This window comes from Pseudomonas sp. BNK-15, from assembly GCF_047456105.1.
GTDB classification, from domain to species: Bacteria; Pseudomonadota; Gammaproteobacteria; order Pseudomonadales; family Pseudomonadaceae; genus Aquipseudomonas; species Aquipseudomonas putida_E.
Genome location: NZ_CP179898.1, coordinates 855822 through 1084299 on the forward strand (window position 1 = coordinate 855822; position 228478 = coordinate 1084299).

208 protein-coding genes, 2 tRNA genes, 2 pseudogenes and 1 riboswitch (2 of these 213 only partly in view) are annotated in these 228478 nt (G+C 62.8%); of the genes and pseudogenes, 89 read left to right on the top strand and 123 right to left on the bottom strand.

The annotated features are described in order from the left end of the window. From murA to ACMGF5_RS03885, 7 genes are all read right to left on the bottom strand, one after another. Positions 1-302, bottom strand: partial view of a UDP-N-acetylglucosamine 1-carboxyvinyltransferase gene (gene murA / locus ACMGF5_RS03855; protein ID WP_012316064.1) — the 5' portion only. The gene continues 964 nt to the left of window position 1, outside the view; the window shows 302 of its 1266 coding nt (coding positions 1-302); the start codon lies at positions 300-302; the stop codon falls past the left edge of the window. 23 nt (positions 303-325) lie between these two features. Next, positions 326-565, bottom strand: a complete 240-nt coding sequence (locus ACMGF5_RS03860) for a BolA family protein (protein WP_003255121.1) — start codon at positions 563-565, stop codon at positions 326-328. A 118-nt stretch (positions 566-683) separates the two neighbouring features. Beyond that, positions 684-986 carry a lipid asymmetry maintenance protein MlaB gene (locus ACMGF5_RS03865; RefSeq protein ID WP_039601751.1) on the bottom strand — a complete coding sequence of 101 codons (303 nt, stop codon included), beginning with the start codon at positions 984-986 and terminating at the stop codon, positions 684-686. Beyond that, positions 983-1636 (bottom strand): phospholipid-binding protein MlaC, encoded by a 654-nt coding sequence (locus ACMGF5_RS03870; RefSeq protein WP_046784443.1) that lies wholly within the window; start codon positions 1634-1636, stop codon positions 983-985. Before ACMGF5_RS03870 ends, ACMGF5_RS03865 begins: the two co-directional genes overlap by 4 nt. A 9-nt stretch (positions 1637-1645) precedes the next feature. After that, on the bottom strand, positions 1646-2131 hold the full coding sequence (gene mlaD / locus ACMGF5_RS03875) for an outer membrane lipid asymmetry maintenance protein MlaD (RefSeq protein ID WP_012316067.1): 486 nt from the start codon (positions 2129-2131) through the stop codon (positions 1646-1648). Next, the gene (gene mlaE / locus ACMGF5_RS03880) at positions 2131-2928 is read right to left on the bottom strand and encodes a lipid asymmetry maintenance ABC transporter permease subunit MlaE (protein WP_012316068.1); all 798 of its coding nucleotides are present in this window, start codon (positions 2926-2928) and stop codon (positions 2131-2133) included. Before mlaE ends, mlaD begins: the two co-directional genes overlap by 1 nt. Continuing rightward, positions 2928-3737 carry an ATP-binding cassette domain-containing protein gene (locus ACMGF5_RS03885; protein ID WP_039601753.1) on the bottom strand — a complete coding sequence of 270 codons (810 nt, stop codon included), beginning with the start codon at positions 3735-3737 and terminating at the stop codon, positions 2928-2930. Before ACMGF5_RS03885 ends, mlaE begins: the two co-directional genes overlap by 1 nt. Positions 3738-3984: 247 nt before the next feature. On the opposite strand from ACMGF5_RS03885, the gene ACMGF5_RS03890 reads away from it, so the two are divergent. The 10 genes from ACMGF5_RS03890 to ACMGF5_RS03935 all read left to right on the top strand — a co-directional run bounded on the left by ACMGF5_RS03890 (position 3985) and on the right by ACMGF5_RS03935 (position 10998). After that, positions 3985-4959 carry a KpsF/GutQ family sugar-phosphate isomerase gene (locus tag ACMGF5_RS03890; RefSeq protein ID WP_046784444.1) on the top strand — a complete coding sequence of 325 codons (975 nt, stop codon included), beginning with the start codon at positions 3985-3987 and terminating at the stop codon, positions 4957-4959. Between the two features lie 15 nt (positions 4960-4974). Beyond that, entirely contained in the window at positions 4975-5499 is a 525-nt protein-coding gene (locus ACMGF5_RS03895; protein ID WP_039604821.1) for a KdsC family phosphatase, read from the top strand. Between the two features lie 7 nt (positions 5500-5506). Then, positions 5507-6079 (top strand): LPS export ABC transporter periplasmic protein LptC, encoded by a 573-nt coding sequence (lptC, locus tag ACMGF5_RS03900; RefSeq protein WP_039604820.1) that lies wholly within the window; start codon positions 5507-5509, stop codon positions 6077-6079. Further along, a complete protein-coding gene (gene lptA / locus ACMGF5_RS03905) occupies positions 6066-6590 on the top strand; it encodes a lipopolysaccharide transport periplasmic protein LptA (RefSeq protein WP_012316073.1) in 525 nt (174 codons plus the stop codon). The genes lptC and lptA overlap by 14 nt, the downstream gene beginning before the upstream one ends. Then, entirely contained in the window at positions 6591-7316 is a 726-nt protein-coding gene (lptB, locus tag ACMGF5_RS03910) for an LPS export ABC transporter ATP-binding protein (RefSeq protein ID WP_046784445.1), read from the top strand. Positions 7317-7490: 174 nt separating this feature from the next. Then, a complete protein-coding gene (locus ACMGF5_RS03915; protein ID WP_039602457.1) occupies positions 7491-8984 on the top strand; it encodes an RNA polymerase factor sigma-54 in 1494 nt (497 codons plus the stop codon). A 79-nt stretch (positions 8985-9063) separates the two neighbouring features. Continuing rightward, on the top strand, positions 9064-9372 hold the full coding sequence (hpf, locus tag ACMGF5_RS03920; RefSeq protein WP_012316076.1) for a ribosome hibernation-promoting factor, HPF/YfiA family: 309 nt from the start codon (positions 9064-9066) through the stop codon (positions 9370-9372). An 11-nt stretch (positions 9373-9383) separates the two neighbouring features. Next, positions 9384-9848 (top strand): PTS IIA-like nitrogen regulatory protein PtsN, encoded by a 465-nt coding sequence (ptsN, locus tag ACMGF5_RS03925; protein ID WP_039602459.1) that lies wholly within the window; start codon positions 9384-9386, stop codon positions 9846-9848. A gap of 2 nt (positions 9849-9850) precedes the next feature. Then, the gene (rapZ, locus tag ACMGF5_RS03930) at positions 9851-10705 is read left to right on the top strand and encodes an RNase adapter RapZ (RefSeq protein ID WP_012316078.1); all 855 of its coding nucleotides are present in this window, start codon (positions 9851-9853) and stop codon (positions 10703-10705) included. Positions 10706-10725: 20 nt separating this feature from the next. Further along, positions 10726-10998: an HPr family phosphocarrier protein gene (locus tag ACMGF5_RS03935; protein WP_046784446.1), complete on the top strand. Its 273-nt coding sequence runs from the start codon at positions 10726-10728 to the stop codon at positions 10996-10998. Positions 10999-11041: 43 nt separating this feature from the next. Here the strand turns inward: ACMGF5_RS03935 and ACMGF5_RS03940 are convergent, their stop codons facing one another. From ACMGF5_RS03940 to pmbA, 6 genes are all read right to left on the bottom strand, one after another. Beyond that, the gene (locus ACMGF5_RS03940; protein ID WP_039602462.1) at positions 11042-11935 is read right to left on the bottom strand and encodes a ZIP family metal transporter; all 894 of its coding nucleotides are present in this window, start codon (positions 11933-11935) and stop codon (positions 11042-11044) included. Between the two features lie 11 nt (positions 11936-11946). Next, the gene (locus tag ACMGF5_RS03945) at positions 11947-12558 is read right to left on the bottom strand and encodes a superoxide dismutase (protein WP_046784447.1); all 612 of its coding nucleotides are present in this window, start codon (positions 12556-12558) and stop codon (positions 11947-11949) included. Between the two features lies 1 nt (position 12559). Further along, positions 12560-13021 (bottom strand): hypothetical protein, encoded by a 462-nt coding sequence (locus ACMGF5_RS03950; RefSeq protein ID WP_115273945.1) that lies wholly within the window; start codon positions 13019-13021, stop codon positions 12560-12562. Positions 13022-13048: 27 nt separating this feature from the next. Further along, positions 13049-14425: a class II fumarate hydratase gene (locus ACMGF5_RS03955; RefSeq protein WP_414157578.1), complete on the bottom strand. Its 1377-nt coding sequence runs from the start codon at positions 14423-14425 to the stop codon at positions 13049-13051. Then, complete coding sequence (locus ACMGF5_RS03960; protein ID WP_080952054.1) at positions 14418-14819, bottom strand: FagA protein; 402 nt, start codon at positions 14817-14819, stop codon at positions 14418-14420. The genes ACMGF5_RS03955 and ACMGF5_RS03960 overlap by 8 nt, the downstream gene beginning before the upstream one ends. 126 nt (positions 14820-14945) lie before the next feature. Beyond that, positions 14946-16292 carry a metalloprotease PmbA gene (gene pmbA, locus ACMGF5_RS03965; RefSeq protein ID WP_046784450.1) on the bottom strand — a complete coding sequence of 449 codons (1347 nt, stop codon included), beginning with the start codon at positions 16290-16292 and terminating at the stop codon, positions 14946-14948. A gap of 155 nt (positions 16293-16447) precedes the next feature. On the opposite strand from pmbA, the gene yjgA reads away from it, so the two are divergent. Then, the gene (gene yjgA, locus ACMGF5_RS03970) at positions 16448-16969 is read left to right on the top strand and encodes a ribosome biogenesis factor YjgA (protein ID WP_012316086.1); all 522 of its coding nucleotides are present in this window, start codon (positions 16448-16450) and stop codon (positions 16967-16969) included. Between the two features lie 41 nt (positions 16970-17010). Here yjgA and tldD read toward each other — a convergent pair whose 3' ends face one another. The 8 genes from tldD to mreB form a co-directional block, all read right to left on the bottom strand. After that, positions 17011-18450 carry a metalloprotease TldD gene (tldD, locus tag ACMGF5_RS03975; protein ID WP_012316087.1) on the bottom strand — a complete coding sequence of 480 codons (1440 nt, stop codon included), beginning with the start codon at positions 18448-18450 and terminating at the stop codon, positions 17011-17013. Between the two features lie 2 nt (positions 18451-18452). Beyond that, entirely contained in the window at positions 18453-19304 is an 852-nt protein-coding gene (locus ACMGF5_RS03980; RefSeq protein WP_115273943.1) for a carbon-nitrogen hydrolase family protein, read from the bottom strand. A gap of 14 nt (positions 19305-19318) precedes the next feature. After that, positions 19319-23128, bottom strand: coding sequence for a YhdP family protein (locus tag ACMGF5_RS03985; RefSeq protein WP_414157579.1), 3810 nt, complete (start codon positions 23126-23128; stop codon positions 19319-19321). Positions 23129-23216: 88 nt separating this feature from the next. Then, a complete protein-coding gene (gene rng / locus ACMGF5_RS03990; protein ID WP_012316090.1) occupies positions 23217-24674 on the bottom strand; it encodes a ribonuclease G in 1458 nt (485 codons plus the stop codon). Positions 24675-24728: 54 nt separating this feature from the next. After that, complete coding sequence (locus ACMGF5_RS03995) at positions 24729-25340, bottom strand: Maf family protein (protein ID WP_115273941.1); 612 nt, start codon at positions 25338-25340, stop codon at positions 24729-24731. Positions 25341-25373: 33 nt separating this feature from the next. Further along, a complete protein-coding gene (gene mreD, locus ACMGF5_RS04000) occupies positions 25374-25862 on the bottom strand; it encodes a rod shape-determining protein MreD (RefSeq protein ID WP_012316092.1) in 489 nt (162 codons plus the stop codon). Next, complete coding sequence (gene mreC, locus ACMGF5_RS04005; RefSeq protein WP_115273940.1) at positions 25862-26938, bottom strand: rod shape-determining protein MreC; 1077 nt, start codon at positions 26936-26938, stop codon at positions 25862-25864. The genes mreD and mreC overlap by 1 nt, the downstream gene beginning before the upstream one ends. Before the next feature lie 150 nt (positions 26939-27088). Beyond that, complete coding sequence (mreB, locus tag ACMGF5_RS04010) at positions 27089-28126, bottom strand: rod shape-determining protein MreB (RefSeq protein WP_003255163.1); 1038 nt, start codon at positions 28124-28126, stop codon at positions 27089-27091. A 204-nt stretch (positions 28127-28330) separates the two neighbouring features. Between mreB and gatC the strand changes: the two genes are divergently transcribed. The 5 genes from gatC to ACMGF5_RS04035 all read left to right on the top strand — a co-directional run bounded on the left by gatC (position 28331) and on the right by ACMGF5_RS04035 (position 33186). Then, entirely contained in the window at positions 28331-28618 is a 288-nt protein-coding gene (gene gatC / locus ACMGF5_RS04015) for an Asp-tRNA(Asn)/Glu-tRNA(Gln) amidotransferase subunit GatC (RefSeq protein WP_012316094.1), read from the top strand. Positions 28619-28633: 15 nt separating this feature from the next. Next, positions 28634-30085, top strand: a complete 1452-nt coding sequence (gene gatA, locus ACMGF5_RS04020; RefSeq protein WP_115273939.1) for an Asp-tRNA(Asn)/Glu-tRNA(Gln) amidotransferase subunit GatA — start codon at positions 28634-28636, stop codon at positions 30083-30085. Between the two features lie 11 nt (positions 30086-30096). Next, entirely contained in the window at positions 30097-31542 is a 1446-nt protein-coding gene (gene gatB / locus ACMGF5_RS04025) for an Asp-tRNA(Asn)/Glu-tRNA(Gln) amidotransferase subunit GatB (protein WP_414157580.1), read from the top strand. A 165-nt stretch (positions 31543-31707) separates the two neighbouring features. Next, positions 31708-32082, top strand: a complete 375-nt coding sequence (locus ACMGF5_RS04030) for a septal ring lytic transglycosylase RlpA family protein (RefSeq protein ID WP_115275495.1) — start codon at positions 31708-31710, stop codon at positions 32080-32082. Between the two features lie 60 nt (positions 32083-32142). Beyond that, the gene (locus ACMGF5_RS04035; RefSeq protein ID WP_046784454.1) at positions 32143-33186 is read left to right on the top strand and encodes a calcium/sodium antiporter; all 1044 of its coding nucleotides are present in this window, start codon (positions 32143-32145) and stop codon (positions 33184-33186) included. A gap of 75 nt (positions 33187-33261) precedes the next feature. Here the strand turns inward: ACMGF5_RS04035 and ACMGF5_RS04040 are convergent, their stop codons facing one another. The 4 genes from ACMGF5_RS04040 to ACMGF5_RS04055 form a co-directional block, all read right to left on the bottom strand. After that, positions 33262-34617, bottom strand: a complete 1356-nt coding sequence (locus ACMGF5_RS04040) for an amino acid permease (RefSeq protein WP_046784455.1) — start codon at positions 34615-34617, stop codon at positions 33262-33264. 54 nt (positions 34618-34671) lie between these two features. Then, positions 34672-35613, bottom strand: a complete 942-nt coding sequence (locus ACMGF5_RS04045; RefSeq protein ID WP_046784456.1) for an AEC family transporter — start codon at positions 35611-35613, stop codon at positions 34672-34674. 206 nt (positions 35614-35819) lie between these two features. Next, a complete protein-coding gene (locus tag ACMGF5_RS04050; protein ID WP_039604181.1) occupies positions 35820-36380 on the bottom strand; it encodes a response regulator transcription factor in 561 nt (186 codons plus the stop codon). Beyond that, complete coding sequence (locus tag ACMGF5_RS04055) at positions 36380-37636, bottom strand: ATP-binding protein (protein ID WP_281870077.1); 1257 nt, start codon at positions 37634-37636, stop codon at positions 36380-36382. The genes ACMGF5_RS04050 and ACMGF5_RS04055 overlap by 1 nt, the downstream gene beginning before the upstream one ends. A 202-nt stretch (positions 37637-37838) precedes the next feature. Here ACMGF5_RS04055 and ACMGF5_RS04060 point away from each other — a divergent pair, with 202 nt between their 5' ends. The 9 genes from ACMGF5_RS04060 (at position 37839) to ACMGF5_RS04100 (ending at position 49470) form a co-directional block, all read left to right on the top strand. Further along, entirely contained in the window at positions 37839-38555 is a 717-nt protein-coding gene (locus ACMGF5_RS04060) for an SIMPL domain-containing protein (RefSeq protein WP_046784458.1), read from the top strand. 309 nt (positions 38556-38864) lie between these two features. Then, positions 38865-40490: an ABC transporter substrate-binding protein gene (locus ACMGF5_RS04065; RefSeq protein WP_046784459.1), complete on the top strand. Its 1626-nt coding sequence runs from the start codon at positions 38865-38867 to the stop codon at positions 40488-40490. Positions 40491-40626: 136 nt separating this feature from the next. Continuing rightward, on the top strand, positions 40627-42219 hold the full coding sequence (locus tag ACMGF5_RS04070; RefSeq protein ID WP_115273936.1) for an ABC transporter substrate-binding protein: 1593 nt from the start codon (positions 40627-40629) through the stop codon (positions 42217-42219). A 231-nt stretch (positions 42220-42450) separates the two neighbouring features. Further along, positions 42451-43830, top strand: a complete 1380-nt coding sequence (locus ACMGF5_RS04075; RefSeq protein ID WP_046784461.1) for an OprD family porin — start codon at positions 42451-42453, stop codon at positions 43828-43830. 73 nt (positions 43831-43903) lie between these two features. Further along, positions 43904-45499: an ABC transporter substrate-binding protein gene (locus ACMGF5_RS04080; protein WP_012316107.1), complete on the top strand. Its 1596-nt coding sequence runs from the start codon at positions 43904-43906 to the stop codon at positions 45497-45499. Between the two features lie 76 nt (positions 45500-45575). Beyond that, positions 45576-46586 carry an ABC transporter permease subunit gene (locus ACMGF5_RS04085; RefSeq protein WP_012316108.1) on the top strand — a complete coding sequence of 337 codons (1011 nt, stop codon included), beginning with the start codon at positions 45576-45578 and terminating at the stop codon, positions 46584-46586. 10 nt (positions 46587-46596) lie between these two features. Further along, positions 46597-47523: an ABC transporter permease subunit gene (locus ACMGF5_RS04090; protein ID WP_115273935.1), complete on the top strand. Its 927-nt coding sequence runs from the start codon at positions 46597-46599 to the stop codon at positions 47521-47523. Positions 47524-47533: 10 nt separating this feature from the next. Next, positions 47534-48502 carry an ABC transporter ATP-binding protein gene (locus ACMGF5_RS04095; RefSeq protein ID WP_046784463.1) on the top strand — a complete coding sequence of 323 codons (969 nt, stop codon included), beginning with the start codon at positions 47534-47536 and terminating at the stop codon, positions 48500-48502. Then, complete coding sequence (locus ACMGF5_RS04100; protein ID WP_046784464.1) at positions 48502-49470, top strand: peptide ABC transporter ATP-binding protein; 969 nt, start codon at positions 48502-48504, stop codon at positions 49468-49470. The genes ACMGF5_RS04095 and ACMGF5_RS04100 overlap by 1 nt, the downstream gene beginning before the upstream one ends. Before the next feature lie 211 nt (positions 49471-49681). Here ACMGF5_RS04100 and ACMGF5_RS04105 read toward each other — a convergent pair whose 3' ends face one another. Next, positions 49682-50569 carry a hypothetical protein gene (locus ACMGF5_RS04105; RefSeq protein WP_125923442.1) on the bottom strand — a complete coding sequence of 296 codons (888 nt, stop codon included), beginning with the start codon at positions 50567-50569 and terminating at the stop codon, positions 49682-49684. Positions 50570-51012: 443 nt separating this feature from the next. Between ACMGF5_RS04105 and metG the strand changes: the two genes are divergently transcribed. From metG to ACMGF5_RS04130, 5 genes are all read left to right on the top strand, one after another. Continuing rightward, complete coding sequence (gene metG, locus ACMGF5_RS04110) at positions 51013-52563, top strand: methionine--tRNA ligase (protein WP_414157581.1); 1551 nt, start codon at positions 51013-51015, stop codon at positions 52561-52563. Between the two features lie 100 nt (positions 52564-52663). Next, positions 52664-53473 carry a helix-turn-helix domain-containing protein gene (locus ACMGF5_RS04115; RefSeq protein ID WP_414157582.1) on the top strand — a complete coding sequence of 270 codons (810 nt, stop codon included), beginning with the start codon at positions 52664-52666 and terminating at the stop codon, positions 53471-53473. A gap of 64 nt (positions 53474-53537) precedes the next feature. Then, entirely contained in the window at positions 53538-54944 is a 1407-nt protein-coding gene (locus tag ACMGF5_RS04120; RefSeq protein ID WP_039604407.1) for an NAD(P)/FAD-dependent oxidoreductase, read from the top strand. A 32-nt stretch (positions 54945-54976) separates the two neighbouring features. Continuing rightward, positions 54977-55318 carry a cupin domain-containing protein gene (locus ACMGF5_RS04125; protein WP_039604408.1) on the top strand — a complete coding sequence of 114 codons (342 nt, stop codon included), beginning with the start codon at positions 54977-54979 and terminating at the stop codon, positions 55316-55318. A 52-nt stretch (positions 55319-55370) separates the two neighbouring features. After that, the gene (locus tag ACMGF5_RS04130; protein ID WP_046784466.1) at positions 55371-56450 is read left to right on the top strand and encodes a polyamine ABC transporter substrate-binding protein; all 1080 of its coding nucleotides are present in this window, start codon (positions 55371-55373) and stop codon (positions 56448-56450) included. Positions 56451-56548: 98 nt separating this feature from the next. Here ACMGF5_RS04130 and ACMGF5_RS04135 read toward each other — a convergent pair whose 3' ends face one another. Together ACMGF5_RS04135 and ACMGF5_RS04140 are read right to left on the bottom strand one after the other, a co-directional pair. Continuing rightward, positions 56549-58132, bottom strand: coding sequence for a peptide chain release factor 3 (locus tag ACMGF5_RS04135; RefSeq protein WP_012316117.1), 1584 nt, complete (start codon positions 58130-58132; stop codon positions 56549-56551). A 100-nt stretch (positions 58133-58232) separates the two neighbouring features. Then, positions 58233-58562 carry an XRE family transcriptional regulator gene (locus tag ACMGF5_RS04140; RefSeq protein WP_115273929.1) on the bottom strand — a complete coding sequence of 110 codons (330 nt, stop codon included), beginning with the start codon at positions 58560-58562 and terminating at the stop codon, positions 58233-58235. A 463-nt stretch (positions 58563-59025) separates the two neighbouring features. Here ACMGF5_RS04140 and ACMGF5_RS04145 point away from each other — a divergent pair, with 463 nt between their 5' ends. The 4 genes from ACMGF5_RS04145 to ACMGF5_RS04160 are packed head-to-tail and all read left to right on the top strand — an operon-like array spanning position 59026 to position 62469. Further along, positions 59026-59739, top strand: a complete 714-nt coding sequence (locus ACMGF5_RS04145; RefSeq protein ID WP_012316118.1) for an ABC transporter permease — start codon at positions 59026-59028, stop codon at positions 59737-59739. 14 nt (positions 59740-59753) lie between these two features. After that, on the top strand, positions 59754-60665 hold the full coding sequence (locus ACMGF5_RS04150; RefSeq protein ID WP_414157583.1) for a glycine betaine ABC transporter substrate-binding protein: 912 nt from the start codon (positions 59754-59756) through the stop codon (positions 60663-60665). Beyond that, a complete protein-coding gene (locus tag ACMGF5_RS04155) occupies positions 60662-61315 on the top strand; it encodes an ABC transporter permease (RefSeq protein ID WP_012316120.1) in 654 nt (217 codons plus the stop codon). The genes ACMGF5_RS04150 and ACMGF5_RS04155 overlap by 4 nt, the downstream gene beginning before the upstream one ends. Then, the gene (locus ACMGF5_RS04160) at positions 61312-62469 is read left to right on the top strand and encodes a betaine/proline/choline family ABC transporter ATP-binding protein (protein WP_115273927.1); all 1158 of its coding nucleotides are present in this window, start codon (positions 61312-61314) and stop codon (positions 62467-62469) included. Before ACMGF5_RS04155 ends, ACMGF5_RS04160 begins: the two co-directional genes overlap by 4 nt. 111 nt (positions 62470-62580) lie before the next feature. On the opposite strand, the gene ACMGF5_RS04165 is transcribed toward ACMGF5_RS04160, so the two are convergent. The 3 genes from ACMGF5_RS04165 to ACMGF5_RS04175 all read right to left on the bottom strand — a co-directional run bounded on the left by ACMGF5_RS04165 (position 62581) and on the right by ACMGF5_RS04175 (position 66587). Beyond that, positions 62581-65010: a TonB-dependent siderophore receptor gene (locus tag ACMGF5_RS04165; protein ID WP_414157584.1), complete on the bottom strand. Its 2430-nt coding sequence runs from the start codon at positions 65008-65010 to the stop codon at positions 62581-62583. A 108-nt stretch (positions 65011-65118) separates the two neighbouring features. Beyond that, entirely contained in the window at positions 65119-66081 is a 963-nt protein-coding gene (locus ACMGF5_RS04170) for a FecR family protein (RefSeq protein ID WP_414157585.1), read from the bottom strand. Between the two features lie 17 nt (positions 66082-66098). Then, positions 66099-66587, bottom strand: a complete 489-nt coding sequence (locus ACMGF5_RS04175) for a sigma-70 family RNA polymerase sigma factor (protein ID WP_115275494.1) — start codon at positions 66585-66587, stop codon at positions 66099-66101. 508 nt (positions 66588-67095) lie between these two features. Between ACMGF5_RS04175 and ACMGF5_RS04180 the strand changes: the two genes are divergently transcribed. After that, positions 67096-68259, top strand: coding sequence for a type III PLP-dependent enzyme (locus tag ACMGF5_RS04180; protein ID WP_046784472.1), 1164 nt, complete (start codon positions 67096-67098; stop codon positions 68257-68259). A 46-nt stretch (positions 68260-68305) separates the two neighbouring features. On the opposite strand, the gene ACMGF5_RS04185 is transcribed toward ACMGF5_RS04180, so the two are convergent. Both ACMGF5_RS04185 and ACMGF5_RS04190 read right to left on the bottom strand, forming a co-directional pair. After that, positions 68306-69055: a tetratricopeptide repeat protein gene (locus tag ACMGF5_RS04185; RefSeq protein WP_115273924.1), complete on the bottom strand. Its 750-nt coding sequence runs from the start codon at positions 69053-69055 to the stop codon at positions 68306-68308. A gap of 3 nt (positions 69056-69058) precedes the next feature. Then, positions 69059-69739, bottom strand: coding sequence for a Fe2+-dependent dioxygenase (locus tag ACMGF5_RS04190; RefSeq protein WP_039602751.1), 681 nt, complete (start codon positions 69737-69739; stop codon positions 69059-69061). 221 nt (positions 69740-69960) lie between these two features. Between ACMGF5_RS04190 and ACMGF5_RS04195 the strand changes: the two genes are divergently transcribed. Continuing rightward, positions 69961-72243 carry a TonB-dependent receptor gene (locus tag ACMGF5_RS04195; protein ID WP_414157586.1) on the top strand — a complete coding sequence of 761 codons (2283 nt, stop codon included), beginning with the start codon at positions 69961-69963 and terminating at the stop codon, positions 72241-72243. A 102-nt stretch (positions 72244-72345) separates the two neighbouring features. Next, on the top strand, positions 72346-74901 hold the full coding sequence (locus ACMGF5_RS04200; protein ID WP_414157587.1) for a PepSY domain-containing protein: 2556 nt from the start codon (positions 72346-72348) through the stop codon (positions 74899-74901). A gap of 163 nt (positions 74902-75064) precedes the next feature. Here the strand turns inward: ACMGF5_RS04200 and ACMGF5_RS04205 are convergent, their stop codons facing one another. The 21 genes from ACMGF5_RS04205 to trmJ all read right to left on the bottom strand — a co-directional run bounded on the left by ACMGF5_RS04205 (position 75065) and on the right by trmJ (position 93708). Then, complete coding sequence (locus ACMGF5_RS04205) at positions 75065-75856, bottom strand: amidohydrolase (protein ID WP_046784476.1); 792 nt, start codon at positions 75854-75856, stop codon at positions 75065-75067. Beyond that, positions 75844-76992 carry a pyridoxal phosphate-dependent aminotransferase gene (locus ACMGF5_RS04210; protein ID WP_119687742.1) on the bottom strand — a complete coding sequence of 383 codons (1149 nt, stop codon included), beginning with the start codon at positions 76990-76992 and terminating at the stop codon, positions 75844-75846. The genes ACMGF5_RS04205 and ACMGF5_RS04210 overlap by 13 nt, the downstream gene beginning before the upstream one ends. Before the next feature lie 119 nt (positions 76993-77111). Next, the gene (gene der / locus ACMGF5_RS04215; protein WP_012316132.1) at positions 77112-78575 is read right to left on the bottom strand and encodes a ribosome biogenesis GTPase Der; all 1464 of its coding nucleotides are present in this window, start codon (positions 78573-78575) and stop codon (positions 77112-77114) included. Between the two features lie 117 nt (positions 78576-78692). Further along, positions 78693-79835 (bottom strand): outer membrane protein assembly factor BamB, encoded by a 1143-nt coding sequence (gene bamB, locus ACMGF5_RS04220; RefSeq protein WP_046784478.1) that lies wholly within the window; start codon positions 79833-79835, stop codon positions 78693-78695. A gap of 1 nt (position 79836) precedes the next feature. Beyond that, positions 79837-80478, bottom strand: coding sequence for a tetratricopeptide repeat protein (locus ACMGF5_RS04225; protein ID WP_039602044.1), 642 nt, complete (start codon positions 80476-80478; stop codon positions 79837-79839). A gap of 39 nt (positions 80479-80517) precedes the next feature. Further along, positions 80518-81807: a histidine--tRNA ligase gene (gene hisS, locus ACMGF5_RS04230; RefSeq protein ID WP_012316135.1), complete on the bottom strand. Its 1290-nt coding sequence runs from the start codon at positions 81805-81807 to the stop codon at positions 80518-80520. Between the two features lie 24 nt (positions 81808-81831). Then, positions 81832-82941, bottom strand: a complete 1110-nt coding sequence (gene ispG / locus ACMGF5_RS04235) for a flavodoxin-dependent (E)-4-hydroxy-3-methylbut-2-enyl-diphosphate synthase (protein ID WP_012316136.1) — start codon at positions 82939-82941, stop codon at positions 81832-81834. A 3-nt stretch (positions 82942-82944) separates the two neighbouring features. Then, positions 82945-83976 carry a RodZ domain-containing protein gene (locus ACMGF5_RS04240; protein ID WP_115273920.1) on the bottom strand — a complete coding sequence of 344 codons (1032 nt, stop codon included), beginning with the start codon at positions 83974-83976 and terminating at the stop codon, positions 82945-82947. Then, positions 83973-84734, bottom strand: coding sequence for a type IV pilus biogenesis/stability protein PilW (gene pilW / locus ACMGF5_RS04245; RefSeq protein WP_414157588.1), 762 nt, complete (start codon positions 84732-84734; stop codon positions 83973-83975). The genes ACMGF5_RS04240 and pilW overlap by 4 nt, the downstream gene beginning before the upstream one ends. A gap of 13 nt (positions 84735-84747) precedes the next feature. After that, on the bottom strand, positions 84748-85893 hold the full coding sequence (gene rlmN / locus ACMGF5_RS04250) for a 23S rRNA (adenine(2503)-C(2))-methyltransferase RlmN (RefSeq protein ID WP_012316139.1): 1146 nt from the start codon (positions 85891-85893) through the stop codon (positions 84748-84750). Between the two features lie 28 nt (positions 85894-85921). After that, the gene (ndk, locus tag ACMGF5_RS04255) at positions 85922-86347 is read right to left on the bottom strand and encodes a nucleoside-diphosphate kinase (protein WP_033701183.1); all 426 of its coding nucleotides are present in this window, start codon (positions 86345-86347) and stop codon (positions 85922-85924) included. Between the two features lie 89 nt (positions 86348-86436). Next, a complete protein-coding gene (gene iscX, locus ACMGF5_RS04260; protein WP_003248529.1) occupies positions 86437-86637 on the bottom strand; it encodes a Fe-S cluster assembly protein IscX in 201 nt (66 codons plus the stop codon). Positions 86638-86647: 10 nt separating this feature from the next. Continuing rightward, the gene (gene fdx, locus ACMGF5_RS04265) at positions 86648-86989 is read right to left on the bottom strand and encodes an ISC system 2Fe-2S type ferredoxin (RefSeq protein WP_039604293.1); all 342 of its coding nucleotides are present in this window, start codon (positions 86987-86989) and stop codon (positions 86648-86650) included. Positions 86990-86992: 3 nt separating this feature from the next. Further along, the gene (hscA, locus tag ACMGF5_RS04270; RefSeq protein WP_414157589.1) at positions 86993-88855 is read right to left on the bottom strand and encodes a Fe-S protein assembly chaperone HscA; all 1863 of its coding nucleotides are present in this window, start codon (positions 88853-88855) and stop codon (positions 86993-86995) included. Between the two features lie 42 nt (positions 88856-88897). After that, positions 88898-89419 carry a co-chaperone HscB gene (gene hscB / locus ACMGF5_RS04275; protein ID WP_046784483.1) on the bottom strand — a complete coding sequence of 174 codons (522 nt, stop codon included), beginning with the start codon at positions 89417-89419 and terminating at the stop codon, positions 88898-88900. Positions 89420-89427: 8 nt separating this feature from the next. Further along, entirely contained in the window at positions 89428-89751 is a 324-nt protein-coding gene (iscA, locus tag ACMGF5_RS04280; RefSeq protein WP_008092567.1) for an iron-sulfur cluster assembly protein IscA, read from the bottom strand. Positions 89752-89793: 42 nt separating this feature from the next. Next, entirely contained in the window at positions 89794-90180 is a 387-nt protein-coding gene (iscU, locus tag ACMGF5_RS04285) for a Fe-S cluster assembly scaffold IscU (protein WP_007929523.1), read from the bottom strand. Between the two features lie 46 nt (positions 90181-90226). Beyond that, on the bottom strand, positions 90227-91441 hold the full coding sequence (locus ACMGF5_RS04290; RefSeq protein ID WP_012316144.1) for an IscS subfamily cysteine desulfurase: 1215 nt from the start codon (positions 91439-91441) through the stop codon (positions 90227-90229). 51 nt (positions 91442-91492) lie between these two features. Then, the gene (gene iscR / locus ACMGF5_RS04295) at positions 91493-91984 is read right to left on the bottom strand and encodes a Fe-S cluster assembly transcriptional regulator IscR (RefSeq protein WP_046784484.1); all 492 of its coding nucleotides are present in this window, start codon (positions 91982-91984) and stop codon (positions 91493-91495) included. A gap of 179 nt (positions 91985-92163) precedes the next feature. Then, positions 92164-92949, bottom strand: a complete 786-nt coding sequence (cysE, locus tag ACMGF5_RS04300; protein WP_046784485.1) for a serine O-acetyltransferase — start codon at positions 92947-92949, stop codon at positions 92164-92166. Between the two features lie 3 nt (positions 92950-92952). After that, positions 92953-93708, bottom strand: a complete 756-nt coding sequence (gene trmJ / locus ACMGF5_RS04305) for a tRNA (cytosine(32)/uridine(32)-2'-O)-methyltransferase TrmJ (protein ID WP_115273918.1) — start codon at positions 93706-93708, stop codon at positions 92953-92955. A 150-nt stretch (positions 93709-93858) separates the two neighbouring features. Here trmJ and suhB point away from each other — a divergent pair, with 150 nt between their 5' ends. After that, positions 93859-94677, top strand: coding sequence for an inositol-phosphate phosphatase (gene suhB / locus ACMGF5_RS04310; RefSeq protein ID WP_012316148.1), 819 nt, complete (start codon positions 93859-93861; stop codon positions 94675-94677). 58 nt (positions 94678-94735) lie between these two features. On the opposite strand, the gene ACMGF5_RS04315 is transcribed toward suhB, so the two are convergent. From ACMGF5_RS04315 to queA, 6 genes are all read right to left on the bottom strand, one after another. Next, positions 94736-95281, bottom strand: coding sequence for a glycine zipper 2TM domain-containing protein (locus ACMGF5_RS04315; protein ID WP_046784487.1), 546 nt, complete (start codon positions 95279-95281; stop codon positions 94736-94738). A gap of 120 nt (positions 95282-95401) precedes the next feature. After that, positions 95402-96310, bottom strand: coding sequence for a protein translocase subunit SecF (gene secF / locus ACMGF5_RS04320; protein WP_115273917.1), 909 nt, complete (start codon positions 96308-96310; stop codon positions 95402-95404). Positions 96311-96320: 10 nt separating this feature from the next. Then, the gene (gene secD / locus ACMGF5_RS04325) at positions 96321-98183 is read right to left on the bottom strand and encodes a protein translocase subunit SecD (protein WP_046784489.1); all 1863 of its coding nucleotides are present in this window, start codon (positions 98181-98183) and stop codon (positions 96321-96323) included. 62 nt (positions 98184-98245) lie between these two features. Then, the gene (gene yajC, locus ACMGF5_RS04330) at positions 98246-98581 is read right to left on the bottom strand and encodes a preprotein translocase subunit YajC (protein WP_008092587.1); all 336 of its coding nucleotides are present in this window, start codon (positions 98579-98581) and stop codon (positions 98246-98248) included. 44 nt (positions 98582-98625) lie between these two features. Continuing rightward, positions 98626-99741 carry a tRNA guanosine(34) transglycosylase Tgt gene (tgt, locus tag ACMGF5_RS04335; RefSeq protein ID WP_162144435.1) on the bottom strand — a complete coding sequence of 372 codons (1116 nt, stop codon included), beginning with the start codon at positions 99739-99741 and terminating at the stop codon, positions 98626-98628. Between the two features lie 14 nt (positions 99742-99755). Beyond that, on the bottom strand, positions 99756-100805 hold the full coding sequence (gene queA / locus ACMGF5_RS04340) for a tRNA preQ1(34) S-adenosylmethionine ribosyltransferase-isomerase QueA (protein ID WP_039602792.1): 1050 nt from the start codon (positions 100803-100805) through the stop codon (positions 99756-99758). Between the two features lie 108 nt (positions 100806-100913). Here queA and ACMGF5_RS04345 point away from each other — a divergent pair. From ACMGF5_RS04345 to ACMGF5_RS04355, 3 genes are all read left to right on the top strand, one after another. Continuing rightward, a tRNA-Leu gene (locus ACMGF5_RS04345) sits at positions 100914-100998 on the top strand. Positions 100999-101407: 409 nt separating this feature from the next. Next, entirely contained in the window at positions 101408-102055 is a 648-nt protein-coding gene (locus ACMGF5_RS04350) for a trypsin-like peptidase domain-containing protein (RefSeq protein ID WP_414157843.1), read from the top strand. Between the two features lie 199 nt (positions 102056-102254). After that, positions 102255-103178 (top strand): bestrophin family protein, encoded by a 924-nt coding sequence (locus ACMGF5_RS04355; RefSeq protein ID WP_404601759.1) that lies wholly within the window; start codon positions 102255-102257, stop codon positions 103176-103178. Here ACMGF5_RS04355 and phnE read toward each other — a convergent pair. From phnE to ACMGF5_RS04375, 4 genes are read right to left on the bottom strand one after another with little or no spacing between them, the layout of a single operon-like run. Next, positions 103150-103917, bottom strand: a complete 768-nt coding sequence (phnE, locus tag ACMGF5_RS04360; RefSeq protein ID WP_204918842.1) for a phosphonate ABC transporter, permease protein PhnE — start codon at positions 103915-103917, stop codon at positions 103150-103152. The two genes, ACMGF5_RS04355 and phnE, sit on opposite strands and share 29 nt — an antisense overlap. Continuing rightward, complete coding sequence (locus ACMGF5_RS04365) at positions 103914-104741, bottom strand: PhnE/PtxC family ABC transporter permease (RefSeq protein ID WP_012316167.1); 828 nt, start codon at positions 104739-104741, stop codon at positions 103914-103916. The genes phnE and ACMGF5_RS04365 overlap by 4 nt, the downstream gene beginning before the upstream one ends. Further along, positions 104735-105529 carry a phosphonate ABC transporter ATP-binding protein gene (locus ACMGF5_RS04370; protein WP_115273912.1) on the bottom strand — a complete coding sequence of 265 codons (795 nt, stop codon included), beginning with the start codon at positions 105527-105529 and terminating at the stop codon, positions 104735-104737. The genes ACMGF5_RS04365 and ACMGF5_RS04370 overlap by 7 nt, the downstream gene beginning before the upstream one ends. Then, positions 105526-106380: a putative selenate ABC transporter substrate-binding protein gene (locus tag ACMGF5_RS04375; protein WP_115273911.1), complete on the bottom strand. Its 855-nt coding sequence runs from the start codon at positions 106378-106380 to the stop codon at positions 105526-105528. The genes ACMGF5_RS04370 and ACMGF5_RS04375 overlap by 4 nt, the downstream gene beginning before the upstream one ends. Before the next feature lie 123 nt (positions 106381-106503). On the opposite strand from ACMGF5_RS04375, the gene selD reads away from it, so the two are divergent. Together selD and mnmH are read left to right on the top strand one after the other, a co-directional pair. Then, the gene (gene selD, locus ACMGF5_RS04380; RefSeq protein ID WP_115273910.1) at positions 106504-107538 is read left to right on the top strand and encodes a selenide, water dikinase SelD; all 1035 of its coding nucleotides are present in this window, start codon (positions 106504-106506) and stop codon (positions 107536-107538) included. Next, the gene (gene mnmH / locus ACMGF5_RS04385) at positions 107538-108635 is read left to right on the top strand and encodes a tRNA 2-selenouridine(34) synthase MnmH (RefSeq protein WP_046784495.1); all 1098 of its coding nucleotides are present in this window, start codon (positions 107538-107540) and stop codon (positions 108633-108635) included. Before selD ends, mnmH begins: the two co-directional genes overlap by 1 nt. Positions 108636-108711: 76 nt before the next feature. Here mnmH and ACMGF5_RS04390 read toward each other — a convergent pair whose 3' ends face one another. From ACMGF5_RS04390 to hmpA, 14 genes and pseudogenes are all read right to left on the bottom strand, one after another. Further along, positions 108712-109098, bottom strand: a complete 387-nt coding sequence (locus ACMGF5_RS04390) for a lysozyme inhibitor LprI family protein (protein ID WP_125923424.1) — start codon at positions 109096-109098, stop codon at positions 108712-108714. 19 nt (positions 109099-109117) lie between these two features. After that, on the bottom strand, positions 109118-109657 hold the full coding sequence (locus ACMGF5_RS04395) for a hypothetical protein (protein ID WP_174141570.1): 540 nt from the start codon (positions 109655-109657) through the stop codon (positions 109118-109120). Further along, the gene (locus ACMGF5_RS04400) at positions 109654-110217 is read right to left on the bottom strand and encodes a GNAT family N-acetyltransferase (RefSeq protein WP_012316174.1); all 564 of its coding nucleotides are present in this window, start codon (positions 110215-110217) and stop codon (positions 109654-109656) included. Before ACMGF5_RS04400 ends, ACMGF5_RS04395 begins: the two co-directional genes overlap by 4 nt. A gap of 143 nt (positions 110218-110360) precedes the next feature. Further along, the gene (locus tag ACMGF5_RS04405) at positions 110361-110612 is read right to left on the bottom strand and encodes a DUF3077 domain-containing protein (RefSeq protein WP_012316175.1); all 252 of its coding nucleotides are present in this window, start codon (positions 110610-110612) and stop codon (positions 110361-110363) included. Beyond that, positions 110605-110859 (bottom strand): hypothetical protein, encoded by a 255-nt coding sequence (locus ACMGF5_RS04410; RefSeq protein WP_177010251.1) that lies wholly within the window; start codon positions 110857-110859, stop codon positions 110605-110607. The genes ACMGF5_RS04405 and ACMGF5_RS04410 overlap by 8 nt, the downstream gene beginning before the upstream one ends. A gap of 475 nt (positions 110860-111334) precedes the next feature. Then, positions 111335-111718, bottom strand: coding sequence for a YkgJ family cysteine cluster protein (locus tag ACMGF5_RS04415; RefSeq protein ID WP_012316177.1), 384 nt, complete (start codon positions 111716-111718; stop codon positions 111335-111337). Between the two features lie 153 nt (positions 111719-111871). Further along, positions 111872-113079 (bottom strand): annotated as a pseudogene (gene alaC, locus ACMGF5_RS04420) (alanine transaminase). A gap of 241 nt (positions 113080-113320) precedes the next feature. Beyond that, on the bottom strand, positions 113321-114208 hold the full coding sequence (gene cyoE, locus ACMGF5_RS04425; protein ID WP_046784501.1) for a heme o synthase: 888 nt from the start codon (positions 114206-114208) through the stop codon (positions 113321-113323). 11 nt (positions 114209-114219) lie between these two features. Beyond that, positions 114220-114552 carry a cytochrome o ubiquinol oxidase subunit IV gene (cyoD, locus tag ACMGF5_RS04430; protein ID WP_012316180.1) on the bottom strand — a complete coding sequence of 111 codons (333 nt, stop codon included), beginning with the start codon at positions 114550-114552 and terminating at the stop codon, positions 114220-114222. Further along, on the bottom strand, positions 114552-115175 hold the full coding sequence (gene cyoC / locus ACMGF5_RS04435) for a cytochrome o ubiquinol oxidase subunit III (protein WP_012316181.1): 624 nt from the start codon (positions 115173-115175) through the stop codon (positions 114552-114554). The genes cyoD and cyoC overlap by 1 nt, the downstream gene beginning before the upstream one ends. A 3-nt stretch (positions 115176-115178) precedes the next feature. Beyond that, a complete protein-coding gene (cyoB, locus tag ACMGF5_RS04440; RefSeq protein ID WP_115273905.1) occupies positions 115179-117197 on the bottom strand; it encodes a cytochrome o ubiquinol oxidase subunit I in 2019 nt (672 codons plus the stop codon). Between the two features lie 3 nt (positions 117198-117200). After that, on the bottom strand, positions 117201-118145 hold the full coding sequence (gene cyoA, locus ACMGF5_RS04445; RefSeq protein WP_012316183.1) for a ubiquinol oxidase subunit II: 945 nt from the start codon (positions 118143-118145) through the stop codon (positions 117201-117203). A gap of 558 nt (positions 118146-118703) precedes the next feature. Beyond that, positions 118704-119210: a disulfide bond formation protein B gene (locus ACMGF5_RS04450; protein WP_039601973.1), complete on the bottom strand. Its 507-nt coding sequence runs from the start codon at positions 119208-119210 to the stop codon at positions 118704-118706. A gap of 374 nt (positions 119211-119584) precedes the next feature. Continuing rightward, the gene (gene hmpA / locus ACMGF5_RS04455) at positions 119585-120763 is read right to left on the bottom strand and encodes an NO-inducible flavohemoprotein (RefSeq protein WP_414157590.1); all 1179 of its coding nucleotides are present in this window, start codon (positions 120761-120763) and stop codon (positions 119585-119587) included. 154 nt (positions 120764-120917) lie between these two features. Here hmpA and norR point away from each other — a divergent pair, with 154 nt between their 5' ends. From norR to ACMGF5_RS04495, 8 genes are all read left to right on the top strand, one after another. Beyond that, entirely contained in the window at positions 120918-122468 is a 1551-nt protein-coding gene (norR, locus tag ACMGF5_RS04460) for a nitric oxide reductase transcriptional regulator NorR (protein WP_046784503.1), read from the top strand. A gap of 184 nt (positions 122469-122652) precedes the next feature. Continuing rightward, complete coding sequence (locus ACMGF5_RS04465) at positions 122653-134424, top strand: BapA/Bap/LapF family large adhesin (RefSeq protein ID WP_414157591.1); 11772 nt, start codon at positions 122653-122655, stop codon at positions 134422-134424. A 63-nt stretch (positions 134425-134487) separates the two neighbouring features. Beyond that, positions 134488-135921, top strand: a complete 1434-nt coding sequence (locus ACMGF5_RS04470; RefSeq protein WP_115273901.1) for a TolC family outer membrane protein — start codon at positions 134488-134490, stop codon at positions 135919-135921. Beyond that, on the top strand, positions 135918-138086 hold the full coding sequence (locus ACMGF5_RS04475) for a type I secretion system permease/ATPase (RefSeq protein ID WP_237859878.1): 2169 nt from the start codon (positions 135918-135920) through the stop codon (positions 138084-138086). The genes ACMGF5_RS04470 and ACMGF5_RS04475 overlap by 4 nt, the downstream gene beginning before the upstream one ends. Continuing rightward, complete coding sequence (locus ACMGF5_RS04480; protein WP_046784507.1) at positions 138083-139267, top strand: HlyD family type I secretion periplasmic adaptor subunit; 1185 nt, start codon at positions 138083-138085, stop codon at positions 139265-139267. The genes ACMGF5_RS04475 and ACMGF5_RS04480 overlap by 4 nt, the downstream gene beginning before the upstream one ends. A 183-nt stretch (positions 139268-139450) precedes the next feature. After that, a complete protein-coding gene (locus tag ACMGF5_RS04485) occupies positions 139451-140350 on the top strand; it encodes a chemotaxis protein (RefSeq protein WP_046784508.1) in 900 nt (299 codons plus the stop codon). A 97-nt stretch (positions 140351-140447) separates the two neighbouring features. After that, positions 140448-140759: a hypothetical protein gene (locus ACMGF5_RS04490; RefSeq protein ID WP_046784509.1), complete on the top strand. Its 312-nt coding sequence runs from the start codon at positions 140448-140450 to the stop codon at positions 140757-140759. Continuing rightward, a complete protein-coding gene (locus ACMGF5_RS04495) occupies positions 140756-141490 on the top strand; it encodes a YkgJ family cysteine cluster protein (protein WP_115273898.1) in 735 nt (244 codons plus the stop codon). The genes ACMGF5_RS04490 and ACMGF5_RS04495 overlap by 4 nt, the downstream gene beginning before the upstream one ends. Before the next feature lie 82 nt (positions 141491-141572). Here the strand turns inward: ACMGF5_RS04495 and ACMGF5_RS04500 are convergent, their stop codons facing one another. Beyond that, a complete protein-coding gene (locus ACMGF5_RS04500) occupies positions 141573-141845 on the bottom strand; it encodes a hypothetical protein (RefSeq protein ID WP_414157592.1) in 273 nt (90 codons plus the stop codon). Between the two features lie 479 nt (positions 141846-142324). Here ACMGF5_RS04500 and ACMGF5_RS04505 point away from each other — a divergent pair, with 479 nt between their 5' ends. The 7 genes from ACMGF5_RS04505 (at position 142325) to ACMGF5_RS04535 (ending at position 152212) form a co-directional block, all read left to right on the top strand. Further along, on the top strand, positions 142325-143488 hold the full coding sequence (locus tag ACMGF5_RS04505) for an efflux RND transporter periplasmic adaptor subunit (RefSeq protein WP_046784511.1): 1164 nt from the start codon (positions 142325-142327) through the stop codon (positions 143486-143488). Further along, complete coding sequence (locus ACMGF5_RS04510; RefSeq protein ID WP_414157593.1) at positions 143485-146577, top strand: multidrug efflux RND transporter permease subunit; 3093 nt, start codon at positions 143485-143487, stop codon at positions 146575-146577. Before ACMGF5_RS04505 ends, ACMGF5_RS04510 begins: the two co-directional genes overlap by 4 nt. Positions 146578-146586: 9 nt before the next feature. After that, complete coding sequence (locus ACMGF5_RS04515; RefSeq protein ID WP_012316198.1) at positions 146587-147261, top strand: heavy metal response regulator transcription factor; 675 nt, start codon at positions 146587-146589, stop codon at positions 147259-147261. After that, a complete protein-coding gene (locus ACMGF5_RS04520; protein WP_115273895.1) occupies positions 147236-148648 on the top strand; it encodes a heavy metal sensor histidine kinase in 1413 nt (470 codons plus the stop codon). The genes ACMGF5_RS04515 and ACMGF5_RS04520 overlap by 26 nt, the downstream gene beginning before the upstream one ends. Positions 148649-148779: 131 nt before the next feature. Then, positions 148780-149001: a hypothetical protein gene (locus ACMGF5_RS04525; protein ID WP_115273894.1), complete on the top strand. Its 222-nt coding sequence runs from the start codon at positions 148780-148782 to the stop codon at positions 148999-149001. 204 nt (positions 149002-149205) lie between these two features. Beyond that, the gene (locus tag ACMGF5_RS04530) at positions 149206-150540 is read left to right on the top strand and encodes an OprD family porin (RefSeq protein WP_115273893.1); all 1335 of its coding nucleotides are present in this window, start codon (positions 149206-149208) and stop codon (positions 150538-150540) included. 175 nt (positions 150541-150715) lie between these two features. Then, positions 150716-152212, top strand: coding sequence for a sensor domain-containing diguanylate cyclase (locus ACMGF5_RS04535; protein WP_115273892.1), 1497 nt, complete (start codon positions 150716-150718; stop codon positions 152210-152212). Here ACMGF5_RS04535 and ACMGF5_RS04540 read toward each other — a convergent pair. Further along, positions 152209-152685, bottom strand: a complete 477-nt coding sequence (locus ACMGF5_RS04540) for a ferritin-like domain-containing protein (protein ID WP_046784517.1) — start codon at positions 152683-152685, stop codon at positions 152209-152211. The two genes, ACMGF5_RS04535 and ACMGF5_RS04540, sit on opposite strands and share 4 nt — an antisense overlap. A gap of 200 nt (positions 152686-152885) precedes the next feature. Here ACMGF5_RS04540 and ACMGF5_RS04545 point away from each other — a divergent pair, with 200 nt between their 5' ends. Further along, a complete protein-coding gene (locus ACMGF5_RS04545; protein ID WP_012316204.1) occupies positions 152886-153107 on the top strand; it encodes a DUF3820 family protein in 222 nt (73 codons plus the stop codon). Positions 153108-153226: 119 nt separating this feature from the next. On the opposite strand, the gene ACMGF5_RS04550 is transcribed toward ACMGF5_RS04545, so the two are convergent. The 3 genes from ACMGF5_RS04550 to ptsP are packed head-to-tail and all read right to left on the bottom strand — an operon-like array spanning position 153227 to position 158763. Next, the gene (locus ACMGF5_RS04550) at positions 153227-154966 is read right to left on the bottom strand and encodes a PTS fructose-like transporter subunit IIB (RefSeq protein ID WP_115273890.1); all 1740 of its coding nucleotides are present in this window, start codon (positions 154964-154966) and stop codon (positions 153227-153229) included. Continuing rightward, entirely contained in the window at positions 154963-155910 is a 948-nt protein-coding gene (gene pfkB, locus ACMGF5_RS04555) for a 1-phosphofructokinase (protein WP_046784519.1), read from the bottom strand. Before pfkB ends, ACMGF5_RS04550 begins: the two co-directional genes overlap by 4 nt. Then, a complete protein-coding gene (ptsP, locus tag ACMGF5_RS04560) occupies positions 155911-158763 on the bottom strand; it encodes a phosphoenolpyruvate--protein phosphotransferase (RefSeq protein ID WP_414157594.1) in 2853 nt (950 codons plus the stop codon). 296 nt (positions 158764-159059) lie between these two features. On the opposite strand from ptsP, the gene cra reads away from it, so the two are divergent. Together cra and ACMGF5_RS04570 are read left to right on the top strand one after the other, a co-directional pair. Next, positions 159060-160055 (top strand): catabolite repressor/activator, encoded by a 996-nt coding sequence (cra, locus tag ACMGF5_RS04565; RefSeq protein WP_012316208.1) that lies wholly within the window; start codon positions 159060-159062, stop codon positions 160053-160055. Positions 160056-160057: 2 nt separating this feature from the next. Next, on the top strand, positions 160058-160834 hold the full coding sequence (locus ACMGF5_RS04570; protein WP_115273886.1) for a TatD family hydrolase: 777 nt from the start codon (positions 160058-160060) through the stop codon (positions 160832-160834). 6 nt (positions 160835-160840) lie between these two features. Here the strand turns inward: ACMGF5_RS04570 and ACMGF5_RS04575 are convergent, their stop codons facing one another. The 5 genes and pseudogenes from ACMGF5_RS04575 to ACMGF5_RS04595 all read right to left on the bottom strand — a co-directional run bounded on the left by ACMGF5_RS04575 (position 160841) and on the right by ACMGF5_RS04595 (position 166606). After that, positions 160841-161554 carry a methyl-accepting chemotaxis protein gene (locus ACMGF5_RS04575; RefSeq protein WP_414157844.1) on the bottom strand — a complete coding sequence of 238 codons (714 nt, stop codon included), beginning with the start codon at positions 161552-161554 and terminating at the stop codon, positions 160841-160843. A 144-nt stretch (positions 161555-161698) separates the two neighbouring features. After that, positions 161699-162820 (bottom strand): annotated as a pseudogene (locus ACMGF5_RS04580) (HAMP domain-containing protein); the annotation flags it as partial. Between the two features lie 135 nt (positions 162821-162955). Further along, positions 162956-163786: a regulatory signaling modulator protein AmpE gene (gene ampE, locus ACMGF5_RS04585; RefSeq protein ID WP_046784523.1), complete on the bottom strand. Its 831-nt coding sequence runs from the start codon at positions 163784-163786 to the stop codon at positions 162956-162958. Beyond that, positions 163783-164355: a 1,6-anhydro-N-acetylmuramyl-L-alanine amidase AmpD gene (gene ampD / locus ACMGF5_RS04590; protein WP_414157595.1), complete on the bottom strand. Its 573-nt coding sequence runs from the start codon at positions 164353-164355 to the stop codon at positions 163783-163785. Before ampD ends, ampE begins: the two co-directional genes overlap by 4 nt. Before the next feature lie 85 nt (positions 164356-164440). Then, positions 164441-166606, bottom strand: coding sequence for a DUF1631 domain-containing protein (locus ACMGF5_RS04595; protein WP_414157596.1), 2166 nt, complete (start codon positions 166604-166606; stop codon positions 164441-164443). A 243-nt stretch (positions 166607-166849) separates the two neighbouring features. Here ACMGF5_RS04595 and nadC point away from each other — a divergent pair, with 243 nt between their 5' ends. Continuing rightward, on the top strand, positions 166850-167698 hold the full coding sequence (nadC, locus tag ACMGF5_RS04600; protein WP_046784526.1) for a carboxylating nicotinate-nucleotide diphosphorylase: 849 nt from the start codon (positions 166850-166852) through the stop codon (positions 167696-167698). Positions 167699-167772: 74 nt separating this feature from the next. Here the strand turns inward: nadC and trxB are convergent, their stop codons facing one another. Next, a complete protein-coding gene (gene trxB / locus ACMGF5_RS04605) occupies positions 167773-168735 on the bottom strand; it encodes a thioredoxin-disulfide reductase (protein WP_003247318.1) in 963 nt (320 codons plus the stop codon). Between the two features lie 329 nt (positions 168736-169064). Here trxB and cysZ point away from each other — a divergent pair, with 329 nt between their 5' ends. Continuing rightward, positions 169065-169793: a sulfate transporter CysZ gene (gene cysZ, locus ACMGF5_RS04610; RefSeq protein ID WP_012316215.1), complete on the top strand. Its 729-nt coding sequence runs from the start codon at positions 169065-169067 to the stop codon at positions 169791-169793. Positions 169794-169895: 102 nt separating this feature from the next. Here cysZ and ACMGF5_RS04615 read toward each other — a convergent pair whose 3' ends face one another. Continuing rightward, a complete protein-coding gene (locus ACMGF5_RS04615; protein WP_204918867.1) occupies positions 169896-171212 on the bottom strand; it encodes a methyl-accepting chemotaxis protein in 1317 nt (438 codons plus the stop codon). Positions 171213-171386: 174 nt separating this feature from the next. Here ACMGF5_RS04615 and ACMGF5_RS04620 point away from each other — a divergent pair, with 174 nt between their 5' ends. After that, positions 171387-172601 carry a glycosyltransferase family 4 protein gene (locus tag ACMGF5_RS04620; RefSeq protein ID WP_414157597.1) on the top strand — a complete coding sequence of 405 codons (1215 nt, stop codon included), beginning with the start codon at positions 171387-171389 and terminating at the stop codon, positions 172599-172601. On the opposite strand, the gene ACMGF5_RS04625 is transcribed toward ACMGF5_RS04620, so the two are convergent. The 3 genes from ACMGF5_RS04625 to ACMGF5_RS04635 form a co-directional block, all read right to left on the bottom strand. Next, positions 172570-173673 carry an NADH:flavin oxidoreductase gene (locus ACMGF5_RS04625; protein ID WP_414157598.1) on the bottom strand — a complete coding sequence of 368 codons (1104 nt, stop codon included), beginning with the start codon at positions 173671-173673 and terminating at the stop codon, positions 172570-172572. The genes ACMGF5_RS04620 and ACMGF5_RS04625 overlap by 32 nt on opposite strands. 124 nt (positions 173674-173797) lie before the next feature. Next, the gene (locus ACMGF5_RS04630; protein ID WP_046784531.1) at positions 173798-174280 is read right to left on the bottom strand and encodes a glutathione peroxidase; all 483 of its coding nucleotides are present in this window, start codon (positions 174278-174280) and stop codon (positions 173798-173800) included. A 141-nt stretch (positions 174281-174421) separates the two neighbouring features. After that, positions 174422-174907 carry an FKBP-type peptidyl-prolyl cis-trans isomerase gene (locus ACMGF5_RS04635; RefSeq protein WP_012316220.1) on the bottom strand — a complete coding sequence of 162 codons (486 nt, stop codon included), beginning with the start codon at positions 174905-174907 and terminating at the stop codon, positions 174422-174424. Here ACMGF5_RS04635 and ACMGF5_RS04640 point away from each other — a divergent pair. Continuing rightward, positions 174906-175208 (top strand): DUF3565 domain-containing protein, encoded by a 303-nt coding sequence (locus ACMGF5_RS04640; protein WP_080952066.1) that lies wholly within the window; start codon positions 174906-174908, stop codon positions 175206-175208. The genes ACMGF5_RS04635 and ACMGF5_RS04640 overlap by 2 nt on opposite strands. Positions 175209-175239: 31 nt before the next feature. Continuing rightward, on the top strand, positions 175240-177327 hold the full coding sequence (gene pta / locus ACMGF5_RS04645; protein WP_119687765.1) for a phosphate acetyltransferase: 2088 nt from the start codon (positions 175240-175242) through the stop codon (positions 177325-177327). Between the two features lie 121 nt (positions 177328-177448). On the opposite strand, the gene ACMGF5_RS04650 is transcribed toward pta, so the two are convergent. From ACMGF5_RS04650 to ACMGF5_RS04695, 10 genes are all read right to left on the bottom strand, one after another. After that, positions 177449-178171 (bottom strand): OmpA family protein, encoded by a 723-nt coding sequence (locus ACMGF5_RS04650; RefSeq protein ID WP_012316222.1) that lies wholly within the window; start codon positions 178169-178171, stop codon positions 177449-177451. 109 nt (positions 178172-178280) lie between these two features. Further along, on the bottom strand, positions 178281-178925 hold the full coding sequence (locus tag ACMGF5_RS04655; protein ID WP_251962466.1) for an MBL fold metallo-hydrolase: 645 nt from the start codon (positions 178923-178925) through the stop codon (positions 178281-178283). 15 nt (positions 178926-178940) lie between these two features. Continuing rightward, on the bottom strand, positions 178941-179288 hold the full coding sequence (locus tag ACMGF5_RS04660) for a type II toxin-antitoxin system ChpB family toxin (RefSeq protein WP_204918874.1): 348 nt from the start codon (positions 179286-179288) through the stop codon (positions 178941-178943). Then, on the bottom strand, positions 179285-179563 hold the full coding sequence (locus ACMGF5_RS04665; RefSeq protein ID WP_012316225.1) for an AbrB/MazE/SpoVT family DNA-binding domain-containing protein: 279 nt from the start codon (positions 179561-179563) through the stop codon (positions 179285-179287). Before ACMGF5_RS04665 ends, ACMGF5_RS04660 begins: the two co-directional genes overlap by 4 nt. A gap of 178 nt (positions 179564-179741) precedes the next feature. Then, positions 179742-180434, bottom strand: a complete 693-nt coding sequence (locus tag ACMGF5_RS04670; RefSeq protein ID WP_046784535.1) for a sensor histidine kinase — start codon at positions 180432-180434, stop codon at positions 179742-179744. Continuing rightward, positions 180431-182038 (bottom strand): tetratricopeptide repeat-containing response regulator, encoded by a 1608-nt coding sequence (locus ACMGF5_RS04675; RefSeq protein WP_046784536.1) that lies wholly within the window; start codon positions 182036-182038, stop codon positions 180431-180433. Before ACMGF5_RS04675 ends, ACMGF5_RS04670 begins: the two co-directional genes overlap by 4 nt. Before the next feature lie 159 nt (positions 182039-182197). Beyond that, complete coding sequence (locus ACMGF5_RS04680; RefSeq protein ID WP_119687766.1) at positions 182198-184915, bottom strand: LuxR C-terminal-related transcriptional regulator; 2718 nt, start codon at positions 184913-184915, stop codon at positions 182198-182200. 273 nt (positions 184916-185188) lie between these two features. Further along, positions 185189-186553: a DUF1329 domain-containing protein gene (locus ACMGF5_RS04685; RefSeq protein ID WP_046784538.1), complete on the bottom strand. Its 1365-nt coding sequence runs from the start codon at positions 186551-186553 to the stop codon at positions 185189-185191. 25 nt (positions 186554-186578) lie between these two features. Further along, positions 186579-188498, bottom strand: coding sequence for a DUF1302 domain-containing protein (locus tag ACMGF5_RS04690; protein WP_115273876.1), 1920 nt, complete (start codon positions 188496-188498; stop codon positions 186579-186581). A gap of 331 nt (positions 188499-188829) precedes the next feature. Beyond that, positions 188830-190512, bottom strand: a complete 1683-nt coding sequence (locus ACMGF5_RS04695) for a fatty acid--CoA ligase (RefSeq protein WP_046784540.1) — start codon at positions 190510-190512, stop codon at positions 188830-188832. Positions 190513-190672: 160 nt separating this feature from the next. On the opposite strand from ACMGF5_RS04695, the gene ACMGF5_RS04700 reads away from it, so the two are divergent. The 3 genes from ACMGF5_RS04700 to ACMGF5_RS04710 all read left to right on the top strand — a co-directional run bounded on the left by ACMGF5_RS04700 (position 190673) and on the right by ACMGF5_RS04710 (position 193521). After that, the gene (locus ACMGF5_RS04700) at positions 190673-191638 is read left to right on the top strand and encodes a 2-hydroxyacid dehydrogenase (RefSeq protein WP_414157599.1); all 966 of its coding nucleotides are present in this window, start codon (positions 190673-190675) and stop codon (positions 191636-191638) included. Between the two features lie 53 nt (positions 191639-191691). Beyond that, positions 191692-192687: a class I SAM-dependent methyltransferase gene (locus tag ACMGF5_RS04705; protein WP_119687767.1), complete on the top strand. Its 996-nt coding sequence runs from the start codon at positions 191692-191694 to the stop codon at positions 192685-192687. 41 nt (positions 192688-192728) lie between these two features. Continuing rightward, positions 192729-192848, top strand: a riboswitch (yybP-ykoY riboswitch). Between the two features lie 91 nt (positions 192849-192939). Beyond that, entirely contained in the window at positions 192940-193521 is a 582-nt protein-coding gene (locus tag ACMGF5_RS04710) for a TMEM165/GDT1 family protein (protein WP_174141606.1), read from the top strand. 100 nt (positions 193522-193621) lie between these two features. Here ACMGF5_RS04710 and ACMGF5_RS04715 read toward each other — a convergent pair whose 3' ends face one another. The 4 genes from ACMGF5_RS04715 to ACMGF5_RS04730 all read right to left on the bottom strand — a co-directional run bounded on the left by ACMGF5_RS04715 (position 193622) and on the right by ACMGF5_RS04730 (position 195616). Further along, complete coding sequence (locus ACMGF5_RS04715) at positions 193622-194437, bottom strand: M48 family metallopeptidase (protein WP_012316235.1); 816 nt, start codon at positions 194435-194437, stop codon at positions 193622-193624. Between the two features lie 97 nt (positions 194438-194534). Continuing rightward, positions 194535-195155 (bottom strand): SOS response-associated peptidase, encoded by a 621-nt coding sequence (locus ACMGF5_RS04720; RefSeq protein WP_115273873.1) that lies wholly within the window; start codon positions 195153-195155, stop codon positions 194535-194537. Positions 195156-195170: 15 nt separating this feature from the next. Next, positions 195171-195431 (bottom strand): putative signal transducing protein, encoded by a 261-nt coding sequence (locus ACMGF5_RS04725; protein ID WP_115273872.1) that lies wholly within the window; start codon positions 195429-195431, stop codon positions 195171-195173. Next, the gene (locus tag ACMGF5_RS04730) at positions 195431-195616 is read right to left on the bottom strand and encodes a CPXCG motif-containing cysteine-rich protein (RefSeq protein WP_012316238.1); all 186 of its coding nucleotides are present in this window, start codon (positions 195614-195616) and stop codon (positions 195431-195433) included. Before ACMGF5_RS04730 ends, ACMGF5_RS04725 begins: the two co-directional genes overlap by 1 nt. A gap of 122 nt (positions 195617-195738) precedes the next feature. On the opposite strand from ACMGF5_RS04730, the gene ACMGF5_RS04735 reads away from it, so the two are divergent. Next, positions 195739-196908 carry a 1-acyl-sn-glycerol-3-phosphate acyltransferase gene (locus ACMGF5_RS04735; RefSeq protein ID WP_161871248.1) on the top strand — a complete coding sequence of 390 codons (1170 nt, stop codon included), beginning with the start codon at positions 195739-195741 and terminating at the stop codon, positions 196906-196908. Between the two features lie 31 nt (positions 196909-196939). Here the strand turns inward: ACMGF5_RS04735 and ACMGF5_RS04740 are convergent, their stop codons facing one another. Continuing rightward, the gene (locus ACMGF5_RS04740) at positions 196940-197200 is read right to left on the bottom strand and encodes a hypothetical protein (protein ID WP_012316240.1); all 261 of its coding nucleotides are present in this window, start codon (positions 197198-197200) and stop codon (positions 196940-196942) included. 160 nt (positions 197201-197360) lie between these two features. Between ACMGF5_RS04740 and ACMGF5_RS04745 the strand changes: the two genes are divergently transcribed. Continuing rightward, positions 197361-197567, top strand: coding sequence for a hypothetical protein (locus ACMGF5_RS04745; RefSeq protein ID WP_046784546.1), 207 nt, complete (start codon positions 197361-197363; stop codon positions 197565-197567). Positions 197568-197641: 74 nt separating this feature from the next. On the opposite strand, the gene ACMGF5_RS04750 is transcribed toward ACMGF5_RS04745, so the two are convergent. After that, complete coding sequence (locus ACMGF5_RS04750; protein WP_039603065.1) at positions 197642-198226, bottom strand: YajG family lipoprotein; 585 nt, start codon at positions 198224-198226, stop codon at positions 197642-197644. Between the two features lie 204 nt (positions 198227-198430). Here ACMGF5_RS04750 and ACMGF5_RS04755 point away from each other — a divergent pair, with 204 nt between their 5' ends. After that, positions 198431-198664 (top strand): hypothetical protein, encoded by a 234-nt coding sequence (locus ACMGF5_RS04755; protein ID WP_046784547.1) that lies wholly within the window; start codon positions 198431-198433, stop codon positions 198662-198664. A gap of 604 nt (positions 198665-199268) precedes the next feature. Beyond that, positions 199269-200774: a malate dehydrogenase (quinone) gene (mqo, locus tag ACMGF5_RS04760; RefSeq protein ID WP_196914294.1), complete on the top strand. Its 1506-nt coding sequence runs from the start codon at positions 199269-199271 to the stop codon at positions 200772-200774. Between the two features lie 110 nt (positions 200775-200884). Here the strand turns inward: mqo and ACMGF5_RS04765 are convergent, their stop codons facing one another. From ACMGF5_RS04765 to ACMGF5_RS04780, 4 genes are all read right to left on the bottom strand, one after another. Next, positions 200885-201175 carry a PA4642 family protein gene (locus ACMGF5_RS04765; RefSeq protein WP_046784549.1) on the bottom strand — a complete coding sequence of 97 codons (291 nt, stop codon included), beginning with the start codon at positions 201173-201175 and terminating at the stop codon, positions 200885-200887. Between the two features lie 67 nt (positions 201176-201242). Next, complete coding sequence (locus ACMGF5_RS04770) at positions 201243-201713, bottom strand: hypothetical protein (protein ID WP_046784550.1); 471 nt, start codon at positions 201711-201713, stop codon at positions 201243-201245. A 54-nt stretch (positions 201714-201767) separates the two neighbouring features. Beyond that, a complete protein-coding gene (locus ACMGF5_RS04775) occupies positions 201768-202241 on the bottom strand; it encodes a WbuC family cupin fold metalloprotein (protein WP_046784551.1) in 474 nt (157 codons plus the stop codon). A gap of 2 nt (positions 202242-202243) precedes the next feature. Then, the gene (locus tag ACMGF5_RS04780) at positions 202244-202801 is read right to left on the bottom strand and encodes a hypoxanthine-guanine phosphoribosyltransferase (protein WP_012316248.1); all 558 of its coding nucleotides are present in this window, start codon (positions 202799-202801) and stop codon (positions 202244-202246) included. A 160-nt stretch (positions 202802-202961) separates the two neighbouring features. Between ACMGF5_RS04780 and upp the strand changes: the two genes are divergently transcribed. Together upp and ACMGF5_RS04790 are read left to right on the top strand one after the other, a co-directional pair. Further along, positions 202962-203600, top strand: a complete 639-nt coding sequence (gene upp / locus ACMGF5_RS04785; protein ID WP_011532223.1) for a uracil phosphoribosyltransferase — start codon at positions 202962-202964, stop codon at positions 203598-203600. A 2-nt stretch (positions 203601-203602) separates the two neighbouring features. Next, entirely contained in the window at positions 203603-204868 is a 1266-nt protein-coding gene (locus ACMGF5_RS04790) for a uracil-xanthine permease family protein (RefSeq protein ID WP_115273869.1), read from the top strand. Between the two features lie 45 nt (positions 204869-204913). On the opposite strand, the gene hemH is transcribed toward ACMGF5_RS04790, so the two are convergent. Then, complete coding sequence (gene hemH / locus ACMGF5_RS04795) at positions 204914-205927, bottom strand: ferrochelatase (protein ID WP_046784553.1); 1014 nt, start codon at positions 205925-205927, stop codon at positions 204914-204916. Between the two features lie 13 nt (positions 205928-205940). Then, a complete protein-coding gene (locus ACMGF5_RS04800) occupies positions 205941-206846 on the bottom strand; it encodes a TIGR01777 family oxidoreductase (RefSeq protein WP_012316252.1) in 906 nt (301 codons plus the stop codon). 186 nt (positions 206847-207032) lie between these two features. On the opposite strand from ACMGF5_RS04800, the gene ACMGF5_RS04805 reads away from it, so the two are divergent. The 5 genes from ACMGF5_RS04805 (at position 207033) to ACMGF5_RS04825 (ending at position 212109) form a co-directional block, all read left to right on the top strand. Beyond that, positions 207033-208019, top strand: coding sequence for an NAD(P)/FAD-dependent oxidoreductase (locus ACMGF5_RS04805; RefSeq protein WP_115273868.1), 987 nt, complete (start codon positions 207033-207035; stop codon positions 208017-208019). 106 nt (positions 208020-208125) lie between these two features. Continuing rightward, positions 208126-209094 (top strand): YbgA family protein, encoded by a 969-nt coding sequence (locus ACMGF5_RS04810; RefSeq protein ID WP_115275490.1) that lies wholly within the window; start codon positions 208126-208128, stop codon positions 209092-209094. Next, positions 209084-209965, top strand: coding sequence for a MerR family transcriptional regulator (locus ACMGF5_RS04815; protein WP_251962460.1), 882 nt, complete (start codon positions 209084-209086; stop codon positions 209963-209965). Before ACMGF5_RS04810 ends, ACMGF5_RS04815 begins: the two co-directional genes overlap by 11 nt. A gap of 6 nt (positions 209966-209971) precedes the next feature. Then, entirely contained in the window at positions 209972-211393 is a 1422-nt protein-coding gene (phrB, locus tag ACMGF5_RS04820) for a deoxyribodipyrimidine photo-lyase (protein ID WP_115273866.1), read from the top strand. 17 nt (positions 211394-211410) lie between these two features. Continuing rightward, positions 211411-212109 (top strand): SDR family oxidoreductase, encoded by a 699-nt coding sequence (locus ACMGF5_RS04825; protein WP_115273865.1) that lies wholly within the window; start codon positions 211411-211413, stop codon positions 212107-212109. Between the two features lie 60 nt (positions 212110-212169). Here the strand turns inward: ACMGF5_RS04825 and ACMGF5_RS04830 are convergent, their stop codons facing one another. From ACMGF5_RS04830 to hemA, 6 genes are all read right to left on the bottom strand, one after another. Then, entirely contained in the window at positions 212170-212688 is a 519-nt protein-coding gene (locus ACMGF5_RS04830; protein WP_012316258.1) for an acyloxyacyl hydrolase, read from the bottom strand. A 105-nt stretch (positions 212689-212793) separates the two neighbouring features. Continuing rightward, the gene (gene murI / locus ACMGF5_RS04835; RefSeq protein ID WP_119687773.1) at positions 212794-213591 is read right to left on the bottom strand and encodes a glutamate racemase; all 798 of its coding nucleotides are present in this window, start codon (positions 213589-213591) and stop codon (positions 212794-212796) included. Further along, positions 213584-214339, bottom strand: a complete 756-nt coding sequence (locus tag ACMGF5_RS04840) for a molybdopterin-synthase adenylyltransferase MoeB (RefSeq protein ID WP_012316260.1) — start codon at positions 214337-214339, stop codon at positions 213584-213586. Before ACMGF5_RS04840 ends, murI begins: the two co-directional genes overlap by 8 nt. After that, a complete protein-coding gene (gene prmC / locus ACMGF5_RS04845; RefSeq protein WP_115273863.1) occupies positions 214333-215163 on the bottom strand; it encodes a peptide chain release factor N(5)-glutamine methyltransferase in 831 nt (276 codons plus the stop codon). The genes ACMGF5_RS04840 and prmC overlap by 7 nt, the downstream gene beginning before the upstream one ends. Next, positions 215163-216245 (bottom strand): peptide chain release factor 1, encoded by a 1083-nt coding sequence (prfA, locus tag ACMGF5_RS04850; protein WP_115273862.1) that lies wholly within the window; start codon positions 216243-216245, stop codon positions 215163-215165. The genes prmC and prfA overlap by 1 nt, the downstream gene beginning before the upstream one ends. Beyond that, positions 216242-217519, bottom strand: a complete 1278-nt coding sequence (gene hemA, locus ACMGF5_RS04855; RefSeq protein WP_414157600.1) for a glutamyl-tRNA reductase — start codon at positions 217517-217519, stop codon at positions 216242-216244. The genes prfA and hemA overlap by 4 nt, the downstream gene beginning before the upstream one ends. 188 nt (positions 217520-217707) lie before the next feature. Between hemA and ACMGF5_RS04860 the strand changes: the two genes are divergently transcribed. From ACMGF5_RS04860 to ACMGF5_RS04900, 9 genes are all read left to right on the top strand, one after another. Then, complete coding sequence (locus ACMGF5_RS04860; RefSeq protein ID WP_414157601.1) at positions 217708-219429, top strand: tetratricopeptide repeat protein; 1722 nt, start codon at positions 217708-217710, stop codon at positions 219427-219429. 4 nt (positions 219430-219433) lie between these two features. Further along, positions 219434-220051: a lipoprotein insertase outer membrane protein LolB gene (lolB, locus tag ACMGF5_RS04865; RefSeq protein ID WP_046784565.1), complete on the top strand. Its 618-nt coding sequence runs from the start codon at positions 219434-219436 to the stop codon at positions 220049-220051. A gap of 3 nt (positions 220052-220054) precedes the next feature. After that, the gene (gene ispE, locus ACMGF5_RS04870; protein WP_119687774.1) at positions 220055-220915 is read left to right on the top strand and encodes a 4-(cytidine 5'-diphospho)-2-C-methyl-D-erythritol kinase; all 861 of its coding nucleotides are present in this window, start codon (positions 220055-220057) and stop codon (positions 220913-220915) included. 19 nt (positions 220916-220934) lie between these two features. Then, a tRNA-Gln gene (locus ACMGF5_RS04875) sits at positions 220935-221009 on the top strand. A gap of 48 nt (positions 221010-221057) precedes the next feature. Then, complete coding sequence (locus tag ACMGF5_RS04880) at positions 221058-221999, top strand: ribose-phosphate pyrophosphokinase (protein WP_003247410.1); 942 nt, start codon at positions 221058-221060, stop codon at positions 221997-221999. Between the two features lie 118 nt (positions 222000-222117). Further along, complete coding sequence (locus ACMGF5_RS04885; RefSeq protein WP_012316267.1) at positions 222118-222714, top strand: 50S ribosomal protein L25/general stress protein Ctc; 597 nt, start codon at positions 222118-222120, stop codon at positions 222712-222714. Positions 222715-222790: 76 nt separating this feature from the next. Beyond that, positions 222791-223375 carry an aminoacyl-tRNA hydrolase gene (gene pth, locus ACMGF5_RS04890; protein WP_008099045.1) on the top strand — a complete coding sequence of 195 codons (585 nt, stop codon included), beginning with the start codon at positions 222791-222793 and terminating at the stop codon, positions 223373-223375. Between the two features lie 22 nt (positions 223376-223397). Further along, complete coding sequence (gene ychF, locus ACMGF5_RS04895) at positions 223398-224498, top strand: redox-regulated ATPase YchF (RefSeq protein WP_046784567.1); 1101 nt, start codon at positions 223398-223400, stop codon at positions 224496-224498. A gap of 273 nt (positions 224499-224771) precedes the next feature. Next, the gene (locus ACMGF5_RS04900) at positions 224772-226493 is read left to right on the top strand and encodes a SulP family inorganic anion transporter (protein WP_115273859.1); all 1722 of its coding nucleotides are present in this window, start codon (positions 224772-224774) and stop codon (positions 226491-226493) included. A gap of 4 nt (positions 226494-226497) precedes the next feature. On the opposite strand, the gene ACMGF5_RS04905 is transcribed toward ACMGF5_RS04900, so the two are convergent. Further along, positions 226498-227508, bottom strand: coding sequence for a DUF2955 domain-containing protein (locus ACMGF5_RS04905; protein ID WP_414157602.1), 1011 nt, complete (start codon positions 227506-227508; stop codon positions 226498-226500). Continuing rightward, positions 227498-228478, bottom strand: the 3' portion of a protein-coding gene (locus ACMGF5_RS04910) for an HlyD family secretion protein (protein WP_046784570.1). It continues 105 nt past the right edge of the window; 981 of the gene's 1086 nt are visible here — the last part of the coding sequence; its start codon lies off the right edge, out of view; it ends in the stop codon at positions 227498-227500. Before ACMGF5_RS04910 ends, ACMGF5_RS04905 begins: the two co-directional genes overlap by 11 nt.

Genomic DNA, 228478 nt, shown 5'->3' on the forward strand with positions numbered 1-228478 from the left:
GGGCCAAGCACCAGGATCGAGGCGCGCATGGTCTTGACCAGCTCGTAAGGTGCGACCAGGGTCTTGATGGTGCGTGGGTCGATTTCCACCGCCAGCTTTTCGTCGATCACAGGCTCGATGCCCATGCGGCCGAACAGCTCGATCATGGTGGTGATGTCGTGCAGGTGTGGCAGGTTGCCCACGGTGACCGGGCCGTCAGCCAGCAGGGTCGCTGCCAGAATCGGCAGGGCCGCGTTCTTCGCGCCCGAAATGCGGATCTCGCCGTCAAGGCGAGCGCCGCCAGTAATAATCAGTTTGTCCATTGGAGTCTCGCCGCCAAGTTGGCTCAGGTGCGCTCAGCCCAGGCTGCGCTGCTGAAAAATTTCATGGTTACCGCATGGATGCTACCGTTGGCGATCCAGGGATTAAGGTGAGCATAGATCGCCTGCTGACGCTTGACCGGGCTCAGGCCAGCCAACTCGTCGCTGATCACGTTCAACTGGAAGTTGCAGCCTTCGCCTTCAACTTCGACCCGGGATCCCGGCAATTTTTCTTCAAGGAAGCTCTTAACTTCTACAGCCTGCATGCTCAACCTCAATCGGCGCCCGATGCGCACGGGTCGGCCATCATACAAAAAAGCCCCTCGCCTGCGAAGCCCACCGAGGGCGTGCGCTGACCGAGGGGCCTCCATCAGTGGCAAGCCATCAGCCCGCCAGCACTTCATCGAGGTCATAGACCTCGGCAATTTCCCGCATGTCGTCGGGCATCCCGCGGACCTCGCATGCCTTGCCGCCGGCCTGGCCATCGCGGATGAACGCCAGCAGCAGCGACAGCCCGACACTGGAAGACTTCTCCACCGCCGTGCAATCGATTATCAGGCGGGGCTCGCGGGAAGCTTCGACCAGCGCCTTGCCTTGCTTGCGCAAGGCCGGGCCGCTGCGGTAGTCCAGCACACCGACCAGGCGCAACACGCCCGGTTCGGCCATGTTCACGCCGCCCTCGCTCATTGCACAGCCTTGTCAGACGAAGTGTCGGCAGTCTGCTTGGCCTTGGCCACTTCGCCGGCCCAGCCGTCGATGGTCTTGTCCAGATTGTTGCCGTTACGCTGCATGGCGTCGGCGAACTGGTCGCGGAACAGCTTGCCGATGTTGATACCGTTGACGATGACGTTGCGTACCTTCCACTCGCCACCCAGGTTTTCCATGGTGTACTGCACCGGGTAGACGGCACCGTTATTGCCAGTCACCTTCATGCCGACGCTGGCGCGCTTGCCGTCATCAGCTTTGGCCGGGTCGACGGTAATGCCCTGGTTGTTGTATTCCAGCAGGGCGTTGCCATAGAACTGCATCAGGCTGCGCTTGAAGTTTTCCTGGAAGCGCTGCATCTGCTCAGGCGTGGCCTTGCGCGAGTACTTCACGGTCATGATGCTTTTCGAAATACCGTCGGCATCGACCACCGGGCCAAGGATGCGGTTGAGCGCCTCGTAGAAGGCCTGCGGGTTGGACTTGTACTGCTCCTTGTTGGACTTGAGGTCACCCAGCAATTCATTGGTCGTGCCCTGCACCACATCGTGCGGAGACTGCCCGGGCGCTGCGAATGTCAGCAGGGGAAAGGCCGCCAGCAGGACCAGCAGGCCACGTCGCAGGATCGAAATCATGGAAACTCCTTAATTAGCCGGTTGTGCTTCTTTCGGTTCCTTGCCCACGGTATTGAGCAGGAACTTGCCAATCAGATCTTCCAGTACCAGCGCCGACTGGGTGTCATGGATGGTTGCGCCTTCCTTGAGCACCTCTTCCTCACCGCCGACACTGATGCCGATGTACTTCTCGCCAAGCAGACCGGCGGTCAGGATCGAAGCAGTGGAGTCCGTCGGCAGGTTGTCGACTTTGCCGTCCAGCTGCAGGGTCACCCGGCCGGTGTAGGAATCACGGTCCAGATCGATGGCGGTGACCTTGCCGATCGTCACACCGGCCATGGTCACTTTAGCTCTGACCGTCAAACCGGCGATATTGTCGAAGTAGGCATAAACTTTATAGGTATCGCTGCTCGGGCTGGCCGATAGCCCGCTGACACGCAGGGCCAGCAGCAGCAACGCCAGGATCCCGGCCAGAAGGAACAGGCCGACACCGATTTCCAGGGTGCGGTTTTGCATCAGAAATCTCCAAACATCAAGGCGGTCAGAATAAAGTCCAGACCCAGTACAGCCAACGAGGCATAAACCACGGTCTTGGTGGTGGCACGGCTGATCCCTTCTGAGGTGGGCTCGCAGTCATACCCTTGGAATACGGCGATCCAGGTCGTGACGAAGGCGAACACCAGGCTCTTGACCAGCCCGTTGAGCACGTCGTCGGTAAAGGAAACACTGTTCTGCATGTTGGCCCAGAACGAGCCTTCGTAGACGCCCAGCCAGTCCACAGCGACCCACGAGCCACCCCAGATGCCGACCACGCTGAAGATCAGCGCCAGCAGCGGCAACGAAATGAAACCGGCCCACAGGCGTGGCGCAACGATGTACTTGAGCGGGTCGACACCGATCATCTCGAGGCTCGACAGTTGCTCGGTGGACTTCATGTTGCCGATTTCGGCGGTCAGCGCCGAACCTGCCCGGCCCGCGAACAGCAGTGCGGTAACCACTGGGCCCAGCTCGCGCAGCAGGGTCAGGGCGACCATCTGCCCCACCGCCTGCTCGGAGCCGTACTTGGTCAGGATGCTGTAACCCTGCAGTGCCAGCACCATGCCGATGAACACACCGGACACCGCGACGATCGCCAGCGACAGCACGCCCACCGAATACAGCTGTTTGGTCAGCAGCTGAAAACCGCCGCCGATGCCGCCACGGCCGACCAGTGCATGGAACAGGAACAGGCAGGAACGCCCGAGCACGGCCAGCACGTCGATCGCCGAGCGACCAAACAGGCGGATACGTTCAAGCAAGGATTTTCTGCGCATCAACGCGCCCCCAACAGATCGGCGCGGTAGTCAGGCGCAGGGAAGTGGAATGGCACCGGGCCGTCCGGATCGCCCTTCATGAACTGGCGAATACGCGGATTGTCCGAGCCCATCAGCTCATCGGGCGTGCCCTGGCCCAGCACCTGGCCGTCACCCACTACGTAGATGTAGTCGGCGATACTGGCGGTTTCGGCCAGATCGTGGGATACCACGATGCTGGTGATACCCAGCGCGTCATTGAGCAGCCGGATCAGGCGTACCAGTACACCCATGGCGATCGGGTCCTGGCCGACGAACGGCTCGTCATACATGAGGATCTGCGGATCCAGCGCAATCGCCCGGGCCAGCGCCACGCGCCGTTTCATGCCTCCGGACAGTTCGTCGGGCATCAGGTCGATGGCACCACGCAAGCCCACGGCCTGCAGCTTCATCAACACGATGTCGCGGATCATCTCGTCCGACAGCTGGGTGTGCACGCGCAGCGGGAAGGCAACGTTCTCGAACACATCGAGGTCGGTGAACAGGGCACCGCTCTGGAACAGTACTCCCATCTGCTTGCGCGCATCGAACAGGTCGCTGCGCGACAGGCTCGGCAGGTTCTGCCCGGCAACCCATACTTCACCAATGGACGGACGCAACTGCGCGCCCATCAGGCGCAACAGCGTGGTCTTGCCGCAACCCGACGGCCCCATGATGCCGGTGACCTTGCCACGCGGAATGCGTATGTCGACATTGCTGAAAATGCTGCGCGAACCGCGCTTGAAGGTGACGCCCTTCAACTCGACCGCGTAGGCGCTATCCACACTCATCTAGACTCCTTGCTAGTACAGCCATGTCCTAATGGACGCCGGCCCTCATCTTGAAGACACACGCGCCCCTGGCGGGCCGAATAGCGGCGAACTATAGCACCGCTGACAGGGTGGCCCCAAGGCCATGGAGCGAGTCGTTCAGGCCAGCGACAGGCTTCGATGTCTTTTCATTGCACAATCGAAAGGGTGAGGCTTTCTTCCATTGCGGCTATAATCGCCGCCTTTTCATCAGGCATTGCTTTTCGACATGAGCCAATCCAGTGAGCTGATCCAGTCCGCCCAGCGCACCCTGCGCCTGGAAATCGAGGCCGTACAAGGTTTGACGGCCAGCATCGATGCCAACTTCGTCAAGGCCTGCGAGCTGATCCTGGCGAGCAAGGGCCGCGTCGTGGTGGTCGGCATGGGCAAGTCTGGGCATATCGGCAACAAGATCGCCGCAACCCTGGCCAGCACCGGCACGCCGGCGTTTTTCGTGCATCCGGCTGAAGCCAGCCATGGCGACATGGGCATGATCACCCGCGGCGATATCATCCTGGCCCTGTCCAATTCCGGCAGCACCGCCGAAATCGTCACCTTGCTGCCGCTGATCAAGCGCCTTGGCATCGAGCTCATCAGCATGACCGGCAACCCCGACTCCCCGCTGGCCCAGGCCGCCGAGGTCAACCTCGATGCCCGTGTCGCCCATGAGGCTTGCCCACTGAACCTGGCGCCCACCTCATCGACCACGGCAGCACTGGTGCTGGGCGACGCCCTGGCCATTGCCCTGCTCGAAGCGCGCGGCTTTACCGCAGAAGACTTCGCCTTCTCGCACCCCGGTGGCGCACTGGGCCGCCGCCTGCTGCTCAAGGTCGAGAACGTCATGCACGCTGGCACCGAACTGCCCCAGGTACAACGTGGCACACTGCTCAAGGACGCCCTCCTTGAAATGTCCCGCAAAGGCCTGGGCATGACCGTGGTCGCCGAAGCGAACGGCACGCTGGCCGGGATCTTCACCGACGGCGACCTGCGCCGCAGCCTGGACCGCAACATCGACGTGCACACTACCCTGATCGACCAGGTCATGACCGTGCACGGCAAGACAGCCCGCGCCGAGATGCTCGCCGCCGAAGCACTGAAGATCATGGAAGACCACAAGATCAGCGCCCTGGTGGTGGTGGACAAGGACGACCGCCCGGTCGGTGCCCTGAACATGCACGACCTGCTGCGCGCAGGCGTGATGTAAATGAGAACGACGCAAATGACCCAGAACCTGATGCAGCGCGGCAAGGCCATCAAGCTTGCCGTGTTCGATGTGGACGGTGTGCTCACCGATGGCCGCCTTTACTTCCTCGAAGATGGCAGCGAATTCAAGACGTTCAACACCCTCGACGGCCAAGGCATCAAGATGCTGATGGCTTCGGGCGTGACCACGGCAATCATCAGCGGGCGCAAAACCCCGGTGGTCGAGCGTCGCGCAAAAAACCTCGGCATCCCGCATCTGTTTCAGGGCCGCGAAGACAAACTGGTGGTGCTCGACGGCCTGCTCGCCGAACTGGGCCTAAGCTATGAGCAGGTCGCCTATCTGGGCGACGACCTGCCCGACCTGCCGGTCATTCGCAAGGTCGGCCTGGGTATCGCCGTGGCCAATGCAGCGCCCTTCGTTCGCCAGCATGCCGACGGCGTGACCCAGGCACGCGGCGGCGAGGGCGCCGCTCGCGAATTCTGTGAGCTTATCATGCAGGCCCAGGGCACCCTGGACGCTGCCAACGCCAACTACCTGTAGGTTGCCCATGTTCAGCAAGAAAGCCCGCAATATTGCGCTGCTCGCGGTGATCGCCGCCCTGCTGGCGGCAATAGGCTACTGGAATGTCAGCCCCGAGAGCTTCCTCGACAAGCCGGTAGCGCAGGTCGACGAAAGCGCGATCGACTATTATGCGATCAACGCCCACAGCGTACAGTTCTTGCCCGATGGCAAGCTGCAGTATGAAATGACCGCCGACAAGGTCGAACACCTCAAGGCCACCGAGGTCACACTGGTGACCACGCCCGACCTGCATATGTACCGCGGCACCGAATACCCCTGGCACATACAGAGCGTGCGCGCCGAGGTCAACCCGGACGGCACCGAAGTCGAACTGATCGACAAGGTGCGCGTGGCCCGCACCGATGAGAAGCAGCGTGAGACCATCATTACCAGCTCACGCATGACCGTGTTCCCGCAGAAGCAATATGCGCAGACCGAGCAAGCCGTTAGAATCGACGGCGCCGGTGGCACAACTACGGGCAAAGGAATGAAAGCGTATTTGAAAGAAGGCAGGATGGACCTGCTCTCTAACGTAAGAGGACAGTATGAGGCTCGTTAAAACCCTCCCCCTTTTGCTCAGCCTGAGCGCAGCACTGGGAAGCGCGAGCGCCTTCGCCCTGCCGACCGACCGTGACCAGCCTATCCGCATCCAGGCCGACAACGCTCACCTGGACGACAAGCAAGGCGTAGCCACCTACACCGGTGACGTGATCATCACTCAGGGCTCGATGATGATCAAAGGCAATACCGTGACCATGACCCGCGCCGCCAACGGTGACATCGACGTGGTCACTTCGGTGGGCAACCTGGCCTATTTCGAGCAGCAGCAGAGCGCCGCCAAGCCTGACAAGATGAAAGGCTGGGCCGTGACCATCCAGTATCAGGCGCAAAAGGACACCGTGATTCTCACCGACCGCGCCAAGGTCGAAAACGAAGGCAACACCACCGAAGGCGAGAAGATCGTCTACAACACCAAGTCCCAGGTTGCGACCGCCGGTCGCGGCGGCAACGTGACCCAGCCACGTCAGCGCATCGACATGGTGATCCAGCCGAAGAAGAAGGCCGAGTAAATGGCAACCCTCAAAGCCCAGCACCTGGCCAAGAGCTACAAAGGGCGTCAAGTCGTGCGTGACGTCAGCCTGTCGATCGACAGCGGCCAGATCGTCGGCCTGCTAGGCCCCAACGGCGCAGGCAAGACGACCTGCTTCTACATGATCGTCGGCCTGGTCCAGGCCGACCAGGGGCGCGTGCTCATCGACAACCTCGATGTCAGCCATCAGCCCATGCACGGGCGCGCACGCGCCGGCATCGGCTACCTGCCGCAGGAAGCTTCGATCTTCCGCAAGCTGTCGGTGGCCGACAACATCATGGCCATCCTCGAGACCCGCAAGGAGCTCGACCGTGAGGGCCGCCGCAAGGAGCTGGAAAGCCTGCTGCAGGAGTTCCACATCAGCCACATCCGCGACAACCTCGGCATGAGCCTTTCCGGCGGCGAGCGTCGCCGTGTCGAGATCGCACGCGCCCTGGCAACCGCCCCCAAGTTCATCCTGCTGGACGAACCCTTCGCTGGCGTCGACCCCATTTCGGTCGGTGACATCAAGCAGATCATCCACCACCTCAAGGCCAAGGGCATCGGCGTACTGATCACCGACCACAACGTCCGCGAGACCCTGGATATCTGCGAAACCGCCTATATCGTCAATGACGGGCAACTGATCGCCGAGGGCGATGCGCAGACCATCCTGGCCAACGAACTGGTCAAGGAAGTTTACCTGGGTCACGAGTTCCGACTCTGATTCAGGGACGCGCCTGGAGCACTGGTTTTACAGCCTTGAATGGGCTTAAGTTGTTACAGTGCTCTAGGCAAACGCTACAATTTAAGGCATAAAACTTGCTTGAAATTGGCGCTCCGGCGCCCTCGTGTAGTGGATGGCGCATGCGCGCCGGCGAACAAGGTATTAGCCCCTGCCATGAAACCATCGCTCGTCCTAAAAATGGGCCAGCAACTGACGATGACCCCGCAGTTGCAACAGGCCATCCGCCTACTCCAGCTCTCTACCCTGGACCTTCAGCAGGAAATCCAGGAAGCGCTGGAGTCCAATCCGATGCTCGAACGTCAGGAAGACGGCGAAGACTTCGACAACAGCGACCCGATGGCGGATAACGCCGAGAGCAAGCCGGCCGCCGAAGTCCAGGACAACAGCTTTCAGGAAAGCACCGCCAGTGCCGAGACCCTGGAAGACGGTGAGTGGAACGAGCGCATCCCCAATGAGCTTCCGGTCGACACGGCCTGGGAAGACATCTACCAGACCAGCGCCAGCAGCCTGCCGAGCAACGATGACGACGAGTGGGACTTCACCACCCGCACATCAGCCGGCGAAAGCCTGCAAAGCCACCTGCTGTGGCAGCTGAACCTGGCACCGATGTCCGATACCGACCGCCTGATCGCAGTCACCCTTATCGACAGCATCAACGGCCAAGGTTATCTGGAAGACACGATCGAAGAGATCTGCGCCGGTTTCGATCCGGAGCTGGATATCGAACTGGACGAAGTCGAAGCGGTGCTGCACCGTATCCAGCAGTTCGAGCCTGCAGGCGTCGGCGCACGCAACCTGGGCGAGTGCCTGTTGCTGCAACTGCGCCAACTTCCGGCCAGCACACCATGGATGGCCGAGGCCAAGCGCCTGGTCACCGAGTTCATCGACCTGCTCGGCGGGCGCGACTACAGCCAGCTGATGCGCCGCATGAAGCTCAAGGAAGACGAGCTGCGCCAGGTCATCGAGCTGGTTCAGAGCCTCAACCCGCGCCCGGGATCGCAAATCGAGTCCAGTGAGCCGGAATACGTGGTGCCCGATGTCATCGTGCGCAAGGACAGCGATCGCTGGCTGGTCGAACTGAACCAGGAAGCGATCCCGCGTCTGCGGGTCAACCCGCAATATGCCGGCTTCGTCCGCCGGGCCGACACCAGCGCAGACAACACCTTCATGCGCAACCAGTTGCAGGAAGCACGCTGGTTCATCAAGAGCCTGCAAAGCCGCAACGAAACGCTGATGAAAGTCGCCACACAGATCGTCGAGCATCAGCGCGGTTTCCTGGACCACGGCGACGAGGCAATGAAACCCCTGGTACTGCATGACATCGCCGAAGCCGTGGGCATGCACGAGTCGACCATCTCGCGGGTGACCACGCAGAAATTCATGCACACGCCACGCGGCATCTACGAACTGAAATACTTTTTCTCAAGCCACGTCAGCACCTCCGAGGGCGGAGAATGCTCGTCCACGGCAATCCGCGCGATCATCAAGAAACTGGTTGCGGCGGAAAATCAGAAAAAGCCATTGAGTGACAGCAAGATCGCTGGTTTACTGGAGGCACAAGGCATCCAGGTAGCCCGTCGCACCGTCGCCAAATACCGCGAGTCTCTCGGCATCGCACCGTCGAGCGAACGCAAGCGACTGATGTAGCCCCTCGGATCTGCCACAGCGTTTGTGGGGCAGGTGCAAGACCTGCCTCTTTATGCACGGGCAACAAAGGAGAAGCTGTATGCAAGTCAATATCAGTGGACAGCATGTAGAAGTCACCGAGCCGCTGCGCGATTACGTGCTTGAAAAGCTCGCCCGGGTGGAGAGTCACTTCGACAAGATCACCAACGTGCAGGTCATCATGAAAGTCGAGAAGCTGCAGCAGAAGGTCGAAGCGATCCTGCAGATTCCAGGCGGTGAAGTGGTTGCCAACGCCGAACACGAAGACATGTATGCAGCGATCGATGCCTTGGCCGACAAGCTCGACCGCCAACTGAAAAAACACAAGGAAAAACAGCAAAGCCTGCTGCAAGGTGCAGCCGCCCGCTGATCCCCTCATCCATGATCCGACTTGAAACCATCCTGACCCCCGGCCGTTCCCTGGTGAACGTGCCGGGTGGCAGTAAGAAGCGCGCCTTGGAAAAGGTCGCCAATCTGATTGCCGATCAAATACCCGAGCTGGAGATGCAAGACGTCTTCGAAAAGCTGATCGCTCGTGAAAAGCTCGGTTCCACAGGCTTCGGCAATGGCATCGCCATACCTCACTGCCGGCTCGAAGGCTGCACCTCTCCCGTCAGTGCCCTGCTGCACCTGGATGCTCCGATCGACTATGACGCCATCGATGGCGCGCCAGTCGACCTGCTGTTCATCCTTCTGGTGCCGGAGGCTGCCACCGACGCCCATCTGGAACTGCTGCGCCAGATCGCCAGCATGCTGGATCGCAAGGAAGTTCGCGAGCGCCTGCGTGCCGCCAACAGCAGCGAGGCCCTGTACCAGGTAGTCCTGGACGCACAGAACGAGCACTGAACATGCGCCTGATCATCGTCAGCGGCCGGTCCGGCTCCGGCAAGAGTACCGCCCTCGACGTGCTGGAAGACAACGGCTTTTACTGTATCGATAACCTGCCTGCCGGTTTACTGCCGCAGCTGGCGGAAAACGCGTTGATCCATACAGAGTTGCTGCAACCGAAAGTGGCAGTGTCCATTGATGCCCGCAACCTGCCCAGCCACCTGTCACGCTTCCCCGAACTGCTCGCCGAAGCGCGTGGCCGCCATATCCAGTGCGATGTGCTGTTTCTCGACGCCGACGAGGACACGCTGCTCAAGCGTTTCTCCGAAACGCGCCGGCGTCATCCGCTGACAAATGCAGATCGCTCACTGGCCGAAGCGATCCGCGTGGAAAGCGAACTGTTGGGGCCAATCTCCGACCTCGCCGACCTGAAGATCGACACTACCAGCCTCAACCTTTACCAACTGCGCGACTCGATCAAGTTGCGCCTGCTCAATCAGCCTGAGCCCGGCACCGCATTCCTGGTCGAATCGTTCGGCTTCAAGCGTGGCATGCCGGTCGATGCAGACTTGGTTTTCGATGTACGCTGCCTGCCCAACCCTTACTGGAAGCCCGAACTGCGTGAGCATTCTGGCCTGGATCAGCCGGTTATCGATTACCTTGCCGCGCAGCCGGATGTCGAAGAGATGTTTACCGATATCTCGACCTACCTGCTCAAATGGCTGCCCCGCTTTGCCGCCAGCAACCGCGCCTACGTCACCATCGCCATTGGCTGCACAGGTGGCCACCACCGCTCGGTGTACATCACCGAGCGCCTCGGCCAGCTGCTGCAACAGTCCTTGAAAAACGTCCAGGTCCGCCACCGCGACCTCTAGCCCACAGGATCCGCACCACGATGCCCGCCCGCGAAATCACCATCATCAACAAGTTGGGCCTGCATGCCCGGGCGGCCGCCAAGTTCGTCGGCGTAGCCGGGCGCTTCCCCTGCCAGGTGCGGGTGGGCCGCGCACCCGACAAGCTGGTGGACGGCAAGAGCATCATGGCCGTGATGATGTTGGCGGCAGGCAAAGGCACCCAGGTGCACCTGCACACCGAGGGTGAGCAGGACAACGATGCGCTGGAAGCGCTGGTAGCGTTGATCAACAACTACTTCGACGAAGGCGAATAAGCCACCCCAAATCCAGGCTGGCCTCATCGCCGGCAATGCCAATTCAAGACATCGCCGTATCCATCACCATCATCAGGCAAAAACCCACGCACAGCCCGAGGCTGGCCAAACGGTGATGCCCATTGCTGCGCGATTCGGGGATGATTTCCTGGGTCACCACCAACAACATCGCCCCTGCCGCGCAGGCCAGGCCCAGCGGTAGCAGCAATTCGGCGACATTCACCAGCCAGGCACAGATCACCGCTGCCAGTGGCTCCACCAACCCCGACGCCGCACCGATCAGAAACGCCTTGAACCGCGGCATCCCCGCCCCTGCCAGCACCAGCGCAATGACCAACCCTTCGGGTACATCCTGCAAGGCGATACCCATGGCCAGGCTGTCAGCGTCGGCCATGCCACCGCCCGCCGACACACCGATAGCCATGCCTTCAGGAATGTTGTGGGCGATGATGGCGATCACGAACAGCCAGATTCGCGCCGCGATCACCGGCTGCCTCTCGTTGCCGACCAAGGCCTCGGGCGAAGCACCCGAGACTTTCAGATCGACCACGAACAGGCACATCGCACCGAACAGTAAACCGGCACTGATCAGGCCTCCCGCGCCCCAAGGGCTGAAACCTATGGACTGAGCGGCATCCAGCCCAGGGATGATCAGCGAGAAAGCGGTGGCCGCCAGCATCACACCGGCCCCGAAACCCAATAAGGTATCGGCCAGGGCCACCGGCATGTTGCGAATCACCAGCACCGGTACCGCGCCCAGCGCTGTTCCCAGCGCGCACAATGCGCCGCCCTCAAGGGCACGCAACATGCGTGGGTCCAGGTCCAGCCAGGCGATGCCCCGGGCCACCAGCAGGGCTGTGCCAACCAAGAGCAGCAAAGTACCCAGCGCCAGCCGGAAAAGGCGCACACTACTGACCGACATCACCTCTGAGCGCATACCGGTCCGACTCACTGGCTGGCTTCGAGATAACGACGTTCCACTTCGGCCCAGTCAATTACGTTGTAGAAAGCCCCAATGTATTCCGGGCGACGGTTCTGGTACTTCAAGTAGTAGGCATGCTCCCACACATCCAGGCCGAGGATCGGTGTGTTGCCATGCATCAGTGGGCTGTCCTGGTTGCCGCTGCTTTCCACCACGAGTTTCTGCTCAGGGGTCACGCTGAGCCAGGCCCAGCCGCTGCCGAAGCGGGTCAGCGCAGCTTTGGTGAAAGCTTCCTTGAACGCCTCGAAACCACCCAGTTCAGCCTCGATGGCCTTGGCCACCAGGCCCTGTGGCTGGCCGCCGCCTGTGGGCGACATGACCTTCCAGAACAGCGAATGGTTGGCGTGACCACCCCCATGGTTGGTCACCGCGCCTCGCAGGTTCTCCGGCAACTGCTTGACCGCAGCAACCAGCTTTTCAACCGGCCATTCAGCCCACTCGGTACCTTCGACCGCGGCGTTGAGGCCGTTGACGTAGGTCTGGTGGTGCTTGGTGTGGTGGATTTCCATGGTCTGGGTATCGATGTTCGGTTCCAGCGCATCGTAGGCATAGGGCAATGCAGGCAAGGTATGAGGCATATCAATGGATTCCGTAAGCTTGGGTTGTGGGCGGCAGGTCCGGCTGGGCAGCCAGTTCACTGGCCAAGGGCGCCTGGCGATCGAGCAGACGCTCGGTGCGCGGATACTGGCCGTACTCGGCAATGAAGCTCAGCAATTGGGTGTAAGTGCGCCCGCTGTGGCGCAGCGCGGCATCACGCAGCGCCTGCGGCAAACGCGCTTGCTGGCTGGCCTGGAGCAGGCGCTGGTGAGCGGCGCACAGGTAGTCGACGCTCTCCTGCGGCTGGTTCAGGCGCAGGTGCAGGTCGGCCAGGTTGTGATGGGCGACGACGAACGCCGCCACCGCTTCGTCGACGTCATGCCAGCGCTCCAATAGCACCTGGGCCAGAGCCAGGGCTTGCAGGTAGAGTTCCCGGGCATCGACCAGCTCGCCCTGTTCGAACAGGCGATTGGCGGCCTCGGTGGTGCGTTTCCAGTGCTGCATGACACGTCTCCTGGGCGATGACGCGGGTCAGATGCCCCCAGCGGTGAGTTTTTCCGGGTCCAGCAGCGCCTCGAGCTGATCGCGCGACAGGTCGGTATGCTCCAGCGCCACGTCGATGATCGGCCGGCCCTGCTTGTAGGCGGTCTTGGCGATCTCGGCGGCCTTGAGATAGCCGATGATCGGGTTCAGCGCGGTGACCAGGATCGGGTTGCGCGCCAGGGCTTCCTTGAGCTTGTTCTCGTTGACCTTGAAGCTGGCGATGGCCTTGTCGGCCAGCAGGCGGCTGGCATTGGCCATCAGCTCGATGCTCTCCAGCAGGTTGCGGGCAATCACCGGCAGCATCACGTTGAGCTCGAAGTTGCCCGACTGGCCGGCAACGGCGATGGTCGCGTCGTTGCCGATCACCTGGGCGGCAACCATGGCGGTGGCTTCCGGGATCACCGGGTTGACCTTGCCCGGCATGATCGAGGAGCCAGGCTGCAGGCCTTGCAGTTCGATTTCACCGAGGCCGGCGAGCGGGCCGGAGTTCATCCAGCGCAGGTCGTTGGCGATTTTCATGAGTGCAACGGCTGTGGTCTTGAGCTGGCCGGACAGCGCCACGGCGGTGTCCTGGGAGCCGATCAGGGCGAACAGGTTCTGTCCTTGGGTGAACTCGACCTGGGTGAGGCCGCTCAGCTGACGGGCAAAGCCTGCGGCGAACTGCGGGTGGGCGTTGATCCCGGTGCCCACGGCAGTGCCACCCTGGGCCAGGGCCTGCAGGCTCGGCAGGGTCGCTTCGATATGCGCCTTGGCGCCGTTGATCTGTGCCGCCCAGCCATCGAGCACCTGGCTCATGCGCACCGGCATGGCATCCATCAGGTGGGTACGGCCAGTCTTCACGTACTGATGCACCTGCACCGATTTGGCTTCGATCACCTGAGCCAGGTGAGCCAGGGCGGGCAGCAACTGCTCATGCAGCGCCAGTGCGGCACTGACGTGGATGGTGGTCGGGATGATGTCGTTGCTGCTCTGGCCACAGTTGACGTGGTCGTTGGCATTGACCGGCTCACCGAGCAGGCGGCTGGCCAAGGTGGCGATCACCTCGTTGGCATTCATGTTCGAGCTGGTGCCGGAGCCAGTCTGGTACACGTCCACCGGGAAGTGCTGGATGAAGTCCTCGGCAAGCAGCTGCTCGACCGCCTTGACGATGGCTTGGCCCTGGGCGGCGGAAATTTGCTCAAGCTCGATGTTGGCCTTGGCTGCCGCAGCCTTGGCCAGCAGCAGGGCACGAATGAACTGGGCCGGCATACGCTGACCGCTGATCGGGAAATTGTCGACCGCGCGCTGGGTCTGGGCGCCGTACAGGGCCTGGGCCGGCACTTGCAGTTCACCCATGCTGTCACGCTCGATACGGGTATCACTCATCATCAAATCCTTGCATCAGTTCATCGGGGGAAATGGACGGCAGCAACCGGCAATTGGCCAGTTGCAGAGCGTAGGGTTGCCAGCGCTGGTTCTGTTCGCGGCGGTCCAGGTTGCGCAGTTCAAGCAGAGGGCGCCAGGCCTGGTCCAGGCACTGGCAACGCCAATGCCATGGCAGCATGCGATCGCAAGCGGTATCCAGCAGCAGGCGGAAGGAAGTCAGAGCCACCGTCCATGGCGAGGTATCCGTGCAGCACACCAGGTAGCGGCCTTCGGCAAGGTAGTGCTCGATCAGGCGCGGCTCGTCGGGTTCGAGCGCGCAGCGGATGCGCCGGCTGAGCCAGCGCCAGTTTTCCAGGTAGGGCAGTTCGCGCAGGACAGGTTTCATGAACATCATCACCAAAGCTTTGGGTAATGATATTCATTATTAAATGATAAACGTAATCACTTCAAGCGCGGATTGAGCAAATAAAAACCCGGCACAGTGGCCGGGCTTTTAGGTTTTGCTTAACGCTCAAGCAACTCAGCTACCTGCAACGGTCATCCGCTCGATCAACACCGAGCCGGTGTGAATATTGCTGCGGGTTTCAAGATCGCTGCCAATCGCGACAATCTGCTGGAACATGTCCTTCATGTTGCCGGCAATCGTCACTTCCTGCACCGCATGCTGGATCTCGCCATTCTCAACCCAGAAACCTGCGGCACCCCGCGAGTAGTCGCCCGTGACCATGTTCAGGCCATGGCCCATCAGCTCAGTCACCAGCAAACCGCGCCCCATGCGCCGGATCAGTGCCGCCTGATCTTCGATGCCATGGGTGACATACAGATTATGCACGCCACCGGAGTTGGCCGTGCTTGGCAAGCCGAGCTTGCGACCGGAATAGGTGCCCAGCAGGTAAGACACCAGCTCCCCTTTATCGACAAACGGCTTGGCATAAGTCGCCAAGCCATCACCGTCGAATGCCGCGCTGCCAAGGGCACGCGGAATATGCGGGCGCTCGTCCAGCGTCAGCCAGCTGGGGAACAGACGCTGGCCAATGGCACCATCGAGGAACGACGACTTGCGGTACAGGTTGCCACCAGAAATGGCCGACAGGAAGCTGCCGAACAGACCACCCGCCAGCTCGGCGGAGAACAGCACCGGCACTTCGCATGTCTTGACCGGACGCGCACCGAGTCGGCTGGCTGCTCGCTGTGCCGCGCGCTGGCCAATGCTGCGCGGGTCGGCCAACAGGTGGCCCTGGCGGTTGACGTCATACCAGTAATCACGCTGCATCTGGCCTTCACCTTCAGCGATCATCACGCAGCTCAGGCTGTGCCGGGTCGATGCGTAGCCACCGATGAAGCCATGGCTGTTGCCATATACACGGCAGCCCTGGTGGGTATTGAGGGTGGTGCCATCGGCGTTGAGAATGCGCGGGTCAGCGTCAAACGCCGCAGCCTCGCAGGCCAGCGCCATCTCGATGGCTTTCTCGGGCTCCAGATCCCAGTCATGGTAAAGGTCCAGGTCAGGGATCTCGCGCGCCATCAGTGCCGCATCAGCCAGCCCCGAGCACTCGTCTTCGGAGGTGTGCCTGGCAATGGCCAGGGCGGCGGCAACGGTTTCGCGAATAGCCTCCGGCCCACTGGCCGAGGTGCTGGCCGAGCCCTTGCGCTGGCCGACATAGAGGGTGATGCCAAAGCCTTGGTCGCGGTTGAACTCTACCGTCTCGACCTCACGCTGGCGCACCGTGGTGGACAAGCCCTGCTCCAGCGATACTGCCACTTCGCAGGCGCTGGCACCCTGCCGGCTCGCCTCGGCGATGATCGCTTCGACCTGCTCCTGCAATGCTGGCAGGTCCTTGGGGCCTACGCTCTGGACTGCACTCATGGTTTTCTCCACTCAAATTCTGCGTTCGGCGAGGGTCATTCTACGACCGGGCCGGACAAGCGGCCCCCGGGTGGTTATCATGGCGGCAATTTCTATGCCTTGTACGAAAAGTGCCTGCGCGGCGACTTTTCATAAAACTTAAACGGACTGCCACCATGGTTGATTCATACGACGACGCCTTCGACGGCGAAAAAAGCAAAACCCAGATCAAGCGCGAGTTGCATGCGCTGGTCGAACTCGGCGAACGCCTGACCACGGTCAAGGCCGATACCCTGGCGCGCCTGCCGTTGACCGACGAGCTGCGCAAAGCCTTGGCCGAAGCCTGCAAGCACACCGCCCATGGCGCACGCAAACGGCATATGTCGTTCGTCGGCAAACTGATGCGCGACCAGGACCTGGACGCCATCCACGCGGTGCTCGAGCAGATCGACAGCTCCAGCCGCCAGTACAACGAACGCTTCCACAACCTGGAGCGCTGGCGGGACCGCCTGATCGACGGTAACGACGAGGACCTTGAACGCTTCGTCAACGAATACCCCGACACCGACCGTCAGCAACTGCGTTCGCTGATCCGTCACGCTCAGCACGAAAAGGCGCGGAACAAGCCGCCTGCCGCTGCGCGCAAGGTCTTCAAGTACATCCGCGACCTCGACGAACTTCAGCGCGGCCTGCGCTGAGCCCCGCCACCTGGGGCTGCCCTGCAGCCCCGGGGCATGCATCACGCGCCGGTACCACCGACGGTGATCGCGTCCAGCTTCAAGGTCGGCTGGCCAACCCCTACCGGCACCGATTGCCCATCCTTGCCGCACGTGCCCACACCGCTGTCCAACGCAAGATCGTTACCCACCATCGACACTCGGCTCATGGCCTCGGGCCCGTTGCCGATCAGCGTCGCGCCCTTGACCGGCGCGGTGATTTTCCCGTCTTCGATCAGATAGGCTTCGCTGGTGGAGAACACGAACTTGCCGCTGGTGATGTCCACCTGGCCACCGCCAAGATTGGCGCAGTAGATGCCTTTCTTCACCGAGGCGATGATTTCCTGCGGGTCGCTTTCGCCGGCACGCATGTAGGTGTTGGTCATGCGTGGCATCGGCAGGTGGGCATAGGATTCCCGGCGGCCGTTACCGGTCACGGCCATCCCCATCAGGCGTGCATTGAGTTTGTCCTGCATGTAGCCCTTGAGCACGCCGTTCTCGATCAGCGTGGTGCATTCGGTCGGCGTACCTTCGTCGTCGACACTCAGCGAGCCTCGGCGGCCCTCGAGGGTGCCGTCGTCCACGATAGTGCACAGGCTCGAAGCCACCTTCTCGCCGATCCGGCCACTGAACGCCGAACTGCCCTTACGGTTGAAGTCGCCTTCCAGGCCGTGACCGACCGCTTCATGCAACAGCACACCCGACCAACCAGAACCCAGCACCACCGGCAAGGTACCAGCTGGCGCAGGAATGGCCTCCAGGTTCACCAAGGCCTGGCGCAGCGCCTCACGGGCATAACCCATGACCCGTTCCTCGGTGAAGAAGCGGTAGTCGGTACGCCCGCCGCCGCCCTGCCCGCCCCGTTCGCGCCGACCATTTTGCTCGACGATGACACTGACGTTGAAGCGCACCAGCGGCCGCACGTCAGCGGCCAGGCTGCCGTCGGCCGCAGCAATCAGAATGCGCTCCCAAACCCCGGCCATGCTCACGCTGACCTGCTGGATACGCGGGTCGAGCGCCCGCGTGGCGGCATCGACACGTTTGAGCAGCTCGACCTTTTCAGCACGGCTGAGCACGTCCAGCGGGTTGTCCGGGGCATACAGGGCCGTCACGTCCTGGCTGCGGAACGCCTGGACAGTGCCATTCTGGCCGGCGCGGGAAATCGAACGCGCCGCACGGGCTGCCGAAGTCAGAGCCTCGAGGTTGATCGCGTTGCTGTAGGCGAAACCGGTTTTCTCACCCGACTGGGCACGCACGCCCACGCCCTGGTCAAGGTTGAAGCTGCCCTCTTTGACAATGCCGTCCTCCAGCGCCCAGGTTTCCGAGATCTGGCCCTGGAAGTACAGGTCGGCGGCGTCGATGCCCGGCCCGGCCAACTCGCCCAGTACAGCCTGCAGGCTGTCCAGGGTCAGTCCGCCTGGGGCCAGGAGCTGCTCGCTGACGGTGGATAACATCTGGCTCATAGTCACTCCGAGGTGTGCGCAGGCCGCAAGGCGTCCTGCGAAAAAAAGCGCCGGTGCGAGGCAACCGGCATGCGCGCCCGAATGGACGCTTGTTCATCACTGTCGCGCTCGGCGAGCAATACCGCTTCGCCCTGCGCCTGTTCGGCGACGATCCGCCCCCAGGGGTCGACGATCGCCGCATGCCCATAGGTCTCCCGCGGGCCTGGATGGGTACCGCCCTGTGCTGCGGCCAGCACATAGCACTGTGTTTCGATCGCCCGGGCACGAATCAGCACTTCCCAGTGCGCCGCGCCTGTGACCGCAGTAAATGCCGCAGGTGCCGTAATCAGTTGCGCGCCGGCACTGCGCAGCGCGCTGTACAGTTCCGGGAAACGCAGGTCGTAGCAGACGCTCAAGCCAAGGCGCCCTGCCGGCGTGTCGGCCACCACCACTTGCGCGCCATGGGCATAGTCGTCGGATTCACGGTAACGGCCGCGGTTATCGGCCACGTCCACATCGAACAGGTGCAGCTTGTCGTAGCGCGCCACCACCTCGCCGTGCTCGTCGATCAAAAGCGAGCAGGCATGCGCCTTGGCATCAGGCTGATCGGCAGGTGGCAGCGGCAAGGTGCCGGCAACAATCCATAATCTGAGGTCGCGGGCCGTGCGTTTCAACCAGGGCAGTATCGGCCCCTCACCCAGCGCCTCGGCCCGGCCGAGCGCAGCGGCGTCCTTGCGCCCCATGGCGGCGAAATTTTCTGGCAGCACCGCCAGCCTCGCGCCGCCGAATGCCGCCTGTTCCAGCAAGGTACCCGCACGCTGCAAGTTGGCCAGCACATCGTCCTGGCTGACCATCTGGATGACCGCTACCTTCATGGGCACTCCTGGCACTACTTGTTGAACGGTTTCACAAAGGTGATTCTAGGCTCTTTCCACGGCCCTTCGATGCGATAGTGCACGCTGGCGAAGCGCGATACCCGGTCACCGATCAGCCTATCGACCAGAAACAGCGCCCCACCGACCGCCGGTGCGCCGACGATCAGCGCGGCCAGCGGCAGGTTGTTGGTCACTGGCAGGGAGACCTGCAGGTTGGCGTCGACCCGGTCGCGAACGAGGTCCAGCGTACCGTCGAGCTCGAAGTTGCTCGAAGGCCCGGTCACGCTGATCGGCTCGCGGGTCACGTAGACGCCGTCACTGGCTACCAGCAAGCCTTTTACCCGGTCATAGGCCAGGCCCTTGTCGAACAGGTCGGAGAAGTCCAGGCGCAGACGCCGGCCGATGGAGTTGAAGTTGAGCAGGCCGAACACCCGCAAGGCTTGCGCGCCGCCCTCCACTTCGACGAACTGCCCTGTGCGCAACGCCGCATCCATGCTGCCTGAGAAACGGTTTAGGCCGACCCAGGCTGGCGAACCGGGCCAACGGCCATCCACATCCAGACGGAAGTCACGACTGGTCACGGTAGGCGCGAAGCCCCAGGCCTTGAGCACGTCGGCCAGGTTCTTGCCATCCAGGCGGCCCTTGTACCAACTGCTGGTGGCGCCGCTGTAACCTTCCCAGCCGCCCCGGCCGTCGATGTGCAGGCCTTTGAAGACGAGGTCGATATCCTGAGCTGCCACCCCTCGAGCGGTCGGGCGCAGTTTCAGCGCCAGGTTGCCGTACAGGTCGTCGCCGCGGTACAGCTTGTCGATGGTCAGGTCCAGTGCCGGTACCTTGCGTGGGTCGAACGAGGCCAGCGGGTCAGGGCCTTCCTCGGCCTGTGCCTGCGCCGGGTCCGCTGGTGGCAGGCGCAAAGTCTGCAGGCGCACGGTCATCGGTGCGCCCTTGGCATCGGGTAAACGTGCATTGCCGATGACTTCCTTGCTGTCCAGGCGCAGATCCCACGCTGGGCCTCCCCGGGCCAGACGCACGACCGCCTGGTTCAGGTCCATGCCAAGGGCCTTCAACTGGCCGATGCTCAGGTCTACGCTCTGCAGAGTCTGCCGGACACTTGCGCCAGGGTCGTCGCCACTCATCTGCGTCATCTGCGCCTGCCAGGGCGCCAGATCCAGGCTCTCGAGGCGCCCCCGTACACGCAGGCCCTGCCCAGCTGGCACCTGCGCCTGCCCTGCCCCCAGCAGCAGTTCGCCGCGACCTTGCGCCAGGTTTTGGCTGGGCGCGGCATAGGCAAAGCGGGCAAGGTCGGCGTAGGCAGCATCCAGACGCCGCTCAGGCCCCTGCAGGCTCATGCTGAATCGGCTCTCACGGGTATCTGCTGCGGCCTTGCCGAACGGCGCAGGCAAATCGATTGCAAGGCCTTTGAGCGACGAATTCACGCTCAGACTGTTGTCGCGGCTGCCAAGGTTGAGTTGCAATTGATAGGGCAGGTCACCGGACGCCGGCAAGGGCTGCTTGAACTGCAGCCAGTCGGTCAAGGCCCGGAGCGCCACGTGGCCATTCGCGCTGATACGCGTCTGCATCTGCCCAGGCTGGCCCCCGGCGGTTATCTGCGCGGTCACCGGCTTGCCAAATGCCTGCAGGGCGATGTTCTTCCCGCTCAGCCCCTTGTCGAGATCGAAACTGAAATCGCCCTTGAGTCGGCTCAGCTCCAGGCTTGGCGGCGCAACCTTGAGGCGTGCATCGGAGGTGGCAAAGTCGACCTGTACCTTCGGGCGTTGTCCTCGGGCCAGGGGGATGTCGAGCTTGAGCTTGCCCTTGAGCGGCCCCTCGCCCTCCCATCCTGCGAAAATTTCGCCCGTGCCGATAGGCGCTTCCTTGAGAATCCTCAGACCATCGCCGAGGCTGCCGTCGAAATTGCCATCAAGGTACAGGCGGCTTTGCTCGGCACCCTCCACATGGGGAATGTTGACACTGACGTCACTTACCTGGGTGTCCAGCAACAGGCCTTTATGGGCCTTGATGCGCACGCCACTGTCCTCGATCAGCACATCGCCATCGACGTTTTGCACCTGTGGCCAGCCAGGCTGGAAGTTCAGGGCGGCGTCGTGCACCTTGAAGAACAGGCTGATGCTGCGCGATTCGGGGCTGGCACCGTGGTTCAGCGAACCTTGGTACTGGAAGTAGCCTTCATCGACGTTGCCCTTGACGATGGCACTGCGCAGCCACTCATCGAGCGCCGGGCTGAGCACTTCAGGCAGGTATTTGGCGGTGTAGCGCCCATCGCCCTCGGTCAGGCCTACGCGCAGGTCCATATAGCTCTCGCTGCCTTCATTGAACAGCAGGCGAATCAGGAAATCCCCGGCGATCTTGCCCTCTTCGCCCAGCACTTTCAGGTAGGGGGCAGCCAAGGTAAAACCCTCTTTGTCGAGGGTATAGGTCAAACGGGCGTTGGCTTTCTGATAATGCCAAGGTTTGGCGAAGATCGGATACAGATGCAACATGAAAGCGTCGGTATCCAGGCGCAGCTCGCCATGGCCCAGGTCTCCGCTGATGCTGCCGCTGACATTGCCGGCAGCGGGTGCGCCGTGGTAGGCGTCAAAACCCACTTTTTCCAGATTGGCAGCGAACTGCAGCCGTTGATCACCCTCGGCCTTGGGCCGCAAGTCGAGGCGCAAGTTGCGCACGGCACCGGTCACATTCAGCGCATCGACCGCAGTCATGAATTTTTCAGGCAGTGGCGCCAGTGCATCTATCAAAGGCGTCAGCGGCGCAAGGTCAAGGCGGTCGGCCTGTACCTGCCAGCTTTCCCCACCGGGTTGCTCACCTGCGCGCTGACGCACCTGCAGCTTCGACTCCCAGCGAGCCTTGCCGATGTTGGCAGCCAGTGAATCGACAACCACATCGAACCCTTGCTCGCGACGCTGGAACCAGGCCGAGACCGCCAGGTTATCCAGTGTCACCGCCTGGCGCTGGGCATAGGCGCCGCGCAACTGAGGGGCATTGAGGCGGACCACCGCCTGCTGCAACCGGCCCTCGCCCCAGTCAACCCAGAACTCACCACCGGCGCGCAGGGCTTGGGCCTGCCACTGGCCGAGCAGGCGTGGCGGCAGCCAACGCGCCCAGTCGCTCTGCGGCAGGCTCAGGTAAGCCTCTGCCTTACCATCGCGCCAGGCCTGGGGCGTTACCCGGCTGCGCAGGTTCAGTGCCAACGGCTGGCCATCAGGCAGGGTCGCACGCAGGTCCAGCGCCTGGCGTGAAGCGCCGGCCTGCAGGCCAAGGCTGACATAGGTAAGAGTCAACGGGTCACGCTGCCAGGGCTGCAGGGTGACCTGGCTGTCGAATACGTCGATACGGCCCAACTGTTGCAGACGCTGCAGCACCTCGGCCGGGTCCAGCGGCGCGTCGTCCTTTTGTGGTAAGCCTTCAAGCGCCCAACCGCCCTGCTCGTTCTCACGCAGGATCAGTTGCAGGCCCGCCAACTGGATATGCGCCAGGCGTACTTCGCGGGCAGTGAGGCTGGCCCAGAGGTCCGGCACCAGCTTGACGTCATCCAGGCGCAACGCCGAAGCGCCCTCGCCCAACTGCAGGTCACGAACCCGCAGCACCGGCGCCAGGCCACTCCAGCGCCCTTCAAGCGCCCCCACATGCACCGGCATGCCCAACGCCTGCTCGGCCTTGCTTTCAAGGTCGGCGCGGTATTCGGCCACCAGTGGCACCAGCTCCCGGCCTAGGCTGACATAGAGCGCCACCAACACAGCCAGCAGGGCGCAGATGCCCAGCCCCCAACGGGTCAAGGCGACAAGAACGCGGGTCAGACGTCCCATGGCCAAGGCCCTCCAGGTCGTTTATCCATGATGGCTCGAAGCAGCGGTTTTGCCAGCCCGAGCACCTTGGGCTGGGTATCAGAAAGCCTCAGAGCAGCACCACATCGTACTGCTCCTGCGAGTACATCGACTCGACCTGGAAGCGAATGGTTCGACCGATGAACGTTTCCAGCTCGGCCACGTTGCCGGACTCTTCATCGAGCAGGCGGTCGACCACCTTCTGGTTGGCGAGCACCCGATAGCCTTCTGCCTGATAGGCGCGGGCTTCACGAAGGATCTCGCGGAAAATTTCGTAACAGATAGTTTCCGGGGTTTTCAGCTTGCCACGCCCCTGGCAGGCGGTGCACGGTTCGCACAGTACCTGCTCCAGGCTCTCACGCGTGCGCTTGCGGGTCATCTGTACCAGGCCCAGCTCGGTGATGCCGATGATGTTGGTCTTGGCATGATCACGTTCGAGCTGCTTCTCCAGCGTACGCAGCACCTGGCGTTGATGGTCCTCATCCTCCATGTCGATGAAGTCGATGATGATGATCCCGCCAATGTTGCGCAGGCGCAGCTGCCGGGCGATTGCCGTGGCCGCTTCAAGGTTGGTCTTGAAAATGGTCTCTTCGAGGTTGCGGTGGCCGACGAAGGCGCCGGTGTTGACATCGATGGTAGTCATTGCCTCGGCGGGGTCGACCACCAGATAGCCGCCGGACTTGAGCGGCACCTTGCGATCCAGTGCGCGCTGGATTTCGTCCTCGACGCCGTACAGGTCGAAGATCGGCCGCTCACCCGGGTAGTGCTCCAGGCGGTCGGCGATCTCCGGCATCAGTTCGGCAACGAACTGCGTGGTTTTCTGGAAGGTTTCCCGGGAGTCGATGCGAATCTTCTCGATCTTGGGGTTGACCAGGTCACGCAGTGTGCGCAAGGCCAGGCCAAGATCCTCGTAGATGACCGTCGGCGCGCCGCAGGTCTGGATCTGGCTGCCAATCTGCTCCCACAGGCGGCGCAGGTAGCGGATGTCCTGCAGGATCTCTTCGGCCCGTGCGCCCTCGGCAGCAGTGCGCAGGATGAAACCGCCGGCGTTCTTGATGTCTTCGCTGTCCATGCAGTCACTGACCACCTGCTTGAGGCGATCACGTTCAGCTTCGTCTTCGATCTTCAGGGAAATACCGACATGGCTGCTGCGCGGCATGTACACCAGGTAACGCGACGGTATGGACAGCTGGGTGGTCAGCCGTGCGCCCTTGCTACCGATGGGGTCCTTGGTCACCTGCACCACCAGCGCCTGGCCCTCGTGTACCAGTGCGGTGATGGTCTCCACGGCAGAACCTTCGCGCTGGGAAATCTCCGAGGCATGAATGAACGCGGCGCGCTCCAGGCCGATATCGACGAACGCCGCCTGCATGCCTGGCAGCACCCGCACCACTTTGCCCTTGTAGATATTGCCGACGATGCCGCGACGCTGGGTGCGCTCGACGTGCACTTCCTGCAGCACCCCGTTTTCCACCACCGCCACACGCGACTCCATCGGGGTGATGTTGATCAGGATCTCTTCACTCATGGCAGGCTCTCGTCAAAGGTCTTCGGTAATCATGGATCGCGGGCGCCGGGCTGGCTACTGCTGCTTTGTTACCTCAGGAGAAAGCGCCGGCACCTGCCAGCAGGCGATACCGAATTGGGCGAGCAGCTCGGCCGTCTCGCTCAGGGGCAGGCCGACTACCGCCGAATAGCTGCCCTGAAGGCCGGTCACGAATACCGCCCCCAAGCCCTGGATGGCATAACCGCCGGCTTTATCCACTGGCTCGCCACTGGCCCAATAGCGCTGTGCTTCTTGCGGGTCGATGGCGCGAAAACGTACGTTGCTGGTGACGCAGACACTCAGGCAGCACTGGCCATCGCTCAGCGCCACCGCCGTCAACACCTGATGTTCGCGCCCTGCCAGGTCGGCCAGCATGGCCAAGGCATCTTCACGGTTTTCCGGTTTGCCGAGAATACGACCATCGAGCACCACCGCAGTGTCTGCGCCGAGCACCACGGCCGGGCCGGCAAGACTGGCAAGGCCAGCCTCGGCCTTGCTCCGGGCCAGGCGTTCGACATACGCCACGGCGCTTTCGTCTGGCAGCGGGGTTTCATCGATGGGGGCGCTGGTGACGGTGAACGGCACGCCGATCTGGGCCAGCAATTCACGACGACGGGGCGAGCCGGAGGCCAGGTAAAGTGGTTTCATGCAGACATCTCCCTGTCGGTGGCGGCGGCGCCGTCAGTTGATATGCAAACGCCGGCGCAGATCACGCAGGGCGAAGCTGATCCACGGCCAGAGCAAGGCGCTGATGACCGCCGACCAGACCAGCGCCAGCGTCGGCAAACGGTTGCCGGTGAGCGCACTGAGCCACAACTGGATCAGCTGGGCGATACCGAAGATCACCAGGATTACCAGGCTCTGCTGCCACATCGGGAACATGCGCAGACGCTGCTGCAGCGACAGCACCAGGAAGGTGATCAGGGTCAGGACCAGGGCATTCTGCCCGAGCAGCGTGCCGTACAGCACGTCCTCGGCCAGGCCCAGCACGAACGCAGTGGTCATGCCGACCTTGTTCGGGACCATGAGCGTCCAGAACGACACCAGCATCGCCAGCCACATGGGCCGGAACACCTCGAGAAACGGTGGCATGGGCGAGACGCTGAGTAGCAGGCCAATGGCGAAGGTCAGCCAGATGACCCACCCGTGGTTACGGCGCGTTTTGGCCATCATTGCCTCCGAGGCTGGGCGGGTGCCGCAGGCGCTGCGGCAGGGCTGGCGGGTGCCGGGGCCGGTGCTGAAGCGGCCGGGGCCGGGGCCGCTGTGGCAGGTACCGCCGGCGTGGCCGGGGCCGGCGCTGCCGCTGCAGGCGTGCCGGGGGCAGCCTGTTCGCCATTGGCGCCAGGCTGAGCAGGGTTCGCTGCGCCCTTGCGGTCCGCCTCTTCCTGGGCGAGCGCCGCGTCGGTGGCACGCTGCTCCGGAGAACGCCGGTCGCTGAACACCAGCAGCATGTAGCGGCTGCGGTTGAGTGCGGCGGTAGGAATGGCGCGAACGATGGCGAACGGCTGGCCGGAGTCATGGATCACTTCGTTGACCGTGGCCACCGGGTAGCCGGCCGGGAAGCGCTGGCCCATGCCGGAGCTCACCAGCAAGTCGCCTTCCTTGATGTCAGCCGTGTCGGCAACATGACGCAGCTCCAGACGCTCCGGGTTGCCAGTACCGCTGGCAATCGCGCGCAGGCCGTTACGGTTGACCTGTACCGGGATGCTGTGGGTGGTGTCGGTCAGCAGCAACACTCGTGCGGTGTAGGGCATCAGCTCGACCACCTGGCCCATCAGGCCGCGGGCATCGAGCACCGGCTGGCCAAGGAACACACCGTCGCGCTCGCCTTTGTTGATCAGGATACGGTGGGTGAACGGGTTGGGGTCGACGCCGATCAGCTCAGCCACCTCGACCTTCTCGTTGACCAGTGCAGAGGAATTGAGCAACTCGCGCAGGCGCACGTTCTGCTCGGTCAGGGCCGCCAGCTTCTGCAGGCGCCCCTGCAGCAGCAGGGCTTCGGTCTTGAGTTTCTCGTTTTCCGCGATCAGTTCGTTACGGCTGCCGAACTGGCCCGCAACACCTTGCCACATCCGCTGAGGCAAGTCGGTGATCCAGTACGATTCCATCAGTACCAGGCCCATCTGGCTGCGCACGGGCTTGAGCAGGTCAAAGCGCGCATCGACCACCATCAGCGCGACCGAAAGCACCACCAGTACGAGCAGGCGCACGCCCAGCGAAGGGCCCTTGGAGAAAAGCGGTTTAATGGGCCGTTCCTCGTGGACGACTCAGGAAGTCATTGGACATGGGACAACGCACCAGCCTGGTTGCGGGTTGACGGAAGCGGCGCCCCAACGGACGCCAGCCCAACGCATACAGGTAGCACTGCGCGTGCCACCTGTAAACCGGGCGCTCGATCACTCGCTGGAGAGCAGGTCCATCGCGTGCTTGTCCATCATCTCCAGGGCGCGACCGCCGCCACGGGCCACGCAGGTCAGCGGGTCCTCGGCAACGATCACCGGCAAGCCGGTTTCCTGGGCCAGCAGCTTGTCGAGGTCGCGCAGCAGCGCGCCACCACCGGTCAGCACCAGGCCACGCTCGGCGATGTCGGAGGCCAGCTCCGGCGGAGACTGCTCCAGGGCGCTCTTGACGGCCTGAACGATGGTCGCCAGCGACTCCTGCAGGGCTTCGAGCACTTCGTTGGAGTTCAGGGTGAAGGCACGTGGCACGCCTTCGGCCAGGTTGCGGCCGCGCACGTCGACTTCACGCACTTCGCCGCCCGGGTAGGCGGTACCGATTTCCTGCTTGATGCGTTCGGCAGTGGATTCGCCGATCAGGCTGCCGTAGTTGCGGCGCACATAGGTGACGATGGCCTCGTCGAAGCGGTCGCCGCCAACGCGGACAGACTCGGCGTAGACCACGCCATTGAGCGAGATCAGGGCGATTTCAGTAGTACCACCACCGATATCGACGACCATCGAGCCACGGGCTTCTTCGACCGGCAGGCCCGCACCGATGGCCGCGGCCATTGGTTCTTCGATCAGGAACACTTCACGGGCACCGGCACCCAGAGCCGATTCGCGAATGGCGCGGCGCTCTACCTGGGTCGACTTGCACGGCACGCAGATCAGCACGCGAGGGCTGGGCTGCAGGAAGCTGTTTTCGTGAACCTTGTTGATGAAGTACTGCAACATTTTTTCACAAACGCTGAAGTCGGCGATGACGCCGTCCTTCATCGGACGAATGGCAGCAATGTTGCCGGGCGTACGGCCCAGCATGCGTTTGGCTTCGGTACCGACGGCGACGACGCTTTTCTGGTTGCCGTGGGTACGGATGGCAACTACCGAGGGCTCATTCAGGACGATACCGCGCTCACGCACGTAGATAAGGGTGTTGGCAGTACCCAGGTCGATGGAGAGATCGCTGGAAAACATGCCACGCAGTTTCTTGAACATGGGAAAGTGACCCTGGGGAAGGCGTGGGTAAAAAAGTGCGGCAAACTCTAACAATGGCAGGGATTTTGGGCAAGGAGCCAATATGTTAAATTGGTCGTTTTTCCGAGCACGCCAGCAGATGATCGCGGCCGTATGACCGCCAGAATGCCGACATGTTCCTCATCACGGACCTTATTCCGTTCTTTGTTTCCCCTGGAGATACCCATGGCGCTTGAACGCTGCGACGTGGAAAAGATCGCCCATCTGGCCCGCCTGGGCCTGAATGAAGGCGAACTGCCACGCATTACCGATGCACTGAACAGCATTCTCGGGCTGGTCGACCAGATGCAAGCGGTCGACACCACCGGCATCGAGCCCCTGGCCCACCCCCTGGAGGCCAGCCAGCGCCTGCGTCCCGACCAGGTCACCGAAAGCAACCAGCGCGATGCCTACCAAGCCATCGCACCAAAGACCGAAAGCGGTCTGTACCTGGTTCCCAAAGTCATCGAGTAAGGGATAGTGCCTGCCATGCATCAATTGACCCTGGCCGAGATCGCCCGCGGGCTCGCCGACAAGTCGTTTTCCTCCGAAGAGCTGACCGGCGCCCTGCTGGCGCGCATCCAGCAGCTCGACCCACAACTCAACAGCTTCATCAGCGTCACCGAGGAGCTGGCCCTGGGCCAGGCCCGTGCCGCCGACGCCCGTCGCGCCGCCGGTGAGACCGGCGCACTGCTGGGCGCCCCTATCGCCCACAAGGACCTGTTCTGCACCAACGGCGTACGCACCAGCTGCGGCTCGAAGATGCTCGACAACTTCAAGGCGCCGTATGACGCCACCGTGGTCGCCAAGCTGGCCGAGGCCGGCATGGTCACCCTGGGCAAGACCAACATGGACGAATTCGCCATGGGGTCTGCCAACGAATCCAGCCACTATGGCGCGGTGAAAAACCCCTGGAACCTCGAGCACGTGCCAGGCGGCTCGTCCGGCGGCTCCGCTGCGGCCGTGGCTGCCCGCCTGCTGCCGGCGACCACCGGCACCGATACCGGCGGCTCGATCCGACAGCCGGCAGCACTGACCAACCTCACAGGCCTAAAACCGACGTACGGTCGCGTTTCGCGCTGGGGCATGATCGCCTATGCCTCCAGCCTCGACCAGGGTGGCCCGCTGGCCCGCACCGCCGAAGACTGCGCGCTGCTGCTGCAAGGCATGGCCGGTTTCGACGCCAAGGACTCCACCAGCATTGACGAGCCGGTGCCGGACTACAGCGCCAACCTGAATGCCTCGCTGCAAGGCCTGCGCATCGGCCTGCCGAAAGAGTACTTCGGCGCCGGCCTCGACCCGCGCATCGCCGAACTGGTCCAGGCCAGCGTCAAGGAGCTGGAAAAGCTCGGCGCAGTGGTCAAGGAAATCAGCCTGCCGAACATGCAGCACGCAATCCCTGCGTACTACGTGATCGCGCCGGCCGAAGCCTCTTCCAACCTGTCGCGATTCGACGGCGTGCGCTTCGGCTACCGCTGCGACGCCCCCAAAGACCTGACCGACCTGTACAAGCGCTCCCGTGGCGAAGGCTTCGGTGCCGAAGTCCAGCGCCGCATCATGGTCGGCACCTACGCCCTGTCGGCTGGCTACTACGACGCCTACTACGTCAAGGCGCAGCAGATCCGCCGCCTGATCAAGAACGACTTCATGGCCGCCTTCGAAGGCGTCGACCTGATCCTTGGCCCGACCACGCCCAACCCGGCCTGGAAGCTCGGCGCCAAGAGCAGCGACCCGGTCGCGGCATACCTTGAAGACGTCTACACCATCACCGCCAACCTGGCGGGCCTGCCGGGCCTGTCGATGCCAGCCGGCTTCGTCGATGGCCTGCCGGTCGGCGTACAGCTGCTGGCCCCGTACTTCCAGGAAGGCCGCCTGCTCAATGTCGCGCACCGCTACCAGCAGGTCACCGACTGGCACACCCGCGCCCCCAACGGCTTCTGAGGAATTCACACATGCAATGGGAAGTTGTGATCGGGCTGGAAATCCATACCCAGCTGGCCACCCAGTCGAAGATCTTTTCCGGCAGCGCCACCACCTTCGGCTCCGAGCCGAACACCCAGGCGAGCCTGGTTGACCTTGGCATGCCCGGCGTACTGCCGGTGCTGAACCAGGAAGCCGTGCGCATGGCCTGCATGTTCGGCCTGGCGATCGATGCCCAGATCGGCAAGCGCAACGTGTTCGCGCGCAAGAACTACTTCTATCCCGACCTGCCCAAGGGCTATCAGATCAGCCAGATGGACTTGCCGATCGTCGGCAAGGGCCACCTGGACATCGCCCTGGAAGACGGCACCATCAAGCGCATCGGCGTAACCCGCGCGCACCTGGAAGAAGACGCCGGCAAGAGCCTGCACGAAGACTTCAGCGGCTCCACCGGTATCGACCTGAACCGTGCCGGCACCCCGCTGCTGGAAATCGTTTCCGAACCGGACATGCGCAGCGCCAAGGAGGCCGTGGCCTACGTCAAGGCGATCCACGCGCTGGTGCGCTACCTGGGCATCTGCGACGGCAACATGGCTGAAGGCTCGCTGCGCTGCGACTGCAACGTCTCGATCCGGCCCAAAGGCCAGGCCGAGTTCGGCACCCGCTGCGAGATCAAGAACGTCAACTCGTTCCGCTTCATCGAGCGCGCGATCAACAGCGAAATCCAGCGCCAGATCGACCTGATCGAAGATGGCGGCAAGGTGGTTCAGGAAACCCGCCTGTACGACCCGAACAAGGACGAGACCCGCTCCATGCGCAGCAAGGAGGAAGCCAACGACTACCGTTACTTCCCCGACCCGGACCTGCTGCCGGTGGTGATCGAGGACAGTTTCCTCGAAACCATCCGTGCCGGTTTGCCGGAGCTGCCACCGCAGAAGGTCGAGCGCTTCCAGAGCCAGTATGGCCTGTCGGCCTACGACGCCAACGTGCTGGCCTCCAGCCGTGAACAGGCGGACTACTTCGAGCAGGTGGTGAAGATTGGCGGCGACGCCAAACTGGCAGCCAACTGGGTCATGGTCGAACTGGGCAGCCTGCTGAACAAGCTGGGTATCGAGATCGACCAGGCACCGGTCAGTGCCGAGCAGCTCGGTGGCATGCTGCTGCGTATCCGCGACAACACCATCAGCGGCAAGATCGCCAAGACCGTGTTCGAGGCTATGGCCGCCGGTGAAGGCGATGCCGACAGCATCATCGAGAGCAAAGGCCTGAAACAGGTCACCGATACCGGCGCGATCGACGAGATGCTCGATGAAGTGCTTGCTGCCAACGCCGAGCAGGTCGAACAGTACCGCGCCGCCGATGAAGCCAAGCGCGGCAAGATGTTCGGCTTCTTCGTCGGCCAGGCGATGAAAGCCTCCAAGGGCAAGGCCAACCCGGGGCAAGTGAACCAATTGCTCAAGGCCAAGCTCGAAGGGTGAGCTTTGTAGGAGCGGCCTCGTGTCGCGAAAGGGCTGCAAAGCAGCCCCAAAGGCTTATGCAGTGACCTGGCCATGGGGCCGCGCTGCGGCCCTTTCGCGACACAAGGCGGCTCCTACAGCCACCGCGCCGCCAAGCGCGCCCAATGGCAGCACCGGAGCATCACCTTGCTAAAAAGATCCATCGCCACCCTGGCCCTGTTTTCCCTGTTGGCCGGCTGCGCCAGCCACGACATCGACCCCCGTGGTTACAACCAGACCGGCACCGCCTCCTATTACGGCGCCCGCCACCACGGCAAACGCACCGCCAGCGGCGAAGCCTTCAACCAGCACGGCCTGACCGCAGCGCATCGCAGCCTGCCCTTCGGCACCCGGGTACTGGTCACCAACCTCGCCAACCAACGCAGCGTGGTGGTCCGCATCAATGACCGCGGCCCGCACACACGCGGCCGGCTGATCGACCTGTCGCGCGCTGCAGCAGAAAAAATCGGCATGATCCGTAGCGGAACGGCGCGCGTGCGGGTACAAGGTCTAAGCGACTGACGCAACGGAGTTCCAACCATTTTCGACCTGGCCACCCTCCCCACCTTCAGCCTCCTGCAACTGGGCATAGCCTTGCTGTTGCTGGTGGCCGGCGCCGAACTGCTGGTGCGTGCCGCCCTTCGCCTGGCACAGCGTGTACACGTACGGCCGCTGATCATTGGCCTGAGCCTGGTGGCATTCGGCAGTACGGCGCCACAGCTGACCGTCAGCCTGCAGGCCGCCTATCAGGGCGCGCCCGATGTGGCCGTGGGCAGCGTGATCGGCAGTAACATCTTCAATGTTCTGGTGATCCTTGGCCTGGCTGCATTGATCATCCCGCTACGCGTGTCCCGCCAACTGGTGCGCTTGGACATTCCACTGATGATCCTCGCCAGCGCACTGGTCTATGCGCTGGCCGCCAACGGCCATCTGGGGCGCGTGGAAGGGCTGGTGCTGCTATCAGGCCTCGTGGGGTATCTGGTCATGCTCTGGCACCAGTCGCGCCACTATGCCCGCACTTACCCTGCACCGCGTGCGCTGGCCAGCAGCGCCGGGCGCTTCTGGACCGGCACACTGCTGCAAGTGGCGTTCGGCTTCGGCCTGCTCAGCCTGGCCGGCCACTTGCTGCTGGAAGCGGCGGTCGAAGTCGCGACCGACCTGGGCTTGTCTGAACGCATCATCGGCTTGACCGTTGTCGCGGTGTGCACGTCACTGCCCGAACTGGCTGCGGCGCTGATTGCCGCCCTGCGAGGGGAACGGGAGATCGCCGTGGGCACGGTGATCGGCAGCAACCTGTTCAATCTGCTGGCGGTGCTAGGCCTGACCGCACTGACTACACCCGAGCCGCTGACCATATCGCCAAACGCACTGGGCTTCGACCTTCCGGTAATGCTCGGCGTCGCGGCGCTGAGCCTGCCAGTGTTCTACTCCGGGTACCGGATTACCCGGGCCGAAGGGCTGGTATTACTTGGCCTTTACCTGGTCTACGGGCTGCACGTGGTGGCGTTCACCATCGGCATGCCGCTGGCCGGCCGCCTGGAACGGCTGATGCTCTTCTACGTTCTGCCAGTGCTCGGCCTGGTGCTGTTGTACACCACTGTGAGGGCCTGGCGGCGGCAGCACTAACGGCGGGAAGGTGGTGTCGCGACGAAGTGCATGGCTTGGGTGGCGCGCCGCACCACTCAAGACATGCACCCTGACTCAAGCCTGCCGGGCTTTCTTCAACCGGAACGCTACCCAAAGCAGCGCAATCCACCCGGGTATCAGCATCACCGAAATACGAATCGGCGGGGTCAGGTACATCACCACCAGAATCAGCACGATAAATGCCAGGCACAGGTAGTTGGTGAACGGGTGCCCCCAGCTCTGGTAGAACGGCTGGATACCTGCCGCCAGCTTGGCCTTGCGGAACTTCAGGTGGGTAATGCTGATGCTCGCCCAGTTGATCACCAGCGCCGACACCGCCAGCGCCATCAGCAGGCCGAATGCATCACCCGGCATCAGGTAGTTGATCACCACGCACATGCCCGTAGCGAAAGCCGACACGCCCAACGCAGTCAGTGGCACACCGCTGCGGCTGACCTTGAGCAGCTGGCGTGGTGCGTCGCCCTGGCTGGCCAGGCCGAACAACATACGGCTGTTGGCGTACACGCAACTGTTGTAGACCGACAGCGCAGCTGTCAGCACCACGATATTGAGGATGGTCGCCACCAGGTCGCTGTCCAGTTCGTGGAAGATCATCACGAACGGGCTGCCACCCTGCACGACCTTCTGCCACGGGTACAGCGACAACAGCACCGCCAGCGCGCCGATGTAGAAAATCAGGATACGGTAAACCACCTGGTTGGTTGCCTTGGGAATGCTCTGGCGCGGGTTGTCCGCTTCGGCGGCCGTGATGCCCACCAGCTCCAGGCCACCAAAGGAGAACATGATCACCGCCAGCGCCATCACCAGCCCGGTGACGCCATTGGGGAAAAACCCGCCGTATTGCCACAGGTTGGCCACACTGGCGTCCGGGCCGCCGTGGCCACTGCTCAGCAGCCACGCGCCGAAACCGATCATGCTGACGATGGCCACCACCTTGACCAGGGCGAACCAGAACTCCATCTCGCCATAGACCTTGACCTGGGTCAGGTTGATCAGGTTGATCACCACGAAGAAGATCGCCGCCGTGGCCCAGGTGGGAAACTCCGGCCACCAGTACTGCACATAGATGCCAACGGCGGTGAGCTCGGCCATACCCACGAGCACATACACCACCCAGTAGTTCCAGCCCGAGACGAAGCCTGCGAACTCACTCCAGTATTGGTGTGCGAAGTGGCTGAAACTGCCGGCTACCGGCTCTTCGACCACCATTTCGCCCAACTGGCGCATGATGAAGAAAGCCATCAGGCCAGCGATGGCATAGCCCAGCAAAACGGAGGGGCCCGCCAGCTGGATGGTCTGGGCGATACCCAGGAACAACCCGGTACCGATGGCACCGCCCAGCGCGATCAGCTGGATATGGCGATTCTTCAGCCCGCGCTGCAACCGCTCGGGCGTGCTCTGGTCTTGCATGAAGTGTCCTTAAGCTCAGTGAGGCAGTGTTTTTTGAGGTATGCAGTCAAGGATCTAGATCCATCCGCCCCACTGCAAGATGAAAATACCAATATTGGTGGTGATCGCCGCCATTAGCGTAGTGATCACGATGATCGATGCCGCCAGTTCGTGATTGCCGTTGGCTGCCCGTGCCATGACGTAACTGGCCGCCGCAGTGGGGCTGCCGATGTACAGGAACAGAATGCCCAGCTCGGCCCCGCGAAAACCGCAGAGCCAGGCACCGAGCGTGCCGAACAGCGGCAACCAGAGCATCTTCACCAGGCTGGCATCGATGGCCAACTTGCCGCTGTCGCGCAGGGCGTTGAGCGACAGGGTGCCACCGATACAGATCAGCGCCAGCGGCAGGGTCATCTGCGCGAGGTAGTCGCCCGAGGTGAGCAACCAGTTGGGCAGGGGTACCTGCCCGTAGGCCATGGGCGTGGCCAGTAGCACGCTGATGATCAGTGGGTTGCTGAAAATGCTCTTGCAGATGCTCCACGGGTCGGACTTCAGGTCCGGGCTGTATACCGCCAGCACTACGGCTGAAAGCGAGTTGTACAGGAGGATCACCAGGCCTGCGAGCACTGCCCCCAGCGAGATACCGTAGTCCCCGTAAAGGCTGGCGGCCAGGGCCAGGCCGATCACGCCGTTGTTGCCGCGAAACGCACCCTGGGTGTAGATGCCGCGGTCGGCCAGCGGGCTGCGCCAGATTGCCAGGCCCCAGGCCACGGCGAAGCCGACCAGGGTGGCAGCCACGAAATAGAGGATGACACCCGGTTTGATCGCCGTTGCCAGGTCGGCATGGTAGATGCCGAGGAACAACAGCGCAGGCATGCAGACGTTGAACACCAGTTGCGAGGCAACCCGGTTGAAATTGTCGTCGATCAGGTGAATGCGTTTGAGCAGCACGCCCAGGAACAGCATGGCGAAGACGGGCGCCGTGATGTTCAGCGTCTGGATAAGAAGGGCGAGCATGCGCTAGCGATCCTGAAGGGTTGCCGTTAGGGGGCTAATGATACGCCAACGCGTCAGGAGTTGCGGGGATCAGCCGCAATATAAAGAAATTTCTGTTAGGCCCTATCGCCGGCAAGCCGGCTCCCACTGGTCCCCATCAAGCCTGAATACTGTGGAGCACCTGTGGGCCGGCTTGCCGGCGATAGGGCCGGTACTGCCAGGATAAGTTAGCGCCGCACAGGCCGTTTCTGCAGCTTGCGCTGCAACGTGCGCCGGTGCATGCCCAGCGCCCGCGCGGTAGCGGAGATATTGCCCTCGTGCTCGCTGAGCACGCGCTGGATGTGCTCCCACTGCAAGCGGTCCACCGACATGGGGTTTTCCGGCACCAACGTATCCAGGTCCGTATGCTCCGAAAGCAGTGCCGCCAGCACATCGTCGGCATCGGCCGGTTTGCACAGGTAGTTGCACGCCCCGCGCTTGACCGCCTCGACCGCCGTGGCAATGCTCGAGTAGCCGGTGAGGATCACCACGCGCATTTCCGGGTCCAGCTCCAGCAGCTTGGGCAGCAGCACCAGGCCGGAGTCGCCCTCCATTTTCAAGTCCAGCGTGGCGTAGTCCGGCAGATCATTCTGCGCCAGGACCAGACCTTCCTCGGCGGAGCTTGCAGTGCTCACGCGGAAACCGCGACGGCTCATGGCACGGGCCATGACCCGCGTGAAGGTGGCATCGTCATCCACCAGCAGCAGGTGCGGCAGCTCTTCGCTTTCGACCTGGTTTTCTTCGCTCATCATTCATCTCCTCGCTTGCCATGGGGCAGGCGCAGTTCGGTCAGGGTGCCACCCTGCTCATGACTATAGAGTTTCACCGAACCGCCCGCACGGGTCACGCTGGCTTTGCTCAAGAACAGGCCCAGGCCGAAGCCTTTGCCTTTGGTGGTAATGAAGGGTTTGCCGATTGCTTCGGCAATGGCCGGCGGCACGCCGGGGCCATGGTCGCGGATGCTGATGACGATGTCCTGGGCGTCCCAGTCCAGGCGTACCTCCAGGTCTTCAGGGCACGCATCGGCGGCATTGTTCAACAAGTTCAGCAGCGCCTGGGTCAGGTCCGGTGGCGGGGTCAGGCGGGGCACCTGGCCGTCGCGCAGACGCTGGAAGCGGTAGCTGGCTTCCGGACGCATCAGGTGCCAACGGTTCAGCGCCTCATCGAGCCACTCGGTCACGTCCTGCTCCACCATCGCCAGGCGGCGATTGGCTTCAGCGGCACGCACCAGTTGCTGCAGGGTTTCCTTGCACAGCTTGACCTGGTCCTGAAGGATCTGCAGGTCCTCCTGCAACAGCGGGTCGGCGTGGTCCTGGCGCATTTCGTTGAGCAGCACGCTCATGGTCGCCAGCGGCGTGCCCAGCTCATGGGCGGCACCCGCGGCCTGGGTGGCCACGGCCAACAATTGTTCGTCGCGCAGGCTTTCTTCGCGCCGTTCGGAGCGCAGTTTTTCCTGACGGCGCAGCTCTTCGGCCATGCGCGCGGCGAAGAAGGTGATCACCGCAGCCGCCAGCGCGATGCTCAACCACATGCCGTAGACCTGCATCTTGTCCCGCGCCATCGGCAGGCCTTCAAGCGGGTAGAACTGGACCAGCAACAGGCTGTAGGCGGTCAGGGCGATACCCGACAGGATCAGCGAGTAGAGCCAGGGCAAGGTCACGGCGGCAATGGCCAGCGGCACCAGGTAATAGGAAACGAAGGGGTTGGTCGAGCCGCCCGAGTAATAAAGCAGCGCGCTGTGGATCAGCAGGTCGCAGGCCAGCTGCAGCGCGTATTCCAGTTCGGTGACCGGCAGCGACAGGCGCAAGCGCAACGCGGTGAAGGCGCACAGCAGGGACGACAGAGCCAGGGTCGCGGCCAGGGAAAACCACGGCAGCGGCAGCAGTTCGGTCCAGTAGGCAACGCCCACCGAGCCTGCCTGAGCGGCCAGGACCAGAACGCGAATGACAGTCAGGCGCCAGAGGTTCTGGCGGGTAGCGGACAGCGGTTGTGCGGCGGCGAGCATGAGCTCTCCTGATGAGTGCTCCAGGACAATCGGCTGGAGTATACCGAAGGCGCGCGCCCAGCTGCAGCGATGCGGCAAAGCGCCACAGTTTGTCACAGCTTCATGATGGCACTTTTGAACCCACTACACTGATCCCGGTCTGATGGGCCATGCGTGGGATGGATGGCCAGAACCCACGCCTTTCATTGCCAAGGAGTATCACATGCCTAACCCTCGTCGCGGCGCTGCCCTGATCCTGTCCTGCGGCCTGCTCGCCAGCCTGCCGGCGCTGGCGGCTGATGAGCCGCGCTACAACCAGATATCGCTGCGTGCAGAAGTCAGCAAGGAAGTGCCCCGCGACCTGATGGTCGTGACCCTTTATAGCGAAGCGCAGAACACCGACCCGGGCAAGCTTGCCAAACAGATCACCGAAACCATGAACAAGGCCGTGCAGCAGGCCCGCCAGGTCAAGGACGTGAAAATCAGCCAGGGCAGCCGCAACAGCTACCCGGTCTACGACAGCAAGGGGCAGAAGATCACCGGCTGGCGCGAGCGTGCCGAAGTGCGCCTGGAAAGCGCCGACTTCCCGGCCCTCTCTCAGCTCAGTGCCGACCTGCTGCAAGACCTTAAGATGGGCGGCATGGATTTCTCCATCGCCCCGGCCACGCGCAAGGCCAGCGAAGACGCCTTGCTCAAGGATGCGGTCAATGCCTTCAAGGCCCGCGCGCAACTGGCCACCGAAGCCCTGGGTGGCAAGGGCTATAAAGTGGTCAGCCTGAACCTCAACAGCAGCGGCTACCCACGCCCCTATCTGCGCAGCGCGCCAATGGCCATGAAAGCCATGGGTGCCGACGAAGCAGCACCGGCGCCGGATATCGAGGCGGGTACCAGCGAAGTCAGCATGAACGCAGACGGCCTGATCGAAGTGCAGATGCCTTGATCAACGCAGGCGATACAAGGGGCGCATTGCGCCCCAGCAGCACAAATAGAGACATTTCCTACGCACTCAAATAGTGCTTCCTACAAATTCCCTCCCGCGAAACATCCCGCAAAAAGCCATCATTTTGCCCTCGCAAACGTTCAACTTCCTCGAAAGTTATACATATGCGACATCCATGTACGCCCGTACTACTTTTCTGACGCCAACTATCCTTCGCAGTGTTGCATTGGGAACACACCCTGCATAAGTATCCGCAGGTCGGCTCACGAGGCCACCTCGAATCAGAAAAATGACAACAATGAGGCCACCATGCTCAAACACGCAGTCATTCCGTTCCTGCTCGGCGCAGGCTTGCTGACCGGCGCTCCGCTTGCCCACGCCGCGTCCAACCTGGTGTTCTGCTCCGAAGGCAGCCCCGCCGGCTTCGACCCGGGGCAATACACCACCGGAACCGACTTCGACGCCTCGGCCGAGACCGTGTTCAACCGCCTGACCCAGTTCGAACGTGGCGGCACCGCCGTTATCCCCGGCCTGGCGACCAAATGGGAGGTGTCCGACGACGGCAAGACCTACACCTTCCACCTGCGCGAAGGGGTCAAGTTCCACACCACCGATTACTTCAAGCCAAGCCGCGAATTCAACGCAGACGACGTGCTGTTCACCTTCAACCGCATGCTCGACAAGAATCACCCGTTCCGTAAGGCCTACCCCACTGAGTTCCCCTACTTCACCGACATGGGCATGGACAACAACATCGCCAAGGTGGAGAAACTCGACGAGCACACCGTCAGGTTCACCCTCAACCAGGTGGACGCCGCGTTCATCCAGAACCTGGCGATGAGCTTTGCCTCCGTGCAGTCGGCCGAGTACGCCGACCAGTTGCTCAAAGAAGGCAAGGCTGCAGACATCAACCAGAAACCGATCGGCACCGGCCCGTTCGTGTTCAGCAAGTACCAGAAGGACGCCCAGATCCGCTTCAAGGGCAACAAGGATTACTGGAAACCCGAGGACGTGAAGATCGACAACCTGATCTTCGCCATCACCACCGACGCCTCGGTGCGCATGCAGAAGCTGAAGAAGAACGAGTGCCAGGTGACCTTGTTCCCGCGCCCTGCCGATATCGAGCCGCTCAAGGCCAACGACAAGCTGCAGATGCCGCACCAGGCCGGTTTCAACCTGGGCTACATCGCCTACAACGTGATGGACAAGCTCAAGGGCAGTGACCAACCCAACCCGTTGGCTCAACTGAAGGTGCGCCAGGCACTGGACATGGCCGTCGACAAGCAGAAGATCATCGAATCGGTCTACCAGGGCGCCGGCCAGCTCGCCGTCAATGCCATGCCGCCGACCCAGTGGTCCTACGACGAAAGCATCAAGGATGTGCCGTACGACCCGGAAAAGGCCAAGCAACTGCTCAAGGAAGCCGGGATCAAGGAAGGCACCGAAATCACCCTGTGGGCCATGCCGGTGCAACGCCCGTACAACCCCAACGCCAAGCTGATGGCCGAGATGCTGCAGGCTGACTGGGGCAAGGTCGGCATCAAGGCGAAAATCGTCAGTTACGAGTGGGGCGAGTACATCAAACGTTCCAAAGGCGGCGAACAAGGCGCCATGCTGATCGGCTGGAGCGGCGACAACGGTGACCCGGACAACTGGCTAGGCACCCTGTATGGCTGTGATGCCATCGAGGGCAACAACTTCTCCAAGTGGTGCTACAAGCCCTACGACGACCTGATCAAGCAGGCCAAGGCCACTTCCGACCAGGCCAAGCGCACCGAGCTGTATAAACAGGCGCAGCATATCCTCAAAGATCAGGTACCGATCACGCCAATCGCCCACTCCACGGTCTACCAGCCGATGAGTGCCAAGGTGAAGGGCTTCAAGATCAGCCCGTTCGCACTGAACTCCTTCTACGGCGTCAGTGTGGAGAAATAGCGCCGGGCACACGCACCACCCTCGCCCACTTCCACCCTTCGAACTCCCCCCGGCGCTACCCGCGCCGGGGTTGGGGCCCCTGTTGCCGCATTTCGTATCCCGAAGCGGCAAAAACAGACGGAAAAAAGGATTTGCCATGCGCCACACCACACTGTTTTCCACGCTGCTCGCCGTGGGCCTGCTGAGCCAGGCATCAGCCCCTCAGGCCAGTAGCCTGGTGTTCTGCTCCGAGGGTAGCCCGGCCGGGTTCGACACAGCCCAATACACCAGTGCCACCGACAACGATGCGGCAGAACCGATCTACAACCGCCTGGTGGAATTTCAACGCGGCGGTACGGCAGTGCATCCCGCCCTGGCAACGAAGTGGGAAGTATCCGACGATGGCCTGCGCTACACCTTCCACCTGCGCGAGGGGGTGAAATTCCACGCCAACAAGGCATTCACCCCCAGCCGCGACTTCAACGCCGATGACGTGCTGTTCACCTTCAACCGCATGCTCGACCGCGAGCACCCGTTCCGCCAGGCCTACCCCACCGAGTTCCCCTACTTCGTCAGCATGGGCCTGGACAAGAACATCGCCGGTATCGAAAAGACCGGCACGATGACCGTGGTGTTCACCCTGAACAAGGTCGATGCCGCCTTCGTGCAAAACCTGGCGATGAGCTTCGCTTCGGTGCTTTCGGCTGAATATGCCGAGCATCTGATGGCGAGCGGGCGCCCCAGCGACATCAACCAGCAGCCTATCGGTACCGGCCCGTTCGTGTTCCAGCGCTACCAGAAAGATTCGCAGATCCGCTTCAAAGGCAACAAGGACTACTGGGCACCGGACGAGGTGAAACTCGACAACCTGGTATTTTCGATCAACACCGACCCCTCGGTGCGCATCCAGAAGCTGCGCCGCGGCGAATGCCAGGTCACCCTGCACCCACGCCCGGCCGACCTGCCAGCCCTCAAGCAGGACAGCAAGCTGCAGGTGCTGCAACAACCAGGCTTCAACCTCGGCTATATCGCTTACAACACCCAGCACCCGCCGTTCGACCGCCTGGAGGTACGCCAGGCCATGGACATGGCAGTGAACAAGCAGGCGATCCTGCAGGCGGTGTATCAGGACTCGGGGCAACGCGCAGTCAACGCCATGCCACCAACCCAATGGTCCTATGACGACAGCTTAAAGGACGCACCCTACGACCCTGAGCAGGCCCGCCAGCTGCTCAAGCAGGCCGGGGTCAAGGAAGGCACCGAAGTCACCCTGTGGGCCATGCCCGTGCAGCGCCCGTACAACCCCAACGCCAAGCTCATGGCCGAGATGCTTCAGGCCGACTGGAGCAAGCTGGGCTTGAAAGTGCGCATCGTCAGTTATGAATGGGGCGAATACCTCAAGCGCATGAAAAGCGGCGAGCACGACATCGCCCTGATCGGCTGGACCGGTGACAACGGCGACCCGGATAACTGGCTGGGCACCCTCTACAGCTGCGATGCCATCGGCAGCAACAACTACTCGCAGTGGTGCGACCGGCAGTACGACAGCCTGGTCAAGCAAGCCAAGCAGGTAACCGACCGCGAGCAGCGCACAGTGCTGTACCAGCAGGCCCAGCAACGCCTCAAACAGCAGGTGCCGATCACGCCGGTGGCGCACTCCACGGTGAACCAGCCGCTCAGCGTCAAGGTGGCCGGCTTCAAGGTGAGCCCCTTTGGCCGCAACGACTTTTCCGGAGTGAGCGTTGATTGAGCGTTAGCCGGTAGCGGCTCTCTCGCCGGCAAGCCGGCTCCTACAAAAATGGCACAAGCCTGGGGATCTTTATTGATTCCTGTGGGCGCCGGCTTGCCGGCGAAAGGGCCAGCACTGGCCACACACCTCCCCCTGATTGGCCCGGCAACCCCGGGCAACCCTGGCAACACCGCAACAACCCGGCCCACAAGGCCAGGCAATAACTAAAAGAACAGAAAGGGAGCTTTCATCTTGAGACTATTCACGTTCACCACACTGGCGTTATCCATCGCCACCTTCGCCGCCATGGCCCAGGCCGACACCCAAAGCCAGGACTACGTCCCGTTCAGCCTCAAAGGCACCAGCGAGCAGGATGAGGCCAAAGGTTTCATCGACGGCCAGAGCCTGTCCGGCAGCACCCGCAACTGGTACGCCCGCGAACGCGCCACCCGCGCGCCGTTGTTCAAGTACTACAAAAGCGACGGCACACGCCACGACAGCCACAGCCGCGACAACTGGCTGCAGGGCACCATCCTCAACTACAGCTCAGGCTTCACCCAGGGCACCGTGGGTTTTGCCGTGGAGGCAGCCGGCTACAACGCCATCGCTCTGGAGCAAGGCCGCGCCGCAGTCGCCGGGCCGAACAACCGTACCCTGACCCATAGCGATGGCGACCCCATCGGCCAGTGGAGCAAGATGGGCCTGGCCAACCTCAAGGCACGGGTGTCCAACACCACCCTCACCGTCGGCCGCCAGTCCGTGGACACGCCGATGATCGCTTACATCGGCAACCGCGCCCTGCCCTCCAGCTTCCAGGGCGCGTTCCTGCACAGTGCAGAGTTCGACAACCTGTCATTCGACCTGGGCACCTTCGACCGTGTCTCGCCGCGCACCGAACAGAGCCTGAGCAAGTTTCGCAGCGAGTATGGCGCCGCGGGCGTGGAAACCGACCGTGCCAGTACCGCCGGGGTCAACTACCAGCCGCTCAAGAGCCTGACCACCAGCCTGTACGCCACCAAGGTCGACGACTTCTGGAACCAGTACTACTTCGGCGCCAGCCACGTGCTGGGCGACAGCGCGGTGCTGAGCCTGACCACCGGCCTGAACTACTACAAGACCGTGGACGCAGGCAGCCAGAAGATGGGCGAGATCGACAACGACACCTACAGCCTGTCGTTCGGCCTGACCCACCAGGCCCACACCCTCAGCGCTTCGTGGCAGCAGGTCAACGGTAACGAGTACTTCGACTACCTGCACGAAACCAACGGCATCTACCTGGCCAACTCCCTGCTCTCGGACTTCAACGGCCCGAACGAGAAATCCCTGCAGATTTCCTACGTGCTGAACATGGCGCCGTATGGCGTGCCGGGCCTGAAGTTCAACCTGTACAACGCCCGCGGCTGGGGCATCGACGGCACCCATTACCGCGGTACGGCCTATGACGTGAACGGCCTGGATGGCGAAACCCACTATGAGTGGGGTATCGGCACCAGCTACGCGGTGCAGAGCGGGCCGCTGAAAGACACCAGCATCCGCGCTACCTATACCGCGCATCGCGCCAGCAAGGCACAGGCCGATGGCAGCCTGGATGAGTTCCGCGTCGTGACCACCATTCCGTTCAACATTCTCTGACCGCTTACGCCCAGGTCCGCTTCAGTGCGGGCCCGGGCGGCTACGCTGGAATCATTGCAAGCAAGGAGGACACATGACATCGCTACCGCTACGCGCTGCCCTGGCAGCGGTCATACTCGGCGCCGCCGGCAACCTGGCGGCCAAGCCGCTGGTGGTGTGCACCGAAGCCAGCCCGGAAGGCTTCGACATCGTTCAATACACCACGGCGGTCACCGCCGATGCCTCGGCTGAGACGGTGTTCAACCGCCTGGTCGACTTCAAGCCCGGCACCACCGACATCCAGCCAGCCCTGGCCGAACGCTGGGACATCTCGGCCGATGGCCTGACCTACACCTTTCACCTGCGCCAAGGAGTGAAGTTCCACACCACCGGTTACTTCAAACCGACCCGCGATTTCAATGCCGACGACGTGCTGTGGAGCCTGCGTCGCCAGCTCGACCCTAACCACCCGTGGCACGACAAGACCAGCGTCGGCTACCCGTATTTCGAGAGCATGGCCTTCAAGGACCTGCTCAAATCGGTGGACAAGACCGACGACCACACCGTGGTCATCACCCTGACCCGCCCGCAAGCACCGTTCCTGCGTGACATGGCCATGGGCTTCACCTCGATCTACTCCGCCGAATACGGCGACCAGTTGCTCAAGGCAGGCAAGACCGGCGACCTCAACAGCAAACCGGTGGGCACTGGCGCGTTCATCTTCCAGCGCTACAACAAGGACGCCCAGGTGCGCTTCAAGGCCAACCCGGACTACTTCCGCGGCAAGCCGCCGGCCGACTCGCTGATTTTCGCCATCGCCACCGACAGCAACGTGCGCCTGCAGAAGCTGCGCGCCAATGAATGCCAGGTGGCGCTTTACCCGAAACCGGACGACGTGGCGTCGATCAAGGCTGATCCCAAGCTCAAGGTCGCCGAGATCGAGGCCCTGGTCACCGGCTATATCGCCATGAACACCGAGCACAAATACCTCAGCGATGTGCGCGTGCGCAAAGCCATCAACATGGCCTTCGACCGCCAGACCCACGTCGACCAGCTGTTCGGCAAGGGCAATGCGCTGGTGGGGGTAAACCCCTACCCGCCAACCATGATCGGCTACAACAGTGCCAACCAGAACCCACCCCGTGACCTGGCCAAGGCCCGTGAACTGCTCCAGCAGGCCGGGGTGCCGCAAGGCACGGTCATCACGCTGTTCACCCGCAATGGCGGCGGCGCGACCAACCCCAACCCACGGCTGTCGGCGGAAATGCTCCAGTCCGACCTCGCCAAAATCGGCCTGAAGCTGGACATCCGTGTGATGGAGTGGGCCGAGATGCTGCGCCGGGCGAAAAACGGTGAGGCCGACCTGGTCTCCACCGGCTGGGCCGGCGACAACGGCGACCCGGACAATTTCCTCAGCCCCCTGCTCAGCTGCGATGCGGTCAAAAGTGGTGAGAACTACGCGCGCTGGTGCAACTCGAAGTTTCAGGACCTGATCACCCGCGCCCGTGAGGTGATCGACAACGACGAGCGTGCCAGGCTCTATGCCGAGGCATTGAAGGTGTACGATGACGACCAGCCCTGGATCAGCATGGCGCACCCGAAGATGTTCACTGCCATGCGTGACAACGTGGAGGGTTATGTGATCAACCCTCTGACCAACAACAACTTCGCCACCACCCAGGTGAAGTAGAACAACAACGACCGCCGGCAACCCACACGGGCAACGGCGGCACCGCCGTACAACGGCTGATGAGGTAACCCTGACAATGTTGAGTTTTATTGCCCGGCGCCTGGGCCTGCTGATACCGACGTTTTTCGGCATCACCTTGCTGACCTTCGCGCTCATACGCCTGATCCCCGGCGACCCGGTGGAAGTGATGATGGGCGAGCGCAGGGTCGACCCCGAGATGCACGCCCAGGCCATGGAGCGCCTGGGCCTGAACAAGCCACTGCCGGTCCAGTACCTGGATTACGTGGGCAAGCTCGCGCAGGGTGACCTGGGCGAGTCGCTGCGCACCCGTGAAAGCGTATGGAGCGAGTTCCTCACCCTGTTCCCTGCAACCCTGGAACTGGCCTTTGCTGCGCTGCTGTTCGCCGGCATCGTCGGCTTATTGGCCGGCGTGATCGCTGCGCTCAAGCGTGGCTCGCTGTTCGATCACGGGGTCATGGGCATCTCCCTGGCCGGCTATTCGATGCCGATTTTCTGGTGGGGCCTGATCCTGATCATGTTCTTCTCGGTGAGCCTGGGCTGGACGCCGGTCTCCGGGCGCATCGACCTGCTGTACGACATCGAGCCGAAAACCGGCTTCATGCTCATCGATACCCTGCTCAGTGACGAAGAAGGCGCGTTCAAGGATGCGGTGATGCACCTGATCCTGCCGGCCATCGTGCTCGGCACCATCCCGTTGGCGGTAATCGCCCGCATGACCCGCTCGTCCATGCTCGAAGTGCTGCGCGAAGACTACATTCGCACTGCGCGCGCCAAAGGCCTGTCACCGGCCCGCGTGGTGTTCGTGCACGGCCTGCGCAATGCACTGATCCCGGTGCTGACCGTGTTCGGCCTGCAGGTCGGCACGCTGCTGGCCGGTGCGGTGCTGACCGAAACCATCTTCTCCTGGCCGGGCATCGGCAAATGGCTGATCGAAGCCATCGGCGCCCGTGACTACCCCGTGGTCCAGAACGGCATCCTTTTGATCGCCTGCCTGGTGATCCTGGTCAACTTCGTCGTGGACATCCTCTACGGCCTGGCCAACCCACGCATCCGTCATCAGCGCTGAGGCCTTCGCCATGACTAGCCCGATTCCGAAATCCGTGACGCCGGCCAGCCCGGTGGACCAAAGCCTGCTCTACCCCTCGCCATACAAAGAGTTCTGGCACGCCTTCTCGCGCAACAAGGGCGCGGTGATGGGCCTGGCCTTCATGTGCGTGGTGGTGTTCTGTGCGCTGTTCGCGCCGTGGGTGGCGCCGCATGACCCAAGCGAACAATACCGTGACTTCCTGCTGACCCCGCCGGTATGGCTCGAAGGCGGTACCTGGCAATTCATCCTCGGCACCGACGAACTGGGCCGTGACCTGCTCTCGCGGCTGATCCAGGGCGCCCGGCTGTCGCTGCTGATCGGCCTGTCGTCGGTGGTGATGTCGCTGATCCCGGGCATCCTGCTGGGCCTGCTGGCCGGTTTCTTCCCGCGCTTGCTCGGTCCGTCGATCATGCGCCTGATGGACGTGATGCTGGCCCTGCCGTCGCTGCTGCTGGCCGTGGCGATCGTCGCCATTCTCGGCCCAGGCCTGATCAACACAGTGATCGCCATCGCCATCGTGTCGCTACCGTCCTACGTGCGCCTGACCCGCGCTGCGGTGATGGGTGAACTGAACCGCGACTATGTGACCGCCGCGCGTCTGGCTGGCGCCGGGTTGCCACGGCTGATGTTCGTCACCGTGCTGCCCAACTGCATGGCACCGCTGATCGTGCAGGCCACCTTGAGCTTCTCCTCGGCCATCCTCGACGCCGCTGCGCTGGGCTTCCTGGGCCTGGGTGTACAACCGCCGACCCCGGAGTGGGGCACCATGCTCGCCTCGGCCCGGGACTACATCGAGCGCGCCTGGTGGGTGGTGAGCCTGCCCGGCCTGACCATCCTGCTCAGTGTGCTGGCAATCAACCTGATGGGCGACGGCTTGCGCGATGCGCTGGACCCGAAACTCAAGAACGCCGCCTGAGGAGAGCGCCATGTCACTGTTGCAGATCAACAACCTGAGCGTGCGCTTCGGCGACGCCAATGCAGTCCCAGTGGTGGACGGCCTGGACCTGGCGGTGGACGCCGGTGAAATACTGGCCATTGTCGGTGAGTCCGGCTCGGGCAAATCGGTCACCATGATGGCCCTGATGGGCCTGATCGAGGCCCCCGGGCGCATCACCGCCGATACGCTCACCTTCGACGGCACCAACATGCTCAAACTCAGCTCCCGCCAGCGGCGCAAGGTGGTGGGCAAGGACATCGCCATGGTCTTCCAGGACCCGATGACCGCGCTCAACCCCAGCTACACCGTGGGCTACCAGATCGAAGAAGTGCTGCGCCAGCACCTGGGCCTCAAAGGCAAAGCCGCGCGCCAGCGTGCCCTGGAGCTGCTGAAAAAGGTCGAGATCCCGGCTGCCGAAAGCCGCCTGGACGCCTACCCGCACCAGCTGTCCGGTGGCATGAGCCAGCGCGTGGCAATCGCCATGGCGATTGCCGGGGAGCCCAAGCTGCTGATCGCCGACGAGCCGACCACGGCGCTGGACGTGACCATCCAGGCGCAGATCATGGAACTGCTGGTCAACCTGCAGAAAGAGCGCAACATGGCGCTCATCCTGATTACCCACGACCTGGCCGTGGTCGCCGAAACCGCCAAACGCGTCTGTGTGATGTATGCCGGCCAAGCCGTGGAAGTGGGCCAGGTGCCTGAGCTGTTCGACGTGCCCGCGCACCCCTACAGCGAAGCACTGCTGGCGGCCATCCCCGAACACAGCATCGGCGCCGAACGCCTGGCCACGCTGCCGGGCATCGTCCCTGGCCGGTACGACCGCCCGGACGGCTGCCTGCTGTCGCCACGCTGCCCGTACGTGCAGGACAACTGCCGGCGCCAACGCCCACCCCTTGACCCTCAGGCCCATAGCCTGGTGCGTTGCTTCTACCCGCTGAACCAGGAGGTGGCGTGATGAGCGTCGTTCTAACCGCACGGGAGCTGACCCGGCATTACGAAGTGTCCCGCGGGCTGTTCAAGGGCCATGCCTTGGTGCGCGCACTCAATGGCGTGTCATTCGAGCTGGAAGCTGGCAAGACACTGGCCGTGGTGGGTGAGTCGGGTTGCGGCAAGTCCACGCTGGCGCGCGCACTGACGTTGATCGAAGAGCCCTCTTCCGGCTCGTTGCAGATCGACGGCACCGAGGTCAAAGGCGCCAGCAAAAGCGAGCGCAAACAGCTGCGCCGCGACGTCCAGATGGTGTTCCAGAGCCCCTATGCCTCGCTCAACCCACGGCAGAAGATCGGCGATCAGTTGGCCGAACCGCTGCTGATCAACACCTCGTTGAGCAAGGCCGAGCGGCGCGAAAAAGTGCAGAAGATGATGGAGCAGGTGGGGTTGCGGCCTGAGCATTACCAGCGCTACCCGCACATGTTCTCGGGCGGCCAGCGCCAGCGCATCGCCCTGGCCCGGGCGATGATGCTGCAACCCAAAGTGCTGGTGGCCGACGAACCGACCTCGGCGCTGGATGTGTCGATCCAGGCACAGGTGCTGAACCTGTTCATGGACCTGCAGAAGGAATTCAACACCGCCTACGTGTTCATCTCCCACAACCTGGCAGTGGTACGCCACGTGGCGGATCAGGTGCTGGTGATGTACCTGGGCCGGCCGGCGGAAATGGGGCCGAAGGAAGATATCTACGAAAAGCCGCTGCACCCGTACACCCAGGCGCTGCTTTCAGCGACACCGGCGATCCACCCGGACCCGTTGAAGCCGAAGATCCGCATCGCCGGCGAGCTGCCCAACCCGCTCGACCCGCCGGATGGGTGCGCATTTCACAAACGCTGCCCGTATGCGACGGAGCGGTGTGGTGTTGAAGTGCCGGCGTTTCGGCAGGTCGGGACCAGGCAAGTCGCCTGTCACTATGCCGAGCAGTTTCTTTAGGTCGGCATAGCCTCAATCGCCGGCAAGCCGGCCCCCACAGGTAGTTCACTGCTCCTGAGAACGGTGATGTACCTGTAGGAGCCGGCTTGCCGGCGATGGGCCGCACAGCGGCCCCAACCACTCAATGCATGAATATCGCGATCAGAATGATCACCGGAATCGGCACCCCAAGCATCCACAGCAGTAATGAGCGCATGATGTTTCTCCTTACTCAACGTTGAACAGTACGACGCGCGGTGTAATCAACCCCTTCCCCTTCCAGCCACATCACGCGATCACGCTGGCGACCACCGTACAGGGCTGCCAGGCTGGCGAAGAATGCCCCACACAACAGCGCAACGAAGGTCCACAGCGCGGTCCATGCCGCCACTTTGGCTGCGGTGTCGGCTGCTTTTTTTGCCTCGACCTTGGCTTGCTCGACCTGGGCGAACACCTGGTCTACGCGTGCTTCGGCTTCAGGCTGGCTGAGGCGGGTACGCTGGGCCACCAGTTGCGCCAGGTAAGCGCGGTCATCTTCGGCGAGCGTCCCCTGCGCAATGGACCTGGCGATAATCCGTGCTGCCACGCCATTGGCGGCGTCGTCACTCACAGGCGCCGGGCCATCACTGCGGAACAGGCTGTCGACGAAATAGCCATTGGCGTCAGGCTTGGGCGCCATGCTGGCTGCGGCCCCCACGGCATTCGCGCCCGCCTGCACACCGGCACTGGCCAGCCCCCCGGCGGTACTCACGATCAGCATCGCCGCTACCAGGGTGGCGACCGCCCAGGCGAGAAAACCATGCGCCGTGTCGCGGAAGTACACCTCGTCACCGTGCAGGTTCGCCCACTTCACCCGCAGGCGCCCGGCAATATAGCCACCCAGCCCGGAAGCAAGAATCTGGGTCAGCAATAGCCAGATGATGGTCGAGATGCCCAGTGCCTTGGCGCTGGCACCTTCATCGGCCCAAGGCGAGGTGGCGGCAAAGCCGAGCCCCGCACCCAGTACCATCAGGATCAGTGAAAGGGACGCAGCGGCAGCTGCCCCGGCGAAGATGGCCGCCCAGGACACGCCTGAGCGGCTCTGGGAATCGACATGCGGGTAGTCGGCAGAGGGAATCATGAGGTTTTCGCCTTTATTGTTGATAACAGGTCCATTGCCCTGTAATCGGTGCAGAGGCTGTGCCAGTTGTGTCAAAAAATGACATGCTGCCAAATCAATGGCTTAGCTCAAGCGTGCGTCCTAGGACCGTGCAAAACACCCGAATCGAGGCTCACCACTCAGGGTTTATGCAACGCCCCCCAAGATCCGACCCGGCGGTTTTAAGAAGCAGGCCATGAAAGTAAGGTCCTTAACGGAGTGTCGGGGAGGTGCGGTATCGAGAAGTGCATGCTGCAGGCTCATACAGCGCCCGGGCGCCACCAACTGCCTGTGAACAACCCACAGAAGCGCATATAGGAGCTTTTATAGGAAAAATCATACGAAGCAATCTAAACATTCTGTTTATTTACTATGTTCACCCTACCCGCTACCTTGCCTTATTCCACCTTCCCCGGATGTAGGCAATGAGATCAACTCGCTATTTCACAACTCCCATTTACTACGTGAATGACGCCCCACATATTGGCCATGTATTTTCAACCCTGCTCGCCGATATCGGAGCTCGCACGGCGCAGCTCGAAAATAATGAGTCATTCTTATTGACCGGGACGGATGAACACTCGACTAAGGTAATAGAAGCAGCGCGAGCTCAGGAAGTGCCTGTAGAAACATGGGCACAGAACAATGCCGATGCATTTCGTCAAGCATTCACAATGTTCAATATCGACTTCAATGATTTCATCAGGACCAGCGAACCCCGTCACAAGGCAACTGTACGCAAACGTATTGAACAGCTTATGACTACCGGGGATGTTTATTTAGGTGAGTATGTAGGCTGGTATGACGCGGGCCAAGAGGAATACATATCCGACACCAAGGCAAAGCAGTATGAATACAAGTCACCAATCAATAAAAAGCCTCTGATTCAGCGCAGTGAAAATAACTATTTCTTTCGCCTAAGTCGCTACCAAGAGCAATTGTTGGCGCTGCTCGACACCGGTCAACTGAGAATTCATCCAGCTAGCCGTAGTGCTGAAATCGTTGCAAGGATACAAGATGGAATCAGCGACATCCCTATTTCAAGACATAACGCCGACGCTTGGGGAATCAATGTTCCCGGCGACACTTCGCATGTGGTTTACGTCTGGGTCGACGCACTGTTCAACTACCTTACCGCAATCGACACCCTAGAGCGTCGTCACCTCTGGCCGGCGACCCTCCAGGTGGTTGGCAAGGACATCCTCTGGTTCCATGCCGTAATCTGGCCTGCCATGTTGCTGGCCCTGAAACAGGTAGAGGGTAACCAGTGGCTGGATCTGCCACGCAACATCCTCGCCCACGGTTTCTGGATACGCGAAGGCGAAAAGATGTCGAAAAGCATGGGCAATTTCGTAGGCACCGACCTTTTGCGCCATTACTGTGAAAAATTTGGGGTGGACAGCATGCGTTTCTATCTCGCCAGCGCGGGGCCAGTGGGCGCCAGCGACTCGGATTTTGCGCATTTGCGTCTCTTAGAAAGCTACAACGCGAACCTCGCCAATACCGTGGGAAATTGTTTCAGTCGAATCATAGGGATGGTCAATCGCTATTTTGAGGGTATCGTACCCGCAAAATCGGCTGTTGCCAGCGATTTCTCCAAGGCCATCAGAGAGCTTAGCCTATCGTCCCGAGAAAAGGCCCAAGCATTCCAATACGACAAGATGATTGCATCAGCACTCACAATCTTTCGTACAATCGATCAGTACGTGAACCTCACCGAGCCCTACCGGCTAGTCAAGCAGCCTGAAAACCTCGTATACGTAGGTCATATCCTGCATGATTGCCTGGAAGCCCTACGCCATGGCGCGCTTACGTTGTGGCCAGTCATGCCCGTCAGCATGGCCGAGTTGCTGCAAAACCTGGGCTGCTTAGATGCCGGCCAGTCCCCCAACTTCTATCACGGTCGCTCGGTAGCACCGGGATTTCGCATCAACGAAACTCGAGTACTGTTCCCCCGCTATCAGGAAGCTGAGTAATACCCGAGCCCCCAGAGACTTCAGCCTCTGGGAATGCGGCTTAAAATGCTAGATTCAGTTGGCTCTTGCTTGACGTTGCAAGCCTCGGCACTATCGCTGAATGACATTGAATGAATTATCGGACGGCCCTGAACAAACGCCAATCACCGCCGAAACCGTGCTGCGCTACCACCTGTGCTGGAAGCACCGCGACCTCGACGGGGTGATTGCGCTCTATCACCCGGACGTGCAATACCACGATTTTTTCCAGAACCGCGTGCTCGGTTACGACGCGCTGCGTGACTATGTCCGCGCTTGCCTGCCCCACCAGGCCGGCGAGGACATCGTCCATGGCGACCGTATCCGCGTTGACGGCAGCACGGCATTCATCCAGTACCAGGTCACGGTGCAGGGCGGCGAAGGCCTGGTGGCGTTTCAGTCCAGCGAAGCGATCACGGTCAAGGACGGGCTGATCTGGCGGGTCAACGAGTACGCCACGCTGGTCCGCCAGAACAGCCAGGGGCTTGCCAGCAGCGGCCCGCGCCCAGCCGTCAGCCGCCTGGGCCTTTCGCCGCGACAGCTGTCGACCATGGCCCAGGACCTGGAGCACTACTTCCAGCGCCAGCGCCCCTACCTTGACCCGGAACTGGACCTGCAACAGGTGGCCGATGCCAGTGGCTACAGCCGCAACCAGATCTCCTACCTGCTCAACCAGGTGCTGGGGCAAAGCTTCTACCGCTACGTCAACCAGGCCCGCCTGCAGCACCTGATGGCCAGCCTGGATGACGACAGGATCGGGGCGCCGATCGACGACCTGGCGTTCAGCGCGGGCTTCAACTCCCTGTCGGCATTCTACAAGTGCTTCCGCGAACACACCGGGCTTACGCCCAAGGCCTATCTGAAGCAAATTTCCCTGCGTGCACGCACGTAAGACAGCCAGCGCTGAACGCCACTAGGATCGCCCACAGACCTTGACGGATGTGGAGCCGAACCCGATGCAACCTTTGCGCACGCTCAGCCTGTGGATGGACCAGCTTGAAGAGCCACTGTGCGCCCGCCCGGCCCTGCGCGAAGACCTCGACGTCGATGTGTGCATCATCGGCGCTGGCTACACCGGGCTTTGGACCGCCTACTACCTCAAGCGCCAGGCGCCACAGCTGAACATCGCCGTGATCGAGGCCAACATTGCCGGCTTTGGCGCCTCTGGGCGCAATGGCGGCTGGCTGATGGGCAACATGCTCGGTGAAGACCGCCTGCTCGCCACCCTGTCGCCGCAACAACGCCGCGCCAGCATCGACCTGCTGCATGGCATCCCCGACGAAGTCCACCGCGTGCTGCAACGCGAAGGCATCGATTGCGACTACCGCAAAGGCGGCGTGCTGTATTGCGCCGCGCGCTACCCGGAACAGGAGCGCAGCCTGCGTGCCTACCTCGATGACCTCTACCGCCAGGGCATGACCGAGGATGACTACCGCTGGCTGCGCCCTGAGCAACTGGACGCCCAGCTTCGCGTGAGCAACGCCTACGGCGCGATCTACAGCCCGCATACCGCGACCATCCAACCCGCCAAGCTGGTGCGTGGCCTGGCCCGGGCGGTTGAAGCGCTGGGCGTGCCGATCTACGAAAACACCCCCGCCGTCGACTGGCAGCCCGGTGAAGTACGGGCACCCCTGGCGCGCATCCGCTGCCAGTGGATGGTCCCTGCTGTGGAGGGCTACGCCGCCAGCCTGCCACCGCTGGGCAAGCATCAACTGCCGGTGCAGAGCCTGCTGGTGGCCACCGAGCCCCTGCCCGAATCGACCTGGGAGCAGATCGGCCTGTCACAAGGCCAGGCCTTCAGCGAGAGCAGCCGCCAGGTCACCTATGGCCAACGCACCGCCGACAACCGCCTGGTGTTCGGCGCCCGCGGCGGCTACCGCTTCGGCGGTAGGCTGCGCGAAGACTTCACCCTGACAGAGGCCGAAGTCGAACTGCGCCGCTACCTGTTCAGTGAGCTGTTCCCACAACTCAAGCATGTGCGCATCACCCATTCGTGGGGTGGCAACTTGGGCATGGCCCGGCGCTTCCGCCCGCACATGCTGTGTGACCGCCAGCGCGGTATTGCCCTGTCCGGCGGTTATGGCGGTGAAGGTGTCGGCGCCACCAACCTCGGTGGGCGCACATTGGCCGCGCTGATCCTCAACCAGCACAACGAACTGACCGCGCAACCCTGGGTGCTCGACAACCGTCCGCTGTCGAGCCTGGCCAGCTGGCCGCCCGAGCCCTGCCGCTGGCTGGGCTACAACGCGATCATCCAGAGCTTCGTGCACGAGGACCGAACCCTCGCCAACCCCGCCACCGTGCCATGGCGGCGGCGCCTGGCCAGCTCGCTGGCGGACTTCATGGAAGGCTTCATGCACTGACTTCCCTTTCACCCACACAGGATCCAACGGTAATGAGCATCACCCAGTTCAAACACACCGAAAGCGCCGTGCTGGAAAGCTCCAACCCGGTCGCGGTGCCGCTTGGCGAACCCGTGGCAGTGACCTCGGTCACCTGCGTGGAACGCAGCGATGGCGTCGAAACCGGCATCTGGGAATGCACGCCCGGGCGCTGGCGGCGGCAGATCGCGCAGCAGGAGTTCTGCCACTTCATCAAGGGCCGCTGCACCTTCACACCCGACGGTGGCCAGCCCCTTCACATAGAAGCCGGAGACGCACTGATGCTACCGGCCAACAGCATGGGCATCTGGGATATCCAGGAAACCGTGCGCAAGACCTACGTACTGATCTTCTGATCCGCTGATCGCCTGCCTTCGAAAACAACAGACAAAGCAAGGTAAACCCGACATGCGCACCCTCCTTCTCGCTCCCCTGATGCTGGCCGCCAGCGTGGCCAACGCCGCCGACTCGGTAAAGATCTACAACTGGTCCAGCTACGTGGCCCCCGACACGTTGAAGAACTTCCAGCAGGCCACCGGCATCAACCCGACCTACGACGTGTACGACAGCAACGAGACCCTCGACGGCAAGCTGATGACCGGCAACTCAGGCTACGACGTGGTGTTCCCCTCCAACCACTTCATGGCCCGACAGATTCAGGGCAAGGCCCTGAAGAAGCTGGACAAGTCGCAGCTACCCGGCTGGAACAACCTCAACCCGGTGCTGCTCAAGGCGCTGGAGGTCAACGACCCCGGCAACCAGTACGGTTTCCCGTACCTGTGGGGCAGTACCGGCATCGGCTACAACATCGACAAGGTAAAGGCCGTGCTCGGTGACAACGCCCCGGTGGATTCGTGGGACCTGATCTTCAAGCCCGAGTACATGAGCAAGCTCAAGAGCTGTGGGGTCGCCGTGCTCGACAACGGCCCTGAACTGTTACCCATCGCCCTGCACTACCTGGGCTTGCCGCACCACAGCAAAGATCCGAAGGACTACGAAAAGGCCAAGGAACTGCTGATGAAGGTTCGCCCGTACATCAGCTACTTCCATTCATCCAAGTACACAGGTGACCTGGCCAATGGCGATATCTGCGTGGTGGTAGGGTTCTCGGGTGACGTGCTGCAGGCGAAAAACCGCGCCGATGAAGCGAAGAACGGGGTGAAGGTCGGCTATTCGATCCCCAAGGAAGGCGCACCGATGTGGTTCGACATGGTTGCCATGCCGGCCGATGCACCGGATGAGAAGGCGGGTTATGCCTACATGAATTACCTGTTGCAGCCACAGGTGATGGCCAATATCAGTAACCATGTGCAGTACGCCAACGGCAACCTCAAGGCCGACGCTCTGGTGGACCCGGCACTCAAGGGCAACACCATGATTTATCCGAGCGAAGAGATGATGGGCAAGCTGTATGCGCTGGAGGCGATGCCGGCCAAGATCGACCGCATTCGTACGCGCATCTGGACCAGTATCAAGGCGGGGAACTGAAATGGGGCCGCTTTGCGGCCCTTTCGCGACACAAGGCCGCTCCTACAGCTGTAGGAGCGGCCTTGTGTCGCGAAAAGGAGGGCATAGCCCTCCCAGGATCAGTGATGCTCGCGAGTAGCGCGGAACTTGACGTCCGGCCAGCGCTCTTCCATCAGCGACAGGTTGACCCGGGTCGGGGCCAGGTAGGTCAGGTGACCGCCACCGTCGATGGCCAGGTTTTCCATGGCCTTGACCTGGAAGTCTTCGAGCTTCTTCTTGTCGTCGCAACTGATCCAGCGTGCCGACCACACGGTGATCGGCTCGTAGGCGCACTCGACCTTGTACTCTTCCTTCAGGCGGCTGGCGACCACGTCGAACTGCAGCACACCGACCGCACCAAGGATGATGTCGTTGCTGCGTTCTGGGAAGAACACCTGGGTCGCGCCCTCTTCGGCCAGCTGCTGCAGGCCCTGGCGCAGCTGCTTGGACTTGAGCGGGTCCTTCAGGCGCACGCGGCGGAACAGTTCCGGGGCGAAGTGCGGGATGCCGGTGAAGCCCAGCGCCTCGCCTTCGGTGAAGGTGTCGCCGATCTGGATGGTGCCATGGTTGTGCAAGCCGATGATGTCGCCAGCGTAGGCTTCTTCGAGCTGCTCGCGCTCGGACGAGAAGAAGGTCAGCGCGTCACCGATGCGCAGATCCTTGCCGGTACGCACGTGGCGCATCTTCATGCCCTTCTCGTACTTGCCCGAGCAAATGCGCATGAAGGCGATACGGTCGCGGTGTTTCGGGTCCATGTTCGCCTGGATCTTGAACACGAAGCCGGTGAACTTCTCTTCAACCGGCTCCACGGTACGCTCGTGGGCTACACGGGCCAGCGGGCGCGGCGCCCAGTCGACAACGGCGTCAAGTACATGGTCGACACCGAAGTTGCCCAGTGCGGTACCGAAGAACACCGGCGTCAGCTGGCCATTGATGAACTCGTCCTGATCGAACTCATGGCAGGCGCCCTGCACCAACTCGAGCTGCTCGAGGAAGCGGTCATACTCGTCACCCAGGTGGGCACGGGCTTCATCAGAGTCGAGCTTCTCGATGATCTTCGCCTCGGTACGCTCATGGCCATGGCCCGGGGTGTAGACAATGATGTAGTCGCCGGCAAGGTGGTACACACCCTTGAAGTCGCGATAGCAACCGATCGGCCAGGTGATCGGCGCGGCCTTGATCTTCAGTACCGCTTCGATCTCGTCGAGCAGTTCGATCGGGTCGCGGATGTCACGGTCGAGTTTGTTGATGAAGCTGACGATGGGCGTGTCGCGCAGGCGGCAGACGTCCATCAGGGCAATGGTCCGCGGCTCTACACCTTTACCGCCGTCGAGCACCATCAGCGCCGAGTCCACTGCAGTCAGGGTGCGATAGGTATCTTCCGAGAAGTCTTCGTGGCCGGGGGTGTCGAGCAGGTTGATCATGTGCTCGCGGTACGGGAACTGCATCACCGAGGTGGTGATGGAAATACCGCGCTGCTTCTCCATTTCCATCCAGTCGGAGGTGGCGTGGCGGTCGGACTTGCGCGACTTCACGGTACCGGCGACGGCAATGGCCTTGCCCATCAGCAGGAGTTTCTCGGTGATGGTGGTCTTACCGGCGTCGGGGTGGGAAATGATTGCGAAAGTGCGGCGCTTCGCGACTTCGGCGGCCTGGTTGGTCATGGGAAATCGCCTGACTGGGGGATTCAAAAAGGGGCGATATCATACCTGAAGTTGGGCGGGGACCAAAATTTGATCCCCTCCGTTGGTAAACGATGGTCAGTCAGGCGCGTTTCGCCTGGCTTTCACAAAAACCGTCAAGCGTCACAGGAGGGCGGCCAGGTATATTCACAACGAGTTCCAGAGTGCCGCCCAAGGCTTCCACATAGCTGCGCAGGGTCGAAATCAACATGTCACTGCGCTTCTCCACCTTGGAGATGTTGCCCTGACGCATGTCCAAGCGTTCTGCCAAACCTTCTTGCGTGAGTTCAAGCTGCTTACGCAATGCCTGAAGCGTCATTTCTTCGCGAATCAATTGACGACCCAGCTGCTCCACCCTCTCCCTGCGCTCAGGGGACAATTCGTTGATGACCTCATCAAGCGTCTTGGACATCTTTCTCTCCTCTGGACAAGTGGTTTTCAAAGCGAGTGTCTGCTTGCTTGATCAACACCTGATAAAACCTGTGCTCCCTGACCCCGCACTTGTCACCTACCACCAGGATCGAGAAGGGAAATTCTGTCCATCAGCACAGGTAGACAGATAGCAGGTAAACCAACGCCTTTACGTAGGATTCACGCTGTTTTTTAGTACGAAAAAACACTCGCCCCAGTGATTAACACTGGCCAAATGCCGCTGCAGATGGGAACCTTTACGCCCTCGGAGACGTCCACTCCCCTGCAACCCGCTTCGCTTGGGGACTGGTTTCATCAGCATTTTCGGGCCCGACGGGGTTCGGCTCATGGCCTGATCGCAGCCTTCGGTTGCTTCACGCTGCTAATCGCGAACACACCACTCGCCGCCAGCCATGGCCGGCCATAAAAAGAGTGTGCTCGCCGACAACACAAGGAGTCCGCCTGTGGCTACACGCTACGGAAAAGGGCTGTTGGGATGGGCCGCCGTGCTCGTCATCCTGGCCCTGCTGGTTCACTGGATCGGCATCGACACGATCGCGCGTTACCGCGACGATCTTGGGTTCTACCTGCAAGCGCACCTGGTACTGGTGCTGGCTTCGATGGCGGCGGCGTTGGCCGTGGGCATCCCCGCCGGCATTGCGTTGAGTCGACCGCACCGGGTCGACAAAGCCGAGCGCTTCATGCAGTTCTTCAACGTTGGCAACACCATTCCCCCTCTGGCCGTTCTGGCCATCGCCCTCAGTATCCTGGGCATCGGCGCCGGGCCCGCGATCTTCGCGCTGTTCCTCGCCTCCCTTCTGCCTATCGTGCGCAACACCTACGAAGGCCTGAAAAACGTCCCCGCCTCGCTCAAGGAAGCCGCCACCGGCATCGGCATGACCCCGCGCCAGCAACTGTGGCAGGTGGAACTGCCCAATGCCGTGCCGATCATCGTCGGCGGTGTGCGCGTGGCCCTGGCGCTGAACGTGGGCACTGCGCCCCTGGCGTTCCTGATCGGTGCCAACAGCCTGGGCAGCCTGATTTTCCCCGGCATTGCCCTGAACAACCAGCCACAGCTGCTGCTTGGCGCGGCCTGCACGGCGTTGCTGGCACTGGCGCTGGATGCCGCGGTGAGTTTCTCCAGCAAGCGCTGGCTGGAACGTGGCCTGGCCCAATAAAAAAGAGGCAACGTATGAAGAAGAGAATCGCCTTGCTGCTGGGCGCGGCCCTGCTGTTCGCAGGCTTTGCCCAAGCGGCGGAAAAACCCCTGGTGCGCATCGGCGCACGGGTGTTCACCGAGCAGACCGTACTCGCTGAAATCACCGCCCAATACCTGCGCGCCAATGGCTTCGATGTGCGCGTCACCAGCGGCCTTGGCAGCAGTCTCGCCCGCCAGGCCCAGGAGACCGGCCAGTTGGACTTGATGTGGGAGTACACCGGCGTGTCGCTGGTGTCGTACAACCACATCGAAGAGCGCATGCCCAGTGCCGAAGCCACCTACGCCAAGGTCAAGGCGCTGGATGCCAAGAAGGACCTGATCTGGCTCACCCCGACCAAGTTCAGCAACACCTACGCCCTGGGCCTGCCCAAACAGGTCGCCGAGGCCTACCCACAGATCAACACGATCAGTGACCTCAACCAAGTGCTGCGCGACGAGCGCCAGCGCAACCACCTGGTAGCCCTGGACACCGAGTTCGCCAACCGCCCTGACGGCCTGGTAGGCCTGAAGGAGATTTACGACCTGCAAGTCGGCCGAGCCAACATCAGGCAGATGGACGCCGGCCTGGTCTACACCGCCATGCACAACAACCAGGTGTTCGCCGGCCTGGTGTACACCACTGACGGCCGCCTGAGTGCGTTCAACCTCAAGCTGCTGGAAGACGACAAGCACTACTTCCCCGACTACACCGCGGCCCCAGTGGTGCGCAAGGCCGTGCTCGATGCCAACCCGCAACTGGCCGCTCTGCTCAAGCCACTGGCCGAGCAGCTCGATGACGAGACCATGCGCCAGCTCAATGCCAAGGTCGACGTCGATCACCAGAGCCCGACTGCCGTGGCCGCAGCATTCCTGCGAGAGCACCCACTCAAGGAGGTGCAGCCATGAGCCTGCTCGATACCTTCGCCCACCTCGACTGGGCCCTGGTGCTGCAACTGACCTGGCAGCACATCATGCTGGTCGGCATTGCCGTTGGCCTGGCAATCCTGGTCGGCGTGCCGCTGGGCATCCTGATGACCCGCTTCCCGGTGGTGGCCGGGCCACTGCAGGCCAGCGCCACAGTGCTGCTGACCATCCCGTCGATTGCCCTGTTCGGCCTGCTGCTGCCGTTCTACTCCAAGTTCGGCCAGGGCCTGGGGCCATTGCCTGCGATCACTGCGGTGTTTCTTTATTCACTGCTGCCCATCCTGCGCAACACCTACCTTGCCCTGACCAACGTCGAGCCTGGCATCCGTGAAGCCGCGCGCGGTATCGGCATGACCTTCGGCCAGCGCCTGCGCATGGTCGAGCTGCCCATTGCCGTCCCCGTCATCCTCGCCGGCGTGCGCACTGCCGTGGTGATGAACATTGGCGTGATGACCATCGCCGCGACCATCGGTGCCGGTGGCCTGGGCGTACTCATCCTCACCTCCATCAGCCGCAGCGACATGTCGATGCTGCTGGTCGGCGCCGTACTGGTCAGCCTGCTGGCAATCATCGCCGACCTGCTCCTGCAAACCCTGCAACGTGCCCTGACTCCAGAAGGACTGCGCTCATGATCGAACTCAAGAACCTCAGCAAAACCTTCAACGTCAACGGCAAGGACGTCAAAGCCGTCGAGTCGGTCAGCCTGACCGTCAACGAAGGCGAAATCTGCGTATTCCTCGGCCCCTCGGGCTGTGGCAAGAGCACCACGCTGAAGATGATCAACCGCCTGATCACGCCAACCTCCGGCCAAGTGTTCATCAATGGCGAAGACACCAGCGGCCTGGACGAAGTGACCTTGCGCCGCCATATCGGCTATGTGATCCAGCAGATCGGCCTGTTCCCCAACATGACCATCGAGGAGAACATCACCGTGGTCCCGCGCCTGCTCGGCTGGGACAAGCAGAAGTGCCACGACCGCGCCCGTGAGCTGATGCACATGATCAAGCTCGAGCCCAAGCAGTACCTGCAACGCTACCCGCGTGAACTGTCCGGTGGCCAGCAACAGCGCATCGGGGTGATCCGTGCGCTGGCTGCAGACGCGCCGGTGCTGTTGATGGACGAGCCGTTCGGCGCAGTCGACCCGATCAACCGCGAGATGATCCAGAACGAGTTTTTCGAAATGCAGCGGGCGCTGAACAAGACCGTGATCATGGTCAGCCACGACATTGACGAAGCGATCAAGCTGGCCGACAAGATTGCCATTTTCCGCGCCGGCAAGTTGCTGCAGCTGGACCACCCGGACACCTTGCTGGCGCACCCGGTGGATGACTTCGTAAGCAACTTCGTGGGCCAGGACAGCACCTTGAAACGCCTGTTGCTGGTGCGCGCCGAAGATGCGGCGGACAACGCCCCGTCGGTAAGCCCAGAAACGCCCGTGAGCGATGCGCTGGAGCTGCTGGACGAGCACGACCGCCGCTATGTGGTGGTCACCGATGCGCAGAACAAGGCGCTGGGGTATGTACGCCGGCGCGACATGCACCGCCAGCAAGGCACGTGCGCGGACTTCCTGCGCCAGTTCAATGCAACGGCTTCCCACGATGAGCATCTGCGCATCCTGCTGTCGCGGATGTACGAGTTCAACCGCGCCTGGTTGCCGGTGCTCGATGCCGAGCAGGTGTTCCTGGGCGAGGTGACGCAGGAGTCGATCGCGGCTTACCTGAGCTCGGGAAGATCGCGCGGGGCCAAGACCAGCATCGTCTCACCGGCTGAGGCGGTGGTTTCCTGATCAAAGGGAGCGCTTCGCGCTCCCATCGCCGGCAAGCCGGCTCCCACAGGGTTCAGCAGCGCTGCTGTCAATGTGGAAGCCGGCTTGCCGGCGATTGAGGCACTGCTGCTATCAGAACCCCACGCTGGCCTGCACATAGAAGGTCCGCGGCTCGCCTACATAAATGCCGGCATTGTTGTCGCTGGAGCGGGTGAAGTACTGCTTGTCGAAGAGGTTCTTCACCCCCGCCGCCAGCTTCAAATTGGCCATCTTCGGTCCGAACTCATAGCCACCACGCGCATGCCAGGTCACATAACCCGGAATGTCGCCATACTGCCCATCAGCGCTCGGCTCGGTGATGTAGTCGCCATTGAAGCTCCCGTCGGCATTGATCCCCGTACCCGGCGCGCGCTGCCTGGATTGGGCGTAGGCGTCCAGGTTCCAGGTCCAGTGGTTGACCGCGTAGCGCAGGCCGGCGGTAGCCACCTGGCGTGAGTAGAACGGTAGGTCGCGCCCCTTGAAGCCAGGAATCTCCCCTTCATAAGTCGCGCGGGTGTAGGTGTAGCCACCATTCACCGACAGCCCTTCCAGGCGCGGGTCCAACCCGGCCAGGTCGTAGCGTACAGACGCCTCGATACCCTGGTGCTTGGTGGCGCCCAGGTTGGTCCAGCCTACATCATTGCTGATGTATTGCAGCTCGTCGTCGAAGTCGATGTAGAAGGCCGTCAGCTCCCCGGCGAAAGCGCCGTTGTCATAGCGCGTACCCACCTCGTAGGTCTTGGCCTTTTCCGGCTCCAGGCCGTTAGCCGTGCTGTTGCCGGTACCGCCTTGGCCCAGCTGGAAGTACTGCAGGCTGCCGAACGACGTTTCGTAGTTGGCAAACACCTTCCAGGCATCGGAGATGTGATACATGACGCTCAGCGCAGGCAGCGGTTCATTGCTGGTGATGCTGCGTTTCTTCTCGGCCACCGGGCGGTTGTTGGCGCCCAGCACCGGGCGGTCGCGCCAGTCAGTGTTGATGTGCTCGAAGCGCACACCCGGGGTGATGGTCCAGTTGCCGACGTCGATCTTGTCATCGATGTAGTAGGCGCTGGCCTCGGTGCCGCCGCTGCGGTCCTGGAATACATGGCCGTCGGACGTCGGGGTAGGCGTCGGAACGTTGTCGATCAGCGCCAGGCGGGTCGACTGTTCGCGCATGGCTTCTTTGAGGTAGCGGTAACCGACACTGACTTCCTGGGTGGTGGGGCCGGCGAAGAAGATCCGCGAAACGCGCGGCTCGATGGCGAAGGTGTGGTAATTGCGCGGGTAGGACGACAGGGTCTTCATGTCACGCGAGGCGATGGTGCTGCCGCGGAAGCTGTCGGTGTAATACGTCAGCACTTCGAACTGGGTGGCCTCGTCGAGTTGGCGCTGCCATTTGAACGACACGTCCTTGCGGCGCCCGGCGAAGTAATCGTAATCACGCAGTGACTGGTACGGATTGCTGTCGTACTGGGCCTGGGTCAAACCACCGGGCATATCGGCACGGCCATCGTAGTAATGGAAGTTGAGCCAGAACTCGTCAACGTCGGTCGGTGCCCAGTGGGTCTTGAGGATGACGTCGTCGATGTCGTTGCCATTGTTGCTCTGCCGGTAGCCGTTGCCGTTCACCCCGGTGTACAGCAGCGCCACACCCATGCCGTTGTCGGCAGTGCCGCCGACGAAGGCCGACTCGGTGTGCTTCCAACCGCCGTGCTGCGAGGTCTCCAGGGTGGTGGAAAGCTCCGCCGAAGCCTGCTGCGGGATCGCCCGGGTGACGAAGTTGATCACCCCACCGACGTTCTGCGGGCCATAGCGCACCGAACCGGCACCGCGCACCACATCGATGCTGTCGAGGTTGCCCGAGGAGATCGGCGCCATGGACAGCTGCGGCTGCCCATAAGGGGCGAAAGCGGCCGGGATGCCATCGATCAGCACGGTAGAGCGAGGCGACAGGCGCGACGTCAGGCCGCGTACACCTACGTTGAGCGACAGGTCGCTGCCACCTGTGCCGTTGGAGTCCTGCACTTGCACGCCCGGGATGCCACGCAGTGCGTCGCGCACGTTCATCGTGCCCTTTTCCACCATGGCCTCACGGCGCACCACGGTGCGCGCACCGGGGTGGTTCTGCACAACGGCCTGATCGGCATCACCCAGCCAGTCACCCACCACGTTGATATCGGTGGGCGCCAGTTCCAGGCTACCGCTGCCCAGGTCGAGGGTGGTCGGCAGCGGCTTTACCACCACGGTATCCTGGGACATTTCGAAGGTCAGCCCGCTGCCCTGCAACAACTGTTGCAGGGCCTGCACCGGCGCCAGCTTGCCGGACACCGCCGGGGCCTGCTTGCCGGCCACAAGCTCAGGGCTGTAGAACAGCTGCAGGTGGGTTTGCTGGCCCAATTGGCTGAGCGCCGAAGCCAAAGGTTGAGCCTGGATCTGGATGGCGGCGTTGGCCTGTTCGGCATGGCTATTGACTGCCACGGCACTGACCGCGAGGGCCAGCGCCATGCCGCGCAAGCGTGGCAAAGGTTTGTTGTTGTTCACGTCGTCAAGACATCCTGAAGTTCGGGATAAACGCCAACTGCATGCAAATGGAAATGCTTGGCAGTTGCAGCTGGCGAGGAAGACGAACGAGCCGAAAAAAACCTGAATCTATTTCGCGATTATTTCGCGAGAGCCGTCTTCACGGGTTTTGATCGCCACCGGCAGGATGCTCGGCAAGGCGCGCAGCAGTGCATCGGTATCATCGATGCTGAAGGTGCTGGACAGGCGCATCTGCGCCACCTTGCCGGGGGCAACGCGCAATGGCTCGGTGCGATAGCGCGAGGCTTCGGCCACCACTTCAGCCAAGGTGGCGTTGTCGAAGACCAGTTTGCCCTGGCGCCACGCCGTAAGCGCCGCGGCGTCGACCGCATAGGGCGAAGCAAGCTTGCCTTGTGCATCTATCTGTATGCCCAGGCCCGCCGTCAGCTGCGCCAGCGAAGCATCCTTGCCCTGCACGCGTACCGAGCCCTGCTCCACTGCAACACGGGTGGCGCCAGGGTCCAACCGCACATCGAAGCGGGTACCGGTGACGGTCACACGGCCCTGTGCGGTATCGACCACGAACGGCCGGTTGCTGTCGTGGGCGACAATGAACATCGCTTCGCCGGCATCAAGCCGAATTTGCCGTCGCCCCGGGCTGTAGTCGACCTGCAACTGCGTAGCGCCGTTGAGTTCCAGCTGTGATCCGTCCGGCAGTAATACCTGACGGCGCTCGGCAAAGGCGGTCTGCAATTGCGCCTGGTGATTGAGGCGCTGGTACTGCCAGCCACTGAAGCCCAGCCCCAGGGCAACTACCGCCACGCCGGCTGCCAGTGCCTGGCGCAGGAAACGCCGCCGAGGCAACTGCTGCACTGGCTCAGGTTGGCACAGCGCTTCGAGGCGCTGGCGCGGTATGAAGTCGGCGGCCCGCCACAGGCTGACGAGATGCTCATACTCCTCGCTGTGTTGCGGATCAGCCTCCAGCCAGGCATGCAGCTGTGCCAGCAGCACGGCATCGCCCGGTGCATCCTGCACGCGTGCGAACCACTCGGCCGCCTGCTGGCGGACGGTCTCGGTACCGTGCTGTTTCATGGACAAGGTCTCCTGACTCATCTTGCCGACACATCCAGGTGCTCACGCAAATGCCGGAGCGTGCGGATCATATACTTTTCGACCATGTTCTTGGTCACACCCATGCGCTCGGCGATCTCGGCCTGGGTCAGCCCCTCGAGCTTCTGCCAGATGAACACCCGTCGGCAATTGAGCGGCAGCTCGGCCAGCGCCCGCTCGACGCTGGCGGCCAGTTCCAGGGCATGGACATACGCCTCGGGGTCGCCCGTGCCGCCGGCCCCTTCATCGAAGGCTTCCAGCTCGAGCGCCTGGCGCCGGTCTTCGCGGCGAAAACCGTCCACCGCAATGTTGCGGGCGGTCTGGTGAAGGTAGGCGCGTGGCTGCTCGACCTGCTCGCGCGGGTTTTCCAGAACCCGTATGAAGGCGTCATGGGTGAGGTCCTCGGCCTGCTGACGACTGCGCAGCTTGCGCGTCCAGGTGCCGATCAGCTCTTGGTAATGGTCGAGGAAGCCTTTGTGTCCGGACACGGTCGGGGTCGTCAGCAAGGGGGCAGATAATGGCGCGAATAGTAATATTTCTCATAAAGCACAGCAAATCCGCCAGTCGGTAACAAAAAATTTATGAGTGATTTCACGCACTGCACTGCCCATGAACGTGGCCATAAATATGAACACCTTCGCCTTTCTCGCGGGTATGGGCGCCGCTATAGAAACCGCACTATCCCTGTGAGGGCGGGCTTGCCCGTAACGAGCCCGAAACGGTCTATTCCACAATTTTTTACGCCTGCCAACGCGCGGGGAACATCTACCGGTCACACAAGTCGGTTATTCAAGTGGCAACGCGTCGATCTTGGGTCGACACGCCCGGATTACCTGTTGATCTTGCGTTCTTCACGCCCTAAAGTGCGCGCCGAACGTCCATGCTGGAAACGATCCATCCGGCTCAAGTACTGAGTAGGCGAACCAAAGTGGGGATACGGAGGACGTTCAGTTTGCAGCCACTTATCTTTTCAGTTTGCCCATGGAGTCCCTGAGCATGTCGATCCAGGTCGAAGACTATTTCGCGCGTGACACCTTCCAGAAAATGAAGGCGTTCGCCGACAAGCAGGAAACCCCGTTCGTACTCATCGATACCCAGATGATCAGCCAGGCCTACGACGACCTGCGCGCCGGTTTCGAGTTCGCCAAGGTCTACTACGCGGTCAAGGCCAACCCGGCGGTCGAGATCATCGACCTGCTCAAAGAGAAAGGTTCGAGCTTCGACATCGCCTCGATCTACGAACTGGACAAGGTGATGGACCGTGGCGTCAGCGCCGACCGTATCAGCTACGGCAACACCATCAAGAAGTCCAAGGACATCCGTTACTTCTTTGAAAAAGGTGTGCGCCTGTACGCCACCGACTCGGAAGCCGACCTGCGCAACATCGCCAAGGCCGCGCCGGGCTCCAAGGTCTACGTACGCATCCTCACCGAAGGCTCCACCACCGCCGACTGGCCACTGTCGCGCAAGTTCGGCTGCCAGACCGACATGGCCATGGACCTGCTGATCCTGGCCCGCGATCTGGGCCTGGTGCCATACGGCATTTCTTTCCACGTGGGTTCGCAACAGCGCGACATCAGCGTGTGGGACGCCGCCATCGCCAAGGTCAAGGTGATCTTCGAGCGCCTGAAGGAAGAAGACGGCATCGAGCTGAAGCTGATCAACATGGGTGGCGGCTTCCCGGCCAACTACATCACCCGCACCAACAGCCTGGAAACCTACGCTGAAGAGATCATCCGCTTCCTCAAGGAAGACTTCGGTGACGACCTGCCGGAAATCATCCTCGAGCCAGGCCGTTCGCTGATCGCCAACGCCGGTATCTTGGTCAGCGAAGTAGTGCTGGTTGCGCGCAAGTCGCGCACCGCCGTCGAGCGCTGGGTGTACACCGACGTGGGCAAATTCTCCGGCCTGATCGAAACCATGGACGAGTCCATCAAGTTCCCGATCTGGACCGAAAAGAAAGGCGAGATGGAAGAAGTGGTCATCGCCGGCCCGACCTGCGACAGCGCCGACATCATGTACGAGCACTACAAGTACGGCCTGCCGCTGAACCTGGCGATCGGTGACCGCCTCTACTGGCTGTCGACCGGTGCCTACACCACCAGCTACAGCGCGGTGGAATTCAACGGTTTCCCGCCGCTGAAGGCCTACTACCTGTAATGCAGAACGGGGCCGAAAGGCCCCGTTTTCATTCAGGTTGACCCCATCACGCTTCGCGCTGTTCTATCTCTGCGGCATACCGCGCCGCAAAGGCCATCAACCCTGGCCCCGCCCCCTGCAAGGTCGCCAAAGCACTGCGCAGAAAATTCATGTTCCCCTCAACCCGCGCGTGCTCCAGCCACTGCCCTGCCTCGGCCATCTGCCCACGCTCTACCAGCACCAGCGCCAGGCTGAACATGCCGCGAAAGTCCCCCGCTTCGGCGGCACGCCTGTACCAGCGCACTGCCCGCGCCGGGCTGGGCGCCGTAGCGATACCCTGCTCCAGGTAACGCCCATACAGGTTCATCGACTTGGCATGCCCCAGCCGCGCAGCCTTCTCGTAGCACATCAATGCCTGCGCCTGATTGGCCGGTACCCCCCGCCCGGTAGCCAGCAGGTTGCCCAGGTTATACAGGCCCCAATCCAACCCGGCATCGGCTGCGCGGGCATAGTGAACCGCAGCCTGCGCCACATTCACCTCGCCGCCCCAACCATGCTCCAGGCAACGCCCGAGCATGTTGTGCGCCATGGCGCTGCCACCCTGGGCAGCAATGCCGAACCAGCGCCGGGCCACTTCGGCATCCGCTTCGATGCCGCGGCCGTCGAGCAGGATCTGCCCGAGCAGCAACTGAGCTTCGATCACGCCCTGCCCTGCCGCCGCGAGAATCGCCTGGGCGGCCTTGCCCGGACTGTCTTCGAGCATGGCCTTGAGGCCAGCGACATCCAGCACTTCTTCACGGCGCAACTGATAGGACACGGCTCAGACCTCTGCCCAGCGGCGCAGCAGGTTATGGTAGGTGCCGGTCAATTGCAGCAACGAGGGGTGCTCGGGCACATCGGCGGTGAGTTGCTGGATGGCATTGTCCATCTCGAACAGCAACGCACGCTGGCTGTCCTCCCGTACCAGGCTCTGGGTCCAGAAGAACGCCGCATAACGCACGCCGCGCGTCACCGGGTTGACCTTGTGCAGGCTGGTGCCCGGGTACAGCACCAGGTCACCGGCAGCCAGCTTGACCTGCTGCTCGCCATAGGTGTCCTGAATCACCAGCTCGCCGCCGTCATAGCTGTCCGGGTCGCTCAGGAAGAGCGTCGAGGACAGGTCAGTGCGCACCCGCTCCGGGCTGCCTTTTGGCTGGCGCAGGGCATTGTCGATGTGGAAACCGAAGTTGCCACCCTCGCGGTAGCAGTTGATCAGTGGCGGGAAGACCTTGTGCGGCAGGGCCGCCGACATGAACCGTGGAGTTTTCCACAGGCGATCGATCAGCGCGCTGCCGATTTCCTTCGCCAGCGCGTGGCCTTCTGGCAACTGCAAGTTGTGCTTGGCCTTGGCCGACTGATAGCCGGCCGTGACCTTGCCGTCGGCCCAATCGGCCTGCTCCAGGGCCTCGCGAATGCGGGCAAGCTCATTGGCGTCGAACAGGCCGGGGATATGAAGCAGCATGGCGGCGGCACCGTTAAGGAGTGTAAAGGTGGCAATGATATTGATTCCCTTTTACGCCGTACAAGCCCTTTCTTCACCCGAGACGTTTCAGCTTGATTAAACCGTAAAGAGAATTTGTAAAGATTGTAAGTTCGCAGTGAATGGTAACGAATCTCAATTGTGACCTGCAATCACTTGCATTATGATCCGCGGCCTTCACACCTTGGGGAAGGTCCATAACAATGCGTCAATACGTGCCATCTGCAGTGAGTTCTCCACGCCTGATCGTGTCCGCCATCGGCGTCGCCCTGAGCGCTTCGTCCGCCTACGCCGCCGATCCGGCTACCAACAGCGCCATCACCCTCGATGCCACCAGCGTCAATGGCAAGGCTGAACAGGCCAGCACCGATTACAAGGTCGAAAAGGCCTCCTCGCAGAAGTACACCGCGCCGTTGGTGGACACCCCACGCTCGGTTACCGTAATCCCCCAGCAAGTCATCAAGGACACCAATGCCCTGAGCCTGCAGGATGCCCTGCGCACTGTGCCAGGCATCACCTTTGGTGCAGGCGAAGGCGGCAACCCGCAAGGCGACCGCCCGTTCATTCGTGGTTTTGACGCCCAGGGTGACACCTACCTGGATGGTGTACGCGATACCGGTGCGCAGACCCGTGAAATCTTCGCCATCGAATCGGTGGAAGTGGCCAAAGGCCCCAACTCGGCCATCGGTGGCCGCGGCGCGGCAGGCGGCACCATCAACCTGGTGAGCAAGCGTGCACACCTGGGCAACTCGCTGGACGGTGCCTGGACCTGGGGCAGCGACCAGACCCAGCGCTACACCTTTGACGGCAACTACCAGTTCAGCGACACCGCTGCCGGCCGTCTCAACCTGATGACCCATGAGAGCAACGTTGCCGGCCGGGACAAGGTCAACTATGACCGCTGGGGTATCGCCCCATCCCTGGCCTTCGGCCTGGGCACGCCAACCCGCGTCAACCTTGACTACTACCACCTGGAAAGCGACGACCTGCCGGATTCGGGCATCCCGTACAGCATCCCTACCGGTGGCAGCAGCGCCCGCACCTCGGCGCACCCAAGCAAGCCGATCGACGGCGGTGACAGCGACAATTTCTACGGCCTGACCGGTCGCGACTTCCGCAAGACCCGTGTGGACATCGCTACTATCGCCGTGGAACACGACCTGAGCGACTCGTTGACCATCAAGAACACCCTGCGTCATGGCAACAGCATGCAGGATTACATCCTGACCCAGCCAGACGACAGTTTGGGCAACGTCAACAACAACGGCGTATGGCGTCGTGCCAATACCCGTGTGGGCAACACTGCCACCACCACCAACCAGACCGACCTGTTCGGTGAGTTCTTCGTGGGCGGTTTCAAGAACAACTTCTCCACCGGGGTCGAGTTCAGCAAGGAAGACTCGGACCGCCAAAGCTACACGGTGTCGCCAAACAGCAAGCTCACCTGCACCGGCCCGGGCAATGGTGGCAGCTGTACTTCGCTGAGCGACCCGAACCCCGACGATGCCTGGGATGGCACGATCTCGCGCAACTACGCCGGCACCAAGACCAGCAGCAAGACCCGCGCAATCTACGCCTTCGACACCCTGGAGCTGACGCCTGAGTGGCTGTTGAACATGGGCCTGCGTTACGACCACTTCGATACCAAGTTCCGCACTTACGATGCCTCCGGCGCGACAGTGGTGAACAAGAACGGCGTCCCGACCAAAGGCCGCGACACCAGCGAGTTCTTCACCGGCCAGTTGGGCCTGGTCTGGAAACCGGCCGAGAACGGTAGCATCTACGTGTCCTATGCCACTTCAGCCACCCCGCCCGGGGCGATGCTCGGCGAGGGTACCGAAGGCAACCCGCTATCGGGCACCACCGACCGTGGTGGCAACCTCCTGGCCAGCGACATGGAGCCGGAAGAAACCACCAACTACGAAATCGGCACCAAGTGGGACCTGCTCGACGAGCGCCTGTCGCTGGCCGCTGCGCTGTTCCGTACCGAGAAGGAAAACGCCCGTGTACAGGTGAACACCACCACCTACGAAAACGTCGGCGAAACCCGCGTGCAGGGCATCGAGCTCTCGGCCAGCGGCAAGCTCACCGACAAGTGGCAAGTGTTCGCCGGCTACACCTACCTGCAGGCCCGCCAGATCGACGGCGGCCCGCTGGGCAAGGCCAACGATGGCAACCAATTGCCAAACACGCCTAACAACAGCGCCAGCCTGTGGACCACATACTCGATCACCCCGAAGCTGACGGTCGGCGGCGGCGCCTTCTATGTGGATGACGTCTACGGCAACGTAGCCAACACCACCATGGTCGACAGCTATGTACGTTACGACGCCATGGCCGCCTACAAGCTGACCAAGAACGTCGACCTGCAACTTAACGTGCAGAACCTGACCAACGAGGTGTACTACGACAAAGCGTTCTCCACCCACTTCGCCAACCAGGCGGCGGGCAGGACTGCATTGCTGACCACCAGCGTCCACTTCTAAAGCAGCAACCCGGAGCCCCGTTCATTCCAATGAGCGGGGCTTTTGCGTATCAAGGCATAATGCACCCCGCGCAGGGCGCGGCAGCAACACAAGGTGAACGATGTGGTGAAGAAGACGCTGTTCCAATTGCACTGGTTCTTTGGCATCACCGCTGGCCTGGTGCTGGCCTTGATGGGTATTACCGGTGCGCTCTATTCGTTCCAGGAAGAATTGCTGCGCGCCTTCAACGCTGACGTGTTGAAGGTCGAGGTGCGCGCCGAGGGCGTGCTGCCTCCGGCTGAACTGGTGCGCAGGGTCGAGGCCGCCCAAGGCGACAAAGTGTCGATGCTGTGGGTCGATGTACGCGAAGGCAACGCCGCACGGGTCTTCTTCACACCGCCGCCGGGCGAGCGCCGCGGTGAGTTGCGCTATGCCGACCCCTATACCGGCGAGCTCAAGGGCCAGGCCGCCGGGCAAGACTTCTTCAAACTGATGCTCACCCTGCACCGGTTCCTGGCCATGGGTGACACCGGCCGGCAGATCACGGGCGCCTGCACCCTGATGCTGGTGTTCTTCTGCCTCTCCGGCCTGTACCTGCGCTGGCCGCGCAAAGCCCTGAACTGGCGCACCTGGCTGACCTTCGACTGGGCCAAAAAAGGCCGCGCCTTCAACTGGGACCTGCATGCCGTAGCCGGCACCTGGTGCCTGCTGTTCTACCTTCTGTTCGCACTGACCGGCCTGTTCTGGTCCTACGAGTGGTACCGCGAAGGCCTGAACAAGTTGCTTGCCGACGCGCCTGGCGCAGGACAGCAGCACAAGCGCGGCGAAGGCCGTGGCCGCCATGGGCCGCAGAAGGTGGACAAGAACCCACCGCCGCTGGTGGTCGACTACGACGCCATCTGGGCCAACCTCAAGGACGCTGCCGGGCCAGGGCTTGCCATGTACAACCTGCGCCTGCCACCTGCTGGCGGCCAGCCCGCCAGCCTGTTCTACCTGCTCGACAGCGCCGCGCACCCACGCGCCTTCAATACCCTGACCCTGGACCCTGCCACCGGCCAGGTGAAAAACCACGAACGCTACACCGACAAGTCCTTCAAGGCCCAGCTGCTGCAAAGTGTTTATGCCTTGCACGTGGGTGAATACTTCGGCCTGCCGGGGCGGATCATCGTCACCCTCGCCAGCCTGACCATGCCGCTGTTCTTCGTCACCGGCTGGCTTTTGTACCTCGACCGCCGCCGCAAGAAGCGCCAGGTGCGTGCCGCCCGCGGCCACGTCGCCAACGCCAGCGCCAGCGGCGACAGCTGGCTGATCGGCTTCGCCAGCCAGAGCGGTTTCGCCGAGCAACTGGCCTGGCAGAGCGCCGGGCAGTTGCAGGCCGCAGGCTTGCCGGTGCAAGTACGTGCACTTGCCGACCTTGGCGAAGAGGACCTGCGCCAGACGCGCCGCGCGCTGTTCGTGGTCAGCACGTTCGGTGACGGCGAAGCGCCTGACAGCGCCCGCGCTTTCGAGCGCAAGGTGCTGGGCCAGCCTTGGGCCCTGAACGGGCTCAGCTATGCCGTGCTGGCGCTCGGTGATCGCCAGTACCCGCACTTCTGCGGCTTTGCCCGGCGCCTGCAGGCATGGCTCGGCGAGCGCGGTGCCAGCACGGCGTTCAGCCCGGTGGAAGTGGACAACGCCGACCCGGCGGCCCTGCAGCAATGGCAGCAGGAACTGGCGCAGCTGACTGGCGCCCAACCCGTCGCTGCCTGGCAACCGCCAAGTTTCGGCAACTGGAACCTGGTCAGCCGCGATCTGCTCAATCCAGGCAGTCAAGGCCAATCGGTCTACCTGATCGGCCTGCGCCCTGAAGAGCCCGCCAGCTGGGAGGCCGGTGACCTGGTAGAAGTTCTGCCGCTCAATGGCCAGCCACGCGTGGATGCATTCCTCAGCGGCATGGCCCTCGACGCCAACGCCACTGTGCAGCTTCACGGCCTGAGCGAGACCCTCGGCCAAGCCCTGGCAGGCCGCCAGCTACCAACCCGTCGGGACCACCTGATCGGCTTGCAGCCACAAGCGCTGATCGATGCGCTGGCACCGATCGGCAGCCGCGAATACTCCATCGCCTCGATCGCCAGCGATGGTGTGCTGGAGCTGATCGTGCGCCAGGAGCGTCACCCCGACGGCAACCTTGGCCTGGGCTCTGGCTGGCTGACCGAGTACCTGCCAGTCGATGGCACCCTTGGCCTGCGCCTGCGGCGCAACAGTGGCTTCCATCTGCCCGAAAGCGCCGCGCCGATGATCCTGATCGGCAACGGCACTGGCCTTGCGGGCCTGCGCTGCCTGCTGCGGGCGCGGATCAATGCCGGCGAGCAGCGCAACTGGCTGCTGTTCGGCGAGCGTAACCGCGCGCATGACCTGCTGTGTGGCGATGAGCTGCAAACCTGGCTGGAGAGCGGCGACCTGGCACGCCTGGACCTGGCGTTCTCGCGCGATCAGGCCAAGAAGGTATATGTGCAGGATGTATTGCTGCAGCAGGCTGAGGAGTTCAAGCGCTGGGTTGCCGATGGCGCTTATGTGTATGTCTGCGGCAGCCTGCACGGGATGGCGGCCGGAGTTGATGCGGCGCTCAAGGGCATGCTCGGTGAAGAAATGGTCGAGCAGTTGATCGAAGACGGGCGTTATCGGCGGGATGTTTACTGATCAGGGATTGAACTGACACAGCTGGCCGCTGTAGGAGCGGCCTTGTGTCGCGAACGGGCCGCAAAGCGGCCCTCGATGTTTCGGCATTGATGCAACAATTGCTGGGGCCGCTCTGCGACCCTTTCGCGACACAAGGCCGCTCCTACCGGGGGGCGGTGCTGGCTCAGTGCAGCTCGAAGGTATCGGCATCCAGGTTGGCCGGGAAGCGGGTACGGTAGTTGGCAAGCTCCGCCGCCCTCAGCACGACCGTGAACACCCCGTCTGCCTCGCCCGCACTGAGCAAGCTTTCACCCTGGAAATCCAGCACCTGGCTGTCGCCGGAATACGCGAAACCCTTGCCATCGGTGCCCACCCGGTTCACCGCCGCCACGAAGCACAGGTTCTCGATACCCCGCGCCGGCAGCAGCCGGTTCCAGTGCTGGCGGCGCGCCGCCGGCCAGTTCGCGGTGTACAACAGCAGGTCGGTATCCTGGGCATCGCGGCTCCACACCGGGAAACGCAGGTCATAGCAGATCAGCGGGCGTACCCGCCAGCCCTTGATCTCGAACTGCACCTGACGCTCACCCGGGGTGTAGTGCTTATGCTCACCGGCCATGCGGAACAGGTGGCGCTTGTCGTAGTGCAGGATCTCGCCGTCCGGGCGCGCCCACAGCAAGCGGTTGCGGTGGCTGCCATCGGCGGCCTGGATGATCACGCTACCGGTAACCACTGCGTTGATGCGCTTGGCCTGAGCCTTGAGCCATTTGTAGGTAGGGCCGTTCTCGGGCTCGGCCAAGCTTTCCGATTCCATCGAAAAACCAGTGGTGAACATCTCGGGGAGGATCACCAGGTCGGCATCTCCAGCCTGGTCGAGCAACACCTCGAAATGCGCGTAATTGGCCTCGCGGTCGTGCCAGGCCAGGGCCGTTTGCACCAGGGCGATTTTCAGGTTGGGCAGTGCACTCAGATCGCGCATAGTTTTTCCGCTGCCTGACGCAGCGTCTCCTCACGTTTGGCAAAGCACAGGCGTACCAGGCGTTGCTCGGGGATGGGTTGCTGGTAGAACACCGACACCGGAATGGTCGCCACGCCGTGTTCACGGGTGAGCCAAAGGGCCATTTCGACGTCGTTCAGGTCTGGCCGGATCTGCGAATAGTCCACCAGCTGGAAATAGGTGCCGGCCGTGCGGGTAAAGCTGAAACGCGAACCGTTGAGCAGGTCGCAGAACAGGTCGCGCTTGGCCTGATAGAAACCTGGCAGTTCGTCGACATGCTGAGGGTGTTCGGCCATGAAGTCCGCGAGTGCACACTGCAGCGGTGTAACCCCGCAAAAATTGACGTACTGATGCACTTTGCGCAGCTCCGCGCTCAAGGCAGGTGGCGCGACCACGTAGCCGGTCTTCCAGCCGGTCACGTGGTAAGTCTTGCCGAACGAACTGACCACGAACGCGCGGCGGTACAGCTCTGCATGGGCCAGAACGCTGGCATGAGGTACGCCATCGTAGACCAGGTGTTCATACACTTCGTCGCTGACCAGGTAGATATCGCGGTCAGCGATCAGGCGCGCCAACTGGTCCAGGTCTTCAGCCGTGATCAGCGCACCACTGGGGTTATGCGGCGAATTGAGGATGACCATGCGTGTGCGCGGGCTCAGGGCATCGCTGAACCTCTGCCAGTCGATACCGAAGTCGCCATCACTGAGCTGTACGTGCACGCAGCGGCCGCCGGCAAGCGCCACGGAGGGCTCATAGCTGTCGTAACAGGGGTCGAAGACGATCACCTCGTCACCCGCGTGGATCACCGCCTGGATGGCACAGAAGATCGCCTCGGTGGCGCCCGGGGTGATGGTCACTTCCTGATCGGCATCGACCTTGGTCCCATACAGGCGCTCGACCTTGGCCGCCACCTGCTGGCGCAAGGCCGGCAAGCCGGTCATCGGCGCATACTGGTTATGCCCGGCGGACACATGGCGGCCAACCGCATCGAGCAAAGCCTGCGGGCCATTGAAGTCTGGGAAACCCTGGGAAAGGTTGAGCGCGCCCGTCTGCACGGCGAGCTGGGACATGGTGGTGAAGATGGTCGTGCCGACGTTCGGCAGTTTGCTGCGGATCATGAAGCCCTCTTTCCTGCGGGACGGAGAGCTATAAGCTACAAGCTCCAAGCCACAAGAAAAAGCGACATGTATCAGCGTCCGCTCATTCTTGCAGCTTGCGACTTGAAGTTTGCCGCTTGTCAGCGCTTGTCGCGGCGCTTCTTCTCGGCCTTCTTGTGGTGCGACATCAAGCGGCGCTTCTTGTTGACCTGGCGGTCGGTGAGGGTGTTCTTCTTGCCCTCGTACGGGTTCTCACCGCCTTTGTACTCGATGCGGATCGGCGTACCGACCAGTTTGAGCACCCGGCGGTAAGTGTTTTCCAGGTAACGCGAGTACGACTTGGGAATCTTCTCGGTCTGGTTGCCGTGGATCACGATCAGCGGCGGGTTGGCACCGCCGAGGTGGGCATAGCGCAGCTTGATGCGGCGGCCGTTGACCAGCGGTGGCTGGTGCTCACTGACGGCATCTTCGAGGATCTGCGTCAGACGGCTGGTTGGCCAGCGGGTGACCGCCGATTTGAACGCGGCCTGCACCGACTTGTACAAGTGGCCCACGCCGGTGCCGTGCAGCGCCGAGATGAAGTGGATGTCAGCAAAGTCGACGAAGAACAGCCGGCGCTCCAGCTCGGTCTTGACGTAGTCGCGCTCACCCGACTCCATGCCGTCCCACTTGTTCAGGGCGATGACGATGGCGCGGCCCGCTTCCAGGGCAAAGCCCAGCAGGTTGAGGTCGTGGTCGACCACACCCTCGCGGGCGTCCATGACGAAGATCACCACGTTGGCGTCCTTGATCGCCTGCAGCGTCTTCACCACCGAGAACTTTTCGACTTCCTCGTGGATCTTGCCGCGCTTGCGCACGCCAGCGGTGTCGATGAAGGTGTACTTCTCGTTATCGCGCTCGAACGGGATGTAGATACTGTCACGGGTGGTACCCGGCTGGTCGTAGACCACCACGCGCTCTTCGCCGAGCATGCGGTTGACCAGGGTCGACTTGCCCACGTTGGGGCGGCCGATGATGGCGATCTTGATGCCATCCTTTTCGCTCGGGCCGGGGATGCGTACCGCTTCCTCGCCTTCGGCAACCTCCTGGTCGAGGGCTTCTTCCTCAGCATCGCGAGGAATGTGGCCCAGCACCGACTCCATCAACTGATTGATGCCGCGGCCCTGCGAGCCGGCCACCGGAATGGCATTGCCCATGCCCAGCGGCGAAAACTCGGCGCGGGCGACGTCGGCGTCGATGTTGTCGATCTTGTTGGCCACCAGGATGGCCGACTTGTTCCGCTTGCGCAGGTGCTCGGCGATCATCTGGTCGGCGGCAGTCATGCCGGCGCGGGCGTCGACCAGGAACAGCACATAGTCGGCTTCTTCGATGGCCATCAGCGACTGCTCGGCCATCTTCTCGTCCATGCCCACTTCGTCACCGGTGATACCACCGGTGTCGATCAGGATGAAGGAGCGACCCTGCCAGCTGGCATCACCATACTGGCGGTCACGGGTCAGACCCGACAGGTCACCCACGATGGCATCGCGGGTTTTGGTCAGGCGGTTGAACATGGTGGATTTGCCGACGTTCGGCCGTCCCACCAGGGCGATTACGGGAACCATGCGGCTCTCCACTCTTGAATTCTTGAAAATGCAAAGGCCGCTGCAAGGCAGCGGCCGGAGTTCGGGCGGCGTGTCCTACGCCGCAACTCAAGACCTGTCGTGGCCTTGAGCATAGCTTCAGCGGATGGTCAGTGCCTCGAGCTTGCCGCTGTTGCCAAAGACATAGATGGTGTCGCCGACCACCAGGGGCCGGGCGCGCAGGCCATCGCTGTCGATACGCTCACGGCCGACGAAACGGCCGTCGACCTGGCTGAGCAGGTGCAGGTAACCTTCGAAGTCACCTACAGCCACGTAGCTGGAAAACACTTCCGGTGCCGACAATTGGCGGCGCGCCATCGAGTCGTTGGTCCACAGCGCGCTGGAAGAGCGCTCGTCGACACCCTCGACACTGCCCGAAGCTTCGCTGACATAGACGTTGCCGAAACCTTGGGCGACACCCACGTAGCTCGAGGCATCACGCTGCCACAGCACACGGCCGCTTTCCAGGTCCAGGCCCGCTACGCGCCCCTGGTAGGTGCTGACGTACAGCGTACCACCGGACAGCAGCAGGCCGCCGTCGATGTCGACCACACGGTCCAGCTCGGAACGGCCCTGCGGGATCGCCACACGGCTCTCCCACACCGGCACGCCGTTGTTGATGTCGACCGCGACCACTTTGCCGGTGGACAGGCCGGCTACAGCCAGACGGTTGGTGACGATCGGCGCACCGGTGCCCCGCAGGGTCAGTACAGCCGGGGTGCTCTCGTAGATCCAGCGGCGGTCGCCGGTAGCGGCATCGAGGCCGATCAGACGGTCGTCCTGGGTCTGCACCACCACAACGTCACCGTTGTTGGCAGGCGGCGCCAGGACTTCGCTGGTTACGCGCGAGCGCCAGCGCTCTTCACCGGTGCTGGAGTCCAGGGCAATCACTTCACCCTTGAGGGTGCCGAGCATGACCAGGCCATAGCCAACGCCGACGGCGCCGGAAACCGGCAGCTCCAGATCCTGCTTCCACACCACGTCGCCGGTAATGCGGTCGAGGGCGAAGACTTCGCCATTGACGTCGCTGGCGTAGATGCGGTCGTTCTCGATGGCTGGCACCAGGGTATTGTAAGTCTCGCCCTGGCCGTCACCGATCGAACGGCTCCACTGCTTTTTCAGTACCACTTCTTCGGTGAACTTGGTCAGCTCGGCCGGAGGCAGTTCCTTCTTGCTGTTGCTGCTGCAACCTGCGGCCAGTACGGCCAGGGTCAGCACTGCTGCTTGTTTCCAACCGATCACGTCACGCGTCCCCTTTGGCCAAGTCATCCAGCTTCAGTTGCAAGCCACCGACCGCCGCCTCATCGGACAGCGCGGCCTTGGCTTTTTCATAAGCGCTGTGGGCATCGTCGGCACGACCCAACTGCACCAGCAGGTCGCCCTTCAATTCTTCACGGCTGGCCAAAAACGCCTTGTCGGCGTCGCCGTCGAGCAGCTTGAGCGCATCTTCAGCTTTGTCCTGGGCCGCGAGCACGCGTGCCAGGCGCTGGCGCGAAATTTCGCCCAGGGTGTCGTCAGCAGGCTTGTCGAGCACATTCTTGAGCTCGGCAGCGGCGTCGTCGAGCTTGCCGCTCTCTACCGCGACCTTGGCCACGAACAGGCTGCCGTACTGGGCGTAGGCGGTACCACCGAACTCGCTCTTGAGCTTGCCGGACAGCTCCGCGACCTTGGTCGCATCCGGCTGCCCGCTCGGCGTCAGGCTGGTTTCAAGCAGGGCCTGATACAGCTGCGATGCGCCTTGCGACTGGTTGTCCTGGTACTTGTGCCACGTGTTCCAGCCCAACACCACTACGCCAGCCAGCAGCGCACCGGTCAGCAGTGGCTTGCCGTTACGGTTCCACCAGTCCTTGACCCCTGCCAGGTCATCATCATCGGTACTCGACACCCCAATACTCCTTTTCGCCTATTCGCTTGTTGAACCGCGTTACGCCTGAGCGATCGCGGTTTCCAGGTGCTCAGCCAGAGCATCCCAGGCAATGTTCTGTTGTTCGCCCTGACCACGCAGGGGCTTGAGGCCAATCTCTTGCTTGGCCAGCTCATCGTCACCCAGGATCAGGGCGAACAACGCGCCGCTCTTGTCGGCTTTCTTGAACTGGCTCTTGAAGCTGCCGCCACCGGCGTTGACCGCCAGGCGCAGGCCCGGCAGCCGGTCGCGCAGGCTCTCGGACAAGCGCAGGCCAGCCAGCTCCGCCTGCTCGCCGAAGGCGCACAGGTAGACATCGATCTGACGGTTGATGGACGCCGGTACCTTGCCCAGGGTCTCCAGCAGCAGGATCAGGCGCTCGATACCCATGGCGAAACCAACGCCGGTGGTCGGTTTGCCACCCATCTGCTCGACCAGGCCATCGTAGCGGCCGCCTGCACAGACGGTGCCCTGGGCGCCGAGCTTGTCGGTGACCCACTCGAACACGGTCTTGCTGTAGTAGTCCAGGCCACGCACCAGCTTGGTGTTGATCACGAACGGAATGCCGGCGGCATCCAGACGGGCCTTGAGGCCCTCGAAGTGCACGCGGGAGTCTTCGTCGAGGTAGTCTTCCAGCTTCGGCGCGCCGACCAGCACCGCCTGGGTGTTCGGGTCCTTGCTGTCGAGGATGCGCAGCGGATTGCTCTTGAGGCGGCGCTGGCTGTCTTCGTCGAGTTGTTCCAGGCGCGCCGAGAGGAACTCGACCAGCGCGTCGCGGTAGCGGGCGCGGGCCTCGCTGGTGCCCAGGCTGTTCAGCTCGAGCTTGACCGCATCCTGGATGCCCAGCAGGCCCCACAGACGCCAGGTCAACATGATCAGCTCGGCATCGATGTCCGGGCCGTCCAGGTTGAACACCTCGACGCCAATCTGGTGGAACTGACGGTAGCGGCCCTTCTGCGGGCGCTCGTGGCGGAACATCTGGCCGATGTACCACAGCTTCTGCACCTGGCCGTTGCCAGTGATGCCGTGCTCGAGCACTGCACGTACGCAGGCAGCGGTGCCTTCAGGGCGCAGGGTCAGCGAATCGCCGTTGCGGTCCTCGAAGGTGTACATCTCTTTTTCGACGATGTCGGTGACTTCACCGATGGAGCGCTTGAACAGCTCGGTGAACTCGACGATCGGCGTGCGGATCTGGCTGTACCCATAGGTGTCCAGCAGCCCAGCGACGGTGCCTTCGAAGTAGCGCCACAGCGGCGACTGCTCTGGCAGGATGTCGTTCATGCCACGGATGGCTTGCAGCGATTTGCTCACGAAAAGTCCTTACGAATCTGTGTGTCAGCCGCGGGCGATCAGCGCCGCGTCGGCCTCGACCTTTTCGGCCGCTTTCTGGCGGATGAGCTTTTCCAGCTCATCGACCAGGTTGTCATTGGTCAGTTTCTGCGCCGGCTTGCCGTCGATGTAGATCAGGTTCGGCGTGCCGCCGGTCAGGCCAACGTGGGCTTCCTTCGCTTCGCCAGGGCCGTTGACCACACAACCGATCACCGCCACGTCCAGCGGTACCAGCAGGTCTTCCAGGCGCCCTTCCAGTTCGTTCATGGTCTTGACCACATCGAAGTTCTGCCGCGAGCAGCTCGGGCAGGCGATGAAGTTGATGCCACGCGAACGCAGGTGCAGCGACTTGAGGATGTCGTAGCCGACCTTCACTTCCTCGACCGGGTCGGCCGCCAGCGAAATGCGGATGGTATCGCCGATGCCTTCGGCCAGCAGCATACCGAGGCCGACGGCGGATTTCACCGTGCCGGAGCGCAGCCCACCGGCCTCGGTGATGCCCAGGTGCAGCGGCTGGATGATCTGCTTGGCCAGCAAGCGATAGGCTTCGACGGCCATGAACACGTCGGAGGCCTTGACGCTGACCTTGAAGTCCTGGAAATCCAGGCGGTCCAGGTGCTCGACATGGCGCAGTGCAGATTCGACCAGCGCCGCCGGGGTCGGCTCGCCATATTTCTTCTGCAGGTCCTTTTCCAGGGAGCCTGCGTTGACACCGATACGGATCGGGATGCCACGGTCACGAGCGGCATCGACCACAGCACGAACACGGTCCTCACGGCCGATGTTGCCCGGGTTGATACGCAGGCAGTCGACACCCAGTTCGGCCACGCGCAGTGCGATCTTGTAGTCGAAGTGGATATCGGCGACCAGCGGTACGCTGACCAGTTGCTTGATTTTGCCGAACGCCTCGGCGGCGTCCATGTCCGGCACCGATACACGGACGATGTCGACACCGGCATCGACCAGACGCTGGATCTGGCCCACGGTGGCGGCGACATCATTGGTATCGGTGTTGGTCATGCTCTGCACCGCAATGGGGGCATCACCACCCACCGGCACATTGCCGACCCAGATTTTGCGGGATTCGCGACGTTTGATCGGAGATTCGCCGTGCATGACTTACTGTCCCAACTTCAGGCGAGCGGTTTCGCCACTGGTGAACGGGGCAACATCGACGGCCTGGCCGTTGTAGCTGACCTGGGCGCCGCGGGCAAAGCCCAGGCGCACCGCGAACGGCGGCTTGCCGGTCAGCTCGAGGTTGTCGCCCTTGCGCTTGATGGCGCTGAACAGCACCTTGCCGTTGCCATCGGACACCTGGGTCCAGCAATCGGCGGTGAACTGGATTGCAACCTTGGCGCTGCCGGCCGGCACGGCGGCAGGCTCGGTGGCAATGGCCGGCACGCTGGCGGCAGGCGCCACAGGGGCGGCCTGGGCTACGGTGGCGGCTGGCGTGGCTGGTGCAGCAGGTGCTGCCGTTGTCGGCGCAGGCGCTTCAGCCTGTGCAGGCGCCTGCTGGACCGGCGCGGCTGCTGCGGCAGCCGGGGCGGCCTCGCTGCTGGCCTCGGCAACCGGCTCGGCAGGTGCCTGCTCCAGCGGCAGCGGCGCGCTTTCGCCCTGCTGGCCTAAGGTAACAGCCTGGTCTTCAGGCTCATCCAGCGGGTGGATCTGGGTGGTACCGTCGGCGCTTTCGACCTCGACATGCTCCAGGGCGATATTGGCCAGGTCCTTGCCGCGCAGGCTGCCCTGGTCCTGCCACCACAGGAAGCTGCCACCGACCACCGCAACCAGCAGCAACAGGCTGACACCGCGCAGGATGTTGTGCGAAAGGCGCACCGGCTCTTCGATGCGGCCCAGTGAATGTACGTCGCTGCCCTTGGCATGGGTGCCGGTGTACTGGTCGAAGGCCTCGACCAGCGGCGCCTGGTCCATGTCCATCAGCTTGGCATAGGCACGGATGTAGCCACGGGCGAAGGTATGCCCTGGCAGCTTGTCGAAGGCACCGGTTTCCACGTGGTTCAGCGAACTTACAGTGAGGTTGAGCTTGCGGGCCACCTCGGCTTGCGACCACTCCCGTCTTTCGCGGGCCTGGCGCAACAATTCACCGGGGTTCTGGCCAGTCGCTGCTGCTACTTCGGGATGCGCGGCTTTCATCGTTGCTCCGACAGGTATTGCTGATATTCCGGCGTACCGGGATAAAGTCGTTGTAATTGCTGGCCCAGTTCGGCCTGTGTGCCTTGCTCGTCGAACACCCGGGCAAGACGGCTACCCAGCAGGAGGCTACGGGCATTGTGATCGCTCAACTGGCTGAAACGATCGTAGAAACCCCGTGCCGGCACATAATGCCTGTTTTCGTAGGACAACTCAGCCATTTCCAGCAACGCCCTGGGTTGCCGCTGGTTGAGTTGCAGGGCCTTGCTCAGATACGCCTGCGCCTGGTCACGGTTGCCGAGTTTCAGGGCTGTCAGGCCAAGGTTCTCGTAGACGCGCGAACGTTCAGGATACAGGGTATCGGCGCTGGCCAGGCGAAACATCTGCTCGGCTTCGGCAAAACGCTGCTGAGCATATAGGAAACTGCCGTAATTGTTGCGAATTCGCGTGTCGCCGGGGCTTGCCGACAACGCTTTCTTGAAGTGTTCCTCAGCCAGCGCAGCTTCACCTTCGGCCTGAAACACCAGGGCCAAGGCTGCGTGAGCATCGCCATCCTTGGCATCGAGCACCAGTGCCTTGCCCAACGGAGCCTTGGCCTGCTCGGTCAAACCTTGTTGCAAATAGCCAAGCCCAAGCTGCACATAGGCACGCCCCGCCTCCACTCGCCCCTGTCGAGTTGCCAGTGGGTCATTCGCACCACCCGACACGCAGCCGGCCACCAGCGAAAGCGCAAGGATCGACAGCGCGGCGCGCAGGCTCATGGCGGGCCCGGACTCAGTGGCGCACGGCGCTGTCTTGCAGCTCGGCGTCGGCAGACAGCTGACGTACGGCGATGTAGCGCTCGCTGCGGCGGGTACGGTCATTGACCTGGCCGACCAGCTGGCCACAGGCGGCATCGATGTCATCGCCACGGGTGGTACGGGTGGTGACGTTGAAGCCACCGTGGTGCAGCAAGTCCTGGAAGCGGCGAATAGCGTTGTTGCTAGGGCGCTCGTAACCGGAATGCGGGAACGGGTTGAACGGGATCAGGTTGATCTTGCACGGTACATCGCGCAGCAGTTCGATCATCTGCGCGGCATGCTCGGGCTGGTCGTTGACGTCCTTGAGCAAGGTGTACTCGACCGTCAGCACGCGCTTGCCACCCAAGGTGGCCATGTAGCCCATGCACGACTCCAGCAACATCTTCAGCGGGTACTTCTTGTTGATCGGCACCAGCTGATTGCGCAGCTCGTCGTTCGGCGCATGCAGCGAAAGAGCGAGGGACACATCGATGTGCTTGGCCAGTTCGTCGATCATCGGTACCACGCCGGAGGTGGACAAGGTGACGCGACGCTTGGAAATGCCATAGCCCAGATCATCCATCATGATCTTCATGGCTGCGATGACATTGTCGAAATTCAGCAGAGGCTCGCCCATGCCCATCATGACCACGTTGGTAATCGCGCGGTCGATCTTGGCCGGGACGGTCCCGAAGGATTTGTTGGCAAGCCACACCTGGCCGATCACTTCGGCGGCGGTGAGGTTGCTGTTGAAGCCTTGCTTGCCGGTGGAGCAGAAACTGCAGTCCAGGGCGCAGCCGGCTTGCGACGAAACGCACAGAGTACCGCGATCGTCGGTTGGGATGTAGACGGTCTCGACGCAGCTGCCGGAGGCAACGCGGATCACCCATTTGCGGGTGCCGTCTGCGGAAATGTCTTCACTGACCACTTCCGGAGGACGAATTTCGGCAACAGCCTCGAGCTTTTCGCGCAAGGCCTTGCCGACGTTCGTCATGGCGGCGAAATCATCGACGCCAAAATGGTGAATCCATTTCATCACCTGGCCGGCACGGAAGCGCTTCTCCCCAATAGAGTCGAAGAATTGTTCCATTTCCGGCTGGGTCAGGCCCAACAGGTTGATTTTGCCAGTAGATGTCGTCATGGATTCACCCTCACCCGTAAGCTTTCGCTTAGCGAGTGGTTACCTCGGTAGCAGCGAAGAAGTAAGCGATTTCGCGAGCAGCAGCAGCTTCGGAGTCCGAACCGTGAACGGCGTTGGCGTCGATCGACTCGGCGAAGTCAGCACGGATGGTGCCGGCAGCAGCTTCTTTAGGGTTGGTGGCGCCCATCAGCTCACGGTTCAGAGCGATGGCGTTTTCGCCTTCCAGAACCTGAACGACAACCGGACCGGAAGTCATGAAGGCAACCAGGTCACCGAAGAAGCCGCGCTCGCTGTGCTCAGCGTAGAAACCTTCGGCTTCGGCTTTGGACAGTTGCTTGATTTTCGAAGCAACGATTTTCAGGCCGGCGTCTTCGAAGCGAGTGGTGATCTTGCCGATGACGTTTTTGGCAACTGCGTCAGGCTTGATGATCGAGAAAGTACGTTGAACAGCCATGGAAAACTCCAGAATATGAGTGTTGCGAAAAATTAAACCCGCGAATTATACGCGGGTTCCAGGGGATTGCCTAACCTGCAGCGCCACGCTTAGTCGGCTTCGTCTATCCAGGCCGCCTGGATGGCCTCGAGCACTTTCTCACCGCCGCGTGACGGATCGTCGCTGAATTCCGGCAAGGCCAGCACCCAGCGATGCAGATCGACGAAATTCACATAACGAGGATCGACTTCCGGCTTGCTTTCTGCAAGCTGGATAGCGATCTCAAGTACATCAACCCATTTCAGACTCATTGAAAAATCCTCAGTGGGGCGCTTCGGCAGCGTGGTTGAGCGAGTATTTGGGGATCTCGATGGTCAGGTCCTGATCACCGACGACCACCTGGCAGCCGAGACGCGATTGCGCCTCCAGGCCCCAGGCCTTGTCCAGCATGTCCTCTTCGAGTTCGTCCGCTTCTTCAAGCGAGTCGAAACCCTTGCGCACGATGCAGTGGCAGGTGGTGCAGGCCTTTACGCCACCGCAGGCGCTTTCCATCTCGATGTGATGGTCGTGGGCCAGCTCCAGGATATTGGTCCCGGGCTCGACCTCCACGCTCAGCCCCTCTGGGCAGAACTTCTCATGCGGCAGGAATGTCACCAGCGGCATCGGTTACTCCTCGATCTCATTCAGGTTGCGCCCGGCCAGTGCGGCTTTGACCGTCGAATCAAGGCGACGGGCGGCAAATGCATCGGTCACCTGCGACAGACGCTTGGTCTGTTGCTCGATGGCAGGGCCATCGGTGCCGGTCAGCAAATCACGTAGTTCTTGCATCTGGAACTCGATGGCTTCGCGCTCTTCACTGCTGAGCAGTCGCTCGCCATCAGCACCCAGGGCTCCCTGGACAGCTTCAAGCAGGCGCTCGCCGTCGACCTGGTGTTCACGAAGCTGACGCGCCTGCTTGTCGGAGCCTGCGTGCTCGAAGGAGTCCTTGAGCATGCGTGCGATCTCACCGTCGGTCAGGCCGTAGGACGGCTTGACCTGGATACTGGCTTCTACGCCGGAACCCAGCTCACGGGCCGCGACGCTGAGCAAACCGTCGGCATCGACCTGGAAGGTCACGCGGATTTTCGCGGCGCCGGCAACCATGGCCGGAATGCCACGCAGCTCGAAACGCGCCAGCGAACGGCAGTCGCTGATCAGCTCGCGCTCACCCTGCAGAACGTGAATCATCATGGCCGACTGGCCATCTTTATATGTGGTGAATTCCTGCGCGCGGGCCACCGGAATGGTGGTGTTGCGCGGGATCACCTTTTCCATCAACCCCCCCATGGTCTCAAGACCAAGGGACAGCGGAATGACGTCGAGCAGCAGCAGTTCACCGCCTTCGCGGCGGTTGCCGGCCAGGGTGTCAGCCTGGATGGCGGCGCCGATGGCCACTACTTGGTCGGGGTCGATCGAGGTCAGCGGGGTACGACCGAACAAAGTGCCTACTGCTTCACGCACACGCGGGACGCGGGTCGACCCCCCCACCATGACCACCGCACCCACTTCATCCAGCTCGACGCCGCTGTCGCGCACGGCACGGCGGCAGGCCTTGAGGCTGCGGGCAACGAGCGGCTCGATCATGGCTTCGAAAGCGGCGCGGCTGAGCTCGCCCTGCCAGGCGCCATGGCTGACACTGACCACGTCGTTGTCGGTCAGAGCTTCTTTGGCGGCGCAGGCGGCCTGGAGCAGCTGGCGCTGGGTAGCAGGATCGAGGTCGGCGGACAGGCCGGCTTGCTCGATGATCCAGCTAGCAATGGCGTGATCGAAGTCATCGCCCCCCAGGGCGGTGTCACCACCGGTGGCGAGTACCTCGAACACACCTGCAGTCAGGCGCAGGATGGAAATATCGAACGTACCGCCGCCCAGGTCATAGATGGCCACCAGGCCTTCGGCATTCTGGTCCAGGCCATAGGCCACGGCAGCAGCGGTCGGCTCATTGAGCAGGCGCAGCACGTTCAGGCCAGCCAGTTTGGCTGCGTCCTTGGTCGCCTGACGCTGGGCATCGTCGAAATAGGCCGGCACGGTGATCACCGCGCCCACCAGCTCGCCGCCCAAGGTCGCCTCGGCGCGCTCGCGCAGCACCTTGAGGATATCGGCGGACACTTCCACCGGGCTCTTCGGCCCCTGGACAGTATCGATGAACGGCATGTGCGACTCGCCGCCAATGAAGCGATACGGCAGCTGTTCACCCAATTGCTTGACGTCGGCCAGGCCACGCCCCATCAGGCGCTTGACCGACAGCACGGTGTTCAGCGGGTCGCTGGCGGCAGCTTCACGCGCTGCCAGGCCGACCTCATTGTGGCCCGCCAGATAGCGCACTGCGGAGGGCAGAATGACGTTGCCCTGCGCATCGGGCAGGGGTTCACTGCGACCGCTGCGCAGGGCAGCGACCAGAGAATTGGTAGTACCCAAGTCAATGCCCACCGCCAGGCGACGCTGGTGCGGCTGGGGGGTTTGACCGGGTTCGGCGATCTGCAGTAGGGCCATGCTTATCTGAATACCTTAGGCGTCATCACGGGCAACGCCGGGTTAATCGTCGAGGCGCTCTTCTAGTTGGCGCACTTCCTGGGCGAGCTTGTCGAGGAACTGCATGCGGCGCATCAGGCGCTCGGCCTTGTCGCGCTCGGCAGGCACATCCCAGCAGGCGGCAAAATCCTCGTTGAGCTGTTCCTGAGCAGCCCTCAGGCGCTTCTTGAACACGGCGACACCGTCGAGGTCGGCTTCGTCCTGCAGCTCTTCGAGTTCCTCGCGCCACTGCATTTGCTGCAGCAGGAAGTCAGGGTCGTGGACCGTGACTTCCTGAGGCACCTCGTGGCCACCGATGGCCAGCAAATAGCGGGCACGGCGCGGGGCACTGCGCAGGGTCTGGTAGGCGTCGTTGAGGGCGGCGGATTTTTCCAGCGCTACCCGCTGCTCACGCTCGGAAGCGTCAGCGAATCGGTCAGGATGAACCTCGCGGGCCAGCTCGCGATAGCGAGTGGCCAGCTTGTCGAGGTCCAACCGGAAGCACGGCTGGAGGTCGAACAGAGCGAAATGACAAGGAGTACCCACAGCCAGCCTCAGACGTTGAAGCTTTCGCCGCAGCCACACTCACCGCGTACGTTGGGGTTGTTGAACTTGAAGCCTTCGTTCAACCCTTCCTTGACGAAATCCAGCTCAGTGCCGTCAAGGTAAACCAGGCTCTTGGGATCGATGATCACCTTGACGCCATGGTTCTCGAACACGGTGTCCTCGTCCGCCAGTTCATCGACGAACTCCAGCACGTAGGCCAGGCCCGAGCAACCGGTGGTGCGCACGCCCAGGCGGATGCCCTCGCCCTTGCCGCGCCCTTCGAGGGAACGCCGCACGTGGTTGGCGGCGGCTTCTGTCATGCTGATAGCCATCGGTACTTTTTCCTCAACGTCGGTTACTTCGCAACAGGCGACTTAGATCAAGCCTTTCTTCTGCTTGTAATCGCGAACGGCTGCCTTGATGGCATCCTCGGCGAGTACCGAGCAGTGGATCTTGACCGGCGGCAACGCCAGTTCTTCAGCCAGCTGAGTGTTCTTGATGGTTTCAGCTTCGTCCAGGGTCTTGCCCTTCATCCACTCGGTGGCGAGGGAGCTGGAAGCGATGGCCGAACCGCAGCCGTAAGTCTTGAACTTGGCATCTTCGATGATGCCTTGCTCGTTGACCTTGATCTGCAGACGCATCACGTCACCGCACGCTGGGGCGCCGACCATGCCGGTACCGACATCCGGGTCCTCGGCATTCATCTTGCCGACGTTACGTGGGTTTTCGTAGTGGTCGATGACCTTTTCACTGTATGCCATGGTGCAATTCCTTCCTCATCAGGGAGCCGCTCTTGCCGGCGACTGCTTAGTGGGCGGCCCACTCGATCTTGGAGATGTCAACGCCGTCTTTGTACATGTCCCACAGCGGCGACAGCTCACGCAGTTTGTTTACAGCCTCGCAGACTTTCTGCGCGGCGTAGTCGACTTCTTCTTCGGTGGTGAAGCGGCCGAAGGAGAAGCGGATCGAGCTGTGCGCCAGCTCGTCGTTACGGCCCAGAGCGCGCAGTACATACGACGGCTCGAGCGAAGCGGAGGTGCAGGCCGAACCGGACGATACCGCGATGTCCTTGAGCGACATCAGCAGCGACTCGCCTTCGACATAGTTGAAGCTCAGGTTCAGGTTGTGCGGTACGCGGGCAGTCTGGCTACCGTTGACATACAGCTCTTCGAGGTCCGAGACCTGCTTGAAGAAGCGGTCGCTCAGGGCCTTGATGCGCTGGTTTTCAGCGGCCATTTCCTGCTTGGCAATGGCGAATGCTTCGCCCATGCCGACGATCTGGTGGGTCGGCAGGGTGCCCGAACGCATGCCGCGCTCATGGCCACCGCCATGGATGATCGCTTCCAGACGCACGCGAGGCTTGCGGCTGACGTACAGCGCGCCAATGCCTTTCGGGCCGTAGGCCTTGTGCGCGGAGAACGACATCAGGTCGACTTTCAGCTTTTGCAGGTCGATTTCCACCTTGCCGGCCGACTGGGCGGCGTCAACGTGGAACAACACGCCGCGCGAACGGGTCAGTTCACCGATGGCGGCGATGTCGTTGATCGAGCCGACTTCGTTGTTGACGTGCATCAGCGAGACCAGAATGGTGTCGTCACGCAGCACCGCCTCGACCTGGGCCGGGGTGACGATGCCGTCTTCGCCTGGCTCGAGGTAGGTGACTTCGAAACCTTCACGCTCGAGCTGGCGAGCGGTATCCAGGACCGCCTTGTGCTCGATCTTGGAGGTGATGATGTGCTTGCCTTTGGACTGATAGAAGTGCGCCACGCCTTTGATGGCGAGGTTGTCGGACTCGGTAGCACCGCTGGTCCAGACGATCTCGCGCGGGTCGGCGTTGATCAGCTCGGCAACCTGGCGACGGCCGTTTTCGACCGCTTCCTCGGCTTTCCAGCCAAACACGTGGGAGCGCGAAGCCGGGTTACCGAAGTTACCGTCGACCAGCAGGCAGTCGGCCATCTTCTGGGCGACACGGGGATCGACCGGCGTGGTCGCGGAGTAATCGAGGTAGATCGGCAACTTCATTGAGTATCTCCTATCAGGCGGTGGCGTCGCTCGTCGCACTGTTAATAAAGGTCAGTCGACGGCGGACGTCTCAATCTTGTCCAGCTGGGCAGAACGGCCTGCGACACGACGCAGGTCCTGGCGTTGGGCGACTTCCTGCACCTCACGGCGCATGACGAGGTCGGCCAGGCTGATGCCATTGAGGAATTCGTGGATCTGCTGGCTGAGGTCGCACCACAGGTGGTGGGTCAGGCAGGTGTCACCGGCATGGCAATCCCCAAGGCCCTGGCAACGGGTGGCATCGACCGACTCGTTGACCGCGTCGATGACTTGGGCCACCTGGATGGTTTCCATGCCACGGGACAGCTGGTAACCACCGCCTGGGCCGCGCACGCTGGATACCAGGCTGCTGCGGCGCAGCTTGGCGAACAGCTGCTCCAGATAAGAGAGGGAAATGCCCTGGCGCTCGGAAATGTCGGCCAAAGACACAGGCCCATGCTGCGCGTGCAAGGCCAGGTCAAGCATGGCTGTCACGGCGTATCGGCCTTTGGTAGTCAGTCGCATGGCTAATGGTTACCACGGGAGTTACAGGATGTGAGCGAGTATGCTATTCCCGAGCATTTAAGTCAACTATTAGACCTACTGCTTTAGTCGGGTTTGCATCTGGGAGGCGGGCGCGATTGTAGCAGCAAAGGGGCGTGAGCACACGCCCCACATGCCAGTATGACCTCCCTGCGGCGCGATCAATGCGACCGAGCGTCGCGCGGGGCAACTGCCGATATCTCGCTGAAGTCATCTTCGGGCAGGGCCGGCAGCTCTTTGGCGCAGTAGTCACTGCCCATTTTGGTCAATGCGCCACACATGCCTTCCAGCCGCTCGTCGACAGCCTGCAGGTGGTCGAGCATCTGGCCGATGGCACGCGCCACCGGGTCAGGCATGTCGCCACTGACGCCGTAGGCATCGAAGCCGATCTTTTCGGCCATGGCCTTGCGCCTGGCCTCGACTTCGCTGTCTTCGCTCTTGACGATGATCCGCCCCGGAATGCCGACCGCCGTGGCACCTGCCGGCACCGCCTTGGTCACCACTGCATTGGAACCGATCTTGGCCCCGGCACCGACGGTGAACGGGCCGAGCACTTTGGCCCCTGCCCCCACCACTACGCCGTTTTCCAGGGTCGGGTGACGCTTGCCCTTGTTCCAGCTGGTGCCACCCAGGGTCACGCCTTGGTAAAGAGTGACGTCGTCGCCGATCTCGGCGGTTTCGCCGATGACGATACCCATGCCGTGATCGATGAAGAAGCGCCTGCCGATGGTCGCACCGGGATGGATCTCGATACCGGTCATCCAGCGGCCAAAATTCGACACCAGGCGAGCCAGCCATTTGAAATCGCGCTTCCACAAGGCATTGCCCAGGCGATGCAGCCAGATGGCATGCATGCCCGGGTAGCAGGTCAGCACCTCGAAGGCATTGCGTGCCGCCGGGTCCCGATGGAAAACGCTCTGGATATCTTCACGCAGACGTTCGAACATCTGTCAGTCCTTCCTTTTATGCGGCTCGCCCCGTGCGACCTTCTGGGTCTCGGTGAGGATACCGCGCAAAATGCTCATTTCCGGACGTTCCACCGAGCTGCGCCCATACAGCCGGCGCAGGCGCGCCATCAGGTGCTTGGGCTTTTCGGGGTCAAGGAAGCCGATGTCCACCAGGGTTTTTTCCAGGTGTTCATAGAACAGCTCCATTTCGTCCATGGTCGCCAGCTCGCTGGCGTCGACCTTTTCGACTCTCTGCGCCGTGCCTTCAACCGCCAGCCAGGCCATGCGCACCTCATAGGCGAGCACCTGGACCGCAGCGGCCAGGTTCAACGAGCTGAAGTCGGGGTTCGAGGGAATGTGCACGTGAAAGTGACATCGCTGCAGTTCTTCGTTGGTCAGGCCGGCGTGCTCACGCCCGAACACCAAGGCGATCTCCTCACCGCCGACGGCATGCTCCACGGCCTTGGCCCCGCATTCACGGGGGTCGATCAACGGCCAGGGAATACTGCGCTCACGGGCACTGGTGCCCATGACCAGGCTGCAGCCGACCAACGCCTGCTCGAGGCTGTCGACCACCTGGGCACCGGCCAGCACATCGTCGGCACCGGAAGCACGCGCACTGGCGTCAGCGGCGGGGAACTCTTTTGGCTGCACCAGCACCAGACGCGACAAGCCCATGTTTTTCATGGCTCGCGCAGCGCCGCCGATGTTGCCGGGGTGGCTGGTATTGACCAGAACAACACGAATATTTTGCAGCAAGGTGTTGTGCTCACAGATGCGGGTTTTGGGGGTTCGATCTTACAGAACCGACCAGCGTAACGCCATGAAAGCAAATGTGACACTTCTGCCGCCAAACTTTTCTGCTAGAATGTTCGGCTTTCTTCTTTAACATCTCCAGGTGACCCGCCCATGCAGCCTATGCTGAATATCGCCCTGCGCGCCGCTCGCAGCGCCAGTGAACTGATTTTCCGCTCCATCGAACGCCTGGATAGCATCAAGGTGGACGAGAAAGAGGCTAAGGACTACGTTTCCGAGGTTGATCGCGCCGCCGAGCAGAAGATCGTCGACGCACTGCGCAAGGCCTACCCGAACCACTCCATTCAGGGTGAAGAGACGGGCATGCACGCGGGCACCGGCGAAGAAGGCAAGGACTACCTGTGGATCATCGACCCACTGGACGGTACCACCAACTTCCTGCGCGGCATCCCGCACTTCGCCGTCAGCATTGCCTGCAAATACCGTGGCCGCATTGAACACGCCGTCGTTCTCGACCCGGTACGCCAGGAAGAGTTCACCGCCAGCCGTGGCCGTGGCGCCCAGCTCAATGGCCGTCGCCTGCGCGTCAGCTCGCGCACCAGCCTGGACGGCGCCCTGCTGGGCACCGGCTTCCCGTTCCGTGACAGCCAGATGGCCGACCTGGACAACTACCTGGGCATGTTCCGCGCCCTGACTGGCCAGACTGCCGGCATCCGCCGCGCCGGCTCCGCCAGCCTGGACCTGGCCTACGTGGCCGCCGGCCGTTTCGACGCCTTCTGGGAGTCGGGCCTGTCCGAGTGGGACATGGCAGCCGGTGTGCTGCTGATCCAGGAAGCAGGCGGCCTGGTGAGCGACTTCAACGGTGGCCACGACTTCCTCGACAAGGGCCACATCGTTGCCGGCAACATCAAGTGCTTCAAGGCCGTGCTGACCGCTATCCAGCCGCACCTGCCAGAGCACATGAAGCGCTAAGCGCAGATTGCAGGCACAAAAAAAGCACCGGCGAGGTGCTTTTTTTGTGCCTGCAAGATTATTGCTGCCCGGCTTCACTCAGGATCAGCTTGCCGTTCTTGTCCAGCGGGATGGTCGAGCCCGGCTCGCGATCCATCTTCACCTTGCCGACCTGGTCACCGATCGAGTAGGTCACGTTGTAACCAACGACCTTCTCACTGACATCGTTGACCGTATTGCAACGGGTCTGCGTAGTGGTATAGGTATCACGCTCCTGCATGCCCTCCTGCACCTTGTTGCCGGCATAACCACCACCGACCGCACCGGCCACGGTGGCGATCTTCTTGCCAGTGCCACCACCGATCTGGTTACCCAGCAAGCCGCCCGCCAAAGCACCAACAACGGTACCGGCAATCTGATGCTGGTCCTTGACCGGCGCCTGACGCGTCACGGCCACGTCCTTGCACACTTCGCGAGGGGTTTTCACCTGCTGCTTGATCGGCTGCACGTCGGTGACCTGGGCGTATTCGGGGCCTTTGTTCACCAAGCTGTAGGTCGCCACAGCACCTCCGGCAGTAACACCGACAGCACCCAGTACCGCACCCACCAGCATTGATTTATTCACTTGAACCTCCTGATTCATACCCGCGGGGTAAACCCGCCTGCTCCCAGCCTTGGAGCAAAAAAAAAGGCGCGAGTTCAACACTCGCGCCTTTTCGATCGCCGAACGGCGTAGGGCTATGCCTTAAGGGCGATCATCCACACCGTCGGTCTTGGCCGGCGGAATCAGGTCTTCGCTGTTCAGGTTCAGCCAGATCAGCACCACGTTGGCGATGTAGATCGAGGAGTAGGTACCCGCCATGACACCGATGAACAGGGCCAGGGAGAAGCCGAACAGGTTGTCACCGCCGAAGAACAGCAGCGCAGCGATTGCCAGCAGAGTCGAAACGGAAGTGGCTACGGTGCGCAGCAAGGTCTGTGTGGTCGAGATATTGATGTTCTCGATCAGCGAAGCCTTGCGCATCACGCGGAAGTTCTCACGCACCCGGTCGAACACAACGATGGTGTCGTTGAGCGAGTAGCCGATGATCGCCAGCACCGCAGCCAGCACCGTCAGGTCGAAGGTGATCTGGAAGAACGACAGGATACCCAGCGTCACCACCACGTCGTGGATCAGCGAGATGATCGCGCCCACGGCGAACTTCCACTGGAAGCGGAAGGCCAGGTAGATGAGGATGCCGCCCAGCGCCAGGAGCATGCCGAGGCCTCCCTGGTCACGCAGTTCTTCACCCACCTGCGGGCCGACGAACTCGACGCGCTTGACCGTCGCCGGGTTGTCACCGCCAATCTTCTGCAGGGCTTCGGCCACCTTGTTACCCAGCATCGGGTCATCGCCAGGCATGCGCACCAGCAGGTCGGTGGTAGCACCGAAGCTCTGTACCACGGCTTCGTTGAAGCCGGATTCGACCAGCTCGGCGCGCACTGCATTCAGGTCGGCCGGGCGCTCGTAGGTCAGCTCGATCAGCGTACCGCCGGTGAAGTCCAGGCCGAAGTTCAGGCCCTTCTGCCACCAGCTGAACAATGCCAGCACGGTAAGGAGCACGGTTACGGCGAACGCAACATTGCGCACGCCCATGAAATTGATGGTTTTCATCGTCGCTCCCTCAAACCCACAGCTTCTTGATGTCACGCCCGCCACAGGTCAGGTTGACCAGCGCACGGGTCATCATGATGGCGGTGAACATCGAGGTGAAAATCCCGAGGGACATGGTGACGGCAAAGCCCTTGACCGGCCCGGTACCCATGGCAAAGAGGATGCCGCCGACCAGCAGTGTGGTCAGGTTGGCATCGACGATCGCCGAATACGCGCGGTTGAAGCCTTCATGAATCGCGCGCTGCACCGACATGCCGGCAGCGATCTCTTCACGGATACGCGAGAAGATCAGTACGTTGGCGTCGACCGCCATACCCATGGTCAGCACGATACCGGCGATACCCGGCAAAGTGAGGGTGGCACCCAGCAGCGACATCAATGCCAGCAGCAAGACCATGTTGCCCGCCAGGGCGATGGTTGCCAGCACACCGAACGCGCGGTAGATGGCGATGATGAACAGCGAGACGAACAGCATGCCCCACAGCGACGCATCGATACCCTTGGTGATGTTGTCGGCGCCCAAGCTCGGGCCGATGGTACGTTCCTCAGCGAAGTACATCGGCGCGGCCAGGCCACCGGCACGCAGCAGCAGGGCCAGTTCGGACGATTCACCCTGGCCGTCAAGGCCGGTGATGCGGAACTGGCTGCCCAGCGGCGACTGGATGGTCGCCAGGCTGATGATCTTCTTCTCTTCCAGGAAGCTCTGCACCGGCACGTCTTTCTCGACGCCGTTGACCGTCTGCTTGACGTAACGGGTGACCGGTTTCTGCTCGATGAAGATCACCGCCATGCTGCGCCCGACGTTGCTGCGGGTCGCGCGGCTCATCAGCTCGCCACCGTGGCCGTCGAGACGGATGTTCACCTGCGGACGACCATGCTCGTCGAAGCTGGCCTGGGCGTCGGTGACCTGGTCACCGGTGATGATCAGGCCACGCTCGACCTGGGCGGAACGGCCGCCCTCACGGAACTCGAAGACCTCGGTAGTGGCCCTGGACGCGCCTGGCTCGGCACCGAAGCGGAACTCCAGGTTGGCCGTCTTGCCGAGGATACGCTTGGCTTCGGCAGTGTCCTGCACGCCCGGCAGCTCGACCACGATGCGGTTGGCGCCCTGGCGCTGAACCAGCGGCTCGGCGACGCCCAGCTCGTTGACGCGGTTGCGCACGGTGGTGAGGTTCTGCTTGATCGAGTATTCGCGGATCTCGGCGACTTTCGCCTGAGTCAGCGCCAGACGCAGCACGGCGGTTTCATTACGCTCGCTGGTGGTCAGGTCGAAATCACTGAAATTCTTGCGGATCAGGGCACGTGCCTGTTCGCGGGTGGCATCGTCGGCGAAGCCCAGCATGATGCCGCCATCCTGCTGAGGCAGGCTGCGGTAGCGGACGCGCTCTTTGCGCAGCAAGGTCTTGACCTCGCCTTCGTAGACTTTCAGGCGGGCGCTCATGGCCTTGTCCATGTCCACTTCCAGCAGGAAGTGCACACCGCCGGACAGGTCCAGGCCCAGCTTCATCGGGCTTGCACCCAGGTTACGCAGCCATTGCGGAGTGGTCTGGGCCAGGTTCAGGGCCACGACATAATCATCGCCCAGTGCCTTGCGCACTACATCCTTGGCTGGCAGTTGGTCTTCCTGATTGGTCAGGCGCACCAGCGCGCTGCCCTTCTCACCCAGGCTTGCACCCTTGACGGTGATACCGGCTTCGGTCAGCGCCTTGCTGACGCGGTCGAGGTCGGACTGGTTCACCTGCAGCGCCGAGCTGGCACCGCTGATCTGCACCGCCGGGTCATCCGGGTAGAGGTTGGGAGCGGAATAAATAAAACCGATCGCCAGTACCAACACGATCAGTGCGTATTTCCACAGAGGGTATTTGTTCAGCATCACGCCGCCCGTTCAAGACGCGGGGCGCGTTGCGCGCCCCGACTGGAAAAAAAACCGGTAACTCAGATAGCCTTGAGCGTACCTTTTGGCAGGGTCGCGGCAATGGCGCCCTTCTGGAACTTCAGCTCGACGGTGTCGGACACTTCCAGAACCACGAAATCATCGGAAACCTTGACGATCTTGCCAGCGATGCCGCCGTTGGTGACAACTTCATCACCTTTTTGCAAGTTGCTCAGCAGGTTCTTCTGCTCTTTGGCACGCTTGGCCTGCGGGCGCCAGATCATCAGGTAGAAGATGACCAGGAAACCGACCAGGAAAATCCACTCGAAGCCGGTGCCGGCTGGGCCAGCGGCGGGTGCAGCAGCGTCCGCATAGGCGGCGGGGATCAAGAAGCTCATTAGGCACTCCAGTTGCTTAAGTTTTAATTAGATGGTGCGAACAATCAGTCCAAAGGCGGCACAGGCAGCCCGCGCTTGGCATAGAAGGCGTCGACGAAGGCGGCCAATTTACCCTGTTGAATAGCCTCGCGTAAACCGGCCATCAAGCGCTGGTAATGGCGCAAGTTGTGGATGGTATTCAGCATGCTGCTCAACATTTCGCCGCACTTGTCCAGGTGATGGAGATAAGCGCGGGAGAAGTTCGTGCAGGTGTAGCAATCACAGGTCGGATCCAGCGGCGAATCATCGTGGCGATGGAACGCGTTGCGGATCTTGATCACCCCTGTATCGACGAACAGATGGCCGTTGCGCGCGTTACGCGTCGGCATCACGCAGTCGAACATGTCGACGCCGCGGCGCACACCCTCAACGAGATCTTCGGGTTTGCCTACCCCCATAAGGTAACGAGGTTTGTCAGCAGGCATCTGGGCCGGCAGGTAATCCAGCACCTTGATCATTTCGTGCTTGGGCTCGCCCACCGACAGGCCGCCGATGGCCAGGCCGTCGAAGTCGATATTGACCAGCGCTTCCAGCGAGCGCATGCGCAAGTCCTGATACATGCCGCCCTGGACGATGCCGAACAGCGCCGCAGTGTTGTCCCCGTGGGCGTTCTTCGAACGCTGCGCCCAACGCAGCGACAGTTCCATGGAGGTGCGCGCCACATCGTGCTCTGCCGGGTACGGTGTGCACTCGTCGAAGATCATCACGATGTCCGAACCCAGGTCACGCTGTACTTGCATGGACTCTTCCGGGCCCATGAACACCTTGGAGCCATCCACTGGGGAGGCGAAGGTCACGCCCTCTTCCTTGATCTTGCGCATGGCACCCAGGCTGAACACCTGGAAACCACCCGAATCAGTCAGGATCGGGCCTTTCCACTGCATGAAATCGTGCAGGCCGTTGTGCTTCTTGATCACCTCGGTGCCTGGGCGCAGCCACAGGTGGAAGGTGTTGCCAAGGATGATCTCGGCACCAATGGCCTCGATGTCACGCGGCAGCATGCCCTTGACCGTGCCATAGGTACCCACCGGCATGAACGCCGGGGTTTCGACGGTGCCACGGGGGAAGGTCAGGCGGCCACGACGGGCCTTGCCGTCGGTGGCCAGCAGTTCGAAGGACATTCGACAGGTGCGACTCATGCTTGATCCTCTGGGCCGCGTGGCGCCGGATTGCGGGTGATGAACATGGCATCACCGTAACTGAAGAAGCGGTACCCCTGCTCGACCGCCGCCGCGTAGGCAGCCATGGTCTCGGGGTAACCGGCGAATGCCGAGACCAGCATCAGCAGCGTGGACTCCGGCAGGTGGAAGTTGGTGACCAGGGCATCGACCACGTGGAACGGCCGGCCCGGGTAGATGAAGATGTCGGTATCGCCGCTGAAGGCCTTGAGCACGCCATCGCGTGCCGCGCTTTCCAGCGAGCGTACGCTGGTGGTGCCAACCGCGACCACACGGCCTCCCCGGGCCCGGCAGGCCTCGATGGCATCGACCACATCCTGGCTCACTTCGAGCCACTCTTTATGCATGTGGTGGTCTTCGATCTTGTCGACCCGCACCGGCTGGAAGGTGCCAGCACCCACATGCAGGGTGACGAAGGCGCGCTCAACGCCCTTGGCGGCGATCTTGTCCAGCAGCGCCTGGTCGAAGTGAAGGCCAGCGGTTGGCGCGGCTACGGCACCTGCACGTTCGGCGTACACGGTCTGGTAGCGCTCACGGTCGGCGCCCTCGTCCGGGCGGTCGATGTAGGGCGGCAGCGGCATGTGCCCGACACGTTCGAGCAACGGCAGCACCTCTTCGGTGAAGCGCAGTTCGAACAGCGTGTCGTGGCGCGCAACCATTTCGGCCTCGCCACCGCCGTCGATAAGGATCACCGCGCCTTCTTTAGGCGCCTTGCTGGCACGCACATGGGCGAGCACGCGGTGGCTGTCGAGCACACGCTCGACCAGCACTTCCAGCTTGCCGCCGGAGGCTTTCTGGCCAAACAACCGCGCCGGGATCACCCTGGTGTTGTTGAACACCATCAGGTCGCCGGGGCGCAGGTAGTCGAGCAGATCGGTGAATTGCTTGTGCGCCAGCGCCCCGCTCGGCCCATCGAGGACCAGCAGTCGGCTGCCATGGCGCTCGGCCAGAGGGTGGCGGGCGATCAGGGAATCGGGGAGTTCGAAGGAAAAATCGGCGACGCGCATGATGATGTTCGGGTTCGGCAGGGCCGGGAAGTTTAGCCCAATGCGTGAAAATTGACCATGAAAGCCGATTGACCGACCTGAAGCACCTCTCTATACTGCGCGCCACACGCCCTGATGGCGGAATTGGTAGACGCGGCGGATTCAAAATCCGTTTTCGAAAGGAGTGGGAGTTCGAGTCTCCCTCGGGGCACCAAGATCCGGAAAAAACCGACCTTATGGTCGGTTTTTTTATGCCTGTGGTTTGACCAGCAAGACCCTGGGCCAGTGCATCGTCATCCGCTCAAGCAAATGCAGCTCAATGCAGCTCAATACAGCTCAATACAGCTCAATACAGCTCAATACAGCTCAATGAGCTGTGGCCAGTTCACCCATCAATGCAAGCCCTTTTCAGCCCGCCGATTTTGACGCCACCCCAATGGCCACAGGCCCTCCAGCCATGTCTGGAATCTATTGGCTAGCACCGTCACCCCCACCTAAGATGTCATTCGTCGGATATACACAGAAAGTATTGATAGCGTAATAGCACTTAGCCATAGTCGCGCTCCCATTTCTCAATACCCGTGCAAATCATGAAATCAACTGTGCCCTGCCTGGCAGCAATGATGCTGCTCAGTGGGTGCAATGGAGTGCCAACGTCCTACGTGTCAGACCCCGTCTACGATCAGGCTTTCGTGGTCACATCCGGTGCACCGCTGCCGATGCTGTTGATGGCCACTGCCATCCAGTGGAACGAAGACTATGCGGTAACCGCCAAGCACACCCCCTTCCTGCGCAACGTGGTCCATGAAGGCCTGGGTGATGTGGTGTTCTTCAAGCACAAGGCTGCCCGGGTGCCGCTCTGGCGCCAGTATGTGCCGGGCGAGTCCGTGACAGCGGTTGGCTTCAACAGCCTGATGATGCCGGTGCAGGGCAAAGGCCACACCCTGGCTTCGCTGGTACGCCTGCGAGGCACGCCAGGCAGCGTGTTCTATTCGGTGCACGATGGCCCGATGGTCAAAGGCATGTCCGGTGGCCCGGTGTTCGCCGATGACGGCAAGGTCGTTGGGATCAATGTCGCGTTCATCGCCAAAGATGAAATCGATGCGCGCAACCGCCCGGACCTTGCCGACAAAGAACGTATCAGCGTGTTCATGTCGTTCAGCGAAATCGACAAGGAATGGCGCCGGTTCCAGTATCTGGCCAATAAAACGAAGCCCAAGGCCGCGCCTGCCGCGATCAAGGGGGATGTCGTGGTCGCCGCCAAGCCTTGAATTGAACCTGGGCTCAAGCACAGCGCTGAGTCTGGCATATGATGAGGCCAGCACGACTCATGCAAAGGGACCTGCCATGGCAGGTGCCGGATAGCAAAAGGGTCGCGTTGGCGGCATCAAAACTTCTTGCAACATCCACCACCGAACCTTATCCGCCCCTCGACGTCCGATCCTGCATCCCCCTGTCGAGGTTCCCCGCGTGAAAGAAATCATCGCCCGCAAGTATCGCCTGGTGGTGAAGACCTTCGGCTACATCGGCTGGTCGCTGTTCTGGCTGCTGATCTGGGACGTGCTGGTCACCATCGATTTCATGCTGTTCCTCAACAGCAAGTTCACCCTGCCGCTGATCCCGCTGACATTGCTGGGTTCGGCGCTGGTGGTGCTGGTGAGTTTTCGTAACAGCAGCGCCTACAACCGCTGGTGGGAGGCGCGCACCTTGTGGGGCGCGCTGGTGAACAGTTCACGCAGCTTCGCCCGGCAGACGCTGACGCTGATCGACGACCCGGATGACGGCTTGAACCCGATCAAGGCCACCTTGTTGCGCCGGCATATCGCCTATGTGAATTGCCTGGCGGCGCACCTCAAAGGCCAAGCCTGCCCCGACGAACTGATGGCGTTCATCCCGCCCGGGGAGTTCGAGCGGCGCAACCGTTCGAACAATTTCGCCAACGATATCCTCAGCGGTTCGGCAGCCCTGCTCGCCCGCGAGTACAAGGCCGGGCGGCTGGACAGCATTCGCCTGGCGCGGCTGGAGTCGACGCTGGTGGACCTGTCCAACGCCCAAGGCGGCATGGAACGTATCGCCAATACACCACTGCCCTACCCTTACGTGTACTTTCCGCGGCTGTTCATCTCGTTGTTCTGCCTGATCGTGCCCGTGGGCCTGGTCGAATCGCTGGGCTGGTTCACGCCACTGGCGTCTACCGTGGTCGGGTTCATGCTGCTAGCCATCGAGCGGATCGGCACCGACCTGCAGAGCCCGTTCCGCTTCAGTGAACACCAGATCCAGATGGACACCATTTGCGAGACCATCGAGCGCAACCTGGAGTCGATGCAGCGTGAAGCGCAGTGCGGGGAATTAGGGGCTGATGCGCTCAGGCCCGCACATAACGCTGGCGCATGACATCACTGAACACGTCCACCAACAGTACCAGCACCAGCATGGCCAAGATCACCGTGCTGGCCTGGGCCTCCTGGAACAGGCTCAGGGTGGTATAGAGCATCTGCCCCAGCCCCCCTGCGCCAACGAGCCCAAGCACACTGGCCATCCGGATGTTGTTTTCCCAGCGGTACAAGCTGTAGGCCAGCAACTGCGGCCACAGGTTGGGCAAGGTGCCGAAGCAGAACGCCGCCAGTTGCCCGCCACCTTGCAGGCGGATCGCCGCCGCTGGCTCGGCCGGGGTATTTTCCAGCGCCTCGGCGTACAACCGGCCAAGCACACCTGCCGTATGCAGTGCCAACGCGAGCGTCCCGGCGTTGGGGCCAAGCCCTGCCGCCAGCACCATCAACGCGGCCCACACCAGCTCGGGAATGGCACGCAGGGCATTGAGCAGCAAGCGCGCCGCAGCCTGCAGCGGCCAACCGAAACGCCCCGCTGCGGGTAATGCCAACAGCATGCCCAGCACCATTGCCAGCAGCGTACCCAGCCCGGACATGGCAAGGGTTTCCAGGGCACCGCGCCCCACCGCTTGCAGGTGTTCGGCGGTAACGTCCGGATGCAGAAAACGCCCGGCATACTCGGCCATCTGCCCCAGCCCGCCGTTACCCACCAGCGCCTGCAGGTCCAGGTCCAGATAGCTGAACGAGGCGATTACAGCGGCAACCAGGGCAGCCATCACCAGCAGATTGATCACCCGGTTCATGCCAAGCGTCCCCGCAGGAAGCGGCTGAGCAGGTCCGCCAGCAGCACCAGGCCAAAGAAGGCGAGCAGCATGCTTGCTACCTCACCGCCTGCGAACATGCGCATCGACAGGTCGATCTGCTGCCCCAAGCCCCCGGCACCAACGAAACCCATCACCACCGAGGCGCGCACCGCGCACTCCCAGCGGTAGACGGTGTACGACACAAGCTCCGTGCCGGCACTGGGCAGGATGCCGTAGAAGAACGCCGTTAGCCGGCCACTGCCCGCTTGCAGCAGGGCATGCGCCGGGCGCTGGTCGACCGATTCGAAAATTTCGGCATAGACCTTGCCGAGCATGCCGCTGTAGGTGATGGCGATGGCCAGCACCCCCGCCGTCGGCCCCAGCCCTACCGCACGCACGAACAGCAACGCCCAGACGATCTCGGGCACACTGCGCAGGAAAATCAACAGCCCGCGCACCGGCATCCTTAGCAGGCGGGACCAGGCGCCGGAACGGCCACCACGAGAGGCCGCGCGCAACGACAAGGCACGGCTGGCCAGCAGGCTCGCCGGGACTGCCAGCAGCAGCGCCAGTACCATGCCGGCAGTGGCTACAGCCAATGTCTGCAGGGTCGCCTCGTACAGCAGTTCGAGAAATTCGCCATCATGCGCCGGCGGCCAGAAGGCGCTGGTGAAGCTGGCAATCTGCTGGCGGTTTTCCGCTTGCAGCAGCACGCCCGGGTTCAGCTCGCTCAACTGCGCCCCTGGCCACAGCAGGGCCAGCGCAACCAGGGCGACCAACAGGCGCGGCACAAACGCCGGATCGCGGGCGCTGGCCTTCAGCATCGCGGAATCTGCACAGCCAGGGTCGGGGCCTGGGGCAGTGGCGACCCCAGCTGCTCGTTGGCGTAGAGCGCATCGAGCATCTGCTCGGTCACAGCCTCGGCAGAGCAGTCGAACGCCACTCGGCCCTCACGAATGCCGATAACCCGCGGGAAATGTGCCAAGGCCAGGTCCACTGCATGCAGGCTGGCTACCAGCGTCACGCCGTAGGCTTGGGCATGGCGGTTGAGCAGGGCCAGGCTGTGTTCGGCCAGCACGGGGTCCATTGCTGAAACCGGTTCATCGGTCAGCAGTACCTCGGGCCGCTGATACAACGCGCGGGCGATGCCGACGCGCTGCAACTGGCCGCCGGAAAGCTGCCCGCACTGGACGAACAGCTTTTCCGCCAGGCCCAGCTCGGCCAGCACCTGGCGTGCGCCCTGCACATCGGTGGGGTACACCAGGTTGAGCAACGAACGCAGCGTACCCCACTGGCCCAGACGGCCGGCCAGTACAGCAGTCACCACCCGCTGGCGAGGCGGCAGGGGCGGTGCCTGATGTACCAGGCCGACCCTGGCGCGCAGACGCTGGCGAGCCTTTGCCGACAACGCCCAGGGCTGCTCACCCAACACGTCCAGGCGCCCTGCGCTGGGCTGTACGGCAGTGGCCATCAGGTGCAGGAGGCTGGATTTGCCAGCCCCCGAAGGGCCGATGATCGCGACCCGCTCACCTTGGGTGATACGCAAAGAGACGGAGTCGAGCGCGCGAACCTGGCCGTGGCGCAGGCCCGCGTCGAGCAGCGTGATAGTCACTTGAGCAGGCCGGCCTCACGTGCCGCCTGCTCGGTGCCCTGATAGTTCTCAGGCTTGGTTTCGATGAAACGGCTGGCGGCCTGCAGGTCGAGGATCTTCTTGTGTTCCGGGTTCGAAGGGTCCAGGGCGAGGAAGGCTTGCTTGATCTTCTCTTTGAGCGCCGGGTCCATGTTGCCGCGCACGGTCCAGTTGTAGTCATAGTAGGTCGGGGTGGTGGCAAACACCTTGACCTTGCTGGTATCGACCTTGCCGGCGTCGACCAGCTTCTGCCAGACGCTGGCGTTGAGCACGCCACCATCGACCTTGCCGGCCTGGACCCAGGCCACGGTTGCGTCGTGGGCGCCGGAATAGGCCACGCGGCTGAAGTAGCCCTCAGGCTTGATGTTGTCTTCCTTGAGCATGAAGTAGCGCGGCATCAGGCTGCCAGAGGTGGACGAAATCGAACCGAAGGCGAAGGACTTGCCCTTGAGGTCGGCCAGGCTCTTTACATCCGGGTTGGCGGTGATGAACTTGGAGGTGAACTGGGCGTCCTGCTCACGCTGCACCAACGGTGTGGCGGTCGGGTCTTTGAGGTGTACCTGAACGAAGGTGAAACCACCCAGCCAGGCCAGATCCAGGCGGTCGCTGGCCAGCGATTCAACCACTGCCGGGTAGTCGGCCACCGGCACGAACTTCACCTGCATGCCCAGTTGCTGGGACAGGTATTTGCCCAGCGGCTCGAATTTGCGCAGCAGTTCGGTTGGCGCTTCGTCGGGGATGGCACTGACCCGCAAGGTATCAGCGGCCTGGGCGACAACGGCACAGCAGGACAGCACGAGGCCGGCGGCGAGCGCCAGAGGGCGTTTGAGCATGGGATTCTCCGGTTCAATAGCGGGGAAAGTGTCGGCGATAGGCAGACGGTGATGGATTATAAGTGGCACAGACGCAAAGGCCAGCTTTGCTACAATCGCGCATCACGAAAAATGAGGTGCGTAATGAGCGAGCCGATTCGCCTGACCCAGTACAGCCATGGTGCTGGCTGTGGCTGCAAGATCTCCCCCAAGGTGCTGGATGTGATCCTGGCCGAAAGTGGCGCCCAGGCCCTGGACCCGAACCTGTGGGTCGGCAACGCCTCGCGCGATGACGCCGCCGTGTACGCCCTGGACGATGAGCGCGGCGTGGTGTCCACCACCGACTTCTTCATGCCCATCGTCGATGACCCCTACGACTTCGGCCGCATCGCCGCCACCAACGCCATCAGCGACATCTACGCCATGGGCGGCGACCCGCTGATGGCCATCGCCATCCTCGGCTGGCCGGTCAACGTACTGCCACCAGAAGTGGCCCGTGAAGTGATCCGCGGTGGCCGCGCCGTGTGCGCCGAAGCCGGCATCCCACTGGCCGGCGGGCACTCGATCGATGCCCCCGAGCCGATCTTCGGCCTGGCCGTCACCGGCGTGGTCAGCAAGCGCCACCTCAAGCGCAATGACACCGCGACAGTGGGTTGCCGCCTGTACCTGACCAAGCCATTGGGCATCGGCATCCTCACCACCGCCGAAAAAAAGGCCAAGCTGCGTGAGCAGGACCAAGGCCTGGCCCGTGACTGGATGTGCACCCTCAACACCCCCGGCAGCCGCTTTGGCAAGCTCGACGGGGTCAAGGCGATGACCGACGTGACCGGTTTCGGCCTGCTCGGCCACCTGGTCGAGCTGGCCGAGGGCAGCGGGCTGACCGCGCACCTGGACTACGCGGCCGTCCCGCGGCTGCCGAGCATCGAGCACTACATGGCCGAGGGCTGCATCCCCGGCGGTACCCTGCGCAACTTCGACAGCTACGGGCACAAGATCGGCGCGCTGACCGACGATCAGAAGCACCTGCTGTGCGACCCGCAGACCAGCGGCGGCCTGCTGGTGGCGGTCACCCCCGAAGGTGAGCAGGCGTTCCTTGCCGTTGCCGCCGACCTTGGCCTGGACCTTGCGCCGATCGGCCTGCTGGCCGAGCGACAGAGCCACGCAGTCGAGGTGAACTGATGCGCCACGACTGCACCGACTTTCGCCAGCTGTTCCTCGACGACGTGCCGATGATGGACATGCGTGCGCCCGTCGAATTTGCCAAGGGCGCCTTCCCTGGCGTCGTCAACCTGCCGCTGATGACCGACCAGGAGCGGCAAAAGGTCGGTACCTGCTACAAGCAGCAGGGCCAGGCCGCAGCCATCACCCTTGGCCACCAACTGGTCAGCGGCACCATCAAGCGCGAGCGCCTGCATGCCTGGGCCAGCTTTGCCAAGGCCCACCCTGATGGATACCTGTACTGCGCCCGCGGCGGCCTGCGCTCGCTGATCGTCCAGCAGTGGCTGCGCGACGAAGCGGGCATCGCCTACCCGCGTATCAAGGGTGGCTATAAAGCCCTGCGCACTTTCCTGCTGGATACAACCCAGCAGGCCGTGGAGCAATGCGATTTCGTTTTGGTCGGCGGCCTCACCGGCACCGGCAAGACCGATGTGCTGCACCAACTGAACAACGTGATCGACCTTGAAGGCCATGCCAACCACCGCGGTTCGAGCTTCGGCAAACGCGCCACCGCACAGCCGGCGCAGATCGACTTCGAGAACAAGCTGGCCATCGACGTGCTGAAGAAACGCGCACGTGGTATCGAGCAGTTCGTGCTGGAGGACGAGGGCCGTATTGTCGGCAGCTGCACCGTGCCGCTGGAGCTGTACCAGGGCATGCAGCAATACCCGCTGGTGTGGCTGGAAGACAGCTTCGAAAACCGTGTCGAACGCATTCTGCGTGACTACGTGGTCAACCTGTGCGCCGAGTTCGTCGCGCTACATGGCGAAGAACTCGGGCGCCGGCTGTTCACTGAGCGCCTGCTGCAGAGTATGAGCAACATTCACAAGCGCCTGGGTGGCGAGCGCTACCAGCGCCTGTCCGAGATCATGCGCCTGGCGCTGGATGAGCAGCAGCGCAGCGGTGGCATCGATCTGCACCGGGGGTGGATCGAGGGCTTGCTGAAGGAATACTACGACCCGATGTATGCCTACCAGCGTGATGCCAAGGCGGACCGGGTGGAGTTTGCAGGGGATGCTGTGCAGGTGCGCGAGTACCTCAAGGCTCGCAAGCGCTAGGGGCCGCGCAGTTCTTAAGTTCTGCGCTGTACCTGTGGGAGCTGGCTTGCCAGCGATGGCGCCCGCACAGGCAACATCACTGCCCAGGGCTGAGCACCCGCTCCAGCTCTGCCGCCCGCTCGCGGGTCATGTCCAGCCCACACATCCCGCCTTCGAGCTGGGCCATCGTCCCGCCGCTGGCTTGCACGTGGAACTTGCAGTTGCCATCACGGTAAGCGATCCACTGGCGCTGAACATCGCGCAAGCTCTTCTTCGGCTCCGCTTCGAGCTTGCCCATCAGTTGCTTGTAAACCCGGTTCAACCGCGCATCCTGCAGCTGGGTTTCGGCCTGGATGCAACTGCTCATGGCCAGCGTACTGGAAGCCTTGTCCATGCACTGGGTATAGCTCGGCGAGTTGTCCTCGGCCATTGCCACAGGCATGCAACATGCCAAGGCCAACCCCATCAGATACTGCTTGCTCATCGCCATCTCCTGGTCCATATCAAAACGCCTGCGGCTGCTCCGCAGGCATCAGTACCTTGCCGGGCACAAAGCGCAGCGACGGCATTTGCGTGGCGGCATACAACGCCAGCGCCAGTGCTGCGATCAGCGCCACGTCGAGCCAGCGCCAGCCCGGCATGTCCTGTGCACTGCGCGCCTTCCAGACATGCCATGCCTGCCCTGCGCAGAACACCACGATAGACGCCAGCCAAAGGTAAAAACCGGCACCAAAGCCCGTACGGTCCTGAAACGCGTAGCTGATGTTATCCGGCAGCCGTTCGATGCCAAAGCTGCTGGCCGCCAGGTACAACGCAGCCAACCCGGCTAGCAGCGCCAGGCGGCGGAAACGCCGGTGGGCAAGGACTGCGATTGCCAGCAGCGGGTTGGCAAACCACTGAAACAGCCCGAACGGAACGCCCCATGGCCCGTACAGCAACATCTGCAAGGCCGGCATGTGCCTGCCGGCGCTCATCAGCGCGCCATCGAAACACAGGCCGAGCAAATACAGGGCAAGGCTGAAGGTGAGGTAAAAAGCCGTCATGCAACGGGTGGCTCGAGCAACAACCCGTAAATGCCCGAGTCGGACAACTCACCCGCCACGCACCAGCGTGCGCGCAAAGTGCCTTCAAGGACGAAGCCCTGGCGCTCCAGCGTACGTGCCGAGCCATTGTTGCGCGGGTCGATCTCGGCCTCCAGGCGGCGCATGTGCAGGGTATGGGCGAGGTAGTCGATGAAGCAGGTCAGTGCCTCGTCCATGTAGCCCCTGCCCTGCACTGCGCTGGCCAGGCAATAGCCGATCTCGCCACGGCGTGAGGTGTCATCGATGTTGAACAGCTGGACCATGCCGATCAGTTCGCCAGTGTCACGGCGGTACATGCCCAGCTTGAGCTGGTCACCATTGGCATAGGCCTCGCGGTCGGCAGCCAGGGCGCTTTGTGCCTCGGCTAGGTCTTGCCAGGGGGCATGGTGCCAATAGCGCATGACCTCGGGGTCGGCCATGATCGTCAGCCATTGCTGGGCATCGGCGTGGCGCATCGGGCGCAACTGCAGGCGCGGGCTGTCGAGGCAGAGGTCGGTGGGGAAACTTCGGGGTGGGGTCACGCCGCATCTCCTGTCCATTGCTGGGGAAATGACAGTTTAACGTCATGTGGGGGGGCTGGGGCATGCCTGGTGTTTCAAGGGGTATTGAAGACTGAGCGCCGCGCGGGCGGCGCTCGATCTCAAGTGCGCTGGGCGAACACGCTTCAGGCCCCGCGGTTCAAGCCCATTTCCATGTCATTGATCAGCGCCTTGGCCATGGCACTTAGAATGCGCGCGGCGCTGCCGGCAACGAGGTTGCCCTCCATCTCGGCTTCCTCACTCAAGTGCCGAATGCACCCAAGCAGAACGGAAAGTTCGTCAAACGCGTGATCGAGCGGCACTCCCGGCTGGATGGCATACAGATCGAGAAACGTCTCTTGGCCAACCGTGGTTCGCGCTTTCAGGTCATCACTCATGCGCCCTCTCCAACGTGCTCATATGGCCGAAAAGGGCCCGCAGGAGCTCGGTGTGGATGCCCATGTTATCCAGCACCACCTTGCGTTGGTCTTCGCCCACGGTGCTGAGGTACAGCTCGATGGTGCGCGAAAGGCTGTCCATTAGCGCGGCGGCATGGGCCTTGGCGTCTTCAAGGGAAAGGTCGGCGATTATCGAGATGTAGGGAATGGGGAAGCTGTCGGGTGGATCGGGTACGAGCTTTTTCATAGTCACTTCTCGGTAGAGTTTTCAGAAGCAACCACTCACATCCTTCTCACAGATTGGGTGGCAGCCATGCGCGAGGTGAGAAGACCGTGTCCGAGATCACCACGGCCAGACCGAAGCCTGCACGCGCACGGCTGCCATATCTGGCAAGCGATCTCAAACTACAGGCTTCTCACACCCGGTCGCCAAACCACAGCGACCGCGAAAAGTTACCTATGAGGTACAGGCTTGCCTATCAGACGGCATCCGACAGGGGGCGTAGGATAATTCGCCAAGCCCGTCTTTCTGAAGCATTTGGTTTCAGGTTCAGAAACTTCTTACACATGACTGGCGATGCGATTGTTGTAGGAGCGGCCTTGTGTCGCGAAAGGGGGCGAAGCGCCCTCAGGATTTTAGCGTCGCCACAGGTATCGCTGGGGCCGCTTTGCGGCCCTTTCGCGACACAAGGCCGCTCCTACGATGACCGTGTCGCCGGTGGTCAGGCCACCTCGGCCCCATCATCCGGCCAATGCGGCTCGTTGGCCCCCGGTGGCGTCAGCGGCGGCAAACCATAAGCAGCACGTGCATCGTCGCAACTGGGGTTGTGTACGCCCCCCTCCCACGACGCTTCGAACTCACGGCAAGGGCTGGAACGGTTGGCGTAAATGGTGCACGCCACCTCGGTGCCGATCTCGCCCTTGAGGCTGACGCAGCGGCAAGGCTTGGCATCGGTGCCGATCATGGCTACCCGGGTCGGGTTGATCTGCACCACCAGGTCATCGGGCACAACGCCACCGGCTGACTGGCATTCGCCCCAGAAGAAGGACACACGGAAGTACCCGCAGCAGGCGCCGCAGTCAAGGCAAGGGTTGTATTCGGACATGATGGCACGGAAGGGGAAGGTTATTGTTATCGGGGCTGGCCCGCGGCGCCATTTGTAATCGAAGCCAAGTCGGCTGAGAAGAGGGGCAACGAAAAATAGTTTGCCGTCGATCCGGCAAACATCAGGGGCCGCATGGCGGCCCCTGAAACTGCACTATTTGCGGCTCAGGCCATCAGCCCGGAACATCTGCCGGATGCCCCGTATCGCCTGGCGAATCCGGTCCTGGTTTTCGATCAGGGCGAAGCGCACGTGGTCATCACCGTAATCGCCAAAACCGATGCCCGGCGAGACACACACCTTGGCTTCAGCCAGCAGTTTCTTGGCAAATTCCAACGACCCCAGGTGGGCGTATTGCTCGGGTATCTTGGCCCAGACATACATCGACGCCTTGGGGTTTTCGACCATCCAGCCCAGCTCGTGCAGGCCTTTGACCAACAGGTTGCGGCGCTGGCGGTACTGCTCGGCGATGTCGCGCACACACTGCTGGTCACCTTCGAGCGCCGCGATCGCCGCGACCTGCAAGGGGGTGAACGTGCCGTAGTCGTGGTAGCTCTTGATGCGAGCCAGGGCGCTGACAAGTTCAGGGTTGCCGACCATGAAGCCGATCCGCCAGCCGGCCATGTTGTAGCTCTTGGACAGCGTGAAAAACTCCACGGCAATGTCCTTGGCACCCGGCACCTGCATGATCGACGGCGCCTTCCAGCCGTCGTAGACGATATCGGCGTAGGCCAGGTCGTGCACCACCAGCACGTCATACTGCTTTGCCAAGGCCACCACCCGCTCGAAGAAGTCCAGCTCCACGCATTGGGCAGTGGGGTTGGACGGGAAGCCGAGGATCATCATCTTCGGCTTGGGGATGGACTCGCGGATCGCCCGCTCGAGTTCATTGAAGAAGTCGACACCGGGCACCAGCGGCACCGAACGCACCTGGGCACCGGCGATCACTGCGCCGTAGATGTGGATCGGGTAGCTCGGGTTGGGCACCAGCACGGTGTCACCATGGTCGAGGGTACCGAGCATCAGGTGCGCCAGGCCCTCTTTGGAGCCGATGGTGACGATGGCTTCGCTTTCCGGGTCGATGTCGACCTCATAGCGCTCCTTGTACCAGTTGGAAATGGCACGGCGCAGCCGCGGGATGCCGCGAGAGGTTGAGTAGCCATGGGTGTCATCACGCTGGGCGACTTGCACCAGCTTCTCGACGATGTGCGGCGGGGTAGCACCATCGGGGTTGCCCATGCTCAGGTCGATGATGTCCTCGCCACGGCGGCGGGCAGCCATCTTGAGCTCGGCAGTGATGTTGAAGACGTAGGGGGGAGACGATCGATGCGCGCAAAGCGGCGCGGCGAACCTTGGTCGGCCATGGTTTCCTCTGAGTACGTAAGCGCCCGGAACCGTCCGAGCGACGCTGGCCGATGTGGCGGCCTGGATCAGAAGATAATGCCGAAACAGTATGACTGTAAAGGACATAATCCTGTTTTGTTAGAACTTTTCAGATGTATTTTTTGAAAACCAGAGATTTATGTTTCCAAACCGATGATAGGGCCAGAATCGAAAAAAAAACCCCGGCACATGGCCGGGGTTTTCGTGTAACAGGCGACTGTATCAGCGTGCGTAGGTCATCAGCACGTCCGCAGCGGTCTGGCTGTCCACACCCATCATCACGCTCAGGGCGGTAACGGTGAGGATGGAGAAGCCGAATACCTTGCGGGCCCACTTGCTGTCGTCCTCGGCCTTGTAACCACCCCAGGCCATGTACAGCCAGTACAGGCCCATGGCAGCTGCCACGGCCAGGTAGCCGAGGCCGGCGTAACCGCCGAGGGTGAGCATCAGGGTAGCGAGCACGAAGGCCAGCACGTACAGCACGATCTGCTTCTTGGCCGCGAGGATGCCACGTGCCACCGGCAGGACCGGAATGTTGGCAGCGCTGTAATCCTTGAAGCGGAAGATTGCGATCGCGAAGCTGTGCGGCATCTGCCACAGGCTGAACATCACCAGCAGGGTCACCGCCGCCAGGTCGAAGCTATTGCTCACGGCGCAGTAGCCGATCACCGGAGGCATGGCACCGGACAGGCTGCCAACCAAGGTGCCGTGCACCGATTTGCGCTTCAGCCAGAGGCTGTAGAAACCGACGTAGACGATGAACCCGATCAGCGCACAGAACGCCGCCAGCGGGTTGGCCTGGACATACAGCAGGCTGAAGCCCGCCACCCCGAGGAGGGTGGCGTAGACCAGCGCGAGGGTCAGCGACATGCCGCCCTGGACCATGACGCGGTTCTTGGTACGTTCCATCTTGATATCGATGTCGCGGTCGATGCAGTTGTTGAACACGCAACCGGACGCAACCACCAGGGACGTACCTATTACCACCGCCAGGAACAGGGCGAAGTCTACATGGCCCTTCGAGGCAAGGAAGAAACCGCCTGCCACGGAAAGCACGTTACCGAAAATGATCCCCGGTTTGGTGATTTGGATAAAGTGCTTAACGGACATGCAGTCTTACCTCACTTGGCCATCATTTCGTAGTGGATGCTGAACATGATCCACAGCGACAGGCCGACCAGCAGTGCAATCACCATGGTGGTGAACAGGAACGTCGACACGTTGGAACGCTGCTCTTTCGAGCGGTCCATGTGCAGGAAGTACACGAGGTGCACTACCACCTGGATGACGGCCATGGCCACCACGATCAGGACGGTCAGGTTCTTCGGCAGGCTCGGGTACATCACCAGGCCGAACGGGATCGCGGTCAGGATGATCGACAGTACAAAGCCGATCATGTAGGACTTCACGCTGCCGTGGTTACCTTCGTGATGAGTGTCGTGTGCGTTAGCCATTACAGAACCCCCAGCAGGTAAACGACGGTGAATACGCAGATCCAGACCACGTCCAGGAAGTGCCAGAACAGGCTCAGGCAGCTCATGCGGGTCTTGGCGGTCGGCGTGATGCCGTGCTTGTTGATCTGGTACATCATGATTGCCATCCAGATCAGGCCGGCGGTCACGTGCAGGCCGTGGGTGCCTACCAGGGCGAAGAAGCCCGACAGGAAGCCACTGCGCTGCGGGCCGTAGCCCTCAGCGATAAGGTGATGGAACTCGTAGATTTCCATCGCGATGAACGCAGCGCCGAACAGGAAGGTCACTGCCAACCAGCCCAGCACGCCTGCTTTCTTGCCGTCGAACATCTTCAGCATGGCGAAGCCGAAGGTGATCGAGGACAGCAGCAGGAACAGCGTTTCTACAGCTACGAAATCGAGCTGGAAGATGTCATGACCCGACGGGCCGCCGGCAAAACTGCCGGACAGCACCGCGTAGGTGGCGAAGAGCGACGCAAACAGGATGCAGTCGGTCATCAGGTACAGCCAGAAACCGAGTACGGTCATCTGGCCCGAGTCGTGGTGGTGATCGTCGTGCCCATGGTCGTGACCATGAGCAGCGCCGTGGATTACTTGACTGGACATTGATTACACCCGCTCAAACGATTCGACACGTGCGCCGGCAGGCAGAGCACCTGCTTTGGCCAGCGCTTTCATGCGCTCGCCTTCGATGCGCGCCACTTCTTCGGCCGGAACCATGTAGCCCTGGTCGTCACGCGCAGCGTGGCGAACGAAGACAGCGATGGTCGCAACCAGGCTCGCGCCCACCAGCCACCAGATGTGCCAGATGAAGGCGAAGCCGAAGACGGTCAGGAACAGGCCCATGAACAAGCCGGTAGCAGTGTTGCTCGGCATGTGGATCGGCTCGTACTTGCCCGGTGCCTTGTAGGCAACACCGGCTTCTTTGGCTTCGTGCCAGCAGTCCAGGCCAACTTTCTCAGGCATGTGGGCGAAGTTGTAGAACGGAGGTGGCGACGAAGTCGACCATTCCAGGGTACGGCCGCCCCATGGGTCGCCGGTCACGTCCAGGTTCTGGTTGCGGTCGCGGACCGAAACGTAGATCTGGATCAGCTGGCAAGCGATACCGAACAGGATCAGCACGGCGCCGACGACGGCAACGTACAGGTAGGGTTCCCACAGCGGGTTGTCGGAGTGGTTCAGACGACGGGTCATGCCCATGAAGCCCAGGGCATACAGCGGCATGAACGCAACGTAGAAGCCCGAGATCCAGAACCAGAAGGCAGCTTTGCCCCACTTCTCGTTCAGGGTGAAGCCGAAGGCTTTCGGGAACCAGAAGGCGAAGCCGGCAATGTAGCCGAATACCGCACCACCGATGATCACGTTGTGGAAGTGAGCGATAACGAACAGGCTGTTGTGCAGCACGAAGTCAGCACCTGGAACAGCCAGCAGAACGCCGGTCATGCCACCAATGGAGAAGGTGATCATGAAGCCCAGGGTCCACATCATCGGTGCGGTGAAGCGCACACGGCCCTGGTACATGGTGAACAGCCAGTTGAACAGCTTCACACCCGTCGGAATGGAGATCAGCATCGTCGCCAGGCCGAAGAAGGTGTTGACGCTGGCGCCGGCACCCATGGTGAAGAAGTGGTGCAGCCATACGGCAAAGCCCAGGATGGCGATCGCGCCCGATGCGTAGATCATCGAGTGGTGGCCGAACAGACGCTTGCCGGAGAAGGTCGAAGTCACTTCCGAGAACACGCCGAAGGCCGGCAGGATCAGGATGTAAACCTCAGGGTGACCCCACGCCCAGAACAGGTTGACGTACATCATCGGGTTCCCACCAAGCTCGTTGGTGAAAATGTGGAAGTCCAGATAACGGTCAACAGTCAGCAGTGCGAGTGCAGCGGTCAGGATCGGGAAGGAAGCGACGATCAGCACGTTGGCCCAGGTGCAGGTCCAGGTGAAGATCGGCATGTCCATCAGTTTCATGCCTGGTGCGCGCATCTTCATCACGGTGACGAGGAAGTTCACACCGGTTAGCGTCGTACCCAATCCGGATAGCTGTAGCGCCCAGATGTAGTAGTCGACACCCACCCCAGGGCTGTACTGAATGCCCGCGAGCGGCGGATAGGCAACCCAGCCGGTCTTGGCGAATTCACCAACGCCCAGCGAGATGTTGACCAGCAGCACGCCTGCCAGCAGCAGGTAGAAGCTCAGGGAGTTCAGGAACGGGAAGGCAACGTCACGTGCACCGATCTGCAGAGGAACCGCAAGGTTCATCAGGCCGGTGAAGAACGGCATCGCCATGAAGATGATCATGATCACACCGTGAGCGGTGAAGATCTGGTCATAGTGTTCAGGCGGCAGGTAGCCTTCGGAGCCGCCGGTAGCAGCAGCCAGCTGGGTACGCATCATGATGGCGTCGGCAAAGCCGCGCAGCAGCATGACCATCGCGACGATGATGTACATCACCCCGATTTTCTTGTGGTCGACCGTGGTCAGCCACTCGGTCCACAAGTAGGTCCACTTGCGGAAATAGGTGATAAGGCCGACGACAGCGATACCGCCGAGCGCGATCATGGCAAGCGTCACCATGACTATCGGCTCGTGATAGGGTATCGCCTCCAGGCTTAATTTACCGAACATCTCTTACTCCTCTGCACCGGCAGCTGGTTGCGTACTCGATTCCACACCCGTGGTGGTGGCCAGATCTTTGCTGCCTGCTTCTTCGTGGACCGGCTTGCCGCGGTTCATGCCTTCGTACTTGTCGACGATGGTCTGGAACAGCTCCGCTGGCGCCTCGCTGTACAGCGCGACTGGGTTGTATTCGCTAGGTTTGGCCAGTGCTTCGTACTCGGCCTTGCCCAGTTTCAGAGGCGACTGCTTCACTTCGGCGACCCACTTGTCGAAGTCTTCCTGGGAAGTGGCAGTAGCCTTGAATTTCATGCCGGTGAAGCCAGCACCGCTGTAGTTGGCGCTGATACCGTCAAACACGCCGTTTTCGTTGGCGATCAGGTGCAACTTGGTGGTCATGCCGGCCATGGCGTAGATCTGGCCGCCCAGGCCCGGGATGAAGAACGAGTTCATCACGGCGTCGGAGGTGACGCGGAAGTTGACCGGGGTGTTAGCCGGGAAGTTGATCTTGTTGACCGTCGCGATGCCCTGCTCCGGGTAGATGAACAGCCACTTCCAGTCCAGTGCGACCACGTCGATCTGGATCGGCTTCACGTCCGAATCCAGCGGACGGTATGGGTCCAGCTTGTGGGTGGACTTGTAGGTGACATAACCCAGGGCAATGATGATCAGGATCGGGATGATCCACACCGCAGCCTCGATCTTGGTCGAGTGCGACCAGTCCGGGGTGTAGGTGGCAGCCTTGTTGGAAGCACGGTACTTCCAGGCGAAGGCCACGGTCATGATGATGACCGGGATCACCACCAGCAACATCAGGCCGGTAGCGATGAGGATGAGGTTCTTTTGCTCAATGCCGACCTGACCTTTCGGGTCGAGCAGGGTCCAGTTGCACCCGCTGAGTAAAAGCATGCCTAAAAAGGGCAATATGCCAAACAGTCTGGGGTAACGCTTTTTACTCATCTCACGACCTCTAGATCAGCTTGCTTCAATGCAATTTGTGTTTTGGTAGCCAACACTTCGTCCTGCCAAGTGAGGCATTTCGCGCCCGAATACGCTCCTGCCTGGGGTCCGACTGCAGGACCTTGGCTCAAGCGTGTTAGCGGTGCTTATGGTTTCGTAGGCAACAGGCCTGTACTTCAGACCAAGTCCATTTGGTGCGGGAAAACGCGGAGGGGTATCCGCCCGGTATCGCCGCTGGGCGAAACTTGACGAAGTCAGCAAAAGAAAGCGCTGGGGCTTCCTTCAATCCTGCGACTCGCAAGCAGTGCCGAACGGAAATTGGGGGCGATTGTAGTGAGGTCGCCAACCCTTGACTATGACTTATTGAGCAACAGTCTTTTACAGAATACGTAACAATACTGGTCAAAAATTCAACTTCGCGACAGTTTGTCGCACCCCGCTTGATAGGCCTCAAAGCCGCATTGCGCAAGGCTTTGTGGTTGATCTGGATCAAGCGGGAGGCGACTTTTCCCTCTTCTCTGTGGGTGCAAAAGACCACAGCAAATTCGGGACTTATGTCTAAGGCTGGCGCCGATTGCGGTAGATGCCCAGCGGAACCAGGATGGCCGTCAGCACGAACGCCATCAGTGCCCATTGCGCCAGGGACAAACCGAGGATCGGCGGGTATGGCGTGCTGCAGAAACCGTCGACCTGGAATGCGAGCGGCCAGAGCTTGGCCAGCGGCAGGTCGTCGACGATCGGCTGCAGGGTATCGATACCGCAACTGACCATGGGGTTGGCGAGTATATACACATGGTTGCCGGCCGCAACGATTCCGCCAATTGCGCTCAGCACCACCAGCCCTTCGAACAACGTCAGGCTGCGCCGCCCGGGCATCGCGGCGGCGATGAAGGCAAACACGGCGATGAACAGCAGGGCATAGCGTTGCAGGATGCACAGTGGGCAGGGGGCTTCGCCGAGCACCACCTGCATGTACAAAGCGCCACCGATCAGGGCGAGACAGATCACCCCCAGCAGCACCAGAAAGCGCCGTTCCCGATTCAGGCGCGATGTTTGTTCGTTCATTGCCGGTTCCTTCGATGGATAGGGGCAGCGTGGTCCACCTGCCTGGCGCAAGTCTACACGCAGGTCTGACCGTTAGCGTGTCGAGGAAGCGGCAAGACAGCACTGCGAGGGCTATCCGGAGTGGGCTTGAGACCGGCAGGCGTGACATCGGTTCAACGCCGGCCGGTAAAAAAGCGGCTGCCCGGGCGCCGCGCAGGGGCGAGCCCCTCGACACCCGGGAGTGAAGGATACAGTGATTAAAGGACGATTAACGATGAAAGATGGCTGGCGCGGTTCATCTTTCCTTTATATGCAAAGCAGCCCAGAAACCACAGGTACGCCAGCGTACCTGTGGGGGCAGGCTTGCCGGCGATGGGGTCCGAACAGTCAGCACATCACTCCAGAGCTGTCGCCGGCCCGAAGAACTCGTAGCGGCTCTGCTGCTGGGGCACACCCAGCTCTTTAAGGTAACGCTTGATCACCGCCATGAAGCTCTTGGGCCCGAGGAAGTACGCATCCACGTCACGCTCACCCGGCATCCATTCACCCAAAAGCTCCTGGCTCAACAGCCCCACCGCATTGGCGTCGTGCGAACCATCATCCTCGGCATAGCAATAAAAGCGCTTGAGCTGCGGGTGACGCTCGGCCAACCCATCGACCCAGTCACGGAACGCATGCACCCCTGCATTGCGCGCACAGTGGATGAAATGCACCGGTCGCTTGGTTTCAAGGGCCGCCTCGAGCATGGCCAGGGTCGGTGTGATGCCGACACCACCGCTGATCAGCACCAGCGGCCTGTCACTGGCGGCAAGGGTGAAGTCACCAGACGGCGGGAACAGTTGCACGGTACTGCCGACCATCATTTCATGATGCAGGTAGTTGGACACCTTGCCGCCCGCCTCACGCTTGACGCTGATGCGGTATTGCTTGCCATCGCACAAGGCCGACAGCGAATAATTGCGACGCTGCTCGGCGCCGTCGATGAACAGCTGCAAGCCGATGTACTGGCCCGGTTCAGCCTTGAGCACCGGTTTGCCGTCGACAGGAGCGAAGTAGAACGAAACGATCTCGCTGCTTTCCTGCTCGCGGCGTACCAGGCGGAATTCGCGGGTACCGCGCCAGCCACCGGCAGCCTCTTCCTTCTGTTTGTAGAGGCCTTCCTCGGCGCCAATGAGGATCTCGGCCAACTGCCCATAGGCCGCGCCCCAGGCAGCGATCACCTCTGCAGTGGCGATCTCCTTGCCGAGCACCTCCTCGATGGCACGCAGCAGGCAGCTGCCGACGATCGGATAATGCTCCGGCAGGATCTGCAAGGCGACATGCTTGTTGATGATCTGGCCGACCAGGCCGCCGAGCTGCTCCAGCTGGTCGATGTGCCGGGCGTACATCAGCACGCCGTTGGCCAGGGCGCGCGGCTGGTCGCCACTGGCCTGATGCGCCTGGTTGAACAGTGGGCGCACTTGCGGATACTCGCTGAGCATCAATTTGTAGAAGTGGGTGGTCAGCGCCTCTCCACCGGTTTCCAGCAGCGGGACAGTGGCTTTGATGATTGCACGTTGTTCGGCATTGAGCATTGCAACAACTCCTGAGCCAGAGGCTTCGAATGGTTGCATGTGCAGTATCAGTATTCGTGCCAAACTTAAATATCAATAAAATCAGTATTTTGGCTAAGTACATGTCAAAACGACCAGGCACGGCGTATAGTCATTTGGACCAATAGGAGTCCTTATGACTGCAAAGCCGCTGCTCACCGCCCTGCTCCCCTTGGTCAGCGACCTGTCCCGTGACCTGCCCGAAGAGGAACGCTACCGCCGCCTGCTACAAGCCATGCGCGGCTTGCTGCCCTGCGATGCCGCTGCACTGCTGCGGCTCGATGGCGAATGGCTGGTGCCACTGGCTGTCGACGGTTTGTCTGCCGATACCCTGGGCCGGCGCTTCAAAGTCAGCGAGCATCCGCGCTTCCAGGTTTTGCTCAGCCGCGCCGAGCCCACCCGCTTTCCCAGCGACTCCCAGTTGCCCGACCCCTATGACGGCCTGGTCAATGCCCACGACGTCGACCTTCACGTGCATGACTGCATGGGCTGCCCGCTGATGGTCGACGAGCGCCCATGGGGCCTGGTAACCCTCGATGCCCTCACCCCGGGCCAGTTCCAAAGCCTGGAGCTCGATGCCCTGCAGGCCTTCGCCAGCCTGGCAGCCGCCACGGTCACGGTGGCCGAACGCATCGAGCACCTGGCACTGCGCGCCGAGGATGAGCACCAGCGCGCCGAAATCTATCGCCAGGCCAGCGGCCAGGACAAAGAGCTGATTGGCCAAAGCCCGGCGCACAAGCGCCTGCTGGATGAAATACGCCTGGTTGGCGGTAGCGACTTGACCGTGCTGATCACCGGCGAAACTGGCGTGGGCAAGGAACTGGTGGCCCAGGCCCTGCACCAGGCCAGCCACCGTGCCAACAAGCCCCTGATCAGCCTCAACTGCGCCGCGCTGCCCGACACGCTGGTGGAAAGCGAACTGTTCGGCCATGTGCGCGGGGCCTTTACCGGCGCCCACGGTGAGCGTCGCGGCAAGTTCGAACTGGCCAACGGCGGCACGCTGTTTCTCGACGAAGTGGGCGAACTGCCGCTGGCGGTGCAGGCTAAGCTGCTGCGGGTATTGCAAAGCGGGCAACTGCAGCGCCTGGGCTCAGACCGCGAACACACAGTGGATGTGCGCCTGATCGCAGCAACCAATCGCGACCTTGCCGCCGAGGTGCGCAACGGCAACTACCGCGCCGACTTCTATCACCGCCTGAGCGTGTACCCGCTGCAGGTGCCGCCGCTACGCGAGCGTGGGCGCGATGTGCTGCTATTGGCAGGCTACTTCCTCGAACAGAATCGATCACGACTGGGCCTGAACAGCCTGCGCCTGAGCAACGAAGCGCAAGCGGCGCTACTGGCCTACGACTGGCCCGGCAACGTGCGCGAACTGGAACACCTCATTGGCCGCTCGGCCCTCAAGGCCATGGGCCAGCACCCTGACCGGCCACGCATCCTTACCCTGCAAGCCAGTGACCTGGACCTGCGTACCGTGGCGAGCGTGGCACAGGCCCCCTCCCCTGCCCCCCTGCCGGCGCCGTCGCTGGCCGAGGGTGGCTTGCGCGAAGCTGTCGACGGCTACCAGCGCCAGATCATCGACGCCTGCCTACAGCGCCATCAGGACAACTGGGCCGCCGCCGCACGCGAACTGGGCCTGGATCGCGCCAATCTAAACCGCTTGGCTCGGCGCTTGGGCCTGCGCTAGACGCGTTTCCCACCAAAGGATTAACCCAGAAAGCCTCTGGTTGCTTTCCGTTGGGCTGCTATATCTCCCTTACCACCGGTAACAGGGCCGTTATGCGACCGGGCTGCGTGCTACTGCACAAGCGGTTGCGCCAGCAGGATCGCCAACGGTGCCCCTGTGTGCCGCACACCAGCAGGGAGCATCCATGGACAACATCGTCGTCGCCGATAAGCAAACCACCGTCGCCACCCAGAATGCCTGGGGCAATATCACGCTCAACAGCCCAGGCGTGGTGCAGATGCCCGTTGCGCCTGACCAGGTGGCAACCGTGACCCGACGGGGTCAGGACCTGATCGTCACACTCAAGTCAGGGGAAAAGGTCACCGTCGGCAACTTCTTTGCCGTGGACCAGGCGGGTGTCGGCAGTGACATGGTCTTCGTCGGCGAAGATGGCACCCTGTGGCACGCCAACTACGATGCCGAAGCCTTCACCGGTTTCACCTTCGAGGAAGTCGCCTCGCTCGATGAACTGGTCGCAGGCATCGGCGGCGCTGGCAGCGAAACCCCGACCTGGGCGATTGCCGGGCTGAGCCTGCTGGGCGTTGGCGGCGCAGCCGCCGCCGCAGGCAGCGGTGGTGGAGGCGGTAGCAGCGGCGACGGCTCTGCGCCAGGCGACACCACGCCACCCGCCACGCCCATAGACCTGCTGGTTTCGCCCGATGGCCTGCGCCTGACTGGCCGCGGCGAGGTCGGTGCCACGGTGAATGTACGCGACGGCGCCGGCAACCTGATCGGCAGCGGCACTGTGGGCACCGACGGCACCTTCACCGTGACCTTGAACCCACCCCAGGTCAATGGCGAAAGCCTGGATGTCAGTTTGACCGATGCTGCTGGCAACGCCTCGCAGCCGGGCAACGTGGCCGCACCGGATGCAACCGCCCCCCTGGCCCCCAGCGACCTGGCCGTCAACGAGCAAGGAACCACACTAACCGGCCGCGCTGAACCCGGCTCCACCGTGCAAGTGCGTGCCGCCAACGGTACCGTGCTGGGTACCGCCGTGGCAGGTGCCGACGGCCTGTTCAGCATCACCCTGCAACCCCCGCAAACCGAGGGTCAGCCGCTGCAAGTCACAGCCAGTGACGCCGCTGGCAACACCTCACCCGCAACAGCCGTCAACGCACCCGATGACGGGGTCGGCAACCCGCCCGACACCACGCCGCCCGCACAACCGACCGACTTGGCCGTCAGCGCTGACGGCAGAGTAGTCAGCGGGCGTGCCGAACCAGGTAGTACTGTGCGCGTGCTCGCAGCGGACGGCACCACGGTACTGGGTAGCGTGGTCGTGGGCGCCAACGGTGCGTTCAGCATCACCCTCGACCCACCGCTGGTCGACGGCGAGCAGTTACAGGTAACGGCCACCGATGCCGCCGGCAACACCTCCACTGCCGGCACCGTCACCGCGCCGGACATCGATACGGGCGGTGGTGACACCACTGCGCCAGCGCCCGCCAGTGGCCTGATCATCAGCGCCGATGGCCGTACAGTCTCGGGGCGCGGTGAAGCAGGAGCAACGGTAACCGTATCGAACGACCAGGGCCAGGTCGTGGGGACCGGGACGGTGCAGCCTGATGGCACCTTTACCCTGCTACTGACCCCGCCCGTGACCGATGGCTCGTCGCTGCAAGTGACCTTGACCGATGCCGCTGGCAACGTATCAACGACAAGCCCGCTGACGGCACCGGACCTGGTAGCCCCCGGGCAACCGACCGGGCTGACGCTGAGCGATGGTCAAACGCTGACCGGCAATGCCGAACCCGGTGCACGGGTGCAAGTGCGCGACGCCTCCGGAGCCCTGATCGGCAGCGCTATCGTCGGGCCGGACGGCAGCTTCAGCCTCACCCTCGACCCTGCCCAGGCCGACGGTGAAGCCTTGGCCATCACAGTCACCGATGCCGCCGGCAACAGCTCCGCACCACTGGCTTATACCGCCCCGGACATTACTGCCCCGGGCCTCATCACCGGCGTGGTGGTGGGCGCCGGCAGCGTCGTGATATCGGGCCGCGGTGAAGCGGGTGCCACAGTGCAAGTGCTGGATGCCGACGGCAATGTGATCGGCAGTGGCACCGTGGCAGCCAATGGCACCTTCCTGGTCGAACTGGATGCTCCAGTGGCTGCGGGCGAAAGCATCGTGCTGGTACAAACCGATGCTGCCGGCAATCCGTCGCCTGAGCTCAGCATCATCGTGCCACAGACCCCCGTCCCGGAAGGCCCCGCCGGGGTGGTGGTAGCCCCCGATGGCTCGTCCGTCAGCGGCACCGCTCCGGCTGGCAGCCTGGTGGAGGTGCGCGATGCACAAGGCAATGTGCTGGGCAGCGTGCAAGTGGGCAATGATGGCAACTTCACCGTCGGCCTCGACCCCGCTCAGGCCAATGGTGAGCTGCTCGATGTGGTGGCCCTGGACGCCGACGGCAACAGCTCGCTGCCGACCCAGGTCGGTGCACCGGATATCACCCCGCCGAACCCGGCCAGTGACCTGCAACTGAGCGCCGATGGCGCTACCCTCACTGGCCGCGGTGAACCCGGGGCCAGCGTGCAGGTGAGCGATGCCCAGGGCACGGTGCTGGGCACTGCAGTGGTCGGCGCGAACGGCGTCTTCACCCTCACCCTCACACCGGCCCAGTCCGATGGCCAGATGCTCGACGTGGTGCTGCGTGACGCTGCGGGCAATACCTCGACCGCAACCCTGACCGCGCCGGACCTGGACGGCCCACTGCAACCTTCCGGGCTGGCCATCGACAGCGCAGGCCTGCACCTCACCGGGCAGGGCCAGAGTGGCTCGATCGTCACGGTACGTGCGGCGGACGGTACCGTGCTGGGCACCGCGACAGTCGGCGCCGACGGGCGCTTCGATGTCACCCTCGACCCGCCACAGCGCAACGGCGAAAGCCTCACCGTGGAGGCCACCGACAATCTCGGCAACAGTGCCGGCCCGGTCGACTTCACCGCCCCCGACAGCACCCCACCGCAAGTTGTCGGCAACCCGAGCATCGACGACAGCGGCACCACCGTTACCGGCACTGGCGAACCGGGTGCCACGGTGATCGTGCGCAGCCCCGACGGCGCTGTGCTGGGCAGCGTCGAGGTGGCCGGCGACGGCACCTTCGAACTCACCCTGGCCCCTCCACAGACCAATGGCCAGGCCTTGACCGTTGAACAACGCGACCCGACCGGTAACGTGTCAGCAGCGGTCGACCTGCCTGCTCCGGACAACGAGGCGCCCGACACCCCCACCGGCCTGGCCCTTGCCGCCGATGGCACCGTGGTTACCGGTAGCGGCGAACCCGGCGCGCAAGTGCGCGTCACCGGCACTGGCGGCGCAGTATTGGGCACCGCCGTGGTGGAGGCCGACGGTAGCTTCCGGGTAACCATCGACCCACCGCAACTCAACGGTCAGACGCTGTCCGTCACCCAGGCGGACGCTGCGGGCAACACTTCCGCTGCCGACACTGTCACTGCCAACGACCTCGAAGCACCGCAACCAGCACAAGGCCTGGGGCTGAACGCAGATGGCAGTGTGCTGAGCGGGCAAGGTGAGCCAGGCTCCACCGTAGAAGTGCGCGATGCCGGCGGGCAACTGCTGGGCGATGCCCAAGTGCAACCCGACGGCAGCTTTACCGTGACCCTCGCCCCACCCCAGACCAACGGCGAAGTACTGTCGGTGGTGCTTGTCGACGGCGAGGGCAACACATCGCCATCGGCCACCTTCACCGCTGACGATACAACCGGCCCCGCCGCCCCCACAGGCCTGCAAGTCAGTGCCGATGGCACAGCGCTGCAAGGTAACGGCGAGGTGGGCTCCACCGTTGAAGTGCGCAATGCCAACGGCGATCTACTGGGCACGGTCGTGGTGCCGGTGGGCGGCAACTTCAGCGTGCCGCTGTCGCCGGCCCAACTGGATGGCCAGAACCTCGACGTCACCCTCACCGATGCTGCCGGCAACACCTCTACCGCAGCCCAGGCAACTGCGCCGGACCTCACACCGCCTGCACTGCCGACCGATGTAAGCGTCAGCCCGGACGGCACCACTGTGACCGGCAACGCACCCGGGGCCAGCTCGGTCACGGTGACCGACCCCAATGGCACTGTCGTCACCGTTGCAGTGAACGGCGATGGCAGTTTCAGCGTACCGCTGGATACCCCGCTCACCAATGGCGAGAGCCTGACCGTGGTGGTCAGCGACGCAGCCGGCAACGACTCTGGCGCATCGACCGTCACCGCGCCGGATACCACCCCGCCCGCTGCGGCGACCGACATCACGGTCAGCCCGGATGGCGGCTTTATCGGTGGTACGGCCGAACCCGGCACCACCATCATCGTTCGCGACGGCACCACTGACCTGGGCACCGCAACCGCCGGGCCGGACGGCACCTTCGTTGTCGAAGTCGACCCACCCCTGGTTTCCGGCGACACCGTGCAGGTAGTGGTCCGAGACGACGGTGGCAACGAGACCACGGTCGACGTGGCCGGGCCAGACGGCACCGGAGTCGCTACACCAACCGCCCTGACCATCAGTGCCGACGGCTTCCTCCTGACGGGCGAAGGCACCGTGGGCTCGCTTATCACCGTGACCTCCGGCGGCACCACACTGGGCACCGCGACGGTCGGCAGCGACGGCATCTTCCGAGTGTTCTTCAGCGACGCCCAGCTCAATGCCCAGACCCTGCAGGTCAGCGCACGCCTTACAGCCGGCGGTAAACCCTCGGTACCGGCCACCATCGTTGCAGAGGACAGCACCGCGCCGGATGCCCCCACCCAGCTTGCCCTGGACCGCAGCGGCAGCACCCTCATCGGCCAAGGCGAGGTGGGTGCGACCGTGCGCGTGGTCGATGCCCAAGGCACTGAACTGGGCACTGCCACCGTTGGCAGTAACGGGTTGTTCAGCGTCAGCCTGACCCCCCCGCAAGCCAATGGCCAGAACCTTACCGTTACCCAGAGCGACGCCGCGGGCAATACCTCGCTCGCCGCCACCTTGCAGGCGCCTGATCTGCAAGCGCCTGATGCTGCCACCGGCCTGAGCCTGAACAGCGCGGCAACCGTAGTCAGCGGCCAGGGTGAGGCGGGCGCGACGGTGACCGTACGCGATGCCAGTGGCGCGATACTGGCCACAGGTACCGTCAACCAGAGCGGCCAGTTCCAGGTCACCCTGCCAAATGCACAGACCACCGGCAGCGCCTTGCAGGTCACCCTTAGCGATGCCGCTGGCAATGTGTCTGGCCCGGCGAGCCTGGCAACACCGGACCGCACGCCCCCGGCTGCGGTCGACAACCCGGTGCTCAGCGCCGACGGCAAACAGCTGTCAGGCAGTGGTGAAGCCGGCGCCACCGTGCAGGTGCGCAACGCTGCCGGCACCGTGGTCGGCACCGCGACCGTGGGCGCCGATGGCCGGTTTACGGTCACCTTCGATACCCCACAGGCAACCGGCCAGGCCATCGGCGTGAGCCAGGTGGATGCAGCGGGTAACACTTCCCCTGCTGTCACCCTCAGTACAGCCGACCTCACCCCACCAGCCCCACTGACCAATGTGGTGCTCAACAACAATGGCCTGACCCTCACCGGCCTGGGTGAAGCGGGTGCCAGCGTGACCGTGCGCGGCCCCGATGGCACCATCATTGGCACAGGCTTGGTGGCCGCCAACGGCAGCTTCACCCTCACCCTGACCAGTGCGCAACTTAACGCTCAGAACTTGAGCGTGACCCAGACCGACGCGGGCAACAACACATCACTTCCTGTTGCAGTAACAGCGCCGGACTTCACCCCACCGGCGGCGCCGGCCGCCCTCGCCCTGGCCAGTACCGGCCTGCAGCTGAGCGGCAGCGCCGAAGCAGGCAGTACCGTGACCGTGCGTGATGCCGCAGGCAATATCCTGGGCACCGCCGTGGCCAGCAGCAATGGCACCTTCCAGGTCACCCTGAGCAGCGCCCAGACCAACGGCCAGACCTTGCAGGTTACCGCCACAGATGCCGCAGGCAACGTGTCGCCTGCCGCGCCTTACACCGCAGCCGATACCACACCGCCCACCGCCGTCGCCAACCTAGCCGTCGCCGCCGACGGCGCCAGCCTTACAGGTACTGGCGAAGCCGGCGCCACGGTCACCGTGCGTGCGCCCGACGGCACCTCGCTGGGGACCGCCACGGTCGGCAGCGATGGCCGTTTCACCGTAGCGCTCAGCCCTGCAGCCACAGCCGGCGAAAGCCTCAGCGTGACCCAGGCCGATGCCGCGCAGAATGCCTCGCCGGCGCAGACCGTGACCGCGCCGGGCAACCTGGCACCGGACATTCCGGACAACCTGACGCTCTCAGCCGATGGCCTGGTGGTTACCGGCAATGCATCCCCCGGCAGTACCGTCAATGTGTATGGGCCTGACGGCGTGCTGTTGGGCACTGCGCCAGTCGGCAATGACGGCAGTTTCACGGTCAACCTCGACAGCGCACAGGCCAACGGCGAAGTCTTGCAGGTCAGTGCCGTGGGCACCGACGGCAGTGCTTCGCTGCCTGCGACCCTGCAGGCACCGGACACCACCGCCCCGCAACCGCTGACCAACCTGGTGCTGAGCAGCGACGGCCTGACGCTCACCGGCCGAGGTGAGCCGGGCGCCACAGTCACCGTGATCGGCGAAGGCGGTGTCGACCTGGGCACCGCCGTGGTCGATGCCAGTGGTAACTTCAGCATTGGCCTGAGCACCGCACAGATCAATGGCGAACAGCTCAGTGCACAGCAGACCGACGCAGCGGGCAACGAGTCCGACAGTGTCAGCCTGACTGCGCCCGACCGTGTGGCACCTGATGCTGCGGGCAACCTGGCATTTGCCGGCGGCGGCGGCTTGCTCAACGGTACTGGCGAGGCCGGCAGCACCGTCAAAGTGCTGGCTGCCGATGGCAGCACACTGGGCAGCGCTGTGGTCCGCGCCGACGGTACCTTCCAGGTCACCCTCAGCGCGCCGCAGGCCAACGGCCAGCAGGTGCAAGTGATACTGACCGATGCCGCCGGCAACCAGTCCGACCCCAGCGCCATCATTGCAGCCGATACCACTCCACCGGCCGCCCCCACTGAGCTTGCGATTTCCAGCGACGGGGTTACCCTGACCGGCCGCGGCGAGCCCGGCGCGCAGGTCAGCGTCAGCAACGCGCAGGGCGACGAAATCGGTACGGCAGTGGTCGATGCCAGCGGTAACTTCACCGTCACCCTCAACCCGGCGCTGGGCAACGCCGAACTGCTCAGCCTCAGCCAGGCCGACGCAGCCGGTAACGTGTCGGCAGTCGCCACGTTGCAAACGCCTGACTTCACGCCGCCGGCCATCCTCACCGAGGTTGACATCAATGCCGATGGCAGTGTGGTCACCGGCCTTGGCGAACCGGGCGCTACCGTCACGGTGACCAATGCCGCAGGCGTAGTGCTCGGTTCGGCCACTGTGCTCGCCGATGGCAGCTTCTCTGTGGAACTGGCGCCAGCCCAGATCAACCAGCAAGTGCTGTCGGTACAGCAGGCCGACCCACCCGGCAACATCAGCGCGCCGGTCACGATCGATGCACCCGACCTCACGCCACCGGCACCGGCAACCGAACTGCGCCTCAATGCTGCCGGCGATCAGCTCAGCGGCGTCGGCGAAGCAGGCACCACGGTAAGGGTGTACCTGGGCACCACTGAAATCGGCACCGCCACGGTGGGTGCCGACGGCACCTTCGTGGTCGACCTCAGCTCGCCGCAGCTCAATGGCCAAAGCCTTCAGGTAACCCTGACAGACGAAAGCGAAAACGTATCGCCCAACAGCTCGGTCACGGCGGTCGATACCACGCCGCCGGCCGCGGTTGTCGCGTTGCTCAACGACAGCGGCACCCAACTCACCGGTAGCGGCGAAGCAGGGGCGCGCATCACCGTGATGAACGACCGTGGCGACATGGTCGGCCAGGGCGTGATCGACCCTGACGGCACCTTCGTGCTTGACCTGACAACCCCACAGATCGACGGCCAGGTACTGACCGTCGTCGCTCAGGACGTCACCGGCAACCCCTCCGCGCCATTCGAAGTGACCGCACCGGACTTGGTGCCACCAGCGCAACCTGCCGACTTGGCGCTGAACCAGGCGGGCACGCTACTGATCGGTAGTGCCGAACCCGGCAGTACCATCACCGTGCGTGGCCCGGACAACACCATTGTCGGCACCGTCCAGGCCACCGTAGACGGCACCTTCAGCGTGACGTTGAGCCCGGCGCAGACCAACGGTCAACTGCTGACCGTGGTCTCTACCGATGACGCCGGCAATGCTTCGCTGCCAGCCACCTACCAGGCTACCGACACGTCGCCACCTGCTCTGGTCACCAACCTGGCAATCAATACCGACTACGATGTGCTCACCGGGCGCGGTGAGCCCAACGCTACAGTGACCGTCAGCCTGGCAGGCAATCCCATCGGCACCGGCGTGGTCGATGCCAGCGGCAATTTCTCCATTGAACTGGACCCCGCCCCCGGGCCTGCCGCCATCTTGACCGTCACCCAGTACGACGGCACGAACATCTCGGAGGAAGAAACTTACCTGACTCCCCTGGTTCCACCTCCAGCTCCCCCCACCGATGTGGTGCTCGGCAGTGACGGCCTGACGCTGACCGGCAATGCCACCAGTGGCGCGTCGATACGCGTCTACGACGAAGACGGCGACTTGATCGGCAGCGGCGTAGCCGACCTCAACGGCGACTTCAGCCTTCAACTCGATACCGCCCAACTCAACGGGCAGTCACTGTCGGTCACTGCCGTGGACCTGGTAGGCGGCGAATCGCAGCCAGTATTCGTGCAGGCGGACGACACCACTGCGCCGGCCAACCCGGTGGTCACTGCGCTGTCCGCCAATGGCCTGGTGCTTACCGGTACCGGTGAAGCCAATGCCACGGTCACCGTGCGTGATGCCAGTGGCAATGTGCTCGGCACCGGCGTGGTCAACGCTGGCGGCGTGTTCAGCATCAACCTGACCAGCGCGCAGCTCAACGGCCAGGTACTCGGTGTGACACAGGTCGACGTTGCACAGAATGCCTCGGGCAGCACCAGCTATACCGCGCCGGACACACAGGCGCCAGCTGCACCGACCAGCCTTGCCGTGACCGGCGCAGGCACCGTACTGACCGGCGTCGGCGAGCCCGGCGCGACAGTCACCGTCATCGGCCCGGGCGGTCCGTTGGGCAGCGCCGTGGTACAACCCGACGGTAGCTTCACCGTCACCCTCACCAGTACGCAGAACGACGGGCAGTTGCTTACCGTGCGTCAGTCCGATGCCGCCGGCAACCAGTCCGGCAGCGCCAGCATCACTGCACCGGACACCACGCCACCCGCCGCGCCAGTGGCCGCCATCAACGCCAACGGCACCACGGTAAGCGGCTCTGGCCAGATCGGCAGCACCGTCACCGTGCGCGACACTGCAGGCACGGTGCTGGGCACCGCCACAGTGGGCAGCAACGGCCTGTTCGTGGTCAGCCTGGCGGCGGCGCAAATCGACAACCAGGCCCTGACTGTCACCTTGACCGATGCCACCGGCAACACCTCGACCGGCACCGCACTGACCGCTCCAGACCTCACCCCGCCTGCGCTGGCCAGCAACCTGGTGATCAGCGCCGACGGCAGCACCCTGACCGGCAGCGGCGAGCCTGGCGCCACGGTCACAGTGCGCAGTTCCACCGGCACCGTCCTGCAAACCGGCACGGTGCAGCCCGACGGCACCTTCTCCGTAACCCTGACCCCTGCCCAAGACAACGGCCAGACACTGTCGGTATCGCTGACCGACCCACGCAACAACGCCTCCGGCAGCGTTGCCATCACCGCACCGGACGTGGACGCCAACGCACCGGTGACCGCCAGCGACAATCTGGCCACCGCCACCGTCAACCTGGCACCGGTTGTCGCCACGCAGACCTACACCGACAGTTTCACCACACTACTGGCGGGCTTCAGCAAGACCTACACCTGGACCGTCGACCCCGGCACCACGGTGGACCCGACCCTGACGCTGACCACCAGCAGTGCCCTGGCCCTGCTCGACAATGCCACCTTCACCCTGCAGGTGAAAGACGCGTCCGGGGCCTGGGTGACTTTGGCTACCGGTAACAGCCTGGGCCTGCTCGACCTGATTCTGCTCCCCTTGGGCGAGGGGGTGCAGGTCGACATCGGCGAACTGCAGGCCGGTGAATACCGCCTGACCGTAGGCAGCGGCGGCATCGGCCTGGTGACCAACGTCACCACCACGCTGGACATCCAAACCTCCAGCCTGACCGAGTTCACCGGCACCGGTACCCCCACTACCGGCAACGTCATCACCGACCCTGGTGTCGACGGCACCACCGATGCCCGTGGCCCGGACAGCAGCGCCGTGCTGCAGGTGCTCAAGAACGGCAGCTACGTCACCGCCGGCAGCGCCACCGAAGTGCAAGGCCTGTATGGCACTCTGGTGATCCGCGCCGATGGCAGCTACACCTACACGCCGAACGGCACCCCATCCAGCGTCGGCAAAGTAGACGTGTTCAGCTATCAACTGGTGCACGGCAACGGCCTGACCGATGTCGCCAACCTCTACGTGCGGATCGACAGCCCGCAAGCCACGGAGGTCTGGAGCGATAGCAACCTCAGCGCGCCCGCCACGGTGGTCGATGCCGTCAACGACATCGACAGCACCAACATCAGCCTGGCAAACCGGGTGGACACCGACAGCGGCACACTCGGAACGCTGCCCCTGCCGCTGATCGGCTCGCGGCAGGCGATCTACGAGACCACCGTTGCCGCCGATACCACCGCCAACCTGCAAGTGGTGCTCAACTCCGCCAACCTGCTGGGCCTGCTCAACGGCACCACCATCGCCCTTTACAAACTCAACACGGCTACCGGCCAGTACGTACTTGTGCAGTCTGTGCCCGGCAGTTCGCTGATCAGCCTGCTCGGCGGCGGCTCGGCCTACACCTTCCAGAACCAGGGCCCAGGTGCCTACGAGATCCGTGTCAGCGCAGGTGGCATCGGCCTGCTCAGTTCGATCACTACCAGCCTCAACACCACCACCACGTACACCAACGAGTTCGTGGTCAGCGGCTACACCCCAGTGACCGGCAACCTGTTGACCGACACCGCCGGCGGCGGTGCAGACAACCTGGGTTCGACGCTGACCGTGCTCAGCGTGCTGGTAGCGGCCAACACCTACGCCATCCCCGGTTACAACGGCGTCAGCGTGACCGGCACCTACGGCACGCTTTTGGTGAACGCTGACGGCAGCTACACCTATACCCTCAAGGAGGGCCTGACCTCGGCAGTGGTCGGCCAACAGGACACTTTCACCTACGAACTGACGCACCCCAACGGCACCACCGATACCGCAACGCTGACCATCAACCTGGACAACGCTGCCGGGCTCACCGCGACCACCTCGCTGCTGGCTGACGGCGGCGACGAGGGTGCGGCCCTGGCCAGTGTCGCCGCGGCGGCCTCCGCCGAGGTGATTGCCGGCACCGATGGCAATGACCAACTCGATGGCAGCCAGGGTGGGCAGATCAGCCTGCAGGGCGGGGCCGGCGACGACACCCTCGTGGTGGTGGACCAGGCCTTTGCCAGCGTCGAGGGCGGTAGCGGTACCGACACCCTGCTGTGGGGCGGCGGCGATGCCAGCATCGACCTGGGCTCCCTGGCCGGGCGTGTCCACGACATCGAAATCATCGACCTCAATGACACCAGCGCGGTAGCCCTGACGCTGAACCTGGCGGATGTGGTGGCCGTCACCGAAAGCGGCAGCAGCACGCTGCTGATCAAAGGCGACGACAAGGATTCGGTGCACATGACCGACACCTGGAGCCTGACCGGCAGCCAGAGCGCCGACGGCATCGACTATAACCAATACACGGCCCAGGAGGACCCGAGCCACCACCTGTGGGTGCAAAACGGCATTCATGTCGTCTGAGGCCGCAGTAACCCGCCGGGCGCCATGCCCGGCGGCAAGGACGATCAGCAGTAAGGGAATCATGTGAAGCGAAGCAGTCCGCTGTCACCGCTGTTGCCGGGAGCCGTCGCGCTCCTGTTACTGATTTCAAACCCGGTTGCCCAGGCAGCCGATGACATAGACCCTTCGCTGCGCACCATCGGGCCGTCACTGCTACGCGATGCCCCCGATGCCATCCCTGCCCGCCCCCCGGCGGGCCAGGCCGCCAATAATGGCGACCGGCTCGGGCTGGCCGAGGCGGTGCTGGCCGCTGCGCAGTGGCACCCCAGCATCGCTGAAGCCATCGGCAACCTGTACAAGCAAGGCGAAGGCATCAACGTGGCCCGCGCCGGTTACTACCCACAGGTTTCCGGCGGTATCCGCACCGGCTATGACAGCGGGTATGGCGGCGACCGCAGCAGCCAGGCGCTGAACCTGTCGCTCAAGCAGATGCTCTACGATTTCGGCAAGGTCGACAGCGCTGTCGACGCGGCCCACGCTGCCGCCGCCCGCGCCCAGGCCAACATCCTGCTGGTGGTCGACGACCTGGCCCGCGATACCGCCTACGCCTGGATCGAAACCCGCCGTTACGAGCAGCTCATGGTGATTGCCCGCGAGCAGATCAAAGGCGTTGGCGATATAGCCGGCATGGCGCGCCAGCGCAGCGACATGGGCGCCAGCACGCGCTCCGACGTGGTCCAGGCCGAGTCCCGGGTGGAAGGTGCCCGCGCCACCCTGGAGGAGTATCAGGCCCAGTACGAACGGTGGCGCTCGACCCTCGCCGCCCTGCTCGGCCGCGTCGCACCGCCGGCCCTGGCCGAAGAAACGCCCCCCGAACTCAACCAGGCCTGCAAGCGCCCACCGCAAGCCGACGACCGCCTGCCTGCAGTGCTCATGGCCCTGGCCCTGCGCGCGCAATCCAAAGCCGAACTGGCACAAGCCAAGGCCGAGGCCTACCCGACGCTGTCGCTGCAGCCGCAGGTCAACCACTACCTGGACAACGACTACGACCGCGACAACAACCGCCTCGACCGAACCCAGGCGGGCATCTACCTGAACCTGGAAGTGCCGATCTACCAAGGCGGCGCCATCAGCGCCCGCAGCCGCGCGGCCGGGCATGCCCTGACCGCCGCTGACTCCGCCGAAGACGCCGCACGCCTGCAGGCCCGCCGAGGGCTGGCCGAAGCCATGGCGCAAACCTCGGGGCTGGGCCGCCGGCTGAGTTCGCTCAAGGCCCGCCAGGCCAGCATCAAAGAGGCACGCATGCTCTACGGCCGGCAATACCTGGACCTGGGCACGCGCCCGCTGCTCGACCTGCTCAATGCCGAGCAGGAAATCTACCAGTCGCGCTTTGAACTTGCCGGCACCCGTTCCGACCTGCTGCGCCTGGATGTCGACTGCCTGTACAACACCGGCGCCCTGCGCATGGCCTTGGGCCTTGAAGGGCGCAACCTGCAAGGGGTGGAGATCGAGCCATGAACGATACCGTCAACCTGAGCCAAGCCACGCAGCAGCAAAACCCGGAGCAGGCTATCGTCCATCGGCCGGACCTTGGCCCGTGGCTTGAAGTCATGCTGCAGGTCGCCCACCACTACCGGCTGGATGTATCACCCCAGCGCATTCGCCTGGCGGCCGTGGAAGATGCCCGGCCGCTGGATGAAATCCTGCGGCACATGGCGCGCCAGGCCGGCCTGTCGCTGCGCTTCGTGCGTTTCGATGCCAAAGCCCTGCGGCAATGGCGTACACCACTGGTGCTGGAGCTCGATGATGGCCAACTGGCTGTGGTCGAAGCCGTGACCGAGGACAACGAGCTGGCCGTGGTGTTCGCCGGCGACCAGAGCCTGACCTCGCGCCTGCCCCGCGAAGCGCTCGAAGGGCGCATCAACCGCGTGGCACTGATGCGCCCGGCACGGCCGTTGCGCGATGTGCGTACCGACGACTACACCGCCCCGTACGACCGCCACTGGTTCGCCCGCATCGTCCTGCGCGACCTGCGCCCGTATGGGCAGGTGATGGTCGCCTCGCTGGTGGCCAACGTGTTGGCCCTGGCTGGCGTGCTGTTCTCGATGCAGGTGTATGACCGGGTGATCCCCGCCGAATCGCTGCCCACGCTGTACGTGCTGTTCGGCGGTGTGGTGCTGGCGCTGGTGTTCGACTTCAGCATGCGCCTGCTGCGCCTTAAGGTTACCGACCTGCTCGGCAAGCGCGCCGACCTGCGCGTGTCGGACCTGGTCTACGGCCATGCCCTGCGCCTGCGCAACTCGGCACGGCCGAAGTCCACCGGCTCGTTCATTTCGCAGTTGCGCGAGCTGGAGTCGATCCGCGACCTGATCACCTCCAGCACCGCCACCGCGCTGGCCGACCTGCCGTTCTTCCTGTTGTTCCTGTTCGTGTTCTGGCTGATCGGCGGCGTGCTGGTGTTCATCCCGCTGGTGGCTCTGCTGGCCATGCTCCTGCCTGGCTTGCTGGCGCAGCGCCGGCTGGCACGCCTGGCCAATGCCTCGATGCGCGAGTCGTCACTGCGCAACGCCATGCTGGTGGAAAGCGTCCAGGGCCTGGACGAAATCAAGGCACTGCAGGCCGAAGCGCGCTTCGAGCGCCAGTGGAACCAGTACAACGCAGCCTGCGCGCATACCAACCTGCGCTTGCGTACCCTGACCAACGGCCTGGTGACCTGGACCCAGAACGTGCAAGGCGCGGTGTTTGCCGTGGTCATCGTCATCGGCACGCCGATGGTGATTGCCGGCGACCTGACCACCGGTAGCCTGGTGGCCGCCTCGATGCTGTCCTCGCGGATGATGGCGCCGCTGGCGCAGCTCACCCATGTGCTGACCCGCTGGCAGCAAGCCAAGGTGGCACTACAGGGCCTGGACAAACTGATGCAGTCACCGGTCGACCACCCCGAAGGCGAAGCCCGTGTGCACCTGCCGGCCATCCGCGGCGAGTACCGGCTGCGCCAGGCCAACTTCCGCTACGACCCCGAGGCACCACCGGTGCTCAACATCGGCCAACTGGACATCCGGCCGGGCGAACGCATCGCCGTGCTGGGGCGCAACGGCGCCGGCAAGTCGACCCTGCTGCAGGCGCTGGGCGGTGCCATGGACCTGGTGCAAGGCGAGGTCACGCTCGACGGCATTGCCCTGGCCCACCTGGACCCGGCCGACCTGCGCCGTGACGTCGGCTTGCTGGCGCAGTATGCGCGGCTGTTCCACGGCACCCTGCGCGAAAACCTCACCCTCGGTGCCGGCCAGGCCAGTGACCAGGAACTGGTGGCCGCGCTGGCCGCCACGGGCGCACTGGACTTCGTGCGCCGGCTGCCCAAAGGCATGGACCACCTGATTCTGGAAGGTGGCCTGGGCCTGTCCGGCGGGCAACGCCAGGCACTGGTGCTGGCACGCCTGCTGGTGCGCCAGCCGCAGGTACTGCTGCTGGATGAACCTACCGCCTCGCTGGACGACACGACCGAGCGCAAGCTGCTCGATAACCTCGACCGTTTCTGCCAAGGCCGCACCCTGGTGATCGCCACTCACCGTTTGAGCGTACTGCAACGGGTCGAGCGGATCATCGTGCTCGATGGCGGGCGCATCGTCATCGACGACAGCCGTGACGCCGCCCTGGCCAAATTGCAAGGAGCGCAGGCATGAGCAACCATGAACTCCCCGCGTCCTACCTGGATGGCCAGGATGACCAGGCCGTGCTGCGCGCAGGCCGCGTCATCACCGTGTGCGCGCTGATGCTCGCCGCGTTCCTGGCCTGGGCCGCCTGGTTCGAGGTCACCGAAGTCTCCACCGGCACCGGCAAAGTGATCCCCAGCTCCCGCGAGCAAGTGATCCAGTCGTTCGAAGGCGGCATCGTCGCCGAGATGAACGTGGCCGAAGGTGACCTGGTCGAGCGCGGCCAGGTGCTGGCCCAGCTCGACCCGACCAAGACTGCCTCCAGCGTCGGTGAAAGCGAGGCCAAGTACCGTGCTGCCACGGCCAGCGTTGCGCGCTTGCGCGCCGAGGTCACCGGCAAGCCGCTGGCCTTCCCCGACAGCTTGCGCGATTCGCCGGACCTGATCGACGCCGAAACCGCGCTGTACCAGACCCGCCGCCGCGGCCTGGAACAGACCCTGGCGGGCATCGAGGACTCGCTGCGGCTGGTGCGCAGCGAACTGCAGATCACCGAAAACCTGGCCAAGATGGGCGCCTCCAGCCGGGTCGAGGTGATCCGCCTCAACCGCCAGCGCTCGGAGCTCGAGCTCAAGGCCAACGAAGCGCGCTCCGATTACCTGGTACGCGCCCGCGAAGAGCTGGCCAAGGCCAGCGCCGAAGCCGACAGCCTCTCGGAAGTGGTCCGCGGGCGCAGCGATTCGCTGTCACGCCTGACCTTACGCTCGCCGGTGCGCGGCATCGTCAAGGACATCGAGGTCAACACCCTGGGCGGGGTGGTACAGCCCGGTGGGCAGGTGATGAAGATCGTGCCGATGGACGAACGCTTGTTGATCGAGACGCGCATCGCCCCCCGGGACATCGCCTTCATCCACCCCGACCAGGCGGCCAAGGTGAAGATCAGTGCCTATGACTATTCGGTGTATGGCGGGCTGGAGGGCAAGGTGGTGGGCATCTCGCCCGATACCCTGCAGGATGAGGTGAAACCGGAGATCTATTATTACCGGGTGTTTATCCGTACCGAGCAGGACAGCCTGCAGAACAAGGCCGGCAAGCGCTTTGCGATCGTGCCGGGGATGATTGCCACGGTGGATATCCGCACGGGCGAAAAAACCATTCTCGATTACTTGATCAAGCCGCTTAACCGGGCCAAGGAGGCCTTGCGCGAGCGCTAAGGGCCGCTGCGCGGCCATCGCCGGCAAGCCGGCTCCCACAGAAACTGCACAAGCCGTTGGCGCACTGGTGACCTTGTAGGAGCCGGCTTGCCGGCGATAGGGCCAGCAAAGGCTGCCGCCAAGTTAAAGCCCAGCCCGAACAGGCCGATAACCGGTTATCCCCTGTCTTCCATGAAGGTCACCATGGCCACGCAAAATGCCCGCGCGGACGCGTTGTCCCTGCTGCTGTTCACCCTGCGCAGCGGCAAACTGATGGCAATCAACCTGCTCAAGGTCAGCGAGATCATCCCTTGCCCACCGCTGACCAGGTTGCCCGAATCGCACCCCCACGTGAAAGGCGTGGCGACCCTACGCGGCAACCCGCTGTCGGTGATCGACCTGTCGCGGGCCATCGGTGAACGCCCGCTCGCCGACCCGGACGGTGGCTGCCTGATCGTCACCGAGATCAGCCGCTCGCGCCAGGGCCTGCATGTGCAGGCAGTGAGCCGCATCATCCACTGCCTGAGCACCGACATCAGGCCGCCGCCCTATGGCTCCGGCACCCGCTCGTTCATCACCGGCGTGACCCGTGTCGACAATACCTTGGTGCAGGTGCTGGACATCGAAAAGGTGATCCATGCTATCGCCCCACCGGAGCCGGAGCCCGCACCGGGCAAGCTGAACGAAGAAGACGCCAGCCTGTTGGCCGCCGCCAACATCCTGGTGGTGGACGATAGCCAGGTGGCGCTGCAACAGTCGGTGCACACCCTGCGTAACCTGGGCATCGACTGCCACACCGCACGCAGTGCCAAGGATGCAATCAACGTGCTGCTGGAGCTGCAGGGCACTGCGCAGGAGATCAACATCATCGTCTCCGACATCGAGATGTCAGAGATGGACGGCTATGCCTTCACCCGTACCCTGCGCGAAACCCCGGACTTCCAGCACCTCTACGTGCTGCTGCACACCTCGCTGGACAGCGCGATGAGTGCCGAGAAGGCCAGGTTGGCGGGGGCCAATGCCATCCTGACCAAGTTCTCCTCACCGGAGCTGACCGATTGCCTGGTGGTGGCGGCGCGCACGGTAGTGTTTGCAGAGCGATGAAGGCCGTGCTGTCATATTCAGCGACAAACTCCCTGGCCTGTTGCCGGGGATGCCTCGGTCATACTTCGCCCCCCTCGAACGTTTCACGGTATTGCGTATGAAGTTTTTCAGCTCTCTTCTGATCGCCTGCGCCCTTTTCAGCGGTGTTGCCCAGGCCTCCAGCAGCCAGGCCTGGAACGAACAACGCCAGCAGATGCTCAAGGCCTGCCTGGCCGCCAGCCAGTTCAAGGACGCCCATGCCCGCGGCAAACCTGCGGAGTTCGATGACCAGGTCGGCTTCAGTGCCCTGGTCATCGAAGGGGTGTATCCACAAAAGCACATGCAGCAACGCACCGGCTCCGAGCTGTGCCTGTACGACCGCCAGCACCAGCGGGCCTTCGTCAGCGAATGGAACCCAGACGCCACGTGAACGACTCTCTGCGTTTTGCCTGTACCGGCTGCGGCAAGTGCTGCACCGGCCACCATGTACCACTGACCCTGGCCGAGTCGCGCCAGTGGGCGGCATCCGGCGGCCAGGTGGTGGTGCTGATCGAAGCCTTTGTGGAGGATGGCCCGGGGATGCCGGCAGACCAGCGTGAGCATGTGCTGCGCCGCTCGCACCCGGTGCCTTGCGGTGACAGCGAGGTACGGGTTTCGGTGACCTTTGCCGCGTTCAACCCCGGGCGCTGCCGCAACCTGGACGAAAACGACCTGTGCACCATCTACGAGAGCCGGCCGCTGGTCTGCCGCATCTACCCGGTGGAAATCAACCCGCATATTCCGCTAAGGCCAGAGAACAAGGACTGCCCGCCCGAGGCTTGGGAGCAAGGGCCTGAGCTGATTCATGGCTCGTTACCGGTGGACCCGGCGCTGCTGGCACTCGTGCAGGCGTCCCGGCAGGCAGATCGTGATGACATCGCGGCCAAGGTTGCTGTGTGTCAGGCCTTGGGCATGACCATCAGCGCGCTCAAGGGCAATGGCTTCACGGCCTACCTTCCAGACATGGGCGCCTTGGCGGCGGCGCTGGCGGATGTACCGGCACCGCACCATGCGCCGTGGGCGCTGCACGTGCAGGACACCACCCTGCTGGCCAGCCTGCAGGCGCAGGGCTTGCAGGCTGGCGACACGCCTTCGCAGTACTACGCCTTCATCGGTTTCTAGCAAAGCCAGCACCAAATCCCGGCGATCTCCCTGTGGGAGCCGGGCTTGCCGGCGATGGGCCGCAAAGCGGCCCCACAACCGCTCAAGCGCTGCGGTTCATGCCCATTTCCATGTCGTTGATCAGTGCTTTGGCCATGGCACTGAGAATGCGTGCCGCACTGCCTGCGATCATGTTGCCCTCCAGCGCGTAGCGATGGTCTTCGGCTTCGGTGTCGAGGTAGAGCTGGCTGGTTTTGCAGAGGCAGTCCATCAGCGCAGCAGCGTGAGACCTGGCGTCTTCGGGGGAGAGGTCGGCGATGATTGTGATGTAAGGGATCGGGAATGAGTTCGGTGGATCGGGAACGATTTTTTTCATGATGACTTTCCTGAAGATGCTATTGGAAAGCGACCACCTTGTTCTTCTCACGGATTGGGTGGCAGCCGTACGCGAGGTGAGAAGACCGCGTCCAGGAACCGCGGCCCGGACCGAAGCCCGCACACGCACGGCTGCCATGAAAAATGGCATCCTGGATACAGCTGCGGCTTCTCACGGCCGCTCGCCGTTGTGGCGAACCGTGAAGTTATCGCTGAAACAGTTCCCCGCCTATCAGACGCCATCCGACAGAGGGCGTAGGATAATTCGTCATGGCTTCGCTCTTGAAGCATCTGGTTTCAGATTCAGAATCTTCTTACGAATCAAGGGGAGCAGAGGTATGAATCGGTCAGGGTCGCGGTAGGGCTGCCAACTGCCCCCAACCTGTCAGCGCTGTCAGCCAGCTGTCACGCTGCCGACCCGGTCACAGCGCTATAAGCTTCAATAACCGCCCCCTCCTCTTGGCCAAGGTGCCCGCGCCGATGCGACGTCCTACCCGCCCTCTCCTGCTGGCCGCCACCGCCCTGCTCGCCCTTGCAGCACTGGGCATCTGGTATGGCCAGCGCCAGGAGGCGCCGGTTGCGCGCGCCCAAAGCGCCGTTCCGGTGCGCGTGGTCAGCGTTGCCCAGCAGGACGTGCCGCGCTACGCCAGCGCCATCGGCTCCGTGCTGTCGCTGCACAGCGTCGAAATAAAACCGCAGGTCGAAGGGGTGCTGACCCGGGTACTGGTCAAAGAGGGCCAGTGGGTCAAGCAAGGCGACCTGCTGGCCACCCTGGACGATCGCAGCATCCGCGCCAGCCTCGACCAGGCCCGCGCCCAGCTCGGCCAGAGCCAGGCTCAAATCCAGGTGGCCGGCGTCGACCTCAAGCGCTACCGCCTGCTCAGCAGCGATGACGGCGTGTCCAAGCAGACCCTCGACCAGCAACAGGCGCTGGTCAATCAGCTGCAAGCCACCGTAAAAGGCAACCAGGCCGCCATCGCCAATGCCGAAGTCCAGCTCTCCTACACGCAGATTCGCTCCCCCGTCACCGGGCGTGTCGGCATCCGCAACATCGACCCCGGCAACCTGGTGCGCGCCAGCGATACCCAGGGCCTGTTCAGCGTGACCCAGATCGACCCCATCGCGGTCGAGTTCTCCCTGCCGCAACAGATGCTGCCAACCCTGCAGGGCCTGCTGAAGGCGCCCACGCCCGCATTGGTGCAGGCCTACATGGACGCCGATGGCGAAAGCAACCTGCTGGGTGAAGGCCACCTGGCCCTGATCGACAACCAGATTTCGGCCAACACCGGCACGGTGCGGGTCAAGGCCGAGTTCGACAACAAGGACGGCCGGCTGTGGCCGGGGCAACTGGTGACCATCCGCTTGCGCACTGCCGTCCAGGAGAATGCCCTGGTGGTGCCGCCGCCAGTGGTGCAGCGCGGCGTCGACGGCCACTTCGTCTATCGCCTGGACGGTGACCAGGTCACCAGTGTGCCGGTCAAGGTGCTGTACCAGGACAGTGGGCTGAACATCATTGCCGGGGTCAAACCGGGCGAGCGTCTGGTGCTCGATGGCCAGTCGCGGCTCAAGCCCGGCTCGCGCGTGGAGGTCACCCCCAACGCACCGCCGCCGTCGGAAATGGCCGGCCGCCGGAGCCAGCCATGAATAGCCGCAACAGCGTGTCGGCCTGGTGCATCGACCACCCCATCGCCACGCTGCTGCTGGCTTTCGCGCTGGTGCTGCTGGGTGTAATCGCCTTTACCCGATTGCCCGTGGCGCCCTTGCCGGAAGCCGACTTCCCGACCATCCAGGTCTCCGCGCAACTGCCTGGGGCCAGCCCGGAAACCATGGCCTCTTCGGTGGCCACGCCGCTGGAGGTGCAGTTCAGCGCCATCCCCGGCATGGCCCAGATGACCAGCAGCAGCGCACTGGGCTCGACCACCCTGATCCTGCAGTTCACCCTGGACAAGAACATCGACACTGCCGCCCAGGAGGTCCAGGCGGCCATCAACACGGCTACCTCACGCCTGCCCCAGGACCTGCCCAACCCGCCGACCTGGCGCAAGGTCAACCCGGCCGACAGCCCGGTGCTGGTGCTCACCGTCAGCTCCGCACAGATGCCCGGCAACGACCTCAGCGACTATGCCGAGACCTTGCTGGCACGCCAGTTGAGCCAGATCGAAGGGGTCGGCCTGATCAACATCACCGGCCAGTTGCGCCCGGCCATCCGTGTGCAGGCGCAGCCGGAAAAGCTCGCCGCCATGGGCCTTACGCTCGCCGACCTGCGCCAGGCCATCCAGCAGACCAGCCTGAACCTGGCAAAGGGCGCCCTGTATGGCGAGCACAGCGTGTCGACCATCGCCGCCAACGACCAACTGTTCCACCCCGAGGACTACGCCAGGCTGATTGTCTCTTACCGCGACGGCGCCCCCGTGCACCTGCAGGACGTGGCCAAGGTGATCAACGGCGCCGAGAATGCCTACGTCAAAGCCTGGTCCGGCAACCAGCCGGGCCTGAACCTTGTGGTGTTCCGCCAGCCTGGCGCCAACATCGTCGACACCGTGGACCGCGTGCTCGGCGCCTTGCCCAAGCTGCAGGAGATGCTGCCGGCCTCGGTCGAGGTGTCGGTGCTGCAGGACCGTACCCAGACCATCCGCGCGTCGCTGCATGAGGTGGAACTGACCCTGATCATCGCCGTGGCCCTGGTGATCGGGGTGATGGCGCTGTTCCTGCGCCAATGGTCGGCCACCCTGGTGGTATCCAGTGTGCTGGGCGTATCGCTGATCGCCACCTGCGCGCTGATGTACGTGTTCGGTTTCAGCCTCAATAACCTGACCCTGGTGGCCATCGTCATTGCTGTCGGTTTTGTGGTGGACGACGCGATCGTGGTGGTGGAGAACATCCACCGCCATCTGGAAGCCGGCGAAGACAGCCGCACGGCGGCGCTCAAAGGGGCAGGCGAAATCGGCTTCACCGTGGTGTCGATCAGCTTCTCGCTGGTTGCCGCGTTCATTCCGCTGCTGTTCATGGGCGGCGTGGTGGGCCGGCTGTTCAAGGAGTTCGCCCTGACCGCGACAGCAACCATTCTGATTTCGGTGGTGGTGTCGCTGACCCTGGCGCCGACCCTGTGCGCGCTGTTCATGCGTCGCCCGCCCACGGAACATCACGGCGGCTTCGGGGACCGGCTGCTGAAGTGGTACGAAAAGGGCCTGGACCGGGCGCTGGCCCATCAGCGCCTGACCCTCGGCGTGTTCGGCCTGACCCTGGCCCTGGCGGTGGCGGGTTACGTGGCCATCCCCAAGGGTTTCTTCCCCCTGCAGGACACCGGTTTCATTCTCGGCACCACTGAAGCAGCAGCGGATGTGTCATACCCGTCGATGATCGACAAGCACCTGGCACTGGCGAAAATCATCGAAGCCGACCCCGCCGTGAGGGCCTTCTCCCATTCGGTAGGGGTTACCGGCAGCAACCAGACCATCGCCAACGGCCGTTTCTGGATCGCCCTCAAGCCCCGCGGCGAGCGCGATGTTTCGGCCAGCGAGCTGATCGACCGGCTGCGCCCGCAACTCGCGCAGGTGCCAGGCGTGGTGCTGTACATGCGGGCCGGCCAGGACATCAACCTCAGCTCCGGCCCGTCACGTACCCAGTACCAGTACGTGCTCAAAAGCAACGACGGCGTCGCCCTCAACCTGTGGACCCAACGCCTGACCGAGCGCCTGCGCGAAAACCCGGCGTTGCGCGACCTGTCCAACGACCTGCAACTGGGCGCCAGCGTTACCCGCATCGACATCGACCGCCAGGCTGCGGCCCGTTTCGGCCTGACCACCACCGACGTCGACCAGGCGCTGTACGATGCGTTCGGCCAGCGGCAGATCAGCGAATTCCAGACCGAGACCAACCAGTACAAGGTGATCCTGGAACTGGACGCGCAACAACGCGGCAAGGCCGAAAGCCTGAATTTCTTCTACCTGCGCTCGCCCCTGAGCAACGAAATGGTGCCGCTGTCAGCCTTGGCGCATGTCGCCGCGCCCAGCACCGGGCCGCTGTCGATCAGCCATGATGGCCTGTTCCCGGCCGCCAACCTGTCGTTCAACCTGGCCCCCGGCGTGGCCTTGGGCGATGCGGTGGCGATCCTGGAACGCACCCAGCGCGAACTGGGCATGCCCGACTCGATCAGCGGCAGCTTCCAGGGCGCGGCGCAGGCCTTCCAGAGTTCGCTGTCGAGCCAGCCGTGGCTGATCCTCGCCGCACTGGTGGCGGTGTACATCATCCTTGGGGTGCTCTACGAGAGCCTGGTGCACCCGCTGACCATCATCTCGACCCTGCCTTCGGCGGGCCTGGGCGCGTTGCTACTGCTGTGGGCCATGGGCCAGGACTTCAGCATCATGGGCCTGATCGGCGTGGTGCTGCTGATCGGCATCGTCAAGAAGAACGGCATCCTGCTCATCGATTTCGCCCTGGAAGCCCAGCGCCGCCATGGCCTGACGCCCGAGCAGGCGATTCACCAGGCCTGCCTGACGCGCTTTCGGCCGATCATCATGACCACCCTGGCCGCCCTGCTCGGCGCGGTGCCGCTGATGTTCGGCTTTGGCGCCGGTGCCGAGTTGCGCCAGCCGCTGGGTATCGCTGTGGTCGGCGGCCTGCTGGTCAGCCAGGCCCTGACGCTGTTCACCACCCCGGTCATATACTTGGCCCTGGAGCGCCTGTTCCATCGCCGCCAGGCCGCCAGTGCGGTCGTGCCGAGTACCCACTGAGACAAGACCATGCGTGTGCTGATCATCGAAGACGAAGAGAAAACCGCTGACTACCTGCATCGCGGCCTGAGCGAGCAAGGCTTTACCGTCGACCTCGCGCGGGACGGCATCGACGGCCTGCACCTGGCGCTTGAAGGTGACTATGCGGTGATCGTGCTTGATGTGATGCTGCCGGGCCTGGATGGCTATGGCGTGCTGCGTGCCTTGCGTGCGCGCAAGCAGACGCCGGTGATCATGCTCACCGCCCGCGAGCGTGTCGAGGACCGCATCCACGGCCTGCGCGAAGGTGCCGACGATTACCTTGGCAAGCCGTTCTCCTTCCTTGAACTGGTCGCCCGCCTGCAGGCCCTGACCCGGCGCAGCGGCAGCCACGAGCCGCTGCAGGTGCAGGTCGGCGACCTGTGGATCGACCTGATGGCGCGCAAGGCCAGCCGCGGCGGCCAACGCCTGGACCTGACCGCCAAGGAGTTCTCGCTGCTCAGCGTGCTGGCCAGGCGCCAGGGCGAAATCCTCTCCAAGACCGCCATCGCCGAGCTGGTCTGGGACATCAACTTCGACAGCGACGCCAATGTCGTCGAAGTGGCCATCAAGCGCCTGCGCGCCAAGCTCGACGGGCCATTCGACAACAAGCTGCTGCATACCATCCGAGGCATGGGCTATGTCCTGGAAAACCGTGCCGGTTAACTCCATCGCACTGCGCCTGTCGGCGCTGTTCATCCTGGTGGCGATGGGCGTGTTCCTGTTGATCGGTTCGGCACTGTACCGCCAGGTCGACCACAGCCTGGACATGCTGCCGGCGGCCGAACTGGACGCCCGCTTCAGCGTGCTGGAATCCACCCTCAACCGCTTCGGCACACCGGAGCATTGGGCAAAGATCAGCAACAAGCTCAACCTGCTCAGCGAGGAAGACAAACGCATCCGCTTCTGGGTGGTCGGCAGCGACCCGGCGTTCGAATATGGCCACCCCAGCGAAAGGGTACGCGCATTCGCCGAGGGCCCAGAAGGGATGCGCGACCTGCGCCTGCCTGACCGGCCCTACCCTTACAAGGTGCTGGTCAGCGAGTTGCCGGCCCTGGCCGCTCGCCCGCCACTGCGCTTTCTGATCGCCATCGATACCGAGACCTTCTGGCAGGCCCAGCACAGCCTGCTGGTGGCCATCGTCGGGCTGGCGGTGCTCGGAGTGCTGCTGGCCTCGGTGCTCGGCTACTGGGTGGCGCGCATTGGCCTGCGCCCGTTGCTGGCGCTGTCCAACGAGGCGCAGGCCTTGGCCCCCCCGCGCCTGGATGGCCGCCTGCAAACTGTCAACCTGGCCCCGGAACTGGCGCAGTTCGCCGGTGCTTTCAACGCGGCGCTCGATCGGGTCAGCCAAGCCTATTCGCAGCTGGAAGCGTTCAACGCCGACGTTGCCCACGAACTGCGCTCGCCGCTGACCAACCTGATCGGCCAGACCCAGGTCGCCCTCACCCGGGGGCGCAGCGCCGAACACTACTTCGAGGTGCTGCAATCGAACCTGGAAGAACTTGAACGCCTGCGCAGCATCATCAACGACATGCTGTTCCTCGCCAGCGCCGACCAGGGCAGCAAGGCCACCGCCCTGACCCAGGTATCGCTGGCCGACGAAGTGGCCACCACCCTCGATTACCTCGACTACATCCTCGAAGACGCCCAGGTCAGCGTCACTGTCAGCGGCGATGCCCAGGCCCCCATCGAAAAAGCCCAGCTGCGCCGCGCGTTGATCAACCTGCTGAACAATGCCGTGCAGCACACCGCGCCGCACCAGGTGATCCGCGTGCATATCGATGCCGGGCCGGAGCAGGTCAGCATTGCCGTGAGCAACCCCGGGCCGGCTATCGATGACGATCACCTGCCACTGCTGTTCGAGCGGTTCTACCGGGTGGATGCGGCGCGCAGCAACAGTGGCGGGGGCAACCATGGGTTGGGGCTGGCCATCGTCAAGGCGATTGCGCTGATGCATGGGGGCGAGGTTTTTGTGCGCAGCGAGGCGGGTGCCAACACCTTCGGCATTCGCCTGCCAAACGCTCAACTGCAGGGGTTTGCGGCGAAGATCTAGTGTTTTTCGCAGGGATAGTTACCTTTTGCGCAACAGTGCTTATCGCGCCCGGTGCTGTTTCCAAGGCAATGAAGAGACTAACTTTAGCCCTGTCTCCATTAGCACTTGCACCGCAAGAAGGTAGTTTCAACATGTCCAACAGTATGGGTATTGCCAGCGTTTTCGTTCTGTCTTCCCTGTTGTTGTCGCCCCTGGCCATGGCCGAAGAATCCCCGGCTTTCGTCGCCCGTAATGCAGAGCTTGCAGCTGTTCACCAGGAAGCCCGCGAGGCCGTAGCGCACAAGGCCGACGCAGGCAAAGATGCAGAACAGACAGCTTCCAAGGTTTCCCTCGACGCCAATGCCGAGAGCTGATCGCGCAACGATGCCGCTCCCGTTTCCCCCCGGCTACACCATGGGCACCGCCGGTGCCGATATGTTAGCCTTTTAAAGCCGCTGCCGATCAGCGGCTTTTTTTATGTGCTTTGACGATCAGCCCGGCCGTTATTTCTCTAACAAGAAAGTTGCACATTCAAAAATAAAAACTGCCCCACCGTCAGACCAAAGGAGCTAGTACCGGTGCCTTCCGCGTTTCGTGTTACCCCGCTGTTCATTGCATTGACCGCAACGATGCCTTTCGCCGCCCAGGCAGATGAAGACAAGGCTGATGGCTTCATCGAAGGCTCGTCCTTCAACCTGCATTTTCGTAACGCCTACTTCAACCGCGACAACCACAACAGCGGCGTGCGCGACACCCGCGAGTGGGGCCAAGGCGCGGTTGCCCGCTTCGAGTCGGGCTACACGCCAGGCGTAATCGGCTTTGGCCTCGATGCGCACGCCATGCTGGGCTTGAAGCTCGATGGCGGTGGCGGCCATGCCGGCACCAGCATCCTGCCCGAACACGTGAAGGACAACGGCGAACTGGGCGCAGCCCCGCACTCGTTCTCCACCGCAGGCGCGGCGGTCAAGCTCAAGGCCTTCGACACCGAACTCAAAGCCGGTGACCTGTTCCTTACCAACCCGGTGATCGCCGGCGGCGAAACCCGCATGCTGCCGCAGACCTTCCGTGGCGTCAGCCTGACCAACACCAGCATCGACGGCCTGCTGCTCGAAGGTGGCCAGGTCAGCTTCACCAAGCCGTACAACCAGAGCGGCCACCGCCGCATCGACACCTACTACGGCTCGCTGGATGAGCACGACAAAAGCAAGCATCTGAACTGGGCTGGCGCGTCGTGGAGCGGCACCGAGAACATCACTGCCAACCTTTACGCCGCCGAGCTGAAGGATATCTGGAACCAGTACTACGCAGATTTCGACTACACCTACGTGGTCAACGACCTGGTCAGCCTCAACCCGGGCGTGCACTTCTACCACACCCAGGACACCGGCCAGGCGTTGCTGGGCAAGATCGACAACAACACCTACAGCGTGCACTTCACCGTCAACGCCGGCTACCACAGCGTTACCGCCGCCTACCAGCGGGTCAATGGCGACACGCCGTTCGACTACATCAACCTGGGCGACAGCGTGTACCTGGACAACTCGCGCATGTACTCGGACTTCAACGCACCCAACGAGCGTTCGTGGAAGCTGCAGTACGGCTATGACTTCGCCGGGCTCGGCATGCCAGGGCTGAGCACCACCGTGTCGTACTCGCGTGGCGAGGCGGACCTGACCAAGGCTGACCAGAACAACACCCACTACGACTACTACCGCGCCGATGGCAAGAACGCCCAGCACTGGGAACGTGACCTGGACGTGAAGTACGTGTTCCAGGAAGGCGACTTCAAGGACCTGTCGGTGCTGGTGCGCTATGCCGTACACCGCGGCAGCCAGGGGTATGCGTCGATCGACAACAACAGCGATAACGACGAATTGCGGGTGATCGTCGATTATCCGTTGAACGTGTTCTGACCTGGGACCGCAAGTCAGCCCCACACGGTGTGTGCAGACCGGTAGGCGCTGGCTTGCCAGCATTGGGCTGCACAGCAGCCCAATGCATGATTCCGTCGGACAAATCTTGTCCGACAATCATCACTTCCCTAGAATGTCGCCCGCCGCAACCGGCCCTGCCTCAGCAGTAGCGCGCATGCCCACTCGATTACCGCGTCTCGCACTCTACAGGTCGCACCCCGAGCTGATCCTCAATCTGGGCAGTTGCATCGCCGTGCTCGCTATCGTGGGCATCGTCAGTTATCTGTTGGGGCGCGAGCGCGAGAGTGTCGAGCAATCGGCCATCCGCTCCTCCAGCAATATCGTCCAGCTGATCGAAAGCGACATCCTGCGCAACGTCGAACTTTACGACCAGTCCCTGCGCGGGCTGATCTGGGCCGTGCAGCATCCCGAACTGCTGCAGGTCGCCCCCAACCTGCGCCAGCAGATCCTTTTCAACCAGACGTTCGCGGCCCCTGTGCGCGGCGATATTCTCTGGCTCGATGCCAATGGCGACGTCGTGGGCGACTCCACCAGCGTCACCCCGCGCCAGGCCAATTTCGCCGACACCTTCGACTTCCGGGCCCATCGCCGCGACCCTGGCCTGGGCTTGTTGATCAGCCCGCCGTTCAAGGCACGGCTCGGCGACCTCGACTGGTGCATCAGTTTCAGCCGGCGCATCTCCGCAGCCGATGGCAGCTTTGCCGGGGTAGCCGCCGGAGCCCTGCGCCTCTCCTATTTCAGTGAACTGTTCCAGCGCCTTGATATCGGCCATGAAAGCAGCATCAACCTGCTCAACGTCGACGGCCAGTTGCTCGCCCGCCAGCCGCGCCGCGATCAGGACCCGTTGGTCGGCACCAGCTTCGCCGACCGCCCCAACTTCAAACGCATCCTGGGCGAGCGCAGCGGCAGCTTTACAGCCCGCTCCAGCATCTATGGCACCCAGCGCATGTACACCTTCGCCCGGGTCGCCGACCTGCCGTTGATCATACTGGTGGTGCATTCTGCCGATGAGGTGTTCCAGTCATGGCGCCGCACGGCGTTGGTGGTCAGTATTGCCACAGGCGTGCTGTGCATCGGCATTCTCTGGCTCACCCTGTTGCTGGGCCGCGAATTGCGCCGCAGGCATGAGGCCGAACAGGGTCTGGCCAGACTGGCAGCCACGGATAGCCTGACGGGCCTGGCCAACCGTCGCCGGCTGGATCAGGTGTTACGCCAGGAGTGGGCGCGCGCCCAGCGCAACCGTAAGCCGTTGGCCGTGCTGATGGTGGATGTGGATCACTTCAAGGCATTCAACCAACGCCATGGTCACGCAGGAGGCGATCACGCCTTACGTGAAGTGGCCAAGACGATCGAACAGTGCATACGACGCCCGGCAGACCTGGCGGCGCGGTATGGGGGGGAGGAGTTTCAGGTGGTTTTGCCGGAAACCGAACTGGCCGGTGCCCGTTTGCTGGCAGAGAGGATCCGGTCGCATGTCGAGGCGTTGGCACCTTTTGCCGATGATGTACACGCGGTGACGGTGAGCATCGGCATCAGCGTCCACACCCCCGGCACCCAACAAGACCTCGCGACCATGCTGGGTGCCGCGGATGAGGCGCTCTACCGGGCCAAGGCCAAAGGCCGAAACCGGGTAGAGGGCCCTGCGGATTAGGAGCGGGCGCGTGCGGCGTTGCGCAGTGCCTTCACCTGGTCGTGGTTACGCTGTACGCCCTGCAGTTGCTTTTCCACGAGCATATAGCTCGAATCACTGACGGAGCGGCCCAGCTTGACCAGCTTCTCACGCGCTTCCTTGTAGGCTTTGAGGGCATGGTCTTCACCGCGCTCTACTTCGTTGAGCACAGCCTCTTCATCCTTACCGGTAACCATCGACTTAAGGTTTACCCAGCCGCGGTGCAGGTCGCCGCTGACGCTGGTGGAGGTTTCCGGGTCGCCACCCAGGCGACGCACTTCACTCTGCAGTTCGCCTGCTGCATTGGCGCATTCGCCAGCGCGCTGGACGAAGAACGCTTTGAGCTCCGGGTTTTTCACATCATCGGCCGACTCCTTGAACCCTTTCTCGCCGTCCTTGCTGTACTCGATCAGGTTGTTGAGCACGTCGATTACGTCTTTGTTGAGGTCGCTCATGGCTGAAACTCCTTGGCAGGTAATAGTCATGTAAACAGGAGCAGCCTTCGTGCCAAGCTTTCCATTGAATAAAATTACTTTAAAAACAATAGGTTAAAAAAATAACGCCTCGCTGGAAAACGGCGTTATGCATGATTGCCGCTTGGGCGCTCGTGCAGATTGCAGTATGGTCGGCGCACTTCCATTGCCAGGCACTGCCGATGAAACCGGAAACCCTTGAACTGCTGGTAATCCGCACCATGCCCTTCGGCAAATACCAAGGGCGGATCATCGCCGACCTGCCGGGTGACTACCTGGCATGGTTCGCGCGCAAGGGGTTTCCGGCGGGTGAGCTGGGTGGGTTGCTGGCGTTGATGCACGAGGTCGATCACAACGGCCTGGGGGATCTGCTGGTGCCGTTGCGGCAAAAGCATCGGCGCTGAGCCTGTTGCGGACTATCGCCGGCAAGCCGGCTTCCCCAGGTACACCCACGGCCTTGAGAGCCGTGGGGCACCTGGGGGAGCCTACTTGCCCGCGATGAGGCCAGCGATGATCGAACGCCCTAGCCCTTGGCCGGCGCCACGACCATTTCCACCCGCTCGCTCTTCTTGATCAGCGCATACACCACCGCCGTCAGCAGGCTACCCGCGACAATGGCCAGCAGGTACAGCAGCGCATGGTTGATCGCATTGGGAATCAGCAGCACGAACAGCCCGCCATGGGGCGCCATCAGCTTGCAACCGAAATACATCGACAGCGCGCCGGTCAATGCGCCGCCGGCGATACTTGCCGGGATGACCCGCAGCGGGTCTTTGGCGGCGAACGGGATGGCGCCTTCGGAAATGAAGCACAAACCCAGCACCAGAGCGGCCTTGCCGGCCTCGCGCTCGCTCTGGGCGAACTTGCGCCGGGCCAGGAACGTGGCGATACCGAGGCCGATCGGCGGCACCATGCCGGCCGCCATGGTCGCCGCCATCGGCGCGTAGCTCGAGGATGCCAGCAGCCCTACCGAAAAGGCATAGGCCGCCTTGTTGATCGGCCCGCCCAGGTCGATGCACATCATGCCGCCGAGCAGCAGCCCGAGGAGGATGGCGTTGGTGGTGCCCATGCTGTCGAGAAACTGGGTCAGGCCTTCGAGCATGGCGGCCACCGGTTGGCCGACCACGTAGATCATCACCAGGCCTGTGAACAGGCTCGCCAGCAGCGGAATGATCAGGATCGGTTTGAGCGCATCGAGGCTGCTCGGCAGGCGTGCCCAACGCGCAATGGCTTTGGCGCTGTAACCGGCGAGGAAGCCGGCGACGATACCGCCGATGAAACCGGCCCCCAGGGTGCTGGCCAGCAGGCCGCCGATCATGCCAGGCGCCAGGCCCGGGCGGTCGGCAATGGACCAGGCGATATACCCCGCCAGCAACGGCACCATCAGCTTGAATGCGGCCTCGCCGCCGATCTGCATCAATGCAGCCGGCAGCGTGCCCGGTTCCTTGTAGGCTTCGATGCCGAAAACGAACGACAGGGCGATCAGCAAGCCGCCTGCCACCACCATCGGCAGCATGAAAGAAACACCGGTCAGCAAGTGTTTATAAACACCGGTTTTCTCGGCCTTGCCGGCACTTGAAGCGGCTGCAGCGTCACCTGCGCTTTCCACCTTGGCCTCGGCCAGGGCCTTGTCCAGCGTGGCGCGGGCTTGCTTGAGGGCGATGCCGGTACCGCAACGGTAGATCCGCTTGCCGGCAAAACGGGCCGTGGGCACTTCGATATCGGCAGCCAGCAGCACCACGTCGGCTTCGGCGATGGCCTGGGCCGACAGCGGGTTGCGCGCGCCGACCGAGCCTTGGGTTTCTACCGTCAGTTGATAGCCAAGCTGTTGCGCGGCCTGCTGCAACGCTTCGGCTGCCATGAACGTGTGCGCCACGCCAGTCGGGCAGGCGGTTACCGCGACGAGCTTGGCCGCAGCAGTGGCCAGGGGCTGTTCGGCTTGATGAGTATCGGCCTGTACCTGGGCATTTGCGGCCGCCTCGTCGAGGAAACCTTCACGGTCGGCCAGCGCTTGCGCCGGTGTGCTCTGGAACAAACGCTTGCCCGCGAAGCGGGCCAGGTCAACCGGCCCAGTGCTGACAACCAGCACCCAGTCGGCATCAGCGATCTGCGCGGCGCTCAGCTGGCGGTCGGGATGCTCGGCATCCTGCACTTCCACGCAGGTTTTCCAGCCGCGGCGCTGGGCGGCAGCGGCCAGCAGGCGCGCGCTCAGCACGCTGGACACCTGGCCGTTGGGGCAGGCGGTGACAATGGCAATGTTCATCGGCGAGCCTCTTGTTGTTCTGTCAGTTGCACGGCGGCCTCCAGGCGCGCCAGTTGCTCGCGGTCACGGATACCGAAACCGACCTGGGTCACGGCCTGGGCGGCGATGGCCGTGGCGCGGCGCAGGGTCTGCGCAGGCGCTTCAGCCAGCAGCAGGCCGTGCACCATGCCCGCCACCAGCGAATCGCCCGCGCCCACCGTGCTGGCAACCTGCACCTGCGGTGGCTGGGCGTGCAGCGCGTGGCCAGCTGTAAACCAGCTGACGCCCTGCTCCCCCGCCGACACCACCACGTGCTCGACACCGGTGGCCAGCAGTCGCTGGGCGGCAGCCTGCTGTTCGGCGGCGCTGTGCACGTCAAGGCCAAGCACTTCGCCCAGCTCTTCGGTGTTCGGCTTGACCAGCCAGGGGGCGCTCTGCAGGCCTGCGCGCAGGGCCGCACCGCTGCTGTCCAGGGCAACCTTCAGGCCTTGGCCCTTGAGCTGTTCGAGCAACCGGGCGAACCAGTCCGGGCTGATACCGCGTGGCAGGCTCCCAGCTACCACCACGGCGTCATGCCCGGGGGCGACCTGTTCAAGCAGGCGCATCAGGGCCTCACATGCGGCCTCATCGACCTGGGGGCCTTGGCCATTGATGTCGGTCACCCGGCCATCAGCCTCGACCAGTTTGAGGTTGCTGCGCGTCTCACCCGGTACACGCACGAAGCAATCGGCAAAGCCGCGCCATTCGATCAACGCCTCGAACGGTTGCAGGTTGCCCTGGCCAAGGAAACCACCGACGGTCACGCTGTGCCCCAGGTCGGCCAGTACCTGGGCCACGTTCAGCCCTTTGCCGGCGGCATGGCTGTGCTGGTCCTGGGCACGGTTGACGTGCCCGGGGCGCAGGGCATCGAGGCTGACGGTGATGTCCAGCGCCGGGTTCAGGGTCAGGGTAAGGATCTTGGCCATTCAGTAACGCTCCACCAGCGCGCGAACCGCTGCGGCGCTGTCTTGTTGCAGGGCCTCGCGCGCCAGGGCGCGGGCCGCCTGATGATCGGCCTGGCGAACCAGGGCCTTGACTTCGGCAACGCTGCGGGCGGCCACGCTCAGTTCGTCCACGTCCAGGCCCAGCAGCACCGCCACCGCCTGCGGGTCGGCGGCCAGTTCACCGCACACCCCTACCCACTTGCCCTCGGCATGGGCAGCGCGCACGGTCATGTCGATCAGGCTCAGCACGGCCGGGTGCAGGCCGTCGGCCTGGGCCGACAGGCTGGGGTGGCCACGGTCGATGGCCAAGGTGTACTGGGTCAGGTCGTTGGTGCCGATACTGAAAAAGTCCACTTCGCGGGCCAATTGTGGCGCCAGCAAAGCGGCGGACGGCACTTCGACCATGATGCCCAGTTGCAGGTCGGCTACCGGAATTTCCTCGCGCAGGCGCTCGACCATCGCCCTCGCCTCCCGCCACTCATGCACCTGGCCGACCATCGGGAACATGATGCGCAACGGGCGCTGATCCGCGGCGCGCAGCAGGGCCCGGAGCTGGTCTTCCATGATCTGCGGGCGCTGCAAGGTCAGGCGCACGCCCCGCACACCGAGGAAGGGGTTTTCCTCGGCAGCGATCGGCCAGTAGGGCAACGGTTTGTCACCGCCCACATCGAGGGTGCGCACTACCAGTGGCCGCCCGCCCAGCCCATCGAGCACACGGCGGTATTCGGCTTCCTGGGTGGCGACATCCGGCGCCTGCGAGTGGGCCATGAAGATCAGCTCGGTGCGCAGCAGGCCGATACCTTCGGCGCCCTGCTCCACCACCTTGTCGATGCCGCCGCTCTGGCCGATGTTGGCGAATACTTCGACGGCATGGCCATCGCGGGTTACCGCTGGCTCATGACGGTTGGCCCAGGCTGCTTGCAGGCGCTGCTCGCGCAGGTCACGCTCGGCCAGCGCACGTTGCAACTCATCGGCTGGCGGGGCGACGCTGACTACGCCGCGCTGGCCATCGAGCAACAGCGGCGTACCTGGTTCAAGCAGCAGAATCGCCGCCCCCGCGCCGACCACCGCCGGGATGCCCAAGGCCCGCGCAACGATCGCGCTGTGAGCGGTTGCGCCGCCATGGGCGGTGACGATACCGGCAACCCGCGCCGGGTCCAGGCGGGCCACATCAGAAGGGCCGACTTCGCCCATCACCAGCACGTAAGGTTGCTCAGGCTCGGCCTGCGTCTGCACACCGCACAACTGCGCCAGCACCCGGCGGCCGATATCGCGCAGGTCGGCAGCACGCTCGGCGAGCAGCGCATCATGCAGCGCCTCTTGTTGGCGGGCCGCCGCTTCGATCACGGCCATCCACGCGGCGGCGGCGCTTTCACCCTGGGCCAGACGCAGTTCGACATCGTCGGCCAGTGCAGGGTCGGCGAGCATTTCCTGATGGGTGACGAAGATCTCGCCGACGGCCTTGTCGCTGCGCTGCACCAAGGCCTGCAGCTCGGCGTTCACCGCCTCCATTGCCCGGCGCAGCTTGACCCGCTCCTGCGCTGGCGATTCGCCACGCAGCGGATAATCGATGTCACGCTCGACGCAGACATGGGCGGGCCCACTGGCAATGCCGGGGGCTGCAGCCACGGCCTGTATACGGCTACCGGCAGCCGGCGCCTGCAACACCTCGACGGGCGCTGGGTTCACCGCAGCCGCAGTTTTCGGCAATGGCTCAACGTCCTCACCCAAGCCCTGCTCGATTGCCGCCAGCAGTACCGGCAAGGCATCACCGGCAATGGACGGCTCGGCCAGCAGCTCCAGTTCCTGACCACGGCGTGCGCCAAGGCTGAGCAGCTTGCTCAGGCTCTTGACCGAAACCGCAGGTTGCGCGCTGTCCAGCACACGCAGGCGGATTTCGCCCTCAAAACCCTTGGCCAACTGCGCCAGGATTTTTGCCGGGCGGGCGTGCAGGCCATGTGGGTTGGCCAGCACGAAACGAGCGCTGGGCCAGTCGGGAGCGGTCTCACCACCCAGCACCTCAAGTACCGCGCGGCTGCTGGTGGCCTGGTAAAGCGTTTGCCCGCGCCCCTCGATCAGTACCTCGCACAGGCGCTCGAGCAGCGCCTGGTGGGCAGCGCCGAGGCTGGCCAGGCAAAACAGGCCATTGAGTGGTTGGTCGCGGTAGCGCAGCGGCTGCTGCGGGGTGACGAAGGCCAAGCCTGGCTGACGTACCTGCCGCTCGCTGTGCAGCCACCAGAGCCCCTCGCCCAGGGGCAAGGGCTCGGCCTGCTGCAGCACCGCGGCAAAACCATTGTCGACACACCCGGCACGCTGCAACAGGCGGGCACCGCGCCAGGCCAACTCGTCGAAGTCTTCGGCGGGCAGGTTCAAGCTGACCAGTTGCGCATCCAGCGCCAGCGCCTGGGGTGCGCCCTGCAGCAGCTTGAGCAGCGCTTCGGCGGAACTGGCACGGCGCAGGGCTTCGGCCAGGTCGGTCTCGCCCAGGGCACGGGTCAGCAACTGCAGCAAACGCAAGTGCTCGTCGGAGCGTGCGGCAATGCCGATGGCCAGGTAGACGATCTGGCCATCCCCCCAGTCCACGCCTTCAGGAAACTGCAGCAAACGCACGCCAGTGGCATACACCAGGTCGCGGGTCTGCGGCGTGCCGTGGGGGATGGCGATGCCTTGGCCGAGGAATGTGGAACCTTGCGCTTCGCGCGCCTGCAGGCCCTGCAGATACCCTTCGGCGACCAGGCCGTCAGCGACCAGTCGATCCGCCAGCAGGCGCAGAGCCTGGCCTTTGTCGACGGCCGTCTGGCCCATGGCTATCTGCTCTTTGGCGAGCTCGAGCATGACCTTCTCCTTTTGCAGCCCCTGCGCGCACTTTTGCACCGGGTACTGAGGTATTGTTGTGAAATTCACGTATTCAGCCAGTCAACGGCCTTGCACGAGCGGCAGGGAAGGCAGAAAAATTAATAGCTGAAACGTTTAATCTGACCAAGCGGCCACGTTACTCGATAATCTTCCGGGGAAAAAGCCCCATCCTGTCGGACAATTGCGACAATGGTCGTCTGCGCGTGGTGGCCGGCCCGGGTCAAACTGCCCGGTCTGGTTGTACAGCCCGCCCCGGTAATAACAAGGAAAATTCGGTGAAACTCAGCGATATCGCCCGTCTGGCTGGTGTGTCCGTGACCACTGCCAGCTACGTCATCAATGGCAAGGCCGAACAGCAGCGCATCAGCAACAGCACCGTCGAGCGGGTGCGTGCGGTGGTCGAGGCCCACGGCTTCACGCCCAACCCCCAGGCTGCGGGCCTGCGCAGCCGGCATACCCGCACCTTGGGCTTCATTCTGCCGGACCTGGAAAACCCCAGCTACGCGCGCATTGCCAAGCAGCTGGAGCAAGGCGCCCGCGCCCGTGGCTATCAACTGCTGATCGCCAGCAGCGATGACAGGCCCGACAGTGAGCGCCAACTGCAGCAGCTGTTCCGGGCCCGGCGTTGCGATGCCCTGTTCGTCGCCAGTTGCCTGCCCCCCGAAGATGACAGCTACCGCGAACTGCAGGACAAGGGCCTGCCGGTTATCGCCATCGACCGGCGCCTGAACCCGGCACACTTTTGTTCGGTCATCAGCGATGATCGCGATGCCAGCCGCCAGTTGGCCGATAGCCTGCTGGCCACGGCACCGCGCAGCATCGCACTGATCGGTGCGCGCCCGGAGCTGTCGGTCAGCCAGGCCCGCGCAGGCGGCTTCGACGAAGCCATGCAGGGTTTTGCCGGGGACGTGCGCCGTTATCAAGGCGAGGCATTCAGCCGCGAATGCGGCCAGCGCTTGATGCAGCAGTTGATCGACGAGCTGGGCGGCCTGCCGGATGCCTTGGTCACGACGTCCTACGTGCTGCTGCAAGGCGTGTTCGACACCCTGCAGGCGCGCCCGGCCGATTCGCGCCTGCTGCACCTGGGCACCTTCGGTGACAACCAGTTGCTCGATTTTCTGCCGCTGCCGGTCAACGCCATGGCCCAGCAACATGGCCTGATCGCCGCCACCGCCCTGGAACTTGCCTTGGCGGCCATCGAGGACAAACGCTACGAACCCGGCGTGCATGCCATCGGTCGAACCTTCAAGCAACGTATTACTGTGGCCTGAACATGCGCCTGATCGACACTCACACCCACCTGGACTTCCCCGACTTCGATGCCGACCGCACGCGCCTGCTGGCTGACGCGGCAGGGCGTGGGGTGGAGCGCATGGTAGTGCTGGGGGTTTATCAGGCCAATTTCCAGCGGGTGTGGGAGCTGGCCTGCAGCGATGAGCGCGTGCGCGCAGCGCTTGGGCTGCATCCGATCTACCTGGAGCAGCACCGCCCCGAGCACCTGGTGCAGTTGCGCCAATGGCTTGAACGCCTGCAGGGCGATCCGCGGCTGTGCGCCGTGGGCGAGTTTGGCCTGGACTACTACGTCGAAACCCTGGACAAGGCGCGCCAGCAAGCGCTGTTCGAAGCACAATTGCAGATGGCCTGTGACTTCGAACTGCCCGCCCTGCTCCACGTGCGCCGCAGCCATGCCCAGGTGATTGCCACACTCAAGCGCTACAAACCGGCGCGGGCCGGGATCATCCACGCGTTCGCGGGCAGTTATGAAGAGGCGCGCGAGTACATCAAGCTTGGTTTCCGGCTCGGGCTGGGTGGTGCCGGGACCTGGCCGCAGGCAGTGCGCTTGCGCAAGACCCTGCCGCGCCTGCCGCTGGAAAGCATCGTGCTGGAAACCGACGCCCCGGACATGGCCCCGGCGATGTTTGCCGGTGAGCGAAACAGCCCGGAGCATCTACCGGAGATTGCCGGGGCATTGGCTGAGGTGATGGGCATTGATGTGCACGTGTTGGCCGAGGCCAGCAGCAAGAATGCCTGTGAGTTGTTTGGCTGGTAGTTCTGGCTAAACCCTGAACGCCCCGATCAACCGTTTCAACTCTACCACCTGCTCAGACAATGCCCGGCTGGCATCCTCGGCCTGGCAAGCCCCCAACGAGGTGTCCTGTGCCGCCTGGTTGATCGCCACGATGTTCTGGTCGATGTCATGGGCCACCGCCGTCTGCTGCTCTACCGCCGCCGCTATCTGCTGGTTCTGCTCGACAATGCCGCCAACCGCGCCAAGGATGTTGCCCAGCGCCTGCTGCACCTGGCGTGCCTCCTCGACCGTGCCCGCAGCCATCTGATGGCTACTGCCCATGGCGCGAACCGCTGCCCCGACACCGTCCTGCAAACGCTGGATCATCTGCGCTATCTGCGCGGTGGAATCCTGGGTGCGCTTGGCCAAGGTACGCACTTCATCAGCGACCACGGCAAACCCCCGGCCTTGCTCACCGGCCCGAGCTGCCTCGATTGCAGCGTTGAGTGCCAGCAGGTTGGTCTGCTCGGCGATACTGCGGATCACCTCCAGGACTTGGCTGATCGCCTGGCTGTCGTCAGCCAGCTGATTGATCGCCAGCACCGTCTGGTCGATTTCGGCTGCCAGCCGGCCAATGCTGCCCTGCTGCTCTTGCACCAACGTGCGGCCATTGGCACTTTCGTGGTTGACCTGCTGCGCACCATCGGCGGCCAATGCAGCGCTGCGCGCCACTTCCTGCGCAGTGGCGCTCATCTGGTTCATCGCCGTGGCGACCTGCTCGATCTGTTCACGCTGGCCGCTGACTGACTGGCTGCTGCGTGCCGATACCGCCAGTACCTGCCCGGCCTGCGCTTCGACCGCCACAACGGTGTGGCCGACCTGCTCGATCAGGCAACGGATACGGCGCACGGTTTCGCTGAAACCCTGGGCCAGTTCGCCCAGTTCGTCGCGGCTGTTGGCCTTGAAACTGACCGTCATGTCACCGGCCGCCACCTTGTCCATCGCGCCGCCCAGCTTGCGCAGGGTCGTGCGGATCGATACATAGAAGCCCCCGTAGAGGTAAAGGATCAGCGCGAAAACGCCCGCCAGTACGGCCCCCAAGGCGACCATGCGCAGGCGCTGCTGGCCAAGACGCTCCTGCAACTGCAGGTGCAGATGCCCAAGGACTTGTTCGTTCAGTTGGTAGGTGTGAGCCATCAGCTCACTCACCTGTCGATAGAAGGCGGGCCAGGGCGCATCAAGGGTTTCAGCGACCACCACACGCTCCTCGAACAACGCGGCGGCTTGCTTGACGGAAAGCTTGCTGGCCTGTGCCGCGGCGATCATGTCGGCAGGGACGCCGGGGTCACTGGCCAGGGCTTCATCCACCCGCATGCCATAGTCCGCCGCCAAACGCTCCAGGCGTTGCAGCAGGTCTTCGAAGCGGACGCTGCCGGATGAGTCGATGAACCCTCGGCCAAGCGCGATGGCGCCCATCGTCCTGCCCTCGCCCAAGGCCAGGGTCACCTGGGCGGTGGCAGTGCCGAGCAGTTCGCTCAACTGGCGCACCGAAACCTGGCTGTCCTGGCTCAGGCCGGACTGGCTGGCCACCAGTTTGCTCAGCACCTGTGCTTGAGCCAGCAGCTTGTCGAACAGGGCGACCTTGGCCTGCAAGGACGTTTCGGCCTGGGCGCTGGCAAAAGCGCCAGCCAGCTCGTCCAGCTTGGCCTGGGGAACCGACTCATGGCCCTGCAGGGCCTGCACCTGTGCCTGGACCTTGTCCTGCAACGCAGCGATGCGTGACTCCAGGTCGCCGGCCTGGCCCGACTGCCCGAGCACGGCATTGATCTGCATGAGGTTGCCGAGGGCTTCCAGGTCGGTGCGCAATGCCAAGCTGCCGCTAAGCGGGGTAATACCCTGCAATTGGGCACGGGTTGCCTGAAACTGCTGATAGGCGTCGCGCACCAGGTAGCTGCTGGTGGCGAGCATGGGCAGGAAGAACAGGGCGCTGATGAGGCTGAACTTCTGGCCGAAGCTCAGCCGGTTCATCAGTGCGATTGCCGGGTAGAGCAGACGCTTCACGGGGCACCTCCTTGGATTCTTGTTGTTCTGCGAGGGGTAGCACTAGGCCACCTGTATAGCGCAGATCGAACCGGAGGTTTGTAACTTAAGGTTAACCGGCGCTCAGACCAGCACCGTCCACAGCGCAAAGCCCGCATACCACAGCACCGCACAGCGCAACAGCAGCTCCCACAGGCTATCGAGCCGAGCCAGACCGCGCTGGCTGTCCTCTTGTTCGGGAATGTCATCGGCAACCCGCCCGACCCTGGCCACCAGGTGCCCGGCGCTGATGTGCCAGTTGAGCAGTTCGTGCAGCATCACGCGGGTCACTGCGACGAAATTGCCGACGAGGGCGAAACTCAGGGCCAACACGCGTACCGCAAGCCAGTCCATGATGTGCCGCAGCTGCTCGGCCCGGGCCTTGAGCGCCGGTTGGCAACTGTTATCGCCTGTCAGCGCCAGCAGGCGATAGGCCAGCGCCGCCCCGGGGCCGAGCACGAAGTACCAGAAGATCACGGCGAAGAAACTCTGATAGGCCTGCCACAACAGGTAGCCTTGCACGCGCACCAGCAAAGCCTGGGGTTCATCAGCCACCAGGCCCAGGTCGCGCTCGGCCACATGCAGCGCGGCCTGGTCGTCGCCGCGCCGCCAGGCATCGCGAAACGGCCCAAGGGCGGCCTTGGCATCGCCACGGCCGAGGCTGTAGATCAGCACCAGCAGGTGCACCGGCAGGGCCAGCAAACCATAGGCCACCGGGTCGAGCACGTGCAGCAGCAACACCAGCACCGCCACGGGTGCAAGCACCAGGATGGCCAGGCTCCACCAGGGGTGCACCTTCCCGCTGCGCTCCAGGCGCACCAGCTCGCCCAGGAAGAAGCCATCGCGCTGTACCTGATGGCGCAGGGCGGAGAACTTCTCGACCCACAACGCCAGTATCAACACCAGAAAACTCATGCCTTGTCCTCGTTGTGCTGCACGGCTGCGCGGTAACGCTGCCAGTCGAATGCCGGGCCAGGGTCGGTCTTGCGCTGCGGGGCAATATCGCTATGGCCCTGGATCCGGCCCAGGTCGATAACCGGCCAGGCCGCCTGAATCTGCCGGGTGAGTTGCTCCAGCACACGGTACTGGGCATCGCTGTACGGCAGGTCGTCGGTACCTTCCAGCTCGATACCGATGGAAAAGTCGTTACAGCCTTCTCGCCCGTCAAAACATGACACGCCGGCATGCCAGGCACGGTCCAGCAACGACACGAACTGGGTCACCCCACCGTCGCGCTCCACGAACAGGTGCGCCGATACGGTCAGGTGGCTGATGCTGGCAAAGTAGGGATGTTCGCTGGGGTCCAGGCGGTTCTGGAAGAACTGTTGGACTTTGCCGCTGCCGAAGCAGGCCGGCGGCAGGCTGATGTTGTGGATCACCAGCAGGGAAATCGATTCGCCCTCGGGTCGCGCGTTGAAGTTCGGCGAAGGGCAGTGGGTGATTCCGTTTCCGTGGAACCAGCCGGTGGCACGGTCCAATTGCATGGGGCAGTTCCTGAAGAACGCTGGGTACAGAGGCGCAGTATGCCCTGCCAGTATCGCGCTTTGCATGTGAATCTGCAGTAGCAGGTCAATGAACCTGCTGCTGGCGCAAGCTTTCCAGCACGGTCTCCAGCGCCCGCTCGAACAGCAGGCCATCGTCCAGCAGCCGCACCTCACCAAGGCGCAGTGCTTGGGCGAGGCCCAGCATGTTCCACTCGCGGACCTTCATCCCGGTGCGGTTGGCGAATACCAGGCGGTCACTGCTGTCGATACGCGCCACCAGTTTGCAGCGCAACGGCTCGTCATCGTCGAGCACTTCTATCCAGGCGCCGATGCGCAGGCGCTGTACCGCACGCAGTTGTGCGGCTTGCTCGTCGTGCGGGTGCAGCGGCGCACAAGCGGGCTCTTCGGCCATGGCCAGCACGATGTCCTCCGCCACCAGCACTTCGGCCAGAGCCTGATCGCCTGGGGTAGGCGGTAGCTCGACCCCTGCGCAGGCACGCAGGTGCAGTTGCTCGAGTTGCTGGAAAAAGTCGCGGGTCGCCTGCGAGTCCAGCGCCACGCCGGCCAAACCCTCACGCAATGCCTTGAGCAGGCCGGGCACTTGCTGCAGCAGGGCCTGCGGATCACGCCGGGGAATGATGCTGGCAAGCAATGTGTCCATGGTCGCTAGGGCGTTGATCCACGCCGAAGAGCCCTCACCCTGTTTGAGCCATGCCAGCAGCAGCACCTGGCTCCAGGCTTGCACCAGCATCTGCACGACCGCTTGAGGCAGCACCCGGCCGCGCAAGCGCTGGTTGAGTACCTGTTGCACCTGCTGGCGAGCCTGCACGGCGCGCGCACGCCCTTCTTCGGCATCGCGGGTGCGTTGCTCGAGCAGTTCGTTGCGCCGCCGTTCATCCTGGCTGAAGGCCATGAAGTCCTCCAGCAGTTCGGCGAACAGGGCCGAGTCCTCGGTGAAGTCATTGAGCAGACGCTGGACGATGCGCCCTACACGCAGGTGCAGGCTGTCACGCAGGCCTTCGCTACCGGTTTCCCAGCCGATCGAGGCTGCAGCGATCTCATTGAGCAAGCGCCGAGCAGGGTGGCTGGCGCGGCTGAACAGCCCTTTGTCGAGCAATGCCACCTTGAGCAACGGGATGTGCAGGCGGGCAATCAGCGCCCGCAGGCTGTACGGCAGGTTGTCATCGGCCTGGATGTAGTCGAACAGCAGGCCGACCAGGCTGATCATGTCTATGTCGGCCGTGGCAATACGCCGGCGGGTGCCACTGCGCACGCTAACCCGCAACAGCAACTGTTCGAGCTGCTGGCCAAGGTCGAAATCGTCTTCGTCGAAGGTGGCCGGCACATAGTGCTGCAAATGCGTGAGCAGGCGCAGCAGGTCGGCGGTGCTTATCGGCTGGGCTGTGGCAATGGATTGCAAGCGTGGCGCGATCCTGCCGCGGGCCGGTGCCAGCAGCCCTTGCACCGAGGTGAAGAAAGCCTGGCCGGCACTGTCCGCGCCGATGGCCTCGTCAGGCCCCAGGCTGGCCGGCGTCCGCCGCGAGCTCAGGCGACAGTCCTCGGCACGCCGGCGCGGCGCAGGCGGCAGCTCTGCCAGCACGCCGGCAGCGGCCAGCAACTGGTTGGCTTCGCCATAGAGCACGTCGGTATCACGCAGCACGTAACGTTCGAACAACTTCAGCAGGACCAGTTTGACCCGCAGGCCAACACCCAGGTTACGCCCGGCATCAAGGAAGTAGCCACACAATGCGCCAGGCGCCAGGGGGCTTTTTTGCAGGTCCAGCGTACATTCGAGCAGGGCCTGCAAACGCAGGGTCAACTGCTCCAGGGCAATTGCGTCGCGCGACAGCACGCGCGCAACCATACCCTCGACGGTCGCTGCCCGCTCCTGTTGCGCCTTGTTTTTCGGGTGATCGGTAATGGCCACGAAGCCCAGTGGCTCGGCCTCACCTATGCGGGCGAACCTCTCGTAGAACCTGTCGAGAAAGCCGCGCTCGATGCTCTTGCGCTTGAGGCGCAAGTCGCGCATGGCCTCGAAATACAGGTTCTGATCGAAACGGTCAGCAGCCTTCTCGGCCATTTCAAAGAGGGTATCGTCAGCGTTGTCGAACAAGGCCTGCAAGCCCTGGCGCAATTGCAGGGCCGCCTTGTCGCGCACCTGCAGCAACAGCATCGGCAGGCAAGGCAAGGGCGTGCGCGCACCTCGATCGATGGCGGCCGCCAGGGGCACCACCTTGCCTTCTTTATGCATCCCGAACTCCTTGCTGGGCGACGTGTTCGATAAAAGTGAAAAATCGTCAAAGCTATGACGCCAAATACTGGGCGCCATTATCGGTAAAAATGCCGATACCTGCCAGCACCTCTTCACTCGCCGGTAAATGACTGTATTTTTTGCCAAATGCTCACTCGGCCTGACCAAAGGTCAGGTGCAAGGCGGCTGTAAACAGCGGCCCCCTGCCCTATAATCGCCGGCAACTTGCTTGTGGAGCCGACCATGCCGAACCTACGCCTTGCCGACCTGACCGCCGAGATCGAAGCCAACGTGCGCCGCGCCCTGCTGGAGGACATCGGCAGCGGCGACATCACCGCGCAGCTGATTCCGGCCGAGCGCCTGGCCAAGGCCACCATCATCACCCGCGAAGATTGCGTGATTGCAGGCACCGCCTGGGTCGATGCCGTGTTCCGTCAACTCGACCCGCGTGTGGCGGTGCACTGGCAGGTGGCCGATGGTGACCGGGCCACGGCCAACCAGGTGCTGTTCCACCTCGAAGGCCCGGCACGTTCACTGCTCAGCGGCGAGCGCAGTGCGCTTAACTTCCTGCAGATGTTGTCGGGCGTGGCCACACGTGCCCGTGCGCTCGCCGACCTGGTCGAAGGTACCCGGGTGCAACTGCTCGATACCCGCAAGACACTGCCCGGCCTGCGCCTGGCACAAAAATATGCAGTGACCTGCGGCGGCTGCCACAACCATCGCATCGGCCTGTTCGATGCCTTCCTGATCAAGGAAAACCATATTGCCGCCAGCGGCGGTGTGCCCGAAGCAGTAGCGGCAGCCCACCGCATTGCTCCGGGCAAGCCGGTGGAAATCGAGGTGGAAAGCCTGGATGAACTGCGCCAGGCGTTGAGCGCCGGTGCCGACATCATCATGCTCGACGAGCTGAGCCTGGACGAAATGGGCGAAGCGGTACGCATTACCGCTGGCAAAGCCAAGCTGGAGGCCAGTGGCGGGGTGACCGAAAGCACCCTGCGGGTGATTGCCGAGACTGGGGTGGACTACATCTCCATTGGTGCGATGACCAAGGATGTGAAGGCCGTCGACCTGTCGATGCGCCTGAGCCTCTGAAGCGGGCGAAACCTGCACAAAACCCAAGACACAAAAAAACCGGCCAGATGGCCGGTTTTTTTGTGCGCTGCGGATCAGAACGAGGCGTTGGCCAGGCCGTCCAGGTAGCGCTCGACGTCCAGCGCCGCCATGCAGCCGGCACCGGCAGAGGTGATCGCCTGGCGGTAAACGTGGTCAGCCACGTCGCCTGCGGCAAACACGCCTTCGACATTGGTGGCGGTAGCGTTGCCTTCACGGCCGCCGTTGACCACCAGGTAGCCGTCCTTCAGGGTGAGCTGGCCTTCGAACAGCGAGGTGTTCGGCGTGTGGCCGATGGCGATGAACACGCCGTCGACCTTGATTTCGTCGCTGCTGCCATCGTTGTTCTTCAGGCGCGCACCGGTCACACCCATGTTGTCACCCAGCACTTCGTCCAGGGTAGCGTTGAGCTTGAGCTCGATCTTGCCTTCGGCGACACGGGCGTTGAGCTTGTCGACCAGGATCTTTTCGGCGCGGAACGTTTCGCGGCGGTGCACCAGGGTTACCTTGCTGGCGATATTGGCCAGGTACAGCGCCTCTTCAACGGCAGTGTTGCCGCCGCCGACCACAGCCACCGGCTTGTTGCGGTAGAAGAAGCCGTCGCAGGTAGCGCAGGCCGACACACCCTTGCCCATGAAGGTTTCTTCCGAGGGCAGGCCCAGGTATCGCGCGCTGGCACCGGTGGCGATGATCAGTGCATCGCAAGTGTACTTGCCGCTGTCACCCTGCAGGGTGAAGGGCTTGTTGGCCAGGTCGACGGCGTTGATGTGGTCGAAGACGATCTCGGTCTCGAAACGCTCGGCGTGTTCCTGCATGCGCTGCATCAGCGCCGGGCCGGTCAGGCCATGGGGGTCGCCAGGCCAGTTGTCGACTTCGGTGGTGGTGGTCAGTTGACCGCCGGCCTGCATGCCGGTGATCAGCAGCGGCTTGAGGTTGGCGCGGGCGGCGTACACCGCGGCACTGTAACCGGCAGGGCCGGAACCGAGGATGATGACGCGCGAATGACGTACTTCAGACATGTCGAACTCCTGTCGAGCGGGCCTCAGGGGCCGGCATCGGTATACCGGCTGCGCCAGCTGAAATTAAAAAGGACCCACGCAGCACTTGGGGAAGGCTACAACGCGCAGGTCCGAAACCTGAAAGTTGAGCGCACTGTAGCGAGGTGGCAGAGATTAAGGAAATATCCTTCGACAATCCACCTCATAGGCATCCTCTATACGTCAATTTCTCCTATGGAAAAGGCCGTGGTGCTTTTGTTACAGGCAGTTTCCCATCCTCTGCCCGCCTTTCGTCGGCGCGGCAAAGCCGGTAAGGTCAGCGCGTTTTCCCTTCTCTGCGGAGCGTCTCGATGCAAGCCCCTGTCCTCTCTGGCCCCCAGTACCTGCGCGAAGGCCTGAAACTGGTGCTCAGCCCCAATCTGCGGTTGTTCGTACTGCTGCCGTTGGCGATCAACCTGCTGCTGTTCGGCGGCATGATCTACTTCGCCGGTCACCAGTTCGGCCTTTGGCTCGATGCCCTGATGCCAACCCTGCCGGACTGGCTGAGCTTCCTCAGCTACATCCTCTGGCCGCTGTTCGTCGCCTTGCTGGTATTGATGGTGTTTTTCACCTTCACCCTGGTGGCCAACATCATCGCCGCGCCTTTCAATGGTTTTCTGGCCGAAAAGGTCGAGGTGGTGGTACGTGGCGAGGACAACTTCCCGGCGTTCAGCTGGGGCGAGCTGGTGGCGATGGTGCCACGCACCTTCGGCCGCGAAATGCGCAAGCTCGGCTACTTCCTGCCACGGGCCATCGCGCTGTTCATCCTCTCGTTCATCCCGGTGGTGAACGTGATCGCAGCGCCGCTATGGCTGATCTTCGGTGTGTGGATGATGGCCATCCAGTACATCGACTACCCGGCGGACAACAACAAGATGAGCTGGCAGGACATGCTCGCCTGGCTGCGCCAGAAGCGCTGGCAAAGCCTGGGCTTTGGCGGCATCACCTACCTGGCGCTGATGGTGCCGGTGGTGAACGTACTGATGATGCCGGCTGCGGTAGCAGGGGCCACGCTGTTCTGGGTACGCGAGCGCAACTGATCCCCGGCCCGCATGCGCGGCCCGCCATAGGCGCAGCCTTGTGTCGCGAAAGGGCCGCAACGCGGCCCCAGCAACATGTGCATCACCGCCGAATCCAGGGCCTTACTGCCCCAACCGGCTGGAAAACTGCCCGACCGCATCCACAACTTTCTTCGCCCCTTCCTGAATCTCGACGATCACCCCACCGGTATCCGCCGCCAGCGCTAGCCCCTGTTCGGCCTGGCGCTTGCTGGTATCGATGATGTCCACAGCCGCCTGGGCCAGCTGCTCGTTCTGCTGCACCACCTTGGCGATTTCTTCGGTGGCGGTGCTGGTACGTGAAGCCAGCTGGCGCACTTCGTCGGCCACCACAGCAAAGCCGCGACCCTGCTCACCCGCCCGGGCGGCCTCGATGGCCGCGTTGAGCGCCAGCAGGTTGGTCTGCCCGGCAATGTCGCTGATGGTCTTGATGATCGCGCCGATCACCTTGGACTGTTTGTCCAGCGCCTGGATGCCTTCTGCGGCTTCCTGCATCGACCCTTCCAGCCCACGCATCACTTCGACGGTCTGTGTGACCACATCGGTGGCCTTTTGCGCACTGTTGTCGGTTTCCAGCGAGGTGTTGTAGGCGATGTCGGCTGCCTGCGCCACGGCCTGCTCCTGATTGACCTGGTCGGTGATCACGGTGGCGAACTTCACCACCTTGTACAGCACATCATGGGCATCGATGATCGGGTTGTAGGAAGCTTCCAGCCACACCGTACGGCCATGGGCGTCGATCCGTTTGAACCGATCGGCCACGTATTCACCGCGTCGCAGCTTGTCCCAGAACGCCTGATAGCCCGCCGAATTGGCTTCTTCCGGCTCGCAGAACATGCGGTGGTGTTTGCCGCGAACCTGCTCCAGGCTGTAGCCCACCGTTTGCAGGAAGCGGTCATTGGCAGTCAGCACCTGACCGTCGAGGTTGAATTCGATCACCGCGGTGGAGCGCATCAGTGCCTTGATCAGGCTTTCATGTTCGCGCGAGGTCTCTATGGTGCGGGTCAGGTCGCTGCAGTGCATGGAAAAATGCCTGATGCGTCCGTCACTGCCCTTGACCGGTTGCAGGATCGAGCGCAACCAGGCTTCTTCGCCGTTGCCACGCAGCAACCGGAAAGCACCGTTGAGGTGTTCGCCGCGGCTGATGGCGCTTTTCATGCGTTGGTAGAAATCGAGCTTCTTCACATGTTCCGGCACGATGTCTTCAATATTGCGCCCGATCAACTGCTCGCTGCGGTAAAGCATCTCTTTCTCGAAATTGCCGTTGATCAGTTCGATACGCCCCTGGGGGTCGAGCTGAAGCACCAGCATTTCGCTGTCCAGGCTGTTCTTGATCTGCTCGATGGAATGAAGCTCCTCTCGCAGTTGCTGGATTTCTTTTTTGAGCTTGCTGTTGAACATCACCGCTCCCGGAGCGAGTCACCTGATCGAATGCATCTTCATCGGCTGCCTGGCAGGGCTCTTGAGTGCTGCACGAGGAAATATTCATCCCGCTGGAGCTGCCGGCAATCAGGCGTCATCGGCACGTCACAAGGCTGTCACATAAGCGCAACGCAGCAAGCGGAAACTTTTTTCATGAACACACCTGCCCTACGCATTACCCTCGTCAGTGAAACCTTCCCACCCGAAATCAACGGCGTGGCAAATACGCTCGGCCGACTTGGCGATGGCTTGCGGCAGCGTGGCCACCAGGTGGAGATCGTGCGGCCACGCCAGGCCGGTGAATTGCCTGCAGGCGACGATCAGGACCTTTTGCTGTGCCGCGGCTGGGGCCTGCCGGGCTACCCGGGGCTGCAATGGGGCGAAGTGTCGATGCACAAGCTGTTGAGGCGCTGGCGCCGGCAGCGCCCGGATGTGCTGTACATTGCCACGGAAGGCCCGCTGGGGCTCAGTGCGTTACGGGCGGCCCGGCGCCTGGGCATCGCCGTGGTCAGTGGTTTCCATACCAATTTCCCGCAGTATTGCGGCCGGTATGGCCTTGGCCTGCTGGCGCGGTTGCTCACCCATTACCTGCGTTGGTTCCACCGACGCACGGCCACCACCTTGGTGCCCAGCGCCAGCCAGAAGCTGGAACTGGAGCGGCGTGGCTTCGAACGCCTTACATTGATGGCCCGTGGTGTCGATGCCTGCCTGTTCAACCCGGCCAGGCGCAGCCAGGCGTTGCGTGACGCCTGGGGGTTGGGCCCTGAAGACATCGCCGTACTGCACGTCGGGCGCCTGGCGGCGGAAAAGAATCTGGGGCTGCTACGGCCATGCCTGGACGCCCTGAAGAAGACTTATCCACACACGCGGCTGCGCTTGGTCGTGGTTGGCGACGGCCCGCAGCGTGCTGCTCTCGAACAGCAGCTGCCCGATGCGGTGTTCTGTGGCGCCCAGCGGGGTGCAGCACTGGCCGAGCACTATGCCAGCGGCGACCTGTTCCTGTTCCCCAGCCTGACCGAAACCTTTGGCAATGTAGTGCTCGAAGCCATGGCCTCGGGGCTGGCGGTAGTTGCCTATGATGAGGCCGCTGCCGCCCAGCATATCCGCCACGGGCACAGCGGAGCCCTGGCCATGCCCGGTGATCAGGTGGCGTTCATCGATGCGGCCTGCTGGCTGCTCGAAGAAAGCGAAACCCTGCGCCGGGTTCGCCTCAATGCCCGCCAGCATGCCAGCCGCCAAGGCTGGCCGGCGATCGTCGAGCAATTCGAGACGCATCTGTACAGCGCGTGCCTGGCAGCGCCTGCGGGTACCGAGCCTGCAGGCACCGCTCTGGCGGTCAAGCCAGGGTCGACAGCGCCTCGCGGCTGAACGGCAGCACCTGCGCTTCGCGGCCTTCGCGAACCTTCTGCGCCCATTCGGCATCCACCAGCAGTGCCCGGCCTACGGCCACCAAGTCAAATTCCTCATCACCCAGGCGACGCAGCAAGCCTTCGAGGCTGGCGGGCTTGGCCACCTTGTCGGTATCGACCATGAACTGCAGGAACTCGCCATCGAGCCCGACGCTGCCCACCGTAATGGTCGGTTTGCCTGTCAGCTTGCGTGTCCACCCGGCGAGGTTCAGCTCGGAACCTTCGAACTCCGGCTCCCAGAACCGTCGCGTCGAGCAGTGAAAGATATCCACACCCGCATCGGACAGGGGCGTAAGGAAAGCGGCCAGTGCCTCAGGTGTTTGAACCAGGCGAGCGTTGTAGTCCTGCTGCTTCCATTGCGAAAAGCGCAAGATGATCGGGAAGTCAGGGCCCACAGCGGCGCGCACGGCCTGGATCAGCTCGATGGCAAAGCGCGAGCGGCCCGCCAGGTCGCCGCCGTACTCATCTTCGCGACGGTTGCTGGCGGCCCAGAAGAACTGGTCGATCAGATAGCCGTGGGCGCCATGGATCTCCACGCCGTCCATGCCAATGGCCTGGGCATCGCGTGCTGCAGCGGCGAACGCGGCGATCACCTCACGGATATCGCCCTGTGTCATGCCGTGCACCAGCACCTGCCCATCCTTGACCTTTTCGCTTGGCCCATAGCCCGGCACTCCGGCGTCCGGTTCGGTACCCAGGCGGCGTACCGCGCCCACATGCCACAACTGCGGGACGATACGCCCACCTTCGGCATGGACAGCATCGACTACGCGCTTCCAACCGGCCAAGGCGTCTTCCCCATGAAAACGCGGGACATTGGCATAGCCGTTGGCGGCCTTGTGTTCAACCGTTGTGCCTTCGGTGATGATCAGGCCCACACCTGCGGCGGCGCGGCGGCGGTAGTACTCGACCATGCCATCATGGGGTGCGCCGCCGGGGCAGAAGGTACGGGTCATCGGCGCCATGACGACGCGGGTCGGCAACTCGAGCGCGCCGAGGATGAAAGGCTTGAAAAGAGGGTTGGTGGGCATTGGGCGCTTCCGTCTGGATGAGGAAATACGCCTGAGGTTAGGGCCAGTGGAAGGCGTGGCCCAGCATTATTGATCGGGGTGATTCTGCGGTATCGCTGGGGGCGCGAAGCGGCCCCAGGGATAGTCAGCCCAACGCTTTCTCGATGGCTTGCACCACGGTTGGATCATCCGGCGCTGTACGCGGCGCGAAGCGCGCCAGCACCCGCCCGTCCTTGCCCACCAGAAACTTCTCGAAGTTCCAGCTGATATCGCCGGGAAACTCGGCGCCCTCACCCGCCAGCAGGCGGTACAGCGAATGGCGCTGCGGCCCGTTGACCTCAAGCTTTGCCCCCAGCGGGAAGCTCACGCCATAGTTTAGGCTGCAGAACTCCTGGATTTCCTTCTCGCTGCCGGGCTCCTGGCCCGCGAACTGGTTGCAAGGCAGGCCAAGCACGTTGAAGCCTTTACCCTTGAACTGCTGTTGCAGCTTTTCCAGCGAAGCGTATTGCGGCGTCAGGCCACACTTGGAGGCGACATTGACCACCAGCACTACCTGGCCCTTGAATGGTGCCAAGGGCAGGTCCTGGCCGTTCAGCGCCTTCAACGTCAGGTCGTGAAATGCACTCATGTTGAATCCCCTCTCAGGTTCCCGGTTGCCGCTGGGGCGAACAGCGCCCACTAAAAAGGCGCTCATCCAAGCCGTGCACCTCCCGGGAGGTTTGTCGGCTTGTCCGAGCGCCTGGCGACTTTCTGAGCTTAGCGCAGAAAATCAGTGGTGATGGCCACCTTCGCCGTGGACGTGACGGTGAGCGATTTCTTCTTCGCTGGCATCACGCACGTTGACGACCTTGACCTGGAAGGTCAGACGCTGGCCGGCCAGCGGGTGGTTGCCGTCGACAGTCACGTCGTCGCCGTCCAGGTCGCGGATGGTGACGATCTGCATCTGGCCGTCCGGTGCCGAAGCGTGGAACTGCATGCCCACTTCCAGCTCGTCGACACCCTCGAACATGCTGCGGTTCAGGGTGCTGACCAGTTCGGCCAGGTACTCGCCGTAGGCCTCTTCAGGCTCGATGCTGACGTTCAGTTCGTCGCCAGCCTGTTTGCCTTCCAGGGCTTTTTCCAGGCCCGGGATGATGTTGGCGTGACCGTGCAGGTAGACCAGCGGCGCGCCACCGGCGGAGCTGTCGATGGTCTCCCCGGCGTCGTTGGTCAGGGTATAGTCGATGGAGACTGCCTTGTTGGCGGCGATCAGCATGGGGCAAGACCTTTTGCAAAAGAATGTAGAGCGCACAAGTGTAACCAACGCATCGCCCGATTGCGAACGCAGCGCGGCTGCGGGAAGACCCATCAGTCGGATCATGGGCTTTCACCAGGACACCGAAGGCCACTGGGTGGTCGACCTGTCTTGCGGCCACACCCAGCACCTGCGCCACCAGCCACCGTGGCAGGCGCGCCCGTGGGTGCTCGACCCCCGCCAGCGTGCGCTGCGAATTGGCCAGGCTTTCGCCTGTGGCTGGTGTGCACAAGCGGCCGATAGCGATACCCTTGGCCGTTGATTCCTTGCAACGCTTATTCCGAGAAGCACGCATGCAAACATTTTTCATTGCGCCGACCGACTTTGGTGTCGGCCTGACTTCCATCAGCCTCGGCCTGGTGCGTACTTTGGAACGCGCCGGGCTCAAGGTCGGCTTTTTCAAGCCGATCGCCCAGCCCCACCCCGGGGATACCGGCCCGGAACGCTCCAGCGAACTGGTCGCACGCACCCACGGTATCAAACCGCCAATGCCGCTGAGCCTTGCCCAGGTCGAGCGCATGCTCGGCGATGGCCAGCTGGACGAACTGCTCGAAGAAATCATCCGCCTTTACCAGCAGGCTTGCGTGGGCAATGACGTGGTGGTGGTCGAAGGCATGGTGCCGACCCGCCACGCCAGCTACGCAGCGCGGGTCAACCTGCACCTGGCCAAAAGCCTGGATGCCGAAGTGATCCTGGTGTCGGCACCGGAAAACGAAGTGCTCAGCGAACTGTCCGGGCGGGTCGAGCTGCAGGCTCAACTGTTCGGCGGCCCGCGCGACCCGAAAGTGCTCGGGGTGATCCTCAACAAGGTTCGCACCGACGAAAGCATGGCCGAGTTCGCCGCGCGCCTGCGCGAGCACTCGCCGCTGCTGCGCGGCAACGACTTCAAGCTGCTCGGCTGCATCCCCTACCAACCCGAACTCAACGCCCCACGCACCCGCGATGTGGCTGACCTGCTTGGCGCCCAGGTGATCAACGCCGGTGACTACGAGCAACGGCGCATGAACAAGATCATCATCTGTGCGCGCACCGTGGCCAACACCGTGCCGCTGCTCACCCCAGGCACCCTGGTGGTGACCCCGGGCGACCGCGACGACATCATCCTGGCCGTGAGCCTGGCCGCGATCAATGGCGTGCCGCTGGCCGGCCTGCTATTGACCAGCGACAGCAAGCCCGATGCACGCATCCTCGGTTTGTGCCGCGGCGCCCTGCAGGCGGGCCTGCCGATCCTCTCGGTCAGCACCGGTTCGTACGACACGGCCAACCAGCTCAACTCACTCAACCGCGAGATCCCGGTGGACGACCGTGAGCGCGCCGAATTCATCACCGATTTTGTCGCCAGCCACCTCGACGCTGCATGGCTGCACCAGCGCTGCGGTACGCCGCGTGAGTTGCGCCTGTCGCCTGCGGTGTTCCGCTACCAGCTGATACAGCGGGCGCAGCAGGCCAACAAACGCATTGTCCTGCCCGAAGGCGCCGAGCCGTTGCTGGTGCAGGCGGCTGCGATCTGCCAGGCGCGCGGCATCGCACGGTGCGTGCTGCTGGCCAAGCCCGAGGAAGTCGAAGCGGTGGCCCGTGCGCAGGGGATCACCCTGCCGGCGGACCTGGAAATCCTTGACCCTGAGCTGATTCGCGGGCGCTATGTCGAGCCGATGGTCGACCTGCGCAAAAGCAAGAACCTCAATGCGCCGATGGCTGAGCAACAGCTGGAAGACCCGGTGGTGATCGGCACCATGATGCTTGCGCTGGACGAGGTCGACGGCCTGGTCTCCGGCCTGGTGCACTCCACCGCCAACACCATCCGCCCTGCCCTGCAGTTGATCAAGACTGCGCCAGGCGCCAGCCTGGTATCTTCGGTCTTTTTCATGCTGTTCCCCGAGCAGGTGCTGGTGTATGGCGACTGCGTGATGAACCCGCACCCCAGCGCCAGCGAGCTGGCTGAAATCGCGCGGCAGAGCGCCGAATCGGCGCAAGCCTTCGGCATCGCGCCACGGGTGGCGATGATCAGCTATTCAAGTGACTCGGCGAGCGACGAAGAAGTCGAGAAAGTGCGCGAAGCAACGCGCCTGGCGCAGGAAGCCGAGCGGGGCCTCGTGATTGACGGCCCGCTGCAGTACGACGCTGCCGCCAACCCGGCAATCGCCCGCCAGTTGGCGCCGAACAGCCAAGTGGCCGGGCGCGCCACGGTGTTCGTGTTCCCTGACCTGAACACCGGCAACACCACCCACAAGGCGGTGCAGCGCAGTACCGATGGGGTCAGCCTGGGGCCGATGCTGCAAGGGCTGCGCAAACCGGTGAACGACTTGCCGCGCGGCGCCCAGGTGGACGATATCGTGCACACGATCGCGCTTACAGCCATCCAGGCCAGCGTGGTGCGCTGAAACCTGGGGCTGCTGTGCAGCCCAATCGCCGGCAAGCCGGCTCCCACCGGGATGTGTGGCGCTTGCGATCCCGGTGGAAGCCGGCTTGCCGGCGATTGGGCCGCACAGCGGCCCTCATGGTTTACGGATACTGCTGCACCTGGCCCTGCTGATCATACTGCTGGCCGGGAATAGGCTTGAGGTTGACCTCGACGCGACGGTTCTGCGCCCGGCCATTGGCATCGGCGTTGCTGGCAATCGGCTGGTCCGGGCCCATGCCGCGCACCGACACGCGCGAGGCGTCCACGCCTTGCGAGGTCAGGTAGGCGCTCACTGCCTGGGCACGGCGCTGCGACAGGTCCATGTTGTGCTGGCGGCTGCCGGTGCTGTCGGTGAAGCCCACCACTTCGATGGTGTTCTGGTTGAACTGTTTGAACGAGGTCGCCAGGTTGTTCAGCGGCGAGTAGAAGCTCGGCGCGATGTTCGCCGAATCGGTGGCGAAGGTGATGTTGCCCGGCATGATCAGCTTGATCTGGTCACCCTGGCGCTGCACTTCGACGCCGGTATTGGCCATCTGTGCACGCAGTTCGGCTTCCTGTTTGTCGGCGTAGTAACCGTAACCGGCAGCGGCAGCACCTACCGCAGCGGCGCCGATCAGCGCGCCCTTGCCCCGGTTGTCGTGGTCGATGGCGGCACCGGCGATGGCGCCGGCCAGCGCACCCAGGCCGCCGTACTTGGCGGTCTTGCTCATCCCGGTCGACCCGCCCTGCGCCTGACCTTGGCTGTCGTAGGGGTTCTGGCCGGCACAACCGGTCATCAGGGCTGCAGCGGTTGCGACGATAATCAGGCGACGCATGGTGAACATGGACAAGCTCCTACAAGAATTCGTGTGTGCGGCAAATCATGAATGCATTTATGCCAGCCTTGGATCGCGCTTGAGCGAAAAAATTCCATGACAGGCTGTTTATGCCGGCTCAGGCCCGCACGAAGGGGTTCTCGCGCATTTCGTCACCCAGTCGGGTATCAGGGCCGTGGCCGGTGACCACGATTGCATCCTCATCCAGACGATACAGCCGCTCCTTGATCGAGCGAACGATAGCCCGCTGATCGCCGCCCCACAAATCGGTGCGGCCAATGCCACGTCGGAACAGGGTGTCACCCGCAACCAACAGCTTGGCGTCAGCGAACCAGAAGCTCATCGAACCCGGCGTATGCCCGGGCGTGTGCAACGCCACGCCACAGCCGCAGGCCAGCGCTTCATCGTCACCCAGCCAGCGGTCTGGTGGGGGCACCGGGGTATAAGGGACGCCGAACATCTGGCACTGCATCTCCAGGTTGTCCCACAGCACCTGGTCGTCCTTGTGCAGGTGCAAGGTCGCACCAGTGAGCTCCTTGAGCTTGCCCGAGGCGAGGAAATGATCGAAGTGCGCATGGGTGTGGATGATGCTCACCAAGGTCAGGCCGTGGGCCTGCAGGCGGGCGAGGATCTTGTCCGGATCACCACCCGGGTCGACGACGATGGCCTTTTTGGTAAGCGGGTCGCCGATCAGGGTGCAGTTGCACTGCAAAGGCCCGACGGGGAAGGTTTCGCGGATGAGAGCTAGCGACGCTTTTTCCATGAATGACCACAGCAATCAATTGAATAAAGTCTGAACACGAGCCAGCGCATCGAGGATCACGACCTCGGGAACCGACTCGACCCGTTTGGCGCCTCTGGCTTCAAGGTCGACCGTGCGAATCTGGTTGCAGAGCACTACGCCTTGGGTCTGGGTGCCCGCACCACTGAGAGTGACCGCAAAACCCGCATGCCTGGCGAAATCCCCACCTTGGGATATGGGAACGATCACGGCCAGCCCGCAAGCATTGAATGCTGCTGGCGTGACTACCAGGGCTGGGCGCCCGGCCCCTTGCTGCTCGCGACCGGCAGTAGGGTCGAGATTGACCCGAACAATATCGCCTCGGCCGAATTTAGCCCGCTTCACACTTCACGCCCCACTGGACGCATGGCGTTCCAGTCAGCCATGTCCTCGGGCTCCGGCGCATTCAGGTCACATTGTGCCATCAGCTCTTCAAGTGTGTATCTGGGATTGGCCCTGACAGGTTTGAGGACCATGGTCTCGCCTTGCGTGTCCAGGCTCAGTGTGGAGCCGACGCCAAGATGCATCTGTTTGAGCACTGTTGCCGGCAAACGAATCGCCGCACTGTTGCCCCACTGCTGAATCTTTATCTGCATGAGTATCTCCCAAGGTAGATACATAGTAGAAACCCTCCAAGTGAATGCAAGTGAAATGTAGAAACTTCGTATCTACATTGTCACTTGTCAGGCCCCGATAAAAGCCCGCATTCCACGAGTAGGATATGCCTCACAATGCCTTGGGAATCGACTCACAACCGGCCCTGGCGGCACTACGGGCCATGCGACCCGCCACCAGGCCTTACGGCAAATACAACCTGAACAATCCCCCGCCAAGCGCCCCGCCATTGGCGATCTCGATTCGCCCGCGCACGCCATCGCGCTCATGCAGCGCAGCGATGCGTGCCGCGAAATAAAGGCCAAGCCCGGTGCTGCCGCTCTGCGCATCGATGCCCTGTACATAATCCTGCTGCCGCTCGAGCATGCGCGCCGGGTAGCCTGGGCCGTCATCGTTGACGCTGATCACCAATTGCTCGTTCTCTTGCGCGATGCTGATCAACAGCGCATGCCCGGCATAGCGGGTGGCGTTGGTGATCACATTGGCGATCACCGAGGCGACCAGTTCCCGATCGAAGAAACCCAGCGGATTTTCGCTGTCGATGCGCCAGGTGGCGAGGATATCGTTGTGCTCAAGCACTTGCTGATGAGCCGCCAGCTGCGCTTCGACGAAGTCGTCCAGCTCGTGATAGTCCGGGCACACCGGCAACTGGTTGACGCCCAGTTTGTACAGCCCCAGCATTTGCACCAGCATGCCATTGAGGTGGCGGAATTCGTGCTCGATCACGCCCAGCTCGGTGCCCCCGCGCAACTCCTCGGGCAGGCGCGCCAGCCACTGGTCGTGGGACTGGATCAGCGCTGACAACGAGTTTTTCAGGTCGTGCACGGTGGAGGCGATCACCGTGGAAAAATCCAGCCCCTGGTTGTCCTGGCTCATGCGCCGAACACCTTGATGTGCAGTTTGCGGTAGCGGTCATACCGGCTGTCGCTGGCAGGAATACCCGCGACGCTGGTCAGGCAGTTGCGACACTCCTGCAGGATTGCCGGCGGCGTGGCTTCGCCACCGATGCGCAACAGCGCCTGGGCAGTGTTGAGGGCAATGCTGATGTTCTTCGGTTGCAGTGACAGGGCCTTGCGGAACATCTGCAAGGCTTCATTGAGCTGCCCGGCCTGATAGCTGCGCACACCCTGGCGGTTGAGGTCGACAGCTTCGGTGACGGCGCCGAGCACCGTGGGGTCATCCGTCAGCTTGGCGACACTCTGCATGACCTTGGGGTCATCGCCGTAGGTTTCCACACAGCCTTTGAGGATGGTGCCGCCGGCACCTTCCTGGCCCAGCGCCTGCAGCTGTTTGGCCACGGTCAGGGCGGCTTCGACCGAGAAGAACTGATCCATCTTGTCCAGCCGCTGCAGGGCCTGCTCGGTAAGCTTGGCTGCAGTCTCTGCATCACCGGCCTGCTGCAGGCTGGCAGCTTTCATCAAGCGCGCACGCACTTGCAGGCCCTGATCCTCGACATTGTCCTTGGCCACCTCGCTGAGCACGGTATTGATCTCGACCCGGGTACGTGCATCCAGGCCGAAGCCGGCGTTCTTGTTCATCAATGCCTCGACCAGCCCAAGGTTGCTCTCCGCATCCTTGTAGCGCGAGCTCTGGCCCTGGTTCACCGCATGGCGAAACGCCTTCGAGGCGCTTTCGAAGTCTTCGTTGTCCAGCGCCAGTTTGCCCAGCGCGGCCTGGCGCCTCACCGCCAGGGGTGAAAGGCGCACGGCTTCTTCAAGCATGTTTTGCGCGCGCTTGGTCTCACCCTGGGCCACCAGCACGTCGGCCATGCCGTCGTACAGGCTCGGCATGATTGGAAACGCCTTGAGCGCCTGCTCATAAACGCCCTGGGCCTGCGCGTGCTGACCCCGTTTGTGCATCAGGCTGCCCAGCGCCGCATACACCCACGGCTGCGGGCGGCTGGCGAGAATGCCCTTGAGGAACTTTTCCAGCTCATCGAAGCGGTTCAGGTCTCGCAGGGCATCGGCCCGATAACGCAGGCACAGGGGCGCGAAACGCGGGTCCTTCTTGCACAGCTCGGCGCACGCAGCCAGCACTTCGGCCGGGCGGCCACGGTCCAGGGCCTGCAGGATCGGCTTGAGCAAGGTCTTGCGCTGCGTCAGCTTGTCGAGGCGCTGGGCCAGGCCCACCCGGTTGAACGGTTTGGTCAGGTAGGCATCGGGCTCGTGCTCCAGGGCGCTGAGCACGATGGCCTGGCTGCTCTCGGCGGTCACCATGATGAACACGCACTCATGGCTGATCAGCTTGTCGAGGATCATGTCCTCCAGCACTTGCTGGCCGTTCTTCTTGCCATCCCCAAGGTGGAAATCCTGAAGAATGTAGTCATAGCGCTTTTGCCCGCACATGCGCAGGGCCTGCTCACCGCTGTCGGCAGTGTCGACGTCACGCACGCCCAGCTCGCGCAGCATGGAGCGCGTCGACGTGCGAAAGTCGGTGAAGTCATCGACGATCAGAAAGCTCTTTTGCCCGTACTGCAGCATCAACACGACCTGTATTGGATGATGGGAGGATGGCGTGCGGCGATGCATACCGCCGAAACGTGTATCGGCAGCCAGGCGTAAAAGATGAGGGCAGGCAGTGCTGCAGCGAGAGGCTGGCCTGGGCCGTTGTTTATCCGGCCAGGCCGCCAACGACCGGCATCAGGCCAGCAGGCCCAACGACTTGGCCCGTGCCACCGCCTGGGTACGCCGCTCCACCCCGAGCTTGCTGTTGATATGGCTGGCGTGGGTCTTGACGGTGTGCAGCGAGATGAACAGGCGCTCGCTGATCTGCTGGTTCGAGCAGCCTTGGGCGATCAATTCCAGCACTGCCAGCTCACGACCACTGAGCGCCTCGCACGTGCCGCTGCTCGGCGCGGCCTGCTCGGGCAGACGAGCCAGCAGCTCGACCTGGACCTTGCAGGCAGGACGTGCGAGCAACTGCTCGCGAAGCCACAGCGGGTGCAGCTCGATCAACCGCTGAAACGGCTGCATCACCCCGCCCTGGGCCGCTGCCAGAGCCATGGGCAAGCGCTCGGCAGCCTGCGCCTCGCCACCGTGCTCCAAGGACAAGGTGATCCACTGGCACAGCGCGCTCAAGGTCAGCATCATGCCACCGCCGGCCTGCCCGCGCTCGACCAGGCCGCGCAAGCGCGCAGCGGCATCCTCACTGCGGCCCTGGATGCGTTCGAGCAAGGCCTGCTGCAACTCGATGTGCAGCGCTAACAACGGGTGGAACTCCGGCGCCGCCGCAGGCTGCTCGCCACCATAGGTCTGGCCCAGGCGCAGCAACCAGGACTCGGCCAGGTCGGTACGCCCCTGCGCCAGCCACAATTCGCACTTCACCAGCGTGATCATGGCCAGGTAGAAGATCGGCGGCACGTCCCAGATATGCATCAGCCTCTCGGCTTCGGCCAGCTCGGCGAAGGCGTCGGCGTAGCGCCCTTCACGCCCGTCGAGGGTAGCGATCACACAGTGGCCTATCAGCACGCTGATATCGCGACAGGCGCGCGCCTCGCCCAGCCCCGCACGCAAGCGCGCACGCCCTTGCGCAGGTTGCAGGCGCGTCACCAGCAGGTAGCCCTCGTACAAGGTCAGCCGCGCGCGCACGGCATACAGCCGCTGGGCCGAAAGGCCCTGGAGGCGTTGCAGCCCCTGGCGCACCTCGTCCAGCGCGCGCAGCGCCTCGCCCCTGGCATGCAGCACCCGGGCACGGTCGTAGTGCGCCAAGGCTTCGAACAAGGGGTTGCCAACCCGCTGGGCCAACTCCAGCGCCTCGCGGTTCCAACCACGCGCCCGCCAGAAGTCGCCATCGGCAATGGCCAGGTTGGACAGCGTCGACAGGCACACCAGACGCTGCCCATAACGTTTGCACGGCAGGCTTTGCAGCGCCTCACCACAATAGGCCAGGGTGCGTTCGCGATCACCGCGGCCACGCGCAATTACCCCGCTCAAGGCCAGCCACTGGGCCAGCATGGACCTTTGCGCGGTGGCTGAAGGCGCTGGCAAAAAGCGGCTGAGGTAGCTTGCCAGCTCTTCGGCTGCGTCCAATTGGCAGGCCAGGCCCAGCGCCCAGCTGTACAGCACGATCAGCCGGGGCGTACTGATCAGCAGGCTGTCGGGCAAGTCCATCTTCCAGCGCAGCAGCATGCCGACGTTCTGCTCGGCCAGCAGTTGCTCCTCCGACAGGCTCTGCACCAGGTCGGCGGCAACGTCCAGATGGCCAGCCCGCAGGGCTTGCTCCACCGCTTCGTCAAGCAGCCCCTGAGCCTGGAACCAACGGCAGGCACGCAGGTGCAGGCGCGCCTGCGGTTCATTGGACTGGCGGCTGCGCAACAGGTCGGAGAACAGGTGATGGTAGCGATACCAGTGCCCATGCTCGTCCAGCGGCACCAGAAACACCTGGTGCGCCTGCAGGTAACGAAGGATGGCCGCGCTGTCGTCGCGCTGACGCAGGGCATCGCACAACGCCGCGCAGAAGCGCTCCTGGCACGCAGTGTCGAACAGAAACGCCTGCACGTCCTCAGGCAGGATTTCGATGACTTCTTCCAGCAGGTAGTCGCGGATCAAGCCTTCCCCGCCATGCAGGGCCTGGGGCAGCGCATGCTCGTCGCCGGACTCGCTCGCCGCCAGTTGCCAGAACCGCAACCCGGCAACCCAGCCGTCGCTGCGCTGGATCAGGTTGTCCAAGGCCTGGCCGCGCAGGCCTGTAGGCTGGCGACCAATAACGGCCAGGGCCTCGTCGGGCGTCAGGCGCAGCTCCTGCTCGTTGATCTCGACCAGTTGCCGTGAGAGCCGCAGCCGCGCCAGGTGCCAGTCTGGCCGCTGGCGGCTGGTGACCAGCAACACCAAGCCGCCCGGCAAGTGGTTGAGAAAAAACTGCAGGCAGCGATCGAGCACCGGCCCCTGGGCCAGGTGATAGTCGTCCAGTACCAGCAGCAAGGGTGTATCGGCTTGCAGGTACAACGCCAACTCGTCGAGCAGGCCGTCGATCCATTCCTCGAACGCGAAGGGTTGGTGGCGCTGGCGCATTTTCAACAGGCCCATGGCTTGGCCGCCCAACGCCGGGCAGTACTGCTGCAGCCCCTCAAGCAAGCGTTCGAGAAAACGGCCCGGGTCAGCATCGCGCTGGCTGAGCCCAAGCCAGAGGCTGCGCCAATGGTCGGGCAGCGCCTCGCAGAATTCGATGGCCAGGGAGCTCTTGCCGAAGCCTGCCGGGGCATTGACCAGCAACAAACGGCCGCTGAGGCCGGCCTGCAAACGCTGGCACAGGCGCGCACGCGGCACGTGGCCGTGCGGCAGCGGCGGCCGGAAGAAGCGCCCGTCCAGCAGGCCCACGGCCTGGCTGGCGACTCCATGCGTACGGGACAAATCAGTCATGGCCGGCTCGTTCTGGTTGGAAGACTACGGCGGTACGGATTGTTCCGAGACTAGCGGGTAACGCGGCGTATTTGAAGATGATGGGCGCAAATGGCCTGTAAAAGACTACGACAAAAAACGACAAGCCTGATGGACAGAGGGCTGGCGCGGGGTTTGGCGAGGTATTCACCCGTTTTATGATTGCGCCGGCCAGTACAACAAGGGGCTGGAACAGAAACGCCCCGGCAAGCCGGGGCGTTCTGGGAGTATCACAAGGTGTGCAGCACTAGCGGTTCAACGAATACCCGACTGGCGCAGCGCAGCTGGCTGGAAGTCTGCCTTGCTGGCACTGAAGCCGAAGTCGTAGGCGCGCTTCTCTTCGTTCTTCATGCCCAAGGCCAGGTAACGGCCCGATTGCAGGTCGTAGATGGCCTCCAGGGTGTACCACGGTACCTGAACATTGTAGTAGTCCTGGGCATGCGCCTCGGAAACCCGCCATAGCTGGCCGCGGCCGTCATACTGGTCGATCACCGCTGCCTGCCAGGTGTCCTCGTCGATATAGAAGTCGCGCTTGGCATAGATGTGGCGCTGCCCCGGCTTGAGCGTTGCAACCACATGCCAGACCCGGCGCAGCTCATAGCGGGTCAGGTCCTGATTGATGTGACCGGCCTTGAGGATGTCGGCGTACTTGAGCTTCGGATCGTCGAGTTTGTAAGCGTTGGAGGCGATGTACATCTCCTTCTTGCCTTCAAGCTTCCAGTCGTAGCGGTCTGGCGCACCGTTGTACATGTCCAGGTTGTCCGAAGTACGCAGGCCATCCGCTGCGGTACCCGGCCCGTCATACGACACCTGCGGCGCCTGGCGCACGCGACGCTGGCCGGCGTTGTAGATCCACGCCTTGCGCGGTTCTTTCACCTGGTCGAGGGTTTCGTGCACCAGCAGCACGGTACCGGCCAGACGCGCTGGCGCGGTCACTTCCTGTTTGAAGTAGAAGAGGACGTTGCCCGGGTTGTTCGGATCGAAGTCCTTCATCTTGTCGCGGAAGACGAACTGATCGGCGAAGTACACCAGGCTGTAGGAGCCGCTCTGCTGCGGCGTAGCCTGGGTTACCAAACGGCTGACGCTACCACCACGGTAGCGGGTGATGTGGTTCCAGATAACCTCGATGCCACTCTTGGGGATCGGGAACGGTACTGCGGTCTGGAAGTTGTTCAGCCCGTTGCCGCCTTCGACCAGCGTAGTCGCGGTGGCATTCTTCTTGATTGCGGCGAACACATCGTCAGGCACCGTGGAGCCTCGATGGGTCTTGTACACCGGGATCTTGAAGGTTTGCGGGTAGCGCTTGAACATCGCCACCTGGCCTGGTGACAGCTTGTCCTTGTACTGGTCTACGTTCTGCGCGGTGATGGTGAACAGCGGTTTGTCGCTGCCATACGGGTCGGAAAGGAAGCCCTTGGCATCGACGCTGCCTGCGGTCTTTGACAACGGTTGCCACGGGCCGATGGAGCCATCGGCGTTACCGGCCTTTTCCGCGCCCATCGGGGTCAGGGTGCTGCCCAGCTTTGCCGCTTCATCAGCGGAAACCGCAGCCATGACGCCGGTTGCCAGCAGGGACAGGCCCAGTACTCCGGCTTGCAGCAGACTTCTGGTCTTGTTCATGTCGTGTCGTCCTGGATCTGTGTGCTTAGAAGTTCACGCCGAAGCTGAGGGCGAGGAAGTCGCGATCATCCACGGTGCTGTACTTGCCGTCGAAGAAGTTGGTGTACGAAAGGCTCGCGGTGTAGGTCTGCTGGTATTCGGCGTCCAGCCCAAGGCTGACTGCCTTGCGGCCTTCCTCGAAGTTGCCGCCAGGGCCCGGCGAGTAACCATCGACGTCATGCGACCAGGCTACGCTGGGGCGCAGGTTCACACCGGCAATGACGTTGTTGTAGTCCCAGATAGCGCGAACGCGATAGCCCCAGGAATCAGACGTTGTATAGCCATCGTTCTCGCAGTAGCGCGATACGTTGTTGGCATCGGCGGTGCCCAGGGTACTGCTGTTGAGCGCCTCGCACTGGCCATTGGGCAGAGGCCCCGGGCCGAACACCGGGTCACGCCCGTAACGCATCTTGGATGTGCTTTCCAGGCCGCCGACGTGGGTCCAGCCGATTTCGCCGACCATGGTCAGCCGCTCTGCCCCCATCACCTGATCGAAGAAGTGGGTGAAGGTTGTCTGCAGCTGGGTGATTTCCTTGCGACGATAACCAGGCTGGTCGGCACCCGGTGTTCCCTGCAACACAGAGACATCCGGATTGAGCGGCGTCAGGCCCGAATAGAGGATATCGGTGGTATTCAACTGCACCGGAGCGTTCGGCCGGTAGCTGATCTCGCCACTCCAGGCGGTACCGGTAGGCAGTGTGGTCGAGAAGCTCAGACCATACAGACGGATGTCTTCCGGATACTCCACGTAGTAGCTGGAGTTGCCTGCGACCTGCAACGGCATGAGGCTTGGCAACAGGCTCGCCAGCGCAGCAGACGGCACACCCGCACTGACCAGCGCGCCCGCCAGGCCGCTTGTGCTGTAGTACTGGGCATCGGCACCGCGACCGCTGAAGATTGGCGCACGGCTGTGGTAGTTCATGAAGTAGCCACCGAATTCGGTATTGAGCGGCTCGTACATGTAGCGCAGGGCAACGCCGAACTGACCACTGTCCCGAGCATCGCGGTCCGCGCCACGACGGACGATCACGCCCTCATCGGGGGAGCCGTAACTCACGCCGCGTGCGGCCAGAGTGGCCGCGACTGGCGCAGCCAGCGGCCCAAGCCGGCTGGCCAAGGTGTTCTGCGTGGCCAGCACGGCCAGGTTGTTGTCGCAGCCGTCGGCGATCACGTCGGGCTGGGAGAAGAATGTGCCGCAGTTGTCGACAACGGTCTGGTCCCACTCGATCTGGTAGAAAGCTTCGGTCGACAGGTTGTCGGTGAGGCTTTGCGAGACGTAGAACATGTTGACGGGGATCAGGCCTTCCTTGATTTCAGCCCCTGGCCGGCGGAACGCAGAAACGTCGATCGGGTTGACTGCGTTGATGCCGCCGCCAATGAAGGTACTCTCCCCCCAGCTCACTACCTGCTTGCCCAGACGCACCGAGCCGGGTTGATCACCGATGGCGTAGTTGTGGTAGACGAACGCGTCGAGCAGTTCGGCGCCAGACGATTTGGCGCCCTCCTTGCGGTTCGAATCGCTGATGTCCTTGAACTCGCGGTTCTCGTCCTTGAGTTCGAAGTCGTACCAGTACTTGCCCCGCACGAAGATGCCGGTGTCGCCATACTTCAGTTCAAGGTCGTGGATACCTTTGAAGATCTTCGAGAAGGTTTCGCCTTTCTTGAAGTTGAGGTGACCATCGTCCGAGGTTTGCGAAAGACCCTTGCCGCCGTTGTTGGCGCCGATCAGGTTGCTGTTGGGGTTGGCGGTCGACCAGCTGGCCCCGACGGAGAGCGACGAGTCGAACTGGCCTTCGATTTCCCCGATGTTGAAACTGACCGCGAAAGCAGGGCTTGCGAGCGTGGAAGCAAGGCTGACGGCCAAAGGTAGCTTGGCCCGACGCCAGAACGGGTTTGCAGATGTCATCGACGCTACTCCATGTACTTTTTTGTTATGGCAGTGAGTCCTTTCAAGAACGGCCCGTGCGACCGGTATGCAGGCTTGCGCCCGTGGCGACACGTGTTGCGCGTGTCGCCCTCCCCCATTCCTGAAAATCCCCTGGCCCCGACTATAGCCAGCAGACCAAGGTGCTTGATCCCTCTAAAGTGTGATTTGCACACCGTTGGCCAATTCGCCCTGGCGTGTTCCCAGGTTACGCACCGGCAGTGCCCAAGCATGGCCGATTTTTACCGATTGGCAAGGTGACGGCCGCTCTGGCCTGCGGGTCGTGCGCCGGGGTACACGACCCGCAACGCGGTTACAGCGTGGAAAGGAAGGCGCTGTTACTCGCCTGCCACTGGACGATGTCCTGGCGGATGCGCTTCTTGTCGAGCTTCCCGACACTGGTCTTGGGAATTTCTGTAACAACGGCGATCTGGCAGGGAATCGCCCACTTGTTGATGTGCCCTTGCTCTACAAATGGCTTGAGGTGTTCCTTCAACGCCTTGGCATCGACAGCCTGGCCGTCATGCACCACCAGCAGGGCGAACGGGCGCTCCCCCCACTGCGGGTCGGCGACCCCAACCACTGCAACCTCGCGCACTCCAGGATGCCGGCTGATCAGGTCCTCGAGGTCCAGGGAAGATATCCATTCCCCCCCAGTCTTGATCACGTCCTTGATGCGGTCGCGAATGTCGATGTAACCCATGCCGTCGAGCGTGGCGACGTCACCGGTGTGCAGCCAGCCCCCCTGCCACAGCTCCTCGCTTTTCTCCGGCTCCTTGAAATAGCCCATGGTCAACCAAGGCGCACGCAGCACCAACTCACCTTGAGTCTCGCCATCTGCCGGGAGGAAATTGCCATCGCCATCGACGATCGCAGCTTCCACCAGCGGTACCGGAACACCGGCCTTGATGCGGTAGGTCACGCGTTCGTCTTCGCTGCCGGCCTGCAGCTCATCGTTCAGGTGGGCGGCAGAAATCAGCGGGCACGTTTCGGACATGCCATAGGCTGCAGTCAGCTGAATGCCCCGGGCCAGCGCCGCTTGATATAGCGAGCGGTTGAGCGCACTGCCACCGATGATGATCTTCCAGCCGCCGAAGTCCTGGCCCTGGGAGCTCGGACAATTGAGCAGCATCTGCAGGATGGTGGGTACACAGTGCGAGAAGGTGACCTTCTCGTCCCGCCAGAGCTTGATCAGCATGTCGGGCTCGTAGCGGCCCGGGTACACCTGTTTCAGACCGAGCATGGTCGCCGCGTACGGGATGCCCCAGGCATGCACGTGAAACATGGGCGTGATGGGCATGTACACATCATTGCTGCCAAGCAGGCGGACGCTGTCGATACTGCCGGTCACCGAGGCCTCGGCCAAGGTGTGCAGCACCAACTGGCGGTGGGTGAAGTAGACGCCCTTGGGGTTACCTGTGGTGCCGGTGGTGTAGAACGTGGTGGCGACCGAGTTCTCGTCGAAATCCGGGAAGTCGTAATGCGGGCTGGCCGCCGCCAGCAATTGCTCGTACTCGCCCACCAGGTTCGGCAGTTCGGCGGTCTTGTCCGGGCCATCGGTCAACAGCAGGGTCTTGTCGACCGTGGTCAACTGCCCGGCAATGGCCTGGTAAAGGCCGACAAAATCGCTGTTGACCAGCACGAAGCGGTCCTCGGCATGGTTCATGGTGTAGAGGATCTGCTCAGGCGACAGACGCACGTTGATGGTGTGCACCACCGCGCCGATCATCGGGATGGCGAACATGCATTCCAGATAACGGTGGCTGTCCCAATCCATCACCGCCACGGTGTCACCGGCCTTGACCCCGGCTTCGGTCAGCACGTTGGCCAGGCGGGCGATACGCTCGTTGAGCTGTGGATAGGTCAGCCGCAACTGGTCGCGGTAGACGATCTCGCGGGTCTTTTCATAGCGGCTGCCGGACATCAGCAGGCGTTTGATCAGCAGAGGAAAGCTGTAGGCGCCCTCGGCGGGCTTGATGATGCGGGTCTGCAGCATGGTTATCCCTTCTTGAAAAGCGAGCCGGACAAGTCTGTGCCTACTGTAGTTCGCCAATGTGACGGTCAAATCAGCCGAAGGAATGATTTGGCTGCGCGAGGTATGAGTGGCATTGTTCGGTCGATGGATCAACCCTTGCCCTGCCACTGGAGCCGTACCTATGCCCAGCCCGCGTCGCGCTGTGTTTCTCGATCATGAATCCCTGGACCTTGGTGACCTCGACCTTTCACCTTTGCAGAGCCAGTTCGACGCGCTCGAACTGTGCAACGCCACCCGCCCGGATCAGGTAGCCGAGCGCCTGCAGGGCGCCGTTGCGGTGATCAGCAACAAGGTCATGCTCGACGCCAACGCCCTGTCTGCCAACCCACAGCTCAAGCTGATCCTGGTCGCTGCCACCGGCACCAACAACGTCGACCTGGCTGCCGCCCGTGCCCAAGGCATCACTGTCTGTAACTGCCAGGGCTACGGCACGCCCTCGGTGGCACAGCACACCCTGGCCCTGCTGCTGGCGCTGGCCACGCGCTTGTGCGACTACAACCAGGCGGTGGCCGACGGCCAATGGGCCAAGGCCAGCCAGTTCTGCCTGCTGGACTTCCCGATCGTGGAACTGGAAGGCAAAACCCTAGGCCTGCTCGGCCATGGCGAACTCGGTGGCGCCGTCGCGCGGCTTGCTGAAGCCTTTGGCATGCGCGTGCTGAGCGGGCAGATCCCCGGGCGCCCGGCGCGCAACGATCGCCTGCCGCTGGACGAACTGCTGCCGCAGGTCGATGCCCTGACGTTGCACTGCCCCCTCAACGAACACACACGGCACATGATCGGCGCACGTGAGCTGGCATTGCTCAAGCCCGGCGCGCTGGTGGTCAATACCGCACGTGGCGGCCTGATCGACGAGCAGGCCCTGGCCGACACCCTTCGTCGCGGCCATCTGGGCGGCGCCGCCACCGACGTGCTGAGCGTCGAGCCGCCGGTCAACGGCAACCCGTTGCTGGCCGGCGACATCCCGCGCCTGCTGATCACGCCGCACAGCGCCTGGGGCGCGGTGGAATCGCGCCAGCGCATCGTCGGGCAGCTCAGCGAGAACGCCCAGGCATTCTTTGCCGGCCAGCCACGCCGCGTGGTCAGCTGAGCGCAAGGGCAGGCTCTGCTACACTGCGCCACTTTTTTCAGGAGGCGTCGTCCATGGACCCGCGCAGTGAAGTTTTGCTCCGCCAGGCGGACCTGTTCCAGGGTCCACTGCTGATTGCCGGCGCCCCCGCCGATGACCTGCTCGGCCAGTTGCCAAAGGCCAATGCCTGGACCTGGCACGCGGGTGATCAGGCCATGCTCGACGCCCGCTTTGCCGGGCGTAGCCATTACGGCGTCGACGTGCCGCCGGTCGCCTTCGAGGCGGCCGTACTGTTCCTGCCCAAGTCGCGCGAACTGGCGGCCTACCTGCTAAACGCACTGGCGTCACGCCTGGACGGCGGCGAACTCTACCTGGTGGGCGAAAAGCGCGGCGGCATCGAAGGCGCGGCCAAGCATTTGCAGGCCCTGGGCAAGCCACGCAAGCTCGACAGTGCCCGGCATTGCCAGTTGTGGCAGGTCACCGTGGACAACGCGCCCGAAGCCAAGCCACTGGAAAGCCTGGCCGAACGCTTCGCGCTTGAACTGGAAGACGGCCCGCTGCAGGTGGTCAGCCTGCCTGGCGTGTTCAGCCACGGTCGTCTGGATCGCGGCACAGCGTTGCTGCTCAAACACCTGGATAACCTGCCAGTGGGCCATGTACTGGACTTTGGCTGTGGTGCCGGCGTGCTCGGCGCCACAGTCAAACGCCGTTACCCACAAAGCCGGGTAACGATGCTGGACGTGGACGCCTTCGCCGTGGCCGCCAGCCGCCTGACGCTGGCTGCCAACAAGCTGGAAGGTGAAGTCATCAGTGGCGACGGTATCGATGCTGCGCCCGGCGACTTGAGCCTGATCCTGAGTAACCCGCCGTTTCATACCGGTGTGCACACCAACTACCAGGCATCGGAAAACTTGCTGAAAAAATCAGGACAACATCTGCGAAAAGGTGGCGAAATGCGCTTGGTCGCCAATAGTTTCCTGCGTTATCAGCCACTGATCGAAGGCGCCTTGGGCAACTGCCGGACCTGCGCCGAGGCAGACGGTTTTCGCATCTATCAGGCAACACGTTGATAAAACAGGGCTTGCCCAAAGCGTTTGGGCTAGGCAGAATCCGCACCGTCCTAGGGGAGTAGTCTCCCGCAAGCAACCTGCTTGCCCGGCACGCGTCAACACACTTGGCCCACAGGCCATGGCGCGTGCGACCCACGATCTGCGCAGACGGATCCAGGGTTTGACAAGACCTATGACACGCACACCTTACCCGGGGCGGGGAGGCTGTACGTGTCATAGCCGTGTCGACCCGCCCCCACAGGAATCCTGATGCTGGAATCTCTCCTCGTACCTACCGCGATCGTCGCCCTGGCCGAAATCGGCGACAAGACGCAACTGCTCGCACTCATTCTGGCTGCCCGCTTCCGCAAGCCCTGGCCGATCATCGCCGGCATCATCGCCGCCACCTTGGCCAACCATGCCGCCGCAGGTGCCGTAGGCGCCTGGGTCAGCGGGTTCTTCAGCGAGTCGACGCTGCACTGGATTCTCGCGGCGAGCTTTACCGCCACGGCCCTGTGGACCCTGGTGCCAGACAAGATGGATGATGATGAAAACCCTGCGCGGCGCTTCGGCCCGTTCCTTACTACGCTGATCGCGTTCTTCCTGGCCGAGATCGGTGACAAGACCCAGGTTGCCACGGTGATGCTGGCAGCCCAGTACCCGCACCTGATCATGGTCATCATCGGTACCACGTTAGGCATGCTGATTGCGAACGTACCGGTAGTCCTGGCGGGCAATTTCGCCGCAGAAAAACTGCCGCTTACGCTGATTCGTCGCCTGGCCGCGACGGCCTTCATCGTGCTGGCGATCGTCGCCGTCTACTCGGCAATGAAAACCAGTGGGTGGGTGGGGTAAAGCTGCAAGCTGCAAGAAAGAGCAGATGTACGCGTACTGCTCTTGCTTGTAGCTTGTAGCTTGTAGCTTGTAGCTTGTAGCTTGTAGCTTGTAGCTGCTCTTACTTCTTGGCGGCCTGATACAGCGGCATGACCTTGGGAATCGCCGCCTGCAACGAGGCGATCCGGCTGTCAGAGGCCGGGTGAGTGCTCATGAACTCAGGTGGCGCGCCCTCGGACGCCTTGCTCATCTTGTTCCACAAGGTGATCGCGGCATTCGGGTCGTAGCCGGCACGCGCCGACAGTTCCAGGCCGATCAGGTCGGCTTCGTTCTCGTTGGCGCGGCTGTTGGGCAAGGTCATGGCGTAGTTCACCACCTGGTCTGCCAGCGCAATGCTGTTCTGGCCAAGGCCAAACAGCGCACCTGCGCCCTGGCGGGCCATTTCCACACCGTAAGCCTTGGACATCGCTTCGCGACTGTGTTCACGCAGCGCGTGGGCGATCTCATGCCCCACCACTGCCGCAATCTCGGCATCGGTAAGCTTGAGCTGGTCGATCAGGCCGGTGTAGACGATGATCTTGCCGCCAGGGCCGCAGTTGGCGTTGAGCTCATCGCTCTTGATCACATTGACCTCCCACTGCCACTGGGCGGCATCCGGGCGGAATTTCGGCGCTTGGGCGATCAGCCGGTCGGCAATCACCTGCACGCGCCTGGCATCGGCGCTGGACTTGTCCAGCACGCCCTTGTTCGACGCCTCGCCAAGGGTCTGCTGATACGACTGGGCGTACATCTGGTTGACCTCATCGGTCGAGAGCATGCTGAACATGTACTGCTTGCGCTCGACGCCGACAGCACCGCCGCTGGTGGTATTGACCGCCTGGCAGCCAGCCAGCAGGATGCCAGCGCTCAAGAGGCTGACGACAAAAGACTTACGCATGAAAACACTCCCTTTTTACATGCGGGATATCCTAGGCCGAGTCGCCCATGGGCTACCAGAGCCGCAGGGAAGATTTTCTTCGCCAGTACCGGCCTCATCAGGCCGGCGTCAGGCACTCGGGCGCATCCAGCTTCGGGTCATTGACGAAATTCGCCAGCGCCCGCTCACGTAGCGTGGCCGGTGGGCTGGCGAGCAGCTCATGCAGACGCGGCAGCGGTGTGTCAGGGGCCAGCCATGCGGCCTGCCCCGCCTCATCGAGAATCAACGGCCGGCGTTGGTTCATCGCCGCCTGGGTCACCACCGCACAGCTCAGCCACACCTGGTCCTGGACCGGGTAGGCTTCCCATATGGCCGCGAAATACAACGACGAACCCTCCCCCGGCGTCAACCAGTACGGCCGTTTGCGCACCGTGCCACGCCATTCGTAAAAACCGTTGGCTGGCATCAGGCAGCGCCGCAGACGTAACGCTTCGCGGAACATCGGTTGCTCGGCCAGGGTTTCGGCCCGGGCATGCGCGGGGGTGCGTGAGAGGTCAGTGAGCCAGGCCGGGGTCAGGCCCCAGCGCGCCTTGGCCAACTGCATCTGGCCGTCGACCTGGCGCTGGATCAGCACCGAAGCGCCGGGCGAGATATTCCATTGCGCCGGCTGACCGGCAGGAAAGCCTGGCAGGCTTGCCAGCACCTGGGGCCAGCGAAACAGGGCATAGCGTCCACACATGGGCGATTTCAGAACCTAGCAGATCAAGGTACCGGGATAGCTCTCCGGTTCGTCGCCGACAAGCGGCTGGGCGCCATTGTACGCATCGATCAGCTGCCGTGCGTAACCTGCCTGCTCATCGGCCACGGCGAGCCCGAGCAAGCCTTGCATCGGCAACTCGCCAACACCGCCCATCAGGTCACGGCCGATCAGGTGCACCTCGATACCCTCGCTGGCCAGCATGCCAGCGAGCATTTCTGCCTCCAGCAAGGTTTCCGGTTCGTAGATCCGCCGCATCAGGCATCGTCCTCGCGTCTGACTTCGAGCATCCATTCGTCGCCGTGCACCTGCAGGATGAACACCACCGGCTGACAACATACCTGGCAGTCTTCGGTATACATCTGGTCGCCACCAGAGATGTCCACGGTGGTTTCCACGCGCTCGCCGCAATAAGGGCAATCGTAGAAGTCGGTTTCCAGCATCGCGGCCTCCGCAGTGACTTATGCGTATAATTGCCGGTCTGTTTACAGGGCCTGCGTGTGTCCGAGCCGTTTTTCGGGCCCCACCCCTACTTTATTACCCTAGCCGTTTCCAACAAGAGAGCATGATGGGCGAATTCGATGCCATCCGACCGTACGACGATGCTGAGGTCCCTGCCGTGCTGGCACGCCTGCTCAGCGACCCGGCATTCCTCGATATCCTCACCCACTTCCGCTTCCCGCGCGCAGCCGGGGCACTCGGCTGGTTGCTCAAGCCGCTGATCGCCCGCCGCCTGCGCAAGGAGTTCGCCGGGGTTACCTGCGTGTCCACATTGCAGGACAAGGTCGAATACTACGTCGACCACACCATCGAGCGCGCTACCGACGGGGTCACGTACACAGGCGTCGAGCAACTCAAATCCGGTACCGCCTATCTGTTCCTGGCCAACCACCGTGACATCGTCATGGACCCGGCCTTCGTCAACTACGCGGTGTACCACGCAGGCCTGCCGACGCCACGCATCGCCATTGGCGACAACCTGCTGCAAAAGCCGTTCGTCAGCGACATGATGCGCCTGAACAAGAGCTTCATCGTCCACCGCTCGCTCACTGGCCGGCGCGAAAAGCTCGCGGCCTACCAACTGCTCTCGGCCTACATCAACCATTCGATCCGCAACGACGGCGCTTCGATCTGGATCGCCCAGGCCGAAGGCCGTGCCAAAGATGGCGATGACCGCACCGACTCGGCCATCCTCAAGATGTTCCACATGAGCCGCAAGGATGAGCCTTTCGGTGCGGTGATCCAGGGCCTTAACCTTACTCCGGTGTCGATCAGCTACGAGTACGACCCCTGCGACCAGGCCAAGGCGCGCGAACTGTATATCCGTGCGACTACCGGCACCTATCAGAAGGCGCCAGGTGAAGACGACAACAGCATCGCCAAAGGCATCACCGGCTACAAGGGCCGGGTACACATCAACTTCGCCCCGCCGGTAACCGCGTTCTACGAGGACACCAAGCAGCTGGCGCAGGAGATCGACCGGCAGATTCTGGGTGGCTACCGACTGTTCCCGGTGCACTACCTGGCCTACGCAATGTGGGGCGAAAAGGATGAGGCACTACAGGTGCCGAGCGCCGAGAAGCTGTTCCCGGCCGAGGAGCTGGCAAAAGCCAAGGAAGAATGGCAACGCCGCCTGGACGCCTGCCCGCAGGAGCAGCGGCCATACCTGGTGTTGCAATACGCCACGCCGGTGCGCAACCAGTATCAGGTCAGGCAACAGGCGCCGGTTGCCTGACCACAGGGGCCGCTTGGCGGCCCCGCATGGTTCAGATCCAGGTACTGAACCAGGACAGCAGCAAGGCCATCGCCAGGCAGGAAAAGCCCAGAATGTAGTAATAGCGCGGCACCCGCTGGTCGAATGCATCCACCAGCCCGTCATCCACTGCCAGGCTTTCGCGGGTGATGGCCTGGCGACGCCGTGCACTGTGCAGCAGCAACCCGCCCGGGCAGGTCATCAACAATGCCAGCAGATTGATCAGCTTGGTCGGATGGGCGGCCAGAACCCCCCAAAGCACTTGCAAGGACATCACGCAACCTCGGTCAGAACGTCAGCGAAGGCCGGCATTCTACCGAAGACCGGCCCTGGCGCCCGGACTTGGCGACAAAGTGTCACTAAATTTCATCTGTCACACGCTCGTCATCAAGGCAGGCCACCCTGTCGGCCTTTTCCCGAACCGGAGCGAGTACATGCTGCACGCCGAAAACCAGGACCGCCTCTATCTCATTGCCCAGAGCGATGAACAGCAGGCGTTGATCGATGGTTTTGCCATCAATGTCCAGGACCGCCAGTGGCTGGTGTATTGCGCCCTGGGCGGGCATGCGCATGAGCATTTGCCAGAGGTGGACCTGCTGACGGGCGTGAGCGTGCTGGATTTTCATATCCAAGCGGCCTGAGGCCTTCGAAAAACCAAAAAAAACCCGCTGCCTGGCACGCAGGCAGCGGGTTTGATCTCGGTACAGCGAAAAGCTTATTCGCCCAGCACCTGGCCGATGGTCGGGTCTTTGAACAGGCGGGTCAACGCATCGCTCAACACATCCCCCACCAGCTTGGTGTTGGTTTCCTGGTTGGGCGCCATGCCGAAGCGCTGGTCCAACGAGGCGCCGTAACGGCCGCTGTAACGGCGGTTGGCGTTCGACACATCAGCACGGAAGGTGGCGCCGATGGTGGCCTCGGTCACGTACAGGTTTTCCTTGGGCGACTGGTACTTCAATTCGGCCAGGGTCACGGTCAGTTGCGGCGCGTTGGAGGCGTTGGCCGAAGGGGTGAAGCCCAACAGGCGTACGGCCGCCTCGGCCTGAGCCTGCAGCTTGGGCACGATGTCATTGCCATTGACGCTGATGGTGCTGGTCTCGGGGTACATGCCACCACGAGTGCCCAGGGACTGCGAAGCCCGGCCGTCCACCACCTTGACCACCACCGGCTGGCCGTGGCCGACCGGGGCGAGCTGGGCGTTGAGCTTGGGTTGCGGGCTGAGTTGTTGCGGGCTGTGGGCACAACCGACCAGGCTCAGGCTGGCCACGGCAAGCAAACCGAACAACAGACGTTGCAACATGCGTGTTTCTCCAGAAAAAGCGGCAAAGGCCCACAGTATACCTAGCGGCACGCTACAAGCGGCAAGCTACAAGTAAAAGCAGACCGCACGGGGCGCAGGCGTCTTCTTGAGGCTTGCCGGTTGAAGCCAGGCCCTTCTGTCACACGCGGTTCATGGTCCTGCTGTTATCTTCGCTGCAAGCCCTAACACACAGGACTCGACACCATGGCCTCGCTCTGGACCCTGCTCTTCCAACGCCCGCGCCACAATACCTATGCACGCCTCGATGGCGACGGCAACTGCCTGGGATTCAAGCAATGCAGCCAGCCACCAGGCAGCAACGGCTGGGTGCAGGTCAAAGAAATCCAGCTTGCCTGGCTGGGCCGCCCGCTGCCCGCCAACGCCCGGGTTTGCGCCCATGCAAGCGGCCATTGGCAGCGGCGCACCCTGCCCGCCTGACAAACGCTGCAATAAAAAGCACGAATAACGACCTTTCTGCCCGCGACATCGTTATAATCTCCCCCCGATTATAAGGACGTCTCCTGATCGGGCCCCGCATTTGCCGTTTGACCCCGGCACCTTCAACGCTTCGCCCACAGAGAGCCTTCCACTCAGGTCTTGCATCGGCTGTCGTGCCTGCTTTTCCGGCCCTTCGCACTGCATGAACCTGCGGGTTGCCATCGCGCAGTCCCCTTTTGAGGTTCACGTCTCCAAAAGAGCGTGAAAAAAACGGTTTTCACAACTTCACGAGAGTGTGGCGAGCAAATGAACAGTCTGGCATGTGCAATAGCGACAGATGTGTCCCGAACAGCCCTGAACAGGCGGCTGATACGCTCATTTCACATGGGTGTCTGAAACCGCTCCATAACGCACGCACGACACCTTGACCATAAGTCGAATTGCCGCACCTGTGGCAAACGGCGTTCAATAGACGAACCCGAAGACTGATTTGGCGGTGTCCGCGGAAGTTGCAAGAACTGCGAAGAGTCGGACATGGCGATCCTGGCACACCTGGGGTCCTATGCTGTCAATTAGGTAGCTGTAGATTGTGGAGACGCGTTAAATGGCGCAGAACGAATCGGTTGATGTAGTACTGGTAGGCGCGGGCATCATGAGTGCCACCCTGGCCGTACTGCTCAAGGAGCTCGACCCGACCCTGAAGCTTGAGGTCGTCGAGGCGATGGACTCCGGGGCCGCGGAAAGCTCCAACCCCTGGAACAACGCAGGCACCGGCCATGCCGGCCTGTGCGAGCTGAACTACACGCCCCAGGCCGCCGATGGCAGCATCGACATCAAGAAGGCCGTGCACATCAATGCCCAGTTCGAGGTCTCGCGCCAGTTCTGGGCTTACCTGAGCAAAAAAGGCAATTTCGGCCCGGCCCGTGCCTTCATCAACCCTGTCCCGCACCTGAGCTACGTCGAAGGTGACAAGGGTGTTTCCTTCCTCAAGAAGCGTTTCGAGCTGCTCAAGCAGCACCATGCCTTCGCCGAGATGGAATACACCGAAGACAAGGCGGTGATGAATGAATGGATGCCGCTGATGATGCCCGGCCGCCCGGCCGACCAGCACATCGCCGCCACCCGCGTGACCAAAGGTACCGACGTCAACTTCGGCGCACTGACCAACAAGCTGCTCAAGCTGCTGGGCGACTCGCAGAATGCGCAGGTCAAGTACAGCAAGAAGGTCGTCGGCCTGCGCCGTAACGGCGCTGGCTGGACCGTCAGCATCAAGGACGTCAACAGCGGCGGCAGCCGTGAAGTGGACGCCCGCTTCGTGTTCCTCGGCGCCGGCGGCGCGGCACTGCCGCTGCTGCAACTGTCCGGCATCCCGGAGAGCAAAGGCTTCGGCGGCTTCCCGGTTAGCGGCCAGTGGCTGCGTTGCGACAACCCGGAAATCGTCAAGCAGCACCAGGCCAAGGTCTACAGCCAGGCCGCCGTTGGCGCGCCGCCGATGTCGGTGCCGCACCTGGACACCCGCGTGGTGGACGGCAAGACATCGCTGCTGTTCGGCCCGTACGCAGGCTTTACCACCAAGTTCCTCAAGCACGGCTCGCTGATGGACCTGCCACTGTCGGTGCGCATGGGCAACATCGGCCCGATGCTGGCCGTGGCCCGCGACAACATGGACCTGACCAAGTACCTGGTCAGCGAAGTGATGCAGTCGATGGAACAGCGCCTCGAATCGCTGCGCCGCTTCTATCCGCAGGCCAAGGCTGAAGACTGGCGCCTGGAAGTGGCTGGCCAGCGCGTGCAGATCATCAAGAAGGACCCGAAAAAAGGCGGCATCCTGCAGTTCGGTACTGAGTTGGTGTCGGCACAGGACGGCAGTATCGCGGCACTGCTCGGCGCATCCCCTGGTGCTTCGGTGACCGTGTCGATCATGCTTGAACTGATCGAGCGCTGCTTCCCCGAGCAGGCCAAGGGCGCCTGGGCTGCCAAGCTCAAGGAAATCTTCCCGGCTCGCGAGAAGACCCTGGCCACCGATGCAGCCCTGTACCACAAGATCAGTGCCGACAACGATGAGGCGCTGGACCTGGTAGAGAACAGCCCGGCCAAGCACTACGCCTAACGCCCCTCGGGGTAATGCCAGTCAGGTAGGCGATCCAGGGCCGCTTTGCGGCCCTGATAACGCTAACTGACTGGCAATGCCCCTAGGGCGTTTTTTCTGGCGGGGATCTATCAGGCCCGGGCTTTATCGATGATCTCGATGTATTCAGCCGCATTGCGCTGGTCGGCGATCACTTCGACGAAGGTCTTGCCCTGTTCGTCTTTGCCGTCCAGGTCCAGCCCGGCTTCGACGAAGAACCCTACGAAGCGCTCGAAATCGTCGACACGCAGGCCGCGGTAAGCCTTGATCAGCTTGTGCTGAGAAGGCGAAGTCACACCATCTGCAGGCTCAAACTGGAGAAACGACTTGATGTAGTCGTCGCTGATTTCGTCACCAATCACCTGCTTCTTGTCTTTGCGCATTGCCGGCTCCAACTGGACCATCACGAATTTCGAAGGCCGGCAGTTTACCCCCCACACGCGGCACGCCTCAACGCGTACGTACGGTACCTGTGTGCAAGTCGGCCCAGACATGGCCGTTGGAGTAGGTCAGAAACTGCACATACAGCGTCTCGTTGCGCAGCAGGTCCATGATCACGCGGTAGTCGCTGACCGGGTAGTTCAGGCTCAACGTGCGGGTCTTGTCGTCATACACAGGCTTTTTCAGGCTCTTGCCCGCCTCGCCATCGAAGGTGAGCAACACCTGGCTGATCGTCGCACCTTTACTCAACGGCTTGCCTTTGAGGCGCATCTGCAAGGAGGCGGTGATCGGAATTGGCTGTTGATCAGATGGGCGCTGCGCCCCAACCACTACCGAGTAGTCGGTTACCTGCAACAGTTGCTGGCCTGTCGGCGCTTCCTGGCGCAGGGCCTGGTCATCGGGCGGGAGAAACTGGCTGTGCAGCGGTGCGGCGGCAAGAGGCAGGCTGACTGCCAGCAACAGGGGAACGATCGCTCGCATGTAAGGCTCCTTGGCATGAAGGAGCACTCTAGCATGCTGCACAACGGTGGGCTGTCAATCGAACTGCGCGAGCATCCAGGCATGATACCGGGCAACACCCTCTTCGCCTTCACGCGGCGCCCAAGGGGCATGCTCGCCGTCGGCCAACTGCCGGTACGGGCCGGCTTTGCATTCGAACAGAATGCTGTCTGCCTCGAGCACCACCAGGGAATGGAAGAGGCCGGGGCGCAGGTCCACGCCAAGGCACTCGCCACCGGCTTCAAGGACGCGCTTGTCGATCACTGCGCCCTGCTCATCGAACATGAGCAGCCCCAAGCGGCCTTTGAGCGCCAACAAAGTCTCGGCCTTGTCCTCGCTCAGGTGCCGGTGAGGCGCAATATAGGTGGACGGCTGCAAGCCCACTGCCAAACGGTGACAGGGGTCTTGCATCTCATGGAAATTGTGATGGTAGCGACCACGCGGTGCGTCGGCGGCTTTCTGCGCCAGCCCGGCAAACAACGCTTGGTCGATGAAAGCAGGCTGGCTCATGATCAAAGTCCCTTGACGGCGAAGATGCCGTTCGCGTTACGCCAGTAACCCTTATAGTCCATGCCGTAACCAAAGATATAGCGATCGATGCAAGGCAGGCCGACGTAGCTGGCCTTGAGGTCCGGGCTGGCCTTGCGGTCATGGTCTTTGTCGATCAGCACCGCAGTATGCACCGAGCGGGCGCCGGCATGTTTGCAGAACTCGATGATGGCGCTGAGGGTGTGACCCTCGTCGAGGATATCGTCGACGATCAGCACGTCGCGGTCGATGAACGACACTTCAGGCTTGGCCTTCCAGAACAGCTCACCGCCACTTGTCTGGTTGCGGTAGCGCGTGGCATGCAGGTACGAGGCCTCCAGCGGGAACTGCAGGTGGGTCAGCAGCTTGCCAGCGAAGATCAGGCCGCCGTTCATCACACAGAACACCACCGGGTTCTTGTCGTGCAGGTCCTTGCAGATCTGCTCGCCAACCTTGGCAATGGCCGCTTCGACTTCGGCTTCGTTGTAAAGGCAGTCTGCCTCGCGCATGACTTGACGGATGTGCTCGAGATCAGCGGACATTGCGCTCTCCAGGGGGGATTTTGGAAAAGCGGGCAAAGGTACGCATCCGCTCGTCACAGATCAAGCATTTATGGACTAACGTGCAAAAGGACTGCACGACAGCAAAGGCTGAATAGATTAATCTAGCGCGGTTTTTTTGCCCGCCTTTCGGAGCCCCCCTATGCCCACTCGTGAGATCCGCCACCCGCTGATCCGCCACAAGCTCGGCCTCATGCGCCGTGCCGACATCAGCACCAAGAACTTTCGCGAACTCGCCCAGGAAGTCGGCGCGCTACTGACCTACGAAGCCACCCAGGACCTGCCACTGGAAACCTACGAGATCGATGGCTGGTGTGGCAAGGTGCAAGTTGAAAAAATCGCTGGCAAGAAGATCACCGTGGTACCGATCCTGCGCGCCGGCATCGGCATGCTTGACGGCGTGCTCAGCCTGATCCCGGGCGCGAAGGTCAGTGCCGTGGGTGTCGCACGCAACGAGGAGACCCTCGAAGCACACACCTACCTGGAAAAGCTCGCCCCGGACATCAACCAGCGCCTGGCGCTGATCATCGACCCGATGCTTGCCACCGGCGGCTCGATGGTCGCCACCATCGACCTGCTGAAGAAGGCAGGCTGCAAGGAAATCCGCGCCATGGTGCTGGTTGCAGCGCCTGAAGGCATCGAAGTGGTGGAGAAAGCCCACCCGGACGTCCAGATCTACACCGCCTCGATCGACCAGCGCCTCAACGAACACGGCTATATCGTTCCGGGCCTGGGCGACGCCGGTGACAAGATCTTCGGCACCAAGCAGAAGGACGCCTGACCATGCAGGACGGCTTCAACGACCCGCTATGGCGCCAGGTCGTTTCGGGCGCGCAGATGCTCTTCGTGGCATTTGGCGCGCTGGTGCTGATGCCGCTGATCACCGGCCTGGACCCTAACGTCGCGCTGTTCACCGCGGGTATCGGCACCCTGCTGTTCCAGCTGGTCACCGGCCGTCAGGTCCCGGTATTCCTGGCCTCGAGCTTTGCCTTCATTACTCCGATCATCCTCGCCAAAGGCCAGTTCGGCCTGGCCGAGACCATGGGCGGCGTGATGGCCGCAGGCTTCGTGTACACCTTCATGGGCCTGATGGTGAAGATCAAAGGCACCGGCTTCATCGACCGCATGCTGCCACCCGTGGTGATCGGCCCGGTGATCATCTCCATCGGCCTGGCCATGGCACCGATCGCGGCCAACATGGCCATGGGCAAGGGCGGTGACGGCGCGGTACTGATGCCGTACAAGACCGCCATGCTGATTTCCATGCCGGCGTTGCTCACCACCCTGATCGTCGCGGTATTTGGCAAAGGCATCTTCCGCCTGGTGCCGATCATTTCCGGGGTGCTGGTAGGGTTTGCCCTGGCGTTCGCCTTTGGCGTGGTCGATACCGCCAAGATTGCCGCCGCGCCTTGGCTTGAGATCCCTAATTTCACCGCACCAGCGTTCAACTGGCAGGCCATCCTGTTCATCGTACCGGTCGCCCTGGCCCCGGCGATCGAACATATCGGCGGGGTGATCGCAGTCGGCAGCGTGACCGGCCGCGACTACCTAAAGAAGCCTGGCCTGCACCGCACCCTGCTGGGTGACGGCCTGGCCACCACGGCAGCCGGCCTGTTCGGCGGCCCGCCCAATACCACGTATGCCGAAGTGACCGGCGCCGTGATGCTGACCAAGAACTACAACCCGAAGATCATGACCTGGGCGGCGGTCTTTGCCATCACCCTGGCCTTCATCGGCAAGTTCGGTGCGTTGCTGCAGAGCATCCCGGTGCCGGTGATGGGCGGCATCCTCTGCCTGCTGTTCGGTTCGATCGCGGCGGTGGGCATGAACACCATGATCCGCCACAAGATCGACCTGGGCGAAGCTCGCAACCTGGTGATCGTGTCGGTGACCCTGGTGTTCGGTATCGGCGGCGTGCTGATCGGCAGCGGCGACGGCCCTGATGATTGGGGCCTGAAGGGCATCGCCCTGTGCGCTATCGTGGCCATTGCCCTGAACCTGATCCTGCCGGGCAACGATGGCTGGAAAAAAGAGAAGCTGGACCTGTAGGAGCGGCCTTGCGTCGCGAAAGGGCCGCAAAGCGGCCCCTTCAATTCAAGCCTTTTCACACATCCGCGCCAGCACCCTCACCCACTCCGGGTGATCATTCAGGCACGGCACCAGCACCAACTCTTCGCCCCCTGCCTCGATGAACTGCTCCTTGCCGCGATCGCCAATTTCCTCCAGCGTCTCGATGCAATCGGCCACGAATGCCGGGCACATCACCAGCAGCTTCTTCGCCCCGGCCTTGGCCAGTTCATCCAGACGCGTCTCGGTATAGGGTTCGATCCACTTGTCTCGGCCTAACCGCGACTGGAACGAGACAGACCACTTGCCGTCCGGGATGCCCATCCTGGTGGCGAACGCCTTGGCCGACGCCAGGCACTGCCCCCGGTAGCACACCGCCCGCACTTCGGCACTGGCGTCCTTGCAGCAGTCCGCTGCCCGCAAATCATGCTTGCTACCAGGCATGAGCTTCTTCAGGTGCCGCTCCGGCAAGCCATGGAAGCTCAACAACAGGTGGTCGTAGTCCTGCTCAAGATAGGGCCGTGCACTGGCCACCAGGGCATCGATGTATTCAGGGTGGTCGTAGAACGGTTGCAGCACACGCAACTGCAAAGGCAAGGCGCGTTCGGCGACAGTCTGGTTGGCCAGTGCCACTACCGTAGTCACCGTGCTGTCAGCGAATTGTGGATAAAGCGGCGCCAGTGTCACCTTGCGCACACCTTGAGCGGCGAGGCGCTCAAGCACCTGCGCCAGTGCTGGCTCGCCATAGCGCATGGCGATTTCCACCGGACCATGGGGCCAGTGCTCGACCATCGCGGCCTGCAGGCGACGCGTCAACACCACCAAGGGTGAGCCTTCGTCCCACCAGATCGAGGCATAGGCATGGGCAGACTGTTCTGGGCGCTTGATCAGGATCAGCGACACCAGCAAGCGCCGCACCGGCCATGGCAGGTCGACCACGTAAGGGTCCATCAGGAACTGGTTGAGGTAGCGGCGTACATCGGCTACCGAGGTGGAAGCCGGAGAACCCAGGTTGACCAGCAACAGAGCGTGATCGGTCATGCAGCGTCCTATGTCAGAGGCGCCTGGACAGGTTGTCCAGGGCCGATTGCAGATCGTTGTAACGGAACGTGAAGCCCGCGGCCAGCAAACGCACAGGGCGTGCCCGCTGCCCACCAAGCAACAACGTCGACAGCTCTCCGAGGCCCGCCTTCAGCAGCAGGCCAGGCACCGGCAGCAGCGCCGGCCGGTGCAGCGCCCGGCCCAGGCGCCGGGCGAATTCGCGGTTACGCACAGGCTCTGGCGCGCAGGCATTATAAGGACCGCTGGCGTCCTTGTGCCGCAAGAGAAAATCTATCAGGGCGACCTGGTCGTCTATATGCACCCAAGGCATCCACTGCCGCCCATTGCCCAACGGGCCGCCCAGCCCAAGCTTGAACGGCAGGCGAAGGCGCGACAGGAAACCGCCATCGCTGGCCAGCACCAACCCCGTGCGCACCAACACTACGCGCAGCCCAAGGGCCTGCGCACGTTGCGCGGTTTCCTCCCAGGCAATGCACAGTTGGCTGGCGAAATCCTCGCGCACCGGCGGCGATGCCTCGGTCAATTCACGCTCACCGCCATCGCCATACCAGCCCACCGCAGATCCCGAAATAAGCACTTCGGGACGTTGCTCGCGGGTACCGAGCCAGCCCAGCAATTGCTCAGTAAGGCTGATACGGCTGGCCCACAGCACATTGCGCCGGGCTGCGGTCCAGGGCCGGTCGGCAATCGGCGCGCCAGCCAGGTTGATCACTGCGTCCACCGGCTCGTCTGCGGCCAGTTCCTCCAGCTGGGCAATCCCGCGAACCCCGCTGCCACATAGGCGCGCAACTTGATCAGGGCGCCGGCTCCACACGGTCAGGCGATGCCCCTGAGCGAGCCAGAACGGGCAAAGATGCTGGCCGATCAAGCCAGTGCCGCCTGTCAGCAATATATGCATGGCTGTGTCCTCACAGAGTGCGGCGATGGTCTATTTTTACAACAAGGCACTTTTTTAACCCAACGCTCTCAGATAAACATAGGCCAACCTGCCCTATGAAGCGGAATAACCTTATACAAATTTTAAGTATTGTACAGGTTTGCCTGACAGCGTAGTCTGCTTACAGCACGGTTCGAAGAGGCCATCATGACAGTACCTATTGCCATCATCGGTGCCGGTATCGCCGGCCTTTCCGCTGCCCAGGCCCTGCAAAAGGCCGGGCAGTCCGTTCACCTGTTCGACAAAGGCCACGGCAGTGGCGGGCGCATGGCCAGCAAACGCAGCGAGGCCGGTGCGCTCGATCTGGGTGCCCAATACTTCACTGCGCGCGACCGTCGCTTCGTCGAACAGGTGCAGCAATGGGTAGCCGCCGGCTGGGCCGAACAGTGGAAGCCGCAGTTGTACAACTACCGTGACGGCGAACTGACGCCCTCGCCCGACGAGCAGACGCGCTGGGTCGGCGTGCCGCGCATGAGTGCGATCACCCGCGGCATGCTCAAGGACGTCACGGTGAACTTCGGCTGCCGCATTGCCGAAGTGTTTCGCGGCAAGCAGTACTGGCACCTTCAGGATACCGAAGGCTGCAGCCATGGCCCATTCAGCCGCGTTGTGATCGCCGTCCCCGCGCCCCAGGCCACGCCGCTACTGGCGGCCACCCCAAAACTTGCCGCCGTGGCAGCGGGCGTGGTGATGGAGCCTACATGGGCCGTTGCCCTGGCCTTTCAGACACCGCTGGACACACCGATGCAGGGCTGCTTCGTGCAGGACAACCCGCTCGACTGGTTGGCACGCAACCGCAGCAAGCCAGGCCGCGATGAGCAGCTCGATACCTGGGTACTGCATGCCACTTCCACGTGGAGCAAGCAGCATATCGACCTGGCCAAGGAAGAAGTGATCGAGCAGCTGTGGGGAGAGTTCGCCGAATTGGTCGGCTGCGTGGTGCCTGCAGCGTCCTTCTCCGTGGCACATCGCTGGTTGTATGCACGGCCGGCCGGCAGTCACGAATGGGGCGCGCTGGCCGATGCCGACCAAGGGCTCTATGCCTGTGGCGACTGGTGCCTGTCGGGCCGCGTGGAAGGCGCCTGGCTCAGCGGTCAGGAGGCGGCACGACGCCTGCTGGAGCATCTCGACTAAACAAAACTGCAAAACTATACAAAAATACTAGTTTGCATAAGTTTGTGGCTGTGCTGGAATAACCTTGTACACGCGCGAATCAATGTACAAGTTTTCGGAGACAGCCATGCACGATCCATCCGCCCACAGTAAGCCCCGCATTGCCATCAGCTCATGCCTGACAGGCCACAGTGTGCGCTACAACGGCGGGCACAAGTCGTCCGATCTGTGCCGCACCCAGCTGGAAGAACACTTCGACTGGCTACCGGTCTGCCCCGAAGTCGCCATCGGCCTTGGGGTGCCCCGCGACCCGATCCGGCTGGTCGGTGACCCCGAACACCCGGCCGTGGTCGGGACACGCAACCCTGGCATGGACGTCACCGGCCCGCTCGCCAGTTACGGCGAACAGATGGCCGCCGAGCTTGACGATATCTGTGGCTACATTTTCATGCAGAAGTCGCCGTCCTGCGGGCTGGAGCGGGTCAAGGTCTACCAGGATAACGGTCACCCGGCAGTACAGGGTGGCAGAGGTGCCTACGCAGCGGCTTTCTGTGCCCGTCGCCCGGACCTGCCGGTCGAGGAAGAGGGGCGCCTGCACGACCCGGTATTGCGCGAGAACTTCATCAGCCGCGTCTACGCCTACGCGGACTGGCAGCGCCTGCTGGCCGAGGGTCTGAGCCGTGGCGCACTGGTGCGCTTCCATTCACGCTACAAGTACCTGCTCATGGCCAACAACCCGCAGGCTTACCGACAGCTTGGGCGCCTGCTTGGCAGCATGAGCCGGGACGATGACCCTCAGGTGATCGGGCCCCGCTATTTCAGCCAGTTGATGCAGGCGCTGCGTCGCTGCGCCAGCCGCGGCACCCATGGCAACGTACTGCAGCACCTCAGTGGCTACTTCAAGGACGCGCTGACGCAGCAGGACAAGGCCGAGCTGCAACACATCATCGACCAATACCAGCAAGGGGTCGTACCGCTGGTAGTTCCGCTGACCTTGCTCAAACACCATTTGCGCAAGCACCCTGACCCCTACCTGCAGCAACAGACCTACTTACAGCCGCACCCCGACAGCCTGGGGCTACGCAATGCAGTCTGAAGCGCCCATGCCCATCGGTGAACTGGCACGCCGCACCGGTGTGAATCCGGTAACCCTGCGTGCCTGGGAGCGGCGCTACGGGCTGCTGAAGCCGCAACGTACAGCCAAAGGCCACCGCTTGTATGGCCGCGACCAGGTCGAACGCGTCGAAGCGATCCTGGCTTGGCTGGAACGCGGCGCATCGGTCGGCCAGGTGCGCGAGCTGCTCGACAAGCCACCCGGCGTCGCTCCCCAAGGCGACTGGCAAACCCGCCAGCAACAGTTGATAGAGGCCATCGCCAACCTGTCCCAGCGCAGCCTCGACCAGCAACTCAATCAAGCCATGGCGCTGTATCCGGCCATCACCCTGTGCGAGAAATTGCTGCTGCCATTGCTCGATAGCCTGGGGCAACGTTGGTGCAATTACTTCAATGCCAGGCTCGAACAGGTGTTCTTCCACACTTGGCTGCGCAGCAAGCTGGGCGCACGGGTCTATCACGACAATCAATCACTGCACGGCCCGGCCGTGTTGCTGGCCGAAGACAGTGATCACGCCTTCGACCCCAGCCTTTGGCTGTATGCCTGGCTGCTGAGCAGCAGCGGCATCCCTGTCGAAGTGCTTGAAAACCCCGTGAGCGGAGTGGAGTTGCAACGTGCCGTCACCGCCCTGCAACCTCGCGCCCTGCTGCTGCACCTGGGCCCGCGCATCGATGGCCGGGCCCTGCTGCGTACCCTGCAGGGGATAGCAGGCACCAAGCTGCTGGGCGGCGCCACGATTTCCCTCCACCAAGCTCAACTGCACGCCTTCGGTGTGCCCGAGCTTTTCCTGTTCGATACCCCGCAGGCGGCATTGCGCACGCTGCAAGGCAATGACCGCCCGCCTGTAGAGTAGATACCCATGCAACTGATCTGGCTGCGCAGCGACCTGCGCGTCAACGACAACACCGCCCTGAGCGCCGCCTGTGAACGTGGCCCTACCGTGGCCTTGTGGCTTGCCAGCCCAGGCCAGTGGCAGGCGCATGACGACGCTGCCTGCAAGGTCGACTTCTGGCTGCGTAACCTGCGCGACCTGCGCCAGTCACTGGAGGGCCTCAATATTCCGTTGCTGGTCCGCAGGATCGACACCTGGGAGCAGGCGGCCCAAACGCTGCTCGACGTGTGCCGCCAGCACAACATCGAAGCGGTGCACTGGAACGATGAGTACGGCATCAACGAAAACAGCCGCGACCAGGCGACCCGCGCGTTACTGGAAGCCTCCGGCGTTCAGGCTCACAGCTACCTCGATCAGCTGTTGTTCCGCCCCGGCACCGTGCTGACACGCAGTGGTGATTACTTCCAGGTCTTCAGTCAGTTCAAGAAAGTCTGCCTGGAGCACCTGCACCGAAGCTTGCCGTCACAAGCACCTCGGGTAAAGCGCCAGGCCCCCGTGGGTATCGCCAGCGACCCCATTCCCCAGCACATCGATGGCTTCGACAAACCATCGCGCACCCTGAGCGAATACTGGCCTGCGGGCGAGGACGAGGCGCAAGCCCGACTGGCACGCTTCGTGGACGAAACCATCGAGGACTACCATCACCTGCGCGACCTGCCGGCAAAACCTGGCACCAGCCAACTGTCGGCCTACCTGGCGGCCGGAGTAGTCTCGCCCCGCCAGTGCCTGCACGCCGCACTGGCGAGCAACCGCGGCGAGTTCGACAGCGGTAGTACCGGCACCCAGACCTGGATCAACGAATTGCTCTGGCGCGAGTTCTACAAGCATATCCTGACCGGTTATCCACAGGTGTCACGCCACCGAGCATTCCGCACACACACCGAATCGCTGCCTTGGCGCGACGCCCCTGCCGACCTTGAGGCCTGGGAACAGGGACGCACCGGGTTCCCGATCATTGACGCGGCCATGCGCCAGTTGCTGCACACCGGATGGATGCACAATCGCCTGCGCATGATCGTCGCCATGTTCCTCAGCAAGAACCTGCTGATCGACTGGCGCCTGGGCGAACGGCACTTCATGCGCCACCTGATCGACGGTGATCTGGCCGCTAACAATGGCGGCTGGCAGTGGAGCGCCTCCACAGGCACAGACGCGGTGCCCTACTTCCGTATTTTCAACCCTGTTTCGCAGTCGCAACGCTTCGACCCACAGGGGCACTTCATTCGCCACTGGGTACCCGAGTTACGCGGGCTGGATGAAAAAAGTATCCATCTGCCTACGCAAAACAAGGATCTTTTCGCCGAAAATTCGTACCATCGTCCTATAGTTGACCTCAGTAGTAGCCGCCAGCGTGCACTGGAGGCCTTCAAGGGGTTATCGCGCAGGTAGGGTGAGGGGTCCGCGTATTGAATCATCCGCGAATTTTCTGGGTTACGGGAGCAGGTAGTGGTCTGGGTTTGGCCTTGGTGGAGCAATTGCTCGGGCTAGGGCACCGGGTAGCGACAAGCGGGAAGGATTGCCAGGCGCTCGATACCTTGGCAGCACAGCACGGTAGCCGCCTGTTGCGCCTGCCATGGCAGTTGCATGACGAAGACCAGGCGGCCAGCGCCTGCCTTGAGCTTTGTCATGCCTGGGGCGCGCTGGACAGCCTGATCATCAATGCAGGGGCCACCGATTATCTGCCGGATGCGGTATCGGCCACAGACGTGTTCGAGACGATCGTAAGCAGTAACCAGCTGGCGGCCGAGCACTGCCTGGGCCAGGCTGTACCGTTGCTGTTGAAAGGCGAAAAGCCGCAGGTAATGGCAATCTTCAACCGTTATTCGGCCTTGCAGTTGTATGCGCCCACGCGCGTCACAGCAGGCTGGAACAACACACCGCAGTGGTTTCGCGAGGCGCGCCAGTCGCTGAAAAATCAGGGCATTGACCTGACGGTGGTGGCGCCACATTCGTTGAAGACACCGGTCACCTCAGCTATGGCATTTCCTGAAGACTGGACACCGCAGAGCGCCGCGCAGGAGCTGCTGCAACGCTTGCCACTGCGCGAGCCGGAGCTTGTGCTGGAGGTCACGAACCTGAGTAGCTTGTGGCCATTGTCACGCTAAGTGATGAGGAAGCATTGCCACCCACTTCGCGGCCCCGCGAAATGGGTGGCAATGGCAAACTCAGAGTGCCATGCGGTAATGCAGGCTGTAGCTCTCGACCCCATCGTTGGGCTGCTTGATGCCGGCGTTGGAATAGTGGATTGCCCGCACGCCAATCTCATGGCCACCTGCAAAGCGCAGCCCGAAACCGATTCGGTCTTCGAACTGGAACGACGAACCCAATTCGTTGCTTTCAAGCTCAGTGCTGGCAAATGCAGCCACGCCGATGCCCGCCTCGATGTAGGGCTTCACTGACTCACCAGCGAACTCATAGACGAATACCGGTGCGAAAGACAGGCTGTGGTTGCTCGCCGTCTCGTCGCCGTCCCAATAGGTGTAAGCCCCATCCCAATAACCGGTCAGCCGACCGACGCTCGTCTGCCACCAGCTGGCATCCCAGTTGGACTGAAGGCCCAGGCGGTAAACCTGGGTGGAGTCACCCGTCTGCCCTACCGATAACGAAACATCGGCAGCTTGCACTACCGCGATCTGTCCCAAAGTGACGGCGGCAGCCGCCGCCAAGCCGAGCAGTTTCCTCATGAGAAACATCCTTCTTTCCAATGCTGTTGTAAGTGTTCGCCTCATGGCAGGCAAAAAATAGAAATCAGGAGTGGGACGATAGTTCAGCTGTTTTTCACGTTTTTTTTACAACTGAAAACTTTGCACACTGCCCGACTTGTTCCACAGCACAGGGAGGATGTTTTCCAAAGATCGCGGATCGGCACTGGTCCAGAATGCAGCTTCGCGTGCCGGCCCCTCGGCCAGTAGTTCGCGCGCGGCCAGTAACCGTTGCAGTTGGCGCGCCACCGCCGCACCGGTATCGATGATAGCGACGTCGGCGGGCACCATCCCGGCCAGCAACGGGCGCAGGAACGGGTAATGGGTACACCCGAGAATCAGCGTATCGCAACCTGCCGCAAGCAAGGGCTGCAAGTAACCAAGCAACAGCTGGCGCAATTGCAGGCTGCCAAGGTCACCCGTCTCGATCAGCTCGACCAGCCCAGGGCAAGGCTGGGTGACCACGCGCACATCGTTGGCGAAGCGGTCGAGCAAGGCGGCGAACTTGGCGCTCTGCAAGGTGCCGGTAGTGGCCAGAACACCGACCACGCCGGAACGGGTGGCAGCAGCAGCAGGCTTCACCGCCGGCTCCATGCCTACCAGCGGCCAGTCCGGATACAGCTCACGCAGGTCGGCAACTGCTGCCACGGTAGCGGTGTTACAGGCCAGCACCATCGCCTTGGCACCCTGCGCCTGGAAAAACTCGGCAATGCGCCGGCAGCGCTGGCGGATGTAGTCGGGGGTTTTCTCGCCATACGGCACATGCCCGCAATCGGCCACATAGAGCAGCGACTCGCTGGGCAGCAAGCGCTGGATCTCAGCCAGGACCGACAAACCGCCGACCCCGGAGTCCATCACGCCGACCGGTGCCGAGCGCTCAGCCATCGCGTTTGCCACATACCGCACAAGCCGGGTCACGCTTGACCCGCAGTTCCCGCAGGCGCGTGCCCAGTGCGTCGATCAGCAGCAAGCGGCCCACCAGCGGCTCACCAAAACAAGCCAGCAGTTTCATGGCTTCCAGCGCCTGCAGGCTGCCGACCAACCCAACCAGCGGGCCGATCACTCCGGCTTCGCTGCAGGTCAGCTCGTCTTCGCTGCCATGGCCGTACAGGCAATGGTAGCAAGGGCTGTAATCGCGCCGAGGGTCGAACACCGACAGCTGCCCTTCGAGGCGGATGGCTGCACCACTGACCAGCGGCTTGCCATGGGCGAAGCAAGCTGCGTTGACCGCCTCCCGGGTACCAAAGTTGTCGGAACAGTCCAGCACCAGGTCGACGGCCGCCACTGCAGCGGCCAGGGAGTCTTCATCCAGCGCCTGACGATGGGCGACCAAGGTAATTTCAGGATTGATGGCCTCAAGCCGCTGCAGCGCCGAGTCCACCTTGCTCATGCCAACGCTGCCACTGTCATGGATGACCTGACGCTGCAGGTTGGTCAGGTCGACGGTATCGAAATCAGCCAGGTGCAGCTCACCTACACCCGCTGCTGCCAGGTAAAGCGCCACCGGTGAGCCCAGACCACCCAGCCCGATGATCAGCGCCTTGCTCTGCTTGAGGCGCAACTGGCCTTCGATGTCCACCTGTGCCAACAAAATCTGCCGGCTGTAACGCAACAATTCCTGATCGGTCAGCATGGCAAGCGCCCCAGGGAAATACGTTCATGACCGCCCAGGTCCTTGCGGCTGGCCACCTCGATGAAGCCTTGCCCGCTCAGCAGCGCGCGCACGGCAGGTGCCTGGTCGTAGCCGTGTTCGAGCAGCAGCCAGCCACCGGGCAGCAGATGCGCCGGCGCATGGCCAACGATCAGCCGCAGGTCGTCCAGGCCATCGGCCCCGGCCACCAGTGCACTGCTGGGTTCGAAGCGCACATCACCGGCAGCCAGGTGCGGGTCTTCGGCGGCGATGTACGGCGGGTTGCTGAGGATCAGGTCGAAACGCTCCCCGTCCAAGGCACTGAACCAGTGGCTGGCGAGCACCTTCACGTTGCCCAGGCCCAAGCGCTGACGATTACGCTCAGCCAGCGCTACCGCTTCTTCGACCCGGTCCAGCGCCGTGACCTGCCAGGCCGGGCATTCGCTGGCCAAGGCCAGCGCTATCGCGCCGGTTCCGGTGCCCAGGTCGAGCACCTTGGCGGGCGTTGCAGGCTGCAACTCAAGCGCCGTCTCGACCAGAAGCTCGGTATCAGGGCGTGGGATCAACGTGTGGGGTGCCACTTCCAGGTCGAGTTTCCAGAAGCCCTGTTGGCCCAGAATGTAGGCAACCGGCTCACCGCCGCGGCGCCGATGCAGGTAGCCCGCGTAGGTCTGCGCATCCTCGCTGCTGACGATGCGTTCAGGCCATGTGTGCAGGTAGCTGCGCGACTTGCCGATGGCTGCCGCCAGCAGCAGTTCGGCGTCCAGGCGTGCGGTGGGCGAATCCGGCAGTTGCGCGTTGCGCAGCAGGCTGGCAATGATGGTCATCAGTCCCCCAATGCCGCCAGCTGATCAGCCTGGTATTCGGCCAGCAACGGTTCGATCACCGCGTCAACGCCCCCGGCAAGGATATCGTCGAGGGAATACAGGGTCAGGTTGATACGGTGATCGGTCACCCGCCCCTGTGGATAATTGTAGGTACGGATGCGCTCTGAGCGGTCGCCCGAACCTACCAGCAGTTTACGCTCGCTGGCGATGGCATTCTGCGCGGCGCTGGTCTGCATGTCATTGAGCTTGGCCGACAGCCAGGACATGGCTCGGGCCCGGTTCTTGTGCTGCGAGCGCTCCTCCTGGCACTCCACCACGATGCCGGTAGGCAAGTGCGTGATGCGGATGGCCGAGTCGGTCTTGTTGACGTGCTGGCCACCGGCGCCGGATGCGCGGTAGGTGTCCACGCGCAAATCAGCCGGGTTGATCTCGATTGCCACCTGTTCGTCCGGCTCGGGCAGTACCGCGACGGTGCACGCAGAGGTGTGGATTCGGCCCTGCGATTCGGTTTCAGGCACCCGCTGCACACGGTGCGCGCCAGACTCGAACTTGAGCTTGCCGTAAACGCTGTCGCCTTCGACGCGGGCGATGATCTCTTTATAGCCGCCGTGCTCGCCTTCGTTCTCGGAGAGAATCTCGAGGCGCCAGCCACGCCGTTCGGCATAGCGCGAATACATGCGGAACAGGTCACCCGAGAAGATGGCCGCCTCGTCGCCGCCGGTGCCGGCGCGAATTTCGAGGAACACGTTGCGCCCGTCATTGGGGTCTTTGGGCAACAGCATGCGTTGCAGCTGCGACTCCAGCACCACCAGCTGCTCCTTGGCTTCGCGCACTTCCTCCACGGCCATTTCGCGCATATCGGGGTCGGCGTCCTTGAGCAGCGCCTGGGCGCCTTCGAGGTCGTCCTGCACCTTGCGCCACTCTTTATAGGCGCCGATCACCGGCTCCACTTCAGCGTATTCGCGAGAATAGGCGCGGAAGCGCGCCTGGTCGGAAATGACTTCGGCATCACCGAGCAAGGCGGTGAGTTCCTCGAAGCGGTCCTGGAGCGTGTCCAGTTTGTTCAGCAGCGACGCTTTCATTGCAAGGATTTGTCCGTCGAGCCCTCGTTGAGGGCAAAGAGTTCCTGGGCCATGGCCAGCGCATCGAGGCGGCCCTCGGCCGAGAGCTTTTTCAGCTGCACGCTGGGCGCATGCAGGAGTTTGTTGGTCAGCCCCCGGGCCAGTTGCGCCAGTACGTCCTCGGGGTTGCCACCGTTGGCCAGCAGACGCTGGGCCTTTTGCAGTTCTTCGTCGCGCAGGCGCTCGCTTTGCTGGCGATAGGCGCGCAGCACGTCGACCGCGGCCAGTTCGCGCAGGCGCACCATGAAGTCTTCGGCGCCCACCGAGACCAGCTCTTCGGCCGCCTGGGCTGCGCCCTGGCGGCTCTTGAGGTTTTCCGCGACCACTTCGTGCAGGTCATCGACGGTATACAGGTACACGTCGTCGAGCTCACCCACCTCGGGCTCGATGTCGCGCGGCACGGCGATGTCGACCATGAAGATCGGCTTGTGCCGGCGCTGTTTCAGAGCGCTTTCCACCGCGCCCTTGCCCAGGATGGGCAACTGGCTGGCGGTGGAGCTGATGACGATGTCGCTGTGCGCCAGCTCTTGTGGGATATCGGCCAGCAGCACGGCGTGAGCACCGAACTGCTCGGCCAGCAGGCTGGCCCGCTCCAGTGTACGGTTGGCCACGACGATACGGCGCACGCCCTGCTCATGCAGGTGGCGGGCAACCAGAGTGATGGTTTCACCGGCGCCGATCAGCAGCGCCTGGCTGCGGCCCAGGTCGCTGAAGATCTGCCGCGCCAGGCTAACCGCAGCAAACGCCACCGACACCGGGTTCTCGCCGATCGCGGTGTCGGTACGCACCTGCTTGGCGGCGCTGAAGGTGGCCTGGAACAGGCGCCCAAGCAGCGGGCCGACGGTGCCAGCCTCGCGCGCCACGGCATAGGCCGACTTCATCTGGCCGAGGATCTGCGGTTCGCCAAGCACCAGCGAGTCGAGGCCCGAGGCCACGCGCATCATGTGCCTGACGGCATCATGCTCTGCATGGATATAGGCGCTGGCCCGCAGTTCATCCAGGCTCAGGCGGTGATAATCGGCCAGCCACTGCAGGACCGCCTCGGCGGACAGCTGATCCTGCTCTATATAGAGCTCGCTGCGGTTGCAGGTAGACAGGATCGCCGCTTCACGGCTGGCGGTCAGTCGGCAGAGCTGCTGCAGGGCGTCGACCAGCTGCTCTGGGGTAAACGCCACGCGCTCGCGTACGTCTACCGAGGCAGTCTTATGGTTGATACCAAGTGCAAGAAAGGCCATGCAAGGTCGCTGGTTGTGACGAGAAGCCGATAATTGTCCTCTTTCGCAGGTTTTAGAACAACCACCGTTCGCTATTGTCCCTATATACCAAGAGCATCACTGTAAACCGCGACCTTCGCGTGTGGGTTTGCCCCCGCGCTTGTGTCATCATGCTCCGACCGCCGGTAAGTCCTTCTAAGCCTCTTTATATGAACAGACCCTACGCACTGCTGCTTGCCTTCGCCCTGCTCCAGGGCTGCCAGAGCCTGGCCCCGCAAAAGGCCGAGCCTCCCGTTGCCGAAGCCGGCAAGGCCGAGGCCGAGAAGCCCGTGGTGTATGGGTCGTTCAAGCAGGACACGCTTTACAGCCTGCTGGTGGCCGAGCTGGCCGGCCAGCGCAACCGGTTTGATATCGCCCTGGCCAACTACACCGACCAGGCCGAGAAAACCCAGGACCCGGGCGTGTCCGAGCGGGCCTACCGCATCGCCGAATACCTCGGCGCCGACGAGCCGGCCCTGGACAGCGCATTGATCTGGGCCCGCAACGACCCGCAGAACCTCGACGCCCAGCGCGCCGCGGCCATCCAGCTGGCCCGCGCAGGCCGCTATGACGACTCCATGACTTATATGGAGAAGGTGCTGCAGGGCCAGGGCGACACGCACTTCGACTTCCTCGCCCTGTCGGCCGCAGAGACCGACCAGAGCACCCGCGACGGCCTGATGCAGAGTTTCGACCGCCTGCTGGTCAAGTACCCCGACAACAGCCAGCTGGTGTTCGGCAAGGCGCTGCTGCTGAATCAGGACGGCAAGGCCGAAGAAGCCCTCGAACTGCTTGAATCACACCCGGCACAAAATGGCGAGATAGCCCCGACCCTGCTTCGTGCCCGCCTGCTCCAGGCCCTGGACCGCGGCCCGGAAGCCCTGCCGCTGCTGCGCGGGGCGATCCGCGACAACCCGGACGACAAGCGCCTGCGCCTGACCTATGCGCGCACCCTGGTCGAACAGGACCGCATCGCCGATGCCAAGGCCGAGTTCATCAGCCTGGTCCAGCAATACCCCGACGACGACGAGCTACGTTACTCGCTGGCGCTGGTATGCCTGGAGAACAAGGACTGGGACGAAGCCGAGAGCTACCTGCGTGAGCTGATCGAGCGCGACAGCAACGTCGACGCCGCCCACCTGAACCTGGGCCGCATCGCCGAAGAACGCCACGACCCGGCCGGCGCCCTGCGCGAATACGCACTGGTCGGCCCGGGCCCCGACTACCTGCCTGCACAATTGCGCCAGTCCGACATCCTCATCGCCAATGGTCGCGGCACCGAAGCGTCACGCCAGCTCGCCGAGGCGCGCGAGGCGCAGCCGGAGCTCGCCATCCAGCTTTACCTGATCGAGTCGGAAAGCTACAGCAACAACAACAAGGACGCCCAGGCCAACCAGGTGCTGCAGCAGGCCATTCAGCGCTACCCGGACGACCTCAACCTGCTTTACACCCGCGCCATGCTGGCCGAAAAGCGTGACGACCTGCCGCAGATGGAAAAAGACCTGCGCGCCATCATCGCCCGCGAACCGGAAAACGCCATGGCGCTGAACGCCCTGGGCTATACCTTGGCTGACCGCACGACCCGTTACACAGAAGCCAAGGCCCTGATCGAAAAGGCCTATCAGCTGACCCCGGACGACCCGGCAATCCTCGACAGCATGGGCTGGGTCGCCTATCGCCTGGGCAACCTCGAAGAGGCCGAGCGTTACCTGCGCCAGGCCCTGGAGCGCTTCCCCGACCATGAAGTGGCTGCTCACCTGGGCGAAGTTCTGTGGGCCAACGGCAAGCGCCGTGAAGCTCGCCAGGTCTGGGCCAAGGCCTTCGAGGCCCAGCCCGACAGCCCTATCCTGCGCAAGACCGTCTTGCGCCTGACCGGATCCGAGACCCTTTAACGCCATGTTTTTGCGCCATTGCATCACCTTTACCCTGATCGCCCTGCTGGCCGGCTGTGCCGGCTTCGGTAGCCGGGAGGCCCTGCAGGGCCACGGCGACCCACAGCAGTGGCGCGCCCATAAAGAGCAACTGAGCAGCCTTGACGGCTGGCAGATCAACGGCAAGGTCGGCATCCGCGCCCCGCGCGACTCCGGCAGTGGCACGCTGTTCTGGTTGCAGCGCCAGGACTATTACGACATCCGCCTGGCCGGCCCGCTGGGCCGAGGCGCTGCACGCCTGACCGGCCGCCCCGGCGGTGTTGTACTGGAAGTGGCCAATCAGGGCCGCTACGAAGCGGCCAGCCCCGAAGCGTTGCTGGAAGAACAGCTGGGCTGGCAATTGCCGGTATCGCACCTGGTCTGGTGGGTGCGCGGCCTGCCCGCCCCCGACAGCAAGAGCAAGCTGACCCTCGATGGCGACAGCCGCTTGGCCAGCCTGGACCAGGACGGCTGGCAGGTGCAGTACCTGAGCTACACCGAACAGAACGGTTACTGGCTGCCCGAGCGCCTGAAGCTGCACGGCAAGGACCTCGACGTGACCCTGGTGGTCAAGGACTGGCAGCCACGCCAGCTGGGGCGCTGACCGATGCACAGGCTCACCCTGCCCGCCCCGGCCAAGCTCAACCTGTGGCTGCACATCATCGGCCGCCGCCCGGACGGTTACCACGAACTGGAAACCGTCTTCCAGTTCCTCGATCACGGCGACGAGCTGACTTTCGCCCTGCGTGAAGACGGCGCGATCCGCCTGCACACCGAGATCGAAGCGGTGCCCCACGACAGCAACCTGATCGTGCGCGCCGCGCGCAAGCTGCAGGAACAGTCCGGCACCGGCCTTGGCGCCGATATATGGCTGACCAAGGTGCTGCCCATGGGCGGCGGCATCGGCGGCGGCAGTTCGGATGCAGCGACCACACTGCTGGCGCTGGCGCACTTGTGGCAACTGGATTGGGACGAGGATCGCCTGGCTGCCCTGGGCCTGACACTGGGTGCCGACGTGCCGGTGTTCGTGCGTGGCCATGCAGCATTCGCCCAAGGAGTGGGTGAGCAATTGACCCCGGTCGACCCGGCCGAACCCTGGTACGTCGTGCTGGTGCCGCAAGTGTCTGTCAGCACAGTAGAAATTTTTTCACATCCACAGTTGACACGTGATTCCCTCCCCCTTAAGATGCGCCCCGTTCCCGAGGGAAACAGTCGAAATGACTGCCAACCGGTGGTAGAGCAGAGTTACCCGGAAGTTCGCAACGCGTTGAATTCACTGGGTAAATTCACTGAAGCTCGATTAACCGGCACTGGAAGTTGTGTGTTTGGGGCCTTCCCAAGCAAAGCCGAAGCTGATAAAGTTCTGGCCCTTCTTTCAGCGACCCAAACAGGGTTTGTGGCGAAAGGAAGCAATGTTTCGATGTTGCATCGCAAGCTGCAAAGTCTGGTCAAGAAGTCGAGTGCCTAGCGCTCGCAGCAACAGATACAGGGGCGTCGCCAAGCGGTAAGGCAGCAGGTTTTGATCCTGCCATGCGTTGGTTCGAATCCAGCCGCCCCTGCCATTTTCCTTATACTCATCCAGGTATACCCTCAGCCTCCAGGTACTGCGCGTGTCCAAGATGATGGTCTTTACGGGGAACGCTAACCCCGATCTGGCTCGGCGTGTCGTACGTCAGCTGCATATCCCTCTCGGTGACGTCTCTGTCGGTAAATTCTCCGACGGTGAGATCAGCACTGAGATCAATGAAAATGTCCGCGGTAAAGACGTCTTCATTATTCAGCCGACCTGTGCCCCGACCAACGATAACCTGATGGAACTGGTAGTGATGGCCGACGCCTTCCGCCGCTCCTCAGCATCCCGAATCACCGCCGTGATTCCTTACTTCGGATACGCCCGCCAGGACCGCCGTCCGCGTTCGGCACGTGTAGCCATCAGCGCCAAAGTCGTCGCTGACATGCTCACTGTCGTGGGTATCGACCGTGTTCTCACCGTCGACCTGCACGCTGACCAGATCCAGGGTTTCTTCGATATCCCGGTCGACAACATCTACGGTTCGCCCGTACTCGTCGACGATATCGAAGACCAGCGTTTCGAGAACCTGATGATCGTCTCCCCGGACATCGGTGGTGTCGTGCGCGCACGTGCCGTCGCCAAGTCCCTGGGTGTCGACCTGGGTATCATCGACAAACGCCGTGAAAAGGCCAACCACTCCGAAGTCATGCACATCATCGGCGACGTCGAAGGGCGCACTTGCATCCTGGTAGACGACATGGTCGATACCGCCGGCACTCTGTGCCATGCGGCCAAGGCACTGAAAGAACACGGCGCGGCCAAGGTTTATGCCTACTGCACGCACCCTGTCCTCTCGGGCCGTGCGATCGAGAACATCGAGAAGTCGGTACTGGACGAGCTGGTGGTGACCAACACCGTTCCGCTGTCCGCCGCTGCTCAAGCCTGTGACCGTATCCGCCAGCTGGATATCGCACCGGTAGTTGCTGAAGCGGTGCGCCGCATCAGCAATGAAGAATCGATCAGTGCGATGTTCCGCTAAGCGGAATACGTGTTGATATGAAGCGCCCCGCCCCAGCATGTGTTGGGGCGGGGCTTTTTTGCCATCCCCGTTGGCGCTGGTCGCAAACGCCCTCGGGGGGCTATTTTGGAGAAACAAAATGACTGATTTCACTCTGAACGCCCAAGTGCGTAGTGACCTGGGGAAAGGTGCGAGCCGCCGCCTGCGTCACTCGCTGAACATCCCGGCCGTTGTATACGGTGGCGATAAAGAAGCTCAATCCCTGACCATCGTGGCCAAGGAAATCGCCAAACTGTTCGAAAACGAAGCTGCCTTCAGCCACGTTATCGAGCTGAACGTCGACGGCGCCAAGCAGAACGTCGTAGTCAAGGCCATGCAGCGCCACCCGGCCAAAGGCTTCATCATGCACGCCGACTTCGTTCGCGTCGTTGCTGGCCAGAAGCTGACCGCTGTTGTTCCAGTGCACTTCATCAACGAAGAAGCCCCGGTCAAGAAAGGCGGCGAGATCTCGCACGTTGAATCGCAGATCGAAGTTTCCTGCGAAGCCAAAGACCTGCCTGAGTTCATCGAAGTCGACCTGGGCAACGCTGAAATCGGCACCATCATCCACCTGTCGGACCTGAAAGCTCCGAAAGGCGTAGAGTTCGTCGCTCTGGCCCACGGTGATGACAAAGCTGTTGCCAACGTTCACGCGCCACGCGTTGCTCCAGAAGCTGAAGAAGGCGCCGCTGAGTAATCCACTCGCGCGCCGGTGTTGATCGGGTTACAGTGCCGCGCACCGTAACCCACCAACTCCAAGGAAGAGCCCCTACGTGACCGCCATCCAGTTGATCGTCGGCCTGGGTAACCCCGGCCCCGAATACGAACAGACCCGGCATAACGCAGGGGCTCTTTTCGTTGAACGCATTGCCAGCGCCCAGCGCGTCTCCTTGACCGCTGACCGCAAGTATTTCGGCCTGACGGCTAAATTCAGCCATCAGGGCAACGACGTTCGTCTGCTCATCCCCACCACCTACATGAACCGTAGCGGCCAGTCCGTGGCGGCTTTGGCCAATTTCTTCCGCATCAAGCCGGAAGCGATACTGGTGGCGCATGACGAACTCGACCTGCCTCCAGGCGTCGCCAAGCTCAAGCGCGGCGGTGGCCATGGTGGGCACAACGGCCTGCGCGACATCATCGCGCAGCTCGGCAACCAGAACGACTTCCACCGCCTGCGGCTTGGCATCGGCCACCCGGGTGACGCCAAACTGGTCTCCAACTTCGTCCTGGGCCGCGCGCCGCGCGCCGAGCAGGAGAAGCTCGACGCCAGCATCGATTTTGCCCTCGGCGTGCTGCCGGACGTGCTTGCCGGCGATTTCGCCAAGGCAATGCGCGAGCTGCACAGCCAGAAGGCCTGATTTCCTAGAGAGGGGAATACCCATGGGTTTCAATTGCGGCATCGTCGGCCTGCCCAACGTCGGCAAGTCCACCCTGTTCAACGCCCTGACCAAGTCTGGCATCGCGGCGGAGAACTTCCCTTTCTGCACCATCGAGCCGAACAGCGGCATCGTGCCGATGCCCGACGCGCGCCTGGCTGCGCTGGCGGAAATCGTCAAGCCTAATCGCATCCTGCCGACCACCATGGAGTTCGTCGACATCGCCGGCCTGGTGGCCGGTGCCTCCAAAGGTGAAGGCCTGGGCAACAAGTTCCTCGCCAACATCCGCGAGACCGACGCCATCGCCCACGTGGTGCGCTGCTTCGAAGACGAAAACGTGATCCACGTTTCCAACAGCGTCGACCCCAAGCGCGACATCGAGATCATCGACCTGGAGCTGATCTTCGCTGACCTGGACAGCTGCGAGAAGCAACTGCAGAAGGTCACCCGCAACGCCAAGGGCGGCGACAAGGAAGCCCTGGCGCAAAAGGCAATCCTGGAAAAGCTGATCCCGCACTTCACCGAAGGCAAGCCGGCACGCAGCCTGATGAAGAACATGGCCGACGACGAGAAAGCCGTCATCCGTGGCTTCCACCTGCTGACCAGCAAGCCGGTGATGTACATCGCCAACGTGGCTGAAGACGGCTTCGACAACAACCCGCACCTGGACGTGGTCAAGGCCATCGCCGAAGAAGAAGGCGCTGTCGTGGTGCCGGTGTGCAACAAGATCGAAGCCGAGATCGCCGAACTGGACGACGGTGAAGAGAAGGACATGTTCCTCGAGGCCCTGGGCCTGGAAGAGCCTGGCCTGAATCGCGTGATCCGCGCCGGTTACGAGCTGCTCAACCTGCAGACCTACTTCACTGCCGGCGTGCAGGAAGTGCGTGCCTGGACCGTCCGCATCGGCGCCACCGCGCCTCAGGCAGCGGGTGTGATCCACACCGACTTCGAAAAAGGCTTCATCCGCGCTGAAGTGGTGGCCTATGACGACTTCATCCAGTTCAAGGGTGAAGGCGGTGCCAAGGAAGCCGGTAAGTGGCGCCTGGAAGGCAAGGACTACATTGTCAAAGACGGCGATGTCATGCACTTCCGCTTCAACGTCTGAGTTGTAAGCACGGGCTTGATACAGGCCGAGTAAAAAACCCTTGAAGCCTCGCGGCTCAAGGGTTTTTTTTGGTGTTCACAGGGCTTTGCTGATACGCCTGGGCGAGTGTCTGGATTGCTGAGGCCTGCGCAGGACAATTCCCAAGCTATCTTGAATTGAAGCATTCGGTTTCAAGTTGGTAATTGGCTTACATCTGGGGGCTGCGCAGTGGCGCCCATTCGGGCCAGCCCACTAAAAGCACTTTCATGCGACCTCCGCCCAGGAGCCACCACCATGCATGAAACACCGCCCCGCCCCGGCTTCGACTGGCAACGCTGGCTCCCCGGGCTGGCCACGCTGATGCACTACCAGCTCGCCTGGCTGCCCAAGGACATCGCTGCCGGGCTGGTGCTCACCACCATGCTGGTGCCCGTGGGCATCGCCTACGCCGAAGCCTCCGGTGTACCCGGCATCTACGGCTTGTATGCGACCATCATTCCCTTGCTGGCCTACGCCTTGTTCGGCCCCAGCCGGATCCTGGTGCTGGGCCCGGATTCAGCGCTGGCCGCGCCGATCCTCGCCGTGGTGGTGCAGTACGCCGCCAGCGACCCACAGCGAGCCATTGCCGTCGCCAGCCTGATGGCCCTGGTGGCCGGCGCCTTCTGCGTGATCGCCGGCCTGATGCGCCTGGGCTTCATCACCGAGTTGTTGTCCAAGCCTATCCGCTATGGCTACATGAACGGCATCGCGCTCACCGTGCTGATCAGCCAGTTGCCCAAGCTGTTCGGCCTATCGATCGACAGCCAGGGGCCCCTGCGCGACCTGTGGTACTTGGCGAAGACCTTGATCGCCGGCCAGGGGCACTGGCCCAGCTTTGCAGTCGGCGGCGCCAGCCTGGCGTTGATCCTGCTGCTCAAGCCCTACAAGCGCCTACCGGGCATCCTCATCGCCGTGGTGCTCGCCACCCTGGCGGTAAGCCTGTTAGACCTCGACCAGATGGGTGTGAAAGTACTCGGTGAACTACCCCAGGGCTTGCCCAGCTTCGTCTTTCCCTGGGTGACCGACATCGACCTGGTCGAGGTACTGCTGGGCGGTATCGCCGTGGCGCTGGTGTCGTTCGCCGATACCAGCGTGCTGTCACGCACCTACGCGGCGCGCCTGAAAACACCGGTCAACCCGAACCAGGAAATGTTCGGCCTGGGCGTGGCCAACCTGGCCTCCGGGCTGTTCCAGGGCATCCCGATCAGCAGCAGCTCATCGCGTACTCCAGTGGCCGAGGCGGCCGGCTCAAAGACCCAGCTTACCGGCATCATCGGTGCGGTGGCTGTGACAATCCTGTTGTTGGTCGCGCCCAACCTCCTGCAACACCTGCCCAACAGCGCACTGGCCGCAGTGGTGATCGCGGCGGCACTGGGGCTGTTCGAGTTTGCCGACCTCAAGCGCATCTTTCGCATGCAGCAATGGGAGTTCTGGCTGTCGTTCACCTGCTTCGTGGGGGTTGCGGTGTTCGGCGCCATCCCCGGCATCTGCATTGCCGTGGCGATTTCGGTGATCGAGTTCCTGTGGGATGGCTGGCGACCGCATCATGCGGTGCTCGGGCGGGTGGACGGCACCCGCGGCTACCATGACGTGCAGCGTTATCCACAGGCTCGCAGGGTACCGGGGCTGGTACTGCTGCGCTGGGATGCGCCGCTGTTCTTCGCCAATGCCGAGCAGTTTCAGGCCACGGTGCTGGCGGCGGTGGATGAGTCGCCTACCCCCGTGCAGCGGTTGGTGATCGCAGCGGAACCGGTGACCAGCATCGATATCACTTCGGCGGACATGCTGGCCGAACTCGACCGGGCGCTGGAGGCCCGGGGAGTCGAGTTGCAGTTCGCCGAGATGAAGGACCCGGTGAAAGACAAGATGAAACGCTTCGAATTGTTCCAGCACATGGGAGAAACGGCGTTTCACCCCACTGTCGGTGCTGCGGTGGATGCTTATCTGCAGGACACCGGGGTGGACTGGAAGCCATGAGCCGCTAAACGGCGCTGAGCCGACGCCGGTCGAGCCATATCAGCAGGGCACTGGCATACAGCGACACGGCCAGAAACAACGCCATGCGCACCGCAAACGCCCGGTAGACGTCCTGGCCGGCTGCACTGTCCTGCACTGACTGCCCCAGCAGGATAAGCAGCGTGGTCAGGCAACTCACCCAGTACGCCGGGCTGTGCCGCGTGCTTACCACGCGGTAGAGCCTGCGCCCCTGCCACAGCGTGAACAGCAGCACCCACAGGAAAAACATCCACACGTGCACGAACACGCTCAATGCCGCCCACATGAGCATCGCCAACACCCCCGCCAGCACCGTCGAGCCGATGAGCTCACGACTGGCATGCCGGGCCCGGGTCTCGCCAGCCTGCTGCCCAAGGCTCACCGCCTTCATGATGAGCGGCATGAACGCGTCGGGCGCGATCAGCGCCAGCAGGAACGCCGGCATGACTATCAGCGTGGCACGCAGGGCTATCCAGCCGACATCGGCGCGATCGGGCAATGGTGGCGCAGGTTGCGCAGGCGCATCCGCAGGTTCTGGAACCAGCACATGGGCCAACGCCGTCCCCAGCACCGCCAGGAGCATGCCCTTGGCCATCGCCTCGACCACCATGAGCGCCAGGGTGAAATCGCTGGTACCGGCAGCGGCGATCATGGTCAGGCCAACCACCAACAGGTTGGCCAGCAAGCCGTTGCCCCCCCTGAGCGCATAGCGCAACACCAGAAATACCCCCACGCCGACCAGCAACACGCCACTCACCGGCGCATGGCGCAAAATGGGTATCAGCAAAAGGCCGCTGCCACAGCTCAGCAACACCAGTATCGCCAACATCGGTGCCGCCTTGATCGGCAACGGCTCACTGCGCATGGTCAACAACAGCACCGCGAATACCGGGGCAAGTATGGGCACCGGCAGGCCAAGGCCAAAACTCGCTACCAGGCATAGCGCCACGCCCAAGGCCAGGCGCAGAGCGCGCAGGCGTCGCAGCTCAATAGGCATAGGACAGCCAGCTCATCAGCCACATGAACACACGCCCCAGAAGGTTCAAAGGGTTACCTTCGCCGGGCAGGGCCATGACTTCGGCCTGACCGCCCACACGCAGCCCGGACCTGTCTGCAAGTTGGTCTCGGTCGAGCTCGACGATCACCGGGAAGCGCTGCGCCGAGCGTAGCCATTCGCGGCTGTTCTGTACGGTCGGCAAGGCGCCCGGCGGCGTACCCTGCCCCACACTCACGCCATAGCCGATGCTGCGGATATGCCCTTGCAATACCTTACCGGGCATGGCGTCCAGCACCACCAGCACCGGTGTACCAGGGCGCAGACGACCGAGGTTGTTCTCGGTCATGTCGGCGCTTATCCACACGTCGTGGATGGCGATCAGGGTCATCATCGCACTGCCGGCGGGAACATAGTGGCCCACGTCAGTGCGCAGGTCAGTGATCAGCCCATTGGCATCGGCGCGCACCACGGTGCGGGCCAGGTCCAGGCGGGCCTTTTCGACATTGGCCGCCGCACTGCGCAGTTGCGCGTTGTCCGCCTCCACCCCGCCTTGCTGCTCCCGCGCCCGTTCGACTTCCGCACGGGCTGCCGCCACTTGGCTGATGGCCTGGTCGCGGGTCGCCTGCGCCCCTTCAAGGCGACGGACAGACACTGTACCTGGGTCTTCTTCGATCAGCCGTTTGAGCCGCTCGGCATCCTGGCGGGCCTTGCGCTCGTTGGCCTGGGCCGCCACCAAGGCGGCCTTGGCCGAGTCGATGCCGGCGGTATTGGCGCCGATCTGCCGGCGTACCGTATCCAGATCTGCCTGAGCGCGGGTCAAGGCAATGCGGTACTGCTCCTGATCCAGCTCGAACAGCACATCACCCTGGCGCACTTGCTGGTTGTTGCCCACCGCCACGCGCTTGACCTGCCCGGCAACTTCAGCGGCCACGGGCACCACATAGGCTTGCAGACGAGCCTGCTGGGTGTA

Excerpts from the sequence above, each read along its gene's own strand:
- ACMGF5_RS03860 (WP_003255121.1), bottom strand. The coding sequence starts at position 565 with ATGCAGGCTGTAGAAGTTAAGAGCTTCCTTGAAGAAAAATTGCCGGGA.
- ACMGF5_RS03865 (WP_039601751.1), bottom strand. The coding sequence starts at position 986 with ATGAGCGAGGGCGGCGTGAACATGGCCGAACCGGGCGTGTTGCGCCTG.
- ACMGF5_RS03870 (WP_046784443.1), bottom strand. The coding sequence starts at position 1,636 with ATGATTTCGATCCTGCGACGTGGCCTGCTGGTCCTGCTGGCGGCCTTT.
- mlaD (WP_012316067.1), bottom strand. The coding sequence starts at position 2,131 with ATGCAAAACCGCACCCTGGAAATCGGTGTCGGCCTGTTCCTTCTGGCC.
- mlaE (WP_012316068.1), bottom strand. The coding sequence starts at position 2,928 with ATGCGCAGAAAATCCTTGCTTGAACGTATCCGCCTGTTTGGTCGCTCG.
- ACMGF5_RS03885 (WP_039601753.1), bottom strand. The coding sequence starts at position 3,737 with ATGAGTGTGGATAGCGCCTACGCGGTCGAGTTGAAGGGCGTCACCTTC.
- ACMGF5_RS03890 (WP_046784444.1), top strand. The coding sequence starts at position 3,985 with ATGAGCCAATCCAGTGAGCTGATCCAGTCCGCCCAGCGCACCCTGCGC.
- ACMGF5_RS03895 (WP_039604821.1), top strand. The coding sequence starts at position 4,975 with ATGACCCAGAACCTGATGCAGCGCGGCAAGGCCATCAAGCTTGCCGTG.
- lptC (WP_039604820.1), top strand. The coding sequence starts at position 5,507 with ATGTTCAGCAAGAAAGCCCGCAATATTGCGCTGCTCGCGGTGATCGCC.
- lptA (WP_012316073.1), top strand. The coding sequence starts at position 6,066 with ATGAGGCTCGTTAAAACCCTCCCCCTTTTGCTCAGCCTGAGCGCAGCA.
- lptB (WP_046784445.1), top strand. The coding sequence starts at position 6,591 with ATGGCAACCCTCAAAGCCCAGCACCTGGCCAAGAGCTACAAAGGGCGT.
- ACMGF5_RS03915 (WP_039602457.1), top strand. The coding sequence starts at position 7,491 with ATGAAACCATCGCTCGTCCTAAAAATGGGCCAGCAACTGACGATGACC.
- hpf (WP_012316076.1), top strand. The coding sequence starts at position 9,064 with ATGCAAGTCAATATCAGTGGACAGCATGTAGAAGTCACCGAGCCGCTG.
- ptsN (WP_039602459.1), top strand. The coding sequence starts at position 9,384 with ATGATCCGACTTGAAACCATCCTGACCCCCGGCCGTTCCCTGGTGAAC.
- rapZ (WP_012316078.1), top strand. The coding sequence starts at position 9,851 with ATGCGCCTGATCATCGTCAGCGGCCGGTCCGGCTCCGGCAAGAGTACC.
- ACMGF5_RS03935 (WP_046784446.1), top strand. The coding sequence starts at position 10,726 with ATGCCCGCCCGCGAAATCACCATCATCAACAAGTTGGGCCTGCATGCC.
- ACMGF5_RS03940 (WP_039602462.1), bottom strand. The coding sequence starts at position 11,935 with ATGCGCTCAGAGGTGATGTCGGTCAGTAGTGTGCGCCTTTTCCGGCTG.
- ACMGF5_RS03945 (WP_046784447.1), bottom strand. The coding sequence starts at position 12,558 with ATGCCTCATACCTTGCCTGCATTGCCCTATGCCTACGATGCGCTGGAA.
- ACMGF5_RS03950 (WP_115273945.1), bottom strand. The coding sequence starts at position 13,021 with ATGCAGCACTGGAAACGCACCACCGAGGCCGCCAATCGCCTGTTCGAA.
- ACMGF5_RS03955 (WP_414157578.1), bottom strand. The coding sequence starts at position 14,425 with ATGAGTGATACCCGTATCGAGCGTGACAGCATGGGTGAACTGCAAGTG.
- ACMGF5_RS03960 (WP_080952054.1), bottom strand. The coding sequence starts at position 14,819 with ATGATGTTCATGAAACCTGTCCTGCGCGAACTGCCCTACCTGGAAAAC.
- pmbA (WP_046784450.1), bottom strand. The coding sequence starts at position 16,292 with ATGAGTGCAGTCCAGAGCGTAGGCCCCAAGGACCTGCCAGCATTGCAG.
- yjgA (WP_012316086.1), top strand. The coding sequence starts at position 16,448 with ATGGTTGATTCATACGACGACGCCTTCGACGGCGAAAAAAGCAAAACC.
- tldD (WP_012316087.1), bottom strand. The coding sequence starts at position 18,450 with ATGAGCCAGATGTTATCCACCGTCAGCGAGCAGCTCCTGGCCCCAGGC.
- ACMGF5_RS03980 (WP_115273943.1), bottom strand. The coding sequence starts at position 19,304 with ATGAAGGTAGCGGTCATCCAGATGGTCAGCCAGGACGATGTGCTGGCC.
- ACMGF5_RS03985 (WP_414157579.1), bottom strand. The coding sequence starts at position 23,128 with ATGGGACGTCTGACCCGCGTTCTTGTCGCCTTGACCCGTTGGGGGCTG.
- rng (WP_012316090.1), bottom strand. The coding sequence starts at position 24,674 with ATGAGTGAAGAGATCCTGATCAACATCACCCCGATGGAGTCGCGTGTG.
- ACMGF5_RS03995 (WP_115273941.1), bottom strand. The coding sequence starts at position 25,340 with ATGAAACCACTTTACCTGGCCTCCGGCTCGCCCCGTCGTCGTGAATTG.
- mreD (WP_012316092.1), bottom strand. The coding sequence starts at position 25,862 with ATGGCCAAAACGCGCCGTAACCACGGGTGGGTCATCTGGCTGACCTTC.
- mreB (WP_003255163.1), bottom strand. The coding sequence starts at position 28,126 with ATGTTCAAGAAACTGCGTGGCATGTTTTCCAGCGATCTCTCCATCGAC.
- gatC (WP_012316094.1), top strand. The coding sequence starts at position 28,331 with ATGGCGCTTGAACGCTGCGACGTGGAAAAGATCGCCCATCTGGCCCGC.
- gatA (WP_115273939.1), top strand. The coding sequence starts at position 28,634 with ATGCATCAATTGACCCTGGCCGAGATCGCCCGCGGGCTCGCCGACAAG.
- gatB (WP_414157580.1), top strand. The coding sequence starts at position 30,097 with ATGCAATGGGAAGTTGTGATCGGGCTGGAAATCCATACCCAGCTGGCC.
- ACMGF5_RS04040 (WP_046784455.1), bottom strand. The coding sequence starts at position 34,617 with ATGCAAGACCAGAGCACGCCCGAGCGGTTGCAGCGCGGGCTGAAGAAT.
- ACMGF5_RS04045 (WP_046784456.1), bottom strand. The coding sequence starts at position 35,613 with ATGCTCGCCCTTCTTATCCAGACGCTGAACATCACGGCGCCCGTCTTC.
- ACMGF5_RS04050 (WP_039604181.1), bottom strand. The coding sequence starts at position 36,380 with ATGAGCGAAGAAAACCAGGTCGAAAGCGAAGAGCTGCCGCACCTGCTG.
- ACMGF5_RS04055 (WP_281870077.1), bottom strand. The coding sequence starts at position 37,636 with ATGCTCGCCGCCGCACAACCGCTGTCCGCTACCCGCCAGAACCTCTGG.
- ACMGF5_RS04060 (WP_046784458.1), top strand. The coding sequence starts at position 37,839 with ATGCCTAACCCTCGTCGCGGCGCTGCCCTGATCCTGTCCTGCGGCCTG.
- ACMGF5_RS04065 (WP_046784459.1), top strand. The coding sequence starts at position 38,865 with ATGCTCAAACACGCAGTCATTCCGTTCCTGCTCGGCGCAGGCTTGCTG.
- ACMGF5_RS04070 (WP_115273936.1), top strand. The coding sequence starts at position 40,627 with ATGCGCCACACCACACTGTTTTCCACGCTGCTCGCCGTGGGCCTGCTG.
- ACMGF5_RS04080 (WP_012316107.1), top strand. The coding sequence starts at position 43,904 with ATGACATCGCTACCGCTACGCGCTGCCCTGGCAGCGGTCATACTCGGC.
- ACMGF5_RS04085 (WP_012316108.1), top strand. The coding sequence starts at position 45,576 with ATGTTGAGTTTTATTGCCCGGCGCCTGGGCCTGCTGATACCGACGTTT.
- ACMGF5_RS04090 (WP_115273935.1), top strand. The coding sequence starts at position 46,597 with ATGACTAGCCCGATTCCGAAATCCGTGACGCCGGCCAGCCCGGTGGAC.
- ACMGF5_RS04095 (WP_046784463.1), top strand. The coding sequence starts at position 47,534 with ATGTCACTGTTGCAGATCAACAACCTGAGCGTGCGCTTCGGCGACGCC.
- ACMGF5_RS04100 (WP_046784464.1), top strand. The coding sequence starts at position 48,502 with ATGAGCGTCGTTCTAACCGCACGGGAGCTGACCCGGCATTACGAAGTG.
- ACMGF5_RS04105 (WP_125923442.1), bottom strand. The coding sequence starts at position 50,569 with ATGATTCCCTCTGCCGACTACCCGCATGTCGATTCCCAGAGCCGCTCA.
- metG (WP_414157581.1), top strand. The coding sequence starts at position 51,013 with ATGAGATCAACTCGCTATTTCACAACTCCCATTTACTACGTGAATGAC.
- ACMGF5_RS04115 (WP_414157582.1), top strand. The coding sequence starts at position 52,664 with ATGACATTGAATGAATTATCGGACGGCCCTGAACAAACGCCAATCACC.
- ACMGF5_RS04120 (WP_039604407.1), top strand. The coding sequence starts at position 53,538 with ATGCAACCTTTGCGCACGCTCAGCCTGTGGATGGACCAGCTTGAAGAG.
- ACMGF5_RS04125 (WP_039604408.1), top strand. The coding sequence starts at position 54,977 with ATGAGCATCACCCAGTTCAAACACACCGAAAGCGCCGTGCTGGAAAGC.
- ACMGF5_RS04130 (WP_046784466.1), top strand. The coding sequence starts at position 55,371 with ATGCGCACCCTCCTTCTCGCTCCCCTGATGCTGGCCGCCAGCGTGGCC.
- ACMGF5_RS04135 (WP_012316117.1), bottom strand. The coding sequence starts at position 58,132 with ATGACCAACCAGGCCGCCGAAGTCGCGAAGCGCCGCACTTTCGCAATC.
- ACMGF5_RS04140 (WP_115273929.1), bottom strand. The coding sequence starts at position 58,562 with ATGTCCAAGACGCTTGATGAGGTCATCAACGAATTGTCCCCTGAGCGC.
- ACMGF5_RS04150 (WP_414157583.1), top strand. The coding sequence starts at position 59,754 with ATGAAGAAGAGAATCGCCTTGCTGCTGGGCGCGGCCCTGCTGTTCGCA.
- ACMGF5_RS04155 (WP_012316120.1), top strand. The coding sequence starts at position 60,662 with ATGAGCCTGCTCGATACCTTCGCCCACCTCGACTGGGCCCTGGTGCTG.
- ACMGF5_RS04160 (WP_115273927.1), top strand. The coding sequence starts at position 61,312 with ATGATCGAACTCAAGAACCTCAGCAAAACCTTCAACGTCAACGGCAAG.
- ACMGF5_RS04170 (WP_414157585.1), bottom strand. The coding sequence starts at position 66,081 with ATGAAACAGCACGGTACCGAGACCGTCCGCCAGCAGGCGGCCGAGTGG.
- ACMGF5_RS04180 (WP_046784472.1), top strand. The coding sequence starts at position 67,096 with ATGTCGATCCAGGTCGAAGACTATTTCGCGCGTGACACCTTCCAGAAA.
- ACMGF5_RS04190 (WP_039602751.1), bottom strand. The coding sequence starts at position 69,739 with ATGCTGCTTCATATCCCCGGCCTGTTCGACGCCAATGAGCTTGCCCGC.
- ACMGF5_RS04195 (WP_414157586.1), top strand. The coding sequence starts at position 69,961 with ATGCGTCAATACGTGCCATCTGCAGTGAGTTCTCCACGCCTGATCGTG.
- ACMGF5_RS04205 (WP_046784476.1), bottom strand. The coding sequence starts at position 75,856 with ATGCGCGATCTGAGTGCACTGCCCAACCTGAAAATCGCCCTGGTGCAA.
- ACMGF5_RS04210 (WP_119687742.1), bottom strand. The coding sequence starts at position 76,992 with ATGATCCGCAGCAAACTGCCGAACGTCGGCACGACCATCTTCACCACC.
- der (WP_012316132.1), bottom strand. The coding sequence starts at position 78,575 with ATGGTTCCCGTAATCGCCCTGGTGGGACGGCCGAACGTCGGCAAATCC.
- ispG (WP_012316136.1), bottom strand. The coding sequence starts at position 82,941 with ATGCACGGCGAATCTCCGATCAAACGTCGCGAATCCCGCAAAATCTGG.
- ACMGF5_RS04240 (WP_115273920.1), bottom strand. The coding sequence starts at position 83,976 with ATGAAAGCCGCGCATCCCGAAGTAGCAGCAGCGACTGGCCAGAACCCC.
- pilW (WP_414157588.1), bottom strand. The coding sequence starts at position 84,734 with ATGAGCCTGCGCGCCGCGCTGTCGATCCTTGCGCTTTCGCTGGTGGCC.
- rlmN (WP_012316139.1), bottom strand. The coding sequence starts at position 85,893 with ATGACGACATCTACTGGCAAAATCAACCTGTTGGGCCTGACCCAGCCG.
- ndk (WP_033701183.1), bottom strand. The coding sequence starts at position 86,347 with ATGGCTGTTCAACGTACTTTCTCGATCATCAAGCCTGACGCAGTTGCC.
- iscX (WP_003248529.1), bottom strand. The coding sequence starts at position 86,637 with ATGAGTCTGAAATGGGTTGATGTACTTGAGATCGCTATCCAGCTTGCA.
- fdx (WP_039604293.1), bottom strand. The coding sequence starts at position 86,989 with ATGCCGCTGGTGACATTCCTGCCGCATGAGAAGTTCTGCCCAGAGGGG.
- hscA (WP_414157589.1), bottom strand. The coding sequence starts at position 88,855 with ATGGCCCTACTGCAGATCGCCGAACCCGGTCAAACCCCCCAGCCGCAC.
- iscA (WP_008092567.1), bottom strand. The coding sequence starts at position 89,751 with ATGGCTATCAGCATGACAGAAGCCGCCGCCAACCACGTGCGGCGTTCC.
- iscU (WP_007929523.1), bottom strand. The coding sequence starts at position 90,180 with ATGGCATACAGTGAAAAGGTCATCGACCACTACGAAAACCCACGTAAC.
- ACMGF5_RS04290 (WP_012316144.1), bottom strand. The coding sequence starts at position 91,441 with ATGAAGTTGCCGATCTACCTCGATTACTCCGCGACCACGCCGGTCGAT.
- iscR (WP_046784484.1), bottom strand. The coding sequence starts at position 91,984 with ATGCGACTGACTACCAAAGGCCGATACGCCGTGACAGCCATGCTTGAC.
- cysE (WP_046784485.1), bottom strand. The coding sequence starts at position 92,949 with ATGTTCGAACGTCTGCGTGAAGATATCCAGAGCGTTTTCCATCGGGAC.
- suhB (WP_012316148.1), top strand. The coding sequence starts at position 93,859 with ATGCAGCCTATGCTGAATATCGCCCTGCGCGCCGCTCGCAGCGCCAGT.
- secF (WP_115273917.1), bottom strand. The coding sequence starts at position 96,310 with ATGAAAACCATCAATTTCATGGGCGTGCGCAATGTTGCGTTCGCCGTA.
- secD (WP_046784489.1), bottom strand. The coding sequence starts at position 98,183 with ATGCTGAACAAATACCCTCTGTGGAAATACGCACTGATCGTGTTGGTA.
- yajC (WP_008092587.1), bottom strand. The coding sequence starts at position 98,581 with ATGAGCTTCTTGATCCCCGCCGCCTATGCGGACGCTGCTGCACCCGCC.
- tgt (WP_162144435.1), bottom strand. The coding sequence starts at position 99,741 with ATGTCCTTCGAACTGCTGGCCACCGACGGCAAGGCCCGTCGTGGCCGC.
- queA (WP_039602792.1), bottom strand. The coding sequence starts at position 100,805 with ATGCGCGTCGCCGATTTTTCCTTCGAACTCCCCGATTCCCTGATCGCC.
- ACMGF5_RS04350 (WP_414157843.1), top strand. The coding sequence starts at position 101,408 with ATGCTGCTCAGTGGGTGCAATGGAGTGCCAACGTCCTACGTGTCAGAC.
- phnE (WP_204918842.1), bottom strand. The coding sequence starts at position 103,917 with ATGAACCGGGTGATCAATCTGCTGGTGATGGCTGCCCTGGTTGCCGCT.
- ACMGF5_RS04365 (WP_012316167.1), bottom strand. The coding sequence starts at position 104,741 with ATGCTGAAGGCCAGCGCCCGCGATCCGGCGTTTGTGCCGCGCCTGTTG.
- ACMGF5_RS04375 (WP_115273911.1), bottom strand. The coding sequence starts at position 106,380 with ATGCTCAAACGCCCTCTGGCGCTCGCCGCCGGCCTCGTGCTGTCCTGC.
- selD (WP_115273910.1), top strand. The coding sequence starts at position 106,504 with ATGAGCGAGCCGATTCGCCTGACCCAGTACAGCCATGGTGCTGGCTGT.
- mnmH (WP_046784495.1), top strand. The coding sequence starts at position 107,538 with ATGCGCCACGACTGCACCGACTTTCGCCAGCTGTTCCTCGACGACGTG.
- ACMGF5_RS04390 (WP_125923424.1), bottom strand. The coding sequence starts at position 109,098 with ATGAGCAAGCAGTATCTGATGGGGTTGGCCTTGGCATGTTGCATGCCT.
- ACMGF5_RS04395 (WP_174141570.1), bottom strand. The coding sequence starts at position 109,657 with ATGACGGCTTTTTACCTCACCTTCAGCCTTGCCCTGTATTTGCTCGGC.
- ACMGF5_RS04405 (WP_012316175.1), bottom strand. The coding sequence starts at position 110,612 with ATGAGTGATGACCTGAAAGCGCGAACCACGGTTGGCCAAGAGACGTTT.
- ACMGF5_RS04410 (WP_177010251.1), bottom strand. The coding sequence starts at position 110,859 with ATGAAAAAGCTCGTACCCGATCCACCCGACAGCTTCCCCATTCCCTAC.
- ACMGF5_RS04415 (WP_012316177.1), bottom strand. The coding sequence starts at position 111,718 with ATGTCCGAATACAACCCTTGCCTTGACTGCGGCGCCTGCTGCGGGTAC.
- cyoE (WP_046784501.1), bottom strand. The coding sequence starts at position 114,208 with ATGTCCGTTAAGCACTTTATCCAAATCACCAAACCGGGGATCATTTTC.
- cyoD (WP_012316180.1), bottom strand. The coding sequence starts at position 114,552 with ATGGCTAACGCACACGACACTCATCACGAAGGTAACCACGGCAGCGTG.
- cyoC (WP_012316181.1), bottom strand. The coding sequence starts at position 115,175 with ATGTCCAGTCAAGTAATCCACGGCGCTGCTCATGGTCACGACCATGGG.
- cyoB (WP_115273905.1), bottom strand. The coding sequence starts at position 117,197 with ATGTTCGGTAAATTAAGCCTGGAGGCGATACCCTATCACGAGCCGATA.
- cyoA (WP_012316183.1), bottom strand. The coding sequence starts at position 118,145 with ATGAGTAAAAAGCGTTACCCCAGACTGTTTGGCATATTGCCCTTTTTA.
- ACMGF5_RS04450 (WP_039601973.1), bottom strand. The coding sequence starts at position 119,210 with ATGAACGAACAAACATCGCGCCTGAATCGGGAACGGCGCTTTCTGGTG.
- hmpA (WP_414157590.1), bottom strand. The coding sequence starts at position 120,763 with ATGCTCAATGCCGAACAACGTGCAATCATCAAAGCCACTGTCCCGCTG.
- norR (WP_046784503.1), top strand. The coding sequence starts at position 120,918 with ATGACTGCAAAGCCGCTGCTCACCGCCCTGCTCCCCTTGGTCAGCGAC.
- ACMGF5_RS04465 (WP_414157591.1), top strand. The coding sequence starts at position 122,653 with ATGGACAACATCGTCGTCGCCGATAAGCAAACCACCGTCGCCACCCAG.
- ACMGF5_RS04475 (WP_237859878.1), top strand. The coding sequence starts at position 135,918 with ATGAACGATACCGTCAACCTGAGCCAAGCCACGCAGCAGCAAAACCCG.
- ACMGF5_RS04480 (WP_046784507.1), top strand. The coding sequence starts at position 138,083 with ATGAGCAACCATGAACTCCCCGCGTCCTACCTGGATGGCCAGGATGAC.
- ACMGF5_RS04485 (WP_046784508.1), top strand. The coding sequence starts at position 139,451 with ATGGCCACGCAAAATGCCCGCGCGGACGCGTTGTCCCTGCTGCTGTTC.
- ACMGF5_RS04490 (WP_046784509.1), top strand. The coding sequence starts at position 140,448 with ATGAAGTTTTTCAGCTCTCTTCTGATCGCCTGCGCCCTTTTCAGCGGT.
- ACMGF5_RS04500 (WP_414157592.1), bottom strand. The coding sequence starts at position 141,845 with ATGAAAAAAATCGTTCCCGATCCACCGAACTCATTCCCGATCCCTTAC.
- ACMGF5_RS04505 (WP_046784511.1), top strand. The coding sequence starts at position 142,325 with ATGCGACGTCCTACCCGCCCTCTCCTGCTGGCCGCCACCGCCCTGCTC.
- ACMGF5_RS04510 (WP_414157593.1), top strand. The coding sequence starts at position 143,485 with ATGAATAGCCGCAACAGCGTGTCGGCCTGGTGCATCGACCACCCCATC.
- ACMGF5_RS04515 (WP_012316198.1), top strand. The coding sequence starts at position 146,587 with ATGCGTGTGCTGATCATCGAAGACGAAGAGAAAACCGCTGACTACCTG.
- ACMGF5_RS04520 (WP_115273895.1), top strand. The coding sequence starts at position 147,236 with ATGTCCTGGAAAACCGTGCCGGTTAACTCCATCGCACTGCGCCTGTCG.
- ACMGF5_RS04525 (WP_115273894.1), top strand. The coding sequence starts at position 148,780 with ATGTCCAACAGTATGGGTATTGCCAGCGTTTTCGTTCTGTCTTCCCTG.
- ACMGF5_RS04535 (WP_115273892.1), top strand. The coding sequence starts at position 150,716 with ATGCCCACTCGATTACCGCGTCTCGCACTCTACAGGTCGCACCCCGAG.
- ACMGF5_RS04540 (WP_046784517.1), bottom strand. The coding sequence starts at position 152,685 with ATGAGCGACCTCAACAAAGACGTAATCGACGTGCTCAACAACCTGATC.
- ACMGF5_RS04545 (WP_012316204.1), top strand. The coding sequence starts at position 152,886 with ATGAAACCGGAAACCCTTGAACTGCTGGTAATCCGCACCATGCCCTTC.
- ACMGF5_RS04550 (WP_115273890.1), bottom strand. The coding sequence starts at position 154,966 with ATGAACATTGCCATTGTCACCGCCTGCCCCAACGGCCAGGTGTCCAGC.
- pfkB (WP_046784519.1), bottom strand. The coding sequence starts at position 155,910 with ATGGCCAAGATCCTTACCCTGACCCTGAACCCGGCGCTGGACATCACC.
- ptsP (WP_414157594.1), bottom strand. The coding sequence starts at position 158,763 with ATGCTCGAGCTCGCCAAAGAGCAGATAGCCATGGGCCAGACGGCCGTC.
- ACMGF5_RS04570 (WP_115273886.1), top strand. The coding sequence starts at position 160,058 with ATGCGCCTGATCGACACTCACACCCACCTGGACTTCCCCGACTTCGAT.
- ACMGF5_RS04575 (WP_414157844.1), bottom strand. The coding sequence starts at position 161,554 with ATGAACCAGATGAGCGCCACTGCGCAGGAAGTGGCGCGCAGCGCTGCA.
- ampE (WP_046784523.1), bottom strand. The coding sequence starts at position 163,786 with ATGAGTTTTCTGGTGTTGATACTGGCGTTGTGGGTCGAGAAGTTCTCC.
- ampD (WP_414157595.1), bottom strand. The coding sequence starts at position 164,355 with ATGCAATTGGACCGTGCCACCGGCTGGTTCCACGGAAACGGAATCACC.
- ACMGF5_RS04595 (WP_414157596.1), bottom strand. The coding sequence starts at position 166,606 with ATGCATAAAGAAGGCAAGGTGGTGCCCCTGGCGGCCGCCATCGATCGA.
- nadC (WP_046784526.1), top strand. The coding sequence starts at position 166,850 with ATGCCGAACCTACGCCTTGCCGACCTGACCGCCGAGATCGAAGCCAAC.
- trxB (WP_003247318.1), bottom strand. The coding sequence starts at position 168,735 with ATGTCTGAAGTACGTCATTCGCGCGTCATCATCCTCGGTTCCGGCCCT.
- cysZ (WP_012316215.1), top strand. The coding sequence starts at position 169,065 with ATGCAAGCCCCTGTCCTCTCTGGCCCCCAGTACCTGCGCGAAGGCCTG.
- ACMGF5_RS04615 (WP_204918867.1), bottom strand. The coding sequence starts at position 171,212 with ATGTTCAACAGCAAGCTCAAAAAAGAAATCCAGCAACTGCGAGAGGAG.
- ACMGF5_RS04620 (WP_414157597.1), top strand. The coding sequence starts at position 171,387 with ATGAACACACCTGCCCTACGCATTACCCTCGTCAGTGAAACCTTCCCA.
- ACMGF5_RS04625 (WP_414157598.1), bottom strand. The coding sequence starts at position 173,673 with ATGCCCACCAACCCTCTTTTCAAGCCTTTCATCCTCGGCGCGCTCGAG.
- ACMGF5_RS04630 (WP_046784531.1), bottom strand. The coding sequence starts at position 174,280 with ATGAGTGCATTTCACGACCTGACGTTGAAGGCGCTGAACGGCCAGGAC.
- ACMGF5_RS04640 (WP_080952066.1), top strand. The coding sequence starts at position 174,906 with ATGGGGCAAGACCTTTTGCAAAAGAATGTAGAGCGCACAAGTGTAACC.
- ACMGF5_RS04635 (WP_012316220.1), bottom strand. The coding sequence starts at position 174,907 with ATGCTGATCGCCGCCAACAAGGCAGTCTCCATCGACTATACCCTGACC.
- pta (WP_119687765.1), top strand. The coding sequence starts at position 175,240 with ATGCAAACATTTTTCATTGCGCCGACCGACTTTGGTGTCGGCCTGACT.
- ACMGF5_RS04650 (WP_012316222.1), bottom strand. The coding sequence starts at position 178,171 with ATGTTCACCATGCGTCGCCTGATTATCGTCGCAACCGCTGCAGCCCTG.
- ACMGF5_RS04655 (WP_251962466.1), bottom strand. The coding sequence starts at position 178,925 with ATGGAAAAAGCGTCGCTAGCTCTCATCCGCGAAACCTTCCCCGTCGGG.
- ACMGF5_RS04665 (WP_012316225.1), bottom strand. The coding sequence starts at position 179,563 with ATGTATCTACCTTGGGAGATACTCATGCAGATAAAGATTCAGCAGTGG.
- ACMGF5_RS04670 (WP_046784535.1), bottom strand. The coding sequence starts at position 180,434 with ATGAGCCAGGACAACCAGGGGCTGGATTTTTCCACGGTGATCGCCTCC.
- ACMGF5_RS04675 (WP_046784536.1), bottom strand. The coding sequence starts at position 182,038 with ATGCTGCAGTACGGGCAAAAGAGCTTTCTGATCGTCGATGACTTCACC.
- ACMGF5_RS04680 (WP_119687766.1), bottom strand. The coding sequence starts at position 184,915 with ATGACTGATTTGTCCCGTACGCATGGAGTCGCCAGCCAGGCCGTGGGC.
- ACMGF5_RS04685 (WP_046784538.1), bottom strand. The coding sequence starts at position 186,553 with ATGAACAAGACCAGAAGTCTGCTGCAAGCCGGAGTACTGGGCCTGTCC.
- ACMGF5_RS04690 (WP_115273876.1), bottom strand. The coding sequence starts at position 188,498 with ATGACATCTGCAAACCCGTTCTGGCGTCGGGCCAAGCTACCTTTGGCC.
- ACMGF5_RS04695 (WP_046784540.1), bottom strand. The coding sequence starts at position 190,512 with ATGCTGCAGACCCGCATCATCAAGCCCGCCGAGGGCGCCTACAGCTTT.
- ACMGF5_RS04700 (WP_414157599.1), top strand. The coding sequence starts at position 190,673 with ATGCCCAGCCCGCGTCGCGCTGTGTTTCTCGATCATGAATCCCTGGAC.
- ACMGF5_RS04705 (WP_119687767.1), top strand. The coding sequence starts at position 191,692 with ATGGACCCGCGCAGTGAAGTTTTGCTCCGCCAGGCGGACCTGTTCCAG.
- ACMGF5_RS04715 (WP_012316235.1), bottom strand. The coding sequence starts at position 194,437 with ATGCGTAAGTCTTTTGTCGTCAGCCTCTTGAGCGCTGGCATCCTGCTG.
- ACMGF5_RS04720 (WP_115273873.1), bottom strand. The coding sequence starts at position 195,155 with ATGTGTGGACGCTATGCCCTGTTTCGCTGGCCCCAGGTGCTGGCAAGC.
- ACMGF5_RS04725 (WP_115273872.1), bottom strand. The coding sequence starts at position 195,431 with ATGCGGCGGATCTACGAACCGGAAACCTTGCTGGAGGCAGAAATGCTC.
- ACMGF5_RS04730 (WP_012316238.1), bottom strand. The coding sequence starts at position 195,616 with ATGCTGGAAACCGACTTCTACGATTGCCCTTATTGCGGCGAGCGCGTG.
- ACMGF5_RS04735 (WP_161871248.1), top strand. The coding sequence starts at position 195,739 with ATGATGGGCGAATTCGATGCCATCCGACCGTACGACGATGCTGAGGTC.
- ACMGF5_RS04740 (WP_012316240.1), bottom strand. The coding sequence starts at position 197,200 with ATGTCCTTGCAAGTGCTTTGGGGGGTTCTGGCCGCCCATCCGACCAAG.
- ACMGF5_RS04745 (WP_046784546.1), top strand. The coding sequence starts at position 197,361 with ATGCTGCACGCCGAAAACCAGGACCGCCTCTATCTCATTGCCCAGAGC.
- ACMGF5_RS04750 (WP_039603065.1), bottom strand. The coding sequence starts at position 198,226 with ATGTTGCAACGTCTGTTGTTCGGTTTGCTTGCCGTGGCCAGCCTGAGC.
- ACMGF5_RS04755 (WP_046784547.1), top strand. The coding sequence starts at position 198,431 with ATGGCCTCGCTCTGGACCCTGCTCTTCCAACGCCCGCGCCACAATACC.
- mqo (WP_196914294.1), top strand. The coding sequence starts at position 199,269 with ATGGCGCAGAACGAATCGGTTGATGTAGTACTGGTAGGCGCGGGCATC.
- ACMGF5_RS04765 (WP_046784549.1), bottom strand. The coding sequence starts at position 201,175 with ATGCGCAAAGACAAGAAGCAGGTGATTGGTGACGAAATCAGCGACGAC.
- ACMGF5_RS04770 (WP_046784550.1), bottom strand. The coding sequence starts at position 201,713 with ATGCGAGCGATCGTTCCCCTGTTGCTGGCAGTCAGCCTGCCTCTTGCC.
- ACMGF5_RS04775 (WP_046784551.1), bottom strand. The coding sequence starts at position 202,241 with ATGAGCCAGCCTGCTTTCATCGACCAAGCGTTGTTTGCCGGGCTGGCG.
- ACMGF5_RS04780 (WP_012316248.1), bottom strand. The coding sequence starts at position 202,801 with ATGTCCGCTGATCTCGAGCACATCCGTCAAGTCATGCGCGAGGCAGAC.
- upp (WP_011532223.1), top strand. The coding sequence starts at position 202,962 with ATGCCCACTCGTGAGATCCGCCACCCGCTGATCCGCCACAAGCTCGGC.
- ACMGF5_RS04790 (WP_115273869.1), top strand. The coding sequence starts at position 203,603 with ATGCAGGACGGCTTCAACGACCCGCTATGGCGCCAGGTCGTTTCGGGC.
- hemH (WP_046784553.1), bottom strand. The coding sequence starts at position 205,927 with ATGACCGATCACGCTCTGTTGCTGGTCAACCTGGGTTCTCCGGCTTCC.
- ACMGF5_RS04800 (WP_012316252.1), bottom strand. The coding sequence starts at position 206,846 with ATGCATATATTGCTGACAGGCGGCACTGGCTTGATCGGCCAGCATCTT.
- ACMGF5_RS04805 (WP_115273868.1), top strand. The coding sequence starts at position 207,033 with ATGACAGTACCTATTGCCATCATCGGTGCCGGTATCGCCGGCCTTTCC.
- ACMGF5_RS04810 (WP_115275490.1), top strand. The coding sequence starts at position 208,126 with ATGCACGATCCATCCGCCCACAGTAAGCCCCGCATTGCCATCAGCTCA.
- ACMGF5_RS04815 (WP_251962460.1), top strand. The coding sequence starts at position 209,084 with ATGCAGTCTGAAGCGCCCATGCCCATCGGTGAACTGGCACGCCGCACC.
- phrB (WP_115273866.1), top strand. The coding sequence starts at position 209,972 with ATGCAACTGATCTGGCTGCGCAGCGACCTGCGCGTCAACGACAACACC.
- ACMGF5_RS04830 (WP_012316258.1), bottom strand. The coding sequence starts at position 212,688 with ATGAGGAAACTGCTCGGCTTGGCGGCGGCTGCCGCCGTCACTTTGGGA.
- murI (WP_119687773.1), bottom strand. The coding sequence starts at position 213,591 with ATGGCTGAGCGCTCGGCACCGGTCGGCGTGATGGACTCCGGGGTCGGC.
- ACMGF5_RS04840 (WP_012316260.1), bottom strand. The coding sequence starts at position 214,339 with ATGCTGACCGATCAGGAATTGTTGCGTTACAGCCGGCAGATTTTGTTG.
- prmC (WP_115273863.1), bottom strand. The coding sequence starts at position 215,163 with ATGACCATCATTGCCAGCCTGCTGCGCAACGCGCAACTGCCGGATTCG.
- prfA (WP_115273862.1), bottom strand. The coding sequence starts at position 216,245 with ATGAAAGCGTCGCTGCTGAACAAACTGGACACGCTCCAGGACCGCTTC.
- hemA (WP_414157600.1), bottom strand. The coding sequence starts at position 217,519 with ATGGCCTTTCTTGCACTTGGTATCAACCATAAGACTGCCTCGGTAGAC.
- ACMGF5_RS04860 (WP_414157601.1), top strand. The coding sequence starts at position 217,708 with ATGAACAGACCCTACGCACTGCTGCTTGCCTTCGCCCTGCTCCAGGGC.
- lolB (WP_046784565.1), top strand. The coding sequence starts at position 219,434 with ATGTTTTTGCGCCATTGCATCACCTTTACCCTGATCGCCCTGCTGGCC.
- ispE (WP_119687774.1), top strand. The coding sequence starts at position 220,055 with ATGCACAGGCTCACCCTGCCCGCCCCGGCCAAGCTCAACCTGTGGCTG.
- ACMGF5_RS04885 (WP_012316267.1), top strand. The coding sequence starts at position 222,118 with ATGACTGATTTCACTCTGAACGCCCAAGTGCGTAGTGACCTGGGGAAA.
- ychF (WP_046784567.1), top strand. The coding sequence starts at position 223,398 with ATGGGTTTCAATTGCGGCATCGTCGGCCTGCCCAACGTCGGCAAGTCC.
- ACMGF5_RS04900 (WP_115273859.1), top strand. The coding sequence starts at position 224,772 with ATGCATGAAACACCGCCCCGCCCCGGCTTCGACTGGCAACGCTGGCTC.
- ACMGF5_RS04905 (WP_414157602.1), bottom strand. The coding sequence starts at position 227,508 with ATGCCTATTGAGCTGCGACGCCTGCGCGCTCTGCGCCTGGCCTTGGGC.